This is a genomic window from Kribbella sp. NPDC056951 (genome assembly GCF_042674205.1).
Lineage (GTDB): Bacteria > Actinomycetota > Actinomycetes > Propionibacteriales > Kribbellaceae > Kribbella > Kribbella yunnanensis.
On record NZ_JBHUQZ010000010.1, the window covers coordinates 57,672 to 261,944 of the forward strand.

The window sequence follows — 204,273 nt, forward strand, 5'->3', positions numbered from 1 at the left end:
GGCTGCACCTTCCTCGACACCGCCGATATCTACGGCAACGGCGCCAACGAGTCACTGCTCGGCCGTGCGCTGGCCGGTCGCCGGGACCAGGTGGTGCTGGCGACCAAGTTCGGCTTCAAGCCGCAGATCGGTGCGGCGATGCCGAGCGGGGTCGACGGGAGTCCGTCGTACGCGGTCGAGGCACTGGATGCCTCACTACGGCGGCTCGGGGTCGACCATGTCGATCTCTGGTACCTGCATCGTCGCGATCCTCAGGTGCCTATTGAGGAGACAGTTGGCGCGATGGCTTCGCAGGTCTCCGCTGGAAAGGTTCGGTACCTCGGGCTGTCCGAGGTGAACGGCGACACGGTCCGGGCCGCGCATGCGGTGCACCCGATCACCGCCGTACAGAGCGAGTGGTCGTTGTGGACGCGCGACCCGGAGACCGTCGTACTGCCGACGCTGCGTGAGCTCGGGATCGGGTTCGTACCGTTCAGCCCGCTGGGGCGCGGGTTCCTCACCGGGCAGCTGAAGTCGCCGGACGATTTCGAGCCGGACGACGCGCGGCGCGGGCTGCCGCGGTTCAGCGGCGAAAACTTCCAGCGGAACCTGGATCTGGTTGCTCGCGTGCAGGAGCTGGCTTCGGCGCGCGGTATCACGCCGGGCCAGCTGGCGCTTGCCTGGTTGCTGGCCCAGGGCAACGACATCGTCCCGATCCCGGGCACGAAGCGGCGCAAGTACCTCGCCGAGAACCTCGGCGCGCTCGACGTCGAGCTGACCGCTTCCGAGCTCGAGGCGCTGGACGCGGCCTTCCCGCCGGATCTGGACGTGGCGGGGGAGCGCTACTCGGCCGGCGCCATGGGCCTGGTGGGCAAATGACCGGCCCCACCGGTCACGGTGCTCCAGGGGGGATCGCCTTGACCGGGTCGACCGGTCAGCTCGGTTCCCGGATTGCACGGCTGCTGGCGGATGCCGGCGTACCGCAGCGTCTCCTGGTCCGCGACGCCTCCCGGGCTCCTTCGTTGCCGGGAGCCACAGTCGCCGTCGCGGCCTACGGCGAGCACTCCGCGCTGCTCGATGCGCTCGACGGCATCGACACGTTGATGTTGCTCAGCGCAACTGAATCCGCCGACCGGGTGTCGTTGCACAAGGCAACCGTCGACGCCGCGGTCGCGGCCGGCGTACAGCGGATCGTGTACACGTCCTTCGCGGGTGCTGCTCCCGACGCCACGTTCACCTTCGCCCGGGACCACTGGCACACCGAACAGCACATCCGCGGTACCGGCGTCGACTTCACCTTCCTCCGCGACAACCTCTACCTCGACTTCGTCCCCGGCTTCGTCGGCGAGGACGGCACCATCCGCGGCCCAGCCGGCGACGGCCGGGTAGCCGCAGTCGCCCGCGACGACGTCGCCGCGTCAGCCTTCGCCGTACTGACCTCGGACGGGCACTCCGGTGCGACGTACGACCTCACGGGGCCGTCCGCCTTCACGCTGGCCGAGGCGGCCGCCGTACTGGCTGCTGCCTGGGACCGGCCGGTCCGCTACGAGCCCGAAACCCTCGACGAGGCCTACCGTTCCCGCGAGTCCTACGGCGCCCCCGCCTGGGAGGTAGCAGGCTGGGTGACCTCCTACGCCGCCATCGCCTCCGGCGAACTCAGCACAGTCTCCGCCGCCGTCGCCGACCTCACCGGCCGTCCCGCTCGCAGCCTCGAGCAACTTGTCGGCGCCGGGTGAGACACTGTCCAGGTGCCGCTCTACCGCGATGAGGCGATCGTGCTGCGCACCCACAAACTGGGTGAAGCAGACCGCATCGCCACGCTCCTGACCCGCGCCAACGGCAAGGTCCGCGCCGTCGTCAAGGGCGTCCGCCGTACGTCGTCCCGCTTCGGCGCCCGCCTCGAACCCTTCAGCCACGTAGACCTCCAACTGGCCACCGGCCGCACCCTCGACGTAGTCACCCAAGCCGTCTCCATCTCCGCCTACGGCGAAGGCATCGTCAACGACTACGCCCGCTACACCACCGGCACAGTCTTGTTGGAGACCACCGACCGTCTCGTCGTCGAAGAAAAAGAACCCGCCACCCAGCACCACCTACTCCTGGCCGGCGCCCTCCGAGTCCTCTCCACCGGCGAACGCGAACCGGCCCTGGTCCTGGACTCTTTCTTATTGCGGGCCCTGGCCATCTCCGGCTACGCCCCCTCCTTCGGCGACTGCGCCCGCTGCGGCGAAGAAGGCCCCCACCGAGCCTTCAACCCAGCCGCCGGCGGCGTAGTCTGCGCCACCTGCCGCCCCCCAGCCTCAGCCATGCCCGCCCCCACCACAGTCACCCACCTAGCCGCCCTCCTCACCGGCGACTGGCCCACCGCCCTCCAAGCCGACCCCCGAACCCGCCGAGAAGCCACCAGCCTCATAGCCGCCTTCTTCACCTACCACCAAGACCACCAACTCCGCTCCCTACCCCACCTAGACCTGACCCCCAGAGCTAACCCCGCTCAGGCCACCCAGTAGCCCCCGCCCGCGCACCCCGCGGCCGCTCCCGCGTGACTTGTGCAGACCCGTCGCCCGACGCGCGCGGCGTGCCACCCGCCAGCGGCCGCGACGACCGCAACGGCTGCTGCCCATCCCATGCATGAGCGATCGCACGCCGTACATCCAACTCGGCACGCCGCTCCGAGCCGTTGCTGCCCGGCGCAGCCTCCCGCCCACCAAACCGGTCGAGCCCCGGCTGCCGGTCGGCCACCTGCCGCCCCAGCCGCGCACAGACGTGCGCATAGACGTTGTTCGTCCCCCGGCGATGCCGGATCGCCAGCAGTTCACGCCGAGGCAGCTGACCAGGCTCCGCCGCCCCGATCTCCCGGAACACCAACCGGTGATCGGCCTTGGCCTGCGGATCCGACCGCACGTAGACCGTCACGCAGTCCCGCAGGTCGCCCTTCCCAGGCTCGTAGCCGAGGGCGTGATGGCCATCTGCCGCACCGGTTCGCAGCCGCTCGATCTCTCGAAGCACCTCGCGATACAACGTCAAGTAGACCGCAGGCCGCGCCTTCGCCTGCTGGCGCAGAAAGTGCAGATCCTGATGGAACTTCTCAACACCGATGACGTGATACCGGCTGTCACCGATCATCACCCGAGCCACTCTCCTCGGCGCGGATCTCGGCCAGCAACTCCTGCGTGAACGGATCGCCGGCCGCCCACTCATCGAGGTCCAACGGCCGGCTACCCGGCAACGGCTCAGACGCGTAAACCCGCACCGTCGGGTCGTCCACCACCCCAGCCGGCGGCTGATCGTCCCCCCGCAACTCCCGGTACTGCGCCGTAGACATCACCACCGCCTCCGGCTCCCCATCCACCCCCCAAACCACCGGTACGCCGCCCCCTCGCCGTACCGCCTCGACGATCCCCCCCAACCGCCCAGCCAACTCCTCCGGCGACACCACCTCGTCCCCCACAGCGAACTTGTGCTCACCCCCAAGATCCTCGAACTCGTCATAACTGAGCATCACCGCCTCAGGCCCCCCATCCCCAAAACTGAACGCCCAGAGCCGCTCCGCCCGAAACCGTCTCAAGACCTCGCTCAAGTCCGCCCGAACCTCATCCACCGAAGCCAGTCCGCTCATGGCCCGAATCTATTGCCTCTGCCTCCCCGGCGCGCAAGTTATCCACAGCCAGTCCCTGTGGATAACCTCGCCGCCGAGGACTGGCTGTGTGAAACACTGCAACTCTCAGTAACCTAGGTTCGGCGGAGGCATGATGCTCAGGCGGTTCACTGCGGCTTTGGCGACGGTCACCTTCGCTGTTGCCTGTACCGCGTGCTCCGGCAACAACCCGAAGCCGCCGCCGTTCACGCCGTCAGTGCCCAGCCAGTCGGCGACTCCGACGCCTTCAGCGGAAGGCGTCGCTGTCGAGGCCGCGTCGTCTGCCTATCGCAAGTTCGTCGCGGCGACGGATATCACCGGGGCCAGCGGAGGGACCGACACTGCCGAGCTGAGGAAGCACGCCAGTGGCGTGATGCTCGCCTCCGAGCTGAACCAGGCAGAGACGTTTCGGGGCAAAAAGTGGCACAGCGTGGGCCGGCAGCAGGTCATGTGGGTCAAGTCGCTCAAGGTTGAGTTGCCGGATGCGACGGGTGCGATCACGTCGTTGACGTTGCAAGCCTGTGTTGACTCGTCGAAGGCGACGGCGGTAGATGCCCAGGGCAAGAGTGTGAAGCTCCCCGGTACACCGCCGCAGACCATCGACGAGATGCGGATGCGTTACCTCGAGGGGTCCTGGAAGGCGGACAAGCCACTGAGCCGAAAGGCCGGACGATGCTGATCAGGATCTTCGCAGTTGGTGCAGCATTGATGATGCTTGGCACGCCTACCGCGATCGCCACCCAGTTGGACCCGCCGGTCGCGCAGGATCCGAACTGCGTCATCAGCAGGCTCACCGGCCGGTGCCAGGTCAGTGTGTCGCAGCCGCCTTCGAAACCCTCGACGGATCCGGCTCGCGATGGGCGTGGGCAGAAGGCCGGCGGCACAGGCTGCGTCTTCGAGGGACAAGCAGTTCCCTGCCGGACAGCCGATGGGTTTTTCGATGCGGCTTCCGGGTGTTATCTGACGCAGGTGGACTCGCCGTCGACGCTGTTCTCGGATGGAACGCCGTACAAGCCGGGGACCAAGTTTTATCGATGCTGGTCAATCCTCGATGTCGTCGACGGCCGTCCGGAGGGGATCGAGCGGTTCGAGTCGGTGATTCGGGAGCCGGGGGAGCCCGCGACGATAGATCCTCGCGAGGCTGCTCGGCAGGTGGTGGCGACCATGGACTTCGTGGCACCGCACCTCGGACTGTCGCCGCACGTCCAGAGCGCAACCCGCGAAGGCATCGTGAACGTGCCGATCTGGATGTGGGTGACCGACCCCGGACAGACGACCACGGGCCCACAGACCAAGCGCGCCACCCTGGGAGGCGTCACGATCGAGGCCACCGGGACTGTGGACCGCATCGAGTGGTCGATGGGCGGCGGGAAAGTCGTTACCTGCAAGGGCCCAGGCACGCCGTTCAGTCGTGCGGATGCGGTCGGAAAGTCCTTGAAGGACATCAAGGACTCCCCGACTTGCGGCCACCGCTACCGCAAGACCTCGCGCTGCGAGAAGTCCGGCACCTACCAGGTCAGCGCAACCGCCTACTGGAACGTCCACTGGACCGGCGGCGGCATGGAGGGCGACATCCCGCTCGACTTCACCCGCTCCCTCCCACTCCGCATCACCGACCTCCGCCCAGTCCTGGTCGACCCAAACGGCGACCCGGCAGCCGCGACCCCACCACCCCGCCCCTGCCCCTGATCCACAACGCTCGGCCCGCAGCACGCCGAAGCCACTTGCCGTCACGTTTGCGAGGGCCCGGGCTGGACCACGGGCTCGGATCACCGAGGCGGCGAGCGCACGGTCGTGACTGTGGTGAACAGGAAGACCTGGCTGAGCGGGGCCGTGCCTGGCCGCAGGACGAGGACGTCGGGATCAACCACGGCTCGAACCTTATGAGGCGGCGCGCTGCGCTCGATCTGATGTCCCTGCGAGGTGGCAGACTCGCGACGTGAAAGCGCTGCGCTGGGGACTGGTTGTCGTGACTGTGCTGGCCGGCCTCATCGGGACCTGGCGCCTGGTTGGACCGCGGCCGGATCCGGTAGGTGGAGCGGTCAAGCAACTCCACTTCTTGCGGGCGGCGATCGACGACGGTGCCGACCATGAGTCGCAGGCGTTGTTTCCCGAGGGCTACTTCTTCCTGAATGTGCTGTACGGACTCACTTGGGTGCAGGTGGCAACATCCCACCCGGAGTACGAGGCAGAGGCTGTCCGGGAGGCCCGCTGGGCACTTGGCCGTCTGCAGTCCACCGACGGTACGGCGCCCTTCGAGCACCGCCTCGATCCGCCGTACGGCATCTTCCATGCCGGCTGGACGAACTGGTTGCGCGGCGCCATCGGCACTCTCGACAGCAGTGCGCTCAACGAGTACACCCAGTCCTCGATCGAGATCGCCAAGGCCTTCGATGCAGCGGCATCTCCCTACCTGATGGCCTATCCGGGTCAGGCCTGGCCGGTTGACTCAACTGTGGCGATCGCTTCCTTGGCACTGCACGATCGCATCACGACGCCGCACTTCACACAGACGCGTGGGCGCTGGCTCGAGTTGGTGCATCAACGCCTGGACCCTGGCACCGGGCTGATGCCACATCAGGCCGAACCGGGACCAACGGGTGCGCGGGCAACGTCTCAAAGCATCGTCCAGCGATTCCTGCCGGAGATCGACCGCGAGTTCGCCCGTTCGCAGTACCGGCTGTTCCGGGACAAGTTTGTGACTACCTACGGTCCCGGCGTCCGCGAGTACCCGAAGGGTCTGAGCGGTTCGGGCGACGTTGACTCGGGACCGCTGGTGCTCGGCGTCAGTCTGTCCGCCACTGTCGTGACGGCCGGAGCGGCCCGGATCCACCACGACCCGCTCGGAGATGCCCTACTGCGAGTCGGTGAGGTCCTCGGAGCCCCGCTCACCGGCCTGACCACAAAGCGCTACGCCTTCGGCCTGATCCCCGTCGGAGACGCCTTCGTCGCCTGGTCCGCAACAGCGATGCCGACGAACGGCCCGGCCACGCCCGCGGCCGATCCGCTCACCTGGTGGTGGCGCCTGCCTTGGATCCTCCTCTGCTGGCTGCCAGCCCTCCTGGTTGCCGGGCTACTGCTCATCAGACGAGCTTCAGCCAGGCGCCGGGGTTCGGGGATGGGGCCGCTGCGGGGGTAGGGGAGTGCGGGGTGGCTCGGGGGGATGAGGGAGGATTTGGGTATGTCGCCATTGGGTCGTCGTCGGGGTCGTGGGTCGGAGAGGGTGGGGGAGAAGGATGTGGTGGCGCCGGATCCGCATCCGAGTGGGGCTCGGGCGCCGGAGGTGCCCAAGGAGCTGGTGCCGGAGCATGTGGCGATCGTGATGGATGGGAACGGGCGGTGGGCCAAGCAGCGGGGGCTGGCTCGGACCGAGGGGCACAAGGCGGGCGAGGCGAGTCTGCTGGATGTGATCAAGGGTGGGATCGACATCGGGGTGAAGTACATCTCGGCGTACGCGTTCTCGACGGAGAACTGGGCGCGGTCGCCGGAGGAGGTGCGGTTCCTGATGGGGTTCAACCGGGATGTCATCCATCGGCGGCGGGACGAGCTGGACGCGATGGGGGTGCGGGTGGTGTGGTCGGGGCGCCGGCCGCGGTTGTGGAAGAGCGTGATCGACGAGCTGGAGTATGCGCAGGAGCGGACGAAGGACAACGACACGATCACGCTGCAGTTCTGTGTGAACTACGGTGGGCAGGCGGAGATCGCGGATGCGATGAAGTCGATCGCCCAGGAAGTTGCCGCGGGCAAGCTCAGCCCGGATCGCATTACGGAGAAGACGATTGCGCGGCATCTGTATCACCCGGAGGTGCCGCCGGTGGATCTGTTCGTGCGGTCGTCGGGGGAGCAGCGGACGTCGAACTTCCTGGTGTGGCAGCTCGCGTACGCCGAGATGGTGTTCCTGAACACGCTCTGGCCGGACTTCGACCGCCGCGACCTGTGGCGCGCGATCGAGATCTACGCGCAGCGCGACCGCCGGTACGGCGGCGCCGTACCGAACGAAGTCACCCAGGACGGCGTCACCCGGTAGAAGGTCACCCAGAGCGAGGGTTAGGGAGCAGCCCCAGTTCGAGGGCGACGGTGACGGCGCGGGTGCGGTCGTCGACGTCGAGTTTGGTGAAGAGGCGTTGCAGGTGCGTCTTCACGGTGGCTTCGCCGATGTAGAGCTCCCGACCGATCTCCGCATTGCTGAGCCCGCGGGCAACGGCAGCGAGCACCTGCAGCTCGCGCGGCGAAGGAGCCGTCACAGCCGACGGAGCCGGCGTACGCAGACGGGACATCAGCCGTGCAGCGACCGGCGGTGCCAGCACGGTCTCACCACGGGCAGCGGCGCGGATGCCGTCGAGAAGCTCAGCATGCGGCGTGTCCTTGAGCAGATACCCCGTCGCCCCCGCCTCAACGGCGTGCAGGATGTCGGTATCCGTGTCGTACGTCGTCAGCACCAGTACCTTGGTTTCCGGATACCCAGACGCGATCGCGCCTGTAGCCGTCACCCCATCGGTCCGCGGCATCCGTAGATCCATCAGTACGACGTCCGGCCGCGTCGACTCGACTAGCGCCAACGCCTCCGACCCATCCCCGGCCTCGCCAACCACCGTGATGTCGTCAGTGACGGACAGCATGCCGATCAGACCGGATCGCACCACGGGGTGGTCGTCGACGACCAGTACGCGAATCACGCGCCCTCCTGAACTGGGATGAGGACCTGGACTGTAGTGCCGTGCCCGGGCGAGCTCTCCACCTGGACCGTACCGCCGGACTCCTCGACGCGACCGCGCATCGCGGCCAACCCGAAGCCCATCGACGGTTCAGCCACCGAGAACCCGGACCCGTCGTCGCGGATCGAGATACTGACGCGCCCGTCCGACAGACCGAGCGTGATCAGCACCGAAGTCGCCCGAGCGTGCTTACGAATGTTTGCCAGCGCCTCCTGTGCCGCCCGCAGCAGCACGACCTGCTGGGACTGCGGAAGCGCGACGACCTCGGACTCGTCGAGATCCAGCAGCACCTGGACATCGACGCCGGTTTCTGCGGCAAAGCGTTCGCCCTGCCGCCGCAGTACCTCGGTCAAGGTTGCCTCGGACAACACAACCGGGGTGAACGCGGCAACCAACGCCCGCGCCTCGGCCAGGTTCTCCCGGGCGGTCGCCTCGATCTGGGCCAGGCGAGCGGCCACGCCGTCACCGCCGCGCGCCAACTCGGCCGCACCGGTCTGCGACAGCATCACGATGCTCGTCATGCCCTGCGCGAGCGTGTCGTGGATCTCGCGCGCCATCCGCTCGCGCTCGGCCATCACACCGGCGCTGTGGTGCGCCTCGGCGAGCTCGTCGCGGGCCGCGTGCAGTTCGTCGATCAGTACGGCGCGTTGCTGGCTCTCGGCGATGACTCGCTCGATCCAGATCCCGAACAACAGGCTGACGACCAGGCTGACCAGCATCCACGGGAGGATCTGCCAGAAGGCCGCCCAGCCCCAGCCGGCGCTCCACAGTTGCGCGGTCCCGCACCCGAACACGAGTGCCACGCTCATCCCGATGCCGTCCCGCAGATCCCTGGACAGCAGCCAGACCTGAGCCGAGGCGATGAACATCATGAAGACCGACGCCGGGCTCAGACCGACCATCACCATCAGGCAACCGATCAACACCACCCGGTACACGAACGACGGCACCAGCTGCCGCGACCGGATGGCCGGCCGCCCGACGAACTGGTACGTCGTACCCAGCAGCACTGTCGCCCCGACGGCGATCCACCGGTGCGAGGTACCCGAGGTGAGTGTGACGGCCAGCGTCATCGCGAGCATGACCCAGTAGACGATGTCCCAGCCGAGCAGGGTGCGGTCCCCGATCACCTTGTCCGCCCGCGCAGTGGTCGCCTCCATGACGACCATCTTCCTCCACGGCAGGCTCCAGGCAGCAAACGCGCCGGTACGACGCTCGCCCGCGCGGGCCAGCGCCGTACCGGCCAGGTGGTCCATCAGCCCGCGTCCCGCCGGGTCCAGCGGAACACGCGCTGGGCGATGACGAGTCCCACGACCAGCCAGATGCTGAGGACGATCGCCCCGGTCCCGAGCTGCCAGGAACCGCCCGGCTCGACGGACTCGAAGCTGTCCGGCAGGAACACCGACCGCATGCCCTGGGCCAGCCACTTGAGCGGGAAGAACTCCGAGAGCGTCCGCATCCAGGCCGGCAGGCTGCTGTAGACGAAGTACACACCGGAGATGAACTGCAGCAGCAGGACGACCGGGGTGACGACGGCGGACGCCGCCTTGCCGGACCGCGGTACGACGGAGAACGCGATCCCGAGCACCGAGCCGGACGCCGTACCGAGCACGAAGATCCACAGGAACCGCAGCCACTTCTCGGGCTCGGTCGGGATGCTGACGTCGAGGACGAGCCCGGCGATCAACAGCAGCAGACCGAACTGCAGGATCGAGGTGATCAGTACCAGCCCGATCTTCCCGGCGAAGTACGACTGCGGGGACATCGGCGTCCCGCGGAGGCGCTTCAGGACATCCTGGTCGCGCTCGATCGCGATCGAGATCGACAACGACTGGAAGCTCGACAGGAAGATGCCGGAGGCAATCATCCCGGGCGTGAAGTAGGTCGCGGCGGTGACCCCGCCGGAGAAGTCGGTGCTGCTGAACACGGCCGAGAAGATGGCCAGGAAGATGATCGGGAAGAAGAACGTGAAGATCAGCTGCTCGCGCTCCCGGAAGAACTCCTTCACCTCGAGCTTGGTCCGCGATACCCCGACCTTCAGCGGCGACGGCAGGTTCACCGTGGTGCTCATCGAACTGCTCCTTCCAGGTCGGCTTCCGCCGTTTCGGCCTTGCCGATCAGTTCCAGGTAGATGTCTTCCAGGCTGGGCCGACGGACCTGCAGCTCCGGTACTTCACCGCCGTACTGCGCAAGGAGTCGCGACACCTCCGCGGTCGGGGTGTCGGTGCGGATCTCCCGCATCCCATCCGCGGCCAACCAGGAGACCCGGGCTGTCCGTGCGCCGCGACCGCCCAGCGTCTCCGGCGTCGCGACCTCGAGCATCTTCCCGTCGGTGATGACCCCGACCCGGTCCGCCAACTGCTCGGCCTCGTCCAGGTAGTGCGTGGTCAGCAGGATCGTGGTGCCCTCGGTGCGCAGGTTCTCGATCAACGTCCAGAACTGCCGCCGCGCCTCGGGGTCGAACCCGGTCGTCGGCTCATCCAGAAACAGCAGCTCCGGGTTCCCGATCACTCCAAGCGCAACGTCAAGCCGCCTACGCTGACCACCGGACAGCTTCCGGGTCCGCGTCTTCCGCTTCTCCTCCAACCCGACCGCCGCAATCACCTCCTCGGGATCGCGCGGCGACGGGTAGTACCCGGCAAAGTGGTGGACCAGCTCAGCCACCGTCAGCTCAGCCTCGTCCCGCGACGACTGCGCCACAATCCCGATCCGCGCCCGCCACTGCCGATCGGCCCGAGCCGGGTCACTCCCCAGTACGTCGATCTCCCCCTCGTCGGCGCGGCGATACCCCTCCAGGATCTCCACGGTCGTCGTCTTCCCAGCCCCATTAGGCCCCAGCAGCGCGAACACCTCGCCGCGGTAGATGTCCAGATCCACGCCCGCAACCGCCACCTTGTCCGGGTACCGCTTCACCAGCCCCCGCACCCTCACAGCCTTGTCTGTCTCCATGCCCCAACTCTCCCGCCGGAGACCGGGGTCGGGGGAGCACCGCCCGGTTGACCCGCTGTCCCCCAACCGGTGGACAGGATCCTCCGAAGGACAGGATGTGTCGCTGGATTCCGCGCTCGCCGGCGGGGGCGTGAGCGTGCGGCGGCGGGGTAGTGGACGTCTACGTCCTGTCGTTGGGACGCGGAAAATCCGCCACGCCACAGGTGCTGACGGGAGCTGGGTCAGGCGGTTAGCGTCGGGGGATGGGACAGACGGTGCGTGGTGTGGTGGCGGCGGCCAAGGGTGCGCCGGTGTCGATCGAGGAGATCAATGTTCCGGATCCTGGGCCGGGGGAGGCGGTGGTGCAGGTCCAGGCTTGCGGGGTTTGTCATACCGATCTGCACTATCGCGAGGGTGGGATCAACGACGACTTTCCGTTTCTGCTCGGGCATGAGGCGGCGGGGATCGTGGAGAGCGTGGGGGACGGGGTCTCCGACGTGCAGCCCGGTGACTTCGTCGTACTGAATTGGCGGGCAGTGTGTGGCAACTGTCGTGCGTGCCTGCGCGGGCGGCCCTGGTACTGCTTCAACACGCATAACGCCAAGCAGAAGATGACGCTCAGCGATGGGACTGAGCTGAGTCCGGCGCTCGGGATCGGGGCGTTCGCCGAGAAGACGCTGGTTGCGGCCGGGCAGTGCACCAAGGTGGATCCGGCGGCCAAGGCGGAGGTTGCCGGGTTGCTTGGGTGTGGCGTGATGGCCGGTCTTGGTGCCGCCATCAACACCGGGAACGTCGGGCGTGGTGACACCGTCGCGGTCATCGGATCCGGTGGCGTCGGTACGGCGGCCGTGGTCGGCGCGCGCTTGGCGGGTGCGGCGAAGGTGATTGCGCTGGATATCGACGAGCGCAAACTCGCCACAGCGAGAGAGCTTGGCGCGACTCACGCGATCAACTCCAAGGATCTTGACCACGATGGTGTGGTCGAGGCGATCCAGGAGTTGACCGGTGGGTACGGCGCTGATGTCGTGATCGACGCGGTTGGCCGGCCCGAGACGTGGAAGCAGGCGTTCTACGGGCGCGATCTGGCCGGCACGGTCGTACTGGTCGGGGTGCCGACGCCGGACATGCGGCTCGACATGCCGTTGCTGGACTTCTTCGGTCGCGGTGGTTCGCTCAAGTCCAGCTGGTACGGCGACTGTCTGCCGAGCCGCGATTTCCCGTTGCTCATCGACTTGCATCTCCAGGGTCGGCTGCCGCTCGATCGTTTCGTCTCCGAGACGATTGCGCTCGAGGACGTGGAGGCCGCCTTCACCAAGATGCACCACGGCGACGTATTGCGGTCGGTCGTGATTTTCTAGACGGTGAACGAGATCCAGGTGTCCTGAGGGGCGTCGGGTTTGCCGGGGATCGCGCGGTGCTCCTCGGTCCAGGCGTCCCCGGACATCGTCGTCGCGACCCGGCGCCAGAAGCGGACGGCGGTCGCGTTGTTGTCCTGGAACGCGACCTCGCACGGTCCGGGGTGCTGCGCGAGCACCTCCTGGACCGCGCGCAGTCCGAGACCTCCGCGGCGCATCGGCCGCACGATGAAGAAGCTGTTCAGCACCCGCACCGGCTGCTGTAGCGCACGCATCAGGCAGTACCCGACTGGGTGCTCACCACTGTGGAAGATGTACCCCGCCCACTCCGGATCGCCGGTCAGCGCGGACTCCAGCCAGTCGCTGCGGTAGCTCCCGTCCGGGTTCGGTAGCTGCCCCTGGAACTCGGACAGGTCGTGCCGGAACATCAGGTACAGCCGCTCCATCACCACTCGATCGTCGGCGTCGAACCGCCGTACGGCCAGATCCGTCATCAGTCTCCTCCACCCGGAATGCACTCGGAACGCAGAAAAGCCTCCCGCCGGAATCATCCGGTACGGAAGGCTTACTGCGAGCAGTCTATCAACCCAGCGGTGCGGTGTTCCCGTCGACCCAGGTCATCTCGGGGTAGCGGGTCCCGACCGGGGTGAGTTCGGAGAGCGCCGCCAGATCGTCCGCGCCGAGCTCCACGGTCAGGGCTCCAGCGTTCTCCTCCAGGTACTTCCGCCGCTTGGTCCCCGGGATCGGCGCCACATCGTTGCCCTGAGCAAGCACCCAGGCGAGCGCGACCTGGCCCGGCGTCACGCCGAGCCCGGCTGCGACCGCGCGGACCCGGTCGACCAGCGCGAGGTTGGTGTCCAGGTTCTCGCCGTTGAAGCGCGGGAGGGTACGGCGGAAGTCGTCGGCGGCGAGTTGGTCCGGCAGCGCGCCGGTGAGCATGCCGCGGCCGAGCGGCGAGTACGGCACGATGCCGATCCCGAGCTCGCGGCAGGTCGGCAGCACCGACTCCTCGATGTCGCGGCTGAACAGCGACCACTCCGACTGCACCGCGGTGATCGGGTGCACGGCGTGGGCCCGCCGGATGGTCTCCGCCGAGGCCTCGGACAACCCGACGTACCGGACCTTGCCGGCCTCCACGAGCGAAGCCATCGCCCCGACTGTCTCCTCGATCGGTACGGCGGGATCCGCGCGATGCTGGTAGTACAGCTCGACGTGGTCGACGCCGAGCCGGCTGAGCGACCGGTCGATCGCGGCCCGCACGTACTCCGGGGAACCGTCCACACCGCGCTTCGTGCGGTCCCGCGGATCACCGACGATCCCGAACTTGGTCGCGAGGAACACCTCGTCCCGGCGGTCCTTGAGCGCCCGGCCGATCAGCTCCTCGTTGGCCCCGAACCCGTACATGTCCGCGGTGTCGAGGAACGTGATCCCGAGATCGAGCGCCCGGTGCAGCGTCGCGACCGATTCGGTGTCGTCAGCCTCGCCGTACGCGAAGCTCATCCCCATACAGCCCAGGCCGAGCCGACTGACCTCGGCGCCTTGATTACCCAGTTTCATTGATCTGCTCCAGATGGCGTGTACGCGGCGATCTTGTAATCGGTCACCGCGAGAGCCGCCTGCAGGTCGTGCAGGCGGCGAAGAATCGTGGCTCGGTGGGCGCGCATCAGCTCGAGCCGTTCCGGCTCGGTCCGCGGGCCCGCCGCCACGAGGTCGAGGTAGTGGCTGATCGCACCGACCGGCATGTCGGACGCACGCAGCCGCGTGATGAACACGATCCGGGCCATCGCCTGCCGGTCGTAGGACCGGTAGCCGGACTCGTCCCGCGCGACGGTGATCAGTCCGGCGCGTTCGTAGTACCGCAGTGTGTGTGCGGTCAGTCCGGTGGCCGTGGCGGCCTCGGCGATCGAGAGTCGTTCCGGCAGGTCCGCGGGCAGCTCGAGCAGGCCCAGCAAGGTCAGATCGACCGGTGCGGCGAGGATCGTTTCCATGTCCTCGACGCTAAACCTTAGAGCGCGCTCTAAGGCAAGTTCAGATCTTCTGGCAGTCGGCGCAGGTGCCGAAGATCTCCAGGGTGTGGCTGATATCGGCGTAGCCGTGCTCGGCGGCGACCTTGTCGGCCCAGCGCTCGACGGCCGGCCCTTCGACCTCCACGGTCCGGCCGCAGTTGCGGCAGACCAGGTGGTGGTGGTGACCCTTCGAGCAGCGCCGGTACGCCGTCTCGCCGTCAGCCGTCCGCAGTACGTCGACCTCGCGGGAATCGGCCAGTGCCTGCAGCGTGCGGTACACGGTGGTCAGCCCGACGGCCTCCCCGGCGGACCGGAGTTGCGCGTGGATCTCCTGGGCAGTCCGGAAGTCGTCGAGCGCGTCGAGCGCCAATGCGACAGCTGCGCGCTGACGGGTCGAGCGTGTTCCGATGGCCACCGTTCCTCCTGTCCTCACCGGCTTTTCCGCGGCATCGCCAGTAATTGTCTCAGAACTCAGCAAATCAGTGCTCATCCCAGTGGTCTCCGTGCGCCGCGTGCAGGTGACCGTCGTGTACGTAGTCGACGTGGTCGCCGTGTTCGACCTTCTTGTGGCCGCACTCCTGGCTGTGTGCGTGCGGGTGCGCGGCGCTGACCACATGCGGCGCAGGAGTCGGTACGCCGACCTCGGGCTCCTCGTCGTCCAGTGGAGCGACCCGGCCGGAGCGGCGTCGCAGCAGCGTGCCGACGGTCGCGGCGACCACGAATCCGGCCAGCGCCAGTACGACGATGGTCGCGCCTGGCGCGACGTTGGCGTTGTACGACGTGATGATGCCGGCGAGGCACGCGGTCACGCCGATCGCACAGGCAGTCACGAAAGTACTGCGGAAGGACCGCGTGATCTGCTGCGCAGTCGCCACCGGAACCACCATCAGCGCACTGACCAGCAGCAGCCCGACAGTCCGCATCGCGACCGTCACGGTCACGGCTGCCATCACCGCGATCAGCAGGTTGAGCAGCTGGACCCGCAACCCGGTCACCCGGGCGAACTCCTCGTCCTGGCAGACCGCGAACAGCTGCGGCCCGAGCCCGATCGCGATCACCAGAACAGTCACGGCCAGCCCGACCACGACGTACAGGTCGCTGGCGGAGACGGTGGTGAGCGAGCCGAACAGGTAGGTGTTGAGTGTGGCCGCACCTTGCCCAGCCAGGCCGATCAGCAGCACACCGCCCGCGATGCCGCCGTAGAACAGCAGCGCGAGGGCGACATCGCCGGACGCTTTCCCGCGAGCCCGGACGAACTCGATCGCGGTCGCCCCGACGATCGACACGATGATCGCGGTGAAGACCGGCGCCGTACCGGTCAGCAGACCCAGAGCGACACCGGTGATCGCGATGTGCCCGATCCCGTCACCCATCAGCGACAACCGCCGCTGCACGAGGTACGTGCCGATCGCCGGCGCGGACAGCCCGGTCAGCAGCCCCGCGATCAATGCGCGCTGCATGAACTCCAACTCGAAAAGCGTCATGAGGTGAGCCATCCCGAGTCGTCAGCCTGGTGCGAATGGTGGACGTGCGCAGTGGTCTGCGAGGCGTGCGGGGGACCGTCGTACACGATCCGGCCGCGGCGCAGGATGACCGAGCGGTCGATCAGCGCGTCCATCGGCCCGAGGTCGTGGCTGACCATCACCACCGTGGTGCCGCGAGCGACCCGCTCGCGGATCGCGTCGGCGAAGATCTGCTGGCTGGCCAGGTCGACCCCGGCCGTCGGCTCGTCGAGGATCAGCAACTCGGGATCGGAGACGAGGGCTCGCGCGATCAGCACGCGCTGCTGCTGACCACCGGACAGCTCCGCGACCGCGTCCTTGCGCCGGTCGGCCATGTCCACGACCCGCAGTGCGTCCTCGATCGCCGCCTTCCCAGCCGCGCCGAGCGGGGCGAACAACCGCCGCCGCGACAGCAGCCCGGACGACACCACCTCATACACAGTCGCCGGTACGCCGCCCGCTGCGGTGATCCGCTGCGGTACGTACCCGATCCGCTTCCACGCGCGGAACCGAGGAACCGGCGTACCGAACAAGCGGACCTCACCACGCGCGGCCGGCAGCAGGCCGACTACCGTCTTGATCAGGGTGGACTTGCCGGAGCCGTTGGTCCCCAGTACGGCGACCACCTCGCCCTGGCGGATCTGCAGATCGACCCCCCGCAACACGAGACGACCGCCCAGGTCGACCGAGAGATCGGTGACCTGGACGGCTTTCGCGGCGGTGTCTGGTTCCGCGTCTTGTGGAGCTGTCACGCGCAGCTGTTCGCCTTCCGGAGCTCAGAGAGGTTCTCCCGCATCAGGCTCAGGTAGGTCTCCGACGAGTTGGCGTCCGACAGGCCCTCGATCGGGCTCAGTACGGCGGTCTTGACACCGACGTCCCGCGCGATCGTCTCGGCCACCTTCGGGCTGACCAGCTCTTCGTAGAAGATCGTGGTGACGTGTTGCGACTTCACGATCTCCTGCACCTCCTTGATGCGGGTCGGGGTCGGCTCGGCGTCCGGGGTGAACCCGGCGATGCCCACCATCGTCAGACCGTACCGCTTCGCGAGGTAGGCGAAGGCCTCGTGACTCGTCACGAACGTCTTGAGTTTGCAGTTCGCCAGACCGGTCTTGTACTCGCCGTCCAGTTTGCCGACCTCGTCGAGCAGTGTCTTGGCGCGGGCCTTGTAGGCCTCCGCGTTGGCGCTGTCGGCCGCGGCGAGCTTGTCGGTGACCGCGTTCACGACGGCGGTGTAGCGGATCGGGTCCAGCCAGAAGTGCGGGTCGAGGGCCTTCTCGTTGTGCGAAGCCGGCTTGGCGGCCGTGCCCTCCTCGTGCTCCTCGAAGTCCGCGCCGGTGGCCTCCAGCTGAGCGGCCGGGGCGACGTCGAACCCGGCGTCCTTCGCGTTCTGCTCGACGGCCTCGTCGACGGCCGGCTGCAGACCCTTCTCGAAGACGACCAGCTTCGCTCCGGCGATCTGGCCGACCTGCTTCGGCGTCAGCTCGAGGTCGTGCGGCTCCACGCCGGGTGCGGTCAGTGTGGTGACATTGACCGCGTCACCCCCCACTGTGCGGGCGATGAACTCGAGCGGGTAGAACGAAGCGACGACGTCGAGCTTGCCGCCGGAGCCACCGGCGGCGGAATCGCCGCCGCATCCGGCCAGGGTGACGGCCGCCAGGACGGCGGCACCGGCGACGACAGCGCGAGCACTAGATCTCATGACAATCATTTTCATTTAAGTGGAGATGATTGTCAAAACAGGGAGTTCAATCGATGAGCCACCGACCCGTGGGGCGCCGCCGCGCCGACCGCCGGGGAACCCGCCGCCGTACCCTCGAAACACCGGCAGGACACGGCCACGGGCACGGTCACGGCGGCGATCACGTCGTCGATACGTCCGTGGTGGACAACGACGCGATCGTGGCTCGCCGCGTCCGGATAGTGGTCGCCGCCGTACTGGCGCCGATCATCACGGCCGCGGTGATCGCGATGATCGTGATGTGGCCGGGCGGCGGGGTCAAGGTCTCGACGTACCAGACCGACACGGCCCGTGGTGAGGTCACCAAGCTCGCGCCCTGCCCGGACAAGCGGGACCAGTGCGATCTCGCCTCGATCAAGTTGTCCACGGGCCCGGACAAGGGCAAGACCGCGCCCGTCCAGGTGCCGCAGGCGGGCAAGGTCCCGATCCCGGTCGAGGTCGGCCAGTCGATCATGCTCGGCGTCCAGACCGACGCCAAGACCATCGCCGAGCGCTATCAGTACGTCGACCACGACCGCAGCAAGCCGTTGCTCATCCTGGCCGCGGTCTTCGCGCTGGCGGTGGTCGCCTTGTCGCGCTGGCGAGGTTTCGCCGCGCTGATAGCCCTCGCGGTGACCGCGGTGATGCTGACCCAGTTCATCCTGCCGGCGATTCTGAAGGGCTCGAATCCCCTGCTGGTCGCGGTGGTCGGCGGCACGGTGATCATGGCGATAGCGCTCTTCCTGACCCATGGGATCAACGCCGAGAGTTCGATCGCGTTGTCCGGAACCATCGCCGCGCTCGGGATGACCGTCGTACTCGGATGGTTCTTCACCAAGTTCTGTCAGCTGACCGGGCTTGCGTCGGACGGGGCTTCGGCGGCCAAGCAGTTCGCGCCGAACCTCAGTCTGACCGGTCTGTTGGTGGCCGGCATGGTGATCGGTGCGCTCGGCGTCCTGGATGACGTCACGGTCACCCAGGCGGCCGCGGTCTGGGAGCTGTCCGCCGCCAACCCGTCCGCGTCGCGCGCCGAGCTGATCAGCGCCGGGCTGCGGATCGGCCGCACCCACGTCGCCTCGGTGGTGAACACGCTGGTCCTCGCGTACGCCGGTGCTGCGATGCCGGTGCTGATCACCTTCGCGATCCAAGGTCTGCCCGGCCAGTACGTGCTGTCGACCGAAATGGTCGCCATGGAGGTCGTTCGTGGCTTGGTCGGCAGCCTCGGGATCATCGCCGCCGTACCGCTCACCACCACGCTCGCAGCCCTCGCTGTGGCCGACCGCAGTCGGGATCTCGTCACGCACAGCGACCAAACCGACACTAACTGACAACAACTGAAAAGCAGCCCTTCCCCGTGGGTCCACAGACTCCTAGAGTGCAATTACGTCACGGAGAGTCCGCCAACGACTACCTTCTGTGGCCAATGCGCGCGGTGAGGAGTGCTGATGAGATTCCGCCATCGGGACGGTTCCGTCGTCCATCTGGGGTATTCCGCCACAGTTCTGCCGGCCACGGACCTGGATGAGCTGATCAAGTGGCTTGAGGGCTGTGCGGGCGTCGCCCGGGCCGAGCTCGGCGTACCGAAGCTCGGCATCGGATTGTGGCTGGTGAGCCCGCTCGCCGATCGGCTGGCCAACTCGCCGGTCGCGTTGCGAAGGCTGCAGCGTGCGCTGACCCGCCACAAGCTCGAGGTCGTCTCGCTCAATGGGGTCGCCCACTCGGCCTTCGTCGACAAGATCGTCGGTTCGAAGGTCTACTGCCCGGACTGGACCGACACCGAGCGGCTGCGCTACACGGTCGATCTGGTCGACATCCTGGCCGAGCTGTTGCCGCCGGATGCGGAGTACGGCTCGATCTCGACGCTGCCGCTGGCCTGGCGCGAGCCCTGGTCGAAACAGCGTGACGCGGCGACCCGGGTGGCGTTCGATCGGCTGGAATTCCATCTGGATCGGAGCGAACGCCGTACCGGTCGGCGGATCCGGATCGCGGTCGAGCCCGAGCCGGGGTGCGTGCTGGAGATGGTCGGGCAGGCCGCGGGCTGGCTGAGCACCTATGTCAGCCCGGACGCCGGTCGGTCGCGGATCGGCCTCGGACTGGACACGTGTCATCTCGCGGTCCAGTTCGAGGAGCCGGGTCCGGCGTTCGAAACGCTGTGGCGGGCTGGTGTGGATGTGGTGAAGGCGCAACTGTCGGTGGCTCCGCAGCTGGTCGACCCGTCCGACGGACTGGGTCGGCAGGTGCTGGCTGAGCTCAGTGATCCGAAGTATCTGCGTCAGGTGCGGGAGTGGTGTGGGCCGGGTGTCGATGATGTGGATCTGGCTTACCAGTTGTCCGGTCATGCCTGCTGGCGGATGCACGCGCACATCGCTGCCCACGAACCGCCGCCGGCGCCGCTCACCGCGACTACCGCCGTACTGGATGAGTGTCTGGGCCGTTTGGTCGGCGGCGGGCATCCGCTGACGCATCACCTGGAGTCGGAGACCTACACGTGGACCCGCCAGCCGCGGACCCGGGCGCAGCTCGCCAAGCGCATCGTCGGGGAGCTCGAGTGGCTCCGGGATCGCCTTACTGGACTGGGGTTGCAGGAGATCCTGGACTAGCTGCATACGTCGGCAATGGCTCCGACCCGAGAGCCTTGCCGACGGCGTTCTGCGACCAGATGAACCGCTGGATCGGCGTGGGCAACTTCGGTACGACGGATGCCGCCCATGGCAGCAGGCGAAGCGTGGCCGGTCCACCCGGGATGATCGAGCCCATCACCTTCGGACCGATCGCGCGACTCCGGTCGACCATCGGCCGGACCTTCGTCTCGTAGGACCGCAGTCCGTCGGGACCGTTCACGGCCAGTTCCCCGGCCAGGATGTACGCCGTCGCGATGGCGAGGCTGGTTCCGCCGCCAACCGCGGGTGCGGGGCAGTAGCCGGCGTCGCCGACCAGCCCGATCTGGCCGCGCTGCCAGGTGTCGAGAGTGATCTGGGCAATGGCGTCGAAGTAGAAGTCATTGGCGGCTTCGAGGTGCTCGAGCAGTTGCGGTACGCGCCAGCCGTAGTCACGGAACTCCTTTGCCAGTAAGGCCTTCTGCTGATCCTTGTCGCGGTAGTCGTAGGCGAGTTCGTTCTCGGTGCGGAACAGGAAGGCCGCCCGGGCCTGCCCGGTCTGACGGACGCCGTACATCGCCACGAGCCGGTTGATTGACTGGTGGGTCAGCGTCTCGTTGCCTAGCCCGAAGAGGTTCGGTGTCGAGTAGACGGCGAGGTAGCCGCCGAGGTGCCGTCGTACCGACTCCTCCGGTCCGAACGCCAGCCGGCGCACATTCGAGTGCATGCCGTCGGCGCCGATCACGAGGTCGAATCGCCGCGGCGCGTTGTGCTCGAAGGTGACGTCGACCCCGTCGCCGTCGTCGTTCAACGAGGTAATCGAGTCGCCGAAGAGGTACTCGGAGGTGTCCGCGGCCGACAGGATGCGCGTGAGCTCGCCGCGCAGGATTTCCACGTGCCGGTCGGACATCCCGGCGTACAAGCGACTGAGGTCGACATGCACGGGCTTGGCGCCGGAGCGTTCAATCGTCAGCTTCTCGATCATCGTCCGGGCCGCGACGATCTCGTCCCACAACCCCATCGCCTGTACGACGTCGGCCGCATGCCCGAACAGGTCGACCGCATGCCCGCCAAGGCCGTGCCGCAGCGCCGGTGTGCGCTCCACGACGGTCGTCTCGAACCCGTACCGCTCCAGCCAGTAAGCCAACACCGGCCCGGCCACGCTCGCACCGGAAATCAGGACTTTCATGGTCTGCCTCCCTTTGTTTACTTAACGGAAGGTAAGCAGGATCGGAAGCCTCATGTCAACCGCTTACTGAACGGAAGGTCAGTTACCCTCGTCTCATGCCCAGACTGCGCACCGACGACCCCAAGGCCCGCATCCAGCAGGTCGCGGTCGAGCTGTTCGCCGAGCGCGGCGTCCAGCAGACCAGCCTGCGCGACATCGCCGACCGCCTAGGCGTCACCAAACCCGCCCTCTACTACCACTTCGCCTCCCGCGAAGACCTCCTGAACAGCCTCGTCCAGCCCCTCATCGACGACTTCGACGCCTACGTCACCGCCCAAGAAGCAGCAGCCCCCGTCACCACCCAGGACCTCATGTCGTCGTACTTCGACCTGGCGCACAAACACCGCTGGCTGATCCAAATCGTCATCCGCGACCTGGCAGTACTCACCGAACTCAAACTCGCCAGTCGCATGATGGAGTGGCGCGCCCGCCTCACCGAACTCCTCATCGGCCCCACCCCCACCCTCGACGCCAAAGTCCGAGCCATGGTCGCCCTAGGCGGCCTCTCCGACTCAGCCGTCATGTTCGACGACGAGCCCTTCGAAGCCCTCCGAACCGCCGCCGTATCCGCCGCAGTCGACTGCCTAGGCCCAGCCTGAGCGCGCGCCTCCGCGCCTCCGCGCCTCGGGGTGTTCGGGGTGCCGGGTGCTGCATCGCTCGGATGCGGCCGGTGGCGTGCGGCGGTGGTTGCTCGCCGCTGCGGCCGGCTTACAGAAAGAGGTGTGGCTGGGCGGGTCCGTGGCTGAGCTGGATGGCGAGGTCGGCGACCAGTGGCCGACCTTGCCTGGGGCTGACGGGCTTGGGTTGCGGCCGGTGAGAAGGCCGGCTACCAGCTGACCGCCGCGATGCGCTGGGGCAGATCGGGCTGCTGCGCGCGGATGCCCGCCGGGGCTGGGGAGTCGCACCCCCCGAAAACGACGGGTAGAACGCCCCAGCTCCCGCAGAATCTCAGCGGGCAACCCCCCAACTCGATAGGCAACCCCGAAGAAACCCGCGGCCGAGCAGGACTGGTCTCCCCGGATGGCCGGACGTGAAGAACCTGCAGCGAACGGGTCGCCGCATCCCCGTCCCCAAACCGGTTCGGGGCGGATCCCCGACGGATTCGGGGGGCGATCCTCCCCGCATCGCCGTGCGGACGGTGCGATCCGTCCCCAAACCGGTGTGGGGAGAAAACTGGGCCGGTCAGGGCGAATATCCACCCCAACCTCCAGCAACGGTCACTGTCAGGCGACGGAACCTCAACTTCCCCAGCCAGAGCCCGGCAAGCCCAAGCGACGTGAAGCCGCGGTCGCCGACCGCGCCATCCCCGTCAGCCACCGCGGCGCCCAGCCACCTTGTCTTTCAGATCGGCCGGGAGTGGCGATCAGCCACAGCGCACGTCCCCGGCCGAGTTCTTTCGGCCTGTACCCACTCGACCGCCAACGGCGGCCGACAAAGGCCTGAGGGTGAGCCAAGCGGATGGCTGGGCTGGATGGCGAGGCCGGTGACCGCGGTTCCACGTTGCCTGGGCTGACGGGCTGTGGCCGAGGTACGTGCTGCCTGAGATCTGCGTTATCCGAGGGATTTCGGGGACTCGGTGACGAAAATCCATCGGCTAACGCACCCGAGCAGCCCCGGGGACCCGAGATCGCGGGCGTGAGTCACCTTGAGTACCCATCAACCACGCGAGCCCCGCCGAAACGGTCGAATCGTGCTCAAGGTCGACCGACCGGCTCACCTTGGGCACCCGTCGACCATCGTCCGGCTGCGCAGATGGTTGATCCGTGCACAACGTCGTACCGGCTCGGGGTGGGGTCAGGCTGATTCGCGGATGATGAGTTCGGTGGGGAGGGTTACGGGGGTGGCGGTGCCGGTGGTGAGGAGGGTTCGGAGGAGTTGGACGGTGTGGACGGCTTGGTCGGTCATGGGGGAGCGGATGGTGGTGAGGGCGGGGGCGGTGTAGAGGGCGGCTTCGATGTCGTCGAAGCCGATGACGGCTACGTCGTCGGGGACTCGGCGGCCGGCTTGGCGGAGGGTGCGGAGGGCGCCGATGGCCATCAGGTCGTTGGCGGCGAAGACGGCGTCGAGGGTGGGGTCGTCGTCGAGGAGTTGGCGCATGGCGTCGGCGCCGGAGATGCGGGTGAAGTCGCCGAGGGCGATGATCGAGCGGCGGCCGGTGTCTTTGAGGGTGTCTCGGTAGGCGGCCAGGCGTTCTTGGGCGGCGGTCATGTCGAGAGGGCCGGAGATGGTGGCGATTCGGCGGCGGCCTTGGTCGAGGAGGTGCTGGACGGCTTGGGTGGCGCCGGCGTGGTTGTCGTTGTCGACCCACGGCATCAGGCCGGGGGTGGCCAGGCGGCCGTGCGAGACGATCGGGAGACCGGTTCGCGACAGTACGGCGGGGAGCGGGTCGGCGCCGTCCATCGAGACCAGGATCGCGCCGTCCACGTGACCCGCGGCGAGGTACTGCTCAACCCGGAGGCGGCTCTCGTCGGAGCCGGCCAGGACGAGTGAGACCTGTTTGCCGGCGCGCTCGAGTTCGCGGCTGGCGGCGCGGACGACCATTGCGAACATCGGGTCGTCGGAGACCAGGCCGGCCGGGGGATCGGAGACGATGATCGCGATCGTGTTGGTCCGTTGGGTGACCAGGTTGCGGGCGGCGCCGTTCGGGACGTAGCCGAGCTCGGCGACCGCGGCCATCACGATCTCCCGGATCGCGGGCGCGACGGTCGGCTCCCCGTTGATCACCCGGGACACGCTCGACTTCGACACCCCGGCCCGGGCCGCCACCGCGTGCAAGGTCGGCCGTCTCATGTCCCGAGGATGCCACGGTTCCGGAACCTGTCAACCCTTGACACCGTTCCCTGAGGAGCACAGTCTCCCTCTCAGGGAACGTTCCCCGACAACTTGATCGATGTGCATTCCGACTGCCCCGGAGACGCCCATGCCACATCTCACCAGAGCCCGTTCGAGAGCCGCTGCCGCCCTGGCCGCTCTCTCCCTCTTACTCGGTGTCGTCGTCGCGCTGCCCGCACGCGCCGCCGATGTCCTGCTGTCCCAAGGCAAGACCGCCACCGCCTCCTCGACCGAGAACGCCGTCTTCGGCGCCGCGTCCGCGGTCGACGGCGACGCCGGAACCCGCTGGTCGAGCGCGCACGGAACCGATCCGCAGTGGATCCAGGTCGACCTCGGTGCGAGCGCCACGATCTCCCAGGTGCAGCTCGCCTGGGAGACGGCGTACGCGACCGCCTTCCAGATCCAGACCTCCGCCAACGGCAGCACCTGGACCACGATCAACACCACCACGAATGGTGCCGGAGGCAACCAAACTCTCAATGTCAGCGGGACCGGGCGCTACGTCCGCCTGCTCGGCACCCAGCGCGCGACCCAGTGGGGCTACTCGCTCTGGGAGTTCAGGGTCTTCGGCAGCAGCAGCGGTCCTGGCCCCGGCTCCGGTCTGCTGTCCTACAACAAGCCCGGTGTCGCGTCCACGCAGCAGCACGACAGCAACTGCTGGGAGTGCACGCCGGCCCGCGCCTTCGACCTCGACCCGGCCAGCCGCTGGGCGACCGCGACCGACTCCGGCTGGGTCGACCCGGGCTGGATCTACGTCGACCTCGGTGCGACCGCGCAGATCGACAAGGTAGTCCTGCAATGGGATCCGGCCTCGGCGAAGTCCTACCAGCTCCAAGTTTCGAACGACGCGAACAACTGGACCACGATCTACTCGACCACCAACGGCCCCGGGTTCAAGGAGACCGTGACCGTCTCCGGCACCGGCCGCTACGTCCGGATGTACGGCACGCAGCGCAACACGCCGTACGGGTATTCGCTGTGGGAGTTCCAGGTCTACGGCACCGGGGGAGCGCCGAACACGCCGCCGACCCCGCCGGCCGATCCGGCGAACCCGCCGCAGCTGATCTGGGAGGACAACTTCAACACCCCGGCCGGCGCCAAGCCCGACGCGAACAAGTGGCGCGCCGACCCCGGCATCGGCCAGAACAACGAACTGCAGGTCTACACCAACAACGACAACATCCAGACCGACGGCCAAGGCAACCTGGTGATCGAGGCCCGGCGTCAGGAAACCCCCGGTACGACGTGCCCGATCGACCCGGTCAGCGGTAAGGGCACCTGCCAGTACACGTCCGGCCGGATCAACACCGGCACCAAGTTCGACACGACGTACGGCAAGGTCGAGGCGCGGATCAAGGTGCCGAAGGGTAATGGTCTCTGGCCGGCGTTCTGGATGATGGGGAGCGACTTCCTCACCGGCCGTCCGTGGCCGTACAACGGCGAGATCGACATCATGGAAATCCTCGGCCGCGAGACCACCAAGGGCTACTCGACGCTGCACGCCCCGGCCTACAACGGCGCCGGCGGGTACGGCGGGACCTACGGTCTGCCCGGTGGAGCGGATTTCGCCGACGGCTTCCACACCTGGACGATGCTCTGGAACTCGACCGGGATCACCTACCAGGTCGACGGCACCACGGTCTTCACCGTCGACAAGGCCCAGCTCGAGGCGACCCGCGGCCCGTGGATCTACGACCACCCGTTCTACCTGATCCTCAACCTCGCCGTGGGCGGCGACTTCCCCGGCCCGCCGAACGCGCAGACGCCGTTCCCGTCCCGCATGCTCGTCGACTACGTCCGCGTCTACCACTGAGAGGAGTTCGCTCATGAGAAGAGCTCTGCTGACAGTGCTTGCAGTACTCGGCGCCTTCCTGGTGAGTGGCGCCGGTACGGCGAGTGCCGCCGAAACCCTGCTGTCCCAGAACCGCCCGGCCCTCGCCTCGTCGATCGAGAACGCCGGTACGCCGGCCGCCGCGGCCGTCGATGGCGACAACGGCACCCGCTGGGCCAGCAGCTTCGCCGACAACCAATGGCTGCGGATCGACCTCGGGTCGACCCAGTCGTTCAACCGCGTGCTGCTCCGCTGGGAGGCGGCGTACGCGCGCGGTTTCCAGATCCAGACCTCCAACACCGGCAACGAGTGGGTCACCGCCCACACAACCACCAACGGCACCGGCGGTGAGCAGAACCTCGCCATCACCGGCTCCGGCCGCTATGTGCGAGTGCTCGTCACCGAGCGCGCAACCCAATGGGGAGCGTCGCTCTGGGAGTTCCAGGTGTACGGCGGAACTGGCGGACCGATCGTGCGGGTCGCGGAGTTCCTCGCGGACTGCGCGTACACGCACCGACTCCCGGACGACCCGATCGTGTTCCCGAACATGCCCGGGGCGTCGCACATGCACAGCTTCTTCGGTGCGACCGTCACGAACGCCAACACCACAGTCGACGACCTGGCCAATTCGCCGACCAGCTGCAACCCGGCGGTTGACACCTCGTCGTACTGGGTGCCGACGTTCTACTCGAACAACCAGCCGGTCGAGCCGACGGGTACGACGTTCTACTACCTGGGCGAAGGTGTCCGGGACGACGTGATCGCGCGGATCCAGCCATTGCCGTACGGACTGCGGATCGTGGCCGGTAACGCCAAAGCCACCGGACCGAACGACAACACCATCTCGCGGTGGTCGTGTCTGCACGCCGGTGACGCGGGTTCCGGGCACGACTTCATCACCTGCCCGGCCGGGTCGATGCTGGAGTCCTACCTGGACTTCCCGCAGTGCTGGAACGGACGTGACCTCGACTCACCGGATCACAAGAGCCACATGGCGTACCCGGTGAACGGCGACTGCCCGGCATCCCACCCCGTGCCGGTGCCGAAGCTGCGTCAGGTACTGCGTTATCCGGTGAACGGCCCGACGGCCGGCTTCCGGCTGGCCAGCGGCGGCGGATTCACTATGCACGGCGACTTCTTCAACGCCTGGCCGGTGAACGAGATGGCCCGCCGGGTCAACGACTGCATCCGCCCGATCATCAAGTGCGGGGCGGACGGCCATCCGTGAAGAAGTACCTAGTACTGGCGTTGGTCGCCGGAGTGCTCGGAGGATGCGGTTCGGCCCCGCAACCTCCTGCTCCGGCGGCCTCCGTCGCTGCTGTCGATTCGGCCTTCAACCCGACCGATGCGGCGTGGCTAGGGCTGATGATCCCGATGGACGAACAGTTCCTCCACATCCTGGGCTTCGTGCCGACCAACTCCACCGACCCCGCCGTACGGCGTTTGGCCGCGGAGCTGACCGTTGCCCATCAGGCTGAGCTGAAGCGGCTGATCGCCTTACGCGACCGCGCGCGGTTGCCGACCGCGAACGCTCATGCCGGGCACAACATGCCCGGGATGATGACCGACGAGGAGGTGGCCGCGCTGCAGAAGTTGCGCGGCACCGCCTTCGACAAGGTGCTGCGGGCCGAGGTGAAGGACCACCTGGCCCAGTCGGCGCTCGTCACCCGCAGCGTGAAAGCCGCCGGACAGGAGGCGGGCGTCAAACAGCTCGCCGTCGCGATCGAGAAGGACCGGGCGGCGCAAACCGCCCGGCTGGGTTAGGCGCCGGCGATCCGGGAGACGCCGAACAGCAGGATCACCAGGATCGAGAAGACCCGGAGAAACTTCGGGCCGGTGGTGACGGCCGGCCAGGACAGGAAGGCCAGCCAGCCGAGGACCAGGGCCAGCAGGATCAGGGCCGGTACGGCGACCGGGACCGGAGCGAAGACTCCGACCAGGGCCAGGACACCGGTGATCAGGGGCAGGGTCAGCTTCGGCATTCCGTGCAGCCGCGCGACGTACGGGTAACTGATCTTGGTGATCCGCTGCCGGAGCGGGCTCACCGGCTGACTGCTGGGGGAGCTCATGGACCTATTGTTCCAGGTCCTAGACTCGCCCCCGTGTTCGTGGTGATCAGATTCCGGGTTCCGGAGGCAGAGCAGGCGGAGTTCGCGGTCCGGCTGGACGCTGCCGTCGAGGTGCTGAGCCGGCAGAAGGGGTTCGTGGCGGCCCGGACCGGGCGGAACGTCGACGACCCGGAACTGCTCGCGCTGAACCTCGAGTTCGTGAACATCGGCAGTTACCGGCGCGCGCTCTCGCCGTACGAGGTGAAACTGACCGCCGTACCGCTGCTGTCGCAGGCACTTGACGAGCCCAGCGCCTACGAAGAGTTGCTGCCGTAGCACGGATGCGACTTTGAGCACCCAGGACCGATAGCCTGGTCCTTTCCGTACCCGACCTGTGCCCGTTTCTGGAGTTCAAAAGTGCCCGTGGAAACCGTCGATGCCGTCGTCAGCCTCAGTAAGCGGAGGGGCTTCGTGTACCCGTGCGGCGAGATCTACGGCGGAACCAAGTCGGCCTGGGACTACGGACCGCTCGGGGTGGAACTGAAGAACAACGTCCGCACCCAGTGGTGGCGGGCGATGGTGACGAGCCGTGACGACATCGTCGGCCTGGACTCTTCGGTGATCCTGCCGACCAAGGTCTGGGAGGCGTCCGGGCACCTCTCGGAGTTCGTCGACCCGCTGACCGAGTGCCAGTCCTGCCACAAGCGGTTCCGCGACGACCACCTGCGCGAGGACTTCGCCCGGCGGAAGAACAAGGACGCCGACACCGTCGAGCTGTCCGAGATCGCCTGCCCGAACTGCGGGAACAAGGGCACCTTCACGCCGCCGCGGATGTTCAACGGCCTGCTGAAGACGTTCCTCGGCCCGGTCGAGTCCGAGGAAGGCCTGCACTACCTGCGCCCGGAGACCGCCCAGGGCATCTTCATCAACTTCGCGAACGTGATGGGCACCGCGCGGAAGAAGCCGCCGTTCGGGATCGCGCAGATCGGCAAGAGCTTCCGCAACGAGATCACCCCGGGCAACTTCATCTTCCGGACCCGTGAGTTCGAGCAGATGGAGATGGAGTTCTTCGTCGCGCCGGGTGCCGACGAGGAGTGGCACGAGTACTGGCTGAAGGCGCGCTGGGACTGGTACGTCGGTCTCGGGCTCAACCCGGACAACATGCGGTTCTACGAGCACCCGAAGGAGAAGCTGAGCCACTACTCGAAGCGCACCGTCGACATCGAGTACAAGTTCAACTTCGGCGGCAAGGAGTTCGACGAGCTCGAGGGCATCGCGAACCGCACCGACTTCGACCTGTCCACGCACTCCAAGCACTCCGGCGCCGACCTGTCGTACTTCGACCAGGAGAAGGGTGAGCGCTGGACGCCGTACGTGATCGAGCCCGCGGCCGGCCTGACCCGCAACGTGCTGGCCTTCCTGCTCGACGCCTACACCGAGGACGAAGCGCCGAATGCGAAGGGCGGCGTCGACAAGCGGACCGTACTGCGTTTCGATCCGCGGATCGCCCCGGTCAAGGCGGCTGTGCTCCCGCTGTCCCGCAACACTGACCTGTCGCCGAAGGCTCGCGACCTGGCCACCGAGCTGCGCAAGAACTGGAACGTCGACTTCGACGACGCCGGTGCGATCGGCCGCCGCTACCGCCGCCAGGACGAGATCGGTACGCCGTACTGCATCACCGTGGACTTCGACACCCTCGAGGACCACGCGGTCACGATCCGCGAGCGCGACTCGATGAAGCAGGAGCGCGTCGCGCTCAGCGAGGTCACCGGCTACCTGGCGCAGGCCCTGGTGGGCTGCTGACATGAGGCTGCTGACTGGGGAGCGTCTGCGCTTCGGCCTGGCCGTGTTCGGGGTGTCGGCCCTGGCCGTCTTCTTGCTGACCGCCTGCTCCGACACCGACCCGAAGTCAGGCAGCACCCCGTCAGCCTCCGGTCCCTCGGTGCCTTCGTCGGCCCCGATCCCGACCGCGTCGACGCCGACCCTCAAGCCGCTCCCGAGGCCGACCAAGCCGTTCCCGACCCCGACCGTCACCGGGGCCCCGGAGTCGGACGCGCCGCTGGCCAACCGGATCCGCTTCGCGATCGCCAAGCAGACCCAGGTCACCGCCGGCAAGGCCGCGAAGACCACGGTCAACTGCCCCGGCATCGACGCCGCGGACAAGCCCGGCAACCACACGCTGAAGTGCACGGTCACGTACGCCGGGAAGCCGTTCACGGGCACGTTGACCGTCAACGCCCAGCCGTACAACGCGTCGTACAAGTTCACGTCGGAACAAGTTGCCGTCGTCAAGGAAAAAGTCGTCGACGCCGTCCTGCGCGCGGTCCCGGACGCCTCGAACATCGCCTGCACGATGGACTTGGTCGCCGTCGTACCATCGAGTGGTGACGGCATCCGCTGTGACGTCACCACCACCGCGAACGCGGTAGTTCCCCACAACGCTCGAATCTCCGGCGACGGCAAGATCCTCGTCGCAAAGGCCTAACCAATGCTCAAGCTCGGCAACCTCACTATCGACACGCCCGTGGTGCTCGCGCCTATGGCCGGCATCACCAATGCGGCGTACCGGCGGTTGTGTGCTGAGCAGGGAGCCGGGCTGTATGTATGCGAGATGATCACGTCTCGCGGGATTGTCGAGGGTGATCAGAAGTCGTTGGACATGCTCACGTTCGACGAGCGGGAGACGGTTCGGTCGGTGCAGTTGTACGGCGTGGACCCGGTGTACATCGGGAAGGCCGTGCAGCTGTTGTGCGATCAGTACGGCGTCGCGCACATCGACCTGAATTTCGGCTGCCCGGTGCCGAAGGTGACCCGGAAGGGCGGCGGCGGAGCGCTGCCGTGGAAGCGCAATCTGCTCGGCGCGATCCTGAAGTCGGCCGTGCAGGCGGCGACGCCGTACGGGATCCCGGTGACGATGAAGACGCGGATCGGGATCGACCTCGACCACCAGACCTACCTCGACGCCGGCCGGATCGCCGAGGAGTCGGGCGCGGCGGCGATCGGGTTGCACGGGCGGACGGTGTCGCAGGCGTACTCGGGGCAGGCGGACTGGACGAAGATCGCCGAGCTGGTCGACCACGTGAACATCCCGGTGCTCGGCAACGGCGACATCTGGGAGGCCGGTGACGCCCTCCGGATGGTCGCCGAGACCGGGTGCGCGGGTGTCATCGTCGGTCGCGGGTGTCTCGGGCGGCCGTGGTTGTTCCGCGATCTCGCGGTCGCATTCGCGGGTGGTGAGGCGCTCAACCTGCCGAACCTTGGCGAGGTCGCCACAGTGATGCGCCGGCACGGTGAGCTGCTCGCGGACCTGATGGGGGAGCAGCGCGGTCTACGCGACTTCCGCAAGCACGTGCCGTGGTACCTCAAGGGTTTCCCAGCCGGCGGCGAGCTGCGCGCAGCCCTCGGCATGGTCGACACGCTCGCCCACCTCGACGAGCTGCTCGCTCAGCTCGACCCGACAGTCCCGTTCCCGACCGCCGAGCTGGGCGCACCCCGCGGCCGCCAAGGCAGCCCGCGGGAGCGCGTCATCCTCCCGAACGGCTGGCTGGACAACACCGACGGCCTCACCGAAGACCTAGCCGACGCCGAAATCGGCGTCTCAGGCGGCTGACCGAATCTGCGCGATCCATTCTTCGGCGCGCTGTCGGCCGTTCGGGAGCTGGTCGTTGCGGTCCCACCGCCAGGCCGTCACCATCGCCAGCATCAACAACCGGCAGTCGTCCAGCACCTGCCGATCGATCCCCGGATAGTGCTCGGCAATCTCGTCCGGCGCATGCGCGAGATCGAACTCGACAGGTCCCCGGCAGTAGGTCTCGAGGTCGATGAACAGCGGGCCGTCCTTCGTGCTCAACAGGTTGCCCGGGTGCGGTTCCCCGTGCAGCAGTTGCTCGCGGGCACCCGACGTACTGATCGCTTGTCCCCGCTCGGCCAACGTGGCCAGCAGTAGCTCACGATCCGCCTCCGGCGCGTCCGGTGACACGACCCGATCCGACAGAATCGCCTCGGCCTCCCGGACCCGATCCATGAAGTGCGGAGCCGGTACGTCGATCTCGCGCATCCCAACGTGGAGTCGTTGCAGCGCGGCGGCGTACTCGGCCGGTGGAATCTCTTGCAGCGGCTCGTAGTACCGCCACAAGGTGATCGCGAACCCGTCCCGCTCATGCACAGTCAAGTCCGTGGGCGCCACCACCGGACTCCCCGACTCGAGCAGACGCCGGGCCAACTCGAGCTCCTGCGGAAACCCGTGCTCGCCATCGAACGCCACCCGCGCCAGCACGTCGCCCGGCAACAGCCGCAGCACGATCTTGTTCGAGTTGCTCAGCAGGATCGAGTCCTCCGCCGAAGTAATCGCCTTGGTCGCCGCTGTCGCCCGCTCGATATCCACCGTCTCCACCCGCCGACCGTATCCGGCTTACTGGTGACGGGCGACACCTTTATTCGGCGTACAGAACAACGGGTAGAGGTAGGCCAACGGTCGATCCGCTGAGTCTCCGCAGACGCACAGCTCGCCGTCGCCCCCACCACTACCCGTCCGTCGTACACCAGACCAGGCGGCACCCCGCCACCCGCCACCCGCCACCCGCCCAACCCCCGCCCACTCCGCGACCGAAGCCACCGTGCGCGAGCCCCCTCCCGCGACTGAAGCCACCGTGCGCGGCCCCCTTCCCGCGACTGAAGCCACCGTGCGCGGCCCCCTTCCCGCGACTGAAGCCACCGTGCGCGAGCCCCCTCCCCGCGACTGAAGCCACCGTGCGCGAGCCCCCTCCCGCGACTGAAGCCACCGTGCGAGTGAAGGGAGTGGCACGGCGAGTGAAAGGAGTTGGTCGTTGGCAAACGATTGCGGACAGCCGGCTAGTCACACTCGGCGCTCGAGGAGGCCCCAGCCCTCGCCCACATCCGCCCCTCGCCCACCCCGCGACCGAAGCCATCGTGCGCGGCCCCCTTCTCGCGACTGAAGCCACCGTGCGCGGCCCCCTTCCCCATCGTGCGCGAGTTCCCCACCGCGCGACTGAAGCCACCGTGCGCGAGCCCCCTCCCGCGACTGAAACCACCGTGCGAGTGAAGGGGGTGGCACGGCGAGTGGAAGGAGATGGTCGTTGGCAAACGATTGTCGGCGGCCAAGTCGTCACACTCGGCGCTTGGGATCGGGGGAGGGGGAGGGGAAAGTCAGCGGGGGTTGGTGGTGCGCCAGGTGATGTAGTCGGCTACTGCGGTGGCGACGTCGTAGGTGGGGGTGAAGCCGGTTTCGGTGGTGAGGCGGGTGATGTCTAGGTAGGGATCTTCGCCGGGGCCGGACTGGCGGCCGGGGATGAGGTCTAGGTGTAGGCCGGGGGTGATGGCTTGCAGGGCTTCGGCGATTTGGCGGTTGGTGGATCGGGTGCCGCTGGAGACGTTGTAGGTGCGGTGCTGGAGGGTCGGTGCGGTGGTGAGGAGGGCGATCGCGCGACCGGCGTCCGCCGCGTAACAGAAGTCGCCGCCATCGTCGGCGTACCGGGGCCCTGGGGTCTCGCCGCGCATGATGGCACTGATGTACGGCGCGATCGTGATGATCGGGGATTCCGGATCCATCAGCGGTCCCCAGGTGCTTCCGATCCGGAGCAGGACGGGGTCGATTCCGGTGCCTTGCAGGCTGTGCACGGTGATTGGTTCGACGGCTTTCTTGAAGGCGACGATTGCCAGCGGGAGGTCGGCTTCGGGGAGTGCGAGGTCTTCGTGCCAAGGGATTTCGGGTCGGCCGATGTAGTTGCCGAGGCTGCTGGCGACGGCGAACCGGCGGACTCCCCAGGTGCGGGCCGCGTCCAGTGCGTTGAGCAGGCCGGACAGGTCGTTGCGGAAGTACGCGACCGTGTCGGCACCCGGAATGCTTCCGGCCAGGTGGACGATCTCGGTGATCTCATACTCCTTGCCCAGGGCAAGGAAGGCGTCCCGGTCGGTCATGTCGAGGGTCTCGACCGTGACCCGGCCGGCCAGGAATGACGGGACCTCGCCGCGATGGTATGAGGTGACGACCACCTCGTGGCCGAGCTCGACGAGTGCGCGGGCGGTGGCCGCGCCGATCATGCCCAGTCCGCCGGTGACGAGGATCATCGAACCACCGCGTAGTGCAGGTGCGTCACGCCGGGAGCCGGTACGGCCTCGATCAGCCGGAGCTCGACGTGTTCGGGCAGTTCGTTGAAGAACCGGAGGCCGCCGCCGAGCAGGATCGGGATCTGGTGCAGCACGACCTCGTCGACGAGCCCGGCCGCGAGCGCGGACGTCGCAGCGCCGCCGCCCATGATCCCGACGTTCTTGCCGTCAGCCAACTTCCGCGCCACCTCGACGGCCTCTTCGATGCTTGAGGCAAGCGTCTGCGCCGGACCGACCTGGAGCGCCTGACGGCTCAAAACCACCAGGGGCGCATGAGGATGCGGGCTGCCGCCACCGAAGTCGCTGGAGTGCTGGTACGTCGTCCGTCCGCAGATGATCGCGCCGTCGCCGGCCGCCAGGCTGTCGAAGAGTCGCGCACTCGGCGCGCTCAGCTTGAATCCGTCGAACACCTCGCTCGGCGTATCGCCGTTGAAGTACCAGTCGAACAGCATCCCGGCGTCGCCGAGCCCACGCCCGAACTCTTCCGCACCCTCCGGCGTCCGGCCGCTGATATAGCCGTCCACGGAGACGGAGAGCGCAACGATGACCTTACTCATGACTGTCCTCTCACACTGCTTGGGGGAAATCGAAAAACCGATCCGGGTCATAGGCCTGTTTCACCGCACGCAACCGGGCGAGGTTCTCGCCGTGATACGCCGCGGGTCCCTCGGCCAGTGCCAGATCGGGGAAGTTCGGATAGACGCGGCCACTACCGTCCGCGTGGGCGATCGACCACGACCGGTCGTTCGCTGTCTCCAGCAGGAACCGGGTATTGCGATGGGCGAACGCAGTCGCCTCGGCCGCAATCCTGTTGTACGCACCGCCCATCGCGGTGAACGCCAACCGTCCACCACCGATCAGCTCGCGCAGTACGTCGTCCGACAGCGACTGCTCGAAGAGCTCCGAACGGATCCGCGCCGGCTCGCCCGGTGTCGCCTCGGCGAAGCTCGCCTTGACTGCGGAGAGAGGCATCCCGGCGCGCAGGAAAAACGGCACAGGCGTACCGACCAGGTCGGCGAACTCGGCCAGCAGCGCACGCGTCTCGTCGGCAGGCAGCAGACTCGCGCCAATCAGCACTGCCTGCGATCCGTCGACGGTGAGATTCAGCGTGAGCTCGTCCGGGCTGTCCGGAGCCCAAGCCTGCCAAACGGCCACCAGTACCTCCGGATCGGCCGAGACCCACCGAGCTTCAATTCGCGTGGTGATCGGCTCCGGAACCGTGTCGAACCGCAGCGACGTGACCACACCGAACTGACCACCGCCGGCACCACGCAACGCCCAGAACAAGTCAGGTTCGCAATCCGCGGAGCAGTCCACGACGCTGCCGTCGGCCAGCACGACCTGCGCCCCGATAAGGCGATCGCAGGTGAGCCCGAACATCCGGCCCACCAACCCGATTCCACCGCCGAGCGTGAGTCCGGTGATGCCGACCGTTTCCCCGCATCCGGCCGGCAGGCCGCGGCCCGCCGCGTGCAGGTCGGCGTACACCTGACCGAGCAGCGCACCCGCGCCGATCGTCGCAACCCCATCGGCACGCACCTCGATCGTGTTCAGGCCGCTCAGATCCAGTACGACGTCACCCGGCGCCGACCGGTCGACGAAGCAGTGCCCGCCGCCTCGCGGAACCACGCGATCGCCGCTCTTGATCACGGCGACGACATCCTCAACCGATCGGCAATGCATCATGCCCTGAGGCTATGAGCGGCGTACCGCCTGCTTCTTGAACAAAACGTGCATCCTCAACGCCGACGGGCAAGGAACGGCGCGTACGACGCGGAGTGGTCGTGACCGCAGGCACAGCGATCGAGATCGCCACCGAGCAACTGCGTCGGCGTCAGCCCGGTCAGCCGAAGACACTCGCGGCTGAGGTGCGCCTGATCGGCATACCCCGCGTCGATCGCGAGACCCGCCGTACCGTCAAGACCGCGGCGACCGGACGGCGTCGCCGAGGCTTGTGCCAACGCCAGGAAGCCCTGGAACCGCAGCGTCCGCTGAAGCACCTTCGGCGTCGTACCGACAGCCTGCAGACAGCGCCGACGGAGCTGGCTCGCCGACAACGCAAGATCGGACGCCAGACCGTCGATCGACGTTGCCTGCCAGGGCATCAGCGCCAGCACAGCTTCCTGGACGAGCGCGTCGACCCGCTCGGTACGGCGGAACTCGTTCAGCAGATGGGCCTGCAGATAGAGCAATGCCCGCTCGGGAGTCGCAGCTCGCGCCATCGCCTCGACCAAGCGGTCCGCAGTGTGTCCCCAGAGGTCGGCAAGGCTGAGGTGCTGGTCGATCAGATCATCCAGTACGGCGGGCAATGGCGGAGCAGTACCGGGATGGAACCGGACCCCGACCAGCGTGGTGTGCGCCGGGATGACCTCGATCGCCGGACCGGTCAACGGGCCAAGGAGTTGCGGCCGTCCGCCGAGCGGGAAATGGATCTCGACACCGCCGGTCGGGAGGTGCCGGTGGACGTGGTCGGTCGCGCCGATGCGTTGGATCCAGACCGTCCGAACCACCCCGGCCAGGCCGGGGACGGGCAGCCGCTCGACGTACTCCACGCGAGCACTGAATCCCCTGGACTAGACCGGTGTCAAGAAGTTGTTTCCAGCAAATTTCATTCTGCCGATCCCTTGACCTGGACCCCGGATGGGGAGGAGTTTGGTCCGCATCGGATTTACGAATCACTTCCGAACATGGTTCGTAAAGGAGGAGGTGTCGTGGCGATCGTGATCGGGGTTGTCACCCACGCGGCGCACGGGGAGCTGTTCCGCGAGGCGGCCAGCACGCTCCGCGGCGTCGATCTCGAGTGGGTCAGCTACGACCACGAGGAGAACGTCCGCGACAAGGTTGCGGAGTTCCTCAGCACGACTCGACTCGACGGCTTCCTGGCCGGTCCGGTGCCCTACACGGCCAGTCGCGAGCTACTGCCGCCCGGCCTGCCAGTGGGTGTCATCCGGCCGTCGGCGCTCGACCTGACGATGGCTCTGTACCGTGCGCAGCAGCAGGGCTGGGGCGGTTCGCCGGTCAGCATCGACACCTTCCCGGCCGAGGCGGTCGATGCGGTCGTCGCCGCCCTTGAACTCGATCCGGAGCAGATCGCTTCGTTGCCCTACGCACCGACCCAGTCGGTCGAGGACATCGTCGAGTTCCACCGGACGGCGTACCGGCGGTTCGGTGATCGCGGTTACGTGATCAGCGTCCGCGCGGCGGCCCGGGAGCAGTTGGCCGATGACGCGATCGGGATCATGAGCGGCATGCCGGTCCCGGCGACGATCCGGACCGAGCTGCATGAGCTCGCGCTGCGGATCGAGTCGGACCGGGCGAGCGCGCAACGGTTCGCGGCCGGGGTGTTCCTGATCTCGCAGTCGGCCGACGAGGAGCGCGCCCGGGTCGGCCTGATGAACCTGTTGCTGAACACCCCCGAGTTCGCCGGGGCCTGGATCGAGGACCGCGGTCGACGTGGCGTCGTCGTCTTCGCGCACAAGGCCTTGTTCGAACGCGTGACCCGCAACTGGGTCGCCGTACCGGCCCTTGCCGAAGCCGGTACGGCGCTCGGTGCGCAGGTCTCGGCCGGGTTCGGGGTCGGCGTCTCCGCCCGCAACTGCGTACTGCTTGCCGAGCAGGCCGCGGCCCGGGCGGAGCAGGAGAACGAACCGTGTGCCTACCTGATCGAGGACAGCGGGGTGATCATCGGGCCGATGGGGCCGGTGACCACGTCCGACCGCGAGGCGCTCAGCTTCTCCTACCGCGAGCACGGCGAACACGTCGAGCAGCTCGCGAAGTCTGTCGGCCTCAGTGCGGCCACTGTGTCCCGGTTGGCTGCCTTGGACCACGAGCTGGAAGGCCGTGCGATCTCGCCTGGAGAGCTCGCCGACCGGCTCGGCATCACGGATCAGAGCGGTCGCCGGCTGATCCGCACCCTCGACGCTGGTGGCCTGGTCAGCGACGAGGGAACCGCACAGCACCATCCCAAGGGACGCCCCACGCGTCTCTACCGGCTTCGCATCTCCCAAGAATTAGCGAAGGGAACCACACCATGGAGCTCAACCGCCGCCAGGTCCTGAAGCTCGCCGGCCTCGGCCTGGGCGCGACGGCCACCCCCGGCCTGCTCGCCGCCTGCTCGAACGACAAGTCCGGTGCAGGCGCTGGAGACGGCAGCGTGAAGTTCGAGGGCTGGGACTACGAGGCGACTCTGGTCCAGCAGAACCTCGACCGCTTCACCAAGGCCAGCAACGTCAAGGTGAACTACACGCCGATCACCAGCGCGCAGTACGTGCAGAAGGTGGTTGCCGAGTTCACCGGTGGTGGCGGCCCGGACGCCCTCTACGTGTACGACGACTCGCTCGCGGCCTGGGTCGAGGGCGACTACCTGCAGCCGATCGACGGCCTGCCCGGGGTCGACGAGGTGTACGGCGCGATCTTCCCCGGCAACGCCGAGGCGATGACCTACCAGGGCAAGCGCTACGGCCTGCCCTACTACACCGACTCGAACTGCCTGATCTACAACGCGGAGATCCTGTCCAAGGCCGGTTTCAGTAAGCCGCCGGCCAGTCTCGAGGAGCTCGAGGCGCAGGCGGCCAAGATCAAGAGCCAGGGTCTGCTCGAGCATCCGATCGGCCTTCCGGCCCAGCTGTCCGACACCTGGTGGGCCTGGGTCTGGGGTCTGATCTTCTCCAGTGGCGGCAACCTGTTCGACGATCAGCAGGCACCGATCATGAACACCACCGACACGGTCACCAAGGACGTCTTCACGTGGCTGCAGAACGCGGCCAACAAGTCGAAGGTGCTCGACCCGGCCTCGCTGCAACTGCTGCCGGTCCCGGTCGACAACGCGATGAAGGCCAACCGGTACGCGTTCACCATCGGCGCCCGGTACGCGCTGCGCGACTACAACGACCCGCAGAAGTCGAAGGCGGCCGGCAAGATGAAGATGGCGCTGGTGCCGAGCCTGGACGGCAAGGTGCACGGAACCATCAGCAACACTCGGATGTACGGCCTGGCCAAGGACACCGAGGTCAAGGACAACGCGTTCAAGCTGCTCACGTACCTCGGGGGACTCGACGAGAGCAAGCAGCCGTACACCGCGAAGTTCTGGTTCCAGCAGCGCGGGCTCGGCTTCGCGTACAAGGACCTGGCCAAGGACCCGGAGATCACCGCGACCCTGAAGAAGTTCGCCGACCCGGCCATCTACGCGCACCTGGCCGAGATCGCCCGGCCGCGCAACGTCCTCGGTGTCGCCTGGTACACCGAGTTCGAGACCGAGATGCACAAGGTCGTGCAGGGCGTGCTGAGCAACCAGACCCAGCCGTCCGCCGCGGTCGCGAGCCTGGCGCAGAGCGCCGAGACCCTCAAGAAGAAGTACTCCTGAGGTGACCGTCCTGACCGAACGACGGCCGCTGGGCGACAGCGCGAAGGCCTGGGCCCTGAACGCCCCGGCCATCGCGGTGATCGCCCTGCTGGTCGCGTACCCGATCGGCTACTCGTTCTACGTCAGCCTGCAGCGCAACAACCTCAAGCGGCCCAAGGCCAAGCGGTTCATCGGCTTCGACAACTACAAGTCCCTGCTCAGCGACGACGCCTTCCTGTCGGCGCTGAAGGTGTCCGCGATCTTCGTCCTCGTCGTCCTCGGCCTGACCGTCGTCCTGGCGCTCATCCTGGCGTTGGTCCTGAACGAACGCTTCCGTGGCCGCGGCCTGCTGCTCAGCCTCGCTTTGTTGCCCTGGGCAATGCCCGGCGTGGTGAACGGCCTAATGTGGCGCACCATCTTCGACGCCAAGACCGGTGCGTTGAATGGGTTACTGACCCAACTCGGCCTGATCGATACCTACCAGGCCTGGCTGACCTCCGGCACCGGCGCCTTCCTGTTCACCGCACTGGCGCAAGTCTGGAACACCCTGCCCTTCTCGGTGATCATCCTGCTGGCCGGTCTGTCCACCATCCCCTCCGAGCTGTACGACGCCGCGACAGTCGACCGCGCCGGCGCCTTCCGAAGGTTCACCCAGGTCACCGTCCCGTGGCTCCTGCATCCGCTCCTGATCGTCCTCATCCTCGAGACGATGAACGCCTTCCGCGCCTTCGACACCATCTACGTCCTCACCGGCGGCGGCCCGGGCGACGCCACGACCACGATCGCCCTCCTCGACGTACAAACGGTGTTGACGTTCACCGACTTCGGCCTCGGCAGCGCCTATGCCTGGGTCATCACCGCCATCACCCTGATCATCTCAGTGGGCTATATCGGCTTGCTCTACCGGAAAGGAAACTTCGAGGTTTGAGTACCGTCGTGCAGGTTCCGCTGAGGTATCGCATTCCGTGGAAGAAGATCGCGTTGTACGTGCTGGCGATCGCGTTCGCGTTGTATCTGGTGCTGCCGTTCTACTGGATCGTGGCGATGAGCTTCATGCACGAGGCCGACGCGATCGCCGTACCGCCGAACTGGGTGCCGGTGAGTCCGACGCTGGAGAACTATCTGGGGTTCGTGAATCCGAACGCGGCCCAGGAGCTGGTCGGTGGGCGGGCGGTGTCCGAGACGCCGTACTCGTTGCGGAACAGCTTGATTGTGGCGTCGGCGACCGCCGTACTGAATCTCGCGCTGGCGACGTTCGCGGCGTACTCGTTCAGCAGGTTGAAGTTCCGGGGGAGTCAGGTGTTGCTGGTGCTGTATCTGCTGACGCGGATGGTGCCGGGGATCGCGATCATCATCCCGTTCTATCTGCTGATGCGGCAGTTCGGGCTGCTGGACACGTACCTGGCGCTGATCCTGTCGTACACGACGTTCGCGCTGCCGATCACGATCTGGATCCTGAAGGACTTCTTCCGGTCGGTACCGCGGGAGCTCGAGGAAGCGGCCCGGGTCGATCGGTGTGGCTGGTTCCGGACGATGTGGTCGGTGTTCCTGCCGGTCGCGGCGCCGGGTCTCGTGGCGGCGGCGGTGTTCGCGTTCATGACGGCGTGGAACGAGTTCATGTTCGCGCTGTTCCTGACCAGCACGAAGGCCGCGAAGACGATCCCGGTGGTGGCGGCGAACTTCGCCACCGACTTCAACACCCAGTTCACCGTGATGGCCGCAGCCGGGGTGCTTGCGGTCGTTCCACCACTCGTACTGGCGCTGCTGTTCCAGCGAAAGCTGGTCCAGGGGATGGCCGCCGGATCTGTGAAGGGCTGAGACGATGGCAGAGGTACGACTCGAAGGCATCACCAAGTCCTTCGGCAGCAAGACCGTGGTGGACGACCTGAACCTGACGATCCAGGACCAGGAGTTCCTGACGCTGGTCGGGCCGTCCGGGTGCGGGAAGTCGACGACGCTGCGGATGATCTGTGGTCTGGAGCGGGCGACCAGCGGCAACGTGTTCTTCGACGGCAAACCGGTCAGCTGGTTGCCGGCGAACAAGCGGGACGTTGCGATGGTGTTCCAGAGCTACGCGCTCTATCCGCACAAGACCGTCCGGCAGAACATCGGGTTCGCGCTCAAGATGATGCGGGTGCCCAAGGCAACGATCGACACGCAGGTGCTGCAGGCCGCGCGGACTCTGGACATCGAGGATCTCTTGGACCGCAAGCCGCGTGAGCTGTCTGGTGGCCAGCGGCAACGAGTTGCACTCGGTCGCGCGATCGTTCGCGATGCGGGCGCCTATTTGCTGGACGAACCGCTGTCCAACCTGGATGCACAGCTGCGGGTGCTGATGCGGGCGGAGATCAAGCGGCTGCATGTCGACGTGGCCCGGACCTTCATCTACGTCACGCACGACCAGGTTGAGGCGATGACGATGTCGGACCGGATCGCCGTGATGCGCGACGGTGTCATCCAGCAGTGTGCGACTCCCGAGGAGATCTACGAGCGGCCGGCCAACCGGTTCGTGGCGTCGTTCATGGGCTCACCGCCGATGAACTTCGTCAGCGGTTCGTTGGCCGATGTTGACGGCGTCCGGATGTTCCGCAGCGAGGCACTGACGCAGGAGATCACCTTGTACGGCGATGCGCCGGCCGACCCGGAGGTCGTGCTCGGCGTTCGCCCGGAGGACGTGTCGTTGTCGCCGACCCCGGTCGCGGGGTACCGCCAAGGCCGGGTATTCGTGTCCGAGCCGCTCGGGCCCGACGTACTGGTCACGGTGCGGATCGAGGGTGAGCTGTTGAAGGCTCGGGTGCCCACGCCGTTCCGGCTTGGTCATGACGCGCCCGTGTATGTCGGTTTCAATCCGCAACGCCTGCATCTGTTCACGGCGGCGGATGGGACCGCCCTGCAGGCTCCGAGACAGGAGGCTTCGTGAGAGACGTCGAGAACACGACGATCGAGGTAACCCGGCCGGACGACTTCGACGAGTTCTGGGCGGCGGGGCTCGCCGACTGCTCGTCGTACCCGCTGGATCCCGTGCTGACCGAGATGCCGACGCTGTCGACCTCACGGGTCGTCGTGTACGACGTTTCGTACGTGAGTTTCGGCGGGCTGCGGGTCTCCGGCTGGTACGCCGTCCCGCGGGGCGGCGGGGCGCCGTACCCGGGTCTCATCACGATCCCGGGGTACATCTCGGAGCCGACGATCCCGAAGGAGTGGGCCGAGCTCGGGTACGCGACCCTCGCGGTCGCGCCGCGCGGGAAGCTGCGGTCGAACGCGGTCTTCAATCCGGGGTATCCGGGGTTGCTGACAAACAACATCGTGGACCACAACACGTATGGGTACCGCGGGTTCTACCTGGATGTCGTGCGCGCGGTCGACGTGCTGCTGGAACGGCCCGAGGTCGACGGTTCGCGGATTGGGTTGGCTGGGTCGAGTCAGGGCGGTGGGCTTGGGATCAGTACGGCGGCATTGCGGCCGGATGTGATCAAGGCGGTTGCGTGCGGGGCACCGTACTTGTGCGGGATCATGGTCGCGCCGACGTTCACCCGGTCGTATCCGTATGAGGAGATCAACGAGTATCTGCGGCTGCATCCGAAGGACGTCGACCGGGTGCGGGAGACGGTCGCGTACTACGACGGGCTGAACTTCGCGCCGGCGGTCAAGGCGCCGACTCTCATTTATCTCGGGCTCGAGGATGATGTCTGCCCGCCGGAGACCGGGTTCGCGCTGCATCGCGTGCTGACGTGCCCGAAGACTCTGCGTACCTATGAGCACTGCGCCCATCACGCCGGTCTGCCCGGGGTGATGCGGGTTGTCGAAGACTTCTTGGCCGACCACTTGAAGCCGGTGATCTGACATGGACTTCGCTTCGTATTGGACAGCCGTCGACGACGAGCTCGCGACGATTCCGGCTCGGCCGGTGCTCGATGTGATTCCACAGCGGACCGATGACTCGGCGACGACGTACGGGGTCCGGTTGACCAGCGTCGGGCCTTATCGCGTGTTTGGTTCGTTGAGCATCCCGGTGGGGGAGGGGCCGTTTCCGGCGCTGCTGCAGGTGCCGCGGTACGGGAGTGTCAACAACATGGCGCATCCCAACGACCGCAGCCGGTACGTCGTTCTGACGCTGATGCATCGTGGTCAGCGGCTGGCCGACGAGTTCTTCCAGGCGGCGTATCCGGGACTGCTGACGATGGGGATCGATGATCCTTCGACGTACATCTATCGCGGGATCGTGGCGGATTGTCTGCGGGCGGTCGACTTCCTGGTCGGATTGCGTGAGGTCGATGCGAGCCGGGTCGCGGTGGTTGGGAACGAGTTGGCGATTCTGACGGCGGCGCGACGGTCGGAGGTCAGTGTGGTGCGGGCTTCGGATCTGGTGCTGTTCCGGGCGATGGAGGCTCGGCTTGCGTCCAGCCACTATCCGCTGGAGGAGCTGAACGACTACCTGCGCGCGGGGTCGTCGGCCGAGGTGATCGGGCGGACGCTGTCGTACTTCGATCCGATCCGGCATGCAGCGGGGGTCCGGGCTAGGACGCTGGTCGGTGTTGAAGATGCGGATTGGTATGCGCCGCTGGTTGAGGCGTTGCCGTTGGGTGAGGCGTACGAGGTGACACATCTGGACGGGACGGACGCCGACTTCTACGACGCGTGGCTCGCCGGACAGTCCGGCGTACCGGCGATGTCGAAGTTCGTCCGATGAACATCCGGCCGGTCATCAACGCGAATGCCACGGTGACGGTGCTGGGCGGTTCGCTGATGCCGCCGCCGGTGGTGCAGGCGATGGTGGAGGCGGCCGGTCAGTTTGTCGACCTGCCTTCGTTGTACGAGGAGGTCGGCGAGCGATTGGCCGAGCTGACGCGCAACGAGGCCGCCTGCGTGACGGCGGGCGCCGCGGCCGCGATCACGCTGGTGGTCGCGTCGTGTATCGGCGAACCGGCACAGGCGTTTCCGGTCGAGGCTGAGGTGGTGATGTTCGCCTCCCAGCGCAACGGGTACGACTATTCCGCCCGCATCACCGGCGCACGGATCTTCGAGGTCGGCCCGACAGAGGCGGAGCTGGAAGCAGCACTCGCCGTTCGGCTCACGGCTGAGGGGGTACGGCGTCCTGCGTGCGTGCTGTGGTTCGCGGGCGCGCATTACGCGGCGGACGCGTTGCCGATCGAAGACGTGGTTAGGATCGCGCGAGCGGCCGGCGTACCGGTGATCGTGGATGCGGCGGCCCAGATACCGCCGGTGTCGTCGCTGTGGCGTTTCACGACGGACATCGGCGCCGACGCGGTGCTCGTCAGCGGTGGGAAGGGTTTGCGCGGGCCGCAGACAACCGGTCTCGTCCTCGGCCGCCAATGGCTGGTCGACCGATGCCGACGGCACGCATCCCCGAACCAGGAGATCGGCCGCGGCCTGAAAGTCGGCAAGGAAGAACTCTTCGGCCTGCTAGCCGCCGTCGAGTGGACCCTGCAACAAGATGAGCAGGCCCTACTAGCCGGCTACGAACGCTCAGTAGCCCTCTGGGTAGACGGCCTCCAAGACCTACCCGGCATCACGGCGTACCGCGGCTACCCCAGCGAAGCCGGCCAACCCCACGGCCGCGCCGTCCTCCGCTTCACCGATCGCGACCGTCAGCAAGTGATCGACGCCCTCTGGAACGGCACCCCCCGGATAGCAGTAGGCACCTTCGGCGTAGACGCCGACGAAATAGCCCTCAACCCCCAAACCCTCCAACCCGGCGAGGACCAGGTAGTCCTCGACACCCTCCTCAACCTCCTCACCTGATCTAGCGCAAATCCGACTAGGCTCGGGGGATGGCGAGGAAGCCGGATGAGACGCGTGACGGGGTTGATCTGACTAATCTGGATCAGCCGTTGTTCGATGGGGCGGAGGCGACCAAGCGGGATCTGGTCGACTATCTGGATGCGGTGCACGAGTGGATGCTGCCGGAGTTGCGGGAGCGGCCGTTGTCGGTGATGCGGATTCGGCCGGGGCAGCCGGCGTTCATGCAGAAGAACGTGCCTAAGTACACGCCGGAGTGGGTGAAGACCACTTCGGTGTGGGCCGAAGCGTCGAAGCGCGAGGTGTCGTATGCGTTGTGCGACGATCGGCGGACGTTGTTGTGGTTCGCGAATCAGCGGGCGGTTGAGTACCACCCGACGTTGATGCGGGCCGATCGGTGGGACCGCGTCACGCATCTGGTGCTGGATCTGGATCCGCCGGAGGGGGACGACACGTTCGGGAAGGCGGTTCAGGCGGCGTTTCTGGTGCGGCAGGCGTTGGCTGATGCGGGGCTGACGGGTGCGGTGAAGACGAGTGGGGCCAAGGGCGTGCACGTGATTGTGCCGATCGACGATTCGGTACCGATCGATGACGCGGCTGCGGCGACTCGGGCGATCGCGGCTCGCGCGGAGCGGATCGACCCTGCCGTCGCGACGACGGCGTACATCAAGGAGGACCGGCACGGGAAGGTGTTCGTGGACTCGACGCGGTCCGGTGGTGCGACCGTGGTTGCCGCGTACAGCCCGCGGATCCGTCCTGGTACTCCCGTTTCGTTTCCGGTCGGCTGGGATGATCTCGACCGGGTGACGCCTCGCGACTTCACCGTCAAGACCGCGGTCGGCCTGCTGGCCGGTGCCGACCGCTGGGCCTCGCAGCTACCTGAGCCGCAGTCGCTGCCCGAGGACCTGTTGGAGGAGGGCCGCGCGATCCCGATCGCCCGCGTCGTCGCGATGCACGAAGGCAAACGCCGCAAGCGCGCCCAGCGCGAGGCCGAGAAGGACGGCAGCACCCAGGGCGGGGCCGAGAAGGACGGCAGCGCCCAGCGCGGAGCCGAGCAGGACGGCTAGCTTTCGGTGGCGGTGACCGTTTCGAGGGCGGCCTGACGGACATCGGCCTGCGGGTGGTTGCGGAGGGCAACTAGGAGCTCGCGCCAAACCGGCGCCCAGCCGGTACGGCGGCCGCCCGCTCCGATGATCGTCCAGGCCAGGAAGCCGGCCATCAGGTTGTCGGAGCGGAGGAGCTCGCGCACGATCGGTTCGAGTTGCTCCGGTGTCCACGCGTGGGACTGACCAAGCCGGGCGCCGAGTCGGAACGCGGTGTTGTAGGCAACGATCGGGCGGTCGGCGACTGCCTCGATCAATGTCGGTAGCTCGGCGGCGAGGTCGTCCCAGGCGATGCTGCGGACCAGCAGGTCCAAGCGAAGGTCCAGGAGCTCCGGGCTGTCCAGCTCGGCCGCGATCACCTTGAGGGTCTGCCGAGACTCTGCCGGCTTGCTCTGCAAGGCCGCAATCAGGCGTTTGCCCAGCTCAGCAAGGCGTTGCCGCGCCGGGTGATCGCGGTCGGGCGTGGCGTTCGGCAGGTTCGGATCGTTCTCGGCGCGGACCAGCAGCCGCACGGCCGCCTGCAGATCGTCCAAGCCGAGACCTGGGTCGGTGGCGACGATGGAGACCAAAGTAGACATCGCCGCACTCCATGCCTTGGAGTTCAGGTCGGCTATGAACCCGGCGCAGACCGGCGCCACCGACGGGCTCCAAGGCGCCCACCGCGGCAGCGCCTGCAACGCAGTCCGCACGACCTCGGGCTCCGGCCGATTAGTCACGGCCACCACCAACTCGGCGTACCGGGATCGGTACTTCGTGGCCAGCCCGTACGCCGGCCGTTGCGTCAGCACAACCGCAGTCGCGTCGCTGTCGTGGACCGCCTCCTGGAGCAACGCCCAGCTGGCCGGTTCATGCAGCAGATACAGCGAGGCCGCACTCGTGATCGCCGCGCGCACATCGCGATGCGCACCGGCCCACGCATCAGCCAGTACGGCGCTCGCCCCCGGTGCACGGAGTGAGCCGAGCAGCCGCGCGGCCTCCTTCCGCGAAGTCACCTTCGCGCCGTCACCGACCAGGATCGGATGCAGGAGACCCGGCAACAGACTCGGCCGGACGAACCGCGCCGCCCGGCTGACCGCATACGACGCGACCCGCGCACGGTCGTCGTTGGCATGCGCGAGCAGGACCGGCAGAACCTCTTGCGGCGAATCGGTCCACGCCAACGCACTCAGTGCGGCTTCTTGGAGCAGGACGTTGTCGTGCTGCAGGAACGGTTCCAGCGCAGCACGGCCGATCGACGGAATCCGGCCGAGCGTCGAGACCGCCTGGGCGCGCGCCCACTCGGGCATGCGCTCGTCGGCGGCCGCTTGCGCGATCAGTTCGCCGTACCGGGCTTGCTGGCGGGGGAGCCAGGACCGGAGTGCTCGGAGCGGCACCTCCCAGTCGGGGTAGTCGCCGTCGAAGCGGTGGATGCTTTCCGGCTCGGCGAGTACGGCGTCGAGGAGGTCGGTGCGCAGTTCGGTGACGACACCCCAGACGTGCGGCCACTGGGCCATACCGACGTCGCGGTTGATGATCTCGGCCACCCGCTCGCTGCGGGTGTCGCGTCGCCACAGCCACAGCTCGCAGGCCTCGTCGACCGTGTTCTCCTGGTTCGACCAGACTCCTTGCGCGAGCGCGTCCTGCAGGTGATCGATCGTCCAGCCACGCTTGTCGAACGCCCGCGCGATCGCGAACGGCAGGCGGAACTGCAGGCGGGCGACGGCGTTGTCGACGTACGGGCGGAGGACGTCGTACACGGCGATTTCCTGGCCGCGGGGCAGTCCGTCGATCACGCCGTAGAGCATGATCGTGCCGTTGTTCTCGGTGACCCGGCCGTGGGTCTCCAGACCCCATTCGAGCAGCGCGATCTGGTTGCATGCGGCCCCTTGTCGGAGAGCGCTCAGCGCGATCTCGATCAGCCAGTTGCGGGTGCTCCAACTCGCGTCGCGGGACTCCAGTACGGCGGTCGACAGGATCTGGAGCGAACCGGTCAGCTGGTTGCTCAAGGTCGAGGGCGGCAGCTCATTGACGGCTTGCATGACCGCGCCGCGTACGCCGTCTCGATCGTTCCGGACCTTGGTCGCCCACTCCAGCGCGCTCTCGATGGCCGCGGGTTGCCGGGAGCGGCCGGCCGCTGCGATGACCGAGCGGTAGACGAGAGCGCGGTCGTCGGCATCCGGGTGGTGGACGTCGGGCGCGAGCAGGGCGAACGCTTCGTCGTACGGGAGGAAGGCGGTGATCCGCCGGCGTTCGCGTTCGTGGTCGGCGATCGGGGCGAGGGTGAGCATCCGGCGGGCCTGCTCGACGCGCAGCTCGTGGGGGAGCACGGTGAGCAGACGGGCCGGGAGGACGGCCTGGCCGAGGTCGACGGACTTGGTGATGCCGTTGAAGATGGTCGCGCGGCGGCTCGGCGGGAGATCTTCGAGGAGCGCGGTGGGGTCCGGCCAGAGCAGTTCGCCGAGCGCGATCAGGTCGTCGTCGGCGTACCGGTTGAGGCGGCGGCGGACGGCCGGGGTCAGGACCTGGCGGATTGCGTGCGCGCGCTCGGGTTCGAGCAGCAGCTCGAGGACGAGGGGATCGGCGTCGATCAGCCGGCCGAAGACCGAGGTGATTGCTGTTGGCAACTGCTCGGGCGGGAGGGCGCGGACGAGGAGGAGCGTGGCCCGCTCGGGATCGTGCTCCAGGACCCCGGTCAGCCCGAACGCCGGACCTTGCCACCACTCGTTGCGGTCGGGGCCGGTGGGCAGGGTGCGGAGCGCGTAGTCGTGCACCGGCTTGGGGTGCTTCGCGCCCAGGCGGCGCCAGTCGCCGCTGCCGAGGCAGTAGGCCAACTCGGGGAGGAGGCGTTCGACGGTCGCGTCGTCGGTGGCGACGAGCAGCGCGGCGGCGGCCGGATCCCCCCAGCGTTCGCGGTGCTCGTCGATCAGGCGGGCGGCGAGCCGGGCGCGGCCGGTCTTGCGGACGACCTTGAGCAGGCCGATACGCAGGGCGGCCGGGGCGTCGTCGTACAGGATCCGCAGGTCGTCGTCCGACACCGGTACACCGTTGCCAACCGCGGCGAGCGCGCGGCTGTGGACCGCCGGGATCGGGTCGTTGAGCAGGCGAGTCACCGTCGCGACATCGCGGGTCGCCTCGGCGATGGTGAGGCCGAGGGAGCGCTCGTACGGCGTCCCGGTGGTGAGCTCGCCGAGGAGGTTTTGCAAGTCGGATGCGCTTAAACCGCGGGCCTCGGTGATGACGCGGCGGAGGCGCTCGCCGTACGGGAGGTTGTCGATCGACCGCAGCAGGTCCGTGGCACGCATGTCCCTATCCTGCCTAATGACCGAGTCAGCTGATCTCTTGGAGTGCGGCAAACGCAGCCGCCAGCTTCGGCAGGGTGTAATGCGCGTTGAGCCCACTCGGGTTCGGCAGGATCCACACCTTCGTGGATCCGATCACTCGCTCCTGGCGCCCCATCCGAGCCTTCCGCTCGCCGAACGCATCCCGATAAGTCGTCACCCCGACCACCGCCAACCACTCCGGCTGATACTTCAGCACGCGCTCGACCAGGCGTTCGCCGCCGGCGATGAACTCGGCGCGGGACAGCTCATCGGCGCGCGCCGACGGTCGCTCCACCACGTTGGTGATCCCCAGCCGGTAGGTGAGCAACTCCTGCTGCTCGTCCGGCCGCAACTGCCGAGGTGTGAAGCCGCCCTGGTGCAACGCCGGCCAGAACCGGTTCCCGGGCCGAGCGAAGTGGTGCCCGGTTTCCGCCGACATCAGCCCCGGATTGATCCCACAGAACAACACCCTGAGCCCAGGACCGATGACATCGGGAAGCGGCTGCATGGAGGAACCGTAGCCAAGGACACGTAGTAGTCGGGCGTCGGCCGGATCCGCACGCGGGGCGGTGACGTGCGGAGCGGCCGAGAACCCACTACTACGTGTCGTTACCGACAACCTCAGTCGTTCTCGTTGTTGAGGTTGGCGGGGAGTTGGCCGGCGATGCAGGAGCGGGCGACGAAGAGCCAGATGGTTTCACCGAGGGCGTCGACGCGGATCATCGAGGCGCCGAGGTCGTTGGTGGAGTAGCGGTAGCCGCCGGTGGACGGGAGGGCGAAGCCGACCGGGTCGTGGAGACGGCCGGAGGTGTAGTTGCTGTCGACGAAATAGTTGTAGTAGCCGGTGCAGGCCGCGGGGTTGATGCGGACGATGATCGCGCCGTTGCCGGTGTGCGGTGCGGCGTCGAAGTCGCGGCCGAAGGAACGGCGGTGGGAGAGCCGCGCGCTGGTGTCGGAGCTGCAGCTGGCGGCGACCGGGGTTGAGCTCGAAAGGTCGAGCGCGCCGGGGACCAGGAAGGCGCAGAAGTTCGAGCCGTCACCGGCCCGCCAGCGGCCGAAGTGGAAGTTGTTCGGTGTGGTGGTGTGGACGTCGAAGCGGGTGCCGGCGATCGCCGTACCCATGACGTAGCCGCACGACTTGTTCGCCAGCCAGCCGCCGGCGGGGATGGTGCCGAAGTTGTTGCAGGCGGCGGGTTTGGTGACATTGCCCTTGGTGACGTACTGGTTGACCGCGTGTGCCGGTGCGGCCAACGCGCACAGGGTTGCCACGATGAGGGCCGCGAGAAGGCGTCTCATCAGCAGAACCAGCCGTCTTGGACCCAGCCGTCGTGGTTGATGTCGCCGTACGCGAAGCCGAAGGCCCACTCACCGCTGATCTGTTTGACCAGGAAGGTCTGCGGTTTGTGCAGCGTGCCCATCCGGGCGCCGCCGGGCTTCACGCGCAGCTCGAGGTCCTGGGCGCAGACGGTCTCGCGGACGCCGACGGTGCCGCCGGCGGCATGAGCCGGTACGGCGGTCAGCGCCGTACCGGCGATGAGCAGCGCGCCGGTGAGGGCGGTAACGCGCCGCGCGTTCACCAGCTGCCCCATCCGCCGAGGCATTCGTAGCGGACGAAGCCCCAGTCGTTCGGGCCGAAGTCCTGGATCGAGGCCCAGCCGTTGTAGACCGGGTGCTTGCCCCGGGTGTGGCCGACCTTGTTGCCGTACTCGAGCACGCGGAGCTGGTTCACCGGACCGGGGATCGAGAAGTTGTAGTTCTCGTACATCGTCGCGTCCTGGCACACGATGATCGCGTGCTGCGGCGGATCGACGGCGACCGCGGCCTGGGTACCGGCCAGCAGCACGGCGCCGGACACGGCGGCCGCGGTCAGGAGGAAGGGGGCGGACTTCCTTGTCATCTGAACCTCCATGAAGTTGTTATCTGTGATGACGGTAAATCGTGTCGCCCAAGATGGCAATGGCTGTCATCACTGGATACAGTGAGCCGATGGGTGCTCGGGCGGAACGCAAGGCTTTCTACGGCATCGCCGAGATCGCGGACGCGCTCGGCCTGAACCGGCAGCTCGTCACGGCCTGGCGCCGCCGCCGCAGCCACGGCATCCCGGAACCCGACGGCGAACTGTCGTCCGGCCCGATCTGGCGCGGTACGACGATCGAGCCCTGGATCGACGTGGTCCGGTCGCAGCGGGATTCCCCGGCGCAGCCGATCAGCCCCGAGCTCGCGCTGAAGGCGGGCCGGCGGATGTTGCGGGTCGCGGCCTTGTTGCTCGAGGAGCCGATCCGGTTGAAGCTGCTCAGCCAGTCGTTGGCCGAGGCGCGTGAGCTGCTACCGGTTGCCGAGGATGCGGCTGACGATCCGCTTGGCCGCGCCGTACGGCAGGTGTTGTCGCCGTTGCGTACGGAGCCTGGCAACCTGCCGCGGTTCCGGCGGAAAGTGCTTGCTGAGCTGACACAACTCGAGACCCTGGTGGACCTGGCAGCAGAATCCCTTCCGGAAGCAGACAGTGCGGGTTAGTGTGCGTGCCGTGATCGTCGAAGTACCTGGCTACCGCCTGGCGGAGCCGCTGGGTGCGGGTGCGACAGGGGTGGTGTACGCGGGGGTCCGGCTGGCCGATGGGGGGTCTGTCGCGGTCAAAGTCGTGCATCCGGAGCTGGTCGACCCGCAGTACCGTGACCGCCTGCGCCGCGAGGCCCGGTTGGCGGAAGCTGTCGTGCACCCGGGTGTCGTTCGCGTGCACGAGGTAGGTGGTGAACGCGACCAGGCCTGGCTGGTGATGGACCGACTCAGTGGGCCGGATCTCCAACATCTGCTGGACTCTGAGGGTCCGCTGCCGATCGAGCGCGCTGTCGAACTCCTCGCCGACGTGGCGGACGCAGTTGACGCCGTACACCGGGCTGGCGTCATCCATCGCGACCTCAAACCAGCCAACATCATCCTCGACAACGGCCGCCCGCTAGTCGCCGACTTCGGAGTCGCCCGCCAGTTGGCCAGCCTCGAGTCGACCACTGGGTTGGACCTGAGCGGTGATGCGTGGTTGCACAGCGGTACGCCGTCCGGCCCGTCCCTGGGCTCGATGGCCGGAACCGTTGCCTACATGGCGCCCGAACAATGGCGAGGCGACCCCGTCACCCCAGCCACCGACGTCTACGCCCTAGGCGGCACCCTCTACGCCCTACTCACCGGCCGCCGCCCGTACGAGCGTCGTACCCTCCCCGAACTCGCCTACGCCGTAGCCATGCTCCCGCCGCCCACCACCAACACCCAGTACGACGAAGTAATCCGCCAAGCCATGTCCAAACACCCAGCCGACCGCCACCCCACCGCCGCCGCCTTCGCCACCGCCCTCCGTGCAGCCGCGGGAGGTGCGGCGACCAGCCAACCACCCCAGCCACGGAGGTGGGGAGGAGCGGGCTCGCGGTGGAGTCGGCGGCGGGTTGTCGGAGTGATGGCTGGTGGGATTGCTGTGGTGGGGGTGGCGATTGCGGCGGCGACCGTCCTCCTGCAAGGGCGTGAGGGGACGGTTGAGCAGCTGACGGTTTGTGCTCAGGATGCGACGGTTCGGGATGCGCCGCGGAGTCGGGCGGTGGTGGCGACTGTTTATCGGGGGGATCGGTTGACGCCGATCGAGCAGCGGGACGGGGAGACGTGGGTGCATGTGCGGTTGCCGGACGGGCGGACCGGGTGGTCGTTGACGGAGTACGTGCGGCATAGCTGCTAGGTCGTCAACCCGGGGTTGACGCACCGAAGGCTGTCAACCTAGGGTTGACGTATGACTCCTGGACCGGATCTTCAGCAACTCATCAACACGATCAAGGACGACACCGGCAGTGACGACGAGCTTCTGCAGCTCGCGACTGCGGCGTCGACCATCAGTGAGCTGACCAGCACGGGGGACGCGGCGCTCGGGTTCTTCGTCGATCGGGCTCGGGGTGCGGGCAAGTCGTGGGTTGAGATCAGTGCGGTGCTCGGGGTGAGTAAGCAGGCGGCCCACAAGCGGTTCGCGGACTCGTTCGGCACCAAGTCGCTCGACCGCTTCACGCCCCGTACGACGGCCGTCGTCCGGGCCGCGGTCGACGTGGCCAACGGGCGGAACCAGCACTTCGTCGGGGCGGAGCACCTGCTGCTCGCGTTCTTCACGCAGCCGGCGGCGCTGGCGACCCAGGTACTCGTCGGGCGCGGTCTCACCGAGCAGAAACTGCATGAGGCGGTCGAACTCGTCAGCCCGGTCGAGACAACGCCTCCGCCGAAGCCGATCGACGCGGAAGACCCGCCGTACACGCGTGGTGCGACCCACGTCTTACAAGGTGCGGTCGCGTCCGCGCTCACCCTCGGGCACAACTACGTCGGCACCGAGCACCTGCTGCTCTCGTTCTACCGCGACACCGGCGGCATCGCCACGAAGATCCTGATCGAGCAGGGCCTGGACGAGGACACCGCTCTGCGGGACATCCGCGGGTTGCTGGATCAGCTGGCCAAGTAGGTTGGGGCGCATGCCTGACTGGTCTGCGCGGTTGAGTGAGTTGGCGGAGGCGGCCTCGGTACCGGGTGCGGTGCTCGGGATCTGGGCCGACGGCGAAACGACGATCACGCCGTACGGCGTCCTGAACGTCGCGACCGGCGTCGAAACCACCGCCGACTCGCTGTTCCACCTCGGTTCGATCAGCAAGGCGTGGACGGCGACGATGATCGTCCAGCTCGCCGAAGAGGGCCGGCTCGACCTCGACGATGCGGTCGTCAAGGTGTTGCCGGAAGCACCGATCGACCCGCGGATCACCGTCCGGCACCTGCTCACGCACACCAGCGGCATCGACGGCGACGTCTTCACCGACACCGGCCGCGGCGACGACTGCGTCCAGCGGTACGTCGCCCTCCTGGCCGGCGTCGACCTCCTCTTCGAACCCGGTACGGCGTACTCCTACTGCAACGCCGGCTATGCCGTCCTAGGCCGCATCATCGAGGTCCTCGACAACCGCACCTGGGACGCCTCCCTCCGCGCCCGCCTGATCGACCCGCTCGGCCTGAAGAAAACCGTCACCCTCCCCGAAGAGGCGATCCTGCACCGCGCCGCCGTCGGCCACAAAGCGCCAGAAGGCACACCGGTAGAAACCTGGCAGCTCCCGCGCAGCATCGGCCCAGCCGGCCTGATCGCCTCGACCGCAGGCGACCTGCTCGCCTTCGCCCGCTCGCACCTGACAGACCGGTACGACGCCATGCGCGAACCGCACGGATTGACCACCAGCGGCTCCGGCGGCACGGTCGACATCGGGCTGTGCTGGCGCCTCTACAACTGGTCCGGCCGCAGCCTGTTCGGCCACGACGGTACGACGATCGGCCAGCAAGCGTTCCTGCGCATCGACCCCGAAGCCCGCGTCGCGGTCTGCCTGCTCACCAACTCCAGCGCCGGTACCTCACTCTTCGAAGCGATCGCCTCCGAGGTCTTCACCCACCACACCGGCGTCGGACACCCGCCGCGCCCCGAACCCATCGACGTACCGACCGACGACCGCCACCTCGGCACCTACGCCCGCGCCTCCGTCGAGATCGAGGTCGTACGCCGTCCCGACGGGCACCTCGGCATGATCTACCGGGCCATCGGGGACCGCCTCGCGTTCACCGAGAAGCCGGTCGCTGAGGACGAACTCCGCCCGGCCGCACCCGACGACGGCAACCACTTCGTCACTCGCGAATCCCCGCAGCACCCGTGGGTGCCGGTGATCTTCGCCGAGACGCACGTCCGCAGTGCTGACCGCTACACACCCAAACGGTGAGATAAGGCCCTCGACTTTTGGGGTGACCGAGCTAACGTCGTGACGTGACCAGTGCACCTGCTGAACTTCCTCGTACGGCTGGTGACCTTCGGGCCGCCGGCTATCTGCCTCGGTCAGTCAAGGCCGAGCTCCGTGACAACCTGCTGAAAGAACTCCGGGCCGGGCGTGATCCCTGGCCCGGCATCGTCGGATTCACCCGGACGGTGATTCCGCAATTGGAGCGTGCCCTGCTCGCGGGGCACGACGTCGTACTGCTGGGTGAGCGCGGCCAGGGCAAGACTCGGCTGCTGCGCACCATGGTCGGCCTGCTCGACGAGTGGACCCCGGTGATCGAGGGCGCCGAGCTGCCCGAGCACCCGCTCGAGCCCATCACGCCTGCCTCGATCCGGCGCGCAGCCGAGCTCGGTGACGAGCTGCCGGTGGCGTGGCTGCACCGCAGCCTCCGGTACGCCGAGAAGCTGGCGACCCCGGACACGTCGGTCGGTGACCTGATCGGTGATGTCGACCCGGTGAAGGTTGCCGAGGGCCGCAGTCTCGGCGACCCGGAGACCATCCACTTCGGGCTGGTACCGCGGTCGCACCGTGGGATCGTGGCGATCAACGAGCTGCCCGACCTGGCCGAGCGGATCCAGGTCGCGTTGCTGAACGTGATGGAGGAGCGCGACATCCAGGTCCGCGGGTACACGCTGCGGCTGCCGCTCGACGTGTTGCTGGTGGCAACAGCGAACCCGGAGGACTACACGAACCGCGGCCGGATCATCACGCCGCTGAAGGACCGGTTCGGTGCGGAGGTGCGGACGCACTACCCGCTCGACATCGACGCCGAGGTGGACGTGATCCGGCAGGAGGCCGAGTTCACGGCCGAGGTCGGGGAGCCGCTGCTCGAGGTGCTGGCGCGGTTCGTCCGGCACTTGCGGGAGTCACCGGCCATCGACCAGCGGTCGGGGGTTTCGGCCCGGTTCGCGGTGGCTGCGGCGGAGACGATTGCCGCGGCGGCGTTGCGGCGGAGTGCGATCACCGGCGAGGAACCGGCGGTGGCTCGTCCGGTCGATCTCGACGCGGTCCCCGCCGTACTGCGGGGCAAGTTGGAGTTCGAGCCGGGGGAGGAGGGGCGCGAGATCGAGCTGCTCGAATACCTGCTGCGCCGCTCGGTCGCCGACACCGCGCGGGAGCGGTTCGCCGGTCTCGACCTGGCGCCGCTCGCGCAAGCCGTTGCTGACGGCAACCTTGTGACGACTGGTGAGCGGGTGCCCGGCAAGGACGTGCTGGCCGCGCTGCCCGAGCTTCCGGTGCTGCATGACGTCGCGGCCCGGGCCGGGGTCGAAGCGGACGAGTCCCCGGGGCGGATCGCGGCCGCGATCGAGCTCGCGCTGGAGGCGCTCTACCTGTCCAAGCGAGTCGCCAAGGACGCCGACGACGACACAACCGTCTACGGAGTCTGATGACCGCATCCATTCCTGAAGGCTGGTCCTACGGGCCGTGGCACGACGGGCCGGATCCACTGGCGCCGCCGGTGGATCTGCGGGACGCGCTCGACGAGATCGGCCGCGACGTGATGAACGGGTCCTCGCCGCGATCCGCGCTGGAGGAGTTGCTCCGGCGCGGTACGCAGCGGACGCAGGGGCTCGACGATCTGACCCGGCGGTTGTGGGAGCGCCGCCGGGAGATCCAGCGGCGGCACAACCTCGACGGCACGCTTCGCGATGTGCAGCGGTTGCTGGACGAAGCGCTGGAGGCGGAGCGGCGTGAGCTGTTCCCGAACCCGTCCGATGATGCGCGATTCCGGGAGGCGCAGCTCGACGCACTGCCTTCTGGTACGGCGGCCGCCGTACGGGAGCTGGCGTCGTACGACTGGCAGTCGTCGGAGGGGCGCGCGAAGTACGAGGAGATCCGCGAACTGCTCGGGCGGGAGTTGCTCGGGTCGCGGTTCGAGGGCATGAAGGACGCGTTGCAGCAGACGACGCCGGAGGACGTCGAGCGGATCAACGAGATGCTCGGCGATTTGAACGCGTTGCTGGCTGCGCATGCGCAGGGTCGGCCGGATGTGCCTCAGCTCTTTGAACAGTTCATGGCCAAGCACGGGGAGTTCTTTCCGGAGAATCCGCGGACGGTCGAGGAGCTGATCGACGTACTGGCTGCCCGTGCGGCCGCAGCGCAACGGATGCTGAACTCGATGACGCCGGAGCAGCGGGCCGAGCTGGCCGAGTTGTCGCAGCAGGCTTTCGGTAGTCCGCAGCTGGCTCAGCAGTTGGCGCAGTTGGACTCTCAGCTGCAGTCGCTGCGGCCGGGTGAGGACTGGTCGGGTTCGGCGCAGATGAGTGGTGATGATCCGCTTGGGCTGGCTGAAGGTGCGCGGGCGATGTCGGATCTGGCTGAGCTGGACGCGCTGGCTGAGCAGCTGTCGCAGTCGTATCCGGGTGCACGGCTGGAGGACATCGATCTGGATGCACTCACGCGGCAGCTGGGTGATGAGGCGACTGTCGACGCTCGGCGGTTGAGCGAGCTTGAGCGGCAGTTGCGCGACCAGGGTTTGCTGGAGCGCGCGCCGGACGGCTCGCTGCAGTTGTCCCCGAAGGCGCTGCGACAGTTGGGTCAGACGGCACTAGCCGACGTACTGCGGTCTGCTCGTGGTTCCGGTGAGCGGGACGCGGCAAATGCTGGTGCTGCTGGTGAGTTGAGTGGGTCGACGCGGCCATGGCAGTTCGGCGATACCCAGCCGTGGGACGTGTCGCGGACGGTGCGCAACGCCGTACTGCGGACTGCTGGCTCTAGTCGACGCGGATCCGTGCGACTGGACGTGGCCGACGTGGAGATCGCCGAGACCGAGCATCGGGCTCGGGCGGCGGTCGCGCTGCTGGTCGACACCTCGTGGTCGATGGTGCAGGAGAACCGCTGGCTACCGATGAAGCGAACCGCCCTGGCCCTCCACCAACTGATCTCCACCCGCTACCGCAACGACGCCCTCCAACTAATCACCTTCGGCCGCCATGCAACCGTAGTCGAGCTACCGCAGTTGATAGGCCTAGAAGGCACCTGGGAACAAGGCACCAACGCCCACCACGCTCTGTTGCTAGCCGGCCGCCATCTCCGCCGCCACCCGGACGCCCAACCAGTAGTCCTGATGGTCACCGACGGCGAACCCACCGCCCACCTGGAACCCGACGGCACCGCCGAATTCTCCTACCCACCCGAACCAGCCACCCTCCGCAAAACCATCTTCGAAGTAGACCGCCTAGCCAAACTAGGCGCTTCGTTGACGGTCTTCCGCCTGGGCGACGACCCGCGCCTCAACGCCTTCGTCAACCTCCTGGCCCGCCGCAGCGGCGGCCGAGTCCTGGCCCCCGACCTGGACGGCCTAGGCGCCGCCGTAGTAACCGACTACCTAAGAACCCGCCGCAAGCTGTAGCTCCGGACCGCCCGGCGGTCCTAACGGACGCGGCGAGCCTGGGCGGGATCGGGAGTGCGGCCGGCGAGAATTTCGGCCAGCAGCTCGATCCCGTCCACCAGCCGCGGTCCTGGCCGCGCGAAGTAGCTGTTCGAGTCCACGGCCCACACCTCGGCGCGGGGCGGCAGCCGGTGCGAGGGTGTGGGGGTTGGTGGTGACTACCTCGGCGGTGCAGCCCAGGCAGTTGAGGGCGGACTCGACGTCGGCGACGTCCAGGGCGCAGACCGCGCAGAGGTCCTGGGTGATGACGATGTCCGGGTTGAGGTCTCGGAGGGCACCGGCGTCGAGTTTGTAGAGGTCTTCGCCGGCTGCTACCCGGGCTCGGACGACGGTGTCGATCTCGCCCGGCGTCAGGCCTTCGGGGAGGGCGGTGGTGGAGACGATGCGGCGGGTGCGGGCGGCCGCGGGGTAGTCGCATTCGAAGGTGACGCCGACCACGGAATCACCGGCGCCTAGGGCGAAGCAGATCTCGGTGGCCGAGGGGAGGAGCGAGACGATGCGCACACCGGCGACTGTAGAGGGAAACCTGGACGAAACCTGGTTGGCACGCAGCGGTTGCGATTCATCGATGGAGAGGCCGATTGTCTCGCGTTGTCAACCAGGTAAGGGGTTTCCGGCCTTCGGTCTGTGGGGAGCGTCACGCTGCCATTGTGAGACCAGTGTTCAACTGGACTGGTTTTCTGGCTTACTCTGAAAGAACGCCCACGCCAGTGAAGTCGAGGGGCCAGCGGGCTACCGCCCCGCGCCTCAGCAGCAGCACCCGCACCCCAGGGAGTGAACGTGCCGAAACTCGTCTACGACTTCGCCGAAGGCAACAAGACCATGAAGGAGCTGCTCGGCGGCAAGGGTGCGAACCTCGCCGAGATGACGAACCTCGGCCTGCCGGTACCGCCCGGATTCATCATCAGCACCGAGGCGTGCAAGGCGTATCTGAGCACCGGTTCGGTGCCGGCGGAGCTGGCCGACGAGATCGACCACCACGTCGACGTACTGCAGCAGAAGATGGGCAAGAAGCTCGGGCAGGCCGATGACCCGTTGCTGGTCTCGGTTCGTTCCGGTGCCGCGGTCTCGATGCCGGGCATGATGGAGACGGTCCTGAACGTCGGCCTGAACGACGACTCGGTCAACGGTCTCGCGCACCAGTCGGGGAACCCCCGGTTCGCGTGGGACGCATACCGCCGGCTGATCCAGATGTTCGGCAAGACCGTGCTCGGCATGGAAGGCGATGTCTTCGAGGACGCAATCGAGGCGGCCAAGCAGGCCAAGGGCACCCGCAACGACCTGGACCTGGACGCGGACGACCTCAAGGCGCTCGTCGAGACCTTCAAGCAGGCCGTGCACGACCACACCGGTCGCGAGTTCCCGCAGGACCCGCGGGCCCAGATGGACCTCGCGATCGAGGCCGTCTTCGGCTCGTGGAACTCGGACCGCGCGATCCTCTACCGCCGCCAGGAGCGGATCGCCACCGACCTCGGTACGGCGGTCAACATCTGCTCGATGGTGTTCGGCAACCTCGGCATGGATTCGGGAACCGGGGTCTGCTTCACCCGCGACCCTTCGACCGGCCAGCCCGGCGTGTACGGCGACTACCTGCAGAACGCGCAGGGCGAGGACGTGGTCGCGGGTATCCGCAACACGGTCCCGCTCGCGGATCTCGAGCAGATCGACAAGACGTCGTACGACGAGCTGATGGCGATCATGGAGAAGCTCGAGGGGCACTACCGCGATCTGTGCGACATCGAGTTCACGGTCGAGCGCGGGAAGCTGTGGATGCTGCAGACCCGCGTCGGCAAGCGGACCGCGGCGGCTGCGTTCCGGATCGCGACCAGCCTGATCGACGAGGGTGTGATCGACACCGACGAGGCGCTGAAGCGGGTGAAGGGTGCACAACTCGCGCAGCTGATGTTCCCGCGGTTCGATGCGGACGCGGAGAAGGAGCTGATCACCAAGGCGATCGGCGCTTCGCCGGGTGCCGCCTCGGGCAAGGTGGTCTTCACCTCGGCGGCCGCGGTTGAGGCAGCGGACAAGGGCGAGAAGGTGATCCTGGTCCGCCGGGAGACGAACCCGGACGACCTGCATGGCATGATCGCGGCGCAGGGCATCCTGACCAGCCGCGGCGGGAAGACCTCGCACGCGGCCGTGGTCGCGCGCGGCATGGGCAAGACCTGTGTCTGCGGTGCCGAAGAGCTCGACGTGAATGTTGCCCAGGGCACCATCAAGGTCAACGGCACGGTCCTCGAAGCCGGTGCGACGATCTCGATCGACGGCACCACCGGTGAGGTCTTCGCCGGTGAGGTCCCGGTGGTCGCGTCGCCGGTCGTCCAGTACTTCGAAGGTTCGCTGGCCGCGGATGCCGGTGACGAACTGGTGGCCTCGGTGCACCGGCTGATCACCCACGCCGATGAGGTACGACGTCTCGGCGTACGGACGAACGCGGATACCGCGGACGACGCCGCGCGGGCCCGGCGGTTCGGTGCCGAGGGCATCGGTCTGTGCCGGACCGAGCACATGTTCCTGGGTGAGCGGCGGGAGGCGGTCGAGCGACTGATCCTGGCCGACGAGGACGCCGAGCGAGAAGCCGCCCTGGCCGAGCTTGAGCCGCTGCAGCGTGGTGACTTCCTCGAGTTGCTTGGCGCGATGGACGGGCAGCCGGTGACGATCCGGTTGATCGACCCGCCGCTGCACGAGTTCCTGCCGTCGATGGAGGATCTCGCGGTCAAGGTCGCCCTCGCGAACGAGCGCGGCGAGGACGCCGGCCGCGACGCGAAACTGCTCGCCGCGGTCGAGCGGCTGCACGAACAGAACCCGATGCTCGGACTCCGCGGCGTACGGCTCGGGCTGGTGATCCCCGGTCTGTTCGCGATGCAGGTGCGGGCGATCGCGAGCGCCGCGGTCGAGCTGAAGAGCCAGGGCAAGGACCCGCGGCCGGAGATCATGATCCCGCTCGTCGGTGCGGTGCAGGAGTTGCACCTGGCGCGCGACGAGGTGAGCCGCGTGCTCGCCGAGGTCGGTGTCGAGTGGAGCATCCCGATCGGCACGATGATCGAGCTCCCGCGCGCCGCGGTCATCGCGGACCAGATCGCGGAAGCGGCCGACTTCTTCTCGTTCGGGACGAATGACCTGACCCAGACCACGTGGGGCTTCAGCCGGGACGACGTCGAGGGCTCGTTCTTCACGCGGTACCTGGAGAAGGGGATCTTCGCGGTCTCGCCGTTCGAGTCGATCGATGTGGAAGGTGTCGGCGCACTCGTCCGCACCGGCGTCGACCGCGGCCGCGCCACCAAGCCGGACCTCAAGCTCGGCGTCTGCGGTGAGCACGGCGGCGACCCGGACAGCGTCCACTTCTTCCACCAGGTCGGCCTGGACTACGTGTCGTGCTCGCCGTTCCGCGTCCCGATCGCCCGCCTCGAAGCCGGTCGCGCGGCGCTCTAATTCGGCGGACGCTCCCGCTCACCCCGTACTACGGTGCGTGGGTGAGCCGGGAGCAGCTACGCCAGACCTTCACCGAAGACGCCGAACTCTACGACCGAGTCCGTCCGAACTATCCAAGCGGCCTGTACGACGACCTGGCCGACCTGCTCGGAGTCGGGGAGGCGAGCGCCGTGAGCCGGCCGATCCGGGTCCTCGAGATCGGGCCGGGGACGGGCCAGGCCACCCGGCCGATGGTTCAACGCGGTTGGTCGATCACCGCGGTTGAGTTGGGTGCGGAGCTTGCTGCAGTCGCGCGCCGGAATGTGCCGGCTTCCGACATCATCGTGGCGGACTTCGACACCTGGGAGCTGCCGGCGCCGACGTTTGATCTCGTGTTGTCGGCGACTGCGTTCCATTGGCTTGATCCGGCGACTCGGGTACGGCGGTGTGCGCAGGTGCTGCGGCCGGGCGGCGTACTGGCTGTCGTTTCGACGCATCACATCGCCGGCGGGAGTGAGCAGTTCTTCGTCGACGTGCAGCGGTGCTACGACCGGTTCACCGACGATCCGGAGAAGGGCGGGCTGCCGGCGGCGAGCGCCGTACCGGAGGACTCGAGTGAGTTCGGCGCGTCCGGTTTGTTCGGGCCGGTGCGGTTCCGGCGGTACGAGTGGGAAGTGGTCTACTCGGCCGCCGAGTACCTCGAACTTTTGTCGTCGTACTCGGGTCATCGGGCCTTGACAGCGGACCGGCGTGACGGTCTGTACGACTGTGTCCGCGCTCTCATTGAAGCGGACGGCGGTACCGTCACGAAGCGTTACCTGACTCAACTTTCTGCTGCAGTTTCTCTTAACCAACCCCTTGCGTTGGACGCCGCCGACCAGTCAAGATAACCGGGCGGGAAGGGAATTCACCGTCGACTTTCGGGTCTGACTCGAACCAGCCGCTGTGGCGGCTCGTGATTCCCTCTCCCGCACCAAAACTTGTTGTACACAAGGCCGTATCCCCCCTCGTTGTAGGGTTCGGGGTATGGCCTTTTTCGTGGTGCAGCTGCAGTTCGACCTCGCCGAGACCGATGAGCGGCTGGCGGTCCGTCCGGCCCATCGGGAGTACCTGACCGAGCTCAAACAAGCCGGCAAGCTGGTAGCCGCCGGACCCTTCACCGACCAGACCGGCGCACTCCTGGTGTACAACGTCGCCGACGAGGCAGAGCTCCGCGACATCCTCGCCAAGGACCCCTACACCCCGGCCGAGGTCTACCAGCTCGCGCTGCTCACCGAGTGGCAGCCGCTGTTCGAGTTCTGAGGGTTCTAGACCTCAGCGCCTTCGAGGTTGAGGTGGTCGACATAGGCCCAGAGCCAGACCAGCGGGGCGAGGACGAGCTCGGGGTCGCCGTCCTCGTCGCCGATGAAGATCATCGAGCCCTCGCCGTTCTGGATGTCCTGGACGACGGCTTCGCAGACCGCGATCGCGGCTTCGAAGATCAGCACCGGTGGCCCGTTCTCCCAGCGCGGCTGGGGGAGCGGTAGCACCGGTGCCTCGTCGGTACCGTCGAGCTCGACCGAGACCTGCTGCAGCTCCTCGTACAGGTCGAAGGTGATCAAACCGGCCAGCGGGCGACCGTCGTACCCGATCAGGTACGGGTCCTCGACGCCGCTGCGGAAGTTGTCGCGCAGGTCCGACAGCGCGGCCTGCAGATCGGTCGCCTCCAGGTACGGCGCTTCGTCCGGCTCGTTGTCGTCGACGTCGACCTGCCCGCTGCGCATCTCGTCGAACTGGTGCAGCAGCTCGTTCAGCTCGACATAGGCGTCGCTGCCCGGTGACTTCTGCGCCATCGTTTCGAGGTCGCGCAGGTGGTCGATCAGGTCGTCCTCGAAGTGCAGCTCGTACGCCGGCAGCCCGGGCTCGCGACCGGCGTTGATCTGCGCGACGAGCTGCGTCGAGATCGGCCCGAGCCGCTCGGCCAGAACCTCGAGCGGAGTGGTCGGCCTGCCGTCGTCGTCATCGTCATGCGCGCAGGAGTCGTCCTCGACGGTGTTGCCGCCGTCCATCGCGAGCAGCACCTGGAACGCCGGGAACGCGAGCAGCGCCGCGGTCGCCATCATCCCGTCGCCGATCAGCATCAGCGGGTTCCCGCCGGCCTCGGTACGACGTAAGTGGTCCGGCATCAGGATTGCCGCCTGCTCGACGTTCACCTGGCTGGCCAGTGAGGACAGCCCGTGGTCGGCGTCGACCCCGAGCAGCTCGATCAGCCGCTCCGAACTCATGTCGAAGTTCGAGCGCAGGAAGTAGCGCAGCCAGCCGGCGTCGACCGGGTTGCCGAGCAGCTCGGCGACCCGGGACCGGAAGTCGGCCAGATCGGCGATCGCGAGCACGACCAGCACCGGCTGGTCGCCGTCACCGATCACCAGCGGCCGGGTGTCGCCGTCCTGGAAGCCGTCGATGACCTGGTGCAGACTGTCGGCCGCTGCCTCCAGCGGCCAGGCCTCCGCCTCGAACTCGTTCACCACCGCGGAGGTGTCGTCCTGCATGTGTTGGTCCTCTCCGGATGGCGGCGGGAGTTGGGTAAGTGTAGGCGGCGCGGAGCCCACGAAGGGCCAGGGGGCGGTGACCGGCGGCGAAGTGACGTTCGCTACGCTGCCAACGGCGGGTCGGTGCAGAGGTATCTCACATGTGAGATAAGGTCCGGCGCATGACCGATGACTACCTGAGCCGGATCGGCAATCTCATCCGGGACGCCCGTAAGCACCGCGGCTGGACCCAGTCGCAGCTCGCGGAAGTACTGAACACCAGCCAGAGCGCGGTGAACAGGATCGAAAAGGGTCATCAGAACCTCACCCTCGAGATGCTCGCCCGGATCGGCGAGGCCCTCGACTCCGAAATTGTCTCTCTCGGTGGCGGTCCGGTCCACCTTCGTGTCGTCGGTGGTCTGAGATTGTCCGGATCCATCGATGTGAAGTCGTCGAAGAACGCCGGCGTCGCGCTGCTCTGCGCGAGTCTGCTGAACAAGGGCCGGACCACCCTGCGCAAGGTGGCGCGGATCGAAGAGGTCAACCGCCTGCTCGAGGTGCTCAACTCGATCGGCGTGAAGACCACCTGGCTGAACGACGCCGGCGATCTGGAGATCGTCCCGCCTGCGCACCTGGATCTCGGGGCCATGGACGCCGCCGCGGCCCGCCGTACCCGCTCGATCATTATGTTCCTCGGCCCGATACTGCACCGCGAAGACACCTTCCAGCTCCCGTACGCCGGTGGTTGCGACCTCGGCACGCGGACCGTCGAACCGCATATGACGGCGTTGCGCCCGTTCGGCCTGGAGGTGAAGGCGACCGCCGGTGAGTACCACGCGATCGTGAACCGGGCGGTCACGCCGACCAAGCCGATCGTGCTGACCGAGCGCGGCGACACCGTCACCGAGAACGCGCTGATGGCGGCGGCCCGGGTCGACGGGATCACCGTCATCCGCAACGCCAGCTCGAACTACATGGTCCAGGACCTCTGCTTCTACCTCGAACTGCTCGGGGTGAAGGTCGACGGTGTCGGGTCCACCACGCTGACCGTGCACGGCAAGGCGGAGATCGACGTGGACGTCGACTACGCGCCGTCCGAGGATCCGATCGAGGCGATGAGCCTGCTCACCGCGGCGATCGTCACCGGCTCCGAGATCACCATCCGCCGCGCGCCGGTCGAGTTCCTCGAGATCGAGCTCGCGCTGCTCGAGGAGATGGGCCTGGACTACAGCCGGAGCGATGAGTACCTGGCCGAGAACGGCCGGACCCGGCTGGTCGACCTGACCACTCGCCCGTCGCAGCTGCACGCGCCGATCGACAAGATCCACCCGATGCCGTTCCCGGGCCTCAACATCGACAACCTGCCGTTCTTCGCAGTGATCGCGGCGTCGGCGACCGGTCAGACCCTGATCCACGACTGGGTCTACGAGAACCGCGCGATCTACCTGACCGACCTGAACAAGCTCGGCGGCCGGGTCAAGCTGCTCGACCCGCACCGCGTCATGGTCGAAGGCCCGACGCACTGGTCCGGTGCCGAGATCATGTGCCCGCCGGCGCTGCGCCCTGCTGTGGTCACGCTGATCGCGATGATGGCCGCGAAGGGTACGTCGGTCCTGCGCAGTGTCTACGTGATCAACCGCGGCTACGAGGACCTCGCGACCCGGCTCAACTCGCTGGGCGCGCAGATCGAGACGTTCCGCGACATCTGAGCTGTCGGTAGCTCCCGCTGGCGCCGGATCGGTGATGTCAACAGCACTGCTCCGGCCAGCGGGACTCCGGCCGTGGTGATCCACAGGGCGGTCTCGAGGCCGAGCCACGAGCCCAGGCTGCCGCCGAGGAGTGCGCCGAGCGGGATCGTTCCGTAGTTGACGAACGACGTGGTCGCGGTCAGGCGGCCGAGCAGGTCGGGCGGGCAGTACGACTGCAGGAACGTCGACTTCACCACGTTCCCGCCGACCACGCCCGCGCCGACTCCGAAGGCGCCGATCACGTAGAGCGCCGGGGTGAGGTGGGCTAGCGGGATCAGTAGGGCGAGGGTCGGTAGGCAGAGTTCGCAGAGCAGGAGTGCTCGTGCGGTTCCGAAGCGCTTGGCCAGTCGGCGGCCGATGAATGCGCCCACGACACCGCCGCTCGCCCCGGCTGCGACCAGTACGCCGACTGTGCCCGGAGTCAGGCCGACAGTGCGGACCAGGAAGACCACGATGATGGCTTGGTAGCCCATCAGGGCCAGGTTCGAGGTGGCGCCGAAGATCGTGAGGGTTCGCAACCAGACGTCGTGCGCGACGAGGACGATCCCCTCGCGAATCGCGCCGGCTCTGCGAGAGGCCGTCGTACGGCGCTCGCGGAATCGGATCGCGGTCACGCAGCAGGCGGCGACCGCGAAGGTCGCTGCGTCGACGAACAGCGCGTTGGTCGCGCCGGCGTACTGGACGATCAGACCGCCGCAGCCCATCCCGGCGATCTGTGCTGCCGAGGCGCTCCCGTGCAGTTTGGCGTTGCCCTCCGCGTGATCTGCGGGGTCGAGCATTGTCGGTAGATAGGCCGTGTACGCCGTCTGAAAGACAACCGCAGCCGCGCCAGTCAGGAGCGCAACCGCGAGCAGCAGCTGAATCGTCAGCACCCCGGCAAACGCCGCCACCGGGACCGCAGTCAACAAGATGAGCGAGATGAGTGACGCGCCGACCATCAACGGCCGCCGATGCCGCCGATCGATCCACGCCCCGACCGGCAATCCGATCACCAGCCAAGGCGCCCAAGCCGCCGCCGTCAGCACCCCGACCTCGAACGTACTCGCATCCAGGCGCGCGATCGCCACCAACGGCAACGCCACACTCGACACCGCACTCCCAAACCGACTAACCGTCTCCCCAGTCCACAACCACCGAAAGTCCCGATCCCGCCCCAACAAACTCCCCCTCCCGCTAACGTCCGACGATCCGGAGACCGGCCCTGCGGGTTCTTCGGACGTTGTGGGGGAGTGCTCGCTAGCGTCCGATGATCCGGAGAACGGGCCTGCGGGTTGTTCGGACGTTGTGGGGCGGGTCATGGGTGTTCCGGGCGGTGGGGGAAGGACTGGAGTTGGACGATGACGCGTTCGGCGGTGGGGTCGTTGGAGTCGAGGGCGGTGTAGCGGTCGATGACGGCGGTCAGGTCGTTGTTGAGGGATTGGAGTTGGGTGGGGGTTAGGCGGAGGTTTCGCCAGTCGGAGAGGGAGGCGGCGGACTGCCATTCGCCGGGCCAGTTCTCGTCGACGTACTTGCGGACGCGGCTGAAGTAGCGCTCTACGAGGTGACTCAGGTAGACGCGGAGGGGGCCGCTGGTTTCGGGGTCGTCGCGGAACTCGGCGGGGTCGAGCACGGTCGCGCCTTGCGGGATCCGCCACCAGCGCTCGCGTTTGTTGCCGCGCTCAGTGTCCTCCTCGAGGTAGCCGTGTTCGGCGAGCAGACGCAGGTGCCAGCTGATCGTGCCGGTGTTCTCGCCGAGCCGGGTCGCGAGCGTGGTCGAGGTGGCTGGGCCGTCGACCTCGATCGCCTCGAGGATGTTCATCCGCAGCGGGTGGGCGAGTCCGCGCAGGCTCCGGGCGTCGATGCGTCGCATGATTGCAGAGTAACGTCTGCAGAGGAGTCTCTGCAATCGTCATAAACTGTCGGTGACGACTTCTAGCGTTCGGGTATGCGGCCTCATGTGGTGGCTCAGGTGGCGGTCTCGCTGGACGGGCGGACCGCCGGGTTCGACGCGGACCTGGCGCGGTACTACGCGATGGCCACGTTGTGGCAGGAGGACGTGACGCTCGTCGGCGCGGACACGATCCTCGCCCAGGAGAGCATGCTGCGAGCGGCGCATCGCGCCGATTCAGATGCGAGGAGTGCGGGACCGCTGCTTGCGGTGGTGGATGGTCGGGGGCGCGTCCGGGAGTGGGATGCGTTGCGGGCGCTTGGGCATTGGTCTGACGTGCTTGCGTTGTACGCCGACCAGACGCCGGCCCGGCCGCCGGATGCGACGACTCGGGAGCTCGTTGCGGGGTATGAGCAGGTGGATCTGGAGGAGGTGCTGGATCGGCTGGGGGAGCGCGGTGCGCGGGTGGTTCGGGTCGAGTCGGGCGGCGAGCTGATCGCCGTACTGCTCGAGTTGGGGCTGGTGGATGAGTTGGCGCTACTCGTCCATCCGGTGATCGTCGGGGCGGGACAACCATGGTGCGGGACGACCGGCGTACGGCTGGAGCATGCGGGGACGGAGGTGTTCGCCGGCGGGGTGGTCTGGTCGCGCTACTGCGTCTCCTGAGCCCGTCGGGAACAAAAGGTTTGCGTGCGCCGTTAAACTGGGTACAGTGTACGAAGTTTAACCAGAGGGGAGCGGTTTTGTCAGAGGCGAGTGTGCGGGAGTGGTTCGAGCGGTACGACGCGCTGGTGGCGGCGGAGGACTTCGAGGGGATGGCGGACCTGGCGCTGTTCCCGCTGAACGAGGTCACCGATGACGGCAAGGGCAACGGGAGCGCGATCCAGATCGACCGGGCGGCGTACATCGCGCAGATGCAGCAGGTGGTCGGCGCGGGTGAGGTCAGGTTCGACACGACCAGGACGCCGCACTTCCTGTCCGACGACCTGGTCTTCGTGATCACCGACGGCACGATGACGTACGTCGAGAGCGGGCAAACGGTCCCGTCGCGGTACGGCGACCTGCTGGTGAAGGTCGACGGCGACTGGAAGTTCCAGACGATGGCGCAAGGCGGTTGGGGCTAAAACTGTCGGTGCTCACTACTACTGTGAGCGGTGATGAGGAAGCAGCACGAGTGGTATGACGAGCACGACGCCGAGCGGTGGGTCGCGGAGCCGGTGAAGCGACCGGGCCGGACGGCGTTCGCGCGCGACCGTGCCCGGGTGTTGCACAGTGCCGCGCTGCGGCGGCTGGCGGCCAAGACTCAGGTCGCCACCGCCGGCAGTGACGACTTCGTCCGCAACCGGCTGACCCACAGCCTCGAGGTTGCGCAGATCGGGCGTGAGTTGGCCTCCACGCTCGGCTGCGATCCCGACATCGTGGATGCGGCCTGTCTGTCGCACGACCTCGGGCATCCGCCGTTCGGGCACAACGGTGAGCGCGCGCTCGATCAGCTCGCCGCCGAGATCGGTGGTTTCGAGGGGAATGCGCAGACGCTGCGGTTGCTGACCCGGCTGGAGTCGAAGACGTTCGACCCGGCCGGGCGCAGTGTCGGGCTCAACCTCAGCCGCGCGACTCTCGACGCCGCGACCAAGTATCCGTGGCCCCGCCGCGCGGGGGTGCGCAAGTTCGGCGTGTACGACGATGATCTCGCCGTCTTCGGGTGGTTGCGGCAGGGCGTCGGTGAGCGGCAGTGTCTCGAGGCGCAGGTGATGGACTTCGCCGACGACGTCGCATATTCGGTGCACGACGTCGAGGACGGGATCGTCGCGCACCACATCGACCTGGCCGCGGTCGATGCGGACAGAGCGCCGTACTGGGAGACCGTCCGGCAGATGTATTTGCCGGAGGCAACCGATGCGGAGCTGGATGAGGGCTGGCGGCGACTGACCGGGCTGAACTATTGGCCCAGTGGGGTTTTCGACGACAGCAGACGCGCGCTCGGTGGGCTGAAGGACCTGACGAGTCAGCTGATCGGCCGGTTCGTGACGTCGGCCGAGCAGGCGACCCATGCGGTGTTCGGGCGCTCGCGGCTGATTCGGTACGAGGCGGATCTCGTCGTACCGGATGGGGTTCGGGTCGAGATCGGGCTGCTCAAGGGAGTCGGCATGTTCCACGTGCTGAACTCGCCGGAGCGGCAGGCCCGGCGTGCCATCCAGCGCGAGATGCTGACTGAGCTCGCCGATGCGTTGTGGAAGACCGGACCCACTCACCTCGATGCCCCGCTGCGCGCCGACTGGCACGAGGCCGCGGACGACAAGGCGCGTCTGCGCGTCATCATCGACCAGGTCGCGTCCCTGACGGACCCGTCCGCCGTCGCCTGGCATGCGGACCTGGTGCGACCGGCCTGACAACGGCGGGGAGCCTGGCGCGACACCCTGGTGACACAGGGCTAAGGTCGGTGACATGACTGCTGCAGAGCCCATCGTCATCGTTGGTGCGAGCCTCGCGGGAGCGACCGCGGCCAAGACCCTGCGAGAGGAGGGCTGGTCCGGCGGCATTGTGCTGATCGGCAGCGAGACCGAGCTGCCGTACGAGCGACCTCCGCTGTCCAAGGACGTCCTGCTCGCCAAGAAGGGCACCGAGTCCGCGCAGTTGCACGACCAGCAGTGGTACGACGACAACACCGTCGAGCTCCGGCTCGGGACGACGGTGACCGCGATCGATAGCCGCGCGCACACGGTCACCCTGGACGACGGTTCGACGCAGTCCTACGGGAAGCTGCTGATCGCAACCGGGAGCAGGGTACGAAAGCTCGACGTACCGGGTGGGGATCTCGACGGGATCCACTACCTGCGGACGGCGGCGCAGTCGCAGGCGTTGACGGATGCGTACGCCGCGACCCCGCGCGTGGTCGTCGTCGGGGCGGGCTGGATCGGTCTGGAGGCCGCGTCGGCTGCGAAGGAACGTGGCTGCGAGGTGACCGTGGTCGAGCCGCAGTCGACCGCGCTGGCCTCGGTGATGGGCGAGAAGGTCGGTGAGCTGTACGCCGAGTTCCACCGCGAGCACGGTGTCGAGCTCCGCTTCGGTACGACGGTCGAGGGTTTCGAGGGCACCGACAAGGTGACCGGCGTACGGATCTCCGGCGGCAGGGTGCTTCCGGCCGACCTGGTGGTGGTCGGTGTCGGCGTGCAGCCGAATACCGAGCTGGCCGCGGAGGCCGGAATCGAGGTCGCCACCCGCGAAGCCGGCTCGGGCATTGTTACCGGCCCTGACCTGCGGACTTCGGCCGAGGACGTCTACGCCGCGGGTGACGTCGCGCGCTGGGATCACCCGTTCTTCGGCCGTCCGGTCCGCGTCGAGCACTGGCAGAACGCGAAGGACAGTGGCGCCGCTGCGGCGAAGGCGATGCTCGGTGAGGACGTGACGCACGACGCGATCCCGTACTTCTTCACCGACCAGTTCGACCTCGGCATGGAGTACGTCGGCGACGTCCCGCACGGCACGTCGTACCACGTCGTCCTGCGCGGCGACCCGAAGTCGGGTGCCTACATGGCCTTCTGGCTCGACGACGACGAGCACGTGCTGGCCGGTATGCACGTGAACCTGTGGGATGACGGTATCGGCGGCGTCCGCGACCTGATCAAGTCCGGCCAGCAGGTCGACCCGACTCGCCTCGCCGACCCCTCGATCGCACTGTCCGAGGTCTAAGCCAGGTACTCCACTGCGTAACCGCGGTCGGCGCGTGTCACCCGGGCGACACCGGGTGAGTCCAGATGCGCGCCGGCCACGAAGCGGTCGGGTTCACTGAGCTGTTCGAGGAGGGCGGCGCGCGTCGTACGTGCCTCAGACTGGTCGCCGTCGAACTCCCACGCGATGTGCGGCTGGTCGAACTGCAGTGACGGGACGTGCACGGTGTCGCCCCAGACCAGGAGCTGTCCGGCGCTGCTGCGGACGTCGTAGATGGTGTGACCGGGCGTGTGGCCCGGAGCCGGAACGGCCGTGACCCAGTCGTTGATGGCGACCATGTCTTCGATCGGTACGGCGCGGTCGCGGATCGGCTCGAGTCGGCCGGTGAACACCGCGGTGTCGCCGGCTCCGATCCACACGGTTTGCAGCTGGGGGAACGCCTCTGAACCATCCGGCGCGATCAGTCCGTGGACGTGATCCCCGTGGCGATGGGTGATGGCGACATCGGTGATGTCGCCGCGCTCGATACCGGCCTCGGCCAGGGCGTCGTACAGCAAACCCATCGTGGGGCCCAAGGCGTCGGATGCGCCGGTGTCGATGAGCACCGACTGCGTGCCATCGGTGATGTAGAAGGCGTTGACCGGCAGTCGCAAGTTGCCCTCGGCAAGCGGAACGGTGTCGGGGACTACTGCGAGCGGGTTCCCACTCTCGTCCCGCAGCCGCGTCGGCGGCATGTCGATATAGCCGTCGTACAGGGAGACCACTTGCAGGTCGCCGAATGCGAAGCGCGCGTGATATTGACCGCCTGAGACGAAGCGCATGGTCAGCTTCCTAGCGGGTAGGCGACGTACGCGAAGCTCGTGCTGTCCGGCGACCAGCTCGGCACATTCATCGTGCCCTGGCCGCCGAAGAGCGTGGTGAGTTCGCGGATGCCGTCGGGCGTGAGCAGCCGGAGCCGAACGTCCTCGATGTCGGCCGGATGTCCTTCGGTGCCGGGCGGGAAGCTGACGTAGGCGATCGACGATCCGTCCGGAGCCGGGTGCGGGAACCAGTTGACTCGCTCGTCAAACGTGAGCTGCTCCACCTCGTCCCCAATTCGAAAGAGCTGCGCATGCCCGGCCCGCTCGGAGTTGAAGTAGATCCACTTCCCGTCCGGTCCGTACTCCGACCCGTCATCGGCATGCTCGTCGTTGGTGACCTGTACGTCGGCCCCACCGGCCGCCGGGATCGTCCACACATTGGTGATCCGCCGACCGTCGACCGACTCGAGCCCGATGTACGCCAGCGTGGTCCCGTCCGGCGAAATCCCGTGCAGGTAGTGGTGGAATCCAGCACCACGATCATTGCTCACCCGACGACCAACCCCGCCGGCCAGCGGAACGGCGTACAGATGTCCATCGTCCGCGGAGACGTAGACGGTCGTGCCGTCCGGACTCACCACGTGATCGTTGTTGATGTCCGGCACACCACCAAGCTCGATCTCGACCAGGCCGTTGTCGACCCGGAAGAGCTTGCCGTCGCCGTTGACGATCAGCTCGCCGTCCGGCGTCCAGTTAGGCGCTTCGAAGAGGATCTCGTCCGAGGTGAACACCAGTTGGTGCTCACCCGAGCGGACGTCGATGGTGTAGAGCTCGGAACGTTGGCCAGGGCGCAGGGTTCGGGGCACGCAGCCAAGCTAGCTCACGCAGCCGGGACCTTGGAGGGCTAGTTCGCTCTGCAGGATGTCGAGGTAGGCGCAGCCGTCGCGTTGGTTGGGTTCGATGACGCCGCCCTCGTGCCACTCGTTCCAGGCGTACAGGTAGAGGTAGTTGTCGACCGTGGACGGGCGGGTGGAGGCCGCCATATCGGCAGTGGTGTTGCGGAGCGCTTCGCGGAAGCCGTTGAGGGACTGGTCGGGCATCCAGCGGATCTTGCTCACGTCGGTGTTCTCGATCGGGTAGCGCGGGCGTTCGTCGAAGTCCGAGAGGACGCAGCGGCCGTACGGGCCGGTGGGTGCCTGGTTGTAGAACTTGCGCTGGTCGCGCAGGTAGGTGGCGTACGAGCGGGCCTCGATGCTCGGACCGTCCGTCGTGCAGTACGGCGAGTTGGCGCCGGCGTTGGTGACCTGTCGCGGGTCGAAGCCAGCCTGGTTGATCATCACGTAGAGGTCCTGACCGGACTTCGCGCGGACCGCGTCGATGAACTGCTTGACCTGCGCGTTGCTGCCGTCGCCGAGACCGCGGGCGTCGCAGATGTTGAGGATCTTGCGTCCGTCGTTCGTGCGCAGCGTGTTGTCCTGTTGCAGGTACTGCGCCAGGTTCGTGGCGACGGCGTCGTACTGGGCGACTGGGATGTTGAGCGGTGCGTACGGGTGGGCGCAGACGCCGACGGTGAAGTCGATGCTGTCCTTGTTGCGCGCCTGGAGGAATGCGTCGAGGGCTTTGTCGGTGAGGTCCTGGCGCTGCTTCTTGCTGTCCCAGTAGTAGTAGAAGTTGAAGAAACTCAGGCCGGCGGAGGTCGCCTGGGTGATGTGCTTCTCCACGGTCGCGGGCTGGGAGTCGTCGTAGTAGCCGATCGAGGGCTTGAGGTTCGACCAGTCTTCGCCCGGCCAGTTGTCGGTCGCGTAATGGGTGCCGTCGTGGAAGTCGCGGACGCCGCCCCACCAGTCGTTGTCGCGGCCGTAGATCGCCTTGGTTCGCGCGATGATCGTCGGGTGACCGCCGGTGTGGAACATGCCGAAGTAGACCGCGCCGGCCCGGATCCAGGTCTGGTGGACGTAGCCGACCGGGCCGTCGAGTTTGTAGCCCGCGTTGAGTAGCTCGGTGGTGCGTGGTTCGAGGGCGAGTCGCCACTCGGAGCCGTTGGTGAAACGGCGGAGCTGGACGAGGCCCGCGCCCGGCTGGGTGCCGACGTACCCGGCGGTGCCTTCGCTGACCCAGCCTTGAGCGACCAGGGCGTCGCGCTCCTGGGTGGATGCGGTGAAGAGCCATTTCGAGGCGCTCGCCGACGGCTTGAGGCGGAACAACGGGGTCGAGCCGGCGAACGCCGTACGGTCGATGAAGCCCGTCGTACCGGGCTGGCGGCGGTAGCCCGCGGCGGTCGCGGCGTCGAGCTCGCGGGGGTCGGCGGTGTAGAGCCGGCCGACGCCGCCGGGGGAGACCAGCTCCACGAAGGGCACGGGGGAGGGCACGGACTGGGCCGCCGCGGCTGCGGGTTTCTGATCCGCGGCCACTGGGCCGGCGGTGAGCAGGGTGACGACGGCAGCGACGCTCAGTACGAGCAGTCCGATGATTCTTCGCACGAGTTATCCCCAGATTCTCGTCCCGCGGGCAGGAGTCCTTGCCGGAGATCGTAGACTCGCGGGGTGGCAGGCAGGATCAAGGACGAGGACATCGCGCTGGTGCGCGAGCGGGCCCGGATCGACGACGTCGTCGGCTCGTACGTGACCTTGAAGAACGCCGGGGGCGGTTCGCTCAAGGGGCTGTGCCCGTTCCACGACGAGAAGTCGCCGTCGTTCAACGTCACCCCGGCGCGCGGATTCTTCTACTGCTTCGGCTGCCAAGAGGGCGGCGACGTGATCGACTTCATCCAGAAGATCGATCAGATCACCTTCCACGAGGCCGTCGAGACGCTGGCCGCGAAGGTCGGCATCCAGCTTCGGTACGACGAGTCCGGCGCCCCGATCCAGCGCGGTCCGGCGAACCAGCGGCCGCGCCTGGTCGAGGTACACAAGGTCGCGGCCGAGTACTACGTCGAGCAGCTCTTCGGCGCTCCGGAGGCCGCGCTGGGCCGGCAGTTCCTCGACAAGCGCGGCTTCGACCGGGACGCAGCGGTGCACTTCGGGGTCGGCTTCTCGCCGCGCGGTGGCGAAGCGCTGACCAACCACTTGCGCCAGCGCGGCTTCACGAACGCCGAGCTGGTCGCGTCCGGTGTTTCCGCCGAGGGACAGCGCGGTCTGTACGACCGGTTCCGCGGCCGCCTGATGTGGCCGATCCGCGACGCGTCCTCGGACGTCATCGGCTTCGGCGCGCGGCGGCTCTTCGACGACGACAAGATCGAAGCGAAGTACCTGAACACCCCCGAGACCCCGATCTACAAGAAGTCCAAGGTCCTGTACGGCGTGGATCTCGCCCGCCGCGAGATCGCGAAGGGCCACCAGGCGGTCGTCGTCGAGGGGTACACCGACGTGATGGCGTGTCACCTGGCCGGCGTCCAGACCGCGGTCGCGACCTGTGGGACGTCGTTCGGTGAGGACCATGCCCGAGTGCTGCGGCAGCTGCTGCTCGACCACGACCAGTTCCGCGGCGAGGTGATCTTCACCTTCGACGGTGACGAGGCCGGTCAACGGGCAGCGCTCAAGGCCTTCGCGGGCGACCAGGCTTTCGCCGCGCAGACCTATGTCGCGGTCGAGCCGGATGGGCTGGACCCGTGTGATGTGCGGCTGCAGAAGGGCGACGCGGCGGTCCGTGAGCTGATCGGCCGCCGGGTCCCGCTGTACCGGTTCGTCCTCGGGAACGTGCTGTCGAAGTACGACCTGGACCGGGCCGACACCCGGATCGACGCGCTGCGCGATGCGGCCAAGCTCGTGATCAGCATCCGGGACCGCTCGAAGGTGGACGCGTTCACCCGCGAGCTGGCCGGGCTGCTCGGCATGGAGGTCGACCAGGTCCGGTCCGAGGTGCATCGAGCCGCGTCGCGCCCGGCCGCGGCGCCGCAGACTCCGCAAGGGCGGACGCCGGTCACGACCACCGCCGAGGCTCCGGCACCGCCGCCCCGCAACGACCTGCCGTCGCCGCGTGACCAGCGGTTCGTGATCGAGTGGGACGTGCTGAAGGTCGCGATGCAGCACCCGAATCTCGTCGGCGTCGCGTTCGACGAGCTGGACGACCACGACTTCACGCATCCATGGCTGGCCGCGGTCCGCGCCGGGATGGAGAAGATCGGTGGACCCTCGACGGCGGCACCCGGTGAGGCGTGGGTGGTCGCCGTACGGGATGCCATCGGCAACGATCCGGCCGCTGCCGTGGTCGGTGCGTTGGCGGTCGACCCGCTTCGGCTAGGACGGGATCCGGACGAGCAGTATGCGCTGGCCCTGGTGGCGCGGGTGCAGGAGCTGACGTGTGCGCGCCGGATCATGGATCTGAAGTCGAAGCTGCAGCGGACGAACCCGATCGACAAGGCCGATGACTACAACCGGATGTTCGGTGAGTTGATCGCCCTCGAGGCCTACCGCGCCGACCTGCGCAAGAAGGCGATCACCGGCGCGATCTGAGGTGTGACACCAGTCGGTCGGCCTGCTCGGCGTACTGGCTGGGGAAGTCCGGGCTGTCCGGATCGAGGCCGATGGCCCGCGCGATCTGCGGGAACACGACTGGCGCGGCGGAGATGCCGAACAGCGCGAGGGCGGCGTACGCCGGGTCCAGGTCGTCGGCGAGTTCGCCCTCGGACTGGCGTCGGCGGAAGTCGGCGAGCATGCCCTGGAAGCGCTGGTACTGCGCCTCTTCGTCGCCGGTGGCGGAGTCCCGATCGATCCCCTCGCGGACCAGGAGTTTGAGCAGATCCGGCTGCTCGAGAGCGACCCGTGCATAGGCGCCGACCAGCTCGCCGAGCGTCCCGGGGTCGTCGGTGACAGCCGGCTCGCTGGCCCGCCAACGGTCGGCGACGGCCTTGTAGAGGCCCTCTTTGCCACCGAAGTAGTACGAGATCAGCTGCTTGTTCACGCCGGCCCGGTCGGCGATCGCGCCCACTCGCGCGCCGCTGAAACCGTGCGCGCCGAACTCGATCACGGCCGCGTCCAGCAGCTGCTGCCGGCTCCGCTCGGCGTCGCGCTGCCGCTCGTCAGGTCCCGGGGATCTCCGCACGCCGATCACTCTAGCGGATCTTCCATCCATCGTGCTAACTTAATCAACCATCTGGATGACTAAGTTCACTGATGGGGTGATTGAGATGAAGGTTGCGATCGCCGGAGCCGGGATCGGCGGGCTCGCGCTCGCCCAGGGGCTGCTGAAGGCGGGCGTCGAGGTGCGCGTGTACGAGCGGGATCCGTCGCCGGCGTTTCGTCGGCAGGGGTACCGGATCCACATCGGTCCGGTGGGGGAGCAGGCTCTCGCAGCGGTCCTGCCGGAGGCGGTTCGGCGCCGGGTGATCGAGACTGCGACGCACCCGGGCGACCTGGTGGCCGGCTTCGATCCGCAGCTGAACCGGTTGTCCGAGCAGACCTTCCCGATCGGCGGGCCGGATTCGATCACCTCGGTCGACCGCTATGCGTTCCGGCGGGCGATGATGACCGGGCTGGACGAGGTCATTGCCTTCGGCAAGGAATTCTCGTCGTACGGCGTCGTCGGTGACGGCGTCGAGATTCGGTTCGCCGACGGTACGACGGAAGTGGCCGACGTACTGGTGGGTGCGGACGGGGTCGGGTCGCGGGTGCGGGCGCAGTTGCTGCCTTCGTTCGTGGTGCATGACAGTGGGATCCGTTGTATCTACGGGAAGGTCCCTCTGGCGGATGCCGTGCGGGCGGTCGCGCCCGAGGCGTTTCTGCGTGGGTTTTGCTTCGTGAACGAGGGGGTCGGCGCGGGGCTGGCCTTTGCGCCGGTGCTGTTCCGGACGCCGCCGGCTGAGTACGGCGACTATCTGATGGCGGTGATGACCGGCACTGCGGAGCAGCTGGGTCATCGTGATGACGAGTTGTTCGCCATGTCGCCGTCGGAGCTGTGGGGCCTTGTGGGCAAGCATGTTGCGGACTGGCATCCGGCGATCCGCGCGCTGGTGGATGCCGCGGATGCCTCGGCTGCATTCCCGATCGCGTTGCGAACCTGTACGTCGGTCCTGCCGTGGCCCGACGGGCCTGTCGTGCTGCTGGGGGACGCCGTGCATCCGATGCTGCCGTCAGCCGGGGCCGGCGCGAATACCGCGCTGTGGGACGCGGCGCGGCTGACCTCCGCGCTGACGGGTGCGACGACCCTGGCGTCGTACCGGGAGGAGGTGCTGGCGCACGGGATGGCCGCGGTGACGGAGTCGCTGGAGAACGGGAAGCGTATGTTCGACCTGCGGATTGAGTAGTTCAGCGCATGCCGCCGGGCTGGCGAGTGGCGAGGATCTTGGCATGACCAACAAGCCCATCCAGCCGTCGCAGACCAACGCGTACTACGTCCAGGCCGTGATCTCCTTCGGTCTGTCCCTCACCGCGATGACCATCGCCGTCATCTACCTCCCCGCCCCGGGCTGGGTCCGCGCCTTCCTCGGTCTCGGCCTGCTTTACCTCGTCACGTCGACGGTCACGCTGTCCAAGGTCGTCCGCGACCGGCAGGAGCTGTCCGTCGTCACCACCCGCGTCGACCAGGCGCGGCTCGACAAGCTCCTCGCCGAACACGACCCGTTCCGCGTCGACTGAACATATTCCTTGACAAGAATATTCTCCTTGGAGAATATTTCGGGTCATGGAGCAGATCGCGGCAGTACTGGGGGACGGAGCGCGGTGGCGGCTGGTCGAGTTGCTGGCCGAGCGACCGCGTTCCGTCGGTGAACTCGTCGAGCTCACCGGGCTGCGGCAGCCGCAGACGACCAAACACCTGCAGGCGCTCGGCCGCGTGGGGCTGGTGACGGTCTTCCCGCTGGGTCAGCGCCGCGTGTACGCGCTGGAGTCCGAGCCGTTGACGGCGTTCGCGGAGCGACTGCAGCAGTTGGCCGCGACCGCCGGGGCGCATGCGGGGGAGCGTGACGTGCTTGCGCGCTACCGGGATGCCATCTCGCAGGAGACGGCTCTGGCTGCCCGCGATCACTGGGCCGATGGGCGCACGTTCTCGTTCGAGCGCGTGCTGCCGGCTTCGGCCGAGGTCGTCTGGCGGCATTGGGTCGAGCCCGACTTGCTCGCCACATGGTGGGCACCGCCGTCGATGACAGTCACCGAGGGCCTGCTCGAACCACGAGCCGGCGGGCGGGCGGTCCTCGAGTACCGCGATTCCGACGGCCGGTACCGATCCGAAGGTACGGTCCACGAGGCGACGCCGTACTCGCGTTTGGTGTTTGACCTCGCAGTGTTGGGAGCCTCGTTCAATGCGCGGTACGACGTTGTGCTGACTGCGACCGCGGGCGGAACCCAACTGCGCGTCGGCATGCGGCTCGACGACACCACCGTGGCGGCTGCTCCGTCCATCGCCGGCATCGAGACCGGCTGGAACCAGGTACTCGACAACCTCGCCCGTGTCATCCAAGGAGCTCAGTCATGACCAACCGTTTGGTTACCGCCAATCTCGCCCTCAGCCTCGACGGCCACTACCACGGAGCCGGCGGCCCGCAGGACTTCGCGCCCTTCATTCCCTTTGTCACAACGGATGTAGCCCGCGACCAGATGTCCCGCATCTGGGAATCCGCCACCACCGCCCTCCTCGGCCGCAACAGCGCCGAAGGCTTCCTCGGCTACTGGTCCACAGTCGCCAACGACGAAAACGCCGACCCCCGCGACCGCGGCTACGCCCAATGGCTAGTAGGCGTAGAAAAAGTAGTCCTCTCCACCACCCTCACCGAGGCCCCCTGGGACAACACCCGCATCCTCAACACCCCCGCCGCCGCGGCAGTCGCCGACCTCAAGTCAACCGGCTCCGGCGACATCCTCGTCAACAGCGCCCCCACCGTCATCAAGTCCCTACTCACCGAAGACCTCATCGACCGCCTCTACCTGACCGTCATCCCCGTCATCACCGGCGGCGGCACCCGCCTCTTCGAAACCGGAATCCCCGCGACAACCTGGGCGCTCACGCACCAGCAGGCCGGCCCGACCGGCGAACAAGCCCTCACGTACGACCGAATCCGCTGAGTAGTTGAGTACCGCTCACTTCTACCAGCAGGTAAGAAAACATATTGTGACCTGTTGACTACCTCAGGTGAGGGATTTAGCGTCATTGGCGGCAGCTGCTGCGACTCTATCCGCCCCCTCCCATGGAGGTCGCCATGCGCTTCCGTACTGCCGTCCTGTCCGCCCTCATGGTGGTGTCGTCCGTCGGCCTGGCCGCCGCGCCGGCATCCGCCCGCCCCGACGCCACCGGCTCCGGAACCATCGTGTTCCAGGGCACGTCCTGCGCCTTCACCTTCACCTACGCAGGCGGCCCGCCACCGGCCGCCGTACAGATCCAGTCGATTGACATCGACAACAGTTGCTCGGCCGACGGCACAGCGTCCGGCACGCTCACCTTCGGTCCCGGCAATGCGGCAAGCCTCACGCTGAACGTCTCCGTCACGAAGCCGATCAGCTGCGGTTACTCCGGCACCCTGACCGGCACGTACTCCGGTAACGCGGGCACGTTCCCAGAGCAAAGCGTCCCGAAGAAGAGTGGCAGCTTCCTCTGCCCGAACCCCGCAAAGATCGCGATCACGGCAACCCTCTGATCGCAGTCCGGGGAACACCGTGACCGGCACGGTGTTCCCCGGATCTGTGGAGTTAGGAAGCGGCCCGGGCGCCCGCCAGTTCGTACAGCAAGTTGTTGACGGGTGTCGGCGTACCGGTCTCGCGGCCGAGGCGCACGATCGTGCCGGTCCAGGCGTCGAGCTCCGACGGGCGGCCCGCGGCGATGTCGCGTTGGAGCGAGGTCGTTCCTTCCGCGGGAAGCTGGTCGATGAAGGCCACCTCTGCCGCGACATCGGCTTCGGTGAGCTGAATTCCCCGAGCCCGCGCGACCTGCTGAACCTCGGTCATGGCGTCCTCGAGCAACTTCCGCATGGCCGGGCGTGCACGCAGTACGCCGTACGGGGCGCCCGTGACCGTGCCGATCGCGCCGACCGATGCCAGCGCGAGGAACTTCTTCCACAACGCGGCCCAGACATCCGGCGAGACCACGGCCGTCAGCCCTGCGTCCTGCAATGCGGTCTGCAAGGTCTCGGTGCGTTCGCTCGGCCGGCTGTCCCACTCGGCGAAGGTGAGTTTCCCGCCGCCGATCTGGCGGATCCGGCCCGGGCCGTCGAGGAATGCGATGACCTCCACCGCACCTGGCAGCACCACGTCTTGGCCGAACACGTCGGCCACTTGCTGCGGAGCATCGACGCCGTTCTGGGTCGTGATCACCGCCGTTCGGCTCCCGACCAGTGGCTTCAGGGCCGCGATCGCCGGCTCGAGCTGCCAGGTTTTGACAGCCAGCAGAACGAAATCGACCTCGCCGATCTCGGTGGTGTCGTCGGTGGCCACCGGGTTCGCAATCGTGAAGTCCCCGGCGACGCTCGTCACGGCCAGGCCGTCCCGCCGCAACGCCGCGAGGTGGTCCCCACGCGCGACGAAGCTGACGTCATGCCCGGCCGCGGCGAGCCGGCCACCGAAATACCCTCCGACGCCACCGGCGCCGATCACTGCAATCTTCAGTCCCATGCCCGGCACGTTACCTGCTTAACCGGTAACACGACTACACTGCTCACATGACGGATGCAGCTTTCCCCTGGCACGGCGGCCGGCCGTCGGTGAACTTCACGGCCACCCTCGGCAAACGCGGCGGCCAGGCGTTCGATCGCCTCCGGACACCTGCCGATCTGGCCCGTTGGTTCCACGAAGCCGGCCTGGCCGATCACCCACTCAAGGCCTCCGCCCGAAACCTCGACGACGCGCGCCTACTCCGCGAAGCCCTGTACGCCGCCTTCACCACCGCAGACGCCGACCTCGACGTGCTGAATCACTGGGCCGGCCGCGAAATCCCCGGCGGCCGCCTGGAACGCCGTACCGACGGACTCAAACTGCTCCCACCCCGGACCGACCTCGAAGGCATGCTCACCCTCGTCGCCCAAGACGGCACCGACCTGCTCAGCGGCCCCCTGGCCCCCCGGATCCGCGAATGCGGCCGCGACGACTGCTGGCTGCTCTTCGTCGACGAAAGCCGAGCCGCCAACCGCCGCTGGTGCTCCATGGAAACCTGCGGCGCCCGAACCAAAATGGCCCGCTACCGCGCCTAGTGGTGGGGCGGGTGGGGCTCGAACCCACGACCCAAGGATTATGAGTCCTCTGCTCTGACCAGCTGAGCTACCGCCCCGTGCCGGGTGATGGTATCTGGTGTTGGGGTGAAATGCGGTAAACCAGGGGTGGGTCAGGGGTTTGACGGAGTGGATGCTGGGGTGGACCGGGCATGATGGAGGTCAGGCCGGTGGTAGGTCCGGTCCGACGAAGGGAACGGCGATGGGCTGGTTCATTTTCCTTGTACTGGTGGTCGGGGCGGTGGCGGCGTTCAAGTACCGGGTGCCGCTGATCGCCAAGCTGACCGGGCAGCCGCAGCAGCGGATTCAGCGGGCGATCGATCGCCGCAAGGGTAAGTAGCGGGGAGCGCCGGGGTGCGAGACGCCGGCGGACGAAGAAAGGCGGACCTCGGGTGAGGTCCGCCTTGAGGCTCATCCGACTCCGCGCCGTTCCCTGCCGAGCCATTGAGCGGGGCCTTGAACAGGAACCGGTGGGGGTGAACAGGTCATTTCTTGTTCAAGCCCACCATGGGGTCTCCACGCCCTCGGCCGGCGGACGGCGGCCCGGGTGCGTTCGATCGGAAACCTCGCTCGCGCGGCATGACTAAGGCCGGCTCCTGATGGAACCGGCCTCTGAGATGCTGCGTTGGAGCTCCCGCGACTGGACTCGAACCAGTAACCTGCCGGTTAACAGCCGGCTGCTCTGCCAATTGAGCTACGCGGGATCGTATTTTTCTGTCCTCGATCCCCTGAGGACTTGAGTAGGTTAGCAGGCCGGAGGCGTCCTGCAAAAACGGGATTCCATCGGTGGGATTCCCGCTTCTGAGTCAGCTTCGGGGTCAGACTCCGAACTCTTCGCGGACCGCGGCCAGGGCGGCTTCGGCGGCGTCGACGATGCCGGGCTGGGTGGGCTCCAAGCCCTTGTCCAGCACGATGTTCCAGGTGATCGGGGCCTCGGTGGTGGACGGGTTCCGGCGGCCGACGATGCGGACGCCGCGCTTGCCGGACAGCGGGACATGCCGCTGTACGACGATGCTCGCGTCGACGCGTTCGCGCAGCAGCTGGCCGAAGCGGCCGGGGTCGTCGATCTTCAGGTCGGTGGCGCGCAAGGGGGTGCCGAAGTCGGTGGTCTCGTAGACGTGCAGGACCGATGCCTCCGAATCCCAGCCGGCCCGCTCGATCTGCTCCCAGCCGACGCGTCGCACTGACTCGGGGGTCGGCTTGCCGGGGGACTCGGTCGGAGCGTCGGTCGGGAGGTAGACAGCCGCGCGCGTGCCCGCGACCCAGTTGCCGTCCGCTAGCTGAGCCGCGGCGAGGATGGACTCCTTGCGGCCGGTGGTCGACCCGCTGACGGCGTCGGCAAGCTCACGGGGCCAGGTGCTGCGCCTGAATCTCACTCCTTCATCATCCCAGCCCGGGCCAACCCGCTTGCCGTGTGGGTCAAGCGGTGGGGTCGGGCAGCGCGGTCAAGCGGCTGGGTCAAGCGGCGGGGTCAGGGCCTGGGGTCAGGCGGCGGGGTCAGGCGGCGTAGTCGCGGAGGTGGTGGCCGGCTCGGCGGCGGAGGTGGCGGAGGGCCTCGCGTTCGAGGGTGCGGATCTGGTCGGGGGTGAGGTTGAGCTGGGTGGCGGTCTCCTCGATGGTGGCGGGCGTGCGGCCTTGCAGGCCGTAGCGGTGCTGGATGACTTGCTCGTGGAGCTCGTCGAGGAACTGGAGTTGATGGGCGATGTCCCGGCGGAGGGCGGCTTGCAGGACGAGGGTCTCGTCGTCGATGAGCGGCTCGGAGTCGAGGAAGTCGAGGGCTTCGGGGTGGATCTGCCAGGCCTGGGCGCGCTCCAGGCGGGCGATGGTCAGGGTGGTGGCGCCGGCGAGCTCGTTGAGGGTGGGTTCGCGGCCGAGTCGTTGGGTGAGGTCGTGGCGGGTGACGGCGACCCGGCAGGCGTCGGCGTACGCCTGGGCGGGCATCCGGACCAGCCGGGAGCGGTCGGAGATCGCCCGGCCGAGGGCTTGCCGGATCCACCAGATCGCGTACGTCGAGAACCGGTGGCCGAGGCGGTGGTCGAACCGCTCGATCGCGCGGATCAGCCCGATGTTGCCCTCCTGGATGAGGTCCAGAAGCGAGATGCCTTTGCCGGTGTACCGGCGCGCGATCGTCACCACGAGCCGCAGATTGCCCTCGATCATGCACCGCCACGAATGCCGCCCGAGCGCGACGACCTGCTGTAGGTCGGCGGCGTCGTCCGGTGCGGGGTCGGTGGTCAGCCGGTCGGCTGCCAGTACGCCGGCTTCGATCCAATGTGAGTGCTCAGAAACCTCCTCCAAGGTGAGTAGTTCGTGCCGGCCGATCTCGCGCAGGTAGGCCACCAGCGCGGTCACGTCAGCAGGTTCACAGTCCAGGTGCTCAGCCATCCGCTCCCTCTCTCCTGACAAGAGGATGCAGTCGAAACCACCCTCCGTGACCAACCAATTCCAAATCGGTGGATAACTCACTGACGCCGCAGGTAATTCGAGAGTGCTGTGGAGGGTGAGCCGGTACGACGTTGGGCACGGATCAGCCATTTGCGCGGTCTGAAGCTGGTCGATGCGTGCTCAAAGTGGGCCGGCTCGGCGGCCTTGAGCACGGTTCGATCGTTTCGGCGGGGCGCCCGTGGTTGGTGGGTGCTCAAGGTGGCGCCGGACCACGAACTTGGGCCCCAGGGTGGGTGGTGTGAGGGGTGGGGGTGGGACGGGTTGGCGGGTACCTTGGGGCGGTGCGAATTGCTACTTGGAATGTCAATTCGGTGAAGCAGCGGATGCCTCGGTTGTTGGGGTGGCTGGATGAGCGGCAGCCTGATGTTGTGTGTTTGCAGGAGACGAAGCTGGCTGATGATGCGTTCACCGCGTTGCTGGGTGGTGAGCTGGCTCAAAGGGGTTATGAGACTGCGCTGTACGGCGAGGTGCAGTGGAACGGCGTTGCGATTCTGAGCAAGGTCGGGCTGGAGGATGTGGTGACCGGGGTTGCGGGTGCGCCGGGGTTTCCGCATCCGGAGGCTCGGGCGGTGGCGGCGACTTGTGGTGGGATTCGGATCCACGGGTTGTACGTGCCGAACGGGCGGGTGCCGGACTCGGATCATTACCAGTACAAACTCGCGTGGTTGAAGGCGCTTGCTGCTGTGGTTGCGGATGGGCCGGAGGACCAGATCGTCTGTGGTGACATGAATATCGCGCCGACCGATGCGGACGTGTTCGATCCGGCCGCGTATGTCGGTTCTACGCATGTGACGCCGCCCGAGCGCCAGGCGCTGGCTGAGTTGATGGCTGCGAAGGACTTGCGTGATGTGGTCCGCGAGCGTTGGCCGGATGACCAGGTCTTCAGCTACTGGGACTATCGCGCCGGCATGTTCCACCAGAACCTGGGGATGCGGATCGACCTGATGCTGGCGACCGAAGGTGTCGCAAGTCGGTCCAAGGCGGCGTGGATCGATCGGAAGGCGCGCAAGGGGACTGGGCCGAGTGACCATGCGCCGGTGATCGTCGACCTCGACGTGGCGCCGGATGGCGACATCGGTCCGATGGTGCCGCCGCCGTCGGCGCCACGCGGTCGGAAGCGTCCGACGACGTTGCCGCAGAACCGCTGATGCGCCGGGTCATCGCGGCCGTCGTACTGGCCGCCTCCGCCCTGACCGCCTGCACCAGCAAGAACAACGAGGCCCAGCCGCCGACCATCAACTGGGAGAAGATCGACGTCGGCGCTGAGCCGGTCGCCCTGGCCGAGCATGACGGTCAGATTCTGGTCGGCGTCAAACACAAGGGCGCCAAGGTCGTCCCGGGTGTCGTGCTGCTGAACGGTTCCGAGCGCAAGACTGTCCCAGTCAAACCCTCAGCCTCGAGCCCCTACTCGTTCGAAGCGATCTGGTACTCGATCGCCTGGGATGGCAAGCGCGTCCTCGGCCTCGGCGGTGCGTCCGGCGGTGCCCACGGCAATGTGCGGTGGACCGTCTGGACCGGCTCAGTCGACAGCGGTCTCCAGGAACACCCGCAGACCTTCGACACCTTCAACGGCCTGTCCGCCGGCCAGATGAACGCCGCCGTGCTTACCCCGGCAGGCGAAGCCCTGACCGGTTCGTGGGAAGGCGTCGTGACCGGCCTGGACGCCGCAGTCTGGTTGCCGCAGGCCAACAACAAGTGGCTCAAGCAGGACTCGGCCAAGACTCCGTTGCAGAACACGAAGAACCTCCTCGTCGGCACCGGCTACGCGACCGCGTACGGCGATGGTCTCGTGCTGACCGGTTCGCAGGTCCGCCTCGAACCGAACGTCGTCCAGCAGGGTGCCGCGATCTGGCGTTCCGAGAAGCTCGCGCAAGGCTGGACCCGCGTCGAACTGCCGGATCCCGGTGAGCGCAGTCAGGCGAACACGGCGACCTGCATCAACACCTGCGTGATCTCCGGATTCGTCGAGAACAAGCTCGCGATCTGGCGGTACGACGGAACCAAGGCGCAGCGACTGAGCGGCGTACCGGCGATCCCGGTCGGTGACAAGGACGTCCTGCCGCCACCGCTGTTCAATGGCAGTGACGGTGACATCACCCAAGTGATTGCCCAGGACAACAAAGTCAAGGTGGTCCACGGCGTCGAGGGCAACTGGAAGGTGTTCGAGTCGACCGGCGGTCTCCAAGGTCCGGTGACCGCAGTGGTCCGCACCAGCGACCAGGAGGTCTACCTGATCGCAGGCGGCACCCTCTGGAAGACGAACTTCCCTAGCTGAGCAAGCCCTTCAGGTACGCCGCCTGCCCGATGTGCTGCATGTCGTCATCCATCACGCTGACCAGCCGGACCCCCAGCGTGACCGGCGGATCCCAGCGGGTGTCGACGATCCGGTCGAAGTCCGAATCGGCCTGCAGTCGCAGGAACTCCAGCGTCTGTTGGTGCACCGCGTCGTAGTACCCGATGAGCAAATCGGCGGCCACCACAACCTGCCCGACCTGCGAAGGTGTATGCCCATAGCCGGTGTCAGCAGCATCGAACGGCAGTCCGAACCGCTCGTGCCACCCGCCCGCCGTGTACGCCTGCTCATGCGCCGCGACCTCCGACACATGGTCGTCCTGGATCCGCGTCAGATGCCAGACCAGCCAGGCAATCGAGTTCGCCGAGTCAGATGGTCGTGCGGCGAGGATCTTGTCATCCTGCCCCCGCACAACCTCCTGCACCTGCTCCAGAACCCGGCCGAATCCGTCGATCAATATCTCGTTGGCCTTCATGCCGAACACACTAAACGGCGGAACCGACAAAACTAGCTCGGCAGCACACCCGACCAGATCACGCCGAGCGCCAGACAGGCGAGCGCGACCAACCCGAACACGCCGACCCACATCACCGCCGGTACGCCGGTCAGTCGCCGAAGCTGATCGGCATCCGAACTCCGCCCCTGCCCACCGCGGCGCGAGTGCTGCAGCTCGATCACCGCACGCGGCGCAGCGAGCAGCAGGAACCACGTGAGCAGATGCGCGAACGCCGACTGCACCGCCGGCGAGCCCCACCACGTCACCCCGAAGACGACCGCGCCGAACACCAGTACCGACCAAAGCCCGTACAGGTTCCGGATCTGCAGCAGCAGGATGACCAACGCAACCAACAGTCCCCAGAGCAACGCAACGGCGTACCCGCGGCTGAGCGTGAAGGCGGCAGCGAGCCCGAAGAGCGCTGGACCGGGATAGCCAACCAGCAGTACGGCGATCATCCCCGCGCCGGTCGGTTTGCCGCGCGACACCGTCACTCCGGAGGTGTCCGAGTGCAGGCGGATCCCCGCCAGCTTGCGGCCGACCAGCGCGGCGATCAGACCGTGCGCGCCCTCATGCGCGATCGTCACCACCTGCCGGGTGAACCGCCACAGCGGCCGCCAACTGATCAGCACCAGCGCGACGACGCCGGTGCCGATCACCACGCGGATGGACGGCTCGGGCTGTGCGGACGTGATGCTGTCCCAGAACTCACTCACCCGCCCATCCTTGCAGTACTACGGAAATGCTACGTGCACGGTCACCCGTTCGCGCAGTTGCTCGTTCATCAGCCACAGCTCGTTGGTGGCCGGCCAGTACGACAGGTTCTCCGTATTCTTCGGTGCTTTCGTCCACACCGACGTGGAAACACCGCCAGTACCGCGATGCAAACAGCTCGGGTAGTCGACACCGTCCCCGATGTTGTCGGCGTACTCCGGACACACTCCCGCGATCACGAAGCTGTTGTTGTAGGAGACCGCACCCTGCATACCCCACACCGGCGAGTTGAACGCCTCCACCGCCCGCACCACACCGTCCGTACCAGCAGCAGGCAGTCCGGTCGTCTTGTTGAGCGGCCAGCGCACTATGCGCCCACCACCGCGCGTGGTGTGTTCAGCGGCGACAAATGAGCCAGTGCCCGCGTGGTCGAGTGCCAGGCTGGCGAAACATGGCCGTACGCCGGTGGTCGATGCGCACCCGCCTCCGGCGTACCAGTAGGCCCCGACCTGCGGTAGCGCGAACGCGTGCCACAGCGCGTGGTACTTGCCGTCAGCACCCAGCCCGACCTCGCCGGTGCTGGTGTCGGTCCGCCAGATGTGCCGCAGGTCGAACACCCGCAGTACGGCGCCACCTGTCGCGACCACCAGCATGTTGCCGGACCAATACAGCCCATGCCCGTGTCCAGCGATCGCCTGGAAGTTGCCGTCGGCAGTCGGCTCCACCAACAGCACATGCCGGTACTTGTTGGTCGCCACGTCCAGGAACGACACGCGGATCGCTGTGTCGCCACTGTTGTGCCAGCTCGCGACGACGACCCGCCGCGCACCACCGGCCGGCTGCGCGTCGCCGGACCCCGACAGGCCCTGTGGGATCCAGACGTTCTCGTCGTCGTCCTCACCGTCCTGCCAGCAGAACCCCTTCGGATTCAGTGACGCAGTCAAGTACGTCGTGTGGCAGAGCGCGCGTCCGGTTCGATTGGACGCGGCGAGGACTTCGGTGACGCCGACCGGAGCGAGGGCCGGCTTGGTCTCGAGCTGAGCCACCCGAGCGCCGTACGTCGCGAAGGTGTCGCCGGAGACGAGCTGGAATCCACTCGCGTCGATCCGCGGGAAAGTAGCTGCGGCCTGTGCCGGGGGCGTGGCGAGCGCGCCGATCATCAACGTGGTTAACAACATTCGACTGATCCGCATGACTTCGATAGTCCTTCACGAACCCAGGTTCCGCATTCCGAGTGTGGCGCGTCGTTGACAGTGCGCAGTGAGCGGCGGACCGTGGAACGAGGGGGCAAAGATGACTACTGCAATTGACGAGGGTGCTGTTGTTCCGTTGCCGGCTTTCCTGGCCGGATCGGGGACGCTGACGCTGGCGCAGCGGAAGATCGTGGTCGACCAAGCCTTGCTGCTGCTCGGCCAGAACTACGTCCACCTACCGCTGAAGGTCGCCATGCACGCGGTCAATCCGCTGCAGCGGCTGCGGGTCCTGCGAGCCCGAATGGATCGCCAGAACGCGGAGACGATGGAGCCCGAGTGGCTGTTCCATCGGCAGGTGTCGAGCATCTTCCACTCGGTCCGCGACCTGCACACCAACTATCTGCTGCCCGCGCCGTTCGCCGGCAAGGTCGCGTTCCTGCCGTTCATGATCGAGAAGTGCGCCGAGGGTTACCTGATCACGCGCACGATCAAGGGCTACAGCGCACCGCAGTTCGGGCCGGGCGCCGAGGTGACGCACTGGAACGGTACGGCGATCGCCCGCGCGGTCGCGCTCAACGGCGCACAGTTCGCCGGTAGCAACGAAGCGGCGAACCTCGCCCGTGGTCTCGAATCCCTCACCCTGCGGCCGCTGGTGATCCAGGCCCCGCCGGACGAGGACTGGGTCGTGCTCAGCTACCTGGGTCTCGACGGTTCGAAGCGCGAGCTCCGCGAGCAGTGGCAGGTCACCACCAACCTCCCGCCGATGACCGATCTCGACGCGATCAACGCGACCTCGGCGCTGATGGGTATGGACCTGGACTCGGATGAGAAGGCCCGCGCCAAGAAGGCGCTCTACGTCCGCGAAGTCGTCGCACTCGAACGCGGCCAGAGCTCGGCCGAGCTGCCAGCACCGGCGGCCGTCGGTGGCGCCGACCTGCCGACCACGATGCCCGGCGTCTTCCGGGCTCGCACAGCCAGTACGCCGTCCGGCACGTTCGGCCATTTGCGTATCTTCACGTTCAGCGTGCCGGACCCGGTCGCGTTCCGGGACGAGTTCGTCCGGCTGGCCGCGGCGCTGCCGCAGAACGGGCTGATCGTCGACGTCCGCGACAACGGCGGCGGGCACATCCATGCGGCCGAGTTCACCCTGCAGACGCTGACGCCGAAGCGGATCACGCCCGAGCCGGTCCAATTCCTCAGTACGCCGCTCAACCTGAGCATCTGCCGGCGACACCGCGACAACCCGGCCGGTATCGACCTCGGGCCGTGGTTCGACTCGCTCGACCTCGCGACCGAGACAGGAGCGGCGTACTCGGCGGCGAAGCCGATCACCCCGGAGGAGGGTGCGAACGACGTTGGCCAGACCTATCACGGGCCGGTCGTGCTGATCACCGATGCGCGCGTCTATTCGGCGACCGACATCTTCACCGCCGGGTTCGCCGATCACAGCATCGGCACGATCCTCGGCGTCGACGAGAACACCGGTGCGGGTGGTGCGAACGTGTGGACGCACGGCCTGCTCGCGGCCCTGCTCAACGAACCACCGCCACCCGACCCAACCTCGCCGTACGAGTCCTTGCCGAACGGCGCCAACCTGCGCGTCGCGATCCGCCGTACTCTCCGCGTCGGTGAGCTCGCCGGTACGCCGGTCGAGGACCTCGGCATCCAGCCTTCCGAGCTGCACCGGATGACTCGCGCCGACCTGCTCGACGGCAACGTCGACCTGCTCGCCCGAGCCGGCGCCCTCTTGGCCGCGATGCCCACTCGCAGCCTTCAGGTCGCAACCTCCATCGCCGGTACGACGCTCACGGTCACCCTGACCGTGGTCGGTATCGACCGCGTCGACCTCTACCTCGACGACCGCCCGATCAGCTCCGAAGACCTCACGGGCTCGCCGCTCACCATCACGATTCTCGACGCCGCGCCGGGCGAGCTCCTCCGCGCCGACGGCTACGAATTTGGCAGGTTGGTGGCATCCCGCCGTACGACGATCTGATCGCCCTTACAGTCGCGTTGTGAAGACACGGGGCATGGTTGTGGTGTGCGCAGTCCTGCTGCTGACGGGCTGCACGAAGGCCGTTGTGGCCGACGATCCCGCGGCTGCGGCCGCCTCGGAGGCAGCCCGAGCGCGGCAGTCGGTGCCGACGACTGCTCCGACGAAGGCGCCGCCGCAGCCGGTCACCGCACCGCCGCAACCGCCGACGCTCGCCAAGAACCCGATCTACGGCGTCGGCAAACTGACCGCGAACTGTCCGGAACCCAAGGCCAGGCCGACCTCGGAAGCCAATGTCCGGGCCTACTACACGCAGTTCACGGCCTGCCTGAATACAGCCTGGGCGCCGGCGATCCGCAAGGCCGGCTTCACTTTCACGCCGCCGAAGCTGGACATCGTGGCCGGCAGATCGCCTGACCTGCCGTGCGACGCGGACGCGTACGGCATCTACTGCGGTGACACGATCTACGTCGACGCGCAGGTCGACCTGGACGAGTACCGCAAGGACCCCGAACTGGTGCGGGGGTGGATGGCCTTCGTCATCGCGCACGAGTACGGGCACCATGTGCAGGCGCTCACTGGGATGGAGAAGGCGGCGTTCGATCGGCGGTTGAAACTCAACGGCGTCGACCTGGCGCTCGAGGAGAGCCGTCGCTACGAGCTGCAGGCCTCCTGTTTCGGCGGCGTGTACGTCGGTGCGGACCTGGCCGCGTTCCGCAAGGACCCGGGGTGGGCGGACCTCTTCGCCAAGGTCGTCGGGTCGACCGACGACGACGGGTACGACCACGGCAGCACCAAGAATCACGCCTATTGGTCGATGGCCGGCTTCCGGGCCGCTAGTCCCGCAGCCTGCAACACCTTCACCGCGACCGCTGCTCAGGTGAGCTGACCGATCGGGCAGATCTGCCCGGGTGTGACCGCGTTCACTGCGCAAAACGAATGTCCGTTCTTAGAGTGGAAACTCAGAGAACGAGCGTTCGGTTTGAGGTCTGGGGGACGACGTGGCGCAGCTGGCTCTGGAGCGAGTCGGGGTGGATCCGCAGCGCGGAGGGGTGCGACGGATCGTGCGGGAGGTCGGGTTGCTGGCCGTCCTGTTCGGGGCGTACAACCTCGGCCGGCTGGTGTCGGCCGGCCACGCAGGATCGGCGTACCGGCATGCTGAGGACCTGATCGGGTGGGAGCGCGCGGCCGGGTTGCCGAGTGAGGCGGCGGTGCAGGGGAGTGCGCTGCAGCTTCCGGGGTTGGCCGAGGGCGCCAACCTCTTCTATGCGGGCGTGCATTTCCCGCTGACCGCAGCGGTCCTACTCTGGCTGATGATCCGGCGACCGGGTGTCTACGGACAGGTGCGCTGGGCGCTCGCTTTGCTGACCGGACTGGCGCTGATCGGGCATCTGCTGTTCCCGCTGGCGCCGCCGCGGATGATGCCGGGCTGGGTCGACACCGGCGTCGTACTAGGTCAGTCCGTGTACGGCGCGGATGCCGACGCGGGCCTGGCGAATCAGTTCGCAGCGATGCCGAGTCTGCATGTCGGCTGGGCGTTCCTGATCGCGGTCGTGCTCATCCGCCTATCGACCTCGCGCTGGCGCTGGTTGTGGATCGCGCACCCGATGCTGACGTTCGCGGTGGTCGTGGTGACCGCCAACCACTACTGGTACGACGGTCTCGTGGCGATCGCACTTGCGATCCCGTTGCTCGTGGTGACCGGGGTGGTGGGGCGGGGAAGGTATCAGCAGAGTCCCCGGTGCCGCGCGAGGGGGCGGCACCGGGGTCGATCGTCAACGGACGGTACGGCGGCCCGCGGTGGCGAGCTCTTCGTCGGCGCGGACCAGATAAGGCTCCCGATCGAGAACCAATCGGGCCGCGGCCGCACCGATGTCGAACCAGAGCCCGATCAGCTCCAGCCGTCCTTCCGCCTCGGCCTTGCGGACACAGGCGAAACTGCGCAGGTTCGACAGCTGTACGCCGACATTCGCGACCGAGAGTTTGTCGGCCGGCGACAGCTTCACGCCGGTGGCCGGATCGACGATGTCCGGGATCGCGACCGCCCGCCGTACTGATGGTTCGAGGTGGCGCAGCCAGTTCTGCAGGCCGGTGCCGGCCGGAGCCTTCGCGCCCAGTGCGGCCGCGGCCGCGCCACAATGCGAGTGCCCGCAGACCACGATCGACTTGACCCCGAGCACCTCGACCGCGAACTCGATCGCGGCGTCGACAGAGTTGCTGTCGGAGCCGTTCGGCGGGACGAGGTTGCCGATGTTGCGCACGCAGAACTGGTCACCAGGGCCGGTGGAGGTGATCAGGTTCGGCACGATCCGGGAATCGGCGCAGGTGATGAACAGCTGCGTCGGGCGCTGCCCGTCCGCGGCGAGCCGGGCGAGCATCGGCCGGATGTCGTCCGCCGACGCCTCGAAGGCGCGGATGCCGTCGAGCATCGAGGCGCGCTGGTCCGGTGCCGCGATCACCTGGGGTTGCCAGGGCAGCAGCCGGCGCGTGGGGGTGGAGCGCAGGGCCGCCCGGAAGGCCATCCGGTTCAACTCGACCGAGCCGCCGCGGGCGAGGTGACCGCGACGCCAGTCCTCGATCGCTTCGTACGCCGCGTGGTCGAGATGGTTGACCGACAGATCGACCCGGACCCGGGCCCCGGTCGGGATCGACCGCAGCGTCCGGATCAAGGACGAGACGCCCAGGAACACGAGGGTGCCGCGGATCTGCACGGTCCACCACCCGTCGTCCTGCTCAGTCACAGTGACCGTTGCCCTCGACAACCGGTACAGCACCCGCGCGATCGCGAGCACCAGACCGATCAGCACCCCTTCGGCCAGTCCGAGTACGGCGACGCCCGCCCCAGTGACGACGTACACAAGGAGCTCGTCGTGGCGGCGCAAGGTGCGGATGTGAGCGAGCTGCACGAGTCGCAACCCGGTCACCAGCAGCACGCCGGCCAGTGCGGCCATCGGGATCAGCTCGAGCATCGAGCCTGCCGCGAGGACGAAGGCCGCGATCCAGAGACCGTGCATGATTGCCGACGCACGCGACTTGGCGCCGGCCGTGACGTTCGTCGAACTCCGCACGATCACCCCGGTCACCGGCATCCCACCGAGAGCGCCGGAGACCGCGTTGGCCGCACCTTGCCCGATCAGCTCGCGATCGAGGTTGCTGCGTTTGCCGTTGTGCAACTTGTCGACGGCAACGGCCGACAGCAACGACTCCACGCTTGCGACCAGCGCAACGGTCAGCACCGCGGCGATGATCTGGCCCGGTGTGCCATCCGGGATGGCCGGCAGGATCAGCTCCTGCAACGGCTGGTCCGGCAGGTTCACCCGCGTGACATCAGGCATCGAGACCGCGGCCAGCCCCGTGACCGCGACCACCGCGACCAGCGGTGCCGGAACCACGTTGACCTTGGGTAGTCGCGGCCAGACGAGCAGGATCGCGACCGTCAGCACACCGACCAGCACCGAGTGCGGATGGTGCGCGACGAGACGGCCGGGAAGGGCCGCCAGGTTGGCGATCAGCGAACTCTGCGCCTGCCCGCCGAGGACGACATGGAGTTGCTGCACGGCGATGGTGACGCCGATCCCCGCGAGCATGCCGTGCACGACAGCGGGGGAGAGGGAGAGCGCGAGCCGCCCGATCCGGGTGACTCCGAGCAAGATCTGGACTACGCCGGCAGCGCAGGTGATGCCGGCCGTGGCGGCCCACCCGAACTGGCCGACGAGGCCCGCAACGACAACGGTCAGGCCCGCGGCGGGGCCGCTGACCTGAAGTGGGGAACCGCCGAGCGCACCGGCGACCACACCGCCGACGACCGCGGCCACCAGGCCGGCGATCAGCGGTGCGCCCGATGCTGCGGCGATCCCCAGGGAGAGCGGTATGGCAATCAGGAAGACCACCAGCGAAGCCGGTAGGTCATGGTGAAGGATGGACCTCAAGGAAGAGGCCGGTGGTGAATGGGAAGTTGACATGGTCGGCACGGGTCCCTCCGGCGTCTGGTGCTCACGGCATCTGGCGTCGAAACAAAGAGTGTCGATCTAGTCACTCACTGTACTGGGCCGCTCAAGCCCACCCAAGCGATTGTGCTAATTCGTTGCCAGAAGCATCGAGGAGGAATGCAGTGGATCTGCAACTGTCCGGAAAAGTTGCCGTCGTCACCGGAGCCAGCAAGGGCATCGGGCTGGCCTGCGCCGAGGCGCTGGCCTGGGAGGGCGCGACGGTCTTCGGGATCTCCCGCAACCCGGTCAACCTCGGCCAGGCCCGGGAAGAGCTGGCGGCCAAGGGGCTCGAGTTCATCCCGGAGCTCGCCGACCTGACCGACGCCGACGCGACCGCCGAGGTGTTCGCGAAGATCGGCGTACCGGACATCCTGATCAACTGCGCCGGCGCCGCGCGGCAGATCCCGATCGACGAGCTCAGCAGCAAGACGTTGCACGAGGCAATGGAGTCCAAGTACTTCACCTACATGCACGCCACCGAAGCGGTCATCCGCGGGATGGCCGAGCGCGGCAGCGGCGCGGTGGTGAACGTGGTCGGCTCGGGCGGCAAGTCGGCCAACCCGTTGCACATCGGCGGCGGCGCTGCGAACGCGGCCCTGATGCTCGCCTCGGTCGGCTACGCCAAGGCGTACGCCAAACAAGGCGTCCGGGTGAATGTGGTCAACCCTGGTCTGACGCTGACCGGCCGGATCGATGATCGCCTGGACGCCGCGACCCGCGCCACCGGCCGGCCGCGGGAGGAGTTGCTGACCGAGATGGTCGCCGACATCCCGCTGGGCCGCCCGGCCGATCCCGCCGAGGTCGCCAACGTCGCGATCTTCCTCGCGTCGTCCAAGGCCAGCTACGTGACCGGCGCGGTCGTCACCATGGACGGCGGCATCGCCTCGATCATCTGATCACGAGAACGGGGTGACCGGACGCTCGACCGGTACGCCGTCGATGCTCAGGTCGACGCGTTCGTTGAAGAAGGCAACGAGTCCGCTGATCGGGAGCAGTGCGGCGGTCGGGAAGTCGTAGGACCAGGCCAGGTCCTGGCCGCCGATCGACCAGTACTCGGAGGTGCGGCCCTTGTAAGGGCACGCCGTCTGGGTCTCGCTCGAAGTCAGGTGCTCGAAGCTCACCGCGGTCCGGGGGAAGTAGTACCGCGGTGGCAGCCCGGTCTCGAAGACGATGACGGTCGAGGTCGAGTCCGCCAGGACCACGCCGTCCCGGGACACCTGCACGTGGCGACTGGACCGGATCGCGTCACACCGCGAGTACGGGTTCCGCGGGTGTACGAAGACCTCTTCGTCCTCCTCGAACCAACTGTCCAACGCATCCCATTGGAAGCGGACTCGATCCAGCTCGTCGTACACCCAGGCCTTGCCGCGACCGGCGGTGTGCACCCGCGCGACCCCGTGCTCGAAGACCTTCGTCTCCCCGGTATCGACCAGTACGCCGTCCGCCACGTCCGCGAGCGGAACGTAGTACTGCGGGTACGGCGGGAACTCCCACAGGTAGATCGCGTTCTGGGTGTCGAGGACGGCCTGGCCGCCGAGCAGCGCGCGGATCCGGCGAGGGACCGGCGCGCTGCCACCAGGTGGGACGAAGGGCAAGGGGTAGTCGCTCATACCCCCAGTATCAGACGGTGATCCAGTCGATGTCCGCGATGTAGCCGGACGGGTTGCTGACCTTGAGTGAGTTGGACCCGGCGGTGAGCTTGACCGGCAGGTAGACCACCTGCGGCGTACCCCAGTCGTTGTCGCCGAGACCGTGGTAGTTCACCCAGTAGCTGTCACCGTCGTTCACCGTGAGCATGCTCTGCCGGCTGGTGTCGCCGTCGGTGTAGGCGATCTTCACGAGATACGTCCCGGTCGTCGGCACGGTGACCCCGTTCAGCGTGACCGAGGCGTCGTACCCGATGTTGCCGATCTTCTTCCCGCCCGAGCACAGGCTGCAGCCGTTCGCGCTGGCGTTGCCGGTGAGCGTGCTGGTCGATGCCTCGGCCTCGTACCGCACCGGCCCGCCGTTCTTTGCGGTCAACATCGTGACTGGTGCGCTCGCTGCCGACGTACGACCGCCGTTGACGCCCTTCACTGTGAACGTGTACTGCGTCTGCGGCAGCAGCCCGGTCACCACGGCACTCGTGGTCGAGCTCGTCGCGACCTGCTTGCCGTTTGCATAGACCTTGTACGACGTCGCGCCGGTGCTCGGCCGCCAGGTCAACGACGTAGTCGTGCGGCTGACGTCGGTCGCGGTCACGTCGGCTGGGATGCTCACCGACGGGCGGTCGTTCGGAGTGATCTTGTACAGCTTCGAACCGTGCGCAGGCAGAGCCGCGCTGACCGAGCCGGAGACGTTGCGGGTGTTCTGGTCGGCCCAGATGTCGCGGACGGTCGCCTTGCCGTTGATGCCAAGTTGCCCGAAGTCACCGGTCACAGTGGCCGGAGTCTCGGCCAGGTTGAACAGACCGACCGTGACACTGCCGTCGGCGTTCTTCGCGTACCAGGTCTGCTGCAGCTGGTCCTGGTTCAGCGGGCGCGCCGGGTTGCCGGACTGGTTGATCGCGATGACCTCGCGGTTCGTCAGCAACTTCAGGCCGTAGGCGTCCAGCTTGGTCATGTCGTCACCGACGAACAGTGGTGCCGCGTTGATCGCCCAGAAGCTCATGTAGCTCTGCCGCTCGGCCTCGTTCAGGCCATCCATCTCGCCGACGCCGACGTTGATCGCGTCCAGGTTGTTCCAGTGCCCGGGGCCGGCGTCGTCGATCCACTGCGGCAGATCCCACCAACGCTGCTTCACCGAACCGTCCCACCGGACGATCGTGTCGCAGTAGCACTCCACGTCGGTGTCGATCCGCCAGCCATTCGAGTTCTGTTTCCAAACTTCGGCGTACCGGTGGCTGAGCGACCACGACAGCGTGTACTGCATGGGGCGACCGGCGTTCTGCACCGAACGCCACCAGGCCTCGACGTCCTCGGTGTTGTTGTGGTTCGGGTCGTCCGGCGCACCCTTCCAGGAGCCGGGGCCGACGCCGTCCATCTTGATGAAGTCCACGCCCCAGCTCGCGAAGAGCTTGGTGATCGAGTCCGCATATTTCTGTGCGCACGGGCTCTCGTAGTTGATCTTGTACGCCGCGTCCCAGCCGTTGGTCTTGCGCAGGTCCGGGTAGACGATGTCGCGGGTGAAGCAGCCGGGTGCGTCGTAGATCGGCGTGTTGCCCTCGCGGTAGACGTCCAGGCCGAGGCCGACCACGGTGTAGATGCCGAACTTCAGCCCGAGCTTGTGGATGTCGTCGCCGACCGCCTTCATCCCGCGCGGGAACCGCTTCGCGCTCGCGACCGGCCGGCCGTACTCGTCACCGCCGTCCTGCCACCCGGCGTCCACGTTGATGTACTCATAGCCGTACGGCTTGAGTTTGGTGGCCATCGCGTTGGCCTGGGCGAGGATGTTCTTCTCGCTGATGAAGCTGCCGGGACCGTCCGGGTTCACACCCGGGTAGTTGGTCGACTGCAGGCTCCACGAACTCCACCCCATGTACGGCGTGGCGGCGACCTGCGGGTACTTCGCCGGAACCGGGCGCGGGTCCTTGGCAGGCAGTGGTTTTGCGGCGTCGGCAGGGGCGATCACGGCTGTCGTCGTCACCAGAGCGACGGCTGCCAGGACAGTGGTGACACGGCGTCTGTTCACGGGGCCGAGCGTAGGGTCGCTTAATTTACATCGTCAAGTATTCAGGACCGATGACTCTGTGTATGGGCTGTGACACTGCTGGCACACGACTGTGATCAACCTTGGGAGGGGGGTTGCGCGTCGTACGCACAGAGGCCGGTTCGTGAGGACCCGGCCCGATGTGGAGGGGGTTCCATCATCATCACGTCAAACAAAGCCGTGCGTACGGCGATAGCGGCAGCCAGTGCTGCCGGATTGGTCGCCATCGCGGCGACCAGCGCCTCGGCTGCAGGTTCCGCGGCGCCCGCCAGGCCCGCGTTGGCCCTGGTCGCGCCGGCGACGGACATCACGCTGTCCGGCGACCCGGAGCAGGGAATCGACCTGAATCTCGGCACCCACCTGGTGGCCGGCAATGCACCGATCGAGGTGCGTGCGACGCGGGCGAACTACAACTCGCCGGTGGTCGCCAAGCAGATCGTCAACGGCAAGGCCGTGGCGCTGCCGAAGGGATTCGTCACCGACTTCGGTGGCCTGTCCAAGTTCCTGCACATCACGTTCGTCGATGCGGCAGGCAAGAAGGCGCTCGACATCGACCAGACACTCTGCCTGAACGGCGAGGGTTCGCGGACAAGGCCGGACGCGCCGGCCACGTCGCCGTACCCGGACGACTGTCGGGCCAACCCGTTCACCCAAGGTGCGGTCTGGGGAGTGCAGAAGGGCTGGTCGGTCAACACCGCCTGGTGGGGTCAGGAGCCGGTCAAGATCGCCGAGGGCAAGTACAAGGCCACGGTCACGGTGAACAAGAAGTTCCGTGACTACTTCAAGATTCCGGCGAACCAGTCGTCGGTGACTTTGAACGTCACGGTCACGCACGAAGACCACTGCGACCCGGGGCACGGTGTCCGGGGCTGCATCGCGGCCAAGGGGCTTTCGGAGGCCAAGAAGGGGGTCGCACTGAAGGCGCACGCCGCGCGCCCGACCGGCAAGGCCAGTACGCCGAAGGGTCCGAAGCCGGACCTGGTCTCGGTACCGGCCTGGGGGATCCAGGTCGCCCCGGGTGAGGCGGGGACACCGGACGCGGGCAAGGACTTCCTGGCCTTCTCGGCGACCGTGTGGAACGCAGGGCCGTCGCCGCTGGTGCTGGACGGGTTCCGTCAGAAGGGCAAGGACGTGATGGACGCGTTCCAGTACTTCTACGACGACAAGGGTAAGGAGATCGGGTACCAGAACACCGGCACGATGGAGTGGGACCCGCGCGAAGGCCACACCCACTGGCACTTCACCGACTTCGCCCGCTACAGCCTGCTGAACGCCAAGCAGTCCGAGGTCGTCCGCAGCCAGAAGGAAGCCTTCTGCCTGGCCGCGACCGACTCGATCGACTACACGGTGAAGAACGCCAACTGGCACCCGATGAACACCGACCTGCACACCGCCTGCGGCGACCACACGTCGCTGTCGGTGCGTGAGGTCCTGGACGTCGGATCCGGTGACACCTACGAGCAGTTCCGGCCGGGCCAGTCGTTCGACATCACCAACCTGCCGAACGGCGAGTACTTCGTTGAGGTCAAGGCGAACCCGGAGGGCAAGCTGTTCGAGGGCAACACCAAGAACAACGTCGCCCTGCGCAAGGTGATCCTGGGCGGCGTCAAGGGCGCCCGCACGGTCAAGGTCCCGCCGGTCGGCGTGATCAACGTCCCGTAAAGGGCTGGACCCCGGAGGTGGCTCGCCCCACCTCCGGGGTCTTCTTTTGCCTTTATCTGCGGGTGCTGCGCAGCCGTGATCGCCGCGGGCGCGCGCCGGCCGGGCACCGCTCCGTCGACCCCGAACTCCGACCTTGAGCACCGCTCGACCACTTCTCGTGCGGGATGTTCGTTGGTGGGTGCTCAACGTGGGCGGGCGCCGAGAGCTGGATCGTGTTCTGCTGCAGGGTGAGTCGGAGCGGGACCTGGTGCCAGGGGGAGCGGGTGCGCACCAGGACGACCCGGAACCGACCGTCGCGACGAAGGCGGAGACCGATGGCGATGGTGGCGATCGCCGGGACCAGGCCGGCCAGGGCGAGGCTGACCCGAGCGCCGAAGTTCTGCGCGATCAGTCCGACCAGCGGACCGCCGATCGCGCCGCCGCCGATGAACACCAAGTTGTAGATCCCGGACACGCGGCCGCGCAGACCGTCCGGCGTGGTCAGCTGCACCATCGACTGACACGCGGTCAGGAACATCAGCGTCGCCATCCCCATCGCGGCCAGCACCGGGATGAACGTCCACAGCGAGGGTTGGATCGCTGCCAGCACCTCGGTGATCGTGAGCAGTGTCGCGATCCCGACCAGGTTGCGCAGCCGAGTCGGCCGAACCCTGCGCGCCGACAGCAACGCACCGGCCAGCGCCCCAACCGCGACCACCGAGTTCAGTACGCCGTACCCGGTAGCGCCGGTGTGGAAGACGCGGTCCGCGAACGCCGTCAGCGTCACCGGCAGGCTGATCGCGAACATGCCGTAGATGCCGACGAGCGCGATCGCCCAGCGGACGGCGGGTTCGTGGAACGCGTACTGCAGGCCATCGCGCAGCCCATCGCGGATCCGCAACCCGGTCTGCCTGGCGGCCTTGCGGGCCGGCATCTCGCTCTCACGCATCATCGAGAGCGCCGTGATCGATGCGAAGAACGTGCATGCGTTGATCGCGAACGCCCAGCCGGCGCCCAACGTGCCGAGCAGTACGCCGCCGAGCGCCGGACCGATCATGCTGCCGAGCTGGAACGTCGACGAGACCATGCTGATCGCGTTCCGCACCCGGTCGCGGCCGACGAGCTCCGTGACGAACGACTGGCGGGTGGGGTTGTCGACCGCGGTGGCCAGGCCGAGGAACAGGGCCATCGTGTAGACCTGCCAGACCTGCACATCGCCGGTGAACGCGAGCACAGCCAGTACGGCGGCCGCCACGCCCATCGAGATCTGGGTGACCAGCAGGATCCTTCGCTTCGGGAATCGGTCCGCGAGGACGCCGCCGTACAGGCCGAGCAGGAGCGTGGGGAGGAACTGCAGGGCGGTGGTGATGCCGACCGCGGTCGCGCTGCCGGTGATCGTCAGCACCAGCCAGTCCTGGGCGATGCGCTGGATCCAGCCGCCGGTCGAACTGACCAGCAGACCGCTGACCAGGAGGCGGAAGTTGCGCACCTGCAAGGCACTGAAAGTTTCGCGGAAGCCGGGGCGGCTGGTGGTTTTGCCTTGTTTTGTTGAAGTGTGAGTGTGGTAGTCGGCTTCTCGGACAGGACCGCTGGTCCGGGTGGTCAAAGGAGTTCCCTACACGAGTGGGGTTGTCAGGGGAGGACATGTCCATCCTGGTCGATGGGTCCTGAATTCCGACAGCGAATTACTCCTATTACTCTTATTGCGTCCCGTGATAGGAGGTCTATCGATGTACGACCCGGACCAGCTGCGGACGTTCCTCGCCGTCGCCCAGTCACTGAGCTTCACCCAGGCCGCCGAGCGGCTGGGCATCCGGCAACCCACGGTCAGCCAGCACGTCCGCAAGCTCGAGGCCGCAGTCGGCCGCCCACTCTTCCTCCGCGACACCCGCACCGTCACCCTGACCGCCGACGGCGACGCCATGGCCGGTTTCGCCCGCACCATCCTGGCCGCCCACGAGGAAGCCGCCGGCTACTTCACCGGCTCCGAACTCCGCGGCCGGTTGAGGTTTGGCGTCACCGACGACCTCGCCCTCACTCCGCTACCGCGCATCCTCCGCGACTTCCGCCAGCTCTACCCCCGCATCGACCTGGAACTAACAGTCGCCCAAAGCCCCAACCTGCTCCGCCGGGTAGAGTCCGGTCACCTGGACCTCGCCTACGTCAAACACTCAGTAGGCACCGGCTACGAACCCAACGGCCGCCTAGTCCGCCGAGACCCCCTCGTCTGGGCCGGAATCGCCGGCACCCGCATAGCCCCCGACGGACCCGTCCCCCTGGTCGCCTACCAAGCCCCCAGCCTCAGCCGCTCCCTAGGCGTCCAAACCCTCGAGCAGGCGGGCCGCTCCTGCCGAATCACCTGCATAGTCCGAGGCGTCAACGGCGTACTGGCCGCAGTCCGAGCCGGCCTAGGCATAGCCATCTTCGCCCGCACCCTGATGCCCGCCGATCTAGTAGAACCCCCACCCAGCGCCGGCCTCCCAGAGCTCCCCGCCATCGACCTGGTCCTCATCACCAACCCCCGAGCCGCCAAAGAACCAGCAGAGGCATTAACCGCCGCCATCCTCGGCAGCAACGCCCCCCTCAAGCCAGACGCCGCCTAGCCGCCTTCGCCGGTGCTTAGAGGACCCCGCCACGCAGTACCAGCGCCACCACGCTCACAGCAGCTATTGCAATCGTCACCAGGAACGGTGCCTCCCGCCACGCCACGACTGTTGTGAGCAGGCCTGCAGCGACTACCAGTGCGACCCAGCCCACTAGCCCGACAGGACCGGCCGGGGCGATCACGAGCAGCGCAGTGGCGACTGCGAGGGGGAGGGGAGCTAGTAGGCGAGCGTGAGTGCCGAGGCGTTGGGGCCAGCCGCGTACGCCTGTTGCCAGGTCGTCTTGCAGGTCCGGTACGACGTTTGCCAGGTGGGCACCGACCCCGAGTAGAGCGGTGGCTGTGGTGGCCCACCACGGTGCCCACGTGTGGCTGGTTCCCAGGGTGACGAACGACGGCAGTCCGCCGAACGCGACGGCGTACGGGAGCCAGGAGATGACGGTGGATTTCAGTCCGAGGTTGTAGGCCCAGGCGCAGGCTACGAACAGCAGGTGAACCAGACCGGCCGCGATTCCGTTGGCCAGTGAGACGGGGATGGTGACAACCAGCATGAGCCCGGCCGCGACCGCCAGCGTGCGGCGACTCACCAGTCCGCGCACCACCGGCTTGTCCTTCCGGTTCACAATGGTGTCGCGGGCGGCATCTATCGCGTCATTGCTCCAGCCGATCGAGAGGTGGCCGGTGAGGATGATTGCTGCGACCAGGAGACATCCAGCAGGACTACGCCCGGCCGACCACGCCACTGCGGTCACCAGCGCGGTGACCGCGACAGTCGGTCCGAGATGGCAGGCGAGTACCAGTCCCTTCAGCGCTCTCACCGACACCACGATGTCACGATGACGCGGATCGCAGCGGTCCGACCGGCGCTGCCGCCGTACCGCTATGAGCAGGCCGAGCTCACCGACGCCTTCGCTGCGATCTGCCTCCCGGACGGCCGTGGGAACGCGCTGCTGCGCCGACTACATGCGAACGCAGGAGTGTCCTCACGCCATCTGGCGCTACCACTCGAGCAGTACGGCGTCCTGAAGGACTTCGGTGCCGCGAACGACGCCTGGATCGCAGCAGCCGTCGACCTGGGCGCCGAGGCGGTCGCTGGTGCGGTCGCCGACGCAGGACTGGAGCTGTCGGACGTCGACGTACTCATGTTCACCACAGTTACCGGAGTAGCCGCCCCGTCGATCGACGCGCGAGTCGCGGTCCGGCTGGGGCTGCGAGAAGACGTGAAGCGACTACCGCTCTTCGGACTGGGCTGCGTGGGCGGTGCGGCCGGGATAGCGCGGTTGCACGACTACCTGCTGGCCTGGCCGAAGCAGGTCGCCGTACTGCTGTCTGTCGAGCTCTGCTCGCTCACTCTGCAGCGCGATGACTCCTCACTACCCAACCTGGTCGGTGGAGCGCTCTTCGGCGACGGTGCGGCCGCAGTCGTGCTGACAGGCTCCGAACACCCGCAAGCGACCGGACCCTCCGTCCTGGCGACCCGGAGTCGCCTGTATCCCGACTCCGAGCGAGTCATGGGCTGGGACGTCGGCTCCGGCGGTTTCCGAATCGTCCTGGGCGCGGATGTGCCGGAGGTGGTGCGCAAGTACCTCGGCGGTGACGTCAGGGGCTTCCTGGCCGACCACGGCCTGACCGTGCCAGAGATCGGCACCTGGGTCAGCCACCCCGGCGGTCCGAAGGTCCTGGAAGCAGTAGCCGAAACACTCGAGCTGAGACCCGGTGCGCTCGACCTGACCTGGAAGTCCCTCGACGCAGTCGGAAACCTCTCGTCCTCGTCAGTGCTGCACGTGCTCGGTGACACGCTCACCCTGCATCCTTCGGGCATGGGCCTCCTGCTAGCCATGGGCCCTGGATTCTGTTCCGAGCTAGTACTACTGGAGTGGCCCTGATGAATTGGTACGTCGTCCTAGTGGTGCTCGTCGGTCTCGAACGCGTCGCCGAGCTGGTGGTCTCGCTGCGCAACGCCAAGTGGAGCTTCGCCCAGGGCGGTGTGGAGTCCGGGCGCGGGCACTACCCGTTCATGGTCGTCCTGCACACCGGACTGCTGGTTGCGTGCCTGGTGGAGTCGTTCCAGCGCCCGTTCATCCCCGCACTGGGGTGGACGATGTTCGCACTCGTCGTGCTGTCGCAGGCACTGCGCTGGTGGTGCATCAGCGTGCTCGGTCACCAGTGGAACACCCGCGTGATCGTCGTACCGGGTCTGCACCTCGTGGCCCGCGGACCGTACAAGCTGCTCAAGCACCCCAACTACGTGGCCGTGGTGATCGAGGGGATCGCGCTACCGCTCGTCCACACCGGCTGGATCACCGCAGTCGTCTTCACCCTGCTCAACATCCCGCTGCTCGCCGTACGCATCCGCACCGAGGAAGCCGCGCTCAACGCAGCCCTGGTCAGGTGATCGACCTCCTGGTCGCCGGCTGCGGCCCCGCCGGTGCAGCCACCGCGATCAGAGCCGCCCTGGCCGGTCTGTCCGTAGTGGTCCTCGAACCCCGCCCAGGGCCGATCGACAAAGCCTGCGGCGAAGGCATCGCCCACAGCGCCGTCAACTACCTGGACCGCCTAGGTGTGGAGCTCACCGGCCGCCCCTTCCACGGCATCCGCTACCTCGACGCCGACCACTCCGTAGACGCTCGCTTCACCACCGGCCCCGGCCTAGGCGTCCGCCGTACCGCCCTCCACCAGGCACTCCTAGACCGCTTCGCCGAACTGAACGTCCCCATCGTCCCCACCCGGGTAGGCCCCATCACCCAGAACACCACCTCGGTAACCGCCGCCGGCCACACCGCCCGCTACCTGGCTGCCGCCGACGGCCTCCACTCACCCATCCGCCGCCAACTCGGGTTGTCGGGGGAGCGGACCGCCCAAAGCGGCGCCCCGGCCCGTCGTGGACTCCGCCAGCACTTCCAGGTCTCTCCATGGACAGACCTGGTCGAGGTCTACTGGTCTCCGCTGGGGGAGGCCTACGTGACACCAGTAGCCGACGACCTGGTCGGCGTAGCAGTCCTCACCACCGCCCGCGGCACCTTCGACTCGCACCTAGACGCCTTCCCCACCCTCAAGCGCCGCCTGTCCAGCGCCACCCCGGCAAACACCGTCATGGGCGCAGGCCCCCTCCACCAACGCGTCCACCAGCGAGTATCCGGCCGAGTCCTCCTAGTCGGCGACGCCGCCGGCTACATCGACGCCCTCACCGGCGAGGGAATCGCCGTAGCACTCCGCACCTCCGCCGAACTAGTCGACTGCGTCATCGCAGACCGTCCAGCCGACTACGAATCCGCCTGGCGCCGAGTCTCCCGCGAGTGCCGCCTCCTCACCGCATCGTTGCTCTGGGCCCGCAACCGCCGCCTGCTCGCCCCCCACATCGTCCCCGCCGCCGCCCGTCTCCCCGGCATCTACGGTCACATCGTCAACAGGTTGTCCTAGGCAACAAAACGCACCGGCCCTGTCGGCGATCCGCCGTACCCCTGTCGGCTTTCCGCCACCCTCTGTACCTCATCCGCCACTCTCGGTACCCTGCCCCTAACCGCGGCTCGACACCCGCCCGCCTCCTTCCGCCCCGAGGAGTCCGTCCCATGAAAGCTCTTGCTGCCCTCGCACTCCTAGCCGTCCTCGCCGGGTGCGGATCCTCCAATGCGGCCGCACCGCCGCCTGCGGCTCCGCCCGCGACCGCGACCAGTGCACCGGCGTCCGAGTGGAAGATCGACCCGTCGTTCAACTCCCTCGACCTGGCCTGGATCGAACTGATGATCCCGATGGACGAGCAGCTCCTCCAGGTACTCGGGATGGCGGAGAAGCAGGCCGCCGACCCGGCCGTCCGGAGGTTCGCGACCACAGTGGCCGGCGGGCACCGCGACGAGGTCGAGAAGCTGAAGCTGAACCGGACCCGCTCCGGGATGCCGGTCCGCAACCCGCACGTGGGGCACGACATGAACGGGATGATGACCGAACCCGAGATCGTTGCCCTCGGCAAAGCGTCCGGCCCCGCCTTCGACCAGCTCTTCGCCAAGAACCTGAAAGAGCACCTGACCGAGTCGATCGTGCTGGCCAAGGACATCAGCACCAACGGCAAGGACGCCGCCGTGAAGTACCTGGCGGGCGAGATCCAGACCAGCCGCGCCGCCCAGCTCAAAGAACTAGCAGCACTCGCGAAGAATTGAGTAGGCCCGGCGGTCGCTCAGACAACCGCCGGGCCCAGTGGTTTTGGGCTCCCTGGTGAAGAGTCCAACCCCGGTCACTCCTCGAGCTCCCTGGTGAAGAGCTCGATCAGCGACAAGGAAGACTCTGTCAGCCGGATGTTGCTCAACCATTGCCGGTAAATGAAGCCTTGTTACATGACCCTGTGGCATAGATCTCAGCCCGGATCGGGAACTCAGTGCTCGGTTCGTACGGCGGCGATCTGCAGCTGTAATGCCAGTCGTTCCAGTGGATCACTCAGGTCGAGCGCGGCGATCTCGCCGATCCGCTTCATCCGGTGCCGCAAGGTGTTCGTGTGCAGATGCAGTTCCCGGGCAGCCCGCTGCGGCTGACCCGGATACTCCAGCCACGCCTGCAAAGTTTCGACGAACCCGGTGTCGTGCTGGATGTCGTGCCGCAGCAGTGTCGCGAGCGGACCGTCCATCTTGTTCACGTCCAACGACAACACCGCCCGGTGCACGGTCAGCACGTGCCACGCCTCCTCGACGCGCAACACCGGGCCTGGTGCGACCCCACGCCGTACAAGGCCGAGCAGTTCGACCGCCTCGGCCCGTGAGCTTGGCAGATCGGCCGGTCCGCGGGCGGGACCGCCGGCTGCAGCGATAGACCCCTTCGCATGGTCCGCGACCAGCTTGGCTAGCCATGGCCACGACCCGGGGCCCTCTGTATCGGTCACGACCGCAAGTACGGTCCCGTCCAAGTCAGCCAGGTGCGGGTCACTCCAGCCGTGCCGCCGGCCGGTCGACTCCCACAGGTCGAGCTGCTGCGGTACGTCGTACCCCTCAGGCGAGGAGAGTGCGACAACCCGCCATGGTCGCGGTGGGAGGCGCACATCGAGCGGATTGTCCGGGGAGAACTGTCGGAGCACCGTCCGCAGCCTGTCGATGGCACTGCGCCGGGCGACATCCGCCTGAGCCCGCAACCGGAGCAGATGCAGTGCCAGAACAGACGCGGCGTTGCTGAGCTCAGCCATCACCTCGTCACTGACCGGACCGTCCACCACAGCCCAGATGGACCCCAGCCACTCGCCACCGGCCCGCACCGGCACGATGAGGCGCGGGCGGATCCCATTCGGCCCCTCAGGCACCAGAAACGGTTCACTGGACCGTGCGAGTCGTCTGAACACCCCGCGAGCCCGGAAGTGTGCGATCACCTCAGGCGGAACCCGACGCCCGACGATGGTCGAGACCCGTGCCGGGTCGGTGAAGTCCTGACCAGAGGAGTACGCCAGCACCCGTGACTGGTTGTCCTCGATGGTCACTGGCGCGTCCACGATCGCCCTGGCCGCGTCCGCCAGTGCAAACAGCTCCTGGTGTACGCCGGCGTCACCGGCCACGGGGGAGTCCGGTGCGGCCGCTCGGTCGATGACACCGCGCAGCAGCCAGACCACGTGCGCCCAGGCGACGCTCGGCTGCAGTGCGACCAGCGTGAGCAACCACCGCTCGGCTGCCGCGACCACGGCCGGGTCCCGGGCGAGCGTCGTACGGAGAACGACCCCAGAGGCGTTTCCAGCCGCACAGCGCTCCACGAACTCCACAGCGTCCTCGGCGTTGCGCAGCCCGAGTCCCAGGACCAGGTCGCCCGGGTGACCGGTGGCGGGCTCCTGCGGATCCGCCAGGAAGACGTCCCGGACTTCGCCGTCGCCCTTGCCGGTCACCACCACATCGAACAGGGCGGGACCGACTGCGACGATCAGGTCAGGCGCGGTGATCATGAGGTTATTGTGCGCTGAGCACAGTCATTTGTCCCGTGAATGGTGTGATCGCACCATGACAGCTGTCTCAAGCGGCCGCACTATCAATACATGGTCGCTGACTCCACACACATCGTTCCTGATCGCGTCGCCGTCGTCGGCGCGGGCATGGTTGGTCTGGCCACCGCCTGGTTCCTCCAGGAGGCCGGCGTCGAGGTCACCGTGCTCGACCGTGAAGGTGTCGCCGCAGGCGCGTCCTGGGGTAACGCCGGCTGGCTGACGCCCGGCCTGGCCACCCCGCTGCCGGAGCCGGCCGTCCTCAAGTACGGCGTCCGTGCGGTGCTGAGCCCCTCCTCCCCGGTGTACGTTCCGCCGACCGCGAGCCCGCGGCTCCTCAATTTCCTCACCCGCTTCGCTCGCAACAGCACCGCCGGACGCTGGAAGACCGCGATGGACTCGCTGGTCCCGATCAACCGCCAGGCGCTGCCGGCCTTCGACTTCCTGGCCAAGGCCGGGGTCGAGGCGCAGACCTACGAGGCCAAGTCCTTCCTGGCCGCGTACCGGACCGAGGCCGAGCGCAGCGTCCTGCTCGAGGAGATCGAGCAGATCCACGCCGCGGGTCAGGGCATCGAGTTCGAGGCGATCAGCGGTGACGACGCTCGCGAGATCGAGCCGTCGCTGTCCGACGAGATCGGTGCGGCCATCCGGCTGCACGGTCAGCGCTTCATCAACCCCGGTGAGTACGTCCAGCTGCTGGCCGACTCGGTCGTCGCCCGCGGCGGCCAGATCATCACCGGCGTCGTGGTGAAGGACATCGTGGACGAGATCCGCGGTGTCCGCCTGGTCACCGGCGACGGCGAGACCGACCCGTTCGACGCGGTCGTGATGGCCACTGGCGCCTGGCTGACCGATCTGGCCAAGGACTTCGGCGTGAAGACCGTCGTACAGGCTGGTCGTGGTTACAGCTTCAGCGTCCCGATCGCCCACGTCCCGGCCGGACCGGTCTACTTCCCGGCTCAGCGGGTCGCCTGTACGCCGCTCGGCGACCGGCTGCGTGTCGCCGGGATGATGGAGTTCCGCAAGCCGGAGGCGAAGCTGGACCCGCGCCGTATCAACGCCATCGTGGAGGCGGCCCGGCCGCTGCTGCGGGACGCCGACCTGGACGCCCGCACCTTCGAGTGGGTCGGCCCGCGACCGTGTACTCCGGACGGCCTGCCGATCATCGGTGCCACCAAGTCGCCGCGCGTGTACGCCGCCGGTGGACACGGCATGTGGGGCATCACGCTCGGCCCGATCACCGGCCAGCTGCTGGCCGAGACCATCACCACCGGCCGCACCCCGGCCGAGCTCGCCCCGTTCGACCCCTTGCGCTGAACCTCTTCGAGGAGGGACCGGCGTCGATCGGTCCCTCCGCCCGGTACTGACCACACCTCTCGCGGCAGTCGCGTGAACCGCTTCCGGACGGCAGCCTCACCCGCCCGGCAACCACCAGGGTTCACTGCACCGCAACGGTCAGCACCTGGAGCGGGCCCTGGCCGTTGATCTCCTGCCCAGGGCCCGCTCCCATCAACCAACGAAGCCCCGGACACCTGCCCGGGGCTTCGTTTGCTGAATGCGTCAGTGCGTGTGCGGCTCGGTACCGTGCTCGGCCTCGTGCGCTGCGATCTGGGCGCGGACCTCTTCCATGTCCACGGCGCGCAGCTGCTTGATCAGGTCCTCCAGCGCCGGCGCCGGCAGGGCGCCCGGCTGCGAGTAGAGGACGACACCGTCGCGAACGGCCATCAGGGTCGGGATGGACTGGATCTGGAAGGCCTGGGCCAGCTCGACCTGTGCCTCCGTGTCCACCTTGCCGAACTTGATGTCGGTGTGCTCCTCGGACGACTTCTCGAACACCGGCCCGAACATCTTGCACGGACCGCACCACTCCGCCCAGAAGTCGACCAGGACGAGGCCCTCACCACTCACGACCTCGTCGAAGTTCTCCTGGGACAGCTCGACCGTTGCCACTACGACCTCCGAAGTTAGACGACTACACGCGCTTCAACACCGAACCACCCGCGAGTGTTCCCTCGGCTCAGATCGGCATGTCGATGAACGGGGAAGCGTAGTCCTGGACCTCTTGGAGGATGGAAGCCGCGTCCTCCGGGGTCAGCTCGGCCCGCTCGCGCTCGGCGATGATCATCTGCTGCAGCAGCCGCGTCTCGCCCGCCGTCGCCAGCCCGGCGATCTCCGGGTGCCCGTTCAGCAGCCAGGCAGTGGCCGCCGTCACATAACGCTGCTCGTCGAACGGCCGGTACCACGTGTCGTACGTCTTCTCCTCGCCCTCGCGCCAACCCCGCCGGGCGATCATCTTGATCGTCATCAGGGCCACATCCGACGCCTGTACGGCGGCCACCAGCTCGGCGTAGTCCGCGGCGTACTGCGGGTCCGTCGAGAGGTGGTAGTTCAGCGGGGTGAGCACGCTGTCGAAGTCGAACCGGCGTAGTCCCTCCAGATGCACGGCCGGCGCCTGCGCGGTGTGGCCGGTGATCCCAATGGCTGAGACCAGGCCTTCTTCCTTGGCCCGGATCGCGGCCTCGAGCGAGCCGCCCTTGCCGGTGACGAGGTCGAGATTCTCCAGATCGCAGACCGCGTGCATCTGGATCAGATCGACATGATCAGTCTGTAACCGTTCCAGCGAACGATTGATCTCGCTCCAGGCCTCTTCGAACGTCCGGCGTCCGGTCTTGGTGGCGAGGAAGATGCGGTCCCGGATCTCCGGCATCCGCGGGCCGAGCCGCAGCTCCGCGTCGCCGTAGTCGGCGGCGACGTCGAAATGGTTGATCCCGGCATCGAGCGCCTCCTGGATCGATGCGTCAGCACGGTCCTGGTCGACGCCGCCGAGCGAAGCGGCGCCGAAGATCAGCACCGAACTCCGGTGGCCGAGCCGGCCGAGTCGGCGAGTTTCCATCCTGGTCCTCCAGGGGTAGCAGGGGATACTCCGACCCTATGCCCTGACATGGACGTTTTGACCCCTCGCCACGGGAGAGTTTTCCACAGGGAAGTCCGCGGATCGGTTACTATGCGTGATCAGTTGGTGTGGTCTTTTACCATGTTGTTCGCACGGATTTTCGAATCTGTCCGAGCGGTGTGGCATGGTGTGCGCTGCCCGATCGACGACGCGGGAATGAGAGAGGAGCTATGGCGACGGTACCGAAGGTGTCACGCTTGGCGTTCGAGGGTGACACTGCCCGCAACTGGGGTAACAGTATGGCTGCGGGGAGCGATGGAGCATCCGGATCCTGGTCTCAGGTCTCCCGGTGGACGGTTGCTTGCCGTATTCTCCCGGCTACTGTCCGCGTAACTGCTGTCTGAGGGGCGGGTAGCGATGAGTTGGTGGCGAACAGTGCTGAATCTGCCGCCAAAAGGTGAACACTGGTCGGACCAGCGGCGACCGAAGAAGGCCGCCCGGGGACGCCAACAGAACACCGCACCGGAGTGGTGGGCCCACCCCGACGGTCCGGTGTCACCCACCCCTCGCCAGGCACAGGGCGTAGCCGCGCAGTACTCGGCACCGCAGACTCCTCCGCCTGGCGGAGTGATGGCTCCGCCTCGTCGTCCCGGTGCCCGCCCGCCGGAGCAGCCCGGTCAGCAGGGGCAGCCGGTTCAAGGTCATCCGCAGCCAGGTCAGCAGCCGACACCCGGTGAGCAGCGGCACGGCTCTGGTCAGCGCACGCCGGAGCGGCTGCGGCAGCGGTCGCCGCACGGCGCCCACGCGGCCCCTGGGCCCGTCCGAGAGTCGCTGGAGCCAGGTCAGCCCCCGTGGGCGACCGAGCCCGAGTCGTCCTTCTCCACGTGGGCACGACGCTTCTTCCGCGGCCTGGTGGTCGCGGTCCTGCTGCTCGCGGCGATCAGCGGTATCCGGTCCTGGGTCAGCCCGAACCGGACACCCGACACCGTGGTCGGCAGCCAGAGCAGCTACCCCGTCGAGGAAGCTCGCGCGATCGCGACCCGGTATGCGATCTCCTACCTGTCCTGGGACGAGCAGAACCCGGAGGCCCGTCCGGCCCAGGTCGGGCTCGACCTGGCCGCCGGCCTGGACAGTCGAGCGGGGTGGAACGGACGCGGCAAGCAGGTCGCTGTGACCGCCTACCCCGGCGAGGTCAAGGTCGACCCCGGTGGCGTGGTCGCCAAGGTCGACGTACGGGTCCGTGTCCAGCAGTACTACCTCAAGGGCAGAGCGATGACTGCCGGCCAGTTCGTCTGGCAGCGGTTGTCCGTCCCGGTCGCCCGGACCGCGGCCCGCGTCGTGGCCAGTGGCCCGCCGACGTTCGTACCGGACGGTCGTGCGGCATTGCCGGAGAACATGCCCGAGGCCGGCGTACCGGACGATGCTCTGACGGCCGCAACGAACAAGGACGCCGAAGCGTTCTTCAGCGCGTATGCCGAGTCCGACAACAAGGTGTCGGCCGTGACCGCCCCCGGCTCGACGATCCGCAGTCTGAACGGCGCCGTGAAGTTCGGCGAACTGAAGGACTGGCAGGTCTACACCGGTAACGACGACGAGCGGCGGGCGACCGCTGCCGTCACCTGGGACGGGGTGGGAGACACCACCCTCGACCAGACGTACACGCTCACGTTACGGCGTACTGTCGCCACGGACGGAGCACAACGATGGCAAGTGGCTGCCGTCGGATGACCACAGCAACCCGCCGTCGGACGACCGAGGCACCAAGGGAGACACCGCAATGACGACGCATGAACTGGCTGCGAGCGTGGTTCAGCTCGTCGCGCCACTGGCCAACGCCAATGTCCCGACCGGCGCGGATTTCAAGGACTGGGTCCTGGTCATCGCGGGCAACATCTTCATCGCCATCCTGGTGCTGCGCGCGATCGGGCACTACTTCAAGCGCGAGTGGGGCGAGTTGTTCGGCCACATCGCCGCGGGGGTGCTGGTCGGTGGGCTGATCTATGCGAACAACCAGACCATCAATGTGCTGAAGGGCTTCTGGGGATTGCTCTCCGGGGGTAATTGATGCGCGTCGGCCGTACCCTGACCCACCACTTCGAGATCGAGACCCGGCAGTACGACCTGCTCGGGATCGACCTCGGAGAAGGCGCGCGACGCCGGATGATCATCTTCGGTGCGGTGATCATCCTGGCCTGGATCGCGCTGCTGTTCCCGTTCGTCGGGGTGCCCCAGAAGGGCACCGTCAGCCTGTACGTCGTTCCGCCGTTCGTGATCACGGCGTTCGGCTGGCGCCCCGGCAAGTTCCACGAACGCCGTCGCCGCGTGACCGAGTGGGCGCTGGCCGTCCGCTACGCGTTGCGCGCCCATCGCCCGATCATCGGACTCGGCGCCCGGGCCGCCGACAAGACGGAGTACCTGCCATGGCGTGAGCGCGTCGCGACCCAGAAGGTGGCCAACCTGGCGAAGGCCCGGGTGACCCCCGAATGGGAACGCGAGGTCGTGGTGGAGCTGGATCCGATGGTCCGCGCGGGTGCGGACATCACCGTGAACCAGCGCGCCCGCCTCCTCGGGGCGGACCACGTGCGGAGGGTCAGTCGCAGGAATTCGTCAGGGAAGGTGCACGAATGAAGATCGCTGACAAGCTCCTGAACCTGGTGGGTGTCGGCCGCGAACGCGGCCTGCCGCCGCCCCGGTTGGTGGCCATCGCCGACGGCCTGCTCGTCACCGAACGCAGCGCCGAGGCATGGTTCCTGATCTCGGTGGCGAACACCGACCTGGCCACCGAGGCCGAGCAGGACGCCGCCCTGGACGCCGCGGTGAGCGCTGCCGCGACCATCCTCGGCGACCGGCTCAGCCACCTCAAGGTGGTCTGGGGCCGCTCCACCGGCCAGGACTACATCGACTCCGTCACCGGCCACTACCGGCTCGGCGACCACGAGGCCTGGGCGCAGACCCGGGCCGACCGGATCGACGAGATGCGGATGCCCGAGCGGTACGTCGCCCTCGGCGTACACCTCAGTGACCGCGACCCCCGCGCGACCGCCCAGGTCCGCGGCTCGATCAGCGACGCCCTCGGTACGACGTCCTGGCGGGTCAGCGCGCGTGAACTCGCCCACCTGGACGAGCGGGTCCGCAAACTCGGCCGCCAGCTCGGCTCGACCGTGTGGCGTGCCCACACCGCACCGGCCGAGGTCATCTCCTGGCTGATCAGTCGCGAGATGCACCGCGGCGCCGTGGCCGCACCCCGCCGCGGCCTGATCACCGGCGCCTCGCTGGCCCGGCTCACCTCCGGCCGCGTCGTGCCGTACACCGACCACCTGCGCATCTACGACTCGCGCGGCCAGATCGCGGCGTACACGACTGTCCTCGCGATGACCGACTTCCCCGAGGAACTCGAGACCCCGGGCCCGGGGGAGTGGCTGCGCACGCTGTCAGAGATCAAGGCGATCGACGACGACGGCGACGAGATCGACGTGACCGTCGAGGCCTCCGTCCGCTTCCGCGTGCTCACCAAGAAGACCGCCCGGCACCTCGTCGACGAAACCCGCAAGAGCGCCAAGGAACAGCGCCGTTCGGCTGCGAAGGGCACCGCGGAAGAGACCGCGGACGAGATCGTCGAGACCGAGCGCGTGATGCGCGAGGTCAAGCGCGACATCAACCGCAGCGGCCTCACCCTGGTCGAGGACCACCCCCGCCTCCTCGTCAGCGCGGACACCCGCGAGGACCTCGAGGCGTACGTCGACGCCGTCATCGCGCACTACGCCGACCGCGGCATCACCGTCGCCCCCGGCGCCGACGAGCAGCGCGACCTCTGGCTCGAGTCGCTCCCCGGCGACCAGCTCCGCGTCCCCGACCTCGGCCACGTCCGCGAGTCGACCGCCTTCTTCGGCTCCTGGTTCTGGGGCGGCGCATCGATCGGTGACGCCACTGGTCCCGCGATCGGCTACCTGACCGGTTCCACACCAGGTCTCGTGCGTTTCGACGCCGCGGCCGGTTCGGCCCTCGGCGACGCGACCACCACCCTCTTCCTCGGCCGCTCCGGCCGAGGCAAGACGACCGCCGCCATGCTCGGCGGCCTCGACTCCGCCTTCGCCGGCGCCTGGGTACCACTGCTGGACCTCAAGGGCGACGCCGCCGGCGTCTCCGCGGTCGCCGCCGAATACGGCGTACCGACTGCTGTCATCGAGATCACCGCCCAGTTCTCGGGTGCCGCGGACCTGCTCCGCGTCCTCCCGGTCGACGACGCCCTCCTGCAGGCACCGTCCCAGCTGATGCTCCTGCTCCCGCCACACCTCCGTGGTGCAGCCGAAGCCCCGGTCATGGCCGCCACCCGCGCCGAGATCCAGTCACCCGACCCCTCGTCGTGGGGCGTCATCCAGCGCCTCTGCAACTCCGACTCCGAAACCATCCGCACCGTCGGCTTCGCCCTCCGCGACCTGGTCGAAACCGGCCTCGGTTCGGTAGTAGCCGGCCCACCCTCAGGCCTGTCCTCCCTCACCACCAACCCAGGCCTCTGGGTAGTCCAAATGCCCGGCCTCACCCTGCCGTCCCCCGAGTCGGCCCCCGAGTCCTGGTCCCCGATCGAACGAGTCGGCATGGCCTGCCTCCGCGGCTGCCTGGCCTGGATGGTCCGCACCACCGGCCGCCGCGAATTCCGCGGCCGCTCCAAGGTCGTCATCGTCCCCGAGGTCCACCTCCTGACGAAGACCCCCGACGGCGCCTCCTTCCTCGACTACATCGCCCGAGTAGGCCGAGCCCTGGGCGCCTCCCTGGTCCTCGACACCCAGGACCCCGCCTCAATCCTGAAACTCCCCGGCCTGGTCGAGCAGATCACCACCCTCTTCGCCTTCAGCCTCCGCTCCCGCGAACAGGTCGACTCCCTCCTCGAACTGCTGGGCCGCCCCCAAACAGCGCCGTACCAAACCCTCGTCCGCGGCATCAACACCGCCGCCAACGGCAAATCCATCCGCCACGGCCACTGCATCATGCGCGACCGCTGGGACGAAGTAGCCACCGTCCAGATCGACATCCCCAGCCAACGCGTAGCCGCCCTCCTCCGCACCACCCCCGAATCCGAACACGCCAACCAACCCACCCCCGTCCTCCCCGCCACCCCCACCCCCGCCGACCCCTTCGCCGACGACGAAGACCCCCAAGACCTCCCAACCCCCGCCGCCACCGCCACCGCCCAATCCGAAGCCCACACCACCCACCCCGAACCCCCACCCCCCGCAGACCCACCCCTCGCCCCCACGGACCCAACCCCGTCCCTGGAAACCACCCCCGCACCCCCCGCCCCCACCAACGGCCACCACCCCCCAACCCGCCACGAAGCCCCCATAGGCCCCGACGACGTCTACGACCAAGAAGCAGACGAAGCCGCCTACAACGAAGCCATGTCGCCCACTTACGCCGACTCCGAGCCCCAACACCCGCCCAAGGGCAACAAGGAGCACGTCGCATGAGGTGGGCCCGCCGGCTCCGCACGGCGCTCACGGTCCTGTGCGTCTCGTTCGTCGTCACCGCCCAGCTGGCGCTTGCTGCCGACCCGAACCAGGGGCCAACCAATCCGACAGGTTTCGGCGACCTTCTCCCGACACCGGACCTGACGCACGGCGACACCAGGACGCTCTTCGAGCAATACAGTCCGATGGTCTACGGGCTCGACTTCGAGAAGAGCATTCGGGACCCCATCGAGTCGGTGTTCAACGGATACGCGCACTTGGTGATGATGTACATCATCGCCATCACGCGAGGTGCGATCTCAGTCGGCTGGTGGCTGTTCTCGTTCACCGATGTGAAGCCGCTGACCGACGCTACCTCCACAACGATCGGGGCCTCGAGCACGCAGCTGGTCGGCTGGCTACTGCCGTCGGCGCTCGCCTTCGGTGCCGTTGCGGCGTATCTGCAGCGGCGGTCGAGCGGAAGTGCGATGGGGCAAATGGTCTGGGTCTTCGTGGCTGGTGTGCTTGCCGTGAGCTTCGCGCTCGCGCCGGCGACCTGGCTGCGTGGTGTCGACGGCGCCCGGCAATTGGGCGCGGAGACGATCATGACGGCCTCGGCCGACGCAATGGGTCCGACCATGCAGAATCCGCTCCCTTGGCCGGAGCCAGGCTTCACCGGTACGGCGAAGGACACGATGCTCAGGAAGTCCGCCGACTCGACCTGGCGCGGGTTCGCGGTCACGCCGTGGTGCATCGCGGAGTTCGGTTCGTTGGCCGCTTGCGAACGGTATGGCAAGGGAATGCTCGACGCCGGCACGGACGCCGACGCTCGGTCGAAGTACATCGACACTGTCATTGCGCCCGCCGAAGGGGGCGACGATGCCGCGACCGTCAAATGGGTGAAGGGTGACAACGCCTTCGGGCGGATCTCCGTGGTGATGCTGGCGGCGATCGCGGCCACGCTGTTCGCCTTTCTCAACGTGTCGCTGGCCTTCACCGCCTTGATGGCTTTCGTGGGCTGCCTTCTTCTGCTTGTGGTCGGTGTCTTCTTCGCGTGCTTGTGGATCATCCCGGGCAGGCCGCGACAATGGGGGCTCAACTGGTTCGAAGCCCTGGTCGGGCTGGTGATCCAGTCGTTCCTGGCCATGCTGGTTTTCGGTACGGCGCTCACTCTGGTCACGGCCGTGTTCAGCCTCACCGGTGTGCTCGGGTGGCTGCCGGTGTCAGGACTTGCGATCGCAGTCCTGATTGCAGGATTCAGACTGCGGCGCTTGCTGGACAATCTCACCTCGATGATGCGTCCGGGCTCCGGGAGCATTCTGCTCGGTGGCCTGGCCAGGCGCGGCGCTATGGGCGCCTTCAAACGACTGGCTGGCTCGCTCGGCAGCAGAAGTGCGGCCCCCGCCCTGACAGAACGCCGTGGTGGACGCCTCGGGTCCGATGACGCGGGGCCACAGCGAGTTTCTTCAGTTCGGGTGTATCGACAGGCTCCGGTGGCTGGAGCGTTGGGCAGCGCTGGGGCAGTAGGTGGGTCACCTTACGAGTTGACGGCGGGCTCGGGTCGACGGCGAGCGGATGCAGCGTCGGCCGGTGGCGGCGTCGGACCAGGTGGAAAGTTGGCAGCCAACGCGACGCCATCTCGAAGCACGTCAGCGGCAAACTTGTCGCGGTCCCGTGCGCAGAAGAACGCGGAGGGGCGACGAACGATCACTGTGACGGCTGCAGGTGTGGCCGCAACAGGTGGCGCGACGTCTTCCGCCGGAGCGCGCGGCGCTTCCGCCGAGTCGCAGAAGCCGCGCCACTCGCGCCAGCCGAGCCCGGCTCCTGCCAACGAGAACAGGTTCGAACCGCGAGCTCACAGTCATTCAGCGAGTCTTCGAGAGGGTCCTCCGAAGGCCCAACGGTCCCGGCGCGGCCCGGGGTCCTCGTCCCCGCGGCGATTCCGCGAGTACTCCGCTGTCACCAAGGATGGCGTCACTCTGCACGTACCGCGTAGGTGATTCCGGATGGCCCGAAAACCACGTTCACCACACGACCGCCGCGAGGGCGGGGGGAGCCACTCACGCCGTCTGGCCGATGAGCAGCACGATTCGGACAGCAGTTGGGAATCGGCCGATGGCCGAAGCCGTCCGGATGCACCTGACGGCTGGCGTTCGCTGATGAGTGCCGACTACGACTATCCGGATGAGCTCGACGAACTCAACGGTCGTGAACGTCGTCGAGCAAAGCGAAACTGGCGCCGCGACGATCACGCGCAGCGGATGGCCTGGCTGCGCAACCAGCGGCAAGCCGAGCCAACCAGCCCGGTGTTCCTCGTCGTCATGGTTGTGGTGGTGGCGATTGTCATTCTCGGGCTCGGTGGCGGCCTGCCGCGTCTGCTAGGTGGCAAGCCCAAAGATGACGGTTCCCCGATCAGCCTGCTGACGCCCGGTCGTACGGTAGTTCTGCCGACTGCGCCGCCCAATGGCCAGACGAGCCAGCCGACAGCGCCTGGCCCGACCGTCACCCTGACGACGCCGCCGGTGCAAACACAGCGCCCAGGAGCCGGTGCGATCGCATCGGCGTCACAGGTCGTTGGTGCGTGGGCCAAGGCGTTCTATACGCGTGATCCCGGTGCGGAGAGCTACGCGGCGCTGGTCGCGAAGTGCGCGAAGTACATGACATCCGAGGTTGCCTCGAGCTTCACGGCGGCGGGCGACCCGACGTACGACGCCTTGAAGACGGACGGCGGCAGGTCGACGGTGCTGGCTGCTCTGGTTACTGCGCCGCCGCTCAACGCGGAGGCGCCGGTTGACACTCCGGACCGGATCACGCGGTTCGTGAAGGTCACCATCGATGTGACCGGTAAGAATGCTCAGCGATTCGACGTACCCCTGCTCATCACACTGACACCTCAGAACAGTCAGTGGCTCGTCAGCGATGTATCCGGCGGCAGCGGACCATGACAGCAGGGGGTCGTGATGTTCGACGAGCGTGATCTCGGACGTGGCCTGATGGCCGTTGCGAGTCGAGGCACTGTCGCCAAGGCTGCTGCCGGATTGGCAGTGCTCGGGTTGGCGAGTTTGTTGATGCTTGCGCCGTTCGGCGGAGCCAACAAGTCGCAGGCGGCCTGTTTGCCCGGCGTTCCTGGGCAGCCGGGGCTGCCGTATCAGTCGGGGGAGCTGCGCCAGACACAGATCGAGTTCGCCAAGCTGATCGACCAGGTCGCGGTAGCGCGTGGGTTGCCGGGGCGAGCGACGTTGATCGCGCTGATGACGGCTCTGGTCGAGTCGAACCTGCAGAACCTTGACTACGGTGACGCCGACTCGGTCGGGCTCTTCCAGCAGCGGCCGGCAGCTGGCTGGGGGTCTAAGGAGCAAATCACGGCTACGCCGCCGATCTATTCGATCGAGGCCTTCTTCGGTGGCAAGGAGGCTCCAGATCCGCCGGGTCTGGTGGATATCAATGGCTGGCCGTCGATGGCGCTCGGAGACGTGGCGCAACGCGTGCAAGTCTCGGCGTTCCCAGACCGCTACGCCACTCGCGAGCGCGAAGCCCGCCAGATCGCGTCCGCCGCGGGCATCGATCTCGAGCGCCGAGGAAACCCGTACGCAGGCCGGGCCGACTTACCGCCGGGAGCCTCGATCGGCGACGGGACTCTCGACGAGGACAACTGCGACAGTGGTGGAGGCCTGGAGAGCGGGCAACCGGTGAACGGCGTTTGGCCGGAGCAGGCGCAGTCCATGACCGATCCGACGGGAACCGGAGGAATGGTGACGCCGCGTACAGCGGCCTGGGTCGAAGCGGCGCGGAAGAACCTGGGTGATCTCAGCATGACGTGCTGGGACGCCCATGTCTGGAATCCGACCAGCGATCACCCTCGCGGCAAAGCTTGTGATGTCATGGTCGGTGCCGATGCCAGACGCTCAGCCCCAGCCCGTGCCCGCGGCGACGAGATCGCCAATTGGGCCGTGAAGACTGCGGGCCAAACCGGCGTGCACTATGTGATCTGGTACGGCAAGATCTGGTCTGCCCGCCGAGGTACCTGGATCCCCTACAACGGCGGCGGCGTATACGTCCCCACCGACGCCACCGGCGGCCACTTCGACCACGTACACGTGTCCATGTGGTAGCCAATTCGACGAACTGCAGGAGGAGCAACCGATGACCGGCCCTGGCGACCCCGCAGACCAGAACAATGCCTGGGGCGATGAGAGGCCGGCGAATTGGAATGGGTACGGCGAGCAGCCTGCTGTCCCACCCACTCAGCAGCGGCCTGAGCTCCCAAGCAAGTCAGGCGCTCAGCCGGGCGCTAGAACGTCCCGAGTCGAGGTATCCACTGCTGCGTTGCTGTTCTCGGCAGTTCCCTGGTTCTTCTGGAGTTTTGCAGTCGTCTCGTGGATTGTGGGCCTTCTCGGATTCGGCTGGGGATGGGTTCTCGTTGTTGCGTGGCTCGTATCGGGACTGGTGGTGTTCGTGCGCCCGGTCGAGGAGTTCCTGGCACGGTATCTGTTCCGTCTTCGCCTCCCGACGTTGGTGGAGGAGCAACGCCTTCGACCGATCTGGCGGCAGGTCACCGGTCGCGCGGGTGTATCCGAGGAGCGCTACGCGATCTGGATTCAGGAGGCCGACGAGCCGAACGCCGTACCAACACCTGGTCACCTCGTGGGCCTGACCAGATGGGCGCTCTACACGCTTCCACCGTCACATCTCGAAGCAGTGCTCGCTCATGAAATCGGACACCACCTCGGTGGACGTGACTGGCTGAGCCTGCTGAGCTTCTGGTATTCCATCCCTGCACGATGTGCGCTGATCGGAATGAGAGCGCTCGGCAGATTGATGAAGTCCGTTCCCGCAGTGGGCTGCGTCGTGGTCGGCTTCGTCCTGATCGGGTACGTCGGTGTGCTGGTCGCCGTACTGACCTTCGATGACAGCTTGGTGCTGCCGTTCCTCTTTCTGACGCCCCTGGTCGCCCCGCCGATCCTTGCCTGGTTGGGTCGCCGCGAGGTGTTGCAGGCAGACCGGCGAGCAGCAGCGATGGGGTACGGCGCGACGCTCATCCAGGTGCTGTACGGCTGGCAGCTTCAGCACCAGCAGATGGTCGGCCGAGACACCAACCGTCGATCTCGACTCATGTCCAGCGCGCCGTCACCAGCTGAGCGAGTCCGAGCCCTGGAGGCACTGACCGCTGCGGCCTGAGGTTGCGTTCGACCTCAGCCAGATGCCTTCGCAACAATTCGTTCGCGGGCGTCCTCGATGACGAACTCGGCCCCGCAATTCGCTGTCGCGGTGCGGCGGTCTCGTGGCATGCCTCCGATCAGGCCAGTGCGCTCCTCGGCATGCCTTGGGGCGTGTTGAGGTTGTGGGCGCTCAGGGCGTCAGGAACTGCAGGTCCTGGGCGGCGGTGGGGTTGGTGAAGGTCAGGAGGGCTTGGGCTTCGGGTTCGATGAGGGCTTGGGTTTTCTTGGAGAGCTTTTCGAGGGGTTTGATTTCTAGGGTGATTTGGGACTTGGTGTTTTTGGGGAGGCGCCAGGTGGCGGTGGGGTGGCCGTTGTGGAGGAGGGTGCCTTGGACGTAGAGGGATTGGAGGCGGGTGGTGGGGGTGGGGAGCCAGCGGGAGCGGTCGGCGTGGGAGAGGTAGAGGTTGTCGAATTCGGGGAGGAAGCGGGTGGGGGGCTCGGTGTCTGGGTCGGGGAGGGGTTGGGTGGGGAGGTCGTAGAGGGTGCGGCCGGAGTCGGCGTCGGTGTAGGTGCGGAGGTCCAGGCGGTCGAAGACTTCGGTGAGGTGGGTTAGGCCTGACCAGGATTGGGCGTCCATGACTGAGGCTGGGCCGTAGGCAGCTAGGTAGCGGAGGACCAGGGACTCGGGGTTGGGGGCGGGGTCCAGGTCGGCGTTGAGCCAGAGGTGGGGGAGGGACATGGCGGGGTTGCCGCCTTTGCCCCAGATGCCTCGGGGTGGGGTTTGGATGGTGGGGAGTAGGCAGCGGACGGCGTGGGCCAGGGCTGCGGGGTCGCGGTCGGGCCAGAGGGGGCCCAGGTGTTCGCGGAGTTGTACGGCGGTGGCGTGGCCTTCGGTGATGCGGTCGGTGCCGGCTTGGAGGACGGCGGGCATGTCGAGGCCCTCTAGGCGGTGGCGGCCGTAGGTCATGTTTTGGAAGACCTCGCGGTCCAGGCGGGGCTGGATGAGGGGGCGGAAGGCGAGGAAGTCGGGGCTCGTCATGAGGTGGATGGTGGCGCGCATCATCGAGCCGCGGACGGCTTCGCGGCCTTCGATGAGTTTGACGAGGTCGTCGGGCTGGAACGCGGTGAGGCGGGTCCAGAGGCCGACGTACGGCGCGAGGGGGATCTGGGCCTGCATGCCGACCAGGTGCTCGATGGCTTCGAGGGCGGTGGCGTCGTGGCGTTCGAGCAGCCACTGACGCTGGAGGGTGGCGCGGTTCTGGGCTTGCAGGCTCAACTTCGACATGGCCGATCTTCTCCCGGCCAACGGTTCATTCGCCAGCAGATCGCGATGCGCTGAAGGTGGTCACACGCTCCGTGTACGACGAACGGGCGGCGGGGTCGGCGTGGAGTCCGCGGTCGTCGCCGGCTAGGCGGCGGCCTAGGGACATGAGGCGGGTTGGGACGAGGCCGTCGAGGGTTTTCCAGCCGCCTAGCCAGCGGGGGACGGCTAGTTCGGGTTGGCGGGTTCGGCAGGTGCGGAGGACGGCGGCGGCTACGTCGGTGGGGTCGGCGGTGGGGACGAGGCCGCCTAGGCGGACGCCGGAGGAGAGGGAGGTTCGGACGGCGGAGGGGAGGACTGCGCTGGCGGTTACGCCGGTGTTGTGGAGTTCGCGGCGGACGGCGGCGGTGAGGCCTACGGCGGCGTACTTGGAGGCGTTGTAGACGGCCATGCCGGGGAAGGGGATCTTGCCGGCCATCGAGGCGATGTTGACGATGTGGCCGTGGTGGCGGTCGAGCATGCCGGGGAGGACCAGGCGCATGCCGTGGATGAGGCCCCAGACGTTGACGTCCAGGGTCACTCGGCTGATCTCGTCGGGTTCGTCGAGGAAACTGCCGAGGGGCATGACGCCGGCGTTGTTCACCAGTACGTCGATGTGGCCGGAGTCGGCGAGGACGTCGTCGATGAAGGCGGCGAACGAGTCGCGGGCGGTGACGTCGAGCGGGTGGACGGTGGGTTCGCCGGCGGGGTCGAGATCGCCGCGGTGGACGGTGGCGCCGGCTTGGGCGAAGGCCTGGGCTGTGGCTTGGCCTATGCCTCGGGCGGCGCCGGTTACTACGACGACGGCGCCGTTGAGGTCCAGGGGATTCATCGGACTACCTCCAAGGGTTTGGCGATGGTGTAGTCGGTGGGGGAGAAGCGGGCGACGTCGCGTTTCAGGCGGGCGCTGGACCAGGGCCAGCTGAAGGAGTTGCGGCCGTTGGTGTCGTGGTAGTAGCTGGCGCAGCCGCCGGTTTCGTAGACGGTGTTGGTGAGGGCGGACTGGACCGAGGTGACGAAGGCTTCCTGGACTTCGGGGCGTACGTCGAGACTGGACCAACCCCGGTTGAGGAGGGTCGAGACAGCCTGCAGGACGTGGTCGAGTTGGGCTTCGAGGATCATGAAGGCCGAGGTGTGGCCGGTGCCGAGGTTCGGGCCGAGGAGGTTGAAGGCGTTGGGGAAACCGGTGACGGCTGTCCCCAGATAGGCCTGGGGTGAGCCTTTCCAGACGTCGTCGAGGGACTCGCCGGCGGCGTTGTGGACGCGGGAGGCGATCGGGAGGTCGAGGATCTTGAAGCCGGTACCGAGGATGACGACGTCGGCCTCGATGCGGGAGCCGTCGGTACCGATCACCGTGGAGCCGTCGAAGCCGGCGACCGCGGTCGGGTGGACCGAGACGTTGCTCGAGGCAAGCGCCGGGTAGTAGGTGTTCGACATCAGGATGCGCTTGCAGCCGAGTGTGTAGGTCGGGGTGAGAGCAGAGCGCAAGGCTGCAGAGGGGACCGAGCGGCGGAGATGGAGGCGACCGACGGCCTCGACGAAGCGCATCAACCGCGGATGCCGGAAGCCGAGTCCGAGCGCCTCCATACCGGCGTACTCGACCCGCCGGAGCAAGCGTTGCGCGACCGGAAACCGACGGAACAGCCAGCGCTCGATGGGCGGCACGTAATGGTCCGGCTTCGGCAGAACCCATTGCGCAGTCCGCTGGAAGACATGCATCGAGGCCACTGATGGCTGGATGGCGGGAACGAACTGCACCGCCGACGCACCTGTCCCGATCACGGCAACCCGCTTACCAGCAAGGGAAACCGAGTGGTCCCAGCGCGACGAGTGAAAGACCGGACCGTCAAACGTACCGGGGATCGACGGCATAAGAGGCTCATGCCAAGGTCCGGTTGCAGTGATCAACACGCGGGCTTCGAGCGGACCGGTAGAGGTCTCCAACGACCACACAGCGCGCGCCGGATCCCACGAGGCGCGCAGCAGCTCGACACCGAAGCGCAGATGCGGCAGTACGTCGTACCGAGCGGCCGTGTCAGCCAGGTACTGCTGAATCTCGGCCTGCCCAGCGAAGGCTCGCGTCCACGACGGGTTCGGTGCGAACGAGTACGAATACAACGCCGACGGTACGTCGCACGCACACCCCGGATACGTGTTGTCGCGCCACGTCCCACCGAGTGACGGCCCCTTCTCCAGTACGGCGAAGTCCGTGATCCCCGCTTGTCGCAGCCGGATCGCCGCCCCGAGACCGGAAGCCCCGGCACCAATGATCACCACATCCATGGACGACCACCTCCAGAAACCGACAGTATCCGAATACCCAAGGAATTCCAATACCCGAAGATCTAGACTGCACCCATGGCGAGAATGACCCGCGCGGAGAGTCAGGCGCAGACCCGGGATGCCCTCGTGGCAACCGCGACCGAGTTGTTCTTGAACGACGGATACGCCGCCACGTCCCTGGAGAAGGTGGCCGACGAGGCAGGCTTCTCCAAGGGCGCGGTCTACTCGAACTTCCGCAACAAGGACGAGCTCTGCCTCGCGGTCGTGGACGCGATTCGCGCCGATCAGGCCCACAAACTCGCGCAGGCGCTCAAGGGCGCCGCAACGCTCGAGAAGATGCTCGAAGGCTTCCAGCACTGGGCCGACACGACGATCGGTGACGTCGGCTGGACGGTGTTCGAGGTCGAGTTCTCGACCCGGGCGCGGCAGGACGAGAACCTGCGAAAAGAGCTTGCCGAGCGCAACGCGGCGATCCGTAACGCGGCCGCGCTGCTCCTGGGCGCGCATGCGCTGGAGTTCGACATCACGCTGCCGATGCCGGCCGCCGACTGTGCCACAGCCCTGCTGAGTCTCGGTGTCGGGCTCGGCGTGCAGCGCGCGATCGACCCCGGGGTCGGCGTCGACGTACTGCCCAGTGTCATCCGGCTGCTCGCGGGCCGTTGACAAGGTTTTCCCTTGCCGCCGCAAGTTGCCGGGAAGTTCTGCTTCCCACCGGGTACCGAAGCGAACTAGGGTCTCGACGGATCGTAGTGGTTGCGTCACGCAACCCTGACGAATCGCCGACTGTGGGAGGGAATGTATGTCGAACCGCCGTAAGGCGATCGTGGCCGTCACCGCCGGGCTGGCCACCATCTCGCTCGGTCTGTCCGTCACCAGCGCCGCGGGGGCAGCGCCGGAGGCCACCACCCTGGGCAGCCTGAAGCTCGTCAAGACCAAGACATCTTTGCTCGGCAAGCACTACTGGTACCAGCAGACCTTCAAGGGCCTGCCGGTGATCAACGGGTACTACGCGAAGCACGAGACCAAGAGCGGTGTCCAGATCGCCGACGGCCGGGACGCCGTACCGGCGAACCTGGATGTGTCGGCGAAGCTGCCGGCCGCGACCGCCAACACCAAGGCGAGCGAGGCGATCAACGCCAAGGCCGCGCGCGCCCGGATCGCGGGTGCGGACAAGGAGGCCGAGAAGGTTCCGGCCGCCGGCCGCAGTACGGCGCAGCTGGCCGTCATCGGTGGTCCGAATGCCCGCCTGGTCTGGGCGGTCACCAGCCGCTCCAACGAGGGCTCGACCCGGAGCCTGGTCGACGCGGACAGCGGTTCGGTCGTCGAGTCGAAGGTGCTCAGCGACAACGCCACCGGTCACGGCTCGGTCTTCGACCCGAACCCGGTGGTCAGCGAGCAGAACGAGCAGCTGACCGACGAGAACGACAAGAACACCGACGCGCTGTTCCTCGCGCAGAAGAACGTCCTGCTGCGCAACCTGGACGGCGGCGGCAAGCTCAACGGCACCTACGTCAACATCAAGGAAGCCAAGGGCGGGGTCGCCGAGGACGAGGACAACAGCTTCCTCTACCAGCGCAAGAGCGACAAGTTCGAGCAGGTGATGGCGTACTACCACGTCAACCAGACGCAGGAGTACATCCACAAGCTCGGCTTCACCGAGGTGAACAACGAGTCCCAGGACTTCTCCATCAACACGTTCTCCGGGGACAACTCGTTCTACGACCCCTCGGTCGACATGATCACGATGGGCGAGGGTGGTGTCGACGACGCCGAGGACGCCGAGGTGATCTGGCACGAGTACGGTCACGCGATCCAGGACGACGTCGTACCGAACTTCGGTGAGTCGCTCGAGGCAGGGTCGATCGGTGAGGGATTCGGCGACTACTGGGCCGTCACGATGTCGATTCCGGTCAGCAAGGGCTTCGAGCTGCCCTGCGTGATGGACTGGGACGCGACGTCGTACACGTCCACCGAGCCGCACTGCCTGCGTCGTACCGACACCGGCAAGACCACCGACGACATCGTCGGTGAGGTGCACGACGACGGTGAGATCTGGTCGAACGCGCTGTGGGACATCCACCTGGCGCTCGGCCGCCAGAAGGCGAACAAGCTGATCCTCGAGGGCACGTTCTTCTACGCCCCCGACACCTCGTTCGCTGACGCCGCCCGCGTCACGGTGCAGGCCACCCGCCTGCTCTACGGCAAGGCCGACGCCCAGAAGGTCACCGACGCCTTCAAGGCCCGCAAGATCCTCAAGTAGTAGTAACAGGTCACGCGCCCACGGCTACTGTGGGCGCATGACCTGGAGTACGGCGGACATCCCGGACCTGACCGGACAACGGGCGCTGGTCACCGGCGCCACGAGCGGACTCGGCTACGAGACGGCGAAGGTGTTGCTGCAGCACGGCGCCGAGGTGGTGCTGGCGGCGCGCAACCCGGAGAAGACCGCGGAGGCCGCGCGTCGGCTGACTGTTGAGACGCATCGCGTGCCGATCACCGTGGAGCTCGACCTGGCCGACCTCGCGAGCGTGCAGCGCGCTGCCGCGGAGGTGGCTGACCGGTACGACGCTCTGGACGTCCTAGTCAACAACGCCGGTGTGATGGCGACGCCGTACCGGCAGACGATGGACGGGTTCGAGCTGCAGATCGGAACGAACCACCTGGGGCACTTCGCGCTCACCGCCCGGTTGATGCCGCTGCTGCGAAAAGGCCGAGTCGTCACGGTCAGCTCCTTCATGCACAAGTCGGCCAGCGGGATCCGGGAGTTCGATCTGCGGCTGCCGGCGAACGGCTACTCGAAATGGCCGCAGTACAGCAGGTCGAAGCTGGCCAATCTGCTCTTCATGTTCGAGCTCGGCCGCCGGGTGCCAAGTGTTTTGAGCGTCGGCGCGCATCCGGGCTACGCCTCGACACATCTGCAGGCAGCCGGGCCGGAGCTGGCCGGAGCGAAGCTGCAGGCGCGCATCTGGCAGGGGATCAACCTGTTCGCGCAGTCCGCGGCAGCGGGCGCCTGGCCGAGTCTGTACGCCGCCACTCGGCCGGATCTGCAGCAGGGGGCGTACGTCGGGCCAAGCTTCTTCGAGTATCGAGGGGCTCCGAAGCTGGTGCAGGCGACGCGGGCGGCCCAGAACGCAGAGCTGGCGCGGGAGCTGTGGGCGTGGTCGGTGGAGGCGACCGACGTGGATCCGGCACTCAGCGTGCGGAGCTAGTGACACAGCGGCAATCTTGTGGTTACCCTCGGGTAATTTCCGAGCTGGAGGTCCGCCCGTGCGCAAGCTTGTCGCCGTAGTCGCAGCCGTCGCCCTGACTGTCACAGCCTTCGGGACCCGGGCCGACGCTGCTCAGCCCGGCTTCGCCATCAAGTACGAGCGCATCCAGGGTGCAGGTGGTATTCAGATCGGTGCCGTCGTCCTGACCCCGACCGGTCAGGGGAGCGGTCCGTTCCCGCTGGTGGTGATGCCGTCGAGCTGGGGCGTCCCGAACCTCGAGTACGTCGGCCAGGGCAGCAAGCTGGCCAAGTCGGGCTTCCAGGTCATCTCGTACTCCAGCCGCGGCTTCTGGGACACCGGCGGCGGTATCGACGTGGCCGGCCCGCCGACCGTGGCCGACGTCTCCAAGGTGATCGACTGGGCCGCCCTGAACACGCCCGCCGACACCAGCAAGGTCGCCGCGGTCGGCATCTCGTACGGCGCCGGTACGTCGCTGCTCGCGGCCGCCGAGGACCCCCGCATCAAGGTGGTCGGCGCGCTGAGCGGTTGGGCCGACCTGATCAAGTCGATCGACCCGAACGAGACGGTCTCGCTCCAGGCAGTCGCCGGACTGCTTGCCGTCGGCAACATCACCGGCCGTCCCGGACCGGAGATGCAGTCGCTGCAGACCAAGTTCCTCACCGGCCGGTACGACGAAGCGATCGCCGAGGCGAAGGTGCTCGGCCCGGTGCGCTCCGCGCAGACCGTGGTCGGCAAGATCAACGCCAACAAGCCGGCCGTCTTCCTCGCGAACGCCTTCGAGGACTCGATCTTCCCGCCGACGCAGTACACCGACTTCTTCACCGCTCTGACCGGTCCGAAGCGGCTCCAGTTCGCCCACGGCGATCACTCCACTCCCGAGGTTCCTGGCGCGATCGGTCTGCCGAACGAGACCTGGGACGAGCTCGTCGCCTGGATGCGCCACTACCTGACCGGTGCGGACAACGGCGCCGACACCGAGAAGCCCGTGCAGTTGAAGTCCCAGCGCAACGTCTGGCGCGGCTACGGCAACTGGGCCGCGGTCGGTCAGCCGCGGACGACGTACCTGAGCAAAGGAAGCCTGCAGACTAGACCTGCGACCGGCTGGGAGAAGGGCATCGCGGCGGGCGTGCCGACCGTTGCCGACAGCGGCATCGCCTTGGTTTCCGGCGCGCTTCAGGGGCTGCTCTCGATCCCAACGGGCGTCGCCACCCCTTTGATCGATCGATCATTCGCCGGTGTCTGGTCGGGAGAGGTCTATCCCAGCCCCACGATCGTCAACGGATCCCCAGAACTGTCCTTCACAGCAACACCCTCTGTGAAGGACACTTCACTCTTCGCGTACCTCTATGACGTCAACGCGCTAGGAGTCGGATCCTTGATCTCGCACAAACCGCTCACACTGCGAGGGGCAACCCCCGGCAAAGCCGTCACCATCGATCTGCGCCTGGAAGCCACCAGTTGGGAGGTCCCGGCCGGTCATCACCTGGTCCTCGTCGTCGACACCGTCGACCCGCGGTACCTCGGCCGGAGCTCCGTCGGCAGTTCGGTCACGTTCAGTTCGCCGGCAAGCGATCCGGCCCAGCTCACCGTCCCGGTGGCCGCGTGACCACGACGCGCCGGGGATTCCTCGGCCTCACCGCTGCCGCCATCGCCGCCGCTCCGCTCAAGGCTCAGGCCGCCGCGCCGAAGTACCTCTACCACGGCCGGTACGGCGACGGTGTCGGCATCGCGTCGTACGACGCAACCGGCAAGATCACGTCGACCGGCGCACTGAGGGGTGTCGGCGACCCGTCGTTCATCATCCGCTCGGGCAACTTCCTGTACGCCGTCAATGAGCAGGAGACCGGGGCTGTCAGCGCCATTGCGATCGATGCCCCCGGCAAACTCCGGCTGCTCAATCGTCAACCCAACAAGGGATCCGGTCCGTGTCATCTGGCCGTTGCCAACGGCTACCTGTTGAGCGCGAACTACGGTTCCGGTGATGTCGCCGTACACAAACTGAAGGTTGACGGGGGCGTCGGCACCCAGACCGACCTCGTCAAGCACGCCGGCGACGGGCCGCACGCACACCAGATCGTCGTCGCAGGCAACTACATCCTGGCCGTCGATCTCGGCACGGACTCGGTCTACACCTACACGCTGACGAGCGGGAAGCTCGCGCTCAAACACCAGTTGACGCTGCCGGCCGGTGCCGGTCCCCGGCATCTCGCGTTCCACCCGTCCGGCAAGTTCGCGTACGTGGCGAACGAGCTGAACAGCACGATCACCGTCTGCAGCTTCGCCGACGGCAAGCTCACCGCGCTGAACACCCAGAGCACGGTCCCGCCCGGTTCGCCGACGAACTACCCGGGCGAGGTGATCGTGTCCCCGGACGGCCGGTACGTCTACCTCACCAACCGCGGTCACAACAGCATCGCGGTGTTCGCAACCTCCGCCACCGGTGAAGCGCTCACCCTCAAGGCGACGCCGAACGCCGGTGGCGTCTGGCCGCGGCACTGCATCATCGATCCGACCGGCAGCCTGCTCTTCGTCTCCAATCAGAACTCGGGCAACATCGTCACCTTCGCGGTCGACCTCGCGTCCGGGAACCTGACCCAGAAGAGCTCGTTCAGCACCCCGACTCCGGTGTGTGTAAATGTTTGAGGTCTTGCGTTTTTGAGATGAGAACGTTTCCATGGGAACGCCTTCCTCCGCCCCGAAGGAGCTCCCATGCTGAAACTTGTCGCCGCGGCCGCCCTTGCGGCCGCGGCCACTCTCGTGCCGACAGCCCAGGCCGCACCGGCTGAATGGCAGCGCGGAACCCCGCCTCTGAGCACCCCGTGGACCGATGACGTCACGCCGTCCAACGCTCTCCCGGAGTACCCGCGGCCCCAGCTGACCCGCCCCGAATGGCGCAACCTCAACGGTCTGTGGGAGTTCGCCGCCGCAGCACCGGGGGAGCAGCCCCCGATCGGCCGCACGCTCGGCGAGAAGGTCCTGGTGCCTTACCCGATCGAGTCCGCGCTGTCCGGGATCCAGCGGCACGAGGACCGGATGTTCTATCGCCGTACCTTCACCGTCCCGCAGCAGTGGAAGGGCCAACGCCTCGTCCTGCACTTCGGTGCGGTCGACTACGACGCCAAGGTCTGGATCAACGGCCGGCTGGCCGGCACGCACCGCGGCGGGTACGACGGGTTCGACGTCGACGCCACCAACTATCTGCACAGCAGCGGTCCGCAGGAGCTCATCGTCTGGGCCGAGGACCTCACCGACGAGACCTTCCAGCCGATCGGCAAGCAGCGTGAGGTCGGCGATCACGGGATCTTCTACCAGGGCAGTTCCGGCATCTGGCGCACGGTCTGGATGGAGCCGGTGAACACGTCGGCCATCGACCGCCTCCAGCTCACCCCCGACCTCCCCGGTAAGGCGCTCAAGGTCACCGCGGACACGGCCGGTCCAACGGGCCTCGATGTCGAAGTGACGGCGTACGACGGCCTTCGTCAGGTCGGCAGAGTCCGCGGCAAGGCCGACACTGAGCTCCGCGTGCCGATCCCGAACCCGAAGACCTGGACCCCCGACAAACCGTTCCTCTACGACCTCAAGGTCCGGCTGATCGATCGCCGTGGCAAGACCGTCGACCAGGTCGGTTCGTACGCCGGGATGCGGTCGGTCGGCCTGGTCAAAGGGGCCAACGGCAAGCTTCGGATGGGGCTCAACGGCAAGGTCCTGTTCAACCTGTCCACGCTCGACCAGGGCTTCTGGCCGGACGGCCTGAACACGGCGCCGACCGATGCCGCCCTGCGCTTCGACCTGGAGCAGCACAAGCGGCTCGGCTTCAACACCGTCCGCAAGCACATCAAGGTCGAGCCCGATCGTTGGTACTACTGGGCCGACAAGCTCGGCCTGATGGTCTGGCAGGACATGCCGGCCTCGAAGACAGCGGAGATCCCGGAGCCGTGGCGGGCGCAGTTCAAGTCCGAGCTGCGCGAGATGATCGAGGAGCACAAGAGCTTCACCTCGATCACCGTCTGGGTCCCGTTCAACGAGGGCTGGGGCGAGTGGGACAAGACCGAGACCGGCCAGATCGCCGACGCGGTCAAGGCCCAGGACCCGTCCCGCCTCGTCAACGCTCACAGCGGCGTCAACTGCTGTGCCTCCAAGGGCGATTCGGGCCGCGGTGACCTCCTCGATCACCATGCCTACCTCGGCCCGGGCACCCCGTCGCCGGCCGGTGAGCGGGCCGCGGTCGACGGCGAGCACGGCGGATTCGGCCTCAAGACACAGGACCACATGTGGTTCGGGGACGGCTTCGCGTACGAGATGACGCCGGACAAGGCGACGCTGACCAGACGGTACGTCGAGAATCAGCGCGACGTACTGAAGTCGGCCAACCAGTGCGGGATCAGCGGTTCGGTCTACACCCAGATCACCGATGTCGAGGGTGAACTGAACGGCTTCTTCACCTATGACCGGCAGGTCCCGAAGATGGACTTCGCCCAGGTCCGGACGATCAACGAGCAGATCATCGCGCAGGCGGACGGAACCGGAACCGGTGGGCCGAACCCCGGTCCCGGCACACCAGGTGCCGACGGCATCCACTTCTACCCGCTCGACGGAACCACCGAAGATGCCGTCGGCAACAACGACGCCACCCTGCAGAACGGCGCGATCTTTGCCCCGGGCAAGAACGGCCAAGGCGTTGCCCTGAACGGATCCAACCAGTACGTCGACACGGGCGCCGCGCTGCTGGACACCAGCGGCAACTACTCGGCCAGCGCGTGGGTGAAGCTGAACAAGGTGGACGGTTTCCAGACCTTCGTGAGCCAGGACGGTGATCGCGACAGCGCGTTCTTCCTGCAGTACTCCGGTGCCGACCAGCGGTTCGCGATGAGCTTCCCGGGCGTGCGGGCGCTCGCGCCGACCAAGCCGAACGCCGGCCAGTGGTACCACGTGACCGGTGTCCGCGATGCCGCCAAGGGCGAACTCCGCCTGTACGTCGACGGTCAGCCGGTGGCCGCGAAATCCGCCTGCACCCTGGACTCGACCTCGACCGGGAACACGGTGATCGGCCGGGCCAAGTTCGGCGGTAACCAGGTCGACTTCCTCGACGGCACCGTCGACCAGGTGCACGTCTACGACCGCGCCCTCACCGATCAGGAGGTCAAGACCCTGTACCAATCCGGTCGCTGACACTCGGATCCGAGATGCGAGCACGTCGCAAACCACCGATCCTTGACACTACATACTGACGAGGAGGAGGTGGGTGCGATGGCAGCGCCAAGCCACCTGCTCGCGCCTCAGGCCGTCAACAAGTTCCGGCCACCCCGTTTCGGCCTCGGTGGTTCGCGTCTCGGCGAACCACCCGGTCCGGGCGGCGACGCACCCGCGATCGCGACCGTCGACGCGGCGTACCAGGCGGGGATCCGGTTCTTCGACTCCTCACCGGCGTACGGCGACGCCGAAGCCAGACTCGGTACGGCGCTCAGTCGCCGCCCGCGCGGTGAATTCCTCGTCTCCACGAAGGTGGTCGGCGCGGACGCGGAGGAGTCGGTCCGCGGAAGTATGCAGCGCCTCGGACTGGCCGTGGATCTCGTGCTCGTGCAGGACTCGGGTGCGAGCGAGGCTGCGCCCGGGCCGGCGGCGTTCGAGGCCGCCCTCCCCGTTCTCGACGGTTTGCGGCGGGAGGGCCTGATCAAGGCGATCGGCGCCGCTTCGACCGACTGGCAAGCGCTTGATCGGCTCGTCCGCGACCACGAGCTGGACTGTGTCCTGCTCGCCGGGCGGTTCTCGCTGCTCGACCAGAGCGCGCGTCCGCTCCTCGATCGTTGCCTTGCGCGCGGAGTTTCGGTGATCGTCTCCGGCGTGCTGTCGCCGGAAGTCCTGCACACCGACAGCGTGCCGGCCCGGCGCATCTCGGCCGTCTGCGAGCGGTACGGCGTTTCGCTGCCGCAGGCCGCGCTCGCGTTCCCCGCCCGGCACGCCGCGGTCACCTCGGTACTGATCTCGGCCGCGAGCCCCGCGGAGATCCGGGCCGACGCGGCTCTGGTCCGACAGCCCGTCCCGGCGAACCTGTGGCGGGACCCGGAGTTGCTCCGTTTGCTAGCGTAGGGAGCAGGTCCTGCGCTACTGCGGGCCCCGGACGAGTGACGTCGTACCCGGTTGGCGAAAAGACGACGTCCGCCCCCAGGAGGGGCAGTTCCGATGCATGTTGTCGATGTTCTCGAGATCGCCGGTGCGCTGACCATTCTGATCGCCTTCGCGGCCGCCCAGGCCGGGCGGCTGCGGCAGCGCACGCTCACCTACCAGCTGCTGAACTTCCTCGGCTCCGCCCTGCTCGCCGCGATCGCACTCCAACAACGGTCCTGGGGCTTCCTGCTACTGGAAGGCAGCTGGGCCGTCATCAGCCTGATCGGCCTGCTCACACTCCGCCGGAAGCCCGAACCGCAACACGTCTAGAACTTGTCGCCCGGGTTGGTCGAGGACGGGCTGGGCTCACCAGGCGTCCCGGTCGGGAGACTGCCGCTGGGATCCGGAGTGGTCGGCGTACCGGGGCCTGTGGAGTCTGGCGGCGGGGTGGTCGGCGTGATCGTCGTGGTGACGGTGTTCGTCGGGGTCGGGATCACCGGCGGCGGGTTGAGCGGCGGGGAGTCCTTGAACAGCAGCCAAGCCAGCAAGAGCGACAGCGCCATCAGCAGCAGCATGGTGGCCAGCGCGTACCAGATCGCCGCCCAGGAGGCCGGCCGCAGCGCGGTCGGCCACGGCAGCGGCCAGATCCGGAACAGACCAGGCCGCCGACGGCCCTCCCAGTAGTGCAGGAAGTCGGGCCCGCGGCGCCGCCCGGGCTGCGGGACCCGGTCCATCAGGACCGCGGACAGTACGTCCTCGCCGCGGCGCTCGGCCAGCAGCCGCTCGTCCGTCGCGGCGCTGGACCCGTCGTCCTCGCGGATCGGCCCGAACGCGGCCCAGAGCGCGAGATCGTCGTCGTCCTCGTCGTTGTGCGCCAGTACGACGTCCTCGGGCAGCGAGTCGACCGCGAACACGAACCGGTCCCGGGCGGCCGCGTCGTCGGCCGAACCCTCGGTCATCATCGCGACCACGGCGTTCCGGCCGCGCTCGTCACTGGCTGTGTACAGATAACCGGCGGCATTCGCGCCCAGCCGCCCGCGCAACCAGAACTCGCCGACCCGCGGCGGGTCCTCCGGCTGCAGCGGAAGCGCGGCAGGAATCAGCGACACAGGCGCGTCCACCGGCCGCTCGGCCGGCTGCACCTCCGTCTGGGATTCGGTCGCAGTCATCGCCCCAATCCCACCACATCCCTGGTAGCACTGCCCCGGGGGTGTGTCTCTTAGCTCCCCGCCTACTGCGCTGCACTCGGCACGGCGCCTCGCCGCACTGGAGGAAAGGCCACGATGGAACAACATCGAGGCCTCCCCTCCAGCACACCGAGCCACCGCACCGAGCACATGCTCGCTACGGCGTGGAACCAAGAGACACACCCCACTCCCCGTGATTTGAGTCGCCGGGGAGGATGGGCTCGGTGGGCCGTGGAGCGGCGGACCCGGGGATCTGATGGAATGGCCGGTGTCGAACGCATCGGGGAGTGACAAGGTCCGCACTGTGGACCCCGGAAGGACAGGCATGACCGAAACCACTGTGCCGGCTGCAAGCGTGGCGCAGCAGTCCCGGCTGATCGGCGAGGCACTCAGCGAGGTCAAGCGAGTGATCGTCGGTCAGGAGCACATGGTCGAGACGCTGATGGTCTCGCTGCTGGCCAAGGGTCACTGCCTGCTCGAGGGTGTGCCGGGTGTCGCCAAGACGCTCGCCGTGCGGACCTTCGCGAGTGTGGTCGGCGGCACCTTCGCCCGGATCCAGTTCACCCCCGACCTGGTCCCGTCCGACATCGTCGGGACCCGGATCTACCGGCAGACCCGCGAGGCGTTCGACATCGAGCTCGGCCCGACGTTCGTGAACTTCGTGCTGGCCGACGAGGTGAACCGGGCCCCGGCCAAGGTGCAGTCGGCGATGCTCGAGCTGATGGCCGAGCGGCAGGTGTCGATCGGCGGCCAGACCTTCCCGATGCCGAAGCCGTTCATCGTGATCGCGACCCAGAACCCGATCGAGTCCGAGGGCGTCTACCCGCTGCCGGAAGCGCAGCGGGACCGGTTCCTGGTCAAGATCGACGTGCCGCACCCGCGTGGGCACGAGGAGTTCGAGATCCTCCGCCGGATGAGCGTGGACCCGCCCGAGCCGCGGCCGGTGCTGCAGCCGGAGACGATCATGGAGCTGCAACGGACGGCCGAGCAGGTCTTCGTGCACAACCTCGTCGCGGAGTACGCCGTACGTCTGGTGATGGCGACCCGGACACCGACCGACTTCCACCTGCCCGACCTGGAGCCGATCATCGAGCTCGGCGTCAGCCCGCGGGCGACGCTCGGCCTGGTCTCGGCCGGCCGGGCGCTGGCGCTGATCCACGGCCGCGACTACCTGCTCCCGAGTGACATCCAGACCGTCGCGCTGGACGTGATGGGTCACCGGATGGGCCTGACCTTCGACGCGGTTGCCGACAACATCGACCCGCGCGCAGTCGTCGAGCGCATCCTGGCCACTGTCCCGCCGCCCCAGCCGGTCTGGCGCGACGGCAGCGACGGCCAGGGCCGCCCGGAGTTCGTGTAGTGGCAAACCGTCAAGACCCGCGAGCTGCGATGACGATCTCGCAGCTCGCGCCCGAGCGGGCGTTGCGGCGGCTGGAGCTGACCGTCGTACGGCGTCTCGAGGGGTATCTGCACGGTGAGCACATGGGCCTGTTGCCGGGGCCCGGCACCGAGCTCGCCGAAGCACGGGCTTACCAGGTCGGCGACGATGTCCGGCGGATGGACTGGGCGGTGACCGCGCGGACGACGATCCCGCACGTGCGGGATCTGATCGCGGACCGCGAGCTGGAGACGTGGGCGATGGTCGACCTGTCCGGCTCGATGAACTTCGGTACGTCGACCTTGGAGAAGCGCGAGCTCGCGGTCGCCGCGGTGGCCACGGTCGGGTTCCTGACCCACCGGCTGGGCGACCGGTTCGGCGGCCTGATGCTGCGCGACTCGTCATTGCGGCGCTGGCCGGCGCGTTCGGGTCGCCTCGCCTTGTACGGTCTGCTCCGCGCGTTGCTGGCCGAGCAGTTCACCGCCGAGCAGTCCGCGCATCGCAGTGACCTGGCCGCGGCGCTGGAGTCGATGGCCCGGACGCAGCGCAAGCGTGGTCTGCGGGTGATCGTTTCTGACTTCCTCACCCCCGAGGACGGCGAGATCGACAGTCGGCTGGAGCCTTCCTGGGAGCGTGCGATGCGCAAGCTGACCGCACAGCACCAGGTGCTCGCCGTGGAGATCGTCGACCCGCGCGAGCTCGAGCTGCCGAATATCGGCGTCGTCATGATCGGCGATCCGGAGACCGGCCAGGTCCGCGAGATCGACACCCGCCGCCGCAAGGTCCGGGAGGCCTTCGCGACCGCCGCGCTGGCACAGCGGGAACGAACCCGGATCGCCCTGCGTAGGGTAGGTGCGGGCCATCTGGTCCTGCGGACCGACCGCGACTGGGTCGCCGACACCGTGCGCTTCGTGCTCGCCTACCGGCGGATGGCACCGCGTCTGCACCAACCGCCGAAGGGAGTGGCGCGCTGATGGAGTTCCTGTCTCCGAGCAGGTTGTGGTTCCTGCTGCTCATCCCGGTGGTCGTCGCGGCCTACCTGTACCTGCAGCACCGCCGCTCGCAGTACGCGCTGCGCTTCACCAACATCGCGCTGCTCGACCGGGTCGCGCCGCGCCGCCCGCAGTGGCGCCGGCACCTCGCGGTCACCTTCGCGCTGCTGGCGTCGATCTCCTGCATCGTGGCGTTCGCGCAGCCCAAGGACAAGGTCAAGGTGCCGCGCGAGCGGGCCACGATCGTGGTCGCGATCGACGTCTCGCTGTCGATGATGGCCACCGACATCGACCCGAACCGGCTGGAGGCGGCGAAGAAGTCGGCGAAGAACTTCGTCAACCAGCTGCCCGGCAAGTTCAACGTCGCGCTGGTGAACTTCGCCGGGTCGGCCTCGATCATCGTGCCGCCGACCACCGACCGGGCGACCGTGCTGCGGTCGATCGACGGTCTGGACCTGGCCGAGTCCACGGCGACCGGTGAAGGCATCTTCACCTCGCTGCAGGCGCTCACCCAGGTCCCGCCGGACCCCGACCACCCGAACGACCCGGCCCCGGCGCGCATCGTGCTGCTCTCCGACGGCAAGCGGACGGTCGGCCGGACCGCGCAGGAAGGCGCCCAGGCGGCCAAGGCCAAGAAGACGCCGGTCTACACGATCTGCTTCGGTACCGACTCCGGCTTCATCGAGATGGACGGGATCCGGCAGCGGGTCCCACCGGATCGGGCCGAGCTCCGCAGCGTCGCCGAGATCAGCAACGGCAAGGCCTACACCGCGGAGTCGGCCGGTGAGCTGGAGGACGTCTATAAGGACATCGGCTCCTCGGTCGGCTACGACGAGGTGGACAAGGAAGTCACCTCACGGTTCGCCGGGATCGCCATGCTCTTCACGTTGGCCGCGGCCGGTGCCTGTATCGCGATGGCGTCCCGGTTCCCCTGATCGACGAGCGCTGACAGCAGGCTGTAAGTGAACTGAAACCGCCCGTGGGTTCGATGGACGAAATTCCATTCCGAACCTTCGGAGGTTTCACTCATGAAGACAGTTCTGCGTTTGGCATTGACCGGACTCGGATCGGTGGCCCTGCTCGGCGGTGGGCTGGCGACGGCTTCGGCGGCACCTGTGTACGACGACGCCGAAGCGGGTCCGCTGACGGTCGCAGCGACCTCGTCGTTCGTCGCCTACTCCGGCTCCAGCTGGAGCGGTTTCTCCAAGGACATCAACGGCTGTGGCCTGCACCGGATCCCGTACAGCGGTTCCTACCGCTGGTACGCCCGCGGCCAGAGCGGGCATCTGTTCAACAACACCACGGGAACCGGCGTTCCGCACACGCGGCTGCCCTCAGATGCCAACAAGTCGTCGGCCAGCGGGTTCGGGTGGAAGAGCATCCTGATCGTCTGCTGATCACCAACACGCCGAGCCCGGCCCTGCACCAGGGCCGGGCTCAGGCGTTTCTCAGACCTCGTCCGCGTACGTCGTCAGCCAGGCCAGCGCCGAGTTCCAGTTCACCGCCACCTCGTTGGTCGAGTACGAACCGATCTCATCGATGTAGCACTTCGCCGGGGCGCAGCCGACAAGGTTGCGCTGGGCAACGGGATCCTGCAGCCCGGAGTTCGCGCCGCCGGCCAGCGAGCCCGGGTACGGCGAGGGATACGCCGGGTTCAGCGAATGGGACCAGAACCGGTGGTGCTGGTTATGGCTGTCCCGCTCGCCGTACCCGGTCACGTAGGACTGGTTGATCGCGTTCCGCCCGAGCAGGTAGTCCAGCGACTCCAACGCTGCCGATCGGTAGGACGGGCGCCCGGTCAGGCCGGCGGCGATCGCGAGAATCATCGCGTTGTTCGCCGTACCGCTGTTCGATCCCCACACGTATTGGCCGTTGGCCGGCTTGTACGGATTGGCGTAGCCCTGGGACCGCAGATCGGCAAGGTAGCTGTCGGCAACGGTCGCGATCCGGCGGATCAGCTTGAGCCGCTCGATAACCGACAACCGCCATGGCACCCGCGCGAGCGCGAGATCCGCGAGCCCACCGGTCTCCTGCCACGAGAATCCATCGGCCGCCTTCAGCACAGTACTGATACGACGCTTGTACGACGCCTTGCCAGTCGCGGCGAACAATTCGGCCGCGGCCCACGAGAACTCGTCGGTCACCTTCACATCGTCGTACGCGCCGCCGCCCACGCCGCCGGTCGGCGCGTAGATCGTCGGGTGCAGCTCAGCGGCCTTCCAAGCGGTCTGCGCGGCCGAGAGGCAGCGAGCAGCCAGTGCGTGGTCCCAGCGGGCGTACACGCGGGCGCAGCGGGCGCCGATGGCAGCGAGGTTGAGGGTCGCGGCGGTCGACGGCGGGTAGAGGTAGCGCTGCTGCGGGTCGGCCGCCGGGGCGAGCGCCATACCGGTCCACGCTTCGTCGTGGATCTTGTGGTGGACCATGCCGGCCAGTGGCTGACCAGCCGGGACCTGCATGCGGAGCAGGAAGTCGATCTGCCACTTCGCCTCGTCCAGCACATCCGGCACGCGGTTCGCGTTCTCGGGGATCTTCAGGCTGACGTTGCGGTCCGACTCCTCGTACAGGTCGAGCAGCTGCCACGCCGCGAGCGCCCCGTTGACGACGTACTTGCCGTGGTCGCCGGCGTCGTACCAGCCGTCGCGGACGTCGAGGCTGTAGTCGCAGCTGCCGGGAACGCAGGGGACCGAGGTGTCACCCTTGTTCGGCGCGACGCCGATGTGACCAGCCGCGCGGGCCCAGGCGTCGCCGACGTACTTCGCCTCGATCGGGATCCCGCTGCGGTTGTTGTAGAAGTACTCGAGCGAGTCCTGTCGCAGGGCGGAGTACAGGTTCTTCGCGATATCGAATGGCTCACTGACGTCTTCGCCGACGACGAGCTTGAAGCCGGTGCCGGTCGTCCGGAAACTCCCGAAGTCGATCAGCTGCACGCTGTCACCCGACAAAGCATCCGGCCCGTACGGCGTGGTCTTGCCGACGGCAACCGTCTTGTTGCCGGAATCAACGAGCTTCCAGTCCAGCGGAGTCGTCGCCGACGTCACGTACGTCGCCCGATGCGGACCGCCTGGCAGATACCCGACCTGGTTGACCCGAACTGGTGAGCCGAAGTCCCGGATCCCGCCCGGCGGCAGGATTCCGCCGGTGATCGAGATGTTGTCCAGGCAGAGCGTGTACGCCTCGGCCGCGCCACCGGCCTGGAACGACATCTGACCGTGCGTGTCGGTCACTGGCGAATTGTTGGTGAAGCTGAAACTCTGCATCGTCGTACCGGCCGTGACGGTCTGGCCGATGACCGTGCCGTACGGCGGCCCCTGCTGCTGCAGAACCGCCTTGAACTGGATTGGTTTGCTGGCCGACGCGTCGAACTTGAGCGTGTAGGGCTGACCCTGCTCCAGCGGTACGTCGTCCTGGCCGATCATCGAGTCCCAGGGATTGACGGTGCCGGCCGGGATCTGGGCGCACAGCCGCCCGTTGGTGACCGCGGACGGTGTGGTCGAGCTGGACCACCAGGGTTCCCGCTCGGTGTCGAAGGTCCCGTTCAGGATCCGCTCGTACGGCGGATCGGCCGCGGTGGCCGGGGTTCCGATCAGGGTCGCAGCCAGGACGGTGAGCGCGGCGGAACCGGCGATCAGGGCGGATCGTCGTGCTGAGGGCATGGGCACTGCCTCCGGGAGAAGCTGGGAGCGGTTGCAGAACCGGGCGGAAGCTGCAGCCAGACGTGGCGCCATGCTCCCCAGGCAACGGTGCCGTGTCAAGACTCAAACAGGGGGTTCACAAACGTTCAGCCATCGCTTACCTTCTGCTGGAAGCGCTCCCAGCTTCTTCCAGTCGAGGAGAGTCAAGGATGTCGGCAAAGTGGTGGGCAGCAGCAGCGGCGATCGGCCTGGTGGCGGTGGCCGGATGTGGAGGCTCGGGGAACGACGAGGCGGCCGACGGCACGATCACGCTGACCGTGAAGACGTTCAGTGAGTTCGGCTACGAGGACCTCTACAAGCAGTACGAGGACTCGCACCCGGGGATCAAGATCAAGGCCGACAACATCGCCAAGCTCGCGGACTACACGCCGAAGCTGCAGCAGTGGCTGACCGCCGGTAGCGGCGCGGGTGACGTGGTCGCGCTGGAGGAGGGCATCCTGGTCAAGCTGATGGCCAAGCCCGACCAGTTCGTCAACCTGCTCGACCACGGTGCCGGCAGCCTGAAGGGCAACTTCCTGGACTGGAAGTGGAACCAGGCGCTCACCACGGACGGCTCGAAACTCATCGGTCTCGGGACCGATATCGGTGCCCAGGGCATGTGTTTCCGCAGCGACCTGTTCGCCAAGGCCGGGTTGCCGACCGACCGGGAGAAGGTCGGGGCTTTGTGGCCGACCTGGGACCAGTACCTTGCCACCGGCAAGAAGTTCGCCGGTGCGAACACAGGCGCCAGCTTCTTCGACACCTCGGGTGCGATCTACCAGAACATCCTCATGCAGCAGGGCGATACGACGTACTTCGATCGCAGTAACAAGCTGATCGTCGACAGCAACCCCGGCGTCCGCAAGGCGTGGGACCAGACCGTGCAGATGGTCGACGCCGGGCTGTCCGGCAAGCTGCAGATGTGGAGCCCGGCCTGGAACGCCGGTTTCAAGAAGGGCACGTTCGCGACCATCCCGTGCCCGGCGTGGATGCTCGGCATCATCCAGGACCAGGCCGGTCCGGAGAACGCCGGCAAGTGGGACGTCGCCCGGGTACCGGGGGAGGGGGCGGTCCGCGGTGGCTCGTTCCTCGCCGTACCGGCGCAGAGCAAGCACCAGAAGGAGGCCGCCGAGCTGGCGAAGTTCCTGACCAGCCCGGAGGGGCAGACCGCCGCCTTCAAGGCGAAGAACAACTTCCCGTCCGCGCCGAAGGCGATCGACGACCCGGCCGTGGCCGGGGCGAAGAGTGAGTACTTCAACAACGCGCCGGTCGGCAAGATCTTCGGTCAGTCCGCCAAGGAGCTGAAGCCGGTCTACCTCGGCCCGGAGAACCAGCAGGTCGGTGACGCGATCGGCGATGCGCTGACCGCGATCGAGCAGGGCAAGCTCAAGCCCGAGGAGGCCTGGTCGAAGGCGCTCTCCGACTCTCAGCGGGCCGTCGGCAAGTGAATCGGCTGAGTCGCTGGAACCGCTTCGATCTGCACGGATCGCCGTACGTCTTCATCGCGCCGTTCTTCCTGCTCTTCACCGTCTTCGGTCTCTTCCCGCTGCTCTACACCGCGTGGGTGTCGTTGCGGTCCTGGGATCTGACCGGAGACGCCGGGTTCGTCGGGCTGGACAACTACACCCGCCTGCTCGGCGACCCGGACTTCTGGAACGCGCTCGTCAACACCCTTGGGCTGCTCGTCCTCGCGACGGTTCCGCAGTTGATCCTCGCGCTGATCGTGGCAGCCCTGCTCAACCGGCCGTTGCGAGCACTGCTCTTGTTTCGGCTCGGTGTTCTCGCACCGATCGTCACGTCGGTCGCCGCGGTGGCGATCGTCTTCGGTCAGCTCTACGGCCGCGACACCGGTTTGGTGAACGGCGTCCTCGGGCTCTTCGGTGTGGACGCGATCGACTGGCAGGCCAGCAAGGCAACGTCGTGGATCGCGGTCTCGAGCATGGTCAACTGGCGCTGGACGGGGTACAACGCGTTGATCTACCTGGCGGCGATGCAGGCGATCCCGCGTGATCTCTACGAGGCTGCGCAGATCGACGGTGCCGGCGTGGTCCAGCAGTTCCGCAAGATCACGGTGCCGCTGATCCGGCCGGCGCTCATCTTCACCGTGGTGATGTCGATCATCGGTGGGATGCAGTTGTTCACCGAGCCGCTGCTGTTCGGGCAAGGTGATGTATCCGGTGGCAGTCTGCGGCAGTTCCAGACGATCGCGATGTACATGTTCGAGCAGAGCTTCCAGAACTTCGACTACGGGTACGGCTCCGCGGTCGCCTGGATGATCTTCCTGCTCACCGTGCTCGTCGGCGTCGTCAACCTGCTGATCGGCCGCCGGATCCGGGGAGGCACGCAATGAGACAACCCCGCAACACACTCGTCTACCTGACCCTGCTGGTCAGCCTCGTGCTGTCGGTGTTCCCGCTGTATTGGCTGTTCGTGGTGGCGACCCGCTCGAACGATGTGGTCGGCCAGTTCCCGCCGCCGCTCGTCCCGGGTGGCAACCTCGGCGACAACATCCAGCGGCTCTTCGGTCCGGAGGCGGAGGAGGCGCACTTCGCGCGCGGTCTGCTCAACTCCGCGATCGCGTCGGTCTGCGTCACGATCTCGGTGGTGTTCTTCTCCTCGCTGGCCGGGTTCGCGTTCGCCAAACTGCGGTTCCGCGGCCGCAACGCACTGCTGATCTCGGTGCTGGCCACGATGATGGTTCCGGTGCAGATGGGGATCGTCCCGCTCTACATGGTGATGGTGAAACTCGGCTGGCAGAACCACCTGCAGGCGGTCATCGTCCCGTTTCTGGTGTCGGCGTTCGGCGTGTTCCTGATGCGCCAGTACGCCGAACGCGCCGTACCGGACGAGTTGATCGAAGCAGCCCGCCTGGACGGCTGTACGACGTTCGGGCTGTTCGTCCGGGTGGTGTCGCCGGCGTTGCGGCCGGGCGCCGCCGTACTGGGGCTGTTCACGTTCATGGGGACCTGGAACGAGTTTCTCTGGCCGCTGGCGGTGCTGGAGGCGGACAATCCGACCGTCCAGTTCTCGCTCAGTCAGCTGGCCTCGCAGTACTACACGGACTACACGCTCATGTTCACCGGCACGCTGATCGCGACCGTGCCACTGCTGCTGGTCTTCATCCTGTTCGGCCGGCAGCTGATCAGCGGCATCATGGACGGGGCTGTCCGGTCCTGATGCCCTAATCTCAAATGCACTGAGCCTCTCTATCCACTCTCATGTTAAGGACCACCAGGTGACAGACCCGCACAAACGCCAAGTGACGCTCGACGAAGTCGCCGAGCGGGCCGGTGTGTCGCGGTCGGCCGCGTCCCGGGTGATCAACAACGCGCCGCATGTCAGCAAGGCCAAGCGGGACGCGGTGCACCGGGCGGTCAGCGATCTCGGATACGTGCCGAACGCAACGGCCCGCGCACTGGCCACTCAGCAGGTCGGGGCTGTCGTGCTGGCGATCTCGAGCGACAACCCGCAGGTGTTCACCGACCCGTTCTTCGCCGACGTCGCGGTCGGGGTGAACTCGGTGCTCGAGGAGACCGATCTCGAGCTGATCCTGCAGCTCGCGACCTCCACGCGCGGGCAGACCCGGCTCGAACAGGTGCTGCGGACCCGGCAGGCCGACGGCGTGATGCTGATGTCGATGCACGGTGACGATCCGCTCGCGCAGATCGCCGAGAAGTCCGACGTACCGGTCGTCTTCGGTGGTACCCCGGTGAACTTCGAACCCCGGTACTACGTCGATGCCGACAACCGCGGTGGGGCCCGGCTGGCCACCGAGCACCTGGTCACGACCGGGCGCACGCGCATCGCCACCATCACCGGACGAATGGACGAGGGCGCCGGCACCGCGCGGTACAAGGGTTATCAGGAAGCACTCGCGGTGGCCGGCCTGGACGCGAGCCGCGTCGTGTACGGCGACTTCAGCGAGGAAGGCGGTGGCCACGCCATGGAGCAGTTGCTGGCCGAGCACCCGGACCTCGACGCGGTCTTCGTCGCCTCGGATCAGATGGCGATCGGCGCGATGCGGGTGCTGAAGGATGCCGGGCGGACGATCCCGGGTGACGTCGCGGTCGTCGGCTTCAACGATGTCGTGCTCGCGCGGCACACCGAACCGCCGTTGAGCACGGTCAGTCAGCCGATCCAGTCGCTCGGCCGCGAGATGGCGCGGATGCTGCTCGCGCTGATCGCGGGGGAGTCCCCGACGCCGTTGATCCTGCCGACGCGACTCGTGGTGCGGGCGTCCAGCTGACAGACGCACGAAGGGCACGGACCCTGAGATCCGTGCCCTTCAAGTGGTGCGGCCGCTGTTTGCTACCACCGGGGGTGTCCCGACACCCGGTGGCCCAGCGGCCACGGCCCCTCCACCCTTGTGGAATGTCTGATGCTCACTCTGCCGGAAAAGTTCGATGTTTGTCTGTGCCCTTTAAGGCTTTCTTCTCAAGTTCTCAGCAAGCACTCAGACGACCTGGTGCAGCCAGCGAACCGGAGCGCCGTCTCCGGCGTACCGGAAGGGTTCGAGCTCGTCATCCCACGGCCGGCCGAGCAAACGCTCGACCTCCTCGGTCAGGTCGGCCTCACCGGTCGCAGCCTTCAGCATCGCTGCCTTCAGCCGCTCCTCCGGCACCATGATGTCGCCGTGCACCCCGGTGGTCGCGTGGAAGATCCCGAGCGTCGGCGTGAACGAATAACGCTCGCCCTCGACGCCGTTCGTCGGTTCCTCGGTCACCTCGAAGCGCAGCTTCTGCCAACCGCGCAGAGCAGACGCCAGCTTTGCCGCCGTACCGGCCTCGGCCTGCCACGACAGCTCAGCCCGATACGTGCCCTGTGCTGCGGGCTGCGGCGTCCAGTCGAGTTTCACAGGCACGCCAAGTACGCCGCCTGCGGCCCACTCGACATGCGGACACAACGCTGACGGCACCGTGTGGACGTACAAAACGCCACGAGTCGTCGCCACCGGGACCTCCTGTGTTCGAGGGGCGCCTTCCCCAGCGATCTCGAGCACAACTCCGGCCATCCCAGCAGATGACTGGGTCCATCTTGCACCACGACCCCCACGAACACCAGTAACCTCGCCGTGTCAACCACATCACGGCCGTGTCGTGACATCACGCCCGCACCTTTGGCAGGTGCGGGCGTGCTGAGGGGTGGGTCAGACGGTCTTGAAGGCGATCGCGGCGTTGTGGCCGCCGAAGCCGAACGAGTTGTTCAGTGCGGCCAGGTCGCCGTCGGCCAGCTCGCGCTGTTCGGTGGCGATGTCCAGCTCGATCTGGTCGTCGAGCTTGTCGAGGTTGATCGTCGGCGGTACGACGCGGTGGTGCAGCGCGAGCACGGTGGCGATCGACTCGACTGCGCCGGCCGCGCCGAGCAGGTGGCCGATCATCGACTTCGGTGCCGTGGCGATCGCGTTGTCGGTGGCGCTGCCGAGCGCGAGCCGGATCGCCAGCGACTCGGCGATGTCGCCCTGCGGGGTCGACGTGGCGTGCGCGTTGATGTGCTTGATGTCGGTCGGGCTGAGGTCTCCCTCGGCCAGCGCCCGCTCCATCGCCCGGCGGGCGCCGGAACCGGTCGGGTCGGGCTGGGCGATGTCGTGACCGTCGGCGGAGATGCCGGCACCGGCGACCTCGGCGTAGATCTTCGCGCCGCGCGCGACCGCGTGCTCGTAGGACTCCAGCACAAGTACGCCGGCGCCCTCACCAAGCAGGAAGCCGTCGCGGTCGGCGTCCCACGGCCGGGAGGCGCGCTCGGGCTCGTCGTTGCGCTTGCTGAGCGCCATCATCTGGCCGAACGCGGCGAGCGGCAGCGGCATGATCGTGCCCTCGGTGCCACCCGCCAGTACGACGTCCGCGCGGCCGAGGCGGATCTGATCCAGGCCGAGGGCGATCGCTTCGTTGCCGGAGGCACAGGCCGAGACCGGGGTGTGCACACCGGCCTTGGCGCCGAACTCGAGGCCGACGTACGCGGCGGAGGAGTTCGGCATCAGCATCGGGATGGCCAACGGAGAGACGCGGCGCGGGTTCTTCAGCAGCGCGTCGTAGTTGGACAGGGTGGTGTGCAGGCCACCGATGCCGGTGGCAACGGCCACACCGAGGCGCTCCTTGTCGAGCCCGGAGTCCTCCAGGCCGGCGTCGGCCCAGGCCTCACGAGCGGCCACCACGGCCAGCTGCGCATTGCGGTCGAGGCGGCGGGCCTTCACGCGCTCGATGACCTCGGTCGGCTCGACGGCCACCGGGGCGGCGATCTGGACGGCCAGGTTCTGCACCCAGTCGTCGGTCAGCCGGCGTGCGCCGGAACGTCCGGCCAGCAGGCCTTCCCAGGAGCTGGCCACATCGCCGCCGAGCGGGGTGGTGGCTCCGAGCCCGGTGATCACGACTCGGGTCTTCGACATCTGTACCTCATCCTTCACGAGATCTGGGGGAGTTTTGGGAGGGCCGGCCGGTGGTGCTCATCGGTTCTGAGCCCGACGAGCACCGGCCAGCACGGGAACGGCCTGGATCAGCCGTTCAGGCCACGCTCGATGAACGCGACGGCGTCGCCGACGGTCTTCAGGTTCTTGACCTCGTCGTCGGGGATCTTCACGTCGAACTTCTCCTCGGCGGCCACGACGACCTCCACCATGGAGAGCGAGTCGACGTCGAGGTCGTCGGTGAAGGACTTGTCCAGCTGGACGTCCTCGACCGGGATACCGGCGATCTCGTTCACGATCTCGGCGAGGTCGGAACGGATCTCTTCGGTGCTGGCCATTGCGGTGTTCCCTTCGAATGAATTTGATTCAGCCGGTGCGGCCACCTGAGCCGCCCCGGACAACTATGTCCGACTACCAGTGCAGCCGGCTGGCTAGGGCAGTCGAATGACCTGGGCGGCGTACACGAGGCCGGCGCCGAAGCCGATGACGAGGGCGAGGTCGCCGCTCTTGGCTTCGCCGGACTCGCGCATCGCGGTGATCGCGAGCGGGATCGACGCGGCGGACGTGTTGCCCTGCCGTTCGATGTCGCGGGCAACCTTCACGTGCTCGGGCAGTTTGAGGGCGCGGCGCATCGCGTCGGTGATCCGCATGTTCGCCTGGTGCGGCACGAACAGGTCGAGCTCGTCGGCCGCGACGCCGGCCACGTCGAGCGCCTGCTGGGCGGTCTTGGCCATCTCGAACGACGCCCAGCGGAAGACCGGGTTGCCTTCCATCGTGAGGTGCGGCCAGTTCTGGGTGCCGGCCGCCTCCTGCCAGGATTCCTTCTGACTGATCACCGCGTGCTGGGTGCCGTCGGAACCCCACACCACCGGACCGATGCCCGGCTCGTCCGCCGGGCCGACCACGGCCGCACCCGCGCCGTCGGCGAAGATGAACGCCGTACCGCGGTCGTTGCGGTCGGTGAGGTCGCTGAGGCGCTCGACGCCGATCGCCAGCACGTACTTGGCGCTGCCGCCGCGGACCATGTCACTGGCCAGCGCGAGGCCGTAGCAGAACCCGGCGCACGCCGCGGAGACGTCGAACGCCGCCGCCGTCGGGGCGCCCACCTCGACGGCGATCCGGGTCGCGATCGCGGGCGTCTGGTAGAGGTGCGTGACAGTGGAGACCACGACACAGCCGATCTGGGCCGGATCGATCCCGGACTCCTTCAGCGCGTCCGTGGCCGCCTCGACCGACATCATCAGCACGGTCTCGTCGTCGGAGGCCCAGCGGCGCTCCTTGATCCCGGACCGGGTCTGGATCCACTCGTCACTGGAGTCGATCTGATCGACGATCTCCGAGTTCGGCACGACCCGCCGCGGCCGGTACGACCCGATCCCCAGAACCGCGGCGTACTGCGAGCCGGTCGGTGAAGTGATTGCAGTCATGCGGTGCCTCCGTGCTTTGCGACGAATGCGCGGGCGTCGTCGAGCTGGTCCGGCGTCTTCAGGGCGAAGGTCTCGACGCCCTTCAGGTTGCGCTTGGCGATCCCGACCAGCGTGCCGGCCGGCGGCAGCTCGAGGATGCCGGTGACACCGAGGTCGGTGAAGGTCTGCATGCACAGGTCCCAGCGGACGGGGGAGTTCACCTGGGCGACGATCCGCTGCAGCGCGTCCTGGCCGTCGGTGACGACCTGGCCGTCGCGGTTGGAGAGCAGCTTGGTGGTCGGCTCGCCGGTCCCGATCGCCGTCGCGTACTTCGCGAGGGTCTGGACGGCCGGCTCCATGTGCTTGGTGTGGAACGCGCCGGCCACCGACAGCGGGATCAGCCGCGACTTCGCGGGCGGGTCCTCGGCGAACGCGGCGAGCTCCTCGACCGTGCCGGCCGCGACGATCTGGCCGGGGCCGTTGTCGTTGGCGGGCGTCAGCCCGTACTCCGCGAGCTTCGCGAGCACCTCGTCGCGGTCACCACCGAGGACGGCGGTCATCGAGGTCGCGGTCAGCGCGGCCGCACCGGCCATCGCCTTCCCGCGCTCGCGGACCAGCACCATTGCCTGCTCGACGGTCAACGCACCGGCCAGCGCGGCAGCGGCGAGCTCACCGACACTGTGACCGGCGAGCGCACCGACCTGCGCGGGGTCCGTGAACAGGGCCGGCGCCGTGGCCAGCCCGGCCGCGACCAGCAGCGGCTGCGCGATCGCGGTGTCGCGGATGGTGTCGGCATCCGCCTGGGTGCCGTAGTGGGCGAGGTCGAGACCGGCGACCGCGGAGAGCCAGTTGAGCCGGCTCTCGAACGCGGGATCGGCGAGCCACGGCTCGAGGAAACCTGGGGTCTGGGCACCCTGACCGGGCGCGACGATGACGAGCACGTGACTACTCTCCCTGTTCCAAGCCGTTCGCGGGCCGGAAAGCAGCACGAATTCTGACCGGCCCTGTTTGTGGAGATCCTACAAAATGGGGTTTCCCGGTTCCGGATTGAGCAGGCGGCCGAGGGCGAGTGCGACACGCAAGGTGAAAGCGTCGCGGGGATTCAGCGGCTGGTAGCCCGTGAGATCGGCCACACGCTTCAACCGGTACCGGACGGTATTGGCGTGGATGAACATCGCCCGGGCCGTCGCCTCGATCGAACCACCGGAGTCCAGGTACGCCGAAACGGTGTCGAGCAGCACACCTTCGCCCACTGTGAGCGGGCCGTAGACCTCATTCGCCAGTTGCCGACGGGCATGACCGTCTCCGGAGAGTGACCGTTCGGGGAGCAGTTCGTCGGCCTGGACCGGCCGTGGAGCCGCGGGCCAAGCCGGTACGGCGCGGAGTCCGGCGACCGCCGCCCGAGCCGACGTCACGGCCGCCATCAGGTCTTTCACCACCGGTCCGACCACGATCGGGCCGGGTCCGAACCAGTGGGCGAGCCTTTGTACGATCTCCACAGGTTTGCTGGTACCGCCGAGCACCACCACCAGCCGATCGCCCTGGATCGCGCACAGAGCGTCAGCACCCGCCTCACGAGCGGCGTGCCGGACGGCGTCGGCCACGTTCGCGTTGCCCTCAGCCGCCGGTGCGCGGCCGACGACCACGGCGACTTCGGCGGATCCCGTCGTACCGGCGGCTCCGGTCCAGCCCAGGGCGGACGCGCGCGAGCGAACCGAATCGTCGGCCTCGCCGCGGATCACCGAGTCCACCACCAGCGCTTCCAGCCGGGCATCCCAGGCGCCACGCATCTCGGCGGCCTGCGCGTAGACGGTCGCGGCCGCGAACGCGACCTCGCGCGCATACCGCTGCATCGCCTCCCGCACCGCCGGTACGTCGTCGGCCGGCAACAGGTCGTCGAACGCCGTCTCCATCATCTCGATCGTCGTCCGAACCAGATCGACCGTCTGGTGCAGCGAGATCACCCGGGTGAACTCGCGCGGCGCCGACCCGAAGATCCGCGTCGGCATCGACGAGTGCTCCTCAGGATCCCGGAACCAGTCGACGAACGCGGTGATCCCCGACTGCGCCACCAGCCCGATCCACGACCGATCCTGCGCCGACAACCCCCGGAACCACGGCAGCTTCTCCTCCATAGCCGCCGTAGCCGCAGTAGCCAGCGCCCCCGTCTGCCCCTGCAGCCGATCAGCCCGCGCCAGATGCGCCTTGGTATCCCGCTTAGCCACACCCCGACAATACGGTCCTCCTACGCAATGATGGGGGGATGACGGACAAGGCTGGGGTGGATGCTGCCGTTGAGGCGTTGCGGGCTATTGGGTATTACCTGGAGCGGGATCGGCAGCCTACGCATCGGGTGAAGGCTTATCGGCGGGCGGCGGACACCATCGAGGCGCTGCCGGCGGCGGAGGTGCGGGCGCGGCGGCGGGCCGGGACGCTGACCGAGTTGCCGGGGATCGGGCCGAAGACCGAGGCGGTGATCCTGGAGGCGATGGACGGCGCCACGCCGTCGTACCTGACCAAGCTGGAGGGGTCGGCCGGTGAGCTGACCGACGAGGGTACGGCGATGCGCGCGGCACTGCAGGCCGATCTGCATCTGCATTCGGAGTGGTCCGACGGCGGCAGCCCGATCGAGGAGATGGCCCGTACGGCGCATCGTCTCGGGCACAAGTACATGGCGCTCACCGATCATTCGCCACGCCTCACGGTCGCGAACGGGTTGTCGCGGGAACGCCGGCTGCAGCAGCTCGAGGTGGTTGCCGAGCTCAACAAGAAGTTGTCCAAGGAGCTCGACGGGTTCACCATCCTGAACGGGATCGAGGTCGACATCCTCGACGACGGTTCGCTCGACTGCGACTCCGAGATCCTCGCCCGCCTCGACCTCGTCGTGGCCAGCGTGCACTCGAAACTCCGGATCGCGTCCGAGCCGATGACCGAGCGGATGGTTCGCGCGGTCGCCAACCCGCATGTCGACGTACTGGGGCATTGCACCGGCCGGTTGATCACCGGTGACCGCGGTACCCGGCCCGAGTCCGAGTTCGACGCCGAGGTTGTCTTCGAGGCCTGCCGCCAGTTCGGTACCGCGGTCGAGATCAACTCCCGCCCCGAACGCCTCGACCCGCCGAAACGCCTGCTCGCCCTGGCCGCCGAGATGGACTGCGTGTTCAGCATCGATACCGACGCGCACGCACCCGGTCAGCTCGACTGGCAGGTCTACGGCTGCGAACGCGCCGAAGCCTGCGACATCACCCCGGAACGCGTCATCAACACCTGGGACCGCGACGAACTGCTGGCCTGGACCGCCCAGTGACCTACCTGCTTCCCGACCTGCCCACGTCGGGCGGGTGCACTGTCACCCCACTGATCGACGGCGCCGAACACTCGGCCGCGATCCGCGAGGCACTGGAATCCGTCGGCCCGGGCGGGTTCGTGTACCTGACCGGCTGGTGGCTCGGCCTCGGCCGCGGTGGCTTCGAACTCCTTCCGAACGGCGATGCCCGGCTGACCGACGCGCCGCCGTACTGCGTTGATCCGTGGCCGAACGGCGAGCCTTTCGTCGACCCGGCCAACAAGGAGTCCGCGCTGGTGAAGTTGCTGGCGGCAAAGATCGCCGCCGGGGCCGAAGTCCGCGCACTCGGCTGGGTGTCGGCCTCGGCCGTGCGCCACCCGCGGGTGACCAAGCTCAGTGGCGCGGCGCACGTGACGGCGATCAACACCCTCACCCTTCGCTCGCTCCGTGAGCTGCGCGCGGTGGGTGCAGAGGCGCTGCCGAGCACGATCGGCCACCTGGCCGGTTCGAGTCACAGCAAGCTGGTGCTGATCTCGGACGGCCGGAACACCGTCGGGTTCACCGGCGGCCTCGACCTCGAGCTGAGCCGCTGGTCGCGTCCGGAACATCTCGGCCAGCAGATCTGGCATGACATAGTCGCTCGCGTCGAGGGCCCAGCAGTCCAAGGCTTCTACGACCACTTCCGCACCCTGTGGGAAGCCAGCCGCTCAGGCCAGCCGCAGAACCTCCCGCTCGACAACGACCGGTTCGTGTCGATCCCATCCGGTACGACGTCGCTCCCGCCGCGCGCCGTCCCGGTCCGCGCGCCCGACGGAACGCAGTCCGTGCAGAACCTCCGCACCCTGCCGTCGACCAAGTACCCGTGGTACGTCCCGACCCGCCCCAAGCCGTTGCCCGAGGCAAACGTCTTCGAGTACCGCGATGCGCTACGGCACGCGATCGGACAAGCGGAAAAGTACGTCTATCTCGAGGACCCACTGATGTGGTCCGGCGAGGTGATGACCTGGGTCCGCGACGCCGTACGCCGGTCCCCGGACCTGCGCGTGATCCTGCTGACCGCCGGTGTCGACGACCCGAACGACCCGCCCCTCCCGCATCCGGAGTACTTCTGCCAGGCGGTCAACCACGCGCTCCTGGCCGGCCTTGACGACACCGAGCGGGCGCGCATCTCGGCGTACCGGCGTCGTGGTGTCGTCGTCCACGCCAAGACCGTGCTCGTCGACGACGAGTGGGCCTGCATCGGTTCCTGCAATCTCGCCCAGCGATCGCTCTACACCGACATCGAGCACGGCATCGCCTTCACCGGCGACATCCCGTCGTACCGCGAGAAGCTCTGGAGCCACCACCTCGGTACGACGCCCGCCGGGCCCCTGCCGACCTGGCTCGACGCCTGGCCAACCGCCGAGCCGCTCGACCCGATCGCGCTACCGGTCGAGGAGGTCCCGTTCAGTGCCCGGCAGCGCCGGCGCTATCAGGACTTTCATGATCCGGATTCCCGGGAGTGGCAGGTCCGGATTCTTTGACCAGCCAGTCGACGTAATCGACGTGGCGGAAGCGGTAGCTCGCCCCCGACTGTTGCAGGATGCCGCGGCGGCGCGCGTCCTCGAGGAACGTGAGCAGCCGCCAAGGAAGGTCCACCGGGGTGTGCGAGCGCCACAGCAGCTTGGCCAGGAAGAAGCGGAACCACGCGACCGCTCCGGCTGAAGGATCGACGTCCTCGGACTTGAACAGCAGATGCACCACTGCCCAGGGCAGGCCGTTGAACATCCCGCCGGACAGACCGGCGAAAATGCCGAGGGAGAGCGCCAGCACCGGTCCGGACAGAATCCAGCAGGCAATCGCGCAGGCGAGACCGTAGGCGATGAAGTACGCGAGCACGAACATGCGCTCGCGCTTCAGGACGCCGGCCGGGCTGACCGCGTCCTCGACCTTGACCGTGCTCGTGAGGCCGTAGACGATGCCGAGCGGCAGGCCGAACCCGGCCAGCGCCCAGACCGCGGACAGGTCGTGCTGCAGGACGAACACCGCCCCACCGCCGACCAATCCGACCAGCAGCCCGCCTGCGAGCCCGACCACGAAACGACCTCCGAAGCGGAACTCGACCGTGGTCGGCTTGAGCCGCGAGTGCGCCGCACTCACCCCGATGACCGTGCCGACCGCGACCCCGAAGAAGAGTCCGATCTCCGGGCTGAACAGGTAACCGACTCCGATTCCGACGCCGACACCGGTGGTCAGCAGTGCGGTGAGCGCGGCCAGCCGGCCGACGACCGGCTCAGCGGCGTCCGCGAGGCGCCACCAGGAGATCAGGTCGTCCGCAGTCTCGCCGGAAGTCTTCGTCCGGCGCCGCCGGTCGACATCGCGGGCGAGGTAGGTGATCCAGCGCGTGACGGCCTGCACATCCCAGGTCCGGGCATTCGGTCCCCACCGCGGGTGCTTGGTGAACCGGGCCGGGATCAGGGCTTTGAAGACCTTCTCCTTGATCTGCTTCGCGGTCACCCCCTGCCCGGTCAGGGCGCCCGGATTGCCTGCGAAGGTGACCGAGGCGAGCCACACCATCAGCGGGGTCGACAAGGCGTCGGCGAGCGGCTTGTGCTCGCGCAGTTCGGCCGCCCAGGCCTCGGGCGCGCTGTCCCGGACATCGCGCAGATACTTGACGATGTCGTCGACGAGCAGTGGCTGGATCTCGACCACCGCGGTCCCGGCCACGCCGAGTCGGCCGTGCCTGCCGCGCACGGCGTCGCCGTACTCCTCCGGCCGGCTGGTCAGCACGAACTGGAACTCCCGGTCATGCTCCGACAGCAGTTCCAGCGCTGTGACCCGCCGCGGCGCGGGCATCTCGTCCAGACCGTCGAACATCGGCAGGACGCGTTCACGGACCAGCCGGATCAGATCGGCGCGGCGGTCGTCCTTCTTCCGGCCGCGCGAGAACTTCAGGCCGGAATAGGTGTCGAGCAGGAAGTCGGCCAGGAAGTCGTCGACGTCCTTGCGGACGTCCCAGGCCGATAGCGGGACGAGCACCGGAACCCGGCCGCCGATCCTGTCCGGTGCCTTGAGCAGCTGCTGCATGAGCTCCAGCAGCAGGCCGCTCTTGCCCGCACCACCTTCGCCGAGAATCACCCAGCGACGCCGCCGCAGGCGCAGGAACTGCTCGGTGACGTCGTCCCAGTCTCCGGCCAGCGAGCTGCGCATGACCTTGCGTCCGTCGCTGTCCATCAGATCCACGGCCGCTGCCGACCAGCGCACCGGCAGGTGTTCCTCGTTCAGCTGGTTCGCCTTCCGGTCGCCGTTGTTCTGGCCGTCCAGGCGTCCCCTGAGTTGTTCGGTGAGCGAATCGACGTCGGAGGTCGCCGGAGTGCCTGGGGTCAGCCAGAAGCCGGCGATCGCGAACCCGATAGTGGCGACCAGGCCCAGGATGTCGACGATCGGACTGGCCGTCAGCTCGCGCAGAACCAGCACGCCGGCCGCCATCAGCACCGCGCACAGGAAAGCCCCCAGAACTTTTCGTGCCATGTGTGATTGTCCAATAACTCATGGTCACCACGCCACTCGGGCATGTCGGCGTACATTTTCTGCATGAGCGACTTGGAGAAGAATCCGGCCGAGGTCGTTTGCACCGGGTCGGAGCAGGGGCCCGTGTTCGAGTTGCTGGAGCCGCGTGAGGTCGTCCTGGGCCGGTCGACCAAGGTGCGGCGGTTGCTGCCGAACAAGAACCGCCGGATGGTCGGCGCCTGGTGCTTCGTCGACCACTACGGGCCGGACGACCTGGATCGGCGAGTCGATTCGTACGACGCGCCGGGGGAGCGCGGCATGCTCGTGCCGCCGCACCCGCACACGAGTCTGCAGACGGTGAGCTGGTTGTTCGAGGGCGAGATCGAGCACCGTGACAGCGTCGGTTCGCACGCGTTTGTCCGCCCTGGCGAGCTCAACATCATGACCGCCGGCAACGGCATCGCGCACTCCGAGGTCTCCACCCCCGACGCGCCGCCCCGGCTTCACGGCGCGCAACTCTGGGTCGCCCTCCCGGACTCCGTCCGCACGACAACCCCACCGGCCTTCAACGCGTACGCCGACCTTCCGCAACTCGACCTCGACGGCGCCCACCTCACCGTCATGATCGGCACCGTCGCCGGCGCGACCTCCCCGGCCCCCGCGTTCACCCCACTCGTCGGCGCCGACATCACCATCCAGCCCGGCCGAACCCTCCCGCTCCCACTAACACCTTCCAACGAGTACGCCGTACTGGTCGTCGAAGGTTCAGTCACCGTCGGACACCTCACCGCGGGATTCGGTGAGCTGGCCTACCTCGGCGCCGGCCGCGACACCGTCGACTTGGTTGCCTCCGACAACGGCGTACGCCTGCTCCTGCTCGGCGGCGAACCCTTCACCGAAGAACTCGTCATGTGGTGGAACTTCATCGGCCGCACCCACGAAGACATCGTCGAAGCCCGCGACGCCTGGCAGTCCGCCATCACCACCACCGGCAACGCCCGCTTTCCCGAAGTCCCCGGGTACGACGGCGACCCGCTGCCGGCCCCGCCGCTTCCCGGTACCACCCTCAAGCCCAGGCCGCGGGCGAGGTAGGTCAGAGCAGGTCGTGGTCGCGCGCGTAGGCGACGGCTGCGGTGCGGGAGGGTACGTCGAGTTTGGCGAAGATGTTGGTCAGATGCCTGGCCACGGTCTTGTCGCTCAGCACCAGGGTGCGCGCGATCTCGGTGTTGCTGTTGCCGATAGCAACCAAGCGCAGGACTTCGAGTTCGCGACCGGTCAGGCCGCCGGCCGAGTCCCGGCTCAGGAGCCGCTGCGCCTCGAGCCGGGCCGGCGCCGCGCCGAGCTCGGTGAACGTTCGGCACGCTGTCGTCAGAGCTGTGGCGGCCGCGTCCTCGTCGCCGAGCGACAGCATCGAGCGGCCCAGCAGGACCCTGGCGCGGGCGGCCTCATAAGGAGCGTGGAGCTCGCCCCAGAGTTGTGCAGCGGCCCGGGCCTGCCGGGCAGCCTGATCGGGGTTCTCGGCGACCAGGCCCAGGCAGTACGCCGCCGACGCGCGCAGGCCCGTGCAGCCGAAGGAGTCCGCGATCGTGGCCAGTTCCGCAGCCGCCGCCTCGGCCTCGGCGGTGGCCTCTGCGGCCAGCAGGACCTCGACGGAGCCCGCGAGCAAGCGTGAGCGGTGGACCGGATCGACGGTTTCGGCGAGCAGACGCCGTACGGCGACGACGGCACCGGCCACCCGGCCGCGGGCGATCATGAGTAGCGCGCGGCCGGGTTGCGGCTCGTGGCCGTAGCCGGCGGCTTCGTCGTACGACGCCTCCGCGGCCGCGTAGTCACCGCGGATCCGCAGGACGTCGCCACGTTCGCTCAACGCGAGTCCCGCCGCGGCGGCGGACCCGGCCGCGACGTAGCGCCGACAGGCATCCTCGAACTCGGCCAGCGCCTCCGGGTACGCCGCATGCAGCCGGAGGATCTGACCGCGATGTACGGCGCACTGTCCGGTGAACGGGACCAGATCCGGCTGACTGTCGCACCAGCGGGTCAGGGCCGTCGTCCAGGATGAGGCGCGGGCGAAGTCGAGGACCTCCTGGCAGGCCTCGATCATGGCGCAGTACACGTTGCCGGCGAAGATCGGTGAGAGCTCACCGACGGCGACCCCGACCATGGCTTCGTCGAGCAGGGCCAGGCCTTCGGTGACCTGGCCGGTGTACATCAGCATCCGCCCTTTGCAGACGAGTCCCTGCGCGAGCAGGTCCGGGTCGCCGTGCCTGCGTCCGACGACCGCGATCTCGTCGCCGATGGCCAGTGCGCCGGTGATGTCGCCGTGGTCGAGGCAGGCGAAGAAGTCGTGGATCCGCAGGTATCCGCGCTCGACCACGTCCGGCGGCTGGTCGGCGAGGAGCCGTTCGGCCCGGGCGGCCCAGCCGTTGCCCACGGCCCCTTCGCCGCGCATGGCGAGCACGAGCGAGAGCCAGAACGCGAACCGTACGGCGCCCAGCACCTCGCCGGTGTCGATCTGCGACCGATAGCCCTGCTGCAGGGCGCGGATGCAGGCGTCGGTGTCGCCGAGCAGGAAGGCTGCGGTACCCAGCGTCAGCAGTTCCTCCGGCCCGAGCTCGCCGTCCAGCGCGGCCAATCGGTCGTAGGCGACCGCCCAGTCGCGCTGCTCGAACGCGCTCCTGGCTCGCTGCAGATCATCGACTATCCCCATCACCTGCCCCCACAGGCGAGCATGCGCCCCGGATCACGCAGCGGCAAGAGTCCGGGACCGCGCTGCGATGCGGCGAGCGACGTACGCCGCATCCCGTCCGACGCCGGGGAGCACCATCGAGGAGAAGGCGTACTGGAAGCACAGCCCGCAGAAGAACAGGCCGGGCGCGTCCTCGGCCACCCCGCGGTACTCGCGCGGCCAGGCGTCCGCGCCCACCACCGGAACCTTGATCCAATCGAACACCTGCCGGAACCCGGTGGCCCAGACGACGTTCGCGACGTCGAGCACGCGGCCGTCGCTCAGCATCGGTTGTCCGTCCTGGACACCGGTGACGCGCTCGTGGACCCGCTCGACCCCGCGCGCGAGCAGGTCCGCGCGCTTCACGCGGATCATCGGGCCGCCGTGCTGCCGCAGGTCTTCCATCGCCGCCTTCGCGAGCGGCGACCGCCGGGTGATCACGTGCCGCCCCACGAACAGGAACACCGGCCAGAACACCTTCTGCCCCGGACGGCCCGGCGTGAACGGGATCTGCCCCGGGTCCCGCCCACACAGCACCGTCTCGTGGGTCTGCGCGACCTCGTAGGCGATGTCGGTCCCGGAATGTGAGCCGCCGACGACGAGCACCGGACCGTCCTTCAGCTGGTCCGGACGGCGGTACTCGGACGAGTGCAGCTGGCGGATCGACGGGTCGAGGTCGGCTGCGCAGTCCGGGAGGTACGGCGTCCGTCCGAACGTGCCCGTGGCGACGACGACGTTGTCCGCGGTGAGCGTCTCGCGGCCGACCGTGAGGACCCAGTGGTCGTCGACCCGTTCGAGCCGGTCGACCCGGGTGTTGTGGCGGATCGGCAGCTGGAAGTGATCGGCGTACGACGTGAGGTAGTCGGCGACCTCGTCCTTCGACGGGTAGTTCCACGGTTCACCCGGGAAACCGAGGCCCGGAAGCCCGTCGTACTTGGCCGGTGAGTACAGCCGCAGGCTGTCCCACTGCGCCCGCCACTGGTCGCCGATCCGGGCGCTCCCGTCCAGGATCGTGAACGACTCGCCGAGCCGCTGCAGGTGATAGCCGGTCGCGAGGCCGGCCTGTCCCGCGCCGATGATGATGGTGTTCATGTGAGCCTCCGCTCGTCCGTTCGGACGCTGCGAAACCGCAACCACCACAGCAACATCAGCGCCGACGTCAACACGTAGAAGCCGTGCAGGAACCAGATCGGCCCGGCCGGCAGGTGCACCACGTAGATGCAGTGGACGGCATTCCCGACGTTGGCCAGGACGAGATTCGCCGGACTGTACGACGCCAGGTCGCGCGTCCGGATCGCCTTCACCACCATCGGCAGCGCGCTCGACGCGAACAGGACGGTTGACACCGTCCCCGCCACTAGAGCAACGCCTCCGCCAGTCATGTCACCGACGGTACGAACTACGGCCGCCCGCTCGCGTCGGACGGAATACGCATCTTCCGCGGCGTCCGGCGTACGAGGTTTGTCGTACGACGGCGGTGGTAGGCCCAGGTGACGGCGAGGAGCGCCGGACCCCAGAGGTGCAGGAGGCTGTAGCTGCCGACCATGAGGTACTGCCAGAAGGTGTTGGTGAAGTAGAAAAAAGCCCCCGAGTAGGCGTCGCGCATCCCGTAGCTCCAGATGGCGATCAACGACAGACCGCCCAGCGTGGCAGGGACGATCGCGGCGTACGGCGCCACCCGCCGCCCGCCGATCCACGGGATCCAGCGCGGCACGACTTCACCCCACCCCTGGACCAGCCCCAGGCTGGTGAGGGCAAGAGCCTCCGAGACCAGGGACAGGCCCACGATGTACACCTTCAGGCCGAAGCCTTCGGCGTACGCCGGTTGTCCGTTCGCGTCGAGCATGCCCATCGAGGAGCCGAAGACCAGGCCGAGGCGCCAAAGGCTCGACGGGAGGACGAAGAACGGGATGGCGTGGGCGAGGCGGTAGGCCCAGCGGGGGACGGGACGGGCGGTTGCTTGCATGGTTCGAGCATCGCCCGGTGCGGGCTGATGGGCTTCACCCACGGGAGTGAAGCCCATCCCTCCTAAGAGCTGTGGTCCTGCTTGGTGTGGCGCTTGATCCAGGGGGCCAAGGTGTAGAGGGCCAGGGCGAAGACGATGGTGACGATTGCGAGGCCGCCGAAGTAGGCGGTGTCGGAAGCGCCTTCGGTGGCCTGGACCAGTTGGGCGGTGATCGCCTGGCCGGCGGCGGGTGCGAGGAACCAGAGCGCCATCATCTGGCTGAGGAAGGCGCGCGGTGCCAGCACGGTGGTGGCGGCCAGGCCGACGGGGGAGAGGAAAAGCTCGCCGAGGGTCTGGATGACGTAGACGAGGACGAGCCAGAGCGGGGATGCGAGCTTGGCGCCGGCGACGTTCGAGGCCAGGGCCATCACGGCGAACGAGATACCGGCCAGCAGCAGGCCGGTGGCGAACTTCTGGCCGATGCTCGGACCGCGATCGCCGAGCTTGATCCAGATCACCGCGAAGACCGGCGCCAGGATGATGATCGAGAACGGGTTGATCGACTGGAAGAACTCCGGCGAGATGTTGGCGCCGAACAGATCCAGGTTGGTTCGGTCCGCGGCGAACGAGGTGAGCGTGGTCGCGGCCTGCTCGAAGACCATGAAGAACAGCATCGCCGCGATGAACAACGGGATGTACGCGCGGACCCGCTGCCGCTCGACCGGCGTCACCAGCGGGCTGCGCAGCAGCATGGTGAAGTAGGCGATCGGGGCGAGGAAGCACAGGTAGGAGATAGCGTCGACAACCGGCTTCGGGCCGAACCCACCGGACAGCCACGCCGACAGCAGGAAGACGACCACGAGCAGACCCAGTACGGCGGCGCTGACCTTGATCATGGTCGGTCGGTCCGCCGCGGTGAGCGGGTTCGGCGGGGTGTCGCCACGGCCGTGCAGGGTGCGCCGGCCGAGCAGGTAGGCGACCAGCGCCAGCGACATCCCGACTGCAGCGGCCGCGAACGCGACGTGGAAGCCGAACTCCCGGCGCAGGAACCCGACCACGAACGGCGCCGAGAACGACCCGATGTTGATCCCCATGTAGAAGATCGAGAACGCCGAATCGCGGCGCGCGTCGCCTTGTGCGTAAAGCGTTCCGACCATCGTCGACACGTTCGGCTTCAGCAAACCGGTGCCGAGGGCAACGAGCGCGATGCCCGCGTACGCCGTACCGTTCGCGGGCAGCGCGAGACAGAGGTGACCGGCCACGATGACGGAACCGCCGTACAGGACGGTTCGGCGGGCGCCGAAGACGCGGTCGGCGAACCAGCCGCCGAGCACCGAGAGCAGATAGACCGAGGCGCCATAGATCGACACCACGGCCTGGCCGAGTGATTCACCGAGGCCGAGTCCGTGCGCCTTGTCGGTCAGGTACAGCAGCAGGATGGCGCGCATCCCGTAGTAGCTGAACCGCTCCCACAGTTCGGTCGTGAACAGCGTCATCAACCCACGCGGATGCCCGAAGAAGGTCTTCTCCGAACTCTCGGCCGACTGCGATACCGACACGATTCACTACTCCCTGTTCACCTGGTTGCGCTGTGCACCTTCTTTCGGGCACCGACCGTAACCCGTCCGGTCCCGAACCGCCAGCCGGGGACCCTCGGAGATGTTACGTTCCGCTCCAGGTCAATTCCGCCCAGTCACCAAGGTTCTCGCCCATGCCCGCTCACCGCCGCCTGCTCGCGCTGGCCACTGCCTTGCTGCTCGCCACCACCGCCGTACTGTCCAGTGCGACCCAAGTCACGGCGGCCGAACCCACCGGACGCGGCGGCTCGAACTTCACCTGGTTCCGCCTCGACGGCTGCAATCGCGAGCCCTATTCGACGATCAGCGCGTTCAACCAGGCCGAACCGGAGATCCGCTCGGTCCTGAAGCAGTTGTACGACGGGGGTCAGCGGCGGCTGCGGATCGGCATCTTCCATCAACGTGGTCACGCTCCCGGCGGCACGGTGATGGACTCGGCCGGCGGGGACCTGTCCGCGCAGAACCGCGCCAACCTGAGCGGGTTCCTGGCGGCGATCAAGCAGGCCGGTTTCCTGGAGATCGAGGTGGCGTTCCACCCGATCGGCGTGAACGACCCGCATGGCTGGAAGAGCTTCAGCGCTAGCCACTACGCGGAGAATCGGGATCTGATCGGCAACCTCCGGCCGCTGATCGCCGCGGCCGGTCTGCCGTACACGATCGATCTGCTCAACGAGGGTCTGCCGATGACGACCGAGCCGATCCTGCAGGACTACTCGACCCGCCTCTGGGCCCACTACACCGGGCGGTTCGGCAAGGGCGACACCGTCGGGTTCTCGATGACGGTGTGGATCGCCAACCGGGTCGAGACGATGGCGAGCGTGTACGGCGGCAATCTGCCGGACGTGTTCGACGTCCACCTGTACGGCGATGATCGGGGGAACGGCGACGAGTACGAGCAGTTCGTTGCCGCGCACCAGGCGATGGCCGAGCGCGGGTACAGCCAGGGGTGGATCATCGGCGAGGTGCATTACGCCGATGCGGCCGCGGCCGGCAAGATTCGGCGCGCAATGGCTGACACCGGGCGGACGGTTTTCTACCTCACCCAGTGGCCGTGGACTCGCGCGAAGCGGTGTCCGGACGTCGATGTCGCGCCGCCGACAGACTTTGCGGCGTACCTGGCCGAGGGGTTCTGAGCCGGGGATCGGTGATGGGGACCGAGGCCAGGAGCTTCTGCGTGTAGGTGTGTTGCGGTCGCTCGAACAGGTCCTCGGTGTCGGCCTCCTCGACGATCTTCCCGCGGTACATCACCGCCACCCGATCGCACAGGTGCTGCACGACGGACAGGTCGTGGGAGATGAAGACATAGGTCAGTTCGAACTCGTCCTGCAGGTCTTCGAGCAGGTTCAGGATCTGGCTGCGAACGGACACATCGAGCGCGCTGACCGCCTCGTCGGCGACTACCAGGCGTGGCTGGGTGACGAGCGCGCGGGCGATGCCGATCCGCTGCCGCTCGCCGCCGGAGAACGCGTGCGGATACCGGCGCATGAGCTCGGGACGCAGGCCGCAGCGTCGGAGTGCGTCGGCGACTTGGTCGGTGAGTGCGCTGCCCGACGCTAGCTTGTTGACGATGAGTGGCTCGGCGACGATCTGCTGGACGGTCATCCGTGGATTGAGTGACGAGTTCGGGTCCTGGAAGACGGTCCGGATCTCCGTTCGCAACGGGCGCAGTTCGGCGCGCGACAGTACGGCGAGATCGACCTCGGAGCCGTCGGTACGGCGGTAGTGCAACTGACCGCTGGTTGGCTGGTGAGCCCGCAGGATGCACCGCCCGAGCGTGGTCTTCCCCGAGCCCGATTCGCCCACCAGCCCGAGCGTCGCACCCCGCCGTACGACGAGACTCACGTCATCAACCGCCTGCACCGACGTCCGCCGCCCGAACAGCCCAGACCCACTCGAGAACCGCATCGACAGGTTCACCACCCGCAGGATCTCGTCACCCCGCATGAGCAGGCTCCTCATGCCCATCCCGAATGCTGTCGGCAGTCGGGTAATGCACACAGCGAACTTCTCTATCACCAGTGTTTACAGGGGGTGGGGGTTGTTGGTCGCACATGCCCGGTACGGCGTGGTCGCATCTCGTGCGGTAGGGGCAGCCGGTGGGGCGTTGTTGGGGGTGGGGGACCTGGCCGCGGATGGTGGGGAGGCGGCGGCGGACTCGGCGTTCGATTCGGGGGACGGCACGGAGGAGTGCTCGGGTGTACGGATGGCGCGGATCGTGGAAGAGAGAGTCGACATCGCATTCCTCGACGACCGTGCCGAGGTACATCACGGCGACTCGGTCAGCGAGTTCGGCGACGACGCCGAGGTCGTGGGTGATGAACAGCATCGCCATCCCGCGGTCCTCCTGCAGCGAACGCAACAGGTCGAGGATCTGCGCCTGCGTGGTGACGTCCAGGGCGGTGGTCGGCTCGTCGGCGATCAGTAGTTGCGGGCGGCAAGCGAGTGCCATGGCGATCATCGCGCGCTGTCGCATACCGCCCGAGAGCTGGAACGAGTATGCGTCGATCCGCTGCTCCGGTTGCGGGATGCCGACACTGCGCAGTTCGTCGATAGCGCGTTCCCGGGCCTCGCGTTTGCCCAGTCGCTCGTGCAGCAGCAAGGTCTCGGTGAGTTGGCGACCGATCGTGTGGACCGGGCTGAGCGCGGCCATCGGTTCCTGGAACACCATGCCGATCTCCTTGCCCCGGATCCGCCGCATCTCGGCACCCGTCGGATCCAGCGCAGCCAGATCGACCGCCGCACCTGCCGACTGATAACGGATGCTTCCAGCAACGATCCGCCCCGGCGGATCGATCAACCGCAGAATCGACCGGGCGGTGACGCTCTTCCCGCAGCCGGACTCACCGACGACACACACGGTCTGCCCCGGCTCGACCCGCAGGCTGACGTCGTCGACCGCTCGCACCAACCCGTCGGCCGTGGCGAAGTGGGTGCTCAACCCGGCGATCTCCAGCAGACTCATCAGCGGCCTCACGACTCATAGGGGTCGGCGGCGTCGCGCAGTCCGTCGCCGACGAAGTTGAGTGCCATCACCGCGATCACGACCGCGACTCCGGCCGACAGCAGCCACGGCGCGGCGGACAGCACCCGGATGCTCTGGGCGCTCCCGAGCAGCACACCCCAGCTGACCACCGGCGCCTGCAGACCGAGCCCCAGGAACGACAGCGCGGTCTCGCCAAGGATCATCCCCGGTACGGCGAGGGTCAGCGACGCGATGATGTGGCTCGTGAACGCGGGCAGCATGTGTCGCCCGACCACCCGATGCCACCGCGCCCCATCGAGTTCCGCGGCCAGCACGAAGTCCTCGCCCCGGATCTGCAGGAACCGGCTGCGAATCACCCGCGCCAAACCCGTCCACCCGATGAGCGACAGGATCAGCGTGATCGCGAAATACGTCTTCAACGGACTCCACCCCGGCGGTACGGCGGCGGCCAGGCCGAGCCACAACGGCAGTGTCGGGATCGACATGAAGAACTCGATCACCCGCTGCACGATCCCGTCCGTCAACCCACCGAAGTACCCCGAGATGCCGCCGAGCAGCAGCCCGAGCACGAGCGCGGCCGCCACCCCGATCAGGCCGACCGACATCGAGATCCGGGTGCCGTAGATCAGCCGCGAGAACTGATCCCGGCCCTGCTCATCCGTCCCGAGCAGGTGGAACGGCGCGGTCGCGTTGCGAGTGCTGATCAGATGGCGGTCGGCCGGGATCAGCCCCCACAGCTTGTACGAATCACCCTTCGCGAACAGGCGTACGCCGTACCGCTGCGTTTTTTCGACGGTGTAGTCGCGGAGCAGCGTCTCGGGGTTCGGTGTGCCTTGGTAGCCGTTGACGTAGAGGTGTGGGCTGGAGGTGAGTGAGACCTTCAGCACCTGTGGCGGGGCGAAGGCGCGGTCGGCGGCGTAGGTGTCCTGGGCGTGCGGGGCGAGGAACTCGCAGAACACGGCGACGAAGTAGATGAAGCCGACGATCCACAGCGAGACCACAGCGAGCTTGTTGCGCTTGAACCGCCGCCAGACGAGCGTGCGCTGGGACGCCAGGGCGAGGGTGGGCGCGGTGTCAGAGGCGGCGGGCAGGTCGACGAGTGACGGTGTCCCGGTCATCCGACGTACCCCACGCGGACTCGTGGATCGACGACGGCCAGCAGCAGGTCGGACAACAGCGTGCCAATCACCGTCAGAATGCAGGCGATCAGGATGATCCCGCCGGCCAGATACATGTCCTGACTCTTCAACGCATTGAGCAGCAGCGGCCCGGTGGTCTCCAACCCGAGCACGGTCGCGACCAGCACCTCACCGTCGAACAGCGCGGGAATCGTCCAGCCAATGGTGGCGATGAACGGATTCAGCGCGACCCGGGTCGGGTAGCGCAGCAGGAGCCGCCGCTCGGTCAGCCCGCGGGCGCGTGCGGCGGTCACGTACGGCTTGTGCAGCTCGTCCAGCAGATTGGCGCGCAGTACGCGAACCGTGCCGGCGATACCGCCCGAGGCGAGCACGAGGACGGGCAACCACAGATGGCTGACCAGGTCGAGCAGCTTGCCGAGGTTCCAGGCCGCGCCTTCGAACTCCGGCGAGAAGATGCCGGACACCGTCCGCCCGAACAGCTTGAACTGCAGATACACCGCGGTCAGCGCGATCAGGAAGCCAGGGATCGCGAGACCGAGAAAGCTCAACGTCGTGATGACGTAGTCGAGTTTCGAGTACCGCCTCGCCGCCGAATAGATACCGGCGGCCAGCGCGATACTCCACCCGACGATCCAGGTCACGAGACCGAGCGCCAACGTCAGTGGCAGCCGCTCACCGAGCAGGGTCGAGACGGGCTTGTTGTACTCGAACGACGTACCGAAGTCGCCGTGCAGCACGATGTTGGTGATCCATCGCCAGTACTGCTCCAGCGGCGACGCGTCCAACGCGTACTGCTGCCGCAATGCCACCAACTGCTCGGGCGGCAGCGTCTGCCCTTGCGCCTGCAGCTTGGCGACCACCGTGGTCAGGTAGTCGCCAGGCGGCAGCTGGATGATCAGGAACGACACCAGTGAGATCAGTACGACGGTCGGCAGCATCGCGAGTAATCGGCGTACCAGGTAGCCGCCCATATCAGCTGTGCTTGTCCGGGTTGTCGAAGTACATCTGCTCGGGGGCTGACGCGTTCTCGTAGTGGGTGCGGAAGCTGGCGATCGCGTCCGGTCGGACGTTGCGCAGGTCGCCGGCGGAGATCAGCGGCTGGAACGGCGTTGCGACCGTGCCGATGATCCAGACGTTCTCGTCGTGCAGTCGGAGGATCTGCCGGCCGAGGTCGAGTCGCTTGGTGTCGTCGGCGGTGATCAGCAGCTCGTCGTAGATCGTCTGCAGCTTGCGGATGTCACCGCTGGGTTCGAGGGCGAACTTGTCCTTCGGGTTCCCGTACCAGTTGCCGTACTTCGGCGCCCAGTAGGTCAGCCCGCTGGTGGGGATGTACCAGAGCGAGTCGATGTCCCACAGGATCGTGGCCGGGGGATAGGCGACCAGGTCGTAGTCGCCGTGCGGGATCTCCTCGTACCAGAGGTCCAGCGACATCGGCTTCGCGACCAGGTCGATGCCGACGGCTTTCCAGTACCGACGCGCGTACTCGAGGACCGTGATGGCGGCGATACCGACACCGACTTCGAAGCAGCGGCCGACCAGTTGGAGCTTCTTCCCGTCCGGCCGCAGCCGCATTCCGTCGGAACCACGCCGGGTCAGGCCGGCCGCGTCCAGGCGCTTGTTGGCCTCGGCGACGTCGTACGAGATGAACCGCTGGCCCATGCCGTCTTCCCAGTACTCGTCCTCGGGCTGGGCGCACGGGTGCCGGACGAACCCCTGGCCGGCCAGCAGCGCGTCGTTCATCTCCTTGCGGTTGATCGCGTGCGACAGCCCGGCCCGGAAGTCGATCTTCTGGAACAGCTCCCGCAGAACCGGATCGGGATGGCTCTGGTTGAAGTTGAGCGAGGTGTTCGGTTCTGCCACCCAACGGTTGACCTTGTAGCCCTTGGACTGCTGGTTGCGGATCAGCAGCGGCAGTTGCTCGGCCTGGATATCGGTCACCTGGAGATCGAGTTGGCCGTTCGCCGCGCGCAGCCCGAGCGTCTCGGCCGGCATCACCGTGTACTGCTGACTGTCGATATACGGCAGTTGGCGGCCCTGCTCGTCGACCTTCCAGTAGTACGGATTGCGCTCCAGTCGGGCGGTCACGCCGGAACCACGCAGTGGCGCGACGAGCTTCCACGGACCGAGGACCGGCACGTCGGCGTTCTTCCAGATGTTCCGGCGGGCGGTGAAGAAGTCGGCCCAGGTCGAGGCCGGATTCTGCTTCATCGCGGCCTGGATCTGCGCCGGAGTGGCGAACTCCTTGTGGAACTGTTTCAGGTAGTGCGCCGGCAGCAACAGCGCCGAACTGGAGCCGAAACCAGTCAGCCCGATGAAGCACAGATAGCGAAGCAACAACCCGTGCGGTACGGCGAACTCCATCCGCAGCGTGTGGTCGTCGACCTTGACGAACTTGCCGGGTTTGCCGCCCGGGCTCAGCCAGCCGGGGAAGATCGGGTTCAGCTCTTTGTTCAGGAACGACTTCTCGTAGGCGAACATCAGATCGTCGGTCGTGAACGGCTGGCCGTCGGACCACTTGAGGCCTTCGCGGAGGTGGAAGACGTAGACCTTGCCGCCGTCCAGCACCTCCCACTTCTCGGCCAGGCCCGGACCGACCTTGGCCGGAGTCGTCGGCGTCCACTCGACCAGGCCGGCGAACTCGACGTACCCGTTCTGCGCGGCGTTGCGGTCGATCGAGCCGCGCTGCAGGACACCGCCGTACTTGCCGGCGGACTGGATCGGTTTGAGCACCATCGGGTTCTTCGGCAGCCGTTGCTCGAGTGGTGGCAGCTTGCCGTCCTTGACCAGGCGGGCCAGTGCCGGTGACTCCTTGGCGCCCGCGTCGGCGGTGGCGCCAGAGGCCGTGGTCTTCTTCGCGTCGGTGGAGAAGAACGAGCACCCCGTGACGGCGGCGGCGGACAGGGACAGACCGGACACCCGGAGGAAGGTCCGGCGGTTCAGGGGTTCGGACATCGATTTCCTCCTTTCTCCGGAAGGTTGCACGATTCTGGAGTGACTTCAAGATCTGAGATAGATTTCTGTGATTCCGTATATACCAATTGGCGCAGAAGGCTTCGGGGGAGGAGCTAGACTGCGGTTCCGAGCGAAGGGTGGGAGAACAGGATGGACAGCACTGAGGAGCGGTCGCCGTCACCGGCGGTGGCGCGGGCGCTGACGGTGCTCGAAACCCTCGTCACCTCCGACGAGGAGCTGACGCTGACCGCGCTGGCGAAGAAGGCGAACATCCCGCTCGCCACCTGCGCGTCGATCGTCTACACCCTCGAGCAGCGCGACTACGCCAGCCGCCGGGTGGTCGGGCGCAGTCACTTCTGGCGGCCGACCCTACGGCTGTACGGGCTGGCCACGCAGCTGATCCGCAAGGTCGACCTGTCCTCGGTCGCGAACCGCGAACTGCGCGAGGTCGCCGACCGGCTCGGCATGCCGGTGCACATCGGCGTCCTGACCGGCACCTCGATCGTGTACGTCGCCAAGGCCGCGATGCCGGGGTTCATCCAGTTCGACACCTACCCGGGCAAGGTCTCGCATTTCAACCTGACCGCACTGGGCAAGGCGATCGCGGCGTACCTGCCGGATGAGGAACTGACCCCGCTGCTCGGCCACCTGGAGCAGGGCTACGGGCCGAAGGCGAAGCCGGTCAACGAGGAAACCTTCCGGGCCGAGTTGGCCAAGGTGCACAAACAGGGTTTCGCGGTCGAGGATCAGGAAGAGCAGGCGGATATCGCGTGTGTCGCGGCGCCGTTCTTCACCGCTGGTGAGCATGTCGCCGGCGCGGTCGGCGTGACGTCGTTCGCTCGCGATCTGACCCGCGAAAAGCGCAAGCAGGCACAGACCGCGCTGGTCCAGCTCGCCGCGACGATCTCGGAACGCCTCGGCGCCGAAGTGGTCTAACCGAACTTCCCCTCCCGAAATGGAGTGGTTCTCGATGGGTTCGTATCCAGTCCCGGTCGGCGGCATCAAAGCGACCCTGACCGGTGGCAACACCGTCGGGGCCGCGCTGCGGGAGCGTGCACCGCGCGCCGACGGCTACCGGCACCTCGACACGCCCGCCCTGATCAGCCGCCTGCTGCAGTTGCGGGTCAACACCTACCTGTTCTGCATCTGGGACTCACCGACCGACTTCGACGACCTGTGCAACGAGTTCCTGCCCGCGGCCGCCGTCGCCGGGATCGACGTGATCCCGTACATCGTCCCGCCGAGCGAGACCTCCGACTACGGTCGCGCGTCCCGCCCGTACCGGCTCGACTACGTGGGCTGGGCGAAGGCGTTCGCGGAGCTCGCGGTCAAGTACCCGAACTTCAAGGCCTGGGCGATCGACGACTTCGAGGTCGGCGCCAACGCCGAGTTGTTCAGGCCGTCGTACATGCGCGAGTTCCTCGACGCCGCGAAGGCGATCAGCCCGGAGCTGCGGTTCTACACCTGCGCGTACTTCGGCCGAGCCACGGATCCGAAGTTCCTCGACAAATACGCGCCGTACGTCGACGGGATCATCTACCCGTTCCTCGACGGGCACCACGAGAACACCACGGTCGCCGGCTCGCTCGGTGCCTGCCTCGACGAGATCCTCGGCCACACCGACCCTCGCGGTCTTGAACTGATCCCGCTGATCTACACCGGCCGCTTTCTCGACGCGCCGCTGCACGCAACACCGGCGTACTGCACGGCGACCCTCACCACAACGGCCCAGTACGTCGCTGCCGGTCGGATCCCCGGCGTGATTGCGTACGGGACCCAGCTGGACGACGGGCCGGCGCCGTCTGCGGACAACAAGGCGCTGTACGGCACGGGCCGGCTCGCGCTGGTCAACAATCGGGCTCGGACACCGGCCAAGTCGTACGCCTCGGCCTCGCAACGGGTGCGGGTCGATCCGCGGTTGAACCGGTATGAGGTGTCGTTCTGGTACCACCGCTGGTTCCTGGCCGGCGGTATCGAGCCGGGCGTCTATCAGCTCGAGTTGCTGATCGACGGCGCGGTCGTGTGGACGATGGATCTGCACGAGCAGCGCTGGCCCGTGTGGACCAATGGTGATGGGATGGAGGGGCCGGTCGACGTCACTCGTTATGTTGCCGATCGCAACGACATCGATCTGACATTTCGGCTGCGGGTGCTGAAGGACGCGGTGGGGCAGTACATCGACGTCGGGGTGGACCACGTGGAGACCATCGGTCTGGACGTGCGGAACGGCGGCTTCGAGGAGAGCGGCGACTGGATCCTCCGGACCAGTGGTCCACTCGTGTCGGTGATCGACCATTACCTCGCCGACCGTCCGGCACGTATCTTCGCAGCGATCTCACGCAGTTTCGGGGCGACGTAAGGAGCGACGATGGCCGAGCACCTCAAGACCGGTTGGCCGCAGCAGGTCGAGCGGCAGCAGGAGGTGATCGACACCGTCAGCCGGATCCTTCGCGAGGTGGAGCACGAGGGCGAACCCGCCATCCGGCGATGGTCGGCGCAGCTGGACGGCTGGGAGCCGCCAGCCTTCGTCGTACCGGTGGAGCAGATCAAGGCTGCTGCCGAGACGGTTGACGACGAGCTCGCGGAGCAGTTGGAGTTCGCGCGGAACCAGGTCGAGCGGTTCGCGCGGGCACAGCGGGACACGTTGCAGGACCTCGAGGTCGAGACGCTGCCGGGCGTCGTACTGGGGCATCGGCATCTGCCGGTCGCGAAGGTCGGTTCGTATTCGCCGGGTGGCCGGTATCCGTTGATCGCGTCGTCGATCATGACCGTGACCGTGCCGAAGGTCGCTGGGGTCGACATGGTGGTCGCAGTCGCGCCGCCCCGGGACGGCCAGGGCATCTACGGTCCACAGCTCTACACGATGAACCTCGCCGGTGCGGACGTCATCCTCTGCCTGGGCGGCGTACAGGCCTTTGCTGCGCTCGCCTTCGGCGTCGAGGACGTCGCGCCGGTCGATCTGGTCGTCGGTGCCGGGAACGCGTACGTCGCCGAGGCGAAGCGGCAGCTGTTCGGAACCGTCGGCATCGACCTGCTCGCCGGACCGACCGAGGTCGCGGTGATCGCTGACCAGACCGCGGATCCGCGACTGGTCGCCGCCGATCTACTCGGCCAGGCTGAGCACGGTTTCAACAGCCCGGCGTTGCTCGTCACCACCTCACACGACTTCGGTACGGCGGTGATCGCGGAGGTCGATCGCTGGTTGGCCGGCGACTGGCCGACGGTCGAGGTCGCCGGAACAGCCTGGCGTGAGCACGGCACGGTCGTGGTCTGCGAGTCCCGCGAAGAAGCCGTTCAGGTGTCGGACGCCTATGCGCCCGAGCACCTCGAAGTCCAGACGAGCGACGACGACTGGTACGCGGCCAACCTGCGCAACTACGGTTCCCTGTTCATCGGCCCCGAGTCGACGGTCGCGTTCTCCGACAAGTCGATCGGCACGAACCACGTACTGCCCACCGGCCGTGCCGCGCGCTACACCGGAGGTCTCTGGGTCGGCAAGTTCCTCAAGACCGTCACCTACCAGCGCCTAACCCCAGGAGGCGCACGCGTAATCGCGCCCTCGACCGCCGCCATCGCCGACGCCGAACTCATGTACGGCCACGCCCTCACCGCCCGCCTCCGCCTGCCCTAACCCCTGAGGCTCCTCAGAGGTATCGATCATCCGAGGTGGGGGAGGAGGTCGGCGAAGTCGGCCAGGGCTCGGTCGACCATGTGGATTTCTTCGGGGTCCAGGTGGTGGGCGGGTTCGCGGCAGTAGGGGGAATCGAAGAGGCCGCGGCGGACGGAGATGAGTTTCTCGGCGGCGATGATGCGCTCGGTGTCGAGCATCCAGTACGAGATGTACGGGAGCAGGCGGCGATGCAGTTCGACGCCGCCGGCCTCGTCGCCGGTGGCGAAGCGGCGCCAGATCTCCACGTAGACCTCGGTCAGCGAGCAACCCGGCTGGGTGCCGACCGCGCCCCGGCGGATCGCGTCGGGCAGCTGGACCCCGGCGTACCCCTCCAGGGCTGCGAGGGACGGCGTACCGGCGGCTAGCTCGGCGATCAGCGGGCCGGGCGGGCTCGACTCGACCTTGACCAGGCGGAGGTTCGGGTGGTCCTGCGCGATCGAGCGCAGCAGGTCGGCGTCGAGGCTGGTACCGGTCTCGCTCGGCGCGTACTGCAGCACCATCGGGATCGGGTCGATCGCGGTCAGCACCGTGCGCACGTGATCGGCCAGCGCGTTGCGCGACGGCGACAAGAAGTGCGGCGGCAGCAGGTTGATCAGGTCGGCCCCGGCCTCCACCGACTCCATCGCGCGCAACGCCGCGAGCCGCGTCGCATGATCCTGTACGGCGACCACCGCCGCCACGTCGTCGCGGTCGCGCGTCTGCGACAGCAGGATCCCGGTCAGCTTGCGGCGTTCGGCCTCGGACAGTTTGTGGAACTCCGAGGCGAACCCGGGGAACATCACGCTGGTGACGCCGGTCGACAGCACGTACCCGACGACCCGCTCGAAGCCGGCGTAGTCGACCTCACCGTCAGCGGTGAACGGGACCTCGAGCACGGGGGAGACCCCGCGGACCAGGAGTGAAGCGTCGGTGGGTCGCTCGGACCCGATTGCTGTGGTGGCCATGTCGTCCTCCTTGAAGGTCACCGGGCGAGCAGCCGGGCGAGGTTGCCGCCGAACACGGCGGACTTCTGGTCGTCGGCGATCGGCCAGTCGCGGATCCGGTCGACTTCGGCGAACGGCACCGTGTACGGCGAATCGGTCGAGAACACCAACCGGCCGGCCCCGATCCCGGGCTCGGCCAGGAAACCGTTCAGCACGGTGTCCCACGGTGCGTACGACGTATCGCCGTACAGGTTGGGGGCGTGCAGTAGGGCGGGGACGGCGTCGATCCAGAAGTCGGTCGCGCCGCTCTTGCCCATCAGCACCGGCAACTCCGGGCGGCGCCGGGCAAGGGTGGCCAGGGGGAGCGGGAGCGCGGTGGCCGGCGTACCGGTCCGGACGTAGACGAACCAGCCGGCTTCGGTGGCGAAGTCGAGCAGCGGATCGAGGAGTCCGTCGAGCAGGTCGAACCCCTGCAGGGTCGAGTCGACAGCCAGCGCCACGGCTCCGGCGTCCCTGGCTCGGTCGAGCTCGTCGATTGCGGCTCGGCCGCGCCACGGGTTGGCGACCGCGTAGGCGAGCAGACGGCCGTCCGACTGTACGGCGGCTGTCGTGGTGAGCTCGTTGCCTTCGCGATTGTCGTACGCGGTGCAGCGTTCGCCGGGCGCGATCATCGCGCGATCGATGCCCAGGGCATCCATCGTGGCGATCAGGTCGGCCGGATTCAACGAGACCTCGCGACCGTCACCGATCCGGCAGTGGGCGTCGATGATCATGAGGGCACCTTCAAACCAAGGTTGCCGAGGGCATCGGCATGGATGATCCCCTCGATGACCTCGTCCGGAACGCGCGGCAGTTTCGTGCCTTCGAGCATGTCGTTGACCGTGCGCAGCCCGGCGATCGCCTCACCGGTGTTCGCGATCGGGAAGTCCGATCCGAGCAGCAGCTTGCCGGCCGCACCCCACTCGACGGCGTTGATCAGCGACTGGTAGAGCACCCACGGACGCAGGTAGATCGACGAGACATCGGCGTACACATGCGGGTGTTTGCGGATCGTCACGACCGTCTCGCGGCTCCACGGGTGACCCATGTGCGCCATCACGATCCGCAGCTCCGGGTACCGCAGCGCGATCTCGTCGGTGACGAGCGGATAGGTGTAGCGCAGCGGGGCCTCGCGGATCGGGGATGCGCCGGAATGGAAGAGGATCGGCAGGCCGTGCGTCTGGCAGTAGTCGTAGAACGCCAGCGCATGTTCGCCGAGTGGGTCGAAGTTCTGGTAGTTCGGGCCGAGCTTCACGCCGACCAGACCTTGCTCGCGGCAACGATCGGCTTCGTCGAACGCGCCGAAAACGGTCGGGTTCACCGACATGAAACCGATCCGTTTGGACGGATTGTCCCGGACGAACTCGATCGTGTTGTCGTTGCAGCGCTCCGGCGGATACGGCAGCCCGGTCGCGGCCACCGGGTCGTCGACGGCGATGTTGAACACGATCGACACGTCGGCCGCCGCCATCGCCTCGTCGTACTCGGCCCAGGTGTTGGTGGTCACCACCGGCCGGTCGTTGCGCCAGTTCGTATACACCTGGCGCTCGTCGTCCGGGACCGCGTCGCGGTGGGTCGGAGTGTGCGCGTGGACATCGACGATCATCGGAACTCCCGCAACAGGTCGGCTCGCAAGGTCACTCCCAGGCCGGGTTCACCGCTCAACCGGACCAGCCGGCCGTCACTGTCGAGCGGCTTCGCCAGCACGTCTTCGGTGTAGTAGTGGGCGCCGATGATGTCGCTCGGGTACGCCGACAGCCGGGGCAACGCGGCCGCGACGTGCAGCTGGGCCGCGGCGCCGATCCCCAGTTCGCCGTTCGAGCCGATCAGTACGTCGAGGCCGTGCGCGGTCGCGAGTTGACCCATCTGTACGGCGCGACCGGGGCCGGCGGACTTGCCGACGTACAGGCTGATGACGTCGGCGGCACGGGCCTCGATCACGTCGACGAGGTCGTGGAGGCCGAACACGGACTCGTCGGCGATCACCGGGAGACCCAGTTGTCTGAGCTCGTGGAGACCTCGCAGATCGCGGGGTTCCAGCGGTTGCTCGACGAAGTCGACGTTCAGGGCGGCGAGCTCGGGGATGATGCGGGAGGCGTCGGCGCGGGACCAGCCGCCGTTCGCGTCGGTGCCGAGGAACGCGTCGCCGACGAGTTGGCGGGCCTGGCGAACCCGCTGCAGGTCGTTGCCGACGCCAACCTTCACCTTGAAGGCGCTGAACCCTGCGGCGGTCGCGGCTTGGTACGCCCGTTCGAGGTGCTCGCCGTCGCCGGAGAGCGAGAGCTTGATCGGGATCTCGGTGCGGTAGGCGCCGCCGAGTGCAACGGCCAGCGGTACGCCGAGGGTGCGCGCGAACGCGTCCCACAATGCGATCGAGACGCCGGCCTTCGTGAACGGGTTGCCGTGCAGGACCTTGTCCATGAGGTCGTCGGCTGCGCCCACCGGGGTGAGTGGCGTGCCGATCAGGGCGGGGGCGATCACGGTTCGGATGAAGTGGTCGGCCGAGGTGCCGTCCTCGCCTGACCACAGTGGGGTGGCGCTGACTTCGCCGTACCCTTCGATGCCGTCGTCGGTGATGACGCGGACGAGCAGGAAGTCCGAGCGGTCGTGCGCGCCTCGGGCGCCGCGGACCAGTAGCTCAGGATCGGCTTCCAGGCTGATCTTTGCGGTTTGGATCGCTGCGATCATGGCTTTTCCAGGAGGCGGCGGGGGTTGTCGATGAGCATGGCTTGGCGTTGGGCGTCGGTGATGCCCCAGCCGTCGATCTCCTTGGCCCGGGCGACCGCGTAGTCCTGGCTGGCCTTGTCGGACAGGCCGGCGTCGGTACCGAAGAGGACCTTGTGCGGCGGCGCTTCGGCGAGGATGCGACGGGCGGCGTACGGCGGGGTTCCGCACAGGCAGAGGTAGAGGTTCTCGGTCTCCTGGGTCATCGCGAGCGATTCGCGCCAGAGGTCGTGCAGGCCGCCGTGACCGAGGACGACGCGCAGCTTCGGGTGCCGGCGGGCGAGGGCGGCGATCTGACCGGCGGTCGAGTACGGCGGGGTGCCGTCGTGGCTGAGGAGGACACCGCCGACCGACGTGATCACCTCGCAGATCGGATCCAGCACGCGTTCGTGCATGCTGAAACCCTGCAGCCACGGGTGCAGTTTGAGACCGCGCAGGCCTAGCTCGCCGACCATCCGCTCGGCCTCCTGTACGGCGGATTTGCGGCGGACGGCGACGGTTCCGAAGCCGGTCAGGCGGTTCGGGTACTTGTGCACGAACTCGGCCAGCGCGTCGTTCGACTCCGGGGTCGGGTCGAACAGGCCGTCATGGCTGAGGACGACCGCTTGCTCGATACCGGCGGAGTCCATGAACGCGACGAACTCGTCCGCGCCGAACGCCGCACCGCCCAGCCAGGTCGACGTTTCCCACGCTGGTGTGTGGGTGTGGAAGTCGATCACAACGCCTCCGCGAGTTCGAGAATGCGATCGCCGAGGGCGGTCGCGAGTTGGTCGAACCAGGCGCGGCCGGTGTCGGCATCGGCGCGCTCCGGGTGGTCGGTGTAGCCGTCGATCCGCCGCCAGCTTTCGGCGGTGTGCAGCTGTACGTCGTCGATCGCGGGACTGCTCGGGGGATCGGGGCGCGGGTGGCGTTCTGCGACTAGTCCTTCGTCCTGGGCCAGCATGAGCGCGGTCTCGAAGGCACCGGCGTGACCGGGGAGCGGGGTGTCGCCGGTGTCCCGGGCCAGGCGCCAATAGTCGAGGTGCGCGACATTGACGTCGTACCGGCTGGAGGCCGCTGCGGCGGCTGCGTGACAGACGCCGATGTTGCCGCCGTGGCCGTTGACCAGGAGCAGTCTGCGGCCGCCTGATGCGGCGAGTGAGCGGGTGAGGTCTCGCAGCACGGCGAGAAGGGTCTCTGGGGTGAGTGACAGCGTGCCGCCGAAGGGCAGGTGGTGGTCGGAGGCGCCGTACGGGAGGGTCGGTGCGAGGACGAGCGGGCGTTGGGCGCGGTCGTGGATGAGGATGGCGGCCTGGTGGGTGACGGCTTCGGCGAGCATCCAGTCGGTGCCGGTCGCGAGGTGCGGGCCGTGTTGTTCGGTGGCGCCGATCGGGAGAATGACGATTGCCTCAGGCAACAGCTCGTTGAGCTCGGAGCGGTTGGTTCGGTGACAGTGTTTGAGGGTCATGTGGTTTTCCCTGCGATCAGCTGGGCGGTGTGGAGCGCGGCGAGCCCGTCGTCGAGCGACGGTTCGGCTGCGCGGGTACCGTTGTAGAGGGCAACGAACCGGTCGAGCTGCCGGTCGAAGCAGCGCGTCATCCGGTCGCCGGGGAAGCGGACCACCTTCTCGCCCTCCGCTGTCGTCAACGTGAGATCGAAGGTGAAGCCGTCCAGTACGGCGAGGCCGCGGTCGCCGAGGACGGTCAGTTCGCACCGGGGGAGTGCGCCGGTGAACCAGCCGAACTCGACCAGAGCCTGGTGGCCGCCCGGGTAGGTGAGACGGGCGCCTGTGAGGTTCGGCGCGGGGAGGCCGGGGCGGGTGTGCACCGCCCAAGCGTCCTCAACTGTCGGCTGGCCGTTCAGCAGGCAAGTCAGCCAGTCGAACACATGTGCGCCCTCGTGGACCACCGGCGGACCGTGTTCGAGCGTGGCGGTGATGCGCGCGGTGTGCTCGGTGTCATCCGGGCGGAACGGTTCGTCGTAGATGTGCGCGCGAACCAGCACGGTCTCACCCAGCGTCCCATCCGCGATCCAGCTCGCCAACTGCCCGATCGCCGGATCATGCCGGTACGTGAGCCCCACCTGCACCCGCCCCCGCTCGTCCGGGTTGAGCCGCCCATAAACCCCCGCAGCCTCGATAGAGGTCGCCACCGGCTTCTCCGCCAGCACGAACAATCCGGCCTGCGCGTAGCTGATGGTCAGCCCGGGAGTCACCCACGGGGGAGTGGCCAGCACGACTGCATCGACGGTGGTGGGATCCACAGCAGCCGAGAGTGGAATCTGCAGCTCGGCGACTGCTGTTCGGCGGGTGGGGTTTGGATCTGCCAGTTGGACGAGGTTGATGTCTGGGTGTCTTTGGAGGGCAGGTAGGTGTGCGGAGAGACCGATGTCTCCGAGTCCCACGAGCGCCACCCGCATCGCTTCATCCTTCGAAATCTCGTAGATAGTTTCTGAGTTCTGAAGTTTAATGGGTCAGGCCGCCGTCCGGCAATGTCGGCGCGCGACTTCGCGTAGACCAGTCAGGTGGCGATCCAGTAGCGGCGGGTGGTTCCCAGCCAGGTCTCGCGGACGTCTTCCAGTACACCGCCGTTGCGTTCGATCGTCTTGGCCGACGCGAGATTGGCGTCGTCGCAGCTCACCATGACGCGCTCCAGACCGCGCTCCCGCGCGTGCTTCACGACCTCGCCGAGTGCCCACGCCGCCAGCCCGCGACCGCGTGCAGACGGGCGAACGCCGTACCCGACGTGTCCGCCACCCTCGAGCAACTTGTCGGTCAGGCTGTGCCGCAACGTGATCGCCCCGAGGTATTCACCGTCCTCGACGATCCACCAGTGCGTCGCGTGCACGAACCCCGGCTTCATCGGCGTACTCGGGTCGCTCCGCGCCCACAGGTGTTTGACCCAGGCCTCAAAACCCTCGGCGCTGTGGACGTCGAACTCCTGGTAGTTCCCGGATCCGTCCTGTGTGGCGGTTCCCCACTCGGCCAGCGACTCCAGCCAGGACTGGTGCAGCGCCGCGTCCGGCGCGATCAACTCAGGCATGGCTCGAGGTTAGGTCCACCGGTTGAGACGCGCCACGGGCTGGTTGACGAATGTCTACTTAGTCAGTCGACAATGGGACTATGACTCGCGAGTTGATCCTGGTGCAGCGCCGCCACATCGACCTGCTGCGCGTCGCCTCCCAGGCGTGTTGATTCCAGCGGCCGGCCCTCACCCCACCCCATCCGGAATCCCCTGGGAAACAAGGAGTTTCAGACTCATGTCAACCTCATCGCTTCGCCCTGCCCTGTCCGAAATCACCCCGTCCACCCCGCAGGAGTGGATCCAGCGTGCCGCCGAAGTGGCCGCGATTCTCGCCGTCGACGCGGCGGAACGCGATCGCGCCGGCGCCACGCCGTACGACGAAGTTCAGTTGCTCAAGGACTCCGGTCTCGTCACGCTGCTCGGTCCGGCCGAACATGGTGGCGGCGGTCAGACCTGGCCGACGGCGTACCAGGTCATCCGGACGGTCGCGACGGCCGACGGGTCGATCGGCCAGCTGCTCGGGTACCACTTGCTCTGGTTCTGGGCCGCGCGGCTGGTCGGGACCAAGGAACAGATCGCCGCGGTCGAAGAGCAGGCCACGACGGCCAAGTGGTTCTTCGGTGGAGCAGTGAACCCACGAGACGCGGATGTGGTCGTCACCGACGAAGGCGACACCATCAGCTTCAGCGGCCGCAAGAGCTTCTCGACCGGCAGCAAGGTCTCCGATGTGACCGTGCTCGAAGGCACGCTGCTCGACAGCGGCAACCATGTCTTCGTCATCGTGCCGTCCGATATCGAAGGCCTGACGTTCCACGACGACTGGGACAACATCGGCCAGCGGCTGACCGAGAGCGGCAGCGTCAGCCTCAACCATGTCCGCGTCGGCTGGGACCAGGCGGCCGGGTTCGTCGGCAAGACCTTCCAGCCACGCGTCTACAACACGCTCAACGTCCCGACCATCCAACTGGTCTTCGTGAACTTCTACCTCGGCATCGCGCGCGGCGCGCTCGAGACCGCGATCACCTACACCCGCGAGAAGAGCCGCTCCTGGCTGCACGGTGGCCATGCGTCCGCGGTCGACGAACCCGCCGTCATCGACGCGTACGGCGATCTGCAGTCGAAACTGTGGGCTGTCGAAGCGCTGGCCGACGCGGTCGCGCTAGAAGGTCAGGTCATCCACGAGAACGCCTGGGAGGTGACTGAGCAGCAGCGTGGCGAGCATGAAGTACGCGTCGCGGCGGTCAAGGCGCGGGCCACCGAAGTCGCGCTGGAGGTGACGAGCCGGATCTTCGAGGTCACCGGCGCGCGGTCGACCGCCACGATCGAAGGACTCGACCGGTTCTGGCGGAACGTCCGGACCCACACCCTGCACGACCCGGTGGCGTACAAGCGCCGCGAAGTCGGCCGGCACCTGCTCGTCGGCGAACTGCCCGAGCCGACCTGGTACAGCTGATGTCGACCGAACGCGTCGCGGACGAGGTCAAGTTCGCCTACTGGGTTCCCAACGTCAGCGGTGGCCTCGTCACCAGTGACATCGAGCAACGGACGAGCTGGGACTTCGAGTACAACAAGAAGCTGGCTCAGACGGCCGAGCGGGTCGGGTTCGAGTACGCGCTCAGCCAAGTGCGCTACACGGCGAGCTACGGTGCCGAGTTCCAGCACGAATCGACGAGCTTCAGCCTCGCCCTGCTGCTGGCGACCGAGCGGCTGAAGGTCATTGCCGCGGTTCACCCCGGGCTGTGGCAACCCGGCGTACTGGCGAAGTTCGGTGCCACTGCGGACCACCTTTCAGGTGGGCGCTTCGCGGTGAACGTGGTCAGTGGGTGGTTCAAGGGCGAGTTCACCGCGTTGGGTGAGCCGTGGCTGGAGCACGACGAGCGGTATCGGCGGTCGGCCGAGTTCCTGCAGGTGCTGCGCAAGTTGTGGACCGAGGACAACGTGGAGTTCGCCGGTGACTTCTACCGGATCCGCGACTTCACGCTGAAGCCGAAACCAGGCGTCGTACCGGAGCTGTTCCAGGGCGGCAACTCGACCGCGGCCCGGGATAACGCGGGGAAGCACTCCGACTGGTACTTCTCGAACGGCAAGGACTTCGACGGCGTCACCGAACAACTCCTCGACGTACGGCGAAGCGCGGCCGACGTGGGCGGTCGCGAGGTGCGGTTCGGGCTGAACGGGTTCATCATCGCCCGCGACACCGAGAAGGAAGCCCGGGACGTCCTGCGCGAGATCGTTGCCAAGGCCAACAAACCGGCCGTCGAAGGGTTCCGGGACGCCGTGACCCAGGCCGGCCGGTCAGCGCCTGATGGCAAGGGGATGTGGGCGGACTCGTCGTTCGAGGACCTGGTTCAGTACAACGACGGCTTCCGGTCGCAGCTGATCGGTACGCCGGAACAGATCGCCGAACGCATCGTCGCGTACCGGCGCCGCGGGGTCGACCTGATCCTCGGCGGCTTCCTGCACTTCCAGGAGGAGATCGAGTACTTCGGGGCTCGCGTCCTCCCCCTGGTCCGCGAACTGGAAGCCGCCGAGCGCAACGCAGAACTGGAATTCGCGGCGGTCTGACGACCCGCGGTACGGCCGGACGACGTTGCCGCCCACAGTCGCCAGCGGCGGCGTCGTACCGGTCCCAGGAACGGGTTCGGCCGGGGTCACCAGGCCCGGCCGCACCCTTGCCGATCGGCCCACCGGCCGATCGGCGCACCACATGACGAGAGGGTCCAGCCCGGGGCGGGGTGGACCCTCTCGTTACGGTGCTAAGCGGCGATCAGGCGCCGGCGCCTTCCTGCTTCACGCCGGCGACCGCGGTCGGGTCGTCGATCCGGTACTTGCGGGCCGCCTCGGCCGCGACCTCCGGCTTGACGTCACCGCGCTTCGCGAGGATCTGCAGGGCTGCGACGACGACCGACTCGGCGTCGACCTGGAAGTGCCGCCGGGCCGCGGCCCGGGTGTCGGCCAGGCCCCAGCCGTCGGTACCGAGCGAGGTGTAGTCGTTCGGCACCCAGCGGGAGATCTGGTCCTGTACGGCGCGCATGAAGTCGCTCACCGCGACGACCGGACCCTTGGTGTCCTTCAGTTGCTCGGTGATGAACGGCACCTGCTCCGGCTCGTCCGGGTGCAGCAGGTTGTGCTCCTCGGCCGCGATCGCGTCCCGGCGCAGCTCGTTCCACGAGGTCACCGACCAGATGTCGGCGGCCACCGAGTACTCCTCGGCGAGGATCTGCTGGGCCTTGCGGATCCACGGCAGCGCGACACCCGAGCCGAGCAGCTGGATGCGCGATACGTCGTCACCCGCGGCGGTCTGGTACTCCTCGAAGCGGTACATGCCCTTGAGCAGGGCCGCGACGTCCAGATCCTTGGGCTCGGCCGGCTGCGCGACCGGCTCGTTGTAGACGGTGAGGTAGTAGAAGATGTCCTCGCCGTACGGCTTGTCCTTGTCCAGCCCGTAGCCGTACATCCGGCGCAGGCCGTCCTTGACGATGTGCGCGACCTCGTAGGCGAACGCGGGGTCGTAGTGCACGGCCGCCGGGTTCGACGAGGCGAGCAGCGGCGAGTGGCCGTCCGCGTGCTGCAGACCCTCACCCGTCAGCGTCGTCCGGCCGGCGGTGGCGCCGACCACGAAACCGCGGCCGAGCTGGTCGCCGAGCGCCCAGAGCGAGTCACCGGTCCGCTGGAAGCCGAACATCGAGTAGAAGATGTAGAACGGGATCATCGGCTCGCCGTGGGTGGCATACGCCGTACCGGCTGCGATCATCGAACCCATCGCGCCGGCCTCGCTGATGCCTTCGTGCAGCAGCTGACCGGCCGAGGACTCCTTGTAGGCCAGCAGCAGGGCGCGGTCGACGGCCTCGTAGGTCTGCCCGTGCGGGTTGTAGATCTTGGCCGTCGGGAACATCGAGTCCATCCCGAACGTGCGGTACTCGTCGGGCGCGATCGGGACGATCCGGTGCCCGATCTCCGGGTCCTTCATCAGGTCCCGGAAGAGCCGGACGAGCGCCATCGTGGTCGCCACCGGGGTCTTCTCGTTGCCCTTGCTGAGCGGCTTGTAGACCGCGTCACCAGGCAGCTTCAGCGTCTTCGGCTGCACCCGCCGCTCGGGCAGGAAACCACCGAGCTGGGAACGCCGCTCCATCATGTACTGGTACTCCGGCGAGTCCTTGCCGGGGTGGAAGTACGGCGGGTTGTAGGCGTCCTCGAGGTCCTTGTCCTCGATCGGCAGGTAGAGCCGGTCGCGGAAGGTCTTCAGGTCGTCCGAGGTCAGCTTCTTCATCTGGTGAGTCGCGTTACGACCCTCCAGCGCCTCGATCGTCCAGCCCTTGACGGTCTGGGCCAGGATCACGGTCGGCTGGCCGACGTGCTCCTTCGCGCTCTTGAAGGCTGCGTAGACCTTGCGGTAGTCGTGCCCACCGCGGGGCAGCTTGCGCAGGTCGTCGTCGGACAGGTTCTTGACCATCTGCTTCAGCCGCTGGTCGCCGCCGAAGAAGTTGTTCCGGATGTAGTCCCCGGACTCGACGGAGTAGGTCTGGAACTGGCCGTCCGGCGTGGTGTTCATCTTGTTCACCAGCGCGCCGTCGTGGTCCTGGGCGAGCAGCGCGTCCCACTCGCGGCCCCAGACCACCTTGATGACATTCCAGCCCGCACCGCGGAAGAACGCCTCCAGCTCCTGGATGACCTTGCCGTTTCCACGGACCGGCCCGTCCAGCTGCTGCAGGTTGCAGTTGATCACGAAGGTGAGGTTGTCGAGCTCCTCGCGGGCGGCCAGGCCGATCGCGCCGAGCGACTCCGGCTCGCCCATCTCGCCGTCACCCAGGAACGTCCAGACGTGCTGGTCGCTGGTGTCCTTGATGCCGCGGTGGTGCATGTACCGGTTGAAGCGCGCCTGGTAGATCGAGTCCAGGGCGGCCAGACCCATCGAGACCGTCGGGTACTCCCAGAAGTCCGGCATCAGGCGGGGGTGCGGGTACGACGACAGACCCTTGTGCGGGCCGCGCGACACCTCCTGGCGGAATCCGTCGAGCTGGTCGGCGGTGAGCCGGCCCTCGAGGAAGGCGCGGGCGTACATACCGGGGGAGGCGTGCCCCTGGATGAAGACCTGGTCACCGCCGCCCGGGTGGTCCTTGCCGCGGAAGAAGTGGTTGAAACCGACCTCGTACAGGCTGGCCGCGGACTGGTAGGTGGCGATGTGACCGCCGACCTCGAGCCCCTTGCGGTTCGCCTTGCTCACCATCACCGCGGCGTTCCACCGGATGAAGGCCCGGATCCGGCGCTCGATGTGCTCGTCGCCGGGGAACCACGGCTCACGCTCGGGCGGGATCGAGTTGATGTAGTCGGTGCTCCGCAGGGCGGGCACTCCGACCTGTCGCTCCCGGGCTCGCTCGATCAGCTTGAGCATCAGGTAGCGCGCTCGCGCCTTGCCGCGTTCGTCCAGCACGGCGTCGAGCGACTCGACCCACTCACGTGTCTCGTCGGGGTCGATGTCGGGGAGCTGGGTGGGCATCCCCTCGGTGATGATGGCTGGTGGTTCGTGTCCGGAAGCCACGGTGTCCTGCCGTTCTCTCTGGTTGTCTTCACCGCAATCCTGTCACCTGTTCGGAATGCGTTCTACTTCGGTCTCCTCTCGCGCGAGAATACGGTTGCCGGAGCGTGATCTGAGCGGACACGGACAGTACCCGCCGCGCGGATACCGGACACGTCACGGATACCTCGTGCATACTTGCGCGACGCGGTAGGTCACGATGGACTACTGCTACTGACGCATACCCCCGCTCCGACGGGGATCACCGAGGAGGACACGTGAGCGCGACCGCGGACCACGCGGACGGTAAGGAGCAGCCGAACATGGCGGCCCGGCTCGGCCTGGAGGCCGGCTGGATCGTGCAGGAGATCGGCTACGACGACGACTGCGACGACGACCTGCGGGATGCGATCCGGGCAGTCACCGGTGAAGAGTTCGTGGACGAGGACACCGATGAGGTGGTCGACGTCGTCCTGCTCTGGTTCCGCGAGGAGGACGGCGACCTGGTCGACGCCTTCTTCGAGATCCTCACCGACCTGAAGGCGGGCGGAGTCGTCTGGCTGATGACGCCCAAGGTCGGCCGGGACGGGTACGTCGAGGGCAGCGAGATCGCCGAGGCCGCTCCGACCGCCGGGCTGTCCACCACGAGCACGCTGAGCGTCACCGACGACTGGTCGGCGACCAAACTGGTGGTTCCGAAGTCGGGTCGCCGGGGCTGAGGTGACAGCTGCTGTCGGCACCCGGGCCCCCGACTTCAGCACCCGCGACCAGCACGGCGCGGAGATCCGGCTCGACCAGTACGCCGGGCGTCCCGTCGTACTGGTCTTCTATCCGTACGCCTTCAGCGGGGTCTGCACGAGCGAGCTGACGGCGCTACGGGACCGTCCGGACCTGCTGGCGACGGCCGATTTCCTGGCGATCTCCTGCGACCCCATGTTCACCCTGCGGGCCTACTCCGACGCCGAGCGGCTCGGCTTCAGCCTGCTCACCGACTTCTGGCCGCACGGCGCCATCGCCTCGTCGTACGGCGCCTTCGACCCCGACCGAGGCTGCGCCCGCCGAGCCACCTTCGTGATCGACGGTTCCGGAGTGATCCGCTGGTCGGTCGTCAACGCGATGCCGGAAGCACGAAATCCGGACGACTATGCCGAGGCCCTGGCAGGTCTGAGGTCCTGACAGTGATACGGTTTGCCGTCGCAAGGGCTGTTAGCTCAGTTGGTTAGAGCACCTCGTTTACACCGAGGGGGTCGGGGGTTCGAGTCCCTCACAGCCCACCCGTTTCTGTTTCGTCACGGCGCCGTATCCCGGCGCCCCGCCACTCGTTGTCATCATGTCGGCGAGGTCGTGGAATTCTTAACTCTTTGCTGGCCGGAACGGGCTGCTGCTGGGGCCGGGACGGCTGGTAGGGTTCACGGCTGTCGGTCGGCACGATGACGCACCGGGGCTGCCTGGTGACGGTATCGGTCCGGCTGTCCGAAATACGGGGCTTCTTGTCGGTGAGAGCGAGACGGGTGTGCCCTGAGCCCGGCTCCGTCCAGTTGGGGAGGCGCTTGTCCGTGGGTCACCGACCGACTCGCGTCATCGTGATCGCCGCCCCTCGCTGTGAGACACCGTTGGTGGTGCTGACGGCGTGGTGAGGAGCAGTGCGGACCGGCCGGCGATCAGTACCGGGCCGGCGTTGATGATTCCCGCCGGGTACCCGCGCGATCTGCCGAGTGCCCTGCTGCGGGCGGCCCGCGACTTCAGCGGCGCCGGCGTGGTCGAGATCGGCCCGGACGGCCGCGAGACCAAGCTCGACTTCCCGACCCTGCTCGAGCTCGCCGCGCGGATCCTCGCCGGCCTGCGAGCGAACGGCGTACGGGCTGGTGATCCCGCGGTGGTGCACTGCACCGAGCCGGTCGGGTTCTTCGCCGCGTTCTGGGCCTGCACGCTGGGCGGCATCCGCCCGCTGCTGATGGCCCCGTCGCCGGAGGGCGACCGCACCGAAGCCGGCCGCGAGCGACTGCGGACCGTGACCGATCTCCTCGGCTGGACCGTCCTGATCGGCCGTCCGTCGGATCTGCCTGACGACCTCGGTCTCCCGGTGCTCGATCCGGACGCGTTGGCCGGCCACGAGCCGACCAACGAATTCCACCGTCCGGCTGCGGACGACATCGCCATACTGATGTTGTCGTCAGGCACCACCGGTACGCCGAAGATCGTGCAGCTGACGCATCGCGGGCTGGTCGAGTTCGCGGCGGGGACGCCGGCGATGCTGCCGGTTCGGCCCGGGCAGACGACACTCAACTGGCTCCCGCTGGACCAGAGCGGCGCGTTCCTGCTCTACCACCTGCTGCCCGTCTTCACCGGCTGCACCAACATCCACGTCAACACCGGCTGGGTCCTCGCCGACCCCCTCCGCTGGCTAGACCTGATGGACCAGCACCGCGTCAACCACTCCTGGTCCCCGAACTTCGGCTACCGCCTCACGACCCAGGCCATCGCGGGTGAACCCGACCGCCACTGGGACCTGTCCGCCCTGCGCAGCCTCGTCAGCGGCGGCGAGCAGATCACCGTCCCCGTGATGACCGAATTCCTCCGCCTCACGAACCGCTTCGGCGTCGTACCCGAGACCTTCGTCGCCGCCTGGGGCATGACCGAAACCGTCACCGGCATCACCTTCGCCCGCCCCGGCCTCACCCCCAACGTGCACCGCGTCCGCGTCCCACCCACCGGAATCGTCGAGTGGGTCGACCAGCGCCCGTCGTCCGGCAAGGTCGCCGTCGCCCGCCCCGGCAAGCCTCGTGCGGAAGCCCCCGGCGTACTGAGTCTGGTGTCTGTCGGTGCGCCTGCCCCCGGTACGACGGTCCGGATCGTGGCACCGAATGGCGCCGTACTGCCCGAGGGCCGCATCGGCCAGCTCCAGGTCGCGTCGGCCCGCGTCACCCCCGGCTACCTCGGCAACCTGGAAGCCGACCGCGAGGCGTTCCCGGTCGGCAACTGGCCGATGCGCAAATGGCTCTCGACCGGCGACCAAGGCTTCATCACCGGCGGCCAGGTCGTAGTCACCGGCCGAGACAGCGAGCGCATCATCATGCGCGGCACGCTGTACTACGCCCACGACATCGAAGCCGTAGCCGCCACCGTCGTAGGCGCTGAGCAGGGCCTGGTCGCCGCCTGCGCCGTCCCCGACGTCGAGTCCGGCACCGACCGCCTGGTCGTCTTCTACGCCCTGACGCCGGACTCCATCCCCGGCATGGACCAGGCCATCCGCAGCCTCATCCAAACCCGCCTCAACCTAGTCGCCGAGGTAGTAGGCGTCCCGCGCCGAGACTTCCCCACCACCCCCGGCGGCAAGATCCTCCGCCCCCTCCTGAAACAACGCTGGCTCGACGGCACCCTAGAAACCCCGCCCCACCCGTACGTCGAGCCCGCCGGCGCCACCTCCTACTCAGGCCCCACCGGCGAAGGCCCCGAATCAGCCACCGCCGACACCCAAATCTCCGCCGAGGAAGACGCAGGAGAACGCACCACCGAACTCCCCACCGTCCGCCTAGCCTGGCAACGAACCCTCCAGCAATCCATCCCCACCCCACCCCAACGCCCCACCCTAGGCGCCCCCACCACCCCAGCCGACCCCGCAGACGCCCCGTCGTCGCTGGCCGAGCCCGACCCCACAGCCGACCACCTCCCGTCGTCGGTCATCGAGGCCGAGCCCACAGCCGACCGCCTCCCACCGTCACCGCTCGAGGCTGAGCCCGCGGCCGAGCCGTCCCAGCCGCTGCTCAAGGGTGATGCCCTCACCCAACGTGCCGACGACGACGCCCCAACCCTCGCCACCCCGGGCGAGCCCGCCGTCGCGCCTGCCGACGAGGACGCCCCGGCAACTGCCGAGTCGGCCGCACCGGACGCCACCGAGCCCGTGGTCGCGCCTGCCGAGGAGAACGCCTCGGCCCCTGAAGCGCCGGTACCAGGTGAGCCGGAAATGGCCGCTGCCGACGAGGACCCCTCGGCAGCACCCGAATCCACGGACGCCCTCTCGGCGCCGGCCGACCCCGCTCTCGCGATCCCGGCCGCCGAGCTCATCGAGTCTGCCGAGCCCGCACCAGCAACTGAGCCCACCTCAGCCACCGACCGCGCCTCGGCTACAGACTCCACCTCCACCTCCTCGACCGCGTCCGAGCACGCGTCGTCCACGGAGTCCGCCCCCGCGACCGAGCCCGCTTCCGCGATCGAGCCTGCGACCGTGTCCGAGTCGGTGTCGGCGTCTGACACCGAGCTCGCCGCGGCGGTCGAGTCGGACTCCGCGGCTCCCGCGCCGACGACAGAGCAGCCGGCAGATGCTGATGACGCCGCCGCCGAGGTTGGCGTCGAAGGGTCCGTGTCGGCCGAGCCCCAGGTCGTTCCCGCTGGCGAGCCCGCGGACGAAGACGCACCCGAGGGCGAACTCGCGCCTGGCGCCATCGAGCGCCCCTCGGTACCCGAGTCGGCCTCGATCTCCGAGCAGGCTGCAGCGACCGAGCCCACCTCGCCGACCGAACCCACGACGGCGACCGACTCCGACTCGACGACCGAACCTACGTCGGCGACCGAGTCCGACTCGCCGACTGAACCTACGTCGGCGACCGAGCCCGACTCGACGACCGAGTCCGCTCCGGCGACCGAGGCCGCATCTGTCACCGAGCAGGATTCGGTGGTCGCGACGGACTCCGCGGTCGAGGCGGGGTCGGCGGTTCCGTCGGACTCCGAGGTTTCCGCGGCTGCGACGGCCGAGTCGGCTGATGCTGATGAGGCTGCCGCCGAAGTTGACGGCGACGGGTCCGCTTCGGTCGACGCCGGGTTCGACCCCGCTGGCGAGCGCGCGAACGACGACGTACCCGAAGGTGAGCTCGCGCCTGCCGCCGCCGAGTCCTCCGAGGCAACCGGGTCAGCCGCGGCGATCTCATCCGCCGAGTCCGACGCGCCCATCGAGTCCGTGTCGGCCACCGAATCCAGCGCGGCGACCGAGCTGGTGCCGGCAACTGACTCAGGTGCGGCGACCGAACCCGCCTCGACGACCGAACCCGCCTCGACGACCGAACCCGCCTCGACGACCGAACCCGCCTCGACGACCGAACCCGCCTCGGCGTCCGAGAACGCTTCAGGTACCGAGCCCACCGCAGTAGTCGAGGAAGCCTCGACCAGCGAGCTTGTCGAACCGTCCGAGGACGGTTCAACTACTGAGCCTGCTGTGCCGGTCGACAACGCTTCGACTACCGAGCCTGCCGCCGCAGCCGACTCGGACTCCACGGGGTCAGCGACTGCGGAGTCAGCCGAGGTTGATGAGGCTCCCGCTGAGGTTGGTGCCGAAGAGGTCGGCGCTGCTGGTCCTCAGGTCGTGGCTGCTGCCGGGAGCGATGACGACGCGCTCGCGGATGAGTCCGCGTCTGCTGCAGCGAAGCCGGCCTCGCTGTCCGAGCACACCCCAGCACCCGAGAGCGCGGCAGCAGCCGAGTCCGCGTCGCCGACCGAGCACACCTCAGGAGCCGAGTCCGCCCCGGTGGCTGAGCTCGCCTCAGCAGAGCACGCGTCAGCAGCCGAGAGCGCCTCAGCACGAGAGCACGCGTCAGCACCCGAGCTCGCGTCAGCACCCAAGTTCGCCTCAGCACTTGAGCACGCCTCGGCGACCGAGCCTGCCTCGGTAGACGAGTCTTCCTCTGCGAACGAGCTCGACCCGGCGGTCGAGGTTGATGGGGCGACCGGTGAGGTTGGCGCCGATGAGGTCGGGCCTGATCCTGAGGTCGCGGCGATTGCCGAGAGCGCGGACGACGCGGCGCTCGCGGCTGAGTCTGCGTCTGCTGCCGCCGAGTCTGCCTCGCCGACCGAGCAGGCCGCAGCAGTCGAGTCCGTCTCGGTGGTCGAGGATGCGTCTGCGACTGAGTCGGCCTCGGTGACCGAGCACGCCTCTGCGGCTGAGTCGGTCTCGGTGGTCGAGGATGCGTCTGCGGCTGAGTCGGTCTCGGTGGTCGAGGATGCGTCTGCGGCTGAGTCGGTCTCGGTGGTCGAGGATGCGTCTGCGACTGAGTCCGCCTCGGTGACCGAGCCTGCTTCGGCGTCCGAATCCGCGTCTGCAAGTGAGCTGGTGTCGCCAGGGGAGTCGGACTCGGGGGTTGAGTCGGGCTCAGAGAGCGACGTTGCTTCGGAGGTGGGGGCTGCGGGGGCCGCGGCGGAGCAGGTGGTTGAGGTTGATGAGGGGGCGGCTGGCGCTGAGGGGGTAGCTGCTGGGGAGTCGCGGGTTGTCTCCGGTGCTGCGGTGGTGGACGACGGGGACGGTGCGGCTGCAGTTGCAGTTGTGGCTGAGTCTGGGGCTGGGGGGTCTGGGGGCGGCTCGGTGGACGAGGCCTCCTCGGCTATTGAGTCTGCTTCGGCTGCTGCGCTTGCTTCGGCGGCTGAGTTGGGGTCTGTGGTTTCGGCGCTGGCGGCGGCGCAGTTGGGTGAGGCATCCGCGGGGGCGTCTGTCTCTGACGATTCCGCTGGGCTCTCGGGAGCCGGTGGGTCTGTGGCGGCGGAGTCCGGTTCGGCGGTTGGATCTGGTTCTGCGGTCGACGTGGATTCGGCTGACGAGTCTCGCGCGGTTCCCGCTGGTGAGTCCGTTGTCGCGAGGGCTGCAGAAGCCGATGCAGGGACTGGTGTCGCGGCGCGGGCTGCTGTTGGGGTGCGGGAGCCGGTGGTTGAGCCGGTGGCTGTGGTGGGGGTGGCTGGGCGGTTCCCGGGGGCCGAGACGCTGGAGCAGTTCTGGGACAACCTGGTGGGTGGGGTCGAGAGCGTACGGCGGTTCCCGGCTGACGAAGCTGATGAGATCGCCGTCAGTGGGGTTCTCGAGCATGTGGAGTCGTTTGACGCGAAGTTCTTCGGGTTGAGCGATCGTGAGGCCGAGTTGATGGATCCGGCTCAGCGGTTGTTCCTCGAGGTTTGTCATCAGGCGCTCGAACACGCCGGCTACGGCGGCACCACCAACCGGGTCGGCGTTTTCGCTGGCTCCGGCATGAACCTTTACAACCGTCAGCCGCAGGCCCGCGATTCGCTCGCAGCGCGGGTGGCTTACCGCCTCGGTCTGACCGGCCCGGCGATTGGTGTGCAGTCGGCTTGGTCGTCGTCGCTGGTGGCGGTCCACCTGGCTTGCCAGGCGCTGCGGTCCGGCGATGCGGATCTCGCGCTGGCGGGGGCGTCCGCCGTACAGGTGCCGCAGGCAACGGGTTACCAACCCTCGCCCGAGTCGATCCTCTCCCCGTCCGGTCACGTGCGCGCGTTTGATGCGGCCGCGGATGGCACAGTTGGCGGCAATGGCGTGGCCGCCGTACTTCTCAAGCGGCTCGACCAGGCGGTCGCCGACGGCGACACCGTGTACGCCGTCATCCGCGGTACCGCGGTCAGCAGCGACGACACCGCGAGTGGCAACCAGACGTTGATCGAGCGCGCGCTCGAGCGGGCCGGGTTCGCCGCCGACTCCCTCAGCTATCTGGAGGCGAACGCGATCGGCAGCGCCACCGCAGACGCCGCCGAGGTGCAGGCGCTGACGTCCGCGCTGCGCCGGCACACCGACAAGGTCGGCTTCTGCACGATCGGTTCGGTCAAACCCAACATCGGTCACCTGGACAGCGCCTCCGGCATGGCGGGCCTGATCAAGACCATCCTCATGCTGCAGCACCGCACGCTGGTCCCGACGATCAACTACACCGAGCCCAACCCCGAGCTCGCCCTCGACGACAGCCCGTTCGTGATCGCCACCGAGGCTCGCGACTGGGAGGCCGGTACGACGTTGCGCGCGGGCGTCAGCGCCTTGGACGCGGGCGGTACCAACGCGCACGTGATCCTGGAAGAGCCGCCGCGACAGGTACGCCGGGGTGACGACGGCCCAGTCGTACTGCCGCTGTCCGCCCCCGACCCCGACGCGCTGACCGACCTCGTCGAGCTCTACCGCGCCGACCTCGGCCACGGCACTGGCCACCGCCTGATCGACCTCGCCGGTACGGCGGCGCTCGGGCGACCGGCGCATCGCCATCGCATCGCCGTTGCGGGTGCGTCGGAGGCCGAGCTGGTTGACGCGCTCGGTTCGGCGCAGGCGACCGAGATCCCGCGCGGTGGACCCGGTCCGCTCGGCTACGCGTTTACCGGACAGGGCGCGGCCCGCCGCGGGATGGCGGCCGGATTGGCTGCACGCTTCCCGGTCTTCCGCTCGGTGCTCGACGAGTGCGACCGCGTGTACGCCGAGGAGACCGGCGGCAGTCTGCTCGACCTGCTGCTCACCCCGGCCGGTCAGTCGGAGGGTGTCTGGCCGACTGAGACCGCGCAGCCGGCGCTGTTCGCGTTCGAGCTTGCGCTTGCGCGGTTGTGGCAGTCGTTCGGTGTGCAGCCGGCACTCGTGGTTGGTCACAGCGTCGGCGAGTACGCCGCTCTGTGTGTGGCTGAGGCGTTGTCGCTGGCGGACGGCGTACGGCTGACCGCCAAGCGCGGTGAGCTGATGCAGCGCGGGACGGCGCCGGGCGCGATGGTGTCGGTACGGGCGGATGCAGACCGGGTTCGCGAGCTGGCGCAGACGTCTGGCGTGGAGATTGCCGCAGGCAACGGTCCGCAGTCGTTCGTGCTGACTGGGTCAGAGGTGATTGTCGGGCAGTTGGCTGAGCAGCTTGACCAGCTGCAGGTTGCCTGGCAGCGGTTGGATGTGGATCGGGCGTTCCACAGTTCGCTGGTGGATCCGATCCTGGCGGACTTTGCGACGATCGTTCGTGGGATCACGCTGCGGCCGCTGCGGACGCCGATGGTGTCGAGCTGGTCGGGGGAGTTGCTCGAGTCCGGGACGGTGCTCGACGGCGACTACCTGGTCGGACAGTTGCGGCAGCCGGTGCTGTTCGGCGATGCGGTCGAGGCGGTGACCGCGGCCGGGTGCCGACGGTTCCTCGAGCTCGGACCGGACGCCGTACTGAGCCCGGCCGGACGGCGGATCGCGCCCAACAGCACGTGGATCCCGGCGCAGCGCCTCGGGCAGGACCCCGTGCTGGCGACGATGAACGGTTTGGCCGAGTTGTACGAGCAGGGCACCGAGATCACGTGGTCGAAGGTGTACGCGTTCGGCGGCCGAGTGCCGTTGCCGACGTACCCGTTCCGTCGCGTGCACCACCCGGTCGACCCGTCGTCCGCCGTGCCGGCGACCGTGGCGGACGGGGCTGTGCGTGGGTCGGTGAGTGCCTTCGAGCGGGCTGCTCGGGCGCAGGGCGTTGGGTTCGCGCCGTCGAGTGCCGCGGTGAAGCGGATCCCGCTGGACCCGCCGGCCGAGGTCGACGAGGTCGCTGCGGTGGACGACAACGCCGAAGAGGAATCGCCGTTCGCGTTGCCGGCCGAGACGCATTCGATCGACGCGGACTACCTGGCGCAGGCCGGGTCGCTGTCGGGTGACGAGGTGTCGGCTGAGCGGTACCGCGAGTCGCTCGATGCGGTTCTGGATCTGACTTGTGATGCGTTGCGGCTCGACCCGTACGACCTGACCGTCGACCACACCTTCGCGGAACTCGGCGGGACACCGGAGTCGATGACGCCGGTGATTGCCCGGATCAACGAACAGTTCGCGGTCGAACTGTCGGCGGAGACGCTGTTCTCGACGTACACAACCCCGCACAAACTAGCCACCGCCGTCGCGATCCAGACGACCCGCGCCGACGACGTTGCCGAAAGCAACGAAGCGTCCGAAACCCCTGTGGTAGTAGAGGAAATCGTCGAGGAGCCGGTGCAACCCGAGGAGCCGGTGGAGATCGCCGTCTCCCAGGTCGACTCCGGCACCGAGCCGGTCGGTGAGCCCGACGCGCGTGTCGCCTTGGCAGTCCTAGGTACCGGCCTCGCCGAACTGGCCACCCGAGTCGAGGAAGCCGCCACCGCCACCGGTGCCGCCGACCTCCCCGGCAGCGGAGTAGCCGCCCTCATGTCGCAACAGCTCCGCGTAGCCGGCCAACTGGTCGACGGCGTCACCAAACTCATGCGCGAACAACTCGCCCTCCTCACCGAAACCACACAGGCCGAGGCGGCCGCCGGTACGTCGGACGAGACCACTCCCGCTGAGACGCCAGCCGGCACGACGGGCGAGACCACGCAAACCGAGTCAGCCGACGACGACGCGCCAGCTGCCGACAGTGCGACGGACGCCGCCGCCAACACGTCTGTGCCCGGCGACGCCCGCGCCGCCAACACGTCCGAGGCCGACGACGCGTCCCCCGCCGACACCACGTCCGCGCCCGGCGACACCCGCGCCGCTAACGCGTCCGTGTCCGACGACGAGCTCGACGCCAACGCGTCCGAGCCCGATGACGAGGCCGCCGGCGCCCCCGTCGACACGACCGAGGGTCCGGCCGACACCACCGCCGCTCGTTCTGCGGGCACCACCGGTGGATCCGACGGCGCCGTCGTACCGGCAAGCGTCAGTGGGGCTGCGGATGGTGGGGTTGTGGCTGCTGTTGAGATCTTGCATCCGGAAGGTCGGGTGGGGGAGTTGCGGCGGGTTGTGGTTGAGGGGGAGATGGCACCCGCGCTCGGTGGACGGCGGCGGGATGTCGGGTACTGGCAGGTGGCGCTGGCTGGCGCGGAGCCTTTGGTGCTGCCTGCGGATGGCGGCCGACGGAGTGAGATTGCTTCGGTGAAGCTCGAGCTGGAGGAGGAGCTCGGCGATACCGTGTTCGTTTTCAGCCGCGAGCGCAAGGTCAGCCCGCTGATGACGATGCTGGCGGCCGTGGGCACTGTGCTCGGGCGGTTCACCGCGCAGGACGACGTCACGATCGGCTCCGCGTTGATCCGGCCGCAGGGCGACACCACTGCAGCGGTACGCCGGGCGTTGCCGATCCGGATCGACCTGTCGGGCGAACCGGATCTCGGCGAGCTCGCACACCGCGTGCGCGACGTGACCACGGGCGCCTTCGACCACGCCGGTACCGACCTCTCGATCCTTCAGCGCGACCCGCTCTTCCAGGTGCTCGTGGAGTTCGAGGACGGCGACGAAGAACTTCCCGAGCCACTCGACCTGCGGTTGCGTCTCACGCACCACGGCGCCGGAATCACCTGTACGGCGGACTACCGCGCCGGCCTGTTCGATCGCAGCACGATCGACCGCCTGCTCAATTACCTGCAAGCTGTGTTGCGCAGGGCAACGGCTGAGCCGCGGCTTCGCCTTCCGCAGTTGATGATGCCGATCGCGGCAGATCTCGAAGCCCTTCGCAGGCTGGAAGGTGACCTCGAACCGGTCGGCCCGATCGGTCGCGGTCGCCGCGATGCGGTCGTCGCCGGTGAGCTGAGTGGACTGCACACGCTGTTCGAGCAGCAGGTCGCGCGGACGCCGGATGCGGTCGCGCTGATCCAGGGCGAGCGTGAGCTCACGTATGCCGAGCTGGAGCGCCGGTCGAACGCAATCGCCTGGCAGCTAACGGATCTCGGGGTGAAGCCCGGTCAGCTGGTCGCGGTTCGAGTTGCTCGCGGCACCGAACTCGTGGTCGCCGTACTCGCGGTGCTGAAGTCGGGGGCGGCATACCTGCCGCTGGATCCCGGCGTACCGGAGTCGCGCTGGGCCTTCATGGTGAACGACGCTTCCGCGGTCGCGCTCGTCGGTGACGACGCTGCGCTGGCCGACCGGCTCGGGGTGCGGCTCGTCCCGGTCGCGGCGGTCGACGGTGACCCGAGAGCGCGGCAGGCGCCGCCGGTGCGGGCTGCGGCCGATGATGTTGCCTACTGCATCTACACCTCCGGTTCGAACGGGAACCCGAAGGGTGTGCTCGTTCCGCATCGCGGTCCGGTCAACCTCGTGAGGCACTACCTGCGGACGCGTAGCTCGCTGCGGACACTGCAGTGGACGTCGTTCGGGTTCGACGTACATGTCCAGGAGATGTTCACCGCGCTGGCGTCCGGCGCTGCGCTGGTGCTGATCGGTGAGGACGACCGGTACGACCCGGACGCGGTCATCTCGGCGCTGCGGGACCACGGGGTCGAGCGGCTCTTCATGGCGTTCAGCCCGCTGACCGCCTTGCTGGCAACGATGCGTCGGCTGCCTGAACTGCCCGCGCTGCGCGAGATCGTCGCGGGTGGTGAGGCGATGGTGCTGACCCACAAGGTGCGGGACTTCCTCGATGCGCACCCGGAGTGCCGGTTGTTCAACGAGTACGGCCCGGTGGAGGCGTCGATTGTCACCACGATCCACGAGGTCGACCCGGCCGAGGACCGTCCGTCGATCGGGCGTCCGGTCGACGGCGTCGCCGTACGGCTGCTGGACCAGGCGCTGCGGCCGGTGCCGGTCGGCGGGGTTGGCGAGATCCACCTCGGCGGCGCAGCCGTTGCCCAGGGCTACCTCGGCCGCGCGGAGGAGACCGAGCGCGCCTTCGTCCCGGACCCGGCCCACCCCGGCGGACGGCTCTACCGCAGCCGCGACCTCGGCCGCTGGCGCCCCGACGGCACGCTGGAGTACCTCGGTCGCGCCGACGACCAGGTCAAGATCCGCGGCCACCGCGTCGAACCGGGCGAGACCGAACACGTCCTCGCCGACCAGGCCGGCGTCATCGACGCCGTCGTCATCGCGCTGTCCGACCACGGCGGCGACACCTGCCTGATCGGCTACGTCGTACTGGAGGACAGCGACCCCACCGTCCTGGCCCGCCTGATGCTCGACCTCGGCAAGGAACTCCCGCTCTACCTGGTCCCCGCCGACCTGATCCCGATCGAAGAGCTCCCCCTCGACGACAACGGCCGCCTGGACCGCACCCGCCTCCCCGAACCGGAGTGGCTGCACCCGTAGGTGGTCGGCGGGCCCGGAGTGGTGGTGAGCGGTCCTCCACCCTCCTGAGGACCGGTCCCACTGCGGGCCGCCGGCGGTACTCCATCAGCGGCCTTGAACGCGAGGGCGGCGGAGAGTTTCCTCTCCGCCGCCTACGCGTTCGGTCGGTCCACGGCCCCCCATCGACCGACCTGCCGGTTGGTCCAGGCCCCCCTTGACCAACCTTGGATGACGTGCCCCCACCCCATCCATCCGTTGCATCGCGTGGGGAGGGGTCGTCGTTACACAGATCCAGGCAATTGCGTAAGAATTGCGCAAAGATGCGCAGGAGAAGCCTTCCCTGCGCACGGCGTCGTACAGAAACGCTGCCTGATCAGGCAACTCGATCGGGCAGGGCTAAATCAGCGGATCGAGGACCACGCCTGGTGGGCCGCGCCGAGCAGGCCGGCGTTGGCGAGTTGCGCCGGTACGACGGTGAGGTCGGCGACGAACGGCAGTTGCGCCAACCGCTTCACCCAGGCCTGCACCGGATCGAACAGCACCGGCCCCGCCTTCGACACCCCACCACCGATCACGACCGTGGTCAGGTCGACGGTGACCGCAGTCGCGACGATCCCGGCCGCAAGCGCCTGAGCACCGTCGTCGAAGGCCGCGAGGGCGAGCTCGTCCCCGGCAGCCGCGTCCGCAGCCAGTACGGCGGCATCCACGCTCTCGCCGGTTCGCCAGCCCCGCCGTTGCGCCCGGGCGACCATCCGCGGGCCGCTCGCGTACGTCTCGACACACCCGTACGAACCGCAGGCGCACGTCTCGCCGTTCTGATCCACGACGACGTGGCCGATGTGAGCGGCGTTCCCGGACTGCCCCTTCAGCGGCCGCCCATCCACCACCAGCCCACCGCCGACACCGGTCGACACCACGATGCCGAGCAGCGTCTGCACGTCCCGCCCGGCGCCGGTCCAGAACTCACCCAGCGCGAAGCAATGCCCATCCACCCCAAGAGTCACCGGTACGTCGACCAGCGCGCGAACCCGGTCGACGATCGGGAAGTTCCGCCAGCCGGTGATGTTCACCGGCGACACCAGTCCATGCGTGGCGTCGAGCGGACCCGCCGAACCGATCCCGACCGCCAGTGGCGACGCATCACCGAGCACTCGGCCGACCAGCTCACTGAGCGCTGCGAACACCTGGTCAGCATCCCCGGTCGGCGTGGCGATCCGGTCCTCGATCACGATCGTCCCGTCGTCGGACACGAGAGCGGCGGCCATCTTCGTGCCGCCGATGTCGATCCCGAGAACCGTGCTCACCGTGTCGTCGCTCATCGTCCCCCCGCCAGTAGCCGAACCAGTGCCCGATCAACCCCGTCCGCCCGCTGTGATTCCCGCAGCCGATCCAGCCGGGCAGAGGGGAGTTCCGCACGGACGGCGGAAGCCGGCGTGGCGGGGTGGGGGTTCTGCTCGGTCACGTGTCGGGCTCCGTCGGGGCGGTCAAGGTCGAGAGACAACGTTATCTGTAGACGACCGGATCTGCGAGGGGTGATTGAGATCAATCTGCGCAGAACCTGCAGGAACGAGCGTGCGCGAGGCCTTGACACCGTTTGACAACGATACCCCTCAAGGGGGTTTTCAGGGTTCAATCCGGCCTCCGCTCGGCCGGGTAGCATGAGCCCGCGGGAGGTCGGATGGCCGAGGTTGCGTTGACCACCGAGGAGCGTGAACTCCTCGACGGTGCGGGCGGTCCTGCGGTCGCGCTGGCCATGCGGCTGATCACCGGATTGGCGCGGACCCTCGGCGCTCGCTCGCTGATCCCGATCACCTCGGCTCATGTCGACGGCTGCCTCCACCACGGTCAGGCCGGGCTCGACTTCGCGGAGCGACTCGTCGCGCTGGGCGGACAGGTCGCCGTACCGACGACTCTCAACGTCGGTTCCCTGGACCTCTTGCACCCCGGCCTCGTCCGCCTCGCCGGGACCGAACGCCGCGACGCCCGCCGGCTGATGGACGCCTACACCGCCCTCGGCGCCGCGCCGACGTGGACCTGCGCGCCGTACCAGGACACCCAGCGCCCCGCGTTCGGCGAACACATCGCCTGGGCCGAATCCAACGCGATCGCCTTCGCGAACTCGGTCCCCGGCGCCCGCACCGACCGGTACGGCGATTTCGTCGACATCTGCGCCGGGCTCACCGGCCGAGCGCCGTACGCCGGCCTCCACCTGGACGAGAACCGCCGCGCCCGGATCGAGCTCGACCTCAGCCCGCTACCCGCCCACACCCTCCGCCTGGCCGCAGCCTGGGCCGCCCTCGGTCACCTCACCGGCAAGCTCGCCTCGGACCGCGTCCCGATGCTGACCGGCTGCCCCGAACCTGTCCCCGAAGACCACCTCAAGGCCTTCGGCGCCGCAGCCGCCTCCCGCGGCGGCATCGGCCTCTTCCACGTCGTCGGTACGACGCCCGAAGCTGCAACCGAATCCGACGCGACCCAGGGCGTTCCGGTCGAGGAGGTCCACCGCATCACCCCGGCAATACTCCGAGCCGCCCGCGACGAACTGTCGAGCCCGAACCCAGGCCGCCTCGACGCGGTAAGCCTCGGCACCCCGCACCTGTCGATCACCGAGTTCGCCGAACTAGCCGCCCTGGTCCGCACCGGCCCGCCCATGTCGCCCACCGTCGAAGTCTGGGCCGCCACCAACCGCACCACCGCAAAAGTTGCCGAAAGCAACGGTTGGCTGACGGACCTCGAGTCAGCCGGCATCCGGGTCCTGGTAGACACCTGCACCTACGTGACCTCGGTCCTCAACCCCCAGACCCGCCACGTGATGACCAACTCCGCCAAATGGGCCTGGTACGCCCCCGTCAACCTAGGCGTCGCCGTCACCTTCGGCACCCTCCCCGACTGCCTAACCTCCGCCCGAACCGGAACCGTCACCCGAGACAACACCTTCTGGCACTAGCCGTTAGCCGGCAACTTTGGGCGCCATGTGAGAAATGGTTACCGTCCCGCGCAGACACCCACCCACACGACCCCGCGGTGAAGGTGCCTCGCCATCCCGTCCAGCCACCGCATCGCCTAGCCACCCCTTCCTTTAGTCGGCCGCCGCGGCGAGCAACGACTCGCGGACGTCTTCGGCCGAGCCCGGCGCCCACTCGACCGCTAAAGCGGCCGACAAACCAAGAGGGCGGGCCGAGCGGATGGCTGAGGGGGATGGCGAGGCTGGCTACCGCGGCTCACGTTGCCTGGGGGCTGACGGGCTGTGGCTGGGGTGCGGACCCCAGCCACTCACCAACTCCGCTCAGGTCGCCCGCCGCACGCTCAGGTGGGTGCCCGTCGAGCCCGATTCCGGAGGTTAGTGAGTGGGGGCGGTCCGCCTGGAGCCACCAAAGGAGACGTGCAGGGGCGAACGGCGGTGGACAGGTGCTGCGGCCGGACACCTGGTCGGATTCCGCGTTCCCCGGTAGGTGATGCGGGTGTGCTGGCGGCGGGTGTCCTGGGTTGTGGCGGGGTTGGCCTCGCTGGTGGGAGTTGTGGGGGTGAGCGTCGGGGCCGCCGTCGCGGCGTACTGGAGGTCGCTCGGTGAGTCACGCTGAGCCCCCCACCGACCGACATCTGATAGGTCAACCCATCAGGTTGTGGGTTCTATACCCGTATGACGGGTGGGGAACCCACAAGCCGGTGGGTGAACCCCAAGGCCGGTTAGTTAAGGCGGGTTGGGTGGTGTCAAGGGGCGTGTTGAACGTAAAGCAGCGGAGCTCTGTTGGGTAGACAG

At 67.6% G+C, this 204,273-nt stretch carries 179 protein-coding genes, 3 tRNA genes, 1 pseudogene and 1 riboswitch (1 of these 184 cut by a window edge); of the genes and pseudogenes, 101 read left to right on the forward strand and 82 right to left on the reverse strand.

From position 1 onward, the window contains the following. The 3 genes in view from ACFTSF_RS31250 to recO are tightly spaced (at most 12 nt apart) and all read left to right on the forward strand, a layout consistent with a single transcriptional unit that may run on beyond the window. Nucleotides 1–858, forward strand: partial view of an aldo/keto reductase gene (locus tag ACFTSF_RS31250; protein ID WP_380157932.1) — the 3' portion only. Its footprint begins 132 nt before the window's first position; the window shows 858 of its 990 coding nt (coding positions 133–990); its start codon lies beyond the left edge, outside the window; it ends in the stop codon at nucleotides 856–858. Beyond that, nucleotides 855–1,715 (forward strand): SDR family oxidoreductase, encoded by an 861-nt coding sequence (locus ACFTSF_RS31255; RefSeq protein WP_380157934.1) that lies wholly within the window; start codon nucleotides 855–857, stop codon nucleotides 1,713–1,715. The genes ACFTSF_RS31250 and ACFTSF_RS31255 overlap by 4 nt, the downstream gene beginning before the upstream one ends. A 12-nt stretch (nucleotides 1,716–1,727) precedes the next feature. Continuing rightward, complete coding sequence (recO, locus tag ACFTSF_RS31260) at nucleotides 1,728–2,489, forward strand: DNA repair protein RecO (protein ID WP_344154088.1); 762 nt, start codon at nucleotides 1,728–1,730, stop codon at nucleotides 2,487–2,489. Here recO and ACFTSF_RS31265 read toward each other — a convergent pair. Both ACFTSF_RS31265 and ACFTSF_RS31270 read right to left on the reverse strand, forming a co-directional pair. Beyond that, nucleotides 2,464–3,108: a hypothetical protein gene (locus ACFTSF_RS31265; RefSeq protein ID WP_380157936.1), complete on the reverse strand. Its 645-nt coding sequence runs from the start codon at nucleotides 3,106–3,108 to the stop codon at nucleotides 2,464–2,466. The genes recO and ACFTSF_RS31265 overlap by 26 nt on opposite strands. Further along, nucleotides 3,095–3,598, reverse strand: a complete 504-nt coding sequence (locus tag ACFTSF_RS31270) for a hypothetical protein (protein ID WP_380157938.1) — start codon at nucleotides 3,596–3,598, stop codon at nucleotides 3,095–3,097. Before ACFTSF_RS31270 ends, ACFTSF_RS31265 begins: the two co-directional genes overlap by 14 nt. Before the next feature lie 130 nt (nucleotides 3,599–3,728). On the opposite strand from ACFTSF_RS31270, the gene ACFTSF_RS31275 reads away from it, so the two are divergent. The 4 genes from ACFTSF_RS31275 to ACFTSF_RS31290 all read left to right on the forward strand — a co-directional run bounded on the left by ACFTSF_RS31275 (nucleotide 3,729) and on the right by ACFTSF_RS31290 (nucleotide 7,643). After that, complete coding sequence (locus ACFTSF_RS31275) at nucleotides 3,729–4,295, forward strand: hypothetical protein (RefSeq protein WP_380157939.1); 567 nt, start codon at nucleotides 3,729–3,731, stop codon at nucleotides 4,293–4,295. After that, entirely contained in the window at nucleotides 4,289–5,305 is a 1,017-nt protein-coding gene (locus tag ACFTSF_RS31280) for a hypothetical protein (RefSeq protein WP_380157941.1), read from the forward strand. Before ACFTSF_RS31275 ends, ACFTSF_RS31280 begins: the two co-directional genes overlap by 7 nt. 250 nt (nucleotides 5,306–5,555) lie before the next feature. Next, a complete protein-coding gene (locus ACFTSF_RS31285; RefSeq protein ID WP_380157942.1) occupies nucleotides 5,556–6,755 on the forward strand; it encodes a hypothetical protein in 1,200 nt (399 codons plus the stop codon). 42 nt (nucleotides 6,756–6,797) lie between these two features. Then, a complete protein-coding gene (locus ACFTSF_RS31290) occupies nucleotides 6,798–7,643 on the forward strand; it encodes an isoprenyl transferase (RefSeq protein WP_380157944.1) in 846 nt (281 codons plus the stop codon). 4 nt (nucleotides 7,644–7,647) lie between these two features. Here the strand turns inward: ACFTSF_RS31290 and ACFTSF_RS31295 are convergent, their stop codons facing one another. The 4 genes from ACFTSF_RS31295 to ACFTSF_RS31310 are packed head-to-tail and all read right to left on the reverse strand — an operon-like array spanning nucleotide 7,648 to nucleotide 11,280. Continuing rightward, nucleotides 7,648–8,292, reverse strand: coding sequence for a response regulator (locus ACFTSF_RS31295; protein ID WP_380157946.1), 645 nt, complete (start codon nucleotides 8,290–8,292; stop codon nucleotides 7,648–7,650). Beyond that, nucleotides 8,289–9,587 (reverse strand): sensor histidine kinase, encoded by a 1,299-nt coding sequence (locus tag ACFTSF_RS31300; protein WP_380157948.1) that lies wholly within the window; start codon nucleotides 9,585–9,587, stop codon nucleotides 8,289–8,291. Before ACFTSF_RS31300 ends, ACFTSF_RS31295 begins: the two co-directional genes overlap by 4 nt. Further along, a complete protein-coding gene (locus ACFTSF_RS31305) occupies nucleotides 9,587–10,402 on the reverse strand; it encodes an ABC transporter permease (RefSeq protein ID WP_380157949.1) in 816 nt (271 codons plus the stop codon). Before ACFTSF_RS31305 ends, ACFTSF_RS31300 begins: the two co-directional genes overlap by 1 nt. After that, nucleotides 10,399–11,280 carry an ABC transporter ATP-binding protein gene (locus ACFTSF_RS31310; RefSeq protein WP_380157951.1) on the reverse strand — a complete coding sequence of 294 codons (882 nt, stop codon included), beginning with the start codon at nucleotides 11,278–11,280 and terminating at the stop codon, nucleotides 10,399–10,401. Before ACFTSF_RS31310 ends, ACFTSF_RS31305 begins: the two co-directional genes overlap by 4 nt. A 242-nt stretch (nucleotides 11,281–11,522) precedes the next feature. Between ACFTSF_RS31310 and ACFTSF_RS31315 the strand changes: the two genes are divergently transcribed. Further along, a complete protein-coding gene (locus ACFTSF_RS31315) occupies nucleotides 11,523–12,617 on the forward strand; it encodes an S-(hydroxymethyl)mycothiol dehydrogenase (protein ID WP_380157952.1) in 1,095 nt (364 codons plus the stop codon). On the opposite strand, the gene ACFTSF_RS31320 is transcribed toward ACFTSF_RS31315, so the two are convergent. From ACFTSF_RS31320 to ACFTSF_RS31350, 7 genes are all read right to left on the reverse strand, one after another. Continuing rightward, the gene (locus ACFTSF_RS31320; RefSeq protein ID WP_380157954.1) at nucleotides 12,614–13,108 is read right to left on the reverse strand and encodes a GNAT family N-acetyltransferase; all 495 of its coding nucleotides are present in this window, start codon (nucleotides 13,106–13,108) and stop codon (nucleotides 12,614–12,616) included. The genes ACFTSF_RS31315 and ACFTSF_RS31320 overlap by 4 nt on opposite strands. An 88-nt stretch (nucleotides 13,109–13,196) precedes the next feature. Continuing rightward, the gene (locus ACFTSF_RS31325) at nucleotides 13,197–14,171 is read right to left on the reverse strand and encodes an aldo/keto reductase (RefSeq protein WP_380157956.1); all 975 of its coding nucleotides are present in this window, start codon (nucleotides 14,169–14,171) and stop codon (nucleotides 13,197–13,199) included. Continuing rightward, nucleotides 14,168–14,602: a MerR family transcriptional regulator gene (locus ACFTSF_RS31330; RefSeq protein WP_344154035.1), complete on the reverse strand. Its 435-nt coding sequence runs from the start codon at nucleotides 14,600–14,602 to the stop codon at nucleotides 14,168–14,170. The genes ACFTSF_RS31325 and ACFTSF_RS31330 overlap by 4 nt, the downstream gene beginning before the upstream one ends. A 40-nt stretch (nucleotides 14,603–14,642) precedes the next feature. Further along, complete coding sequence (locus ACFTSF_RS31335; RefSeq protein ID WP_344154032.1) at nucleotides 14,643–15,035, reverse strand: Fur family transcriptional regulator; 393 nt, start codon at nucleotides 15,033–15,035, stop codon at nucleotides 14,643–14,645. A 64-nt stretch (nucleotides 15,036–15,099) separates the two neighbouring features. Next, nucleotides 15,100–16,104 carry a metal ABC transporter permease gene (locus ACFTSF_RS31340; protein WP_380157958.1) on the reverse strand — a complete coding sequence of 335 codons (1,005 nt, stop codon included), beginning with the start codon at nucleotides 16,102–16,104 and terminating at the stop codon, nucleotides 15,100–15,102. Beyond that, complete coding sequence (locus tag ACFTSF_RS31345; RefSeq protein WP_380157960.1) at nucleotides 16,101–16,874, reverse strand: metal ABC transporter ATP-binding protein; 774 nt, start codon at nucleotides 16,872–16,874, stop codon at nucleotides 16,101–16,103. Before ACFTSF_RS31345 ends, ACFTSF_RS31340 begins: the two co-directional genes overlap by 4 nt. Next, a complete protein-coding gene (locus ACFTSF_RS31350) occupies nucleotides 16,871–17,821 on the reverse strand; it encodes a metal ABC transporter substrate-binding protein (RefSeq protein WP_344154025.1) in 951 nt (316 codons plus the stop codon). Before ACFTSF_RS31350 ends, ACFTSF_RS31345 begins: the two co-directional genes overlap by 4 nt. Before the next feature lie 53 nt (nucleotides 17,822–17,874). Here ACFTSF_RS31350 and ACFTSF_RS31355 point away from each other — a divergent pair, with 53 nt between their 5' ends. Together ACFTSF_RS31355 and eboE are read left to right on the forward strand one after the other, a co-directional pair. Next, nucleotides 17,875–19,167 (forward strand): YibE/F family protein, encoded by a 1,293-nt coding sequence (locus ACFTSF_RS31355; protein WP_380157963.1) that lies wholly within the window; start codon nucleotides 17,875–17,877, stop codon nucleotides 19,165–19,167. Between the two features lie 117 nt (nucleotides 19,168–19,284). Continuing rightward, nucleotides 19,285–20,439 carry a metabolite traffic protein EboE gene (eboE, locus tag ACFTSF_RS31360; protein WP_380157965.1) on the forward strand — a complete coding sequence of 385 codons (1,155 nt, stop codon included), beginning with the start codon at nucleotides 19,285–19,287 and terminating at the stop codon, nucleotides 20,437–20,439. Here the strand turns inward: eboE and ACFTSF_RS31365 are convergent. Continuing rightward, nucleotides 20,405–21,625, reverse strand: a complete 1,221-nt coding sequence (locus ACFTSF_RS31365; RefSeq protein WP_380157966.1) for an FAD-dependent monooxygenase — start codon at nucleotides 21,623–21,625, stop codon at nucleotides 20,405–20,407. The two genes, eboE and ACFTSF_RS31365, sit on opposite strands and share 35 nt — an antisense overlap. A gap of 95 nt (nucleotides 21,626–21,720) precedes the next feature. Here ACFTSF_RS31365 and ACFTSF_RS31370 point away from each other — a divergent pair, with 95 nt between their 5' ends. Further along, the gene (locus ACFTSF_RS31370; RefSeq protein WP_380157968.1) at nucleotides 21,721–22,263 is read left to right on the forward strand and encodes a TetR/AcrR family transcriptional regulator; all 543 of its coding nucleotides are present in this window, start codon (nucleotides 21,721–21,723) and stop codon (nucleotides 22,261–22,263) included. A 1,195-nt stretch (nucleotides 22,264–23,458) separates the two neighbouring features. Here ACFTSF_RS31370 and ACFTSF_RS31375 read toward each other — a convergent pair. After that, nucleotides 23,459–24,454, reverse strand: a complete 996-nt coding sequence (locus ACFTSF_RS31375; protein ID WP_380157970.1) for a LacI family DNA-binding transcriptional regulator — start codon at nucleotides 24,452–24,454, stop codon at nucleotides 23,459–23,461. Nucleotides 24,455–24,584: 130 nt separating this feature from the next. Between ACFTSF_RS31375 and ACFTSF_RS31380 the strand changes: the two genes are divergently transcribed. The 3 genes from ACFTSF_RS31380 to ACFTSF_RS31390 are packed head-to-tail and all read left to right on the forward strand — an operon-like array spanning nucleotide 24,585 to nucleotide 28,091. Next, on the forward strand, nucleotides 24,585–26,309 hold the full coding sequence (locus ACFTSF_RS31380) for a discoidin domain-containing protein (RefSeq protein ID WP_380157972.1): 1,725 nt from the start codon (nucleotides 24,585–24,587) through the stop codon (nucleotides 26,307–26,309). A 13-nt stretch (nucleotides 26,310–26,322) separates the two neighbouring features. Next, nucleotides 26,323–27,555 (forward strand): DUF1996 domain-containing protein, encoded by a 1,233-nt coding sequence (locus ACFTSF_RS31385; protein WP_380157974.1) that lies wholly within the window; start codon nucleotides 26,323–26,325, stop codon nucleotides 27,553–27,555. After that, on the forward strand, nucleotides 27,552–28,091 hold the full coding sequence (locus tag ACFTSF_RS31390) for a DUF305 domain-containing protein (RefSeq protein WP_380157975.1): 540 nt from the start codon (nucleotides 27,552–27,554) through the stop codon (nucleotides 28,089–28,091). Before ACFTSF_RS31385 ends, ACFTSF_RS31390 begins: the two co-directional genes overlap by 4 nt. Here the strand turns inward: ACFTSF_RS31390 and ACFTSF_RS31395 are convergent. Continuing rightward, complete coding sequence (locus ACFTSF_RS31395) at nucleotides 28,088–28,396, reverse strand: DUF6703 family protein (RefSeq protein ID WP_344154002.1); 309 nt, start codon at nucleotides 28,394–28,396, stop codon at nucleotides 28,088–28,090. The genes ACFTSF_RS31390 and ACFTSF_RS31395 overlap by 4 nt on opposite strands. 33 nt (nucleotides 28,397–28,429) lie before the next feature. Between ACFTSF_RS31395 and ACFTSF_RS31400 the strand changes: the two genes are divergently transcribed. From ACFTSF_RS31400 to dusB, 4 genes are all read left to right on the forward strand, one after another. Further along, nucleotides 28,430–28,711, forward strand: a complete 282-nt coding sequence (locus ACFTSF_RS31400; RefSeq protein ID WP_344154000.1) for an antibiotic biosynthesis monooxygenase — start codon at nucleotides 28,430–28,432, stop codon at nucleotides 28,709–28,711. 81 nt (nucleotides 28,712–28,792) lie between these two features. Then, nucleotides 28,793–30,178, forward strand: coding sequence for a glycine--tRNA ligase (locus ACFTSF_RS31405; RefSeq protein WP_344153998.1), 1,386 nt, complete (start codon nucleotides 28,793–28,795; stop codon nucleotides 30,176–30,178). Nucleotide 30,179: 1 nt separating this feature from the next. Then, a complete protein-coding gene (locus ACFTSF_RS31410; protein WP_380157979.1) occupies nucleotides 30,180–30,860 on the forward strand; it encodes a hypothetical protein in 681 nt (226 codons plus the stop codon). Between the two features lie 3 nt (nucleotides 30,861–30,863). Then, on the forward strand, nucleotides 30,864–31,985 hold the full coding sequence (gene dusB, locus ACFTSF_RS31415) for a tRNA dihydrouridine synthase DusB (RefSeq protein WP_380157981.1): 1,122 nt from the start codon (nucleotides 30,864–30,866) through the stop codon (nucleotides 31,983–31,985). Here the strand turns inward: dusB and ACFTSF_RS31420 are convergent. The 5 genes from ACFTSF_RS31420 to ACFTSF_RS31440 all read right to left on the reverse strand — a co-directional run bounded on the left by ACFTSF_RS31420 (nucleotide 31,974) and on the right by ACFTSF_RS31440 (nucleotide 37,053). Continuing rightward, entirely contained in the window at nucleotides 31,974–32,768 is a 795-nt protein-coding gene (locus ACFTSF_RS31420; protein ID WP_380157983.1) for a phosphotransferase, read from the reverse strand. The genes dusB and ACFTSF_RS31420 overlap by 12 nt on opposite strands. 773 nt (nucleotides 32,769–33,541) lie before the next feature. Then, nucleotides 33,542–34,462, reverse strand: coding sequence for an NAD-dependent epimerase/dehydratase family protein (locus ACFTSF_RS31425; protein ID WP_380157985.1), 921 nt, complete (start codon nucleotides 34,460–34,462; stop codon nucleotides 33,542–33,544). Continuing rightward, a complete protein-coding gene (locus tag ACFTSF_RS31430; RefSeq protein WP_380157987.1) occupies nucleotides 34,459–35,058 on the reverse strand; it encodes a dihydrofolate reductase family protein in 600 nt (199 codons plus the stop codon). Before ACFTSF_RS31430 ends, ACFTSF_RS31425 begins: the two co-directional genes overlap by 4 nt. A gap of 10 nt (nucleotides 35,059–35,068) precedes the next feature. Then, nucleotides 35,069–36,187 carry an FAD-binding oxidoreductase gene (locus ACFTSF_RS31435; protein ID WP_380157988.1) on the reverse strand — a complete coding sequence of 373 codons (1,119 nt, stop codon included), beginning with the start codon at nucleotides 36,185–36,187 and terminating at the stop codon, nucleotides 35,069–35,071. A 53-nt stretch (nucleotides 36,188–36,240) separates the two neighbouring features. Continuing rightward, a complete protein-coding gene (locus ACFTSF_RS31440) occupies nucleotides 36,241–37,053 on the reverse strand; it encodes a helix-turn-helix domain-containing protein (protein ID WP_380157990.1) in 813 nt (270 codons plus the stop codon). 159 nt (nucleotides 37,054–37,212) lie between these two features. On the opposite strand from ACFTSF_RS31440, the gene ACFTSF_RS31445 reads away from it, so the two are divergent. From ACFTSF_RS31445 to ligD, 9 genes are read left to right on the forward strand one after another with little or no spacing between them, the layout of a single operon-like run. After that, nucleotides 37,213–38,559 (forward strand): hypothetical protein, encoded by a 1,347-nt coding sequence (locus tag ACFTSF_RS31445; RefSeq protein ID WP_380157992.1) that lies wholly within the window; start codon nucleotides 37,213–37,215, stop codon nucleotides 38,557–38,559. Continuing rightward, nucleotides 38,532–39,863: an extracellular solute-binding protein gene (locus tag ACFTSF_RS31450; RefSeq protein WP_380157994.1), complete on the forward strand. Its 1,332-nt coding sequence runs from the start codon at nucleotides 38,532–38,534 to the stop codon at nucleotides 39,861–39,863. Before ACFTSF_RS31445 ends, ACFTSF_RS31450 begins: the two co-directional genes overlap by 28 nt. Nucleotide 39,864: 1 nt before the next feature. Then, entirely contained in the window at nucleotides 39,865–40,770 is a 906-nt protein-coding gene (locus ACFTSF_RS31455) for a carbohydrate ABC transporter permease (RefSeq protein ID WP_380157996.1), read from the forward strand. Continuing rightward, a complete protein-coding gene (locus ACFTSF_RS31460; protein ID WP_380157998.1) occupies nucleotides 40,767–41,660 on the forward strand; it encodes a carbohydrate ABC transporter permease in 894 nt (297 codons plus the stop codon). Before ACFTSF_RS31455 ends, ACFTSF_RS31460 begins: the two co-directional genes overlap by 4 nt. 4 nt (nucleotides 41,661–41,664) lie before the next feature. Then, a complete protein-coding gene (locus ACFTSF_RS31465) occupies nucleotides 41,665–42,762 on the forward strand; it encodes an ABC transporter ATP-binding protein (protein ID WP_380158000.1) in 1,098 nt (365 codons plus the stop codon). Beyond that, nucleotides 42,759–43,685, forward strand: coding sequence for an acetylxylan esterase (locus ACFTSF_RS31470; RefSeq protein ID WP_380158001.1), 927 nt, complete (start codon nucleotides 42,759–42,761; stop codon nucleotides 43,683–43,685). Before ACFTSF_RS31465 ends, ACFTSF_RS31470 begins: the two co-directional genes overlap by 4 nt. 1 nt (nucleotide 43,686) lies before the next feature. Then, nucleotides 43,687–44,532 (forward strand): acetylxylan esterase, encoded by an 846-nt coding sequence (locus ACFTSF_RS31475; protein WP_380158003.1) that lies wholly within the window; start codon nucleotides 43,687–43,689, stop codon nucleotides 44,530–44,532. Further along, nucleotides 44,529–45,605 carry a hypothetical protein gene (locus ACFTSF_RS31480; protein WP_380158005.1) on the forward strand — a complete coding sequence of 359 codons (1,077 nt, stop codon included), beginning with the start codon at nucleotides 44,529–44,531 and terminating at the stop codon, nucleotides 45,603–45,605. The genes ACFTSF_RS31475 and ACFTSF_RS31480 overlap by 4 nt, the downstream gene beginning before the upstream one ends. Before the next feature lie 29 nt (nucleotides 45,606–45,634). After that, nucleotides 45,635–46,669, forward strand: coding sequence for a non-homologous end-joining DNA ligase (gene ligD / locus ACFTSF_RS31485; RefSeq protein ID WP_380158007.1), 1,035 nt, complete (start codon nucleotides 45,635–45,637; stop codon nucleotides 46,667–46,669). Here ligD and ACFTSF_RS31490 read toward each other — a convergent pair. The 5 genes from ACFTSF_RS31490 to ACFTSF_RS31510 all read right to left on the reverse strand — a co-directional run bounded on the left by ACFTSF_RS31490 (nucleotide 46,666) and on the right by ACFTSF_RS31510 (nucleotide 51,901). Continuing rightward, nucleotides 46,666–49,986 (reverse strand): HEAT repeat domain-containing protein, encoded by a 3,321-nt coding sequence (locus tag ACFTSF_RS31490; protein WP_380158008.1) that lies wholly within the window; start codon nucleotides 49,984–49,986, stop codon nucleotides 46,666–46,668. The genes ligD and ACFTSF_RS31490 overlap by 4 nt on opposite strands. A 25-nt stretch (nucleotides 49,987–50,011) precedes the next feature. Beyond that, on the reverse strand, nucleotides 50,012–50,512 hold the full coding sequence (gene mug, locus ACFTSF_RS31495) for a G/U mismatch-specific DNA glycosylase (protein WP_380158010.1): 501 nt from the start codon (nucleotides 50,510–50,512) through the stop codon (nucleotides 50,012–50,014). 113 nt (nucleotides 50,513–50,625) lie between these two features. After that, on the reverse strand, nucleotides 50,626–51,300 hold the full coding sequence (locus ACFTSF_RS31500) for a hypothetical protein (protein ID WP_380158012.1): 675 nt from the start codon (nucleotides 51,298–51,300) through the stop codon (nucleotides 50,626–50,628). Continuing rightward, complete coding sequence (locus tag ACFTSF_RS31505) at nucleotides 51,300–51,593, reverse strand: hypothetical protein (protein ID WP_380158014.1); 294 nt, start codon at nucleotides 51,591–51,593, stop codon at nucleotides 51,300–51,302. The genes ACFTSF_RS31500 and ACFTSF_RS31505 overlap by 1 nt, the downstream gene beginning before the upstream one ends. Then, entirely contained in the window at nucleotides 51,578–51,901 is a 324-nt protein-coding gene (locus ACFTSF_RS31510; RefSeq protein ID WP_344153936.1) for a hypothetical protein, read from the reverse strand. Before ACFTSF_RS31510 ends, ACFTSF_RS31505 begins: the two co-directional genes overlap by 16 nt. An 89-nt stretch (nucleotides 51,902–51,990) precedes the next feature. Between ACFTSF_RS31510 and ACFTSF_RS31515 the strand changes: the two genes are divergently transcribed. Genes ACFTSF_RS31515 through ACFTSF_RS31540 form a run of 6 tightly spaced genes read left to right on the forward strand, consistent with a single transcriptional unit; the run spans nucleotide 51,991 to nucleotide 59,178 of the window. After that, nucleotides 51,991–52,518 (forward strand): hypothetical protein, encoded by a 528-nt coding sequence (locus ACFTSF_RS31515; RefSeq protein WP_380158016.1) that lies wholly within the window; start codon nucleotides 51,991–51,993, stop codon nucleotides 52,516–52,518. Between the two features lie 10 nt (nucleotides 52,519–52,528). Then, on the forward strand, nucleotides 52,529–53,722 hold the full coding sequence (locus ACFTSF_RS31520) for a serine/threonine protein kinase (RefSeq protein ID WP_380158017.1): 1,194 nt from the start codon (nucleotides 52,529–52,531) through the stop codon (nucleotides 53,720–53,722). A gap of 51 nt (nucleotides 53,723–53,773) precedes the next feature. Continuing rightward, nucleotides 53,774–54,484, forward strand: coding sequence for a Clp protease N-terminal domain-containing protein (locus ACFTSF_RS31525; protein WP_380158019.1), 711 nt, complete (start codon nucleotides 53,774–53,776; stop codon nucleotides 54,482–54,484). Nucleotides 54,485–54,494: 10 nt separating this feature from the next. Continuing rightward, nucleotides 54,495–55,772 carry a serine hydrolase domain-containing protein gene (locus ACFTSF_RS31530; protein ID WP_380158021.1) on the forward strand — a complete coding sequence of 426 codons (1,278 nt, stop codon included), beginning with the start codon at nucleotides 54,495–54,497 and terminating at the stop codon, nucleotides 55,770–55,772. Between the two features lie 44 nt (nucleotides 55,773–55,816). Beyond that, the gene (locus ACFTSF_RS31535) at nucleotides 55,817–57,214 is read left to right on the forward strand and encodes a sigma 54-interacting transcriptional regulator (RefSeq protein WP_380158023.1); all 1,398 of its coding nucleotides are present in this window, start codon (nucleotides 55,817–55,819) and stop codon (nucleotides 57,212–57,214) included. Further along, entirely contained in the window at nucleotides 57,214–59,178 is a 1,965-nt protein-coding gene (locus ACFTSF_RS31540) for a VWA domain-containing protein (RefSeq protein WP_380158024.1), read from the forward strand. The genes ACFTSF_RS31535 and ACFTSF_RS31540 overlap by 1 nt, the downstream gene beginning before the upstream one ends. Here the strand turns inward: ACFTSF_RS31540 and ACFTSF_RS31545 are convergent. Further along, on the reverse strand, nucleotides 59,155–59,721 hold the full coding sequence (locus tag ACFTSF_RS31545) for a hypothetical protein (protein ID WP_380158026.1): 567 nt from the start codon (nucleotides 59,719–59,721) through the stop codon (nucleotides 59,155–59,157). The two genes, ACFTSF_RS31540 and ACFTSF_RS31545, sit on opposite strands and share 24 nt — an antisense overlap. Nucleotides 59,722–59,997: 276 nt before the next feature. On the opposite strand from ACFTSF_RS31545, the gene ppdK reads away from it, so the two are divergent. From ppdK to ACFTSF_RS31560, 3 genes are all read left to right on the forward strand, one after another. Next, the gene (ppdK, locus tag ACFTSF_RS31550) at nucleotides 59,998–62,649 is read left to right on the forward strand and encodes a pyruvate, phosphate dikinase (RefSeq protein WP_380158028.1); all 2,652 of its coding nucleotides are present in this window, start codon (nucleotides 59,998–60,000) and stop codon (nucleotides 62,647–62,649) included. 41 nt (nucleotides 62,650–62,690) lie between these two features. Then, nucleotides 62,691–63,518: a methyltransferase domain-containing protein gene (locus ACFTSF_RS31555; protein ID WP_380158030.1), complete on the forward strand. Its 828-nt coding sequence runs from the start codon at nucleotides 62,691–62,693 to the stop codon at nucleotides 63,516–63,518. A 136-nt stretch (nucleotides 63,519–63,654) separates the two neighbouring features. Beyond that, a complete protein-coding gene (locus ACFTSF_RS31560) occupies nucleotides 63,655–63,930 on the forward strand; it encodes a muconolactone Delta-isomerase family protein (protein ID WP_344153905.1) in 276 nt (91 codons plus the stop codon). Nucleotides 63,931–63,935: 5 nt separating this feature from the next. Here ACFTSF_RS31560 and ACFTSF_RS31565 read toward each other — a convergent pair whose 3' ends face one another. Beyond that, the gene (locus ACFTSF_RS31565) at nucleotides 63,936–65,156 is read right to left on the reverse strand and encodes a hypothetical protein (protein ID WP_380158032.1); all 1,221 of its coding nucleotides are present in this window, start codon (nucleotides 65,154–65,156) and stop codon (nucleotides 63,936–63,938) included. Nucleotides 65,157–65,317: 161 nt separating this feature from the next. Here ACFTSF_RS31565 and ACFTSF_RS31570 point away from each other — a divergent pair, with 161 nt between their 5' ends. Further along, nucleotides 65,318–66,844, forward strand: a complete 1,527-nt coding sequence (locus ACFTSF_RS31570; protein WP_380158034.1) for a helix-turn-helix domain-containing protein — start codon at nucleotides 65,318–65,320, stop codon at nucleotides 66,842–66,844. Here ACFTSF_RS31570 and ACFTSF_RS31575 read toward each other — a convergent pair. Further along, nucleotides 66,778–68,043, reverse strand: coding sequence for an MFS transporter (locus ACFTSF_RS31575; protein WP_380158035.1), 1,266 nt, complete (start codon nucleotides 68,041–68,043; stop codon nucleotides 66,778–66,780). The genes ACFTSF_RS31570 and ACFTSF_RS31575 overlap by 67 nt on opposite strands. Nucleotides 68,044–68,177: 134 nt before the next feature. Continuing rightward, complete coding sequence (locus tag ACFTSF_RS31580; RefSeq protein WP_380158037.1) at nucleotides 68,178–68,732, reverse strand: helix-turn-helix domain-containing protein; 555 nt, start codon at nucleotides 68,730–68,732, stop codon at nucleotides 68,178–68,180. Nucleotides 68,733–68,807: 75 nt separating this feature from the next. On the opposite strand from ACFTSF_RS31580, the gene ACFTSF_RS31585 reads away from it, so the two are divergent. The 4 genes from ACFTSF_RS31585 to ACFTSF_RS31600 all read left to right on the forward strand — a co-directional run bounded on the left by ACFTSF_RS31585 (nucleotide 68,808) and on the right by ACFTSF_RS31600 (nucleotide 72,440). After that, nucleotides 68,808–69,416, forward strand: a complete 609-nt coding sequence (locus tag ACFTSF_RS31585; RefSeq protein WP_380158039.1) for a RibD family protein — start codon at nucleotides 68,808–68,810, stop codon at nucleotides 69,414–69,416. A gap of 77 nt (nucleotides 69,417–69,493) precedes the next feature. Continuing rightward, entirely contained in the window at nucleotides 69,494–69,874 is a 381-nt protein-coding gene (locus ACFTSF_RS31590) for a nuclear transport factor 2 family protein (protein WP_380158040.1), read from the forward strand. Between the two features lie 33 nt (nucleotides 69,875–69,907). Further along, nucleotides 69,908–71,140 carry a deoxyguanosinetriphosphate triphosphohydrolase gene (locus ACFTSF_RS31595; RefSeq protein WP_344153887.1) on the forward strand — a complete coding sequence of 411 codons (1,233 nt, stop codon included), beginning with the start codon at nucleotides 69,908–69,910 and terminating at the stop codon, nucleotides 71,138–71,140. Nucleotides 71,141–71,195: 55 nt separating this feature from the next. After that, nucleotides 71,196–72,440, forward strand: coding sequence for an NAD(P)/FAD-dependent oxidoreductase (locus ACFTSF_RS31600; protein WP_380158042.1), 1,245 nt, complete (start codon nucleotides 71,196–71,198; stop codon nucleotides 72,438–72,440). On the opposite strand, the gene ACFTSF_RS31605 is transcribed toward ACFTSF_RS31600, so the two are convergent. Genes ACFTSF_RS31605 through ACFTSF_RS31615 form a run of 3 tightly spaced genes read right to left on the reverse strand, consistent with a single transcriptional unit; the run spans nucleotide 72,437 to nucleotide 75,699 of the window. Next, entirely contained in the window at nucleotides 72,437–73,240 is an 804-nt protein-coding gene (locus ACFTSF_RS31605; protein WP_380158044.1) for an MBL fold metallo-hydrolase, read from the reverse strand. The genes ACFTSF_RS31600 and ACFTSF_RS31605 overlap by 4 nt on opposite strands. Before the next feature lie 2 nt (nucleotides 73,241–73,242). After that, a complete protein-coding gene (locus ACFTSF_RS31610) occupies nucleotides 73,243–74,085 on the reverse strand; it encodes a TolB family protein (protein WP_380158045.1) in 843 nt (280 codons plus the stop codon). 9 nt (nucleotides 74,086–74,094) lie between these two features. Next, nucleotides 74,095–75,699, reverse strand: a complete 1,605-nt coding sequence (locus ACFTSF_RS31615; protein WP_380158047.1) for a glycoside hydrolase family 99-like domain-containing protein — start codon at nucleotides 75,697–75,699, stop codon at nucleotides 74,095–74,097. Between the two features lie 63 nt (nucleotides 75,700–75,762). Between ACFTSF_RS31615 and dnaG the strand changes: the two genes are divergently transcribed. Beyond that, entirely contained in the window at nucleotides 75,763–77,670 is a 1,908-nt protein-coding gene (gene dnaG, locus ACFTSF_RS31620; RefSeq protein ID WP_380158049.1) for a DNA primase, read from the forward strand. On the opposite strand, the gene ACFTSF_RS31625 is transcribed toward dnaG, so the two are convergent. Beyond that, nucleotides 77,654–78,259: a TetR/AcrR family transcriptional regulator gene (locus ACFTSF_RS31625; RefSeq protein WP_380158051.1), complete on the reverse strand. Its 606-nt coding sequence runs from the start codon at nucleotides 78,257–78,259 to the stop codon at nucleotides 77,654–77,656. The genes dnaG and ACFTSF_RS31625 overlap by 17 nt on opposite strands. 85 nt (nucleotides 78,260–78,344) lie before the next feature. Here ACFTSF_RS31625 and ACFTSF_RS31630 point away from each other — a divergent pair, with 85 nt between their 5' ends. The 5 genes from ACFTSF_RS31630 (at nucleotide 78,345) to ACFTSF_RS31650 (ending at nucleotide 81,782) form a co-directional block, all read left to right on the forward strand. Beyond that, on the forward strand, nucleotides 78,345–79,460 hold the full coding sequence (locus ACFTSF_RS31630; RefSeq protein WP_380158053.1) for an FAD-dependent oxidoreductase: 1,116 nt from the start codon (nucleotides 78,345–78,347) through the stop codon (nucleotides 79,458–79,460). A 43-nt stretch (nucleotides 79,461–79,503) separates the two neighbouring features. After that, nucleotides 79,504–79,791 carry a YiaA/YiaB family inner membrane protein gene (locus tag ACFTSF_RS31635; RefSeq protein WP_344153864.1) on the forward strand — a complete coding sequence of 96 codons (288 nt, stop codon included), beginning with the start codon at nucleotides 79,504–79,506 and terminating at the stop codon, nucleotides 79,789–79,791. Nucleotides 79,792–79,837: 46 nt separating this feature from the next. Next, complete coding sequence (locus ACFTSF_RS31640) at nucleotides 79,838–80,626, forward strand: SRPBCC domain-containing protein (protein ID WP_380158055.1); 789 nt, start codon at nucleotides 79,838–79,840, stop codon at nucleotides 80,624–80,626. Beyond that, nucleotides 80,623–81,213, forward strand: a complete 591-nt coding sequence (locus ACFTSF_RS31645; protein ID WP_380158057.1) for a dihydrofolate reductase family protein — start codon at nucleotides 80,623–80,625, stop codon at nucleotides 81,211–81,213. The genes ACFTSF_RS31640 and ACFTSF_RS31645 overlap by 4 nt, the downstream gene beginning before the upstream one ends. 134 nt (nucleotides 81,214–81,347) lie before the next feature. Further along, nucleotides 81,348–81,782: a hypothetical protein gene (locus tag ACFTSF_RS31650; RefSeq protein WP_344153853.1), complete on the forward strand. Its 435-nt coding sequence runs from the start codon at nucleotides 81,348–81,350 to the stop codon at nucleotides 81,780–81,782. A 52-nt stretch (nucleotides 81,783–81,834) separates the two neighbouring features. On the opposite strand, the gene ACFTSF_RS31655 is transcribed toward ACFTSF_RS31650, so the two are convergent. Further along, complete coding sequence (locus ACFTSF_RS31655; protein ID WP_380158059.1) at nucleotides 81,835–82,752, reverse strand: 2-dehydropantoate 2-reductase; 918 nt, start codon at nucleotides 82,750–82,752, stop codon at nucleotides 81,835–81,837. A gap of 47 nt (nucleotides 82,753–82,799) precedes the next feature. On the opposite strand from ACFTSF_RS31655, the gene ACFTSF_RS31660 reads away from it, so the two are divergent. Next, entirely contained in the window at nucleotides 82,800–83,327 is a 528-nt protein-coding gene (locus ACFTSF_RS31660) for a CGNR zinc finger domain-containing protein (protein WP_380158061.1), read from the forward strand. On the opposite strand, the gene ACFTSF_RS31665 is transcribed toward ACFTSF_RS31660, so the two are convergent. Then, nucleotides 83,328–83,404, reverse strand: a tRNA-Ile gene (locus ACFTSF_RS31665). It abuts the gene before it with no gap. A gap of 143 nt (nucleotides 83,405–83,547) precedes the next feature. Between ACFTSF_RS31665 and ACFTSF_RS31670 the strand changes: the two genes are divergently transcribed. Then, the gene (locus ACFTSF_RS31670) at nucleotides 83,548–83,685 is read left to right on the forward strand and encodes a hypothetical protein (RefSeq protein WP_165952873.1); all 138 of its coding nucleotides are present in this window, start codon (nucleotides 83,548–83,550) and stop codon (nucleotides 83,683–83,685) included. A gap of 291 nt (nucleotides 83,686–83,976) precedes the next feature. Here the strand turns inward: ACFTSF_RS31670 and ACFTSF_RS31675 are convergent. The 3 genes from ACFTSF_RS31675 to ACFTSF_RS31685 form a co-directional block, all read right to left on the reverse strand. Then, a tRNA-Asn gene (locus ACFTSF_RS31675) sits at nucleotides 83,977–84,049 on the reverse strand. 114 nt (nucleotides 84,050–84,163) lie between these two features. Beyond that, nucleotides 84,164–84,721 (reverse strand): hypothetical protein, encoded by a 558-nt coding sequence (locus ACFTSF_RS31680; RefSeq protein WP_344153842.1) that lies wholly within the window; start codon nucleotides 84,719–84,721, stop codon nucleotides 84,164–84,166. A gap of 121 nt (nucleotides 84,722–84,842) precedes the next feature. Further along, nucleotides 84,843–85,730 (reverse strand): RNA polymerase sigma factor RpoD/SigA, encoded by an 888-nt coding sequence (locus tag ACFTSF_RS31685; protein WP_380158063.1) that lies wholly within the window; start codon nucleotides 85,728–85,730, stop codon nucleotides 84,843–84,845. A gap of 341 nt (nucleotides 85,731–86,071) precedes the next feature. Here ACFTSF_RS31685 and ACFTSF_RS31690 point away from each other — a divergent pair, with 341 nt between their 5' ends. Together ACFTSF_RS31690 and ACFTSF_RS31695 are read left to right on the forward strand one after the other, a co-directional pair. Then, entirely contained in the window at nucleotides 86,072–86,938 is an 867-nt protein-coding gene (locus ACFTSF_RS31690; RefSeq protein WP_344153836.1) for an exodeoxyribonuclease III, read from the forward strand. Further along, complete coding sequence (locus ACFTSF_RS31695) at nucleotides 86,938–88,065, forward strand: hypothetical protein (protein ID WP_380158065.1); 1,128 nt, start codon at nucleotides 86,938–86,940, stop codon at nucleotides 88,063–88,065. The genes ACFTSF_RS31690 and ACFTSF_RS31695 overlap by 1 nt, the downstream gene beginning before the upstream one ends. Here the strand turns inward: ACFTSF_RS31695 and ACFTSF_RS31700 are convergent. Genes ACFTSF_RS31700 through ACFTSF_RS31710 form a run of 3 tightly spaced genes read right to left on the reverse strand, consistent with a single transcriptional unit; the run spans nucleotide 88,058 to nucleotide 90,486 of the window. After that, nucleotides 88,058–88,558, reverse strand: a complete 501-nt coding sequence (locus tag ACFTSF_RS31700) for a DinB family protein (protein WP_380158067.1) — start codon at nucleotides 88,556–88,558, stop codon at nucleotides 88,058–88,060. The two genes, ACFTSF_RS31695 and ACFTSF_RS31700, sit on opposite strands and share 8 nt — an antisense overlap. Before the next feature lie 32 nt (nucleotides 88,559–88,590). Further along, complete coding sequence (locus ACFTSF_RS31705; RefSeq protein WP_344153827.1) at nucleotides 88,591–89,295, reverse strand: M50 family metallopeptidase; 705 nt, start codon at nucleotides 89,293–89,295, stop codon at nucleotides 88,591–88,593. Between the two features lie 18 nt (nucleotides 89,296–89,313). Beyond that, nucleotides 89,314–90,486, reverse strand: coding sequence for a hypothetical protein (locus tag ACFTSF_RS31710; protein ID WP_380158069.1), 1,173 nt, complete (start codon nucleotides 90,484–90,486; stop codon nucleotides 89,314–89,316). Between the two features lie 100 nt (nucleotides 90,487–90,586). On the opposite strand from ACFTSF_RS31710, the gene ACFTSF_RS31715 reads away from it, so the two are divergent. The 3 genes and pseudogenes from ACFTSF_RS31715 to ACFTSF_RS31725 all read left to right on the forward strand — a co-directional run. Continuing rightward, nucleotides 90,587–92,482, forward strand: coding sequence for a S41 family peptidase (locus ACFTSF_RS31715; protein WP_380158070.1), 1,896 nt, complete (start codon nucleotides 90,587–90,589; stop codon nucleotides 92,480–92,482). Between the two features lie 19 nt (nucleotides 92,483–92,501). Then, the gene (locus tag ACFTSF_RS31720) at nucleotides 92,502–93,368 is read left to right on the forward strand and encodes a neutral zinc metallopeptidase (RefSeq protein WP_380158072.1); all 867 of its coding nucleotides are present in this window, start codon (nucleotides 92,502–92,504) and stop codon (nucleotides 93,366–93,368) included. A gap of 322 nt (nucleotides 93,369–93,690) precedes the next feature. Then, nucleotides 93,691–94,104: pseudogene (locus ACFTSF_RS31725) on the forward strand (phosphatase PAP2 family protein); the annotation flags it as partial. A 150-nt stretch (nucleotides 94,105–94,254) separates the two neighbouring features. Here the strand turns inward: ACFTSF_RS31725 and ACFTSF_RS31730 are convergent. Further along, a complete protein-coding gene (locus tag ACFTSF_RS31730) occupies nucleotides 94,255–96,441 on the reverse strand; it encodes a bifunctional SulP family inorganic anion transporter/carbonic anhydrase (protein ID WP_380158074.1) in 2,187 nt (728 codons plus the stop codon). A 149-nt stretch (nucleotides 96,442–96,590) separates the two neighbouring features. On the opposite strand from ACFTSF_RS31730, the gene ACFTSF_RS31735 reads away from it, so the two are divergent. Next, entirely contained in the window at nucleotides 96,591–97,364 is a 774-nt protein-coding gene (locus ACFTSF_RS31735; RefSeq protein ID WP_380158076.1) for an SDR family NAD(P)-dependent oxidoreductase, read from the forward strand. Here the strand turns inward: ACFTSF_RS31735 and ACFTSF_RS31740 are convergent, their stop codons facing one another. Then, complete coding sequence (locus ACFTSF_RS31740; protein WP_380158078.1) at nucleotides 97,365–98,078, reverse strand: DUF427 domain-containing protein; 714 nt, start codon at nucleotides 98,076–98,078, stop codon at nucleotides 97,365–97,367. It abuts the gene before it with no gap. A 10-nt stretch (nucleotides 98,079–98,088) separates the two neighbouring features. Continuing rightward, nucleotides 98,089–100,137, reverse strand: a complete 2,049-nt coding sequence (locus ACFTSF_RS31745) for a fibronectin type III domain-containing protein (RefSeq protein ID WP_380158080.1) — start codon at nucleotides 100,135–100,137, stop codon at nucleotides 98,089–98,091. 198 nt (nucleotides 100,138–100,335) lie between these two features. Here ACFTSF_RS31745 and ACFTSF_RS31750 point away from each other — a divergent pair, with 198 nt between their 5' ends. After that, nucleotides 100,336–101,817, forward strand: coding sequence for a lysyl oxidase family protein (locus ACFTSF_RS31750; RefSeq protein ID WP_380158081.1), 1,482 nt, complete (start codon nucleotides 100,336–100,338; stop codon nucleotides 101,815–101,817). 52 nt (nucleotides 101,818–101,869) lie between these two features. Here ACFTSF_RS31750 and ACFTSF_RS31755 read toward each other — a convergent pair whose 3' ends face one another. Then, nucleotides 101,870–103,402, reverse strand: coding sequence for an MFS transporter (locus ACFTSF_RS31755; RefSeq protein WP_380158083.1), 1,533 nt, complete (start codon nucleotides 103,400–103,402; stop codon nucleotides 101,870–101,872). Nucleotides 103,403–103,526: 124 nt separating this feature from the next. Here ACFTSF_RS31755 and ACFTSF_RS31760 point away from each other — a divergent pair, with 124 nt between their 5' ends. After that, complete coding sequence (locus ACFTSF_RS31760; protein ID WP_132175360.1) at nucleotides 103,527–104,399, forward strand: LysR substrate-binding domain-containing protein; 873 nt, start codon at nucleotides 103,527–103,529, stop codon at nucleotides 104,397–104,399. A gap of 16 nt (nucleotides 104,400–104,415) precedes the next feature. Here the strand turns inward: ACFTSF_RS31760 and ACFTSF_RS31765 are convergent, their stop codons facing one another. Continuing rightward, entirely contained in the window at nucleotides 104,416–105,216 is an 801-nt protein-coding gene (locus tag ACFTSF_RS31765) for a UbiA family prenyltransferase (RefSeq protein WP_380158085.1), read from the reverse strand. Nucleotides 105,217–105,234: 18 nt separating this feature from the next. Here ACFTSF_RS31765 and ACFTSF_RS31770 point away from each other — a divergent pair, with 18 nt between their 5' ends. The 4 genes from ACFTSF_RS31770 (at nucleotide 105,235) to ACFTSF_RS31785 (ending at nucleotide 108,552) form a co-directional block, all read left to right on the forward strand. Beyond that, nucleotides 105,235–106,284, forward strand: coding sequence for a type III polyketide synthase (locus ACFTSF_RS31770; RefSeq protein WP_380158087.1), 1,050 nt, complete (start codon nucleotides 105,235–105,237; stop codon nucleotides 106,282–106,284). After that, complete coding sequence (locus tag ACFTSF_RS31775; RefSeq protein ID WP_380158088.1) at nucleotides 106,284–106,793, forward strand: isoprenylcysteine carboxyl methyltransferase family protein; 510 nt, start codon at nucleotides 106,284–106,286, stop codon at nucleotides 106,791–106,793. Before ACFTSF_RS31770 ends, ACFTSF_RS31775 begins: the two co-directional genes overlap by 1 nt. Next, nucleotides 106,790–107,818, forward strand: coding sequence for an NAD(P)/FAD-dependent oxidoreductase (locus tag ACFTSF_RS31780; RefSeq protein WP_380158090.1), 1,029 nt, complete (start codon nucleotides 106,790–106,792; stop codon nucleotides 107,816–107,818). Before ACFTSF_RS31775 ends, ACFTSF_RS31780 begins: the two co-directional genes overlap by 4 nt. 149 nt (nucleotides 107,819–107,967) lie before the next feature. Beyond that, nucleotides 107,968–108,552: a DUF305 domain-containing protein gene (locus tag ACFTSF_RS31785; RefSeq protein ID WP_380158092.1), complete on the forward strand. Its 585-nt coding sequence runs from the start codon at nucleotides 107,968–107,970 to the stop codon at nucleotides 108,550–108,552. Nucleotides 108,553–108,764: 212 nt separating this feature from the next. On the opposite strand, the gene ACFTSF_RS31790 is transcribed toward ACFTSF_RS31785, so the two are convergent. After that, nucleotides 108,765–110,303: a helix-turn-helix domain-containing protein gene (locus ACFTSF_RS31790; protein ID WP_380158094.1), complete on the reverse strand. Its 1,539-nt coding sequence runs from the start codon at nucleotides 110,301–110,303 to the stop codon at nucleotides 108,765–108,767. 90 nt (nucleotides 110,304–110,393) lie between these two features. On the opposite strand from ACFTSF_RS31790, the gene ACFTSF_RS31795 reads away from it, so the two are divergent. Continuing rightward, nucleotides 110,394–111,656: an FAD-dependent oxidoreductase gene (locus ACFTSF_RS31795; protein ID WP_344153781.1), complete on the forward strand. Its 1,263-nt coding sequence runs from the start codon at nucleotides 110,394–110,396 to the stop codon at nucleotides 111,654–111,656. A gap of 243 nt (nucleotides 111,657–111,899) precedes the next feature. Here the strand turns inward: ACFTSF_RS31795 and trxA are convergent, their stop codons facing one another. Together trxA and ACFTSF_RS31805 are read right to left on the reverse strand one after the other, a co-directional pair. Continuing rightward, nucleotides 111,900–112,289, reverse strand: coding sequence for a thioredoxin (gene trxA, locus ACFTSF_RS31800; RefSeq protein WP_344153778.1), 390 nt, complete (start codon nucleotides 112,287–112,289; stop codon nucleotides 111,900–111,902). A gap of 67 nt (nucleotides 112,290–112,356) precedes the next feature. Continuing rightward, entirely contained in the window at nucleotides 112,357–113,232 is an 876-nt protein-coding gene (locus ACFTSF_RS31805) for an aldo/keto reductase (RefSeq protein ID WP_380158097.1), read from the reverse strand. Nucleotides 113,233–113,649: 417 nt separating this feature from the next. On the opposite strand from ACFTSF_RS31805, the gene ACFTSF_RS31810 reads away from it, so the two are divergent. The 8 genes from ACFTSF_RS31810 (at nucleotide 113,650) to ACFTSF_RS31845 (ending at nucleotide 123,854) form a co-directional block, all read left to right on the forward strand. After that, nucleotides 113,650–114,960: a conjugal transfer protein gene (locus tag ACFTSF_RS31810; RefSeq protein WP_380158099.1), complete on the forward strand. Its 1,311-nt coding sequence runs from the start codon at nucleotides 113,650–113,652 to the stop codon at nucleotides 114,958–114,960. 49 nt (nucleotides 114,961–115,009) lie between these two features. Beyond that, nucleotides 115,010–115,297: a hypothetical protein gene (locus ACFTSF_RS31815; RefSeq protein WP_344153770.1), complete on the forward strand. Its 288-nt coding sequence runs from the start codon at nucleotides 115,010–115,012 to the stop codon at nucleotides 115,295–115,297. Continuing rightward, nucleotides 115,297–115,860 (forward strand): hypothetical protein, encoded by a 564-nt coding sequence (locus tag ACFTSF_RS31820; protein WP_344153767.1) that lies wholly within the window; start codon nucleotides 115,297–115,299, stop codon nucleotides 115,858–115,860. Before ACFTSF_RS31815 ends, ACFTSF_RS31820 begins: the two co-directional genes overlap by 1 nt. Next, nucleotides 115,857–118,697 (forward strand): ATP-binding protein, encoded by a 2,841-nt coding sequence (locus ACFTSF_RS31825; protein ID WP_380158101.1) that lies wholly within the window; start codon nucleotides 115,857–115,859, stop codon nucleotides 118,695–118,697. Before ACFTSF_RS31820 ends, ACFTSF_RS31825 begins: the two co-directional genes overlap by 4 nt. Next, nucleotides 118,694–120,676, forward strand: a complete 1,983-nt coding sequence (locus ACFTSF_RS31830; RefSeq protein ID WP_380158103.1) for a hypothetical protein — start codon at nucleotides 118,694–118,696, stop codon at nucleotides 120,674–120,676. The genes ACFTSF_RS31825 and ACFTSF_RS31830 overlap by 4 nt, the downstream gene beginning before the upstream one ends. A 159-nt stretch (nucleotides 120,677–120,835) precedes the next feature. Continuing rightward, the gene (locus ACFTSF_RS31835) at nucleotides 120,836–121,621 is read left to right on the forward strand and encodes a hypothetical protein (RefSeq protein ID WP_380158105.1); all 786 of its coding nucleotides are present in this window, start codon (nucleotides 120,836–120,838) and stop codon (nucleotides 121,619–121,621) included. Between the two features lie 15 nt (nucleotides 121,622–121,636). Further along, on the forward strand, nucleotides 121,637–122,788 hold the full coding sequence (locus ACFTSF_RS31840; RefSeq protein WP_380158106.1) for a hypothetical protein: 1,152 nt from the start codon (nucleotides 121,637–121,639) through the stop codon (nucleotides 122,786–122,788). A 343-nt stretch (nucleotides 122,789–123,131) separates the two neighbouring features. Further along, the gene (locus ACFTSF_RS31845; RefSeq protein WP_380158108.1) at nucleotides 123,132–123,854 is read left to right on the forward strand and encodes a M48 family metalloprotease; all 723 of its coding nucleotides are present in this window, start codon (nucleotides 123,132–123,134) and stop codon (nucleotides 123,852–123,854) included. A gap of 171 nt (nucleotides 123,855–124,025) precedes the next feature. Here ACFTSF_RS31845 and ACFTSF_RS31850 read toward each other — a convergent pair whose 3' ends face one another. From ACFTSF_RS31850 to ACFTSF_RS31860, 3 genes are read right to left on the reverse strand one after another with little or no spacing between them, the layout of a single operon-like run. Further along, nucleotides 124,026–125,120, reverse strand: a complete 1,095-nt coding sequence (locus ACFTSF_RS31850) for a winged helix DNA-binding domain-containing protein (RefSeq protein WP_380158109.1) — start codon at nucleotides 125,118–125,120, stop codon at nucleotides 124,026–124,028. Nucleotides 125,121–125,145: 25 nt separating this feature from the next. Further along, nucleotides 125,146–125,967: an SDR family oxidoreductase gene (locus ACFTSF_RS31855; protein ID WP_380158111.1), complete on the reverse strand. Its 822-nt coding sequence runs from the start codon at nucleotides 125,965–125,967 to the stop codon at nucleotides 125,146–125,148. Further along, nucleotides 125,964–127,418, reverse strand: coding sequence for a flavin-containing monooxygenase (locus ACFTSF_RS31860; RefSeq protein WP_380158113.1), 1,455 nt, complete (start codon nucleotides 127,416–127,418; stop codon nucleotides 125,964–125,966). Before ACFTSF_RS31860 ends, ACFTSF_RS31855 begins: the two co-directional genes overlap by 4 nt. 75 nt (nucleotides 127,419–127,493) lie before the next feature. Here ACFTSF_RS31860 and ACFTSF_RS31865 point away from each other — a divergent pair, with 75 nt between their 5' ends. The 8 genes from ACFTSF_RS31865 to ACFTSF_RS31900 all read left to right on the forward strand — a co-directional run bounded on the left by ACFTSF_RS31865 (nucleotide 127,494) and on the right by ACFTSF_RS31900 (nucleotide 137,083). Continuing rightward, on the forward strand, nucleotides 127,494–128,081 hold the full coding sequence (locus tag ACFTSF_RS31865; RefSeq protein WP_380158115.1) for a TetR/AcrR family transcriptional regulator: 588 nt from the start codon (nucleotides 127,494–127,496) through the stop codon (nucleotides 128,079–128,081). A gap of 136 nt (nucleotides 128,082–128,217) precedes the next feature. Further along, complete coding sequence (locus ACFTSF_RS31870) at nucleotides 128,218–129,678, forward strand: M36 family metallopeptidase (RefSeq protein WP_380158117.1); 1,461 nt, start codon at nucleotides 128,218–128,220, stop codon at nucleotides 129,676–129,678. 37 nt (nucleotides 129,679–129,715) lie between these two features. Beyond that, entirely contained in the window at nucleotides 129,716–130,627 is a 912-nt protein-coding gene (locus ACFTSF_RS31875) for an oxidoreductase (RefSeq protein ID WP_380158118.1), read from the forward strand. A 58-nt stretch (nucleotides 130,628–130,685) separates the two neighbouring features. Beyond that, entirely contained in the window at nucleotides 130,686–132,254 is a 1,569-nt protein-coding gene (locus tag ACFTSF_RS31880) for a CocE/NonD family hydrolase (protein ID WP_380158119.1), read from the forward strand. After that, nucleotides 132,251–133,291 (forward strand): lactonase family protein, encoded by a 1,041-nt coding sequence (locus ACFTSF_RS31885; RefSeq protein WP_380158121.1) that lies wholly within the window; start codon nucleotides 132,251–132,253, stop codon nucleotides 133,289–133,291. The genes ACFTSF_RS31880 and ACFTSF_RS31885 overlap by 4 nt, the downstream gene beginning before the upstream one ends. Nucleotides 133,292–133,357: 66 nt before the next feature. Continuing rightward, complete coding sequence (locus tag ACFTSF_RS31890; RefSeq protein WP_380158123.1) at nucleotides 133,358–135,817, forward strand: LamG-like jellyroll fold domain-containing protein; 2,460 nt, start codon at nucleotides 133,358–133,360, stop codon at nucleotides 135,815–135,817. A 78-nt stretch (nucleotides 135,818–135,895) separates the two neighbouring features. Then, entirely contained in the window at nucleotides 135,896–136,735 is an 840-nt protein-coding gene (locus tag ACFTSF_RS31895; RefSeq protein ID WP_380158125.1) for an aldo/keto reductase, read from the forward strand. Nucleotides 136,736–136,739: 4 nt separating this feature from the next. Then, a riboswitch (guanidine-III (ykkC-III) riboswitch) is annotated at nucleotides 136,740–136,807 on the forward strand. A 21-nt stretch (nucleotides 136,808–136,828) separates the two neighbouring features. Beyond that, complete coding sequence (locus tag ACFTSF_RS31900; protein WP_380158127.1) at nucleotides 136,829–137,083, forward strand: hypothetical protein; 255 nt, start codon at nucleotides 136,829–136,831, stop codon at nucleotides 137,081–137,083. Here the strand turns inward: ACFTSF_RS31900 and ACFTSF_RS31905 are convergent. Continuing rightward, complete coding sequence (locus ACFTSF_RS31905) at nucleotides 137,080–137,922, reverse strand: hypothetical protein (RefSeq protein ID WP_380158128.1); 843 nt, start codon at nucleotides 137,920–137,922, stop codon at nucleotides 137,080–137,082. The two genes, ACFTSF_RS31900 and ACFTSF_RS31905, sit on opposite strands and share 4 nt — an antisense overlap. 343 nt (nucleotides 137,923–138,265) lie before the next feature. Here ACFTSF_RS31905 and ACFTSF_RS31910 point away from each other — a divergent pair, with 343 nt between their 5' ends. From ACFTSF_RS31910 to ACFTSF_RS31925, 4 genes are all read left to right on the forward strand, one after another. Beyond that, nucleotides 138,266–139,300, forward strand: a complete 1,035-nt coding sequence (locus ACFTSF_RS31910; RefSeq protein ID WP_344152321.1) for a MoxR family ATPase — start codon at nucleotides 138,266–138,268, stop codon at nucleotides 139,298–139,300. Nucleotides 139,301–139,329: 29 nt separating this feature from the next. Next, nucleotides 139,330–140,292 (forward strand): DUF58 domain-containing protein, encoded by a 963-nt coding sequence (locus tag ACFTSF_RS31915; protein ID WP_344152319.1) that lies wholly within the window; start codon nucleotides 139,330–139,332, stop codon nucleotides 140,290–140,292. Beyond that, a complete protein-coding gene (locus ACFTSF_RS31920) occupies nucleotides 140,292–141,245 on the forward strand; it encodes a VWA domain-containing protein (RefSeq protein WP_344152317.1) in 954 nt (317 codons plus the stop codon). The genes ACFTSF_RS31915 and ACFTSF_RS31920 overlap by 1 nt, the downstream gene beginning before the upstream one ends. 93 nt (nucleotides 141,246–141,338) lie before the next feature. Then, a complete protein-coding gene (locus tag ACFTSF_RS31925) occupies nucleotides 141,339–141,707 on the forward strand; it encodes a MiAMP1 family antimicrobial peptide (protein WP_380158131.1) in 369 nt (122 codons plus the stop codon). Nucleotides 141,708–141,758: 51 nt separating this feature from the next. On the opposite strand, the gene ACFTSF_RS31930 is transcribed toward ACFTSF_RS31925, so the two are convergent. Beyond that, complete coding sequence (locus tag ACFTSF_RS31930) at nucleotides 141,759–143,963, reverse strand: glycoside hydrolase family 9 protein (protein ID WP_380158132.1); 2,205 nt, start codon at nucleotides 143,961–143,963, stop codon at nucleotides 141,759–141,761. 188 nt (nucleotides 143,964–144,151) lie between these two features. Between ACFTSF_RS31930 and ACFTSF_RS31935 the strand changes: the two genes are divergently transcribed. Genes ACFTSF_RS31935 through ACFTSF_RS31950 form a run of 4 tightly spaced genes read left to right on the forward strand, consistent with a single transcriptional unit; the run spans nucleotide 144,152 to nucleotide 148,227 of the window. Continuing rightward, on the forward strand, nucleotides 144,152–145,429 hold the full coding sequence (locus tag ACFTSF_RS31935) for an extracellular solute-binding protein (protein ID WP_380158134.1): 1,278 nt from the start codon (nucleotides 144,152–144,154) through the stop codon (nucleotides 145,427–145,429). Continuing rightward, a complete protein-coding gene (locus tag ACFTSF_RS31940; RefSeq protein WP_380158136.1) occupies nucleotides 145,426–146,331 on the forward strand; it encodes a carbohydrate ABC transporter permease in 906 nt (301 codons plus the stop codon). The genes ACFTSF_RS31935 and ACFTSF_RS31940 overlap by 4 nt, the downstream gene beginning before the upstream one ends. Further along, nucleotides 146,328–147,158, forward strand: a complete 831-nt coding sequence (locus ACFTSF_RS31945) for a carbohydrate ABC transporter permease (protein ID WP_380158138.1) — start codon at nucleotides 146,328–146,330, stop codon at nucleotides 147,156–147,158. Before ACFTSF_RS31940 ends, ACFTSF_RS31945 begins: the two co-directional genes overlap by 4 nt. 58 nt (nucleotides 147,159–147,216) lie before the next feature. Next, the gene (locus ACFTSF_RS31950; protein WP_380158140.1) at nucleotides 147,217–148,227 is read left to right on the forward strand and encodes a LacI family DNA-binding transcriptional regulator; all 1,011 of its coding nucleotides are present in this window, start codon (nucleotides 147,217–147,219) and stop codon (nucleotides 148,225–148,227) included. 207 nt (nucleotides 148,228–148,434) lie between these two features. Here the strand turns inward: ACFTSF_RS31950 and ACFTSF_RS31955 are convergent, their stop codons facing one another. The 6 genes from ACFTSF_RS31955 to ACFTSF_RS31980 form a co-directional block, all read right to left on the reverse strand. Beyond that, entirely contained in the window at nucleotides 148,435–148,932 is a 498-nt protein-coding gene (locus ACFTSF_RS31955) for a DUF3145 domain-containing protein (RefSeq protein WP_132174216.1), read from the reverse strand. Nucleotides 148,933–149,127: 195 nt separating this feature from the next. After that, nucleotides 149,128–150,363 carry a beta-ketoacyl-ACP synthase II gene (fabF, locus tag ACFTSF_RS31960; RefSeq protein WP_344152294.1) on the reverse strand — a complete coding sequence of 412 codons (1,236 nt, stop codon included), beginning with the start codon at nucleotides 150,361–150,363 and terminating at the stop codon, nucleotides 149,128–149,130. 107 nt (nucleotides 150,364–150,470) lie between these two features. Continuing rightward, nucleotides 150,471–150,719 carry an acyl carrier protein gene (locus tag ACFTSF_RS31965; RefSeq protein ID WP_132170617.1) on the reverse strand — a complete coding sequence of 83 codons (249 nt, stop codon included), beginning with the start codon at nucleotides 150,717–150,719 and terminating at the stop codon, nucleotides 150,471–150,473. 93 nt (nucleotides 150,720–150,812) lie between these two features. Continuing rightward, a complete protein-coding gene (locus ACFTSF_RS31970; protein ID WP_380158142.1) occupies nucleotides 150,813–151,808 on the reverse strand; it encodes a beta-ketoacyl-ACP synthase III in 996 nt (331 codons plus the stop codon). Then, on the reverse strand, nucleotides 151,805–152,728 hold the full coding sequence (locus tag ACFTSF_RS31975; protein WP_344152282.1) for an ACP S-malonyltransferase: 924 nt from the start codon (nucleotides 152,726–152,728) through the stop codon (nucleotides 151,805–151,807). The genes ACFTSF_RS31970 and ACFTSF_RS31975 overlap by 4 nt, the downstream gene beginning before the upstream one ends. A gap of 78 nt (nucleotides 152,729–152,806) precedes the next feature. Then, on the reverse strand, nucleotides 152,807–154,012 hold the full coding sequence (locus tag ACFTSF_RS31980; protein WP_380158145.1) for a PucR family transcriptional regulator: 1,206 nt from the start codon (nucleotides 154,010–154,012) through the stop codon (nucleotides 152,807–152,809). A 38-nt stretch (nucleotides 154,013–154,050) separates the two neighbouring features. On the opposite strand from ACFTSF_RS31980, the gene ACFTSF_RS31985 reads away from it, so the two are divergent. Further along, entirely contained in the window at nucleotides 154,051–155,094 is a 1,044-nt protein-coding gene (locus tag ACFTSF_RS31985) for a PHP domain-containing protein (RefSeq protein WP_380158146.1), read from the forward strand. Beyond that, nucleotides 155,091–156,596, forward strand: coding sequence for a phosphatidylserine/phosphatidylglycerophosphate/cardiolipin synthase family protein (locus ACFTSF_RS31990; RefSeq protein WP_380158148.1), 1,506 nt, complete (start codon nucleotides 155,091–155,093; stop codon nucleotides 156,594–156,596). The genes ACFTSF_RS31985 and ACFTSF_RS31990 overlap by 4 nt, the downstream gene beginning before the upstream one ends. Here ACFTSF_RS31990 and ACFTSF_RS31995 read toward each other — a convergent pair. After that, nucleotides 156,520–158,583 (reverse strand): NACHT domain-containing protein, encoded by a 2,064-nt coding sequence (locus ACFTSF_RS31995; protein WP_380158150.1) that lies wholly within the window; start codon nucleotides 158,581–158,583, stop codon nucleotides 156,520–156,522. The two genes, ACFTSF_RS31990 and ACFTSF_RS31995, sit on opposite strands and share 77 nt — an antisense overlap. A 63-nt stretch (nucleotides 158,584–158,646) precedes the next feature. On the opposite strand from ACFTSF_RS31995, the gene ACFTSF_RS32000 reads away from it, so the two are divergent. Next, nucleotides 158,647–159,654 (forward strand): pirin family protein, encoded by a 1,008-nt coding sequence (locus ACFTSF_RS32000; protein ID WP_380158152.1) that lies wholly within the window; start codon nucleotides 158,647–158,649, stop codon nucleotides 159,652–159,654. Between the two features lies 1 nt (nucleotide 159,655). Here the strand turns inward: ACFTSF_RS32000 and ACFTSF_RS32005 are convergent, their stop codons facing one another. From ACFTSF_RS32005 to ACFTSF_RS32025, 5 genes are all read right to left on the reverse strand, one after another. After that, nucleotides 159,656–161,269, reverse strand: coding sequence for a response regulator transcription factor (locus ACFTSF_RS32005; protein WP_380158154.1), 1,614 nt, complete (start codon nucleotides 161,267–161,269; stop codon nucleotides 159,656–159,658). 33 nt (nucleotides 161,270–161,302) lie between these two features. After that, nucleotides 161,303–162,379, reverse strand: a complete 1,077-nt coding sequence (locus tag ACFTSF_RS32010) for a flavin-containing monooxygenase (protein WP_380158156.1) — start codon at nucleotides 162,377–162,379, stop codon at nucleotides 161,303–161,305. Further along, nucleotides 162,376–162,669 (reverse strand): hypothetical protein, encoded by a 294-nt coding sequence (locus tag ACFTSF_RS32015; RefSeq protein WP_380158158.1) that lies wholly within the window; start codon nucleotides 162,667–162,669, stop codon nucleotides 162,376–162,378. Before ACFTSF_RS32015 ends, ACFTSF_RS32010 begins: the two co-directional genes overlap by 4 nt. Nucleotides 162,670–162,686: 17 nt before the next feature. Then, on the reverse strand, nucleotides 162,687–163,253 hold the full coding sequence (locus ACFTSF_RS32020; protein WP_380158160.1) for a hypothetical protein: 567 nt from the start codon (nucleotides 163,251–163,253) through the stop codon (nucleotides 162,687–162,689). 62 nt (nucleotides 163,254–163,315) lie between these two features. Next, on the reverse strand, nucleotides 163,316–164,791 hold the full coding sequence (locus ACFTSF_RS32025; protein ID WP_380158162.1) for a peptide MFS transporter: 1,476 nt from the start codon (nucleotides 164,789–164,791) through the stop codon (nucleotides 163,316–163,318). A 152-nt stretch (nucleotides 164,792–164,943) separates the two neighbouring features. Between ACFTSF_RS32025 and ACFTSF_RS32030 the strand changes: the two genes are divergently transcribed. Further along, on the forward strand, nucleotides 164,944–165,942 hold the full coding sequence (locus ACFTSF_RS32030; RefSeq protein WP_380158164.1) for a hypothetical protein: 999 nt from the start codon (nucleotides 164,944–164,946) through the stop codon (nucleotides 165,940–165,942). Here the strand turns inward: ACFTSF_RS32030 and ACFTSF_RS32035 are convergent. The 5 genes from ACFTSF_RS32035 to ACFTSF_RS32055 are packed head-to-tail and all read right to left on the reverse strand — an operon-like array spanning nucleotide 165,848 to nucleotide 171,883. Further along, the gene (locus ACFTSF_RS32035; RefSeq protein WP_380158165.1) at nucleotides 165,848–166,753 is read right to left on the reverse strand and encodes an ABC transporter ATP-binding protein; all 906 of its coding nucleotides are present in this window, start codon (nucleotides 166,751–166,753) and stop codon (nucleotides 165,848–165,850) included. The genes ACFTSF_RS32030 and ACFTSF_RS32035 overlap by 95 nt on opposite strands. Beyond that, nucleotides 166,743–167,771, reverse strand: a complete 1,029-nt coding sequence (locus tag ACFTSF_RS32040; protein ID WP_380158167.1) for an ABC transporter ATP-binding protein — start codon at nucleotides 167,769–167,771, stop codon at nucleotides 166,743–166,745. The genes ACFTSF_RS32035 and ACFTSF_RS32040 overlap by 11 nt, the downstream gene beginning before the upstream one ends. An 8-nt stretch (nucleotides 167,772–167,779) precedes the next feature. Continuing rightward, the gene (locus ACFTSF_RS32045) at nucleotides 167,780–168,910 is read right to left on the reverse strand and encodes an ABC transporter permease (protein WP_380158169.1); all 1,131 of its coding nucleotides are present in this window, start codon (nucleotides 168,908–168,910) and stop codon (nucleotides 167,780–167,782) included. Then, nucleotides 168,907–169,902 carry an ABC transporter permease gene (locus tag ACFTSF_RS32050; RefSeq protein ID WP_380158171.1) on the reverse strand — a complete coding sequence of 332 codons (996 nt, stop codon included), beginning with the start codon at nucleotides 169,900–169,902 and terminating at the stop codon, nucleotides 168,907–168,909. Before ACFTSF_RS32050 ends, ACFTSF_RS32045 begins: the two co-directional genes overlap by 4 nt. A 1-nt stretch (nucleotide 169,903) precedes the next feature. Continuing rightward, on the reverse strand, nucleotides 169,904–171,883 hold the full coding sequence (locus tag ACFTSF_RS32055; RefSeq protein WP_380158173.1) for an ABC transporter substrate-binding protein: 1,980 nt from the start codon (nucleotides 171,881–171,883) through the stop codon (nucleotides 169,904–169,906). A 150-nt stretch (nucleotides 171,884–172,033) separates the two neighbouring features. Here ACFTSF_RS32055 and ACFTSF_RS32060 point away from each other — a divergent pair, with 150 nt between their 5' ends. The 3 genes from ACFTSF_RS32060 to hisD are packed head-to-tail and all read left to right on the forward strand — an operon-like array spanning nucleotide 172,034 to nucleotide 175,514. After that, nucleotides 172,034–172,819: an IclR family transcriptional regulator gene (locus ACFTSF_RS32060; RefSeq protein ID WP_344152231.1), complete on the forward strand. Its 786-nt coding sequence runs from the start codon at nucleotides 172,034–172,036 to the stop codon at nucleotides 172,817–172,819. A gap of 34 nt (nucleotides 172,820–172,853) precedes the next feature. Beyond that, the gene (locus ACFTSF_RS32065) at nucleotides 172,854–174,242 is read left to right on the forward strand and encodes a hypothetical protein (RefSeq protein WP_380158175.1); all 1,389 of its coding nucleotides are present in this window, start codon (nucleotides 172,854–172,856) and stop codon (nucleotides 174,240–174,242) included. Between the two features lie 9 nt (nucleotides 174,243–174,251). Beyond that, nucleotides 174,252–175,514, forward strand: a complete 1,263-nt coding sequence (gene hisD, locus ACFTSF_RS32070; RefSeq protein ID WP_380158177.1) for a histidinol dehydrogenase — start codon at nucleotides 174,252–174,254, stop codon at nucleotides 175,512–175,514. A 26-nt stretch (nucleotides 175,515–175,540) separates the two neighbouring features. Here hisD and ACFTSF_RS32075 read toward each other — a convergent pair whose 3' ends face one another. The 8 genes from ACFTSF_RS32075 to ACFTSF_RS32110 all read right to left on the reverse strand — a co-directional run bounded on the left by ACFTSF_RS32075 (nucleotide 175,541) and on the right by ACFTSF_RS32110 (nucleotide 182,259). After that, nucleotides 175,541–176,497, reverse strand: coding sequence for a dihydrodipicolinate synthase family protein (locus ACFTSF_RS32075; RefSeq protein ID WP_380158179.1), 957 nt, complete (start codon nucleotides 176,495–176,497; stop codon nucleotides 175,541–175,543). Between the two features lie 17 nt (nucleotides 176,498–176,514). Further along, nucleotides 176,515–177,249, reverse strand: a complete 735-nt coding sequence (locus tag ACFTSF_RS32080) for an amidohydrolase family protein (protein WP_380158181.1) — start codon at nucleotides 177,247–177,249, stop codon at nucleotides 176,515–176,517. Further along, nucleotides 177,246–178,121 carry an amidohydrolase family protein gene (locus tag ACFTSF_RS32085; RefSeq protein ID WP_344152217.1) on the reverse strand — a complete coding sequence of 292 codons (876 nt, stop codon included), beginning with the start codon at nucleotides 178,119–178,121 and terminating at the stop codon, nucleotides 177,246–177,248. Before ACFTSF_RS32085 ends, ACFTSF_RS32080 begins: the two co-directional genes overlap by 4 nt. Further along, complete coding sequence (locus ACFTSF_RS32090; protein ID WP_380158183.1) at nucleotides 178,118–179,203, reverse strand: mandelate racemase/muconate lactonizing enzyme family protein; 1,086 nt, start codon at nucleotides 179,201–179,203, stop codon at nucleotides 178,118–178,120. The genes ACFTSF_RS32085 and ACFTSF_RS32090 overlap by 4 nt, the downstream gene beginning before the upstream one ends. Next, nucleotides 179,200–179,958: an amidohydrolase family protein gene (locus ACFTSF_RS32095; protein WP_380158185.1), complete on the reverse strand. Its 759-nt coding sequence runs from the start codon at nucleotides 179,956–179,958 to the stop codon at nucleotides 179,200–179,202. Before ACFTSF_RS32095 ends, ACFTSF_RS32090 begins: the two co-directional genes overlap by 4 nt. Beyond that, nucleotides 179,955–180,686, reverse strand: coding sequence for a creatininase family protein (locus ACFTSF_RS32100; protein ID WP_380158187.1), 732 nt, complete (start codon nucleotides 180,684–180,686; stop codon nucleotides 179,955–179,957). Before ACFTSF_RS32100 ends, ACFTSF_RS32095 begins: the two co-directional genes overlap by 4 nt. Further along, on the reverse strand, nucleotides 180,683–181,636 hold the full coding sequence (locus ACFTSF_RS32105) for a Gfo/Idh/MocA family protein (RefSeq protein WP_380158189.1): 954 nt from the start codon (nucleotides 181,634–181,636) through the stop codon (nucleotides 180,683–180,685). Before ACFTSF_RS32105 ends, ACFTSF_RS32100 begins: the two co-directional genes overlap by 4 nt. Nucleotides 181,637–181,737: 101 nt before the next feature. Next, nucleotides 181,738–182,259, reverse strand: coding sequence for a GNAT family N-acetyltransferase (locus tag ACFTSF_RS32110; RefSeq protein ID WP_380158191.1), 522 nt, complete (start codon nucleotides 182,257–182,259; stop codon nucleotides 181,738–181,740). 80 nt (nucleotides 182,260–182,339) lie between these two features. Here ACFTSF_RS32110 and ACFTSF_RS32115 point away from each other — a divergent pair, with 80 nt between their 5' ends. The 3 genes from ACFTSF_RS32115 (at nucleotide 182,340) to sfnG (ending at nucleotide 184,806) form a co-directional block, all read left to right on the forward strand. Then, complete coding sequence (locus ACFTSF_RS32115) at nucleotides 182,340–182,411, forward strand: putative leader peptide (protein ID WP_355465572.1); 72 nt, start codon at nucleotides 182,340–182,342, stop codon at nucleotides 182,409–182,411. Nucleotides 182,412–182,476: 65 nt separating this feature from the next. Continuing rightward, nucleotides 182,477–183,694, forward strand: a complete 1,218-nt coding sequence (locus ACFTSF_RS32120; protein WP_380158193.1) for an acyl-CoA dehydrogenase family protein — start codon at nucleotides 182,477–182,479, stop codon at nucleotides 183,692–183,694. Further along, on the forward strand, nucleotides 183,694–184,806 hold the full coding sequence (gene sfnG / locus ACFTSF_RS32125) for a dimethylsulfone monooxygenase SfnG (RefSeq protein WP_380158194.1): 1,113 nt from the start codon (nucleotides 183,694–183,696) through the stop codon (nucleotides 184,804–184,806). Before ACFTSF_RS32120 ends, sfnG begins: the two co-directional genes overlap by 1 nt. Nucleotides 184,807–185,008: 202 nt before the next feature. On the opposite strand, the gene aceE is transcribed toward sfnG, so the two are convergent. Then, the gene (gene aceE, locus ACFTSF_RS32130) at nucleotides 185,009–187,738 is read right to left on the reverse strand and encodes a pyruvate dehydrogenase (acetyl-transferring), homodimeric type (RefSeq protein WP_380158207.1); all 2,730 of its coding nucleotides are present in this window, start codon (nucleotides 187,736–187,738) and stop codon (nucleotides 185,009–185,011) included. Nucleotides 187,739–188,034: 296 nt separating this feature from the next. On the opposite strand from aceE, the gene ACFTSF_RS32135 reads away from it, so the two are divergent. The 4 genes from ACFTSF_RS32135 to ACFTSF_RS32150 all read left to right on the forward strand — a co-directional run bounded on the left by ACFTSF_RS32135 (nucleotide 188,035) and on the right by ACFTSF_RS32150 (nucleotide 200,534). Next, nucleotides 188,035–188,475, forward strand: a complete 441-nt coding sequence (locus ACFTSF_RS32135) for a DUF3052 domain-containing protein (protein ID WP_344152193.1) — start codon at nucleotides 188,035–188,037, stop codon at nucleotides 188,473–188,475. 1 nt (nucleotide 188,476) lies between these two features. Continuing rightward, the gene (locus ACFTSF_RS32140) at nucleotides 188,477–188,932 is read left to right on the forward strand and encodes a peroxiredoxin (protein WP_380158196.1); all 456 of its coding nucleotides are present in this window, start codon (nucleotides 188,477–188,479) and stop codon (nucleotides 188,930–188,932) included. Between the two features lie 24 nt (nucleotides 188,933–188,956). Beyond that, a tRNA-Val gene (locus ACFTSF_RS32145) sits at nucleotides 188,957–189,030 on the forward strand. A 356-nt stretch (nucleotides 189,031–189,386) separates the two neighbouring features. Continuing rightward, nucleotides 189,387–200,534: an amino acid adenylation domain-containing protein gene (locus ACFTSF_RS32150; RefSeq protein ID WP_380158198.1), complete on the forward strand. Its 11,148-nt coding sequence runs from the start codon at nucleotides 189,387–189,389 to the stop codon at nucleotides 200,532–200,534. A 380-nt stretch (nucleotides 200,535–200,914) separates the two neighbouring features. On the opposite strand, the gene ACFTSF_RS32155 is transcribed toward ACFTSF_RS32150, so the two are convergent. Next, nucleotides 200,915–201,832, reverse strand: a complete 918-nt coding sequence (locus tag ACFTSF_RS32155) for an ROK family protein (protein WP_380158200.1) — start codon at nucleotides 201,830–201,832, stop codon at nucleotides 200,915–200,917. Between the two features lie 359 nt (nucleotides 201,833–202,191). Here ACFTSF_RS32155 and ACFTSF_RS32160 point away from each other — a divergent pair, with 359 nt between their 5' ends. After that, the gene (locus tag ACFTSF_RS32160; protein ID WP_380158202.1) at nucleotides 202,192–203,460 is read left to right on the forward strand and encodes an aconitase X; all 1,269 of its coding nucleotides are present in this window, start codon (nucleotides 202,192–202,194) and stop codon (nucleotides 203,458–203,460) included. Nucleotides 203,461–204,273 lie beyond the last annotated feature (813 nt).

Bases quoted from the DNA above. Each gene is read 5' to 3' on its own strand.
- ACFTSF_RS31500 (WP_380158012.1), bottom strand. From the start codon at position 51,300: ATGAGACGCCTTCTCGCGGCCCTCATCGTGGCAACCCTGTGCGCGTTG.
- ACFTSF_RS31930 (WP_380158132.1), bottom strand. From the start codon at position 143,963: ATGCCCTCAGCACGACGATCCGCCCTGATCGCCGGTTCCGCCGCGCTC.
- ACFTSF_RS31910 (WP_344152321.1), top strand. From the start codon at position 138,266: ATGACCGAAACCACTGTGCCGGCTGCAAGCGTGGCGCAGCAGTCCCGG.
- ACFTSF_RS31475 (WP_380158003.1), top strand. From the start codon at position 43,687: ATGGACTTCGCTTCGTATTGGACAGCCGTCGACGACGAGCTCGCGACG.
- ACFTSF_RS31635 (WP_344153864.1), top strand. From the start codon at position 79,504: ATGACCAACAAGCCCATCCAGCCGTCGCAGACCAACGCGTACTACGTC.
- ACFTSF_RS31850 (WP_380158109.1), bottom strand. From the start codon at position 125,120: ATGTCGAAGTTGAGCCTGCAAGCCCAGAACCGCGCCACCCTCCAGCGT.
- ACFTSF_RS32030 (WP_380158164.1), top strand. From the start codon at position 164,944: ATGCCCGCTCACCGCCGCCTGCTCGCGCTGGCCACTGCCTTGCTGCTC.
- ACFTSF_RS32035 (WP_380158165.1), bottom strand. From the start codon at position 166,753: ATGCGGGGTGACGAGATCCTGCGGGTGGTGAACCTGTCGATGCGGTTC.
- ACFTSF_RS31490 (WP_380158008.1), bottom strand. From the start codon at position 49,986: ATGCGTGCCACGGACCTGCTGCGGTCGATCGACAACCTCCCGTACGGC.
- ACFTSF_RS31840 (WP_380158106.1), top strand. From the start codon at position 121,637: ATGTTCGACGAGCGTGATCTCGGACGTGGCCTGATGGCCGTTGCGAGT.
- ACFTSF_RS31830 (WP_380158103.1), top strand. From the start codon at position 118,694: ATGAGGTGGGCCCGCCGGCTCCGCACGGCGCTCACGGTCCTGTGCGTC.
- ACFTSF_RS31905 (WP_380158128.1), bottom strand. From the start codon at position 137,922: ATGACTGCGACCGAATCCCAGACGGAGGTGCAGCCGGCCGAGCGGCCG.
- ACFTSF_RS31480 (WP_380158005.1), top strand. From the start codon at position 44,529: ATGAACATCCGGCCGGTCATCAACGCGAATGCCACGGTGACGGTGCTG.
- fabF (WP_344152294.1), bottom strand. From the start codon at position 150,363: ATGTCGAAGACCCGAGTCGTGATCACCGGGCTCGGAGCCACCACCCCG.
- ACFTSF_RS31810 (WP_380158099.1), top strand. From the start codon at position 113,650: ATGAGTTGGTGGCGAACAGTGCTGAATCTGCCGCCAAAAGGTGAACAC.
- ACFTSF_RS31560 (WP_344153905.1), top strand. From the start codon at position 63,655: ATGGCCTTTTTCGTGGTGCAGCTGCAGTTCGACCTCGCCGAGACCGAT.
- ACFTSF_RS31805 (WP_380158097.1), bottom strand. From the start codon at position 113,232: ATGGAAACTCGCCGACTCGGCCGGCTCGGCCACCGGAGTTCGGTGCTG.
- ACFTSF_RS31915 (WP_344152319.1), top strand. From the start codon at position 139,330: ATGACGATCTCGCAGCTCGCGCCCGAGCGGGCGTTGCGGCGGCTGGAG.
- ACFTSF_RS31660 (WP_380158061.1), top strand. From the start codon at position 82,800: ATGACGGATGCAGCTTTCCCCTGGCACGGCGGCCGGCCGTCGGTGAAC.
- ACFTSF_RS31645 (WP_380158057.1), top strand. From the start codon at position 80,623: ATGACCAACCGTTTGGTTACCGCCAATCTCGCCCTCAGCCTCGACGGC.
- ACFTSF_RS32105 (WP_380158189.1), bottom strand. From the start codon at position 181,636: ATGCGGGTGGCGCTCGTGGGACTCGGAGACATCGGTCTCTCCGCACAC.
- ACFTSF_RS31320 (WP_380157954.1), bottom strand. From the start codon at position 13,108: ATGACGGATCTGGCCGTACGGCGGTTCGACGCCGACGATCGAGTGGTG.
- ACFTSF_RS31965 (WP_132170617.1), bottom strand. From the start codon at position 150,719: ATGGCCAGCACCGAAGAGATCCGTTCCGACCTCGCCGAGATCGTGAAC.
- ACFTSF_RS31310 (WP_380157951.1), bottom strand. From the start codon at position 11,280: ATGGAGACAGACAAGGCTGTGAGGGTGCGGGGGCTGGTGAAGCGGTAC.
- ACFTSF_RS31685 (WP_380158063.1), bottom strand. From the start codon at position 85,730: ATGGCTGAGCACCTGGACTGTGAACCTGCTGACGTGACCGCGCTGGTG.
- ACFTSF_RS31425 (WP_380157985.1), bottom strand. From the start codon at position 34,462: ATGATCCTCGTCACCGGCGGACTGGGCATGATCGGCGCGGCCACCGCC.
- ACFTSF_RS31790 (WP_380158094.1), bottom strand. From the start codon at position 110,303: ATGATCACCGCGCCTGACCTGATCGTCGCAGTCGGTCCCGCCCTGTTC.
- ACFTSF_RS31595 (WP_344153887.1), top strand. From the start codon at position 69,908: ATGAGGAAGCAGCACGAGTGGTATGACGAGCACGACGCCGAGCGGTGG.
- ACFTSF_RS31650 (WP_344153853.1), top strand. From the start codon at position 81,348: ATGCGCTTCCGTACTGCCGTCCTGTCCGCCCTCATGGTGGTGTCGTCC.
- ACFTSF_RS31375 (WP_380157970.1), bottom strand. From the start codon at position 24,454: ATGAGACGGCCGACCTTGCACGCGGTGGCGGCCCGGGCCGGGGTGTCG.
- ACFTSF_RS31540 (WP_380158024.1), top strand. From the start codon at position 57,214: ATGACCGCATCCATTCCTGAAGGCTGGTCCTACGGGCCGTGGCACGAC.
- ACFTSF_RS32060 (WP_344152231.1), top strand. From the start codon at position 172,034: ATGGACAGCACTGAGGAGCGGTCGCCGTCACCGGCGGTGGCGCGGGCG.
- ACFTSF_RS31570 (WP_380158034.1), top strand. From the start codon at position 65,318: ATGACCGATGACTACCTGAGCCGGATCGGCAATCTCATCCGGGACGCC.
- ACFTSF_RS31565 (WP_380158032.1), bottom strand. From the start codon at position 65,156: ATGCAGGACGACACCTCCGCGGTGGTGAACGAGTTCGAGGCGGAGGCC.
- ACFTSF_RS31515 (WP_380158016.1), top strand. From the start codon at position 51,991: ATGGGTGCTCGGGCGGAACGCAAGGCTTTCTACGGCATCGCCGAGATC.
- ACFTSF_RS32085 (WP_344152217.1), bottom strand. From the start codon at position 178,121: ATGATCGTCGATGTCCACGCGCACACTCCGACCCACCGCGACGCGGTC.
- hisD (WP_380158177.1), top strand. From the start codon at position 174,252: ATGGCCGAGCACCTCAAGACCGGTTGGCCGCAGCAGGTCGAGCGGCAG.
- ACFTSF_RS31600 (WP_380158042.1), top strand. From the start codon at position 71,196: ATGACTGCTGCAGAGCCCATCGTCATCGTTGGTGCGAGCCTCGCGGGA.
- ACFTSF_RS31275 (WP_380157939.1), top strand. From the start codon at position 3,729: ATGATGCTCAGGCGGTTCACTGCGGCTTTGGCGACGGTCACCTTCGCT.
- ACFTSF_RS32020 (WP_380158160.1), bottom strand. From the start codon at position 163,253: ATGCAAGCAACCGCCCGTCCCGTCCCCCGCTGGGCCTACCGCCTCGCC.
- ACFTSF_RS31860 (WP_380158113.1), bottom strand. From the start codon at position 127,418: ATGGATGTGGTGATCATTGGTGCCGGGGCTTCCGGTCTCGGGGCGGCG.
- ACFTSF_RS31290 (WP_380157944.1), top strand. From the start codon at position 6,798: ATGTCGCCATTGGGTCGTCGTCGGGGTCGTGGGTCGGAGAGGGTGGGG.
- ACFTSF_RS31875 (WP_380158118.1), top strand. From the start codon at position 129,716: ATGACCTGGAGTACGGCGGACATCCCGGACCTGACCGGACAACGGGCG.
- ACFTSF_RS31820 (WP_344153767.1), top strand. From the start codon at position 115,297: ATGCGCGTCGGCCGTACCCTGACCCACCACTTCGAGATCGAGACCCGG.
- ACFTSF_RS32075 (WP_380158179.1), bottom strand. From the start codon at position 176,497: ATGGCCACCACAGCAATCGGGTCCGAGCGACCCACCGACGCTTCACTC.
- ACFTSF_RS31315 (WP_380157952.1), top strand. From the start codon at position 11,523: ATGGGACAGACGGTGCGTGGTGTGGTGGCGGCGGCCAAGGGTGCGCCG.
- ACFTSF_RS31815 (WP_344153770.1), top strand. From the start codon at position 115,010: ATGACGACGCATGAACTGGCTGCGAGCGTGGTTCAGCTCGTCGCGCCA.
- ACFTSF_RS31795 (WP_344153781.1), top strand. From the start codon at position 110,394: ATGGTCGCTGACTCCACACACATCGTTCCTGATCGCGTCGCCGTCGTC.
- ACFTSF_RS31605 (WP_380158044.1), bottom strand. From the start codon at position 73,240: ATGCGCTTCGTCTCAGGCGGTCAATATCACGCGCGCTTCGCATTCGGC.
- ACFTSF_RS32065 (WP_380158175.1), top strand. From the start codon at position 172,854: ATGGGTTCGTATCCAGTCCCGGTCGGCGGCATCAAAGCGACCCTGACC.
- sfnG (WP_380158194.1), top strand. From the start codon at position 183,694: ATGTCGACCGAACGCGTCGCGGACGAGGTCAAGTTCGCCTACTGGGTT.
- ACFTSF_RS31970 (WP_380158142.1), bottom strand. From the start codon at position 151,808: ATGACTGCAATCACTTCACCGACCGGCTCGCAGTACGCCGCGGTTCTG.
- ACFTSF_RS32010 (WP_380158156.1), bottom strand. From the start codon at position 162,379: ATGAACACCATCATCATCGGCGCGGGACAGGCCGGCCTCGCGACCGGC.
- ACFTSF_RS32045 (WP_380158169.1), bottom strand. From the start codon at position 168,910: ATGACCGGGACACCGTCACTCGTCGACCTGCCCGCCGCCTCTGACACC.
- ACFTSF_RS31450 (WP_380157994.1), top strand. From the start codon at position 38,532: ATGGAGCTCAACCGCCGCCAGGTCCTGAAGCTCGCCGGCCTCGGCCTG.
- ACFTSF_RS31640 (WP_380158055.1), top strand. From the start codon at position 79,838: ATGGAGCAGATCGCGGCAGTACTGGGGGACGGAGCGCGGTGGCGGCTG.
- ACFTSF_RS31270 (WP_380157938.1), bottom strand. From the start codon at position 3,598: ATGAGCGGACTGGCTTCGGTGGATGAGGTTCGGGCGGACTTGAGCGAG.
- ACFTSF_RS31895 (WP_380158125.1), top strand. From the start codon at position 135,896: ATGGCAGCGCCAAGCCACCTGCTCGCGCCTCAGGCCGTCAACAAGTTC.
- ACFTSF_RS31995 (WP_380158150.1), bottom strand. From the start codon at position 158,583: ATGGCACGAAAAGTTCTGGGGGCTTTCCTGTGCGCGGTGCTGATGGCG.
- ACFTSF_RS31370 (WP_380157968.1), top strand. From the start codon at position 21,721: ATGCCCAGACTGCGCACCGACGACCCCAAGGCCCGCATCCAGCAGGTC.
- ACFTSF_RS31825 (WP_380158101.1), top strand. From the start codon at position 115,857: ATGAAGATCGCTGACAAGCTCCTGAACCTGGTGGGTGTCGGCCGCGAA.
- ACFTSF_RS31355 (WP_380157963.1), top strand. From the start codon at position 17,875: ATGAGCCACCGACCCGTGGGGCGCCGCCGCGCCGACCGCCGGGGAACC.
- ACFTSF_RS31430 (WP_380157987.1), bottom strand. From the start codon at position 35,058: ATGAGTAAGGTCATCGTTGCGCTCTCCGTCTCCGTGGACGGCTATATC.
- dusB (WP_380157981.1), top strand. From the start codon at position 30,864: ATGCTCAAGCTCGGCAACCTCACTATCGACACGCCCGTGGTGCTCGCG.
- ACFTSF_RS32100 (WP_380158187.1), bottom strand. From the start codon at position 180,686: ATGACCCTCAAACACTGTCACCGAACCAACCGCTCCGAGCTCAACGAG.
- ACFTSF_RS31920 (WP_344152317.1), top strand. From the start codon at position 140,292: ATGGAGTTCCTGTCTCCGAGCAGGTTGTGGTTCCTGCTGCTCATCCCG.
- ACFTSF_RS31385 (WP_380157974.1), top strand. From the start codon at position 26,323: ATGAGAAGAGCTCTGCTGACAGTGCTTGCAGTACTCGGCGCCTTCCTG.
- ACFTSF_RS31695 (WP_380158065.1), top strand. From the start codon at position 86,938: ATGCGCCGGGTCATCGCGGCCGTCGTACTGGCCGCCTCCGCCCTGACC.
- ACFTSF_RS31255 (WP_380157934.1), top strand. From the start codon at position 855: ATGACCGGCCCCACCGGTCACGGTGCTCCAGGGGGGATCGCCTTGACC.
- ACFTSF_RS31925 (WP_380158131.1), top strand. From the start codon at position 141,339: ATGAAGACAGTTCTGCGTTTGGCATTGACCGGACTCGGATCGGTGGCC.
- ACFTSF_RS31305 (WP_380157949.1), bottom strand. From the start codon at position 10,402: ATGAGCACCACGGTGAACCTGCCGTCGCCGCTGAAGGTCGGGGTATCG.
- ACFTSF_RS32040 (WP_380158167.1), bottom strand. From the start codon at position 167,771: ATGAGTCTGCTGGAGATCGCCGGGTTGAGCACCCACTTCGCCACGGCC.
- ACFTSF_RS31740 (WP_380158078.1), bottom strand. From the start codon at position 98,078: ATGAGCGACTACCCCTTGCCCTTCGTCCCACCTGGTGGCAGCGCGCCG.
- ACFTSF_RS31835 (WP_380158105.1), top strand. From the start codon at position 120,836: ATGAGTGCCGACTACGACTATCCGGATGAGCTCGACGAACTCAACGGT.
- ACFTSF_RS31775 (WP_380158088.1), top strand. From the start codon at position 106,284: ATGAATTGGTACGTCGTCCTAGTGGTGCTCGTCGGTCTCGAACGCGTC.
- ACFTSF_RS31330 (WP_344154035.1), bottom strand. From the start codon at position 14,602: ATGGAAACGATCCTCGCCGCACCGGTCGATCTGACCTTGCTGGGCCTG.
- ACFTSF_RS31865 (WP_380158115.1), top strand. From the start codon at position 127,494: ATGGCGAGAATGACCCGCGCGGAGAGTCAGGCGCAGACCCGGGATGCC.
- ACFTSF_RS31585 (WP_380158039.1), top strand. From the start codon at position 68,808: ATGCGGCCTCATGTGGTGGCTCAGGTGGCGGTCTCGCTGGACGGGCGG.
- ACFTSF_RS32110 (WP_380158191.1), bottom strand. From the start codon at position 182,259: ATGCCTGAGTTGATCGCGCCGGACGCGGCGCTGCACCAGTCCTGGCTG.
- ACFTSF_RS31395 (WP_344154002.1), bottom strand. From the start codon at position 28,396: ATGAGCTCCCCCAGCAGTCAGCCGGTGAGCCCGCTCCGGCAGCGGATC.
- ACFTSF_RS31365 (WP_380157966.1), bottom strand. From the start codon at position 21,625: ATGAAAGTCCTGATTTCCGGTGCGAGCGTGGCCGGGCCGGTGTTGGCT.
- ACFTSF_RS31505 (WP_380158014.1), bottom strand. From the start codon at position 51,593: ATGGGGCAGCTGGTGAACGCGCGGCGCGTTACCGCCCTCACCGGCGCG.
- ACFTSF_RS31730 (WP_380158074.1), bottom strand. From the start codon at position 96,441: ATGTCAACTTCCCATTCACCACCGGCCTCTTCCTTGAGGTCCATCCTT.
- ACFTSF_RS32050 (WP_380158171.1), bottom strand. From the start codon at position 169,902: ATGGGCGGCTACCTGGTACGCCGATTACTCGCGATGCTGCCGACCGTC.
- ACFTSF_RS31325 (WP_380157956.1), bottom strand. From the start codon at position 14,171: ATGAAACTGGGTAATCAAGGCGCCGAGGTCAGTCGGCTCGGCCTGGGC.
- ACFTSF_RS31380 (WP_380157972.1), top strand. From the start codon at position 24,585: ATGCCACATCTCACCAGAGCCCGTTCGAGAGCCGCTGCCGCCCTGGCC.
- ACFTSF_RS31525 (WP_380158019.1), top strand. From the start codon at position 53,774: ATGACTCCTGGACCGGATCTTCAGCAACTCATCAACACGATCAAGGAC.
- ACFTSF_RS31630 (WP_380158053.1), top strand. From the start codon at position 78,345: ATGAAGGTTGCGATCGCCGGAGCCGGGATCGGCGGGCTCGCGCTCGCC.
- ACFTSF_RS32000 (WP_380158152.1), top strand. From the start codon at position 158,647: ATGAGCGACTTGGAGAAGAATCCGGCCGAGGTCGTTTGCACCGGGTCG.
- ACFTSF_RS31870 (WP_380158117.1), top strand. From the start codon at position 128,218: ATGTCGAACCGCCGTAAGGCGATCGTGGCCGTCACCGCCGGGCTGGCC.
- ACFTSF_RS31770 (WP_380158087.1), top strand. From the start codon at position 105,235: ATGACGCGGATCGCAGCGGTCCGACCGGCGCTGCCGCCGTACCGCTAT.
- ACFTSF_RS31410 (WP_380157979.1), top strand. From the start codon at position 30,180: ATGAGGCTGCTGACTGGGGAGCGTCTGCGCTTCGGCCTGGCCGTGTTC.
- ACFTSF_RS31985 (WP_380158146.1), top strand. From the start codon at position 154,051: ATGACGGACAAGGCTGGGGTGGATGCTGCCGTTGAGGCGTTGCGGGCT.
- ACFTSF_RS31530 (WP_380158021.1), top strand. From the start codon at position 54,495: ATGCCTGACTGGTCTGCGCGGTTGAGTGAGTTGGCGGAGGCGGCCTCG.
- ligD (WP_380158007.1), top strand. From the start codon at position 45,635: ATGGCGAGGAAGCCGGATGAGACGCGTGACGGGGTTGATCTGACTAAT.
- ACFTSF_RS31350 (WP_344154025.1), bottom strand. From the start codon at position 17,821: ATGAGATCTAGTGCTCGCGCTGTCGTCGCCGGTGCCGCCGTCCTGGCG.
- ACFTSF_RS31710 (WP_380158069.1), bottom strand. From the start codon at position 90,486: ATGCGGATCAGTCGAATGTTGTTAACCACGTTGATGATCGGCGCGCTC.
- ACFTSF_RS32090 (WP_380158183.1), bottom strand. From the start codon at position 179,203: ATGATCGCAGCGATCCAAACCGCAAAGATCAGCCTGGAAGCCGATCCT.
- ACFTSF_RS32120 (WP_380158193.1), top strand. From the start codon at position 182,477: ATGTCAACCTCATCGCTTCGCCCTGCCCTGTCCGAAATCACCCCGTCC.
- mug (WP_380158010.1), bottom strand. From the start codon at position 50,512: ATGCAGCCGCTTCCCGATGTCATCGGTCCTGGGCTCAGGGTGTTGTTC.
- ACFTSF_RS31890 (WP_380158123.1), top strand. From the start codon at position 133,358: ATGCTGAAACTTGTCGCCGCGGCCGCCCTTGCGGCCGCGGCCACTCTC.
- ACFTSF_RS31785 (WP_380158092.1), top strand. From the start codon at position 107,968: ATGAAAGCTCTTGCTGCCCTCGCACTCCTAGCCGTCCTCGCCGGGTGC.
- ACFTSF_RS31510 (WP_344153936.1), bottom strand. From the start codon at position 51,901: ATGACAAGGAAGTCCGCCCCCTTCCTCCTGACCGCGGCCGCCGTGTCC.
- ACFTSF_RS31580 (WP_380158037.1), bottom strand. From the start codon at position 68,732: ATGCGACGCATCGACGCCCGGAGCCTGCGCGGACTCGCCCACCCGCTG.
- ACFTSF_RS31280 (WP_380157941.1), top strand. From the start codon at position 4,289: ATGCTGATCAGGATCTTCGCAGTTGGTGCAGCATTGATGATGCTTGGC.
- eboE (WP_380157965.1), top strand. From the start codon at position 19,285: ATGAGATTCCGCCATCGGGACGGTTCCGTCGTCCATCTGGGGTATTCC.
- ACFTSF_RS31465 (WP_380158000.1), top strand. From the start codon at position 41,665: ATGGCAGAGGTACGACTCGAAGGCATCACCAAGTCCTTCGGCAGCAAG.
- ACFTSF_RS31700 (WP_380158067.1), bottom strand. From the start codon at position 88,558: ATGAAGGCCAACGAGATATTGATCGACGGATTCGGCCGGGTTCTGGAG.
- ACFTSF_RS32160 (WP_380158202.1), top strand. From the start codon at position 202,192: ATGGCCGAGGTTGCGTTGACCACCGAGGAGCGTGAACTCCTCGACGGT.
- ACFTSF_RS31715 (WP_380158070.1), top strand. From the start codon at position 90,587: ATGACTACTGCAATTGACGAGGGTGCTGTTGTTCCGTTGCCGGCTTTC.
- ACFTSF_RS31670 (WP_165952873.1), top strand. From the start codon at position 83,548: ATGGGCTGGTTCATTTTCCTTGTACTGGTGGTCGGGGCGGTGGCGGCG.
- ACFTSF_RS32055 (WP_380158173.1), bottom strand. From the start codon at position 171,883: ATGTCCGAACCCCTGAACCGCCGGACCTTCCTCCGGGTGTCCGGTCTG.
- ACFTSF_RS31655 (WP_380158059.1), bottom strand. From the start codon at position 82,752: ATGGGACTGAAGATTGCAGTGATCGGCGCCGGTGGCGTCGGAGGGTAT.
- ACFTSF_RS32155 (WP_380158200.1), bottom strand. From the start codon at position 201,832: ATGAGCGACGACACGGTGAGCACGGTTCTCGGGATCGACATCGGCGGC.
- ACFTSF_RS32005 (WP_380158154.1), bottom strand. From the start codon at position 161,269: ATGGGGATAGTCGATGATCTGCAGCGAGCCAGGAGCGCGTTCGAGCAG.
- ACFTSF_RS31900 (WP_380158127.1), top strand. From the start codon at position 136,829: ATGCATGTTGTCGATGTTCTCGAGATCGCCGGTGCGCTGACCATTCTG.
- aceE (WP_380158207.1), bottom strand. From the start codon at position 187,738: ATGCCCACCCAGCTCCCCGACATCGACCCCGACGAGACACGTGAGTGG.
- ACFTSF_RS31855 (WP_380158111.1), bottom strand. From the start codon at position 125,967: ATGAATCCCCTGGACCTCAACGGCGCCGTCGTCGTAGTAACCGGCGCC.
- ACFTSF_RS31340 (WP_380157958.1), bottom strand. From the start codon at position 16,104: ATGACGCTTTTCGAGTTGGAGTTCATGCAGCGCGCATTGATCGCGGGG.
- ACFTSF_RS31935 (WP_380158134.1), top strand. From the start codon at position 144,152: ATGTCGGCAAAGTGGTGGGCAGCAGCAGCGGCGATCGGCCTGGTGGCG.
- ACFTSF_RS32015 (WP_380158158.1), bottom strand. From the start codon at position 162,669: ATGACTGGCGGAGGCGTTGCTCTAGTGGCGGGGACGGTGTCAACCGTC.
- ACFTSF_RS32080 (WP_380158181.1), bottom strand. From the start codon at position 177,249: ATGATCATCGACGCCCACTGCCGGATCGGTGACGGTCGCGAGGTCTCG.
- ACFTSF_RS31435 (WP_380157988.1), bottom strand. From the start codon at position 36,187: ATGATGCATTGCCGATCGGTTGAGGATGTCGTCGCCGTGATCAAGAGC.
- ACFTSF_RS31945 (WP_380158138.1), top strand. From the start codon at position 146,328: ATGAGACAACCCCGCAACACACTCGTCTACCTGACCCTGCTGGTCAGC.
- ACFTSF_RS31300 (WP_380157948.1), bottom strand. From the start codon at position 9,587: ATGGACCACCTGGCCGGTACGGCGCTGGCCCGCGCGGGCGAGCGTCGT.
- ACFTSF_RS31760 (WP_132175360.1), top strand. From the start codon at position 103,527: ATGTACGACCCGGACCAGCTGCGGACGTTCCTCGCCGTCGCCCAGTCA.